This is a genomic window from Pseudarthrobacter xylosi (genome assembly GCF_055412765.1).
This window is the reverse complement of the sequence record NZ_JBVAYT010000001.1, coordinates 678,952-867,839: the sequence shown is the minus strand read 5'-3', so window position 1 is coordinate 867,839 and position 188,888 is coordinate 678,952. Positions and strand designations below refer to the sequence as shown.

General features: G+C 65.5%; 174 protein-coding genes, 1 tRNA gene, 3 rRNA genes, 2 pseudogenes and 3 riboswitches (1 of these 183 running past the window's edge). Of the genes and pseudogenes, 97 read left to right on the top strand and 83 right to left on the bottom strand.

The features are described 5' to 3' along the window. Positions 1-189 precede the first annotated feature (189 nt). From ACZY1F_RS04060 to ACZY1F_RS04035, 6 genes are all read left to right on the top strand, one after another. Positions 190-1,713, top strand: a 16S ribosomal RNA gene (locus ACZY1F_RS04060). Between the two features lie 512 nt (positions 1,714-2,225). After that, positions 2,226-5,371: ribosomal RNA gene (locus ACZY1F_RS04055) — 23S ribosomal RNA — on the top strand. Between the two features lie 241 nt (positions 5,372-5,612). Next, positions 5,613-5,729 (top strand): 5S ribosomal RNA (gene rrf / locus ACZY1F_RS04050). Together the 16S, 23S and 5S rRNA genes form the textbook arrangement of a ribosomal RNA operon. Positions 5,730-6,241: 512 nt before the next feature. After that, complete coding sequence (locus ACZY1F_RS04045) at positions 6,242-6,529, top strand: HU family DNA-binding protein (protein ID WP_056341443.1); 288 nt, start codon at positions 6,242-6,244, stop codon at positions 6,527-6,529. A 102-nt stretch (positions 6,530-6,631) separates the two neighbouring features. Next, complete coding sequence (locus ACZY1F_RS04040) at positions 6,632-8,782, top strand: bifunctional copper resistance protein CopD/cytochrome c oxidase assembly protein (RefSeq protein ID WP_463940371.1); 2,151 nt, start codon at positions 6,632-6,634, stop codon at positions 8,780-8,782. Further along, entirely contained in the window at positions 8,782-10,818 is a 2,037-nt protein-coding gene (locus tag ACZY1F_RS04035; RefSeq protein ID WP_463940370.1) for an NHL domain-containing thioredoxin family protein, read from the top strand. The genes ACZY1F_RS04040 and ACZY1F_RS04035 overlap by 1 nt, the downstream gene beginning before the upstream one ends. A 91-nt stretch (positions 10,819-10,909) precedes the next feature. On the opposite strand, the gene ACZY1F_RS04030 is transcribed toward ACZY1F_RS04035, so the two are convergent. The 4 genes from ACZY1F_RS04030 to ACZY1F_RS04015 all read right to left on the bottom strand — a co-directional run bounded on the left by ACZY1F_RS04030 (position 10,910) and on the right by ACZY1F_RS04015 (position 16,326). Further along, entirely contained in the window at positions 10,910-11,902 is a 993-nt protein-coding gene (locus ACZY1F_RS04030) for a hypothetical protein (RefSeq protein WP_463940368.1), read from the bottom strand. Between the two features lie 130 nt (positions 11,903-12,032). Next, entirely contained in the window at positions 12,033-13,787 is a 1,755-nt protein-coding gene (locus ACZY1F_RS04025) for a helicase HerA-like domain-containing protein (protein WP_463940367.1), read from the bottom strand. Between the two features lie 4 nt (positions 13,788-13,791). After that, on the bottom strand, positions 13,792-14,349 hold the full coding sequence (locus tag ACZY1F_RS04020) for a GNAT family N-acetyltransferase (RefSeq protein WP_463940366.1): 558 nt from the start codon (positions 14,347-14,349) through the stop codon (positions 13,792-13,794). A gap of 3 nt (positions 14,350-14,352) precedes the next feature. Continuing rightward, the gene (locus tag ACZY1F_RS04015) at positions 14,353-16,326 is read right to left on the bottom strand and encodes an FAD/NAD(P)-binding protein (RefSeq protein WP_463940365.1); all 1,974 of its coding nucleotides are present in this window, start codon (positions 16,324-16,326) and stop codon (positions 14,353-14,355) included. 316 nt (positions 16,327-16,642) lie between these two features. On the opposite strand from ACZY1F_RS04015, the gene ACZY1F_RS04010 reads away from it, so the two are divergent. Genes ACZY1F_RS04010 through ACZY1F_RS03975 form a run of 8 tightly spaced genes read left to right on the top strand, consistent with a single transcriptional unit; the run spans position 16,643 to position 24,273 of the window. After that, the gene (locus ACZY1F_RS04010; protein WP_463940364.1) at positions 16,643-17,743 is read left to right on the top strand and encodes an amino acid ABC transporter permease; all 1,101 of its coding nucleotides are present in this window, start codon (positions 16,643-16,645) and stop codon (positions 17,741-17,743) included. After that, on the top strand, positions 17,740-18,594 hold the full coding sequence (locus ACZY1F_RS04005; protein ID WP_463940363.1) for an amino acid ABC transporter ATP-binding protein: 855 nt from the start codon (positions 17,740-17,742) through the stop codon (positions 18,592-18,594). The genes ACZY1F_RS04010 and ACZY1F_RS04005 overlap by 4 nt, the downstream gene beginning before the upstream one ends. Before the next feature lie 10 nt (positions 18,595-18,604). Then, the gene (locus ACZY1F_RS04000) at positions 18,605-19,666 is read left to right on the top strand and encodes a transporter substrate-binding domain-containing protein (protein ID WP_463940362.1); all 1,062 of its coding nucleotides are present in this window, start codon (positions 18,605-18,607) and stop codon (positions 19,664-19,666) included. After that, the gene (locus ACZY1F_RS03995) at positions 19,663-20,802 is read left to right on the top strand and encodes an LLM class flavin-dependent oxidoreductase (protein WP_463940361.1); all 1,140 of its coding nucleotides are present in this window, start codon (positions 19,663-19,665) and stop codon (positions 20,800-20,802) included. Before ACZY1F_RS04000 ends, ACZY1F_RS03995 begins: the two co-directional genes overlap by 4 nt. Continuing rightward, positions 20,786-21,619 carry a DUF1684 domain-containing protein gene (locus ACZY1F_RS03990; protein ID WP_463940360.1) on the top strand — a complete coding sequence of 278 codons (834 nt, stop codon included), beginning with the start codon at positions 20,786-20,788 and terminating at the stop codon, positions 21,617-21,619. Before ACZY1F_RS03995 ends, ACZY1F_RS03990 begins: the two co-directional genes overlap by 17 nt. Continuing rightward, entirely contained in the window at positions 21,616-22,716 is a 1,101-nt protein-coding gene (locus tag ACZY1F_RS03985) for an LLM class flavin-dependent oxidoreductase (protein ID WP_463940359.1), read from the top strand. Before ACZY1F_RS03990 ends, ACZY1F_RS03985 begins: the two co-directional genes overlap by 4 nt. 10 nt (positions 22,717-22,726) lie before the next feature. Further along, positions 22,727-24,100, top strand: a complete 1,374-nt coding sequence (locus ACZY1F_RS03980) for an NtaA/DmoA family FMN-dependent monooxygenase (RefSeq protein WP_463940358.1) — start codon at positions 22,727-22,729, stop codon at positions 24,098-24,100. Then, a complete protein-coding gene (locus ACZY1F_RS03975) occupies positions 24,097-24,273 on the top strand; it encodes a hypothetical protein (RefSeq protein WP_463940357.1) in 177 nt (58 codons plus the stop codon). Before ACZY1F_RS03980 ends, ACZY1F_RS03975 begins: the two co-directional genes overlap by 4 nt. A gap of 423 nt (positions 24,274-24,696) precedes the next feature. Here ACZY1F_RS03975 and ACZY1F_RS03970 read toward each other — a convergent pair whose 3' ends face one another. Then, positions 24,697-24,975 carry a hypothetical protein gene (locus tag ACZY1F_RS03970; RefSeq protein WP_463940356.1) on the bottom strand — a complete coding sequence of 93 codons (279 nt, stop codon included), beginning with the start codon at positions 24,973-24,975 and terminating at the stop codon, positions 24,697-24,699. An 871-nt stretch (positions 24,976-25,846) separates the two neighbouring features. Between ACZY1F_RS03970 and ACZY1F_RS03965 the strand changes: the two genes are divergently transcribed. The 7 genes from ACZY1F_RS03965 (at position 25,847) to ACZY1F_RS03935 (ending at position 31,339) form a co-directional block, all read left to right on the top strand. Then, entirely contained in the window at positions 25,847-26,416 is a 570-nt protein-coding gene (locus ACZY1F_RS03965) for a TetR/AcrR family transcriptional regulator (protein WP_463940355.1), read from the top strand. A gap of 78 nt (positions 26,417-26,494) precedes the next feature. After that, complete coding sequence (locus ACZY1F_RS03960; RefSeq protein ID WP_463940354.1) at positions 26,495-27,337, top strand: alpha/beta fold hydrolase; 843 nt, start codon at positions 26,495-26,497, stop codon at positions 27,335-27,337. Between the two features lie 41 nt (positions 27,338-27,378). Continuing rightward, positions 27,379-27,684 carry an EthD domain-containing protein gene (locus tag ACZY1F_RS03955; protein WP_463940353.1) on the top strand — a complete coding sequence of 102 codons (306 nt, stop codon included), beginning with the start codon at positions 27,379-27,381 and terminating at the stop codon, positions 27,682-27,684. 74 nt (positions 27,685-27,758) lie between these two features. After that, on the top strand, positions 27,759-28,487 hold the full coding sequence (locus tag ACZY1F_RS03950) for a hypothetical protein (RefSeq protein WP_463940352.1): 729 nt from the start codon (positions 27,759-27,761) through the stop codon (positions 28,485-28,487). 47 nt (positions 28,488-28,534) lie between these two features. Then, on the top strand, positions 28,535-29,212 hold the full coding sequence (locus ACZY1F_RS03945) for a VOC family protein (protein WP_463940351.1): 678 nt from the start codon (positions 28,535-28,537) through the stop codon (positions 29,210-29,212). Further along, positions 29,209-30,654 carry a dihydrolipoyl dehydrogenase family protein gene (locus ACZY1F_RS03940; RefSeq protein ID WP_463940350.1) on the top strand — a complete coding sequence of 482 codons (1,446 nt, stop codon included), beginning with the start codon at positions 29,209-29,211 and terminating at the stop codon, positions 30,652-30,654. The genes ACZY1F_RS03945 and ACZY1F_RS03940 overlap by 4 nt, the downstream gene beginning before the upstream one ends. A gap of 283 nt (positions 30,655-30,937) precedes the next feature. After that, positions 30,938-31,339, top strand: a complete 402-nt coding sequence (locus tag ACZY1F_RS03935; RefSeq protein ID WP_463940349.1) for a DUF3040 domain-containing protein — start codon at positions 30,938-30,940, stop codon at positions 31,337-31,339. Between the two features lie 161 nt (positions 31,340-31,500). Here the strand turns inward: ACZY1F_RS03935 and ACZY1F_RS03930 are convergent, their stop codons facing one another. From ACZY1F_RS03930 to ACZY1F_RS03905, 6 genes are all read right to left on the bottom strand, one after another. After that, positions 31,501-33,096, bottom strand: a complete 1,596-nt coding sequence (locus tag ACZY1F_RS03930; protein ID WP_463940348.1) for an APC family permease — start codon at positions 33,094-33,096, stop codon at positions 31,501-31,503. Positions 33,097-33,142: 46 nt separating this feature from the next. Further along, positions 33,143-34,783 (bottom strand): GMC family oxidoreductase, encoded by a 1,641-nt coding sequence (locus tag ACZY1F_RS03925; RefSeq protein WP_463940347.1) that lies wholly within the window; start codon positions 34,781-34,783, stop codon positions 33,143-33,145. Further along, positions 34,784-36,301, bottom strand: coding sequence for an aldehyde dehydrogenase family protein (locus ACZY1F_RS03920; RefSeq protein ID WP_463940346.1), 1,518 nt, complete (start codon positions 36,299-36,301; stop codon positions 34,784-34,786). It lies immediately after the preceding gene. Positions 36,302-36,442: 141 nt separating this feature from the next. Continuing rightward, on the bottom strand, positions 36,443-37,039 hold the full coding sequence (locus tag ACZY1F_RS03915) for a TetR/AcrR family transcriptional regulator (RefSeq protein WP_463940345.1): 597 nt from the start codon (positions 37,037-37,039) through the stop codon (positions 36,443-36,445). Positions 37,040-37,145: 106 nt separating this feature from the next. Next, the gene (locus ACZY1F_RS03910) at positions 37,146-37,583 is read right to left on the bottom strand and encodes a GNAT family N-acetyltransferase (protein ID WP_463940344.1); all 438 of its coding nucleotides are present in this window, start codon (positions 37,581-37,583) and stop codon (positions 37,146-37,148) included. A gap of 26 nt (positions 37,584-37,609) precedes the next feature. Continuing rightward, positions 37,610-38,593, bottom strand: coding sequence for an ABC transporter substrate-binding protein (locus tag ACZY1F_RS03905; RefSeq protein WP_463940343.1), 984 nt, complete (start codon positions 38,591-38,593; stop codon positions 37,610-37,612). A gap of 272 nt (positions 38,594-38,865) precedes the next feature. Here ACZY1F_RS03905 and ACZY1F_RS03900 point away from each other — a divergent pair, with 272 nt between their 5' ends. From ACZY1F_RS03900 to ACZY1F_RS03870, 7 genes are all read left to right on the top strand, one after another. After that, on the top strand, positions 38,866-39,855 hold the full coding sequence (locus tag ACZY1F_RS03900; protein ID WP_463918892.1) for an LLM class flavin-dependent oxidoreductase: 990 nt from the start codon (positions 38,866-38,868) through the stop codon (positions 39,853-39,855). Positions 39,856-40,033: 178 nt separating this feature from the next. Next, on the top strand, positions 40,034-41,074 hold the full coding sequence (locus tag ACZY1F_RS03895) for a LacI family DNA-binding transcriptional regulator (protein WP_463940342.1): 1,041 nt from the start codon (positions 40,034-40,036) through the stop codon (positions 41,072-41,074). Positions 41,075-41,145: 71 nt separating this feature from the next. Further along, the gene (locus ACZY1F_RS03890; RefSeq protein ID WP_463940341.1) at positions 41,146-42,447 is read left to right on the top strand and encodes an extracellular solute-binding protein; all 1,302 of its coding nucleotides are present in this window, start codon (positions 41,146-41,148) and stop codon (positions 42,445-42,447) included. Between the two features lie 12 nt (positions 42,448-42,459). Then, positions 42,460-43,425, top strand: a complete 966-nt coding sequence (locus ACZY1F_RS03885; protein ID WP_463940340.1) for a carbohydrate ABC transporter permease — start codon at positions 42,460-42,462, stop codon at positions 43,423-43,425. Positions 43,426-43,427: 2 nt separating this feature from the next. Continuing rightward, positions 43,428-44,360, top strand: a complete 933-nt coding sequence (locus tag ACZY1F_RS03880) for a carbohydrate ABC transporter permease (protein WP_463940338.1) — start codon at positions 43,428-43,430, stop codon at positions 44,358-44,360. 3 nt (positions 44,361-44,363) lie between these two features. After that, entirely contained in the window at positions 44,364-45,449 is a 1,086-nt protein-coding gene (locus ACZY1F_RS03875; protein ID WP_463940337.1) for a glycoside hydrolase family 130 protein, read from the top strand. 190 nt (positions 45,450-45,639) lie between these two features. After that, a complete protein-coding gene (locus ACZY1F_RS03870; RefSeq protein WP_463940336.1) occupies positions 45,640-48,279 on the top strand; it encodes a trehalase-like domain-containing protein in 2,640 nt (879 codons plus the stop codon). A gap of 87 nt (positions 48,280-48,366) precedes the next feature. Here the strand turns inward: ACZY1F_RS03870 and ACZY1F_RS03865 are convergent, their stop codons facing one another. The 4 genes from ACZY1F_RS03865 to ACZY1F_RS03850 all read right to left on the bottom strand — a co-directional run bounded on the left by ACZY1F_RS03865 (position 48,367) and on the right by ACZY1F_RS03850 (position 51,978). Next, positions 48,367-49,515, bottom strand: a complete 1,149-nt coding sequence (locus ACZY1F_RS03865) for an FAD-dependent oxidoreductase (RefSeq protein ID WP_463940335.1) — start codon at positions 49,513-49,515, stop codon at positions 48,367-48,369. A gap of 13 nt (positions 49,516-49,528) precedes the next feature. Then, positions 49,529-50,455 (bottom strand): AEC family transporter, encoded by a 927-nt coding sequence (locus ACZY1F_RS03860; RefSeq protein ID WP_463940334.1) that lies wholly within the window; start codon positions 50,453-50,455, stop codon positions 49,529-49,531. A gap of 51 nt (positions 50,456-50,506) precedes the next feature. Continuing rightward, positions 50,507-50,932 carry an aspartate 1-decarboxylase gene (gene panD / locus ACZY1F_RS03855; RefSeq protein ID WP_463940333.1) on the bottom strand — a complete coding sequence of 142 codons (426 nt, stop codon included), beginning with the start codon at positions 50,930-50,932 and terminating at the stop codon, positions 50,507-50,509. Between the two features lie 119 nt (positions 50,933-51,051). After that, complete coding sequence (locus ACZY1F_RS03850; RefSeq protein WP_463940332.1) at positions 51,052-51,978, bottom strand: LysR substrate-binding domain-containing protein; 927 nt, start codon at positions 51,976-51,978, stop codon at positions 51,052-51,054. 154 nt (positions 51,979-52,132) lie between these two features. On the opposite strand from ACZY1F_RS03850, the gene ACZY1F_RS03845 reads away from it, so the two are divergent. The 6 genes from ACZY1F_RS03845 (at position 52,133) to ACZY1F_RS03820 (ending at position 60,166) form a co-directional block, all read left to right on the top strand. Then, positions 52,133-53,596, top strand: coding sequence for an amino acid permease (locus ACZY1F_RS03845; RefSeq protein ID WP_463940331.1), 1,464 nt, complete (start codon positions 52,133-52,135; stop codon positions 53,594-53,596). Between the two features lie 147 nt (positions 53,597-53,743). Next, on the top strand, positions 53,744-54,043 hold the full coding sequence (locus tag ACZY1F_RS03840) for a transposase (RefSeq protein ID WP_463940330.1): 300 nt from the start codon (positions 53,744-53,746) through the stop codon (positions 54,041-54,043). Beyond that, entirely contained in the window at positions 53,941-54,807 is an 867-nt protein-coding gene (locus ACZY1F_RS03835; RefSeq protein ID WP_463940329.1) for an IS3 family transposase, read from the top strand. Before ACZY1F_RS03840 ends, ACZY1F_RS03835 begins: the two co-directional genes overlap by 103 nt. Before the next feature lie 200 nt (positions 54,808-55,007). Then, positions 55,008-56,084 carry an IS110 family RNA-guided transposase gene (locus tag ACZY1F_RS03830; protein ID WP_463940328.1) on the top strand — a complete coding sequence of 359 codons (1,077 nt, stop codon included), beginning with the start codon at positions 55,008-55,010 and terminating at the stop codon, positions 56,082-56,084. Between the two features lie 13 nt (positions 56,085-56,097). Beyond that, positions 56,098-56,313 (top strand): IS3 family transposase, encoded by a 216-nt coding sequence (locus ACZY1F_RS03825; protein ID WP_463940399.1) that lies wholly within the window; start codon positions 56,098-56,100, stop codon positions 56,311-56,313. A 334-nt stretch (positions 56,314-56,647) separates the two neighbouring features. Further along, entirely contained in the window at positions 56,648-60,166 is a 3,519-nt protein-coding gene (locus tag ACZY1F_RS03820) for a bifunctional proline dehydrogenase/L-glutamate gamma-semialdehyde dehydrogenase (RefSeq protein ID WP_463940327.1), read from the top strand. 625 nt (positions 60,167-60,791) lie between these two features. Here the strand turns inward: ACZY1F_RS03820 and ACZY1F_RS03815 are convergent. Further along, positions 60,792-61,646, bottom strand: a complete 855-nt coding sequence (locus ACZY1F_RS03815) for a LysR family transcriptional regulator (protein ID WP_463940326.1) — start codon at positions 61,644-61,646, stop codon at positions 60,792-60,794. A gap of 160 nt (positions 61,647-61,806) precedes the next feature. Between ACZY1F_RS03815 and ACZY1F_RS03810 the strand changes: the two genes are divergently transcribed. After that, positions 61,807-63,192 carry an MFS transporter gene (locus ACZY1F_RS03810; RefSeq protein ID WP_463940325.1) on the top strand — a complete coding sequence of 462 codons (1,386 nt, stop codon included), beginning with the start codon at positions 61,807-61,809 and terminating at the stop codon, positions 63,190-63,192. 88 nt (positions 63,193-63,280) lie between these two features. Here the strand turns inward: ACZY1F_RS03810 and ACZY1F_RS03805 are convergent, their stop codons facing one another. After that, positions 63,281-64,435 (bottom strand): N(5)-(carboxyethyl)ornithine synthase, encoded by a 1,155-nt coding sequence (locus ACZY1F_RS03805; protein ID WP_463940324.1) that lies wholly within the window; start codon positions 64,433-64,435, stop codon positions 63,281-63,283. Further along, complete coding sequence (locus tag ACZY1F_RS03800) at positions 64,432-64,569, bottom strand: hypothetical protein (protein ID WP_185261864.1); 138 nt, start codon at positions 64,567-64,569, stop codon at positions 64,432-64,434. Before ACZY1F_RS03800 ends, ACZY1F_RS03805 begins: the two co-directional genes overlap by 4 nt. 199 nt (positions 64,570-64,768) lie before the next feature. Between ACZY1F_RS03800 and ACZY1F_RS03795 the strand changes: the two genes are divergently transcribed. Then, a complete protein-coding gene (locus tag ACZY1F_RS03795; protein WP_463940323.1) occupies positions 64,769-65,098 on the top strand; it encodes a hypothetical protein in 330 nt (109 codons plus the stop codon). A gap of 82 nt (positions 65,099-65,180) precedes the next feature. Here the strand turns inward: ACZY1F_RS03795 and ACZY1F_RS03790 are convergent. Next, positions 65,181-65,254: transfer RNA gene (locus ACZY1F_RS03790), tRNA-Gly, on the bottom strand. 250 nt (positions 65,255-65,504) lie between these two features. On the opposite strand from ACZY1F_RS03790, the gene ACZY1F_RS03785 reads away from it, so the two are divergent. Next, positions 65,505-65,948, top strand: a complete 444-nt coding sequence (locus tag ACZY1F_RS03785; RefSeq protein ID WP_463940322.1) for an SRPBCC family protein — start codon at positions 65,505-65,507, stop codon at positions 65,946-65,948. 3 nt (positions 65,949-65,951) lie between these two features. Here the strand turns inward: ACZY1F_RS03785 and ACZY1F_RS03780 are convergent, their stop codons facing one another. Beyond that, positions 65,952-67,667, bottom strand: a complete 1,716-nt coding sequence (locus tag ACZY1F_RS03780; RefSeq protein ID WP_463940320.1) for a CAP domain-containing protein — start codon at positions 67,665-67,667, stop codon at positions 65,952-65,954. 138 nt (positions 67,668-67,805) lie between these two features. On the opposite strand from ACZY1F_RS03780, the gene dcd reads away from it, so the two are divergent. After that, positions 67,806-68,381, top strand: a complete 576-nt coding sequence (gene dcd / locus ACZY1F_RS03775) for a dCTP deaminase (RefSeq protein ID WP_463918869.1) — start codon at positions 67,806-67,808, stop codon at positions 68,379-68,381. Positions 68,382-68,429: 48 nt separating this feature from the next. On the opposite strand, the gene ACZY1F_RS03770 is transcribed toward dcd, so the two are convergent. The 3 genes from ACZY1F_RS03770 to ACZY1F_RS03760 are packed head-to-tail and all read right to left on the bottom strand — an operon-like array spanning position 68,430 to position 71,541. After that, positions 68,430-69,611: a cation:proton antiporter gene (locus tag ACZY1F_RS03770; protein WP_463940319.1), complete on the bottom strand. Its 1,182-nt coding sequence runs from the start codon at positions 69,609-69,611 to the stop codon at positions 68,430-68,432. 5 nt (positions 69,612-69,616) lie between these two features. After that, positions 69,617-70,099: a cation:proton antiporter regulatory subunit gene (locus ACZY1F_RS03765; RefSeq protein ID WP_463940318.1), complete on the bottom strand. Its 483-nt coding sequence runs from the start codon at positions 70,097-70,099 to the stop codon at positions 69,617-69,619. Positions 70,100-70,137: 38 nt separating this feature from the next. After that, a complete protein-coding gene (locus ACZY1F_RS03760) occupies positions 70,138-71,541 on the bottom strand; it encodes an MFS transporter (RefSeq protein ID WP_463940317.1) in 1,404 nt (467 codons plus the stop codon). 193 nt (positions 71,542-71,734) lie between these two features. On the opposite strand from ACZY1F_RS03760, the gene ACZY1F_RS03755 reads away from it, so the two are divergent. The 6 genes from ACZY1F_RS03755 to mnhG are packed head-to-tail and all read left to right on the top strand — an operon-like array spanning position 71,735 to position 78,202. Further along, positions 71,735-74,779 (top strand): Na+/H+ antiporter subunit A, encoded by a 3,045-nt coding sequence (locus ACZY1F_RS03755; protein WP_463940316.1) that lies wholly within the window; start codon positions 71,735-71,737, stop codon positions 74,777-74,779. Beyond that, positions 74,776-75,369, top strand: coding sequence for a Na(+)/H(+) antiporter subunit C (locus tag ACZY1F_RS03750; RefSeq protein WP_463940315.1), 594 nt, complete (start codon positions 74,776-74,778; stop codon positions 75,367-75,369). The genes ACZY1F_RS03755 and ACZY1F_RS03750 overlap by 4 nt, the downstream gene beginning before the upstream one ends. Continuing rightward, complete coding sequence (locus tag ACZY1F_RS03745) at positions 75,366-76,973, top strand: Na+/H+ antiporter subunit D (protein WP_463940314.1); 1,608 nt, start codon at positions 75,366-75,368, stop codon at positions 76,971-76,973. Before ACZY1F_RS03750 ends, ACZY1F_RS03745 begins: the two co-directional genes overlap by 4 nt. Next, positions 76,970-77,515 carry a Na+/H+ antiporter subunit E gene (locus tag ACZY1F_RS03740; protein ID WP_463940313.1) on the top strand — a complete coding sequence of 182 codons (546 nt, stop codon included), beginning with the start codon at positions 76,970-76,972 and terminating at the stop codon, positions 77,513-77,515. The genes ACZY1F_RS03745 and ACZY1F_RS03740 overlap by 4 nt, the downstream gene beginning before the upstream one ends. After that, entirely contained in the window at positions 77,512-77,790 is a 279-nt protein-coding gene (locus ACZY1F_RS03735) for an MrpF/PhaF family protein (RefSeq protein WP_463940312.1), read from the top strand. Before ACZY1F_RS03740 ends, ACZY1F_RS03735 begins: the two co-directional genes overlap by 4 nt. Further along, positions 77,780-78,202 (top strand): monovalent cation/H(+) antiporter subunit G, encoded by a 423-nt coding sequence (gene mnhG / locus ACZY1F_RS03730; protein WP_463940311.1) that lies wholly within the window; start codon positions 77,780-77,782, stop codon positions 78,200-78,202. Before ACZY1F_RS03735 ends, mnhG begins: the two co-directional genes overlap by 11 nt. 44 nt (positions 78,203-78,246) lie before the next feature. Here the strand turns inward: mnhG and ACZY1F_RS03725 are convergent, their stop codons facing one another. Next, positions 78,247-78,510 (bottom strand): DUF4235 domain-containing protein, encoded by a 264-nt coding sequence (locus ACZY1F_RS03725; protein ID WP_058930858.1) that lies wholly within the window; start codon positions 78,508-78,510, stop codon positions 78,247-78,249. 41 nt (positions 78,511-78,551) lie between these two features. Further along, positions 78,552-79,094 (bottom strand): heme-degrading domain-containing protein, encoded by a 543-nt coding sequence (locus tag ACZY1F_RS03720; protein WP_463940309.1) that lies wholly within the window; start codon positions 79,092-79,094, stop codon positions 78,552-78,554. 56 nt (positions 79,095-79,150) lie between these two features. Further along, a riboswitch (TPP riboswitch) is annotated at positions 79,151-79,292 on the top strand. A 65-nt stretch (positions 79,293-79,357) separates the two neighbouring features. Between ACZY1F_RS03720 and ACZY1F_RS03715 the strand changes: the two genes are divergently transcribed. From ACZY1F_RS03715 to ACZY1F_RS03705, 3 genes are read left to right on the top strand one after another with little or no spacing between them, the layout of a single operon-like run. Continuing rightward, positions 79,358-80,008, top strand: coding sequence for an ECF transporter S component (locus ACZY1F_RS03715; RefSeq protein WP_463940308.1), 651 nt, complete (start codon positions 79,358-79,360; stop codon positions 80,006-80,008). Beyond that, a complete protein-coding gene (locus ACZY1F_RS03710; protein WP_463940307.1) occupies positions 80,008-81,693 on the top strand; it encodes an ABC transporter ATP-binding protein in 1,686 nt (561 codons plus the stop codon). The genes ACZY1F_RS03715 and ACZY1F_RS03710 overlap by 1 nt, the downstream gene beginning before the upstream one ends. Continuing rightward, entirely contained in the window at positions 81,690-82,484 is a 795-nt protein-coding gene (locus tag ACZY1F_RS03705; RefSeq protein WP_463940305.1) for an energy-coupling factor transporter transmembrane component T family protein, read from the top strand. The genes ACZY1F_RS03710 and ACZY1F_RS03705 overlap by 4 nt, the downstream gene beginning before the upstream one ends. Before the next feature lie 72 nt (positions 82,485-82,556). Here ACZY1F_RS03705 and ACZY1F_RS03700 read toward each other — a convergent pair whose 3' ends face one another. Further along, on the bottom strand, positions 82,557-83,156 hold the full coding sequence (locus ACZY1F_RS03700) for a GNAT family N-acetyltransferase (protein ID WP_463940397.1): 600 nt from the start codon (positions 83,154-83,156) through the stop codon (positions 82,557-82,559). Between the two features lie 72 nt (positions 83,157-83,228). Continuing rightward, positions 83,229-85,412: pseudogene (locus tag ACZY1F_RS03695) on the bottom strand (penicillin acylase family protein); the annotation flags it as partial. 101 nt (positions 85,413-85,513) lie between these two features. Between ACZY1F_RS03695 and ACZY1F_RS03690 the strand changes: the two are divergent. From ACZY1F_RS03690 to ACZY1F_RS03680, 3 genes are all read left to right on the top strand, one after another. After that, positions 85,514-86,260, top strand: coding sequence for a siderophore-interacting protein (locus ACZY1F_RS03690; protein ID WP_463940303.1), 747 nt, complete (start codon positions 85,514-85,516; stop codon positions 86,258-86,260). Positions 86,261-86,372: 112 nt separating this feature from the next. Further along, positions 86,373-87,896, top strand: coding sequence for a UDP-N-acetylglucosamine 1-carboxyvinyltransferase (locus ACZY1F_RS03685; protein WP_463940302.1), 1,524 nt, complete (start codon positions 86,373-86,375; stop codon positions 87,894-87,896). 65 nt (positions 87,897-87,961) lie between these two features. Next, positions 87,962-89,188, top strand: coding sequence for a glutamate--cysteine ligase 2 (locus ACZY1F_RS03680; protein WP_463940301.1), 1,227 nt, complete (start codon positions 87,962-87,964; stop codon positions 89,186-89,188). 51 nt (positions 89,189-89,239) lie between these two features. On the opposite strand, the gene ACZY1F_RS03675 is transcribed toward ACZY1F_RS03680, so the two are convergent. Both ACZY1F_RS03675 and ACZY1F_RS03670 read right to left on the bottom strand, forming a co-directional pair. Beyond that, positions 89,240-89,896, bottom strand: coding sequence for a hypothetical protein (locus tag ACZY1F_RS03675; protein ID WP_463940300.1), 657 nt, complete (start codon positions 89,894-89,896; stop codon positions 89,240-89,242). Positions 89,897-90,069: 173 nt separating this feature from the next. After that, positions 90,070-90,693, bottom strand: a complete 624-nt coding sequence (locus ACZY1F_RS03670; RefSeq protein WP_463940299.1) for a LysE/ArgO family amino acid transporter — start codon at positions 90,691-90,693, stop codon at positions 90,070-90,072. Positions 90,694-90,762: 69 nt separating this feature from the next. Between ACZY1F_RS03670 and ACZY1F_RS03665 the strand changes: the two genes are divergently transcribed. Further along, positions 90,763-91,665, top strand: coding sequence for a LysR family transcriptional regulator ArgP (locus tag ACZY1F_RS03665; protein WP_463940298.1), 903 nt, complete (start codon positions 90,763-90,765; stop codon positions 91,663-91,665). A 29-nt stretch (positions 91,666-91,694) separates the two neighbouring features. Here ACZY1F_RS03665 and ACZY1F_RS03660 read toward each other — a convergent pair whose 3' ends face one another. Genes ACZY1F_RS03660 through ACZY1F_RS03650 form a run of 3 tightly spaced genes read right to left on the bottom strand, consistent with a single transcriptional unit; the run spans position 91,695 to position 93,567 of the window. Then, positions 91,695-92,903 carry an O-succinylhomoserine sulfhydrylase gene (locus ACZY1F_RS03660; protein ID WP_463940297.1) on the bottom strand — a complete coding sequence of 403 codons (1,209 nt, stop codon included), beginning with the start codon at positions 92,901-92,903 and terminating at the stop codon, positions 91,695-91,697. Beyond that, positions 92,900-93,313: a rhodanese-like domain-containing protein gene (locus ACZY1F_RS03655; RefSeq protein ID WP_463940296.1), complete on the bottom strand. Its 414-nt coding sequence runs from the start codon at positions 93,311-93,313 to the stop codon at positions 92,900-92,902. The genes ACZY1F_RS03660 and ACZY1F_RS03655 overlap by 4 nt, the downstream gene beginning before the upstream one ends. Then, positions 93,310-93,567 (bottom strand): DUF1737 domain-containing protein, encoded by a 258-nt coding sequence (locus ACZY1F_RS03650; protein ID WP_463940295.1) that lies wholly within the window; start codon positions 93,565-93,567, stop codon positions 93,310-93,312. Before ACZY1F_RS03650 ends, ACZY1F_RS03655 begins: the two co-directional genes overlap by 4 nt. Positions 93,568-93,580: 13 nt before the next feature. Continuing rightward, positions 93,581-93,696, bottom strand: a riboswitch (SAM riboswitch). Between the two features lie 125 nt (positions 93,697-93,821). On the opposite strand from ACZY1F_RS03650, the gene ACZY1F_RS03645 reads away from it, so the two are divergent. Continuing rightward, positions 93,822-94,331 (top strand): hypothetical protein, encoded by a 510-nt coding sequence (locus tag ACZY1F_RS03645; protein WP_463940294.1) that lies wholly within the window; start codon positions 93,822-93,824, stop codon positions 94,329-94,331. An 86-nt stretch (positions 94,332-94,417) separates the two neighbouring features. Next, positions 94,418-96,901 carry an OpgC domain-containing protein gene (gene opgC / locus ACZY1F_RS03640; RefSeq protein ID WP_463940293.1) on the top strand — a complete coding sequence of 828 codons (2,484 nt, stop codon included), beginning with the start codon at positions 94,418-94,420 and terminating at the stop codon, positions 96,899-96,901. Positions 96,902-96,926: 25 nt separating this feature from the next. Here the strand turns inward: opgC and ACZY1F_RS03635 are convergent, their stop codons facing one another. From ACZY1F_RS03635 to ACZY1F_RS03610, 6 genes are all read right to left on the bottom strand, one after another. Then, on the bottom strand, positions 96,927-98,726 hold the full coding sequence (locus tag ACZY1F_RS03635; protein ID WP_463940292.1) for a glycoside hydrolase family 5 protein: 1,800 nt from the start codon (positions 98,724-98,726) through the stop codon (positions 96,927-96,929). A gap of 107 nt (positions 98,727-98,833) precedes the next feature. Then, entirely contained in the window at positions 98,834-100,036 is a 1,203-nt protein-coding gene (locus ACZY1F_RS03630; protein ID WP_463940291.1) for an acetyl-CoA C-acetyltransferase, read from the bottom strand. Between the two features lie 104 nt (positions 100,037-100,140). Next, on the bottom strand, positions 100,141-100,698 hold the full coding sequence (locus tag ACZY1F_RS03625; RefSeq protein WP_463940290.1) for a GNAT family N-acetyltransferase: 558 nt from the start codon (positions 100,696-100,698) through the stop codon (positions 100,141-100,143). Between the two features lie 13 nt (positions 100,699-100,711). Continuing rightward, complete coding sequence (locus ACZY1F_RS03620) at positions 100,712-101,176, bottom strand: pyridoxamine 5'-phosphate oxidase family protein (protein ID WP_463940289.1); 465 nt, start codon at positions 101,174-101,176, stop codon at positions 100,712-100,714. A gap of 84 nt (positions 101,177-101,260) precedes the next feature. Next, a complete protein-coding gene (locus ACZY1F_RS03615) occupies positions 101,261-101,728 on the bottom strand; it encodes an NUDIX hydrolase (protein WP_463940288.1) in 468 nt (155 codons plus the stop codon). 67 nt (positions 101,729-101,795) lie between these two features. Then, positions 101,796-102,737: an aminodeoxychorismate lyase gene (locus ACZY1F_RS03610; RefSeq protein ID WP_463940286.1), complete on the bottom strand. Its 942-nt coding sequence runs from the start codon at positions 102,735-102,737 to the stop codon at positions 101,796-101,798. A 95-nt stretch (positions 102,738-102,832) separates the two neighbouring features. Between ACZY1F_RS03610 and cls the strand changes: the two genes are divergently transcribed. Then, positions 102,833-104,305 (top strand): cardiolipin synthase, encoded by a 1,473-nt coding sequence (gene cls / locus ACZY1F_RS03605; protein ID WP_463940396.1) that lies wholly within the window; start codon positions 102,833-102,835, stop codon positions 104,303-104,305. Between the two features lie 542 nt (positions 104,306-104,847). Here the strand turns inward: cls and ACZY1F_RS03600 are convergent. The 7 genes from ACZY1F_RS03600 to ACZY1F_RS03570 form a co-directional block, all read right to left on the bottom strand. Continuing rightward, positions 104,848-106,932 (bottom strand): chorismate-binding protein, encoded by a 2,085-nt coding sequence (locus ACZY1F_RS03600; protein ID WP_463940284.1) that lies wholly within the window; start codon positions 106,930-106,932, stop codon positions 104,848-104,850. A gap of 99 nt (positions 106,933-107,031) precedes the next feature. Then, positions 107,032-108,042: a bile acid:sodium symporter family protein gene (locus ACZY1F_RS03595; protein ID WP_463940282.1), complete on the bottom strand. Its 1,011-nt coding sequence runs from the start codon at positions 108,040-108,042 to the stop codon at positions 107,032-107,034. A gap of 137 nt (positions 108,043-108,179) precedes the next feature. Then, a complete protein-coding gene (locus ACZY1F_RS03590) occupies positions 108,180-108,803 on the bottom strand; it encodes a LysE family transporter (RefSeq protein WP_463940280.1) in 624 nt (207 codons plus the stop codon). A 114-nt stretch (positions 108,804-108,917) separates the two neighbouring features. Next, positions 108,918-109,307 (bottom strand): type II toxin-antitoxin system VapC family toxin, encoded by a 390-nt coding sequence (locus ACZY1F_RS03585; RefSeq protein ID WP_463940278.1) that lies wholly within the window; start codon positions 109,305-109,307, stop codon positions 108,918-108,920. Then, complete coding sequence (locus ACZY1F_RS03580; protein WP_463940277.1) at positions 109,307-109,543, bottom strand: type II toxin-antitoxin system Phd/YefM family antitoxin; 237 nt, start codon at positions 109,541-109,543, stop codon at positions 109,307-109,309. The genes ACZY1F_RS03585 and ACZY1F_RS03580 overlap by 1 nt, the downstream gene beginning before the upstream one ends. Before the next feature lie 149 nt (positions 109,544-109,692). Beyond that, positions 109,693-110,514 (bottom strand): methyltransferase domain-containing protein, encoded by an 822-nt coding sequence (locus tag ACZY1F_RS03575; protein WP_252568627.1) that lies wholly within the window; start codon positions 110,512-110,514, stop codon positions 109,693-109,695. A gap of 44 nt (positions 110,515-110,558) precedes the next feature. Continuing rightward, a complete protein-coding gene (locus ACZY1F_RS03570) occupies positions 110,559-111,074 on the bottom strand; it encodes a MarR family winged helix-turn-helix transcriptional regulator (RefSeq protein ID WP_463940275.1) in 516 nt (171 codons plus the stop codon). 214 nt (positions 111,075-111,288) lie between these two features. Between ACZY1F_RS03570 and ACZY1F_RS03565 the strand changes: the two genes are divergently transcribed. Continuing rightward, on the top strand, positions 111,289-113,493 hold the full coding sequence (locus ACZY1F_RS03565; RefSeq protein ID WP_463940274.1) for an MMPL family transporter: 2,205 nt from the start codon (positions 111,289-111,291) through the stop codon (positions 113,491-113,493). A gap of 5 nt (positions 113,494-113,498) precedes the next feature. On the opposite strand, the gene ACZY1F_RS03560 is transcribed toward ACZY1F_RS03565, so the two are convergent. Next, complete coding sequence (locus ACZY1F_RS03560; protein WP_463940273.1) at positions 113,499-114,428, bottom strand: NAD-dependent epimerase/dehydratase family protein; 930 nt, start codon at positions 114,426-114,428, stop codon at positions 113,499-113,501. 127 nt (positions 114,429-114,555) lie between these two features. Between ACZY1F_RS03560 and ACZY1F_RS03555 the strand changes: the two genes are divergently transcribed. The 8 genes from ACZY1F_RS03555 to ACZY1F_RS03520 all read left to right on the top strand — a co-directional run bounded on the left by ACZY1F_RS03555 (position 114,556) and on the right by ACZY1F_RS03520 (position 122,778). After that, positions 114,556-115,290 (top strand): TetR/AcrR family transcriptional regulator, encoded by a 735-nt coding sequence (locus ACZY1F_RS03555; protein ID WP_463940272.1) that lies wholly within the window; start codon positions 114,556-114,558, stop codon positions 115,288-115,290. 115 nt (positions 115,291-115,405) lie between these two features. Beyond that, on the top strand, positions 115,406-115,765 hold the full coding sequence (locus ACZY1F_RS03550) for a hypothetical protein (protein ID WP_463940271.1): 360 nt from the start codon (positions 115,406-115,408) through the stop codon (positions 115,763-115,765). A gap of 225 nt (positions 115,766-115,990) precedes the next feature. Continuing rightward, positions 115,991-117,871: a molecular chaperone DnaK gene (gene dnaK, locus ACZY1F_RS03545; RefSeq protein WP_463940270.1), complete on the top strand. Its 1,881-nt coding sequence runs from the start codon at positions 115,991-115,993 to the stop codon at positions 117,869-117,871. Positions 117,872-117,873: 2 nt separating this feature from the next. Beyond that, positions 117,874-118,560: a nucleotide exchange factor GrpE gene (locus tag ACZY1F_RS03540; protein WP_463940269.1), complete on the top strand. Its 687-nt coding sequence runs from the start codon at positions 117,874-117,876 to the stop codon at positions 118,558-118,560. Between the two features lie 170 nt (positions 118,561-118,730). After that, a complete protein-coding gene (locus tag ACZY1F_RS03535; protein ID WP_463940268.1) occupies positions 118,731-119,705 on the top strand; it encodes a DnaJ C-terminal domain-containing protein in 975 nt (324 codons plus the stop codon). A 15-nt stretch (positions 119,706-119,720) separates the two neighbouring features. Next, entirely contained in the window at positions 119,721-120,146 is a 426-nt protein-coding gene (locus ACZY1F_RS03530; protein ID WP_463940267.1) for a heat shock protein transcriptional repressor HspR, read from the top strand. Positions 120,147-120,262: 116 nt separating this feature from the next. Continuing rightward, positions 120,263-120,634: a hypothetical protein gene (locus ACZY1F_RS03525; protein WP_463940395.1), complete on the top strand. Its 372-nt coding sequence runs from the start codon at positions 120,263-120,265 to the stop codon at positions 120,632-120,634. A gap of 173 nt (positions 120,635-120,807) precedes the next feature. After that, positions 120,808-122,778 (top strand): FAD-binding monooxygenase, encoded by a 1,971-nt coding sequence (locus tag ACZY1F_RS03520; RefSeq protein ID WP_463940266.1) that lies wholly within the window; start codon positions 120,808-120,810, stop codon positions 122,776-122,778. A 42-nt stretch (positions 122,779-122,820) separates the two neighbouring features. Here the strand turns inward: ACZY1F_RS03520 and ACZY1F_RS03515 are convergent, their stop codons facing one another. Continuing rightward, positions 122,821-123,678 carry a prephenate dehydratase gene (locus ACZY1F_RS03515; RefSeq protein ID WP_463940265.1) on the bottom strand — a complete coding sequence of 286 codons (858 nt, stop codon included), beginning with the start codon at positions 123,676-123,678 and terminating at the stop codon, positions 122,821-122,823. A gap of 162 nt (positions 123,679-123,840) precedes the next feature. Between ACZY1F_RS03515 and gdhA the strand changes: the two genes are divergently transcribed. Both gdhA and ACZY1F_RS03505 read left to right on the top strand, forming a co-directional pair. After that, complete coding sequence (gene gdhA / locus ACZY1F_RS03510) at positions 123,841-125,178, top strand: NADP-specific glutamate dehydrogenase (protein WP_463940264.1); 1,338 nt, start codon at positions 123,841-123,843, stop codon at positions 125,176-125,178. A gap of 305 nt (positions 125,179-125,483) precedes the next feature. Further along, positions 125,484-126,773 (top strand): ammonium transporter, encoded by a 1,290-nt coding sequence (locus ACZY1F_RS03505; RefSeq protein WP_463940263.1) that lies wholly within the window; start codon positions 125,484-125,486, stop codon positions 126,771-126,773. 191 nt (positions 126,774-126,964) lie between these two features. Here the strand turns inward: ACZY1F_RS03505 and ACZY1F_RS03500 are convergent, their stop codons facing one another. Further along, on the bottom strand, positions 126,965-127,987 hold the full coding sequence (locus tag ACZY1F_RS03500; protein WP_463940262.1) for a glycoside hydrolase family protein: 1,023 nt from the start codon (positions 127,985-127,987) through the stop codon (positions 126,965-126,967). Positions 127,988-128,129: 142 nt separating this feature from the next. Further along, the gene (locus ACZY1F_RS03495; protein ID WP_463940261.1) at positions 128,130-129,662 is read right to left on the bottom strand and encodes an HNH endonuclease signature motif containing protein; all 1,533 of its coding nucleotides are present in this window, start codon (positions 129,660-129,662) and stop codon (positions 128,130-128,132) included. A gap of 70 nt (positions 129,663-129,732) precedes the next feature. Here ACZY1F_RS03495 and ACZY1F_RS03490 point away from each other — a divergent pair, with 70 nt between their 5' ends. Continuing rightward, entirely contained in the window at positions 129,733-130,527 is a 795-nt protein-coding gene (locus ACZY1F_RS03490) for an HNH endonuclease family protein (protein ID WP_463940260.1), read from the top strand. A 12-nt stretch (positions 130,528-130,539) separates the two neighbouring features. Here ACZY1F_RS03490 and ACZY1F_RS03485 read toward each other — a convergent pair whose 3' ends face one another. Continuing rightward, the gene (locus ACZY1F_RS03485; RefSeq protein ID WP_463940259.1) at positions 130,540-134,046 is read right to left on the bottom strand and encodes a DEAD/DEAH box helicase; all 3,507 of its coding nucleotides are present in this window, start codon (positions 134,044-134,046) and stop codon (positions 130,540-130,542) included. Positions 134,047-134,238: 192 nt separating this feature from the next. Here ACZY1F_RS03485 and ACZY1F_RS03480 point away from each other — a divergent pair, with 192 nt between their 5' ends. From ACZY1F_RS03480 to ACZY1F_RS03465, 4 genes are all read left to right on the top strand, one after another. Further along, positions 134,239-135,090, top strand: a complete 852-nt coding sequence (locus ACZY1F_RS03480) for a DMP19 family protein (protein ID WP_463940258.1) — start codon at positions 134,239-134,241, stop codon at positions 135,088-135,090. 211 nt (positions 135,091-135,301) lie between these two features. Then, positions 135,302-135,955 carry a protein tyrosine phosphatase gene (locus ACZY1F_RS03475; RefSeq protein WP_463940257.1) on the top strand — a complete coding sequence of 218 codons (654 nt, stop codon included), beginning with the start codon at positions 135,302-135,304 and terminating at the stop codon, positions 135,953-135,955. Positions 135,956-136,110: 155 nt separating this feature from the next. Then, a complete protein-coding gene (locus ACZY1F_RS03470) occupies positions 136,111-136,689 on the top strand; it encodes an RNA polymerase sigma factor (protein WP_463940256.1) in 579 nt (192 codons plus the stop codon). After that, on the top strand, positions 136,682-137,455 hold the full coding sequence (locus tag ACZY1F_RS03465; protein WP_463940255.1) for a hypothetical protein: 774 nt from the start codon (positions 136,682-136,684) through the stop codon (positions 137,453-137,455). The genes ACZY1F_RS03470 and ACZY1F_RS03465 overlap by 8 nt, the downstream gene beginning before the upstream one ends. Positions 137,456-137,501: 46 nt before the next feature. On the opposite strand, the gene ACZY1F_RS03460 is transcribed toward ACZY1F_RS03465, so the two are convergent. Next, positions 137,502-138,041: a COG4315 family predicted lipoprotein gene (locus tag ACZY1F_RS03460; protein ID WP_463940254.1), complete on the bottom strand. Its 540-nt coding sequence runs from the start codon at positions 138,039-138,041 to the stop codon at positions 137,502-137,504. 212 nt (positions 138,042-138,253) lie between these two features. Here ACZY1F_RS03460 and ACZY1F_RS03455 point away from each other — a divergent pair, with 212 nt between their 5' ends. Both ACZY1F_RS03455 and ACZY1F_RS03450 read left to right on the top strand, forming a co-directional pair. Further along, complete coding sequence (locus ACZY1F_RS03455) at positions 138,254-138,754, top strand: sigma-70 family RNA polymerase sigma factor (RefSeq protein WP_463940253.1); 501 nt, start codon at positions 138,254-138,256, stop codon at positions 138,752-138,754. After that, positions 138,751-139,416, top strand: a complete 666-nt coding sequence (locus tag ACZY1F_RS03450; RefSeq protein WP_463940252.1) for an anti-sigma factor family protein — start codon at positions 138,751-138,753, stop codon at positions 139,414-139,416. Before ACZY1F_RS03455 ends, ACZY1F_RS03450 begins: the two co-directional genes overlap by 4 nt. An 87-nt stretch (positions 139,417-139,503) precedes the next feature. Here ACZY1F_RS03450 and ACZY1F_RS03445 read toward each other — a convergent pair whose 3' ends face one another. Further along, the gene (locus ACZY1F_RS03445) at positions 139,504-139,986 is read right to left on the bottom strand and encodes an SRPBCC family protein (protein ID WP_463940251.1); all 483 of its coding nucleotides are present in this window, start codon (positions 139,984-139,986) and stop codon (positions 139,504-139,506) included. A 31-nt stretch (positions 139,987-140,017) separates the two neighbouring features. After that, positions 140,018-140,884, bottom strand: coding sequence for a DUF1206 domain-containing protein (locus ACZY1F_RS03440; RefSeq protein ID WP_463940394.1), 867 nt, complete (start codon positions 140,882-140,884; stop codon positions 140,018-140,020). A gap of 204 nt (positions 140,885-141,088) precedes the next feature. On the opposite strand from ACZY1F_RS03440, the gene ACZY1F_RS03435 reads away from it, so the two are divergent. Both ACZY1F_RS03435 and ACZY1F_RS03430 read left to right on the top strand, forming a co-directional pair. Next, on the top strand, positions 141,089-142,678 hold the full coding sequence (locus ACZY1F_RS03435; protein ID WP_463940250.1) for a fimbrial protein: 1,590 nt from the start codon (positions 141,089-141,091) through the stop codon (positions 142,676-142,678). 63 nt (positions 142,679-142,741) lie between these two features. Then, positions 142,742-143,188 (top strand): hypothetical protein, encoded by a 447-nt coding sequence (locus ACZY1F_RS03430; RefSeq protein ID WP_463940249.1) that lies wholly within the window; start codon positions 142,742-142,744, stop codon positions 143,186-143,188. A gap of 14 nt (positions 143,189-143,202) precedes the next feature. On the opposite strand, the gene trmB is transcribed toward ACZY1F_RS03430, so the two are convergent. Together trmB and ACZY1F_RS03420 are read right to left on the bottom strand one after the other, a co-directional pair. Next, on the bottom strand, positions 143,203-144,126 hold the full coding sequence (gene trmB, locus ACZY1F_RS03425) for a tRNA (guanosine(46)-N7)-methyltransferase TrmB (protein ID WP_463940248.1): 924 nt from the start codon (positions 144,124-144,126) through the stop codon (positions 143,203-143,205). Positions 144,127-144,145: 19 nt separating this feature from the next. Next, positions 144,146-144,565: a DUF1003 domain-containing protein gene (locus tag ACZY1F_RS03420; RefSeq protein ID WP_463940247.1), complete on the bottom strand. Its 420-nt coding sequence runs from the start codon at positions 144,563-144,565 to the stop codon at positions 144,146-144,148. A 110-nt stretch (positions 144,566-144,675) separates the two neighbouring features. Here ACZY1F_RS03420 and ACZY1F_RS03415 point away from each other — a divergent pair, with 110 nt between their 5' ends. Together ACZY1F_RS03415 and ACZY1F_RS03410 are read left to right on the top strand one after the other, a co-directional pair. Further along, positions 144,676-146,007, top strand: coding sequence for an MFS transporter (locus ACZY1F_RS03415; protein WP_463940246.1), 1,332 nt, complete (start codon positions 144,676-144,678; stop codon positions 146,005-146,007). Between the two features lies 1 nt (position 146,008). Continuing rightward, positions 146,009-147,391, top strand: a complete 1,383-nt coding sequence (locus ACZY1F_RS03410; RefSeq protein WP_463940245.1) for an MFS transporter — start codon at positions 146,009-146,011, stop codon at positions 147,389-147,391. 10 nt (positions 147,392-147,401) lie between these two features. Here ACZY1F_RS03410 and ACZY1F_RS03405 read toward each other — a convergent pair whose 3' ends face one another. Beyond that, positions 147,402-148,127 (bottom strand): class I SAM-dependent methyltransferase, encoded by a 726-nt coding sequence (locus ACZY1F_RS03405; protein ID WP_463940244.1) that lies wholly within the window; start codon positions 148,125-148,127, stop codon positions 147,402-147,404. Between the two features lie 372 nt (positions 148,128-148,499). Between ACZY1F_RS03405 and ACZY1F_RS03400 the strand changes: the two genes are divergently transcribed. Next, positions 148,500-150,431: a DEAD/DEAH box helicase gene (locus ACZY1F_RS03400; RefSeq protein WP_463940243.1), complete on the top strand. Its 1,932-nt coding sequence runs from the start codon at positions 148,500-148,502 to the stop codon at positions 150,429-150,431. Between the two features lie 133 nt (positions 150,432-150,564). Here the strand turns inward: ACZY1F_RS03400 and ACZY1F_RS03395 are convergent, their stop codons facing one another. The 7 genes from ACZY1F_RS03395 to ACZY1F_RS03365 all read right to left on the bottom strand — a co-directional run bounded on the left by ACZY1F_RS03395 (position 150,565) and on the right by ACZY1F_RS03365 (position 155,091). Beyond that, positions 150,565-151,215 (bottom strand): MBL fold metallo-hydrolase, encoded by a 651-nt coding sequence (locus ACZY1F_RS03395; protein ID WP_463940242.1) that lies wholly within the window; start codon positions 151,213-151,215, stop codon positions 150,565-150,567. A gap of 10 nt (positions 151,216-151,225) precedes the next feature. Then, complete coding sequence (locus ACZY1F_RS03390) at positions 151,226-152,221, bottom strand: aldo/keto reductase (protein ID WP_463940241.1); 996 nt, start codon at positions 152,219-152,221, stop codon at positions 151,226-151,228. Positions 152,222-152,326: 105 nt separating this feature from the next. Next, entirely contained in the window at positions 152,327-152,965 is a 639-nt protein-coding gene (locus ACZY1F_RS03385) for a nucleoside/nucleotide kinase family protein (RefSeq protein WP_463940240.1), read from the bottom strand. A gap of 9 nt (positions 152,966-152,974) precedes the next feature. After that, positions 152,975-153,364, bottom strand: a complete 390-nt coding sequence (locus tag ACZY1F_RS03380) for a DMT family transporter (RefSeq protein WP_463940239.1) — start codon at positions 153,362-153,364, stop codon at positions 152,975-152,977. After that, positions 153,364-153,687, bottom strand: a complete 324-nt coding sequence (locus ACZY1F_RS03375; protein WP_248763758.1) for a DMT family transporter — start codon at positions 153,685-153,687, stop codon at positions 153,364-153,366. Before ACZY1F_RS03375 ends, ACZY1F_RS03380 begins: the two co-directional genes overlap by 1 nt. A 9-nt stretch (positions 153,688-153,696) precedes the next feature. Then, a riboswitch (guanidine-III (ykkC-III) riboswitch) is annotated at positions 153,697-153,762 on the bottom strand. A gap of 72 nt (positions 153,763-153,834) precedes the next feature. After that, on the bottom strand, positions 153,835-154,365 hold the full coding sequence (locus ACZY1F_RS03370; protein WP_463940238.1) for a ferritin: 531 nt from the start codon (positions 154,363-154,365) through the stop codon (positions 153,835-153,837). Positions 154,366-154,449: 84 nt separating this feature from the next. Then, complete coding sequence (locus ACZY1F_RS03365) at positions 154,450-155,091, bottom strand: HutD/Ves family protein (RefSeq protein WP_463940237.1); 642 nt, start codon at positions 155,089-155,091, stop codon at positions 154,450-154,452. Positions 155,092-155,163: 72 nt separating this feature from the next. Between ACZY1F_RS03365 and ACZY1F_RS03360 the strand changes: the two genes are divergently transcribed. From ACZY1F_RS03360 to ACZY1F_RS03350, 3 genes are all read left to right on the top strand, one after another. Further along, positions 155,164-155,838 carry an aminoglycoside phosphotransferase family protein gene (locus tag ACZY1F_RS03360; protein WP_463940236.1) on the top strand — a complete coding sequence of 225 codons (675 nt, stop codon included), beginning with the start codon at positions 155,164-155,166 and terminating at the stop codon, positions 155,836-155,838. Between the two features lie 89 nt (positions 155,839-155,927). Continuing rightward, the gene (locus ACZY1F_RS03355) at positions 155,928-156,527 is read left to right on the top strand and encodes a phosphoribosylanthranilate isomerase (protein WP_463940235.1); all 600 of its coding nucleotides are present in this window, start codon (positions 155,928-155,930) and stop codon (positions 156,525-156,527) included. A gap of 77 nt (positions 156,528-156,604) precedes the next feature. Further along, positions 156,605-157,006 carry a YccF domain-containing protein gene (locus tag ACZY1F_RS03350; protein WP_463940234.1) on the top strand — a complete coding sequence of 134 codons (402 nt, stop codon included), beginning with the start codon at positions 156,605-156,607 and terminating at the stop codon, positions 157,004-157,006. Here ACZY1F_RS03350 and ACZY1F_RS03345 read toward each other — a convergent pair. The 3 genes from ACZY1F_RS03345 to ACZY1F_RS03335 are packed head-to-tail and all read right to left on the bottom strand — an operon-like array spanning position 157,003 to position 159,735. Then, on the bottom strand, positions 157,003-157,437 hold the full coding sequence (locus tag ACZY1F_RS03345) for a VOC family protein (RefSeq protein ID WP_463940233.1): 435 nt from the start codon (positions 157,435-157,437) through the stop codon (positions 157,003-157,005). The genes ACZY1F_RS03350 and ACZY1F_RS03345 overlap by 4 nt on opposite strands. Before the next feature lie 59 nt (positions 157,438-157,496). After that, a complete protein-coding gene (locus ACZY1F_RS03340) occupies positions 157,497-158,366 on the bottom strand; it encodes a DUF4031 domain-containing protein (RefSeq protein WP_463940232.1) in 870 nt (289 codons plus the stop codon). Positions 158,367-158,400: 34 nt separating this feature from the next. Then, the gene (locus ACZY1F_RS03335) at positions 158,401-159,735 is read right to left on the bottom strand and encodes an FAD-binding oxidoreductase (RefSeq protein ID WP_463940231.1); all 1,335 of its coding nucleotides are present in this window, start codon (positions 159,733-159,735) and stop codon (positions 158,401-158,403) included. A 180-nt stretch (positions 159,736-159,915) separates the two neighbouring features. Here ACZY1F_RS03335 and ACZY1F_RS03330 point away from each other — a divergent pair, with 180 nt between their 5' ends. From ACZY1F_RS03330 to ACZY1F_RS03305, 6 genes are all read left to right on the top strand, one after another. Beyond that, a complete protein-coding gene (locus ACZY1F_RS03330; protein ID WP_463940230.1) occupies positions 159,916-160,326 on the top strand; it encodes a TOBE domain-containing protein in 411 nt (136 codons plus the stop codon). 44 nt (positions 160,327-160,370) lie between these two features. Beyond that, on the top strand, positions 160,371-161,138 hold the full coding sequence (gene modA / locus ACZY1F_RS03325) for a molybdate ABC transporter substrate-binding protein (RefSeq protein ID WP_463940393.1): 768 nt from the start codon (positions 160,371-160,373) through the stop codon (positions 161,136-161,138). A 69-nt stretch (positions 161,139-161,207) separates the two neighbouring features. Beyond that, positions 161,208-162,071, top strand: coding sequence for an ABC transporter permease (locus ACZY1F_RS03320; RefSeq protein WP_463940229.1), 864 nt, complete (start codon positions 161,208-161,210; stop codon positions 162,069-162,071). Continuing rightward, entirely contained in the window at positions 162,068-163,129 is a 1,062-nt protein-coding gene (locus ACZY1F_RS03315; RefSeq protein WP_463940228.1) for a sulfate/molybdate ABC transporter ATP-binding protein, read from the top strand. Before ACZY1F_RS03320 ends, ACZY1F_RS03315 begins: the two co-directional genes overlap by 4 nt. A gap of 71 nt (positions 163,130-163,200) precedes the next feature. Continuing rightward, positions 163,201-163,878: a hypothetical protein gene (locus ACZY1F_RS03310; protein WP_463940227.1), complete on the top strand. Its 678-nt coding sequence runs from the start codon at positions 163,201-163,203 to the stop codon at positions 163,876-163,878. Positions 163,879-164,064: 186 nt separating this feature from the next. After that, positions 164,065-164,817: a S1 family peptidase gene (locus tag ACZY1F_RS03305; RefSeq protein ID WP_463940226.1), complete on the top strand. Its 753-nt coding sequence runs from the start codon at positions 164,065-164,067 to the stop codon at positions 164,815-164,817. 91 nt (positions 164,818-164,908) lie between these two features. On the opposite strand, the gene ACZY1F_RS03300 is transcribed toward ACZY1F_RS03305, so the two are convergent. Then, positions 164,909-165,247: a YciI family protein gene (locus tag ACZY1F_RS03300; RefSeq protein WP_463940225.1), complete on the bottom strand. Its 339-nt coding sequence runs from the start codon at positions 165,245-165,247 to the stop codon at positions 164,909-164,911. 234 nt (positions 165,248-165,481) lie between these two features. Between ACZY1F_RS03300 and clpB the strand changes: the two genes are divergently transcribed. Further along, the gene (clpB, locus tag ACZY1F_RS03295) at positions 165,482-168,139 is read left to right on the top strand and encodes an ATP-dependent chaperone ClpB (RefSeq protein WP_463940224.1); all 2,658 of its coding nucleotides are present in this window, start codon (positions 165,482-165,484) and stop codon (positions 168,137-168,139) included. A 228-nt stretch (positions 168,140-168,367) separates the two neighbouring features. Here the strand turns inward: clpB and ACZY1F_RS03290 are convergent, their stop codons facing one another. After that, positions 168,368-169,009 carry a septum formation family protein gene (locus ACZY1F_RS03290; RefSeq protein WP_463940223.1) on the bottom strand — a complete coding sequence of 214 codons (642 nt, stop codon included), beginning with the start codon at positions 169,007-169,009 and terminating at the stop codon, positions 168,368-168,370. 275 nt (positions 169,010-169,284) lie between these two features. Here ACZY1F_RS03290 and ACZY1F_RS03285 point away from each other — a divergent pair, with 275 nt between their 5' ends. Together ACZY1F_RS03285 and ACZY1F_RS03280 are read left to right on the top strand one after the other, a co-directional pair. Further along, complete coding sequence (locus ACZY1F_RS03285; RefSeq protein ID WP_463861731.1) at positions 169,285-169,518, top strand: DUF3073 domain-containing protein; 234 nt, start codon at positions 169,285-169,287, stop codon at positions 169,516-169,518. 235 nt (positions 169,519-169,753) lie between these two features. Further along, on the top strand, positions 169,754-170,533 hold the full coding sequence (locus ACZY1F_RS03280; protein ID WP_463940222.1) for a VOC family protein: 780 nt from the start codon (positions 169,754-169,756) through the stop codon (positions 170,531-170,533). A gap of 53 nt (positions 170,534-170,586) precedes the next feature. Here ACZY1F_RS03280 and purM read toward each other — a convergent pair whose 3' ends face one another. The 7 genes from purM to ACZY1F_RS03245 all read right to left on the bottom strand — a co-directional run bounded on the left by purM (position 170,587) and on the right by ACZY1F_RS03245 (position 177,759). Beyond that, complete coding sequence (gene purM, locus ACZY1F_RS03275; protein ID WP_463940221.1) at positions 170,587-171,756, bottom strand: phosphoribosylformylglycinamidine cyclo-ligase; 1,170 nt, start codon at positions 171,754-171,756, stop codon at positions 170,587-170,589. Next, positions 171,753-173,441, bottom strand: a complete 1,689-nt coding sequence (purF, locus tag ACZY1F_RS03270; RefSeq protein ID WP_463940220.1) for an amidophosphoribosyltransferase — start codon at positions 173,439-173,441, stop codon at positions 171,753-171,755. Before purF ends, purM begins: the two co-directional genes overlap by 4 nt. Before the next feature lie 68 nt (positions 173,442-173,509). After that, a complete protein-coding gene (locus tag ACZY1F_RS03265; RefSeq protein ID WP_463940219.1) occupies positions 173,510-173,824 on the bottom strand; it encodes a hypothetical protein in 315 nt (104 codons plus the stop codon). A gap of 115 nt (positions 173,825-173,939) precedes the next feature. Beyond that, on the bottom strand, positions 173,940-174,365 hold the full coding sequence (locus tag ACZY1F_RS03260; RefSeq protein WP_463940218.1) for an ATP-binding protein: 426 nt from the start codon (positions 174,363-174,365) through the stop codon (positions 173,940-173,942). Beyond that, positions 174,358-174,690 carry an STAS domain-containing protein gene (locus ACZY1F_RS03255; RefSeq protein WP_463918757.1) on the bottom strand — a complete coding sequence of 111 codons (333 nt, stop codon included), beginning with the start codon at positions 174,688-174,690 and terminating at the stop codon, positions 174,358-174,360. The genes ACZY1F_RS03260 and ACZY1F_RS03255 overlap by 8 nt, the downstream gene beginning before the upstream one ends. Further along, on the bottom strand, positions 174,680-176,650 hold the full coding sequence (locus ACZY1F_RS03250) for a glycosyltransferase family 2 protein (protein WP_463940217.1): 1,971 nt from the start codon (positions 176,648-176,650) through the stop codon (positions 174,680-174,682). Before ACZY1F_RS03250 ends, ACZY1F_RS03255 begins: the two co-directional genes overlap by 11 nt. Then, positions 176,647-177,759 carry a PP2C family protein-serine/threonine phosphatase gene (locus ACZY1F_RS03245; protein WP_463940216.1) on the bottom strand — a complete coding sequence of 371 codons (1,113 nt, stop codon included), beginning with the start codon at positions 177,757-177,759 and terminating at the stop codon, positions 176,647-176,649. The genes ACZY1F_RS03250 and ACZY1F_RS03245 overlap by 4 nt, the downstream gene beginning before the upstream one ends. A 223-nt stretch (positions 177,760-177,982) precedes the next feature. Between ACZY1F_RS03245 and ACZY1F_RS03240 the strand changes: the two genes are divergently transcribed. Beyond that, positions 177,983-178,273 (top strand): hypothetical protein, encoded by a 291-nt coding sequence (locus ACZY1F_RS03240; protein WP_463940215.1) that lies wholly within the window; start codon positions 177,983-177,985, stop codon positions 178,271-178,273. Between the two features lie 243 nt (positions 178,274-178,516). On the opposite strand, the gene ACZY1F_RS03235 is transcribed toward ACZY1F_RS03240, so the two are convergent. Next, positions 178,517-179,089, bottom strand: a complete 573-nt coding sequence (locus ACZY1F_RS03235) for a GNAT family N-acetyltransferase (RefSeq protein WP_463940214.1) — start codon at positions 179,087-179,089, stop codon at positions 178,517-178,519. A gap of 40 nt (positions 179,090-179,129) precedes the next feature. Then, positions 179,130-179,609, bottom strand: coding sequence for a thioredoxin-dependent thiol peroxidase (gene bcp / locus ACZY1F_RS03230; RefSeq protein ID WP_463940213.1), 480 nt, complete (start codon positions 179,607-179,609; stop codon positions 179,130-179,132). 316 nt (positions 179,610-179,925) lie between these two features. On the opposite strand from bcp, the gene ACZY1F_RS03225 reads away from it, so the two are divergent. Continuing rightward, entirely contained in the window at positions 179,926-180,324 is a 399-nt protein-coding gene (locus ACZY1F_RS03225; protein ID WP_463940212.1) for a cupin domain-containing protein, read from the top strand. A 45-nt stretch (positions 180,325-180,369) separates the two neighbouring features. Here ACZY1F_RS03225 and ACZY1F_RS03220 read toward each other — a convergent pair whose 3' ends face one another. Continuing rightward, positions 180,370-180,966, bottom strand: a complete 597-nt coding sequence (locus ACZY1F_RS03220) for a dTMP kinase (protein WP_463940211.1) — start codon at positions 180,964-180,966, stop codon at positions 180,370-180,372. A gap of 138 nt (positions 180,967-181,104) precedes the next feature. Between ACZY1F_RS03220 and ACZY1F_RS03215 the strand changes: the two genes are divergently transcribed. After that, a complete protein-coding gene (locus ACZY1F_RS03215; RefSeq protein WP_463940210.1) occupies positions 181,105-181,491 on the top strand; it encodes a hypothetical protein in 387 nt (128 codons plus the stop codon). A 54-nt stretch (positions 181,492-181,545) separates the two neighbouring features. Here the strand turns inward: ACZY1F_RS03215 and ACZY1F_RS03210 are convergent, their stop codons facing one another. Then, positions 181,546-181,884 (bottom strand): hypothetical protein, encoded by a 339-nt coding sequence (locus ACZY1F_RS03210; protein WP_463940209.1) that lies wholly within the window; start codon positions 181,882-181,884, stop codon positions 181,546-181,548. A 210-nt stretch (positions 181,885-182,094) separates the two neighbouring features. Between ACZY1F_RS03210 and ACZY1F_RS03205 the strand changes: the two genes are divergently transcribed. Then, positions 182,095-183,039, top strand: a complete 945-nt coding sequence (locus ACZY1F_RS03205; protein ID WP_463940208.1) for an SMP-30/gluconolactonase/LRE family protein — start codon at positions 182,095-182,097, stop codon at positions 183,037-183,039. Positions 183,040-183,153: 114 nt separating this feature from the next. Here the strand turns inward: ACZY1F_RS03205 and ACZY1F_RS03200 are convergent, their stop codons facing one another. Beyond that, a complete protein-coding gene (locus ACZY1F_RS03200) occupies positions 183,154-183,288 on the bottom strand; it encodes a hypothetical protein (protein ID WP_463918746.1) in 135 nt (44 codons plus the stop codon). 74 nt (positions 183,289-183,362) lie between these two features. Between ACZY1F_RS03200 and ACZY1F_RS03195 the strand changes: the two are divergent. Continuing rightward, a pseudogene (locus tag ACZY1F_RS03195) lies at positions 183,363-183,476 on the top strand (NADPH-dependent FMN reductase); the annotation flags it as partial. On the opposite strand, the gene ACZY1F_RS03190 reads toward ACZY1F_RS03195, so the two are convergent. Further along, on the bottom strand, positions 183,463-183,936 hold the full coding sequence (locus ACZY1F_RS03190; RefSeq protein ID WP_463940207.1) for a sensor histidine kinase: 474 nt from the start codon (positions 183,934-183,936) through the stop codon (positions 183,463-183,465). The pseudogene ACZY1F_RS03195 and the gene ACZY1F_RS03190 overlap by 14 nt on opposite strands. Positions 183,937-184,325: 389 nt before the next feature. On the opposite strand from ACZY1F_RS03190, the gene ACZY1F_RS03185 reads away from it, so the two are divergent. Together ACZY1F_RS03185 and ACZY1F_RS03180 are read left to right on the top strand one after the other, a co-directional pair. Next, positions 184,326-185,375 carry a glycosyltransferase family 2 protein gene (locus ACZY1F_RS03185; RefSeq protein WP_463940206.1) on the top strand — a complete coding sequence of 350 codons (1,050 nt, stop codon included), beginning with the start codon at positions 184,326-184,328 and terminating at the stop codon, positions 185,373-185,375. A 5-nt stretch (positions 185,376-185,380) separates the two neighbouring features. Continuing rightward, entirely contained in the window at positions 185,381-185,545 is a 165-nt protein-coding gene (locus tag ACZY1F_RS03180; RefSeq protein ID WP_463940205.1) for a hypothetical protein, read from the top strand. Between the two features lie 90 nt (positions 185,546-185,635). Here ACZY1F_RS03180 and ACZY1F_RS03175 read toward each other — a convergent pair whose 3' ends face one another. Beyond that, on the bottom strand, positions 185,636-186,628 hold the full coding sequence (locus ACZY1F_RS03175; RefSeq protein ID WP_463940204.1) for a LamG domain-containing protein: 993 nt from the start codon (positions 186,626-186,628) through the stop codon (positions 185,636-185,638). Between the two features lie 433 nt (positions 186,629-187,061). Between ACZY1F_RS03175 and ACZY1F_RS03170 the strand changes: the two genes are divergently transcribed. Next, positions 187,062-187,877, top strand: coding sequence for a response regulator transcription factor (locus ACZY1F_RS03170; protein ID WP_463940392.1), 816 nt, complete (start codon positions 187,062-187,064; stop codon positions 187,875-187,877). 95 nt (positions 187,878-187,972) lie between these two features. On the opposite strand, the gene ACZY1F_RS03165 is transcribed toward ACZY1F_RS03170, so the two are convergent. Next, positions 187,973-188,888: the 3' portion of an aminotransferase class I/II-fold pyridoxal phosphate-dependent enzyme gene (locus ACZY1F_RS03165; RefSeq protein WP_463940203.1), read on the bottom strand. 281 nt of this gene lie beyond the right edge of the window; the window shows 916 of its 1,197 coding nt (coding positions 282-1,197); its start codon lies beyond the right edge, outside the window; the stop codon is at positions 187,973-187,975.

The window sequence follows — 188,888 nt, the reverse complement described above, 5'->3', positions numbered from 1 at the left end:
TGTGTCTGTTGTTTGAGAACTCAATAGTGTGCCAAGTTTGTTGATACCAATTGTTTTATTGATTGGTTGTTTTGGCCAGGCTTGTCCACCCCGTGGATTGGGTCTGGTTTTTACAGCTGGTTTCAAATTTTGCAGCCTTCTTCTTCCGTTATTTCCGGGGGTGTTGGTTGTGTTCGTTTTTGTTTTACTTCAACGGAGAGTTTGATCCTGGCTCAGGATGAACGCTGGCGGCGTGCTTAACACATGCAAGTCGAACGATGATGCCAGCTTGCTGGTGGATTAGTGGCGAACGGGTGAGTAACACGTGAGTAACCTGCCCTTAACTCTGGGATAAGCCTGGGAAACTGGGTCTAATACCGGATATGACTCCTCATCGCATGGTGGGGGGTGGAAAGCTTTATTGTGGTTTTGGATGGACTCGCGGCCTATCAGCTTGTTGGTGAGGTAATGGCTCACCAAGGCGACGACGGGTAGCCGGCCTGAGAGGGTGACCGGCCACACTGGGACTGAGACACGGCCCAGACTCCTACGGGAGGCAGCAGTGGGGAATATTGCACAATGGGCGAAAGCCTGATGCAGCGACGCCGCGTGAGGGATGACGGCCTTCGGGTTGTAAACCTCTTTCAGTAGGGAAGAAGCGAAAGTGACGGTACCTGCAGAAGAAGCGCCGGCTAACTACGTGCCAGCAGCCGCGGTAATACGTAGGGCGCAAGCGTTATCCGGAATTATTGGGCGTAAAGAGCTCGTAGGCGGTTTGTCGCGTCTGCCGTGAAAGTCCGGGGCTCAACTCCGGATCTGCGGTGGGTACGGGCAGACTAGAGTGATGTAGGGGAGACTGGAATTCCTGGTGTAGCGGTGAAATGCGCAGATATCAGGAGGAACACCGATGGCGAAGGCAGGTCTCTGGGCATTAACTGACGCTGAGGAGCGAAAGCATGGGGAGCGAACAGGATTAGATACCCTGGTAGTCCATGCCGTAAACGTTGGGCACTAGGTGTGGGGGACATTCCACGTTTTCCGCGCCGTAGCTAACGCATTAAGTGCCCCGCCTGGGGAGTACGGCCGCAAGGCTAAAACTCAAAGGAATTGACGGGGGCCCGCACAAGCGGCGGAGCATGCGGATTAATTCGATGCAACGCGAAGAACCTTACCAAGGCTTGACATGAACCGGAAATACCTGGAAACAGGTGCCCCGCTTGCGGTCGGTTTACAGGTGGTGCATGGTTGTCGTCAGCTCGTGTCGTGAGATGTTGGGTTAAGTCCCGCAACGAGCGCAACCCTCGTTCTATGTTGCCAGCGCGTTATGGCGGGGACTCATAGGAGACTGCCGGGGTCAACTCGGAGGAAGGTGGGGACGACGTCAAATCATCATGCCCCTTATGTCTTGGGCTTCACGCATGCTACAATGGCCGGTACAAAGGGTTGCGATACTGTGAGGTGGAGCTAATCCCAAAAAGCCGGTCTCAGTTCGGATTGGGGTCTGCAACTCGACCCCATGAAGTCGGAGTCGCTAGTAATCGCAGATCAGCAACGCTGCGGTGAATACGTTCCCGGGCCTTGTACACACCGCCCGTCAAGTCACGAAAGTTGGTAACACCCGAAGCCGGTGGCCTAACCCCTTGTGGGAGGGAGCTGTCGAAGGTGGGACTGGCGATTGGGACTAAGTCGTAACAAGGTAGCCGTACCGGAAGGTGCGGCTGGATCACCTCCTTTCTAAGGAGCACCTACAATCACCGTGCCAGGCGTTATGTCTGTGTGGTGGGGTTGTCAGGAGTATATGCCCGTTGCGCAGACGCTAGTTCTGCGGCGGGTGCTCAAGGGTGGAATATCAACAAGTAGCGGCCGCGTGTTCTTTTCCTTGCCTAGTACGGATTCTCTTGTGAGGGGGTCTTGGAATGGTGGGGTGTGGGGATGGGTGGTTTAGTGTTTGGCACACTGTTGGGTCCTGAGGCAACAGGGCCGGCGAGGATGTGCTGGAACCCTTTTGGGGTTGTGGTGTGTTTTGTCGGGTTTGTTTGTTTCTGGTTTCCTGGCTGCATCGAGCGCGCACGTTTTTTGTGTGTGGGGTGTGTGGTTTGGGGTTGTTGTTTGAGAACTACATAGTGGACGCGAGCATCTTTTATAAGAAGCAATTTCCAAGAATATGAACCTGGATCTGTCCGCGCCTTTCGGGGTGTGGGTGGTTTCTGTGGTTCTCTCGAAAATTAGCGTTTTTGATCTTTTGTGGTCAAGTTTTTAAGAGCACACGGTGGATGCCTTGGCATTAGGAGCCGAAGAAGGACGTAGGAATCTGCGATAAGCCTGGGGGAGTCGATAACCGGACTTTGATCCCAGGGTCTCCGAATGGGGAAACCCCGCCAGGGGAGCGATCTGCCTGGTGACCCGCATCTGAACACATAGGGTGCGTGGAGGGAACGCGGGGAAGTGAAACATCTCAGTACCCGCAGGAAGAGAAAACAATAGTGATTCCGTCAGTAGTGGCGAGCGAACGCGGATCAGGCTAAACCGTTCCATGTGTGATAGCCGGCGGGCGTTGCATGGTCGGGGTTGTGGGACTTTCCATACCAGTTCTGCCGGATTGGTGAGGTGTGATGTGCAGGCATAGGTGAACGGTCTTGAAAGGCCGGCCAGAGAGGGTGTGAGCCCCGTAACCGAAATGTTTTGTACCGCCTGGAGAGTATCCCAAGTAGCACGGGGCCCGAGAAATCCCGTGTGAATCTGTCAGGACCACCTGATAAGCCTAAATACTCCCTAATGACCGATAGCGGACCAGTACCGTGAGGGAAAGGTGAAAAGTACCCCGGGAGGGGAGTGAAACAGTACCTGAAACCGTGTGCTTACAATCCGTCGGAGCATCTGCAGCTTGCTGTATGGGTGTGACGGCGTGCCTTTTGAAGAATGAGCCTGCGAGTTAGTGTTACGTCGCGAGGTTAACCCGTGTGGGGAAGCCGTAGCGAAAGCGAGTCTGAATAGGGCGTTGCAGTGGCGTGATCTAGACCCGAAGCGAAGTGATCTACCCATGGCCAGGTTGAAGCGACGGTAAGACGTCGTGGAGGACCGAACCCACTTCAGTTGAAAATGGAGGGGATGAGCTGTGGGTAGGGGTGAAAGGCCAATCAAACTTCGTGATAGCTGGTTCTCCCCGAAATGCATTTAGGTGCAGCGTTGCGTGTTTCTTACTGGAGGTAGAGCTACTGGATGGCTAATGGGCCCTACAAGGTTACTGACGTCAGCCAAACTCCGAATGCCGGTAAGTGAGAGCGCAGCAGTGAGACTGTGGGGGATAAGCTTCATAGTCGAGAGGGAAACAGCCCAGACCACCAACTAAGGCCCCTAAGCGTGTGCTAAGTGGGAAAGGATGTGGAGTTGCGAAGACAACCAGGAGGTTGGCTTAGAAGCAGCCATCCTTAAAAGAGTGCGTAATAGCTCACTGGTCAAGTGATTCCGCGCCGACAATGTAGCGGGGCTCAAGTACACCGCCGAAGTTGTGGATTTCAGATATTAGCTAAGCCGCCCCTTGTGGGTTGGTTCAGGCGTCTGGAGTGGTAGGGGAGCGTCGTGTGGGCAGTGAAGTCGCGGTGTAAACCAGCGGTGGAGCCTACACGAGTGAGAATGCAGGCATGAGTAGCGAAAGACGGGTGAGAAACCCGTCCGCCGAATGATCAAGGGTTCCAGGGTCAAGCTAATCTGCCCTGGGTAAGTCGGGACCTAAGGCGAGGCCGACAGGCGTAGTCGATGGACAACGGGTTGATATTCCCGTACCGGCGAAAAACCGTCCATGTTGAACAGGGGATACTAACCGCCCGATACCTGACCTATCGCCCTTTTAGGGTGTGCGGTTTTTGGTGGAGCGCGGGACCTGATCCTGGGAGGCAAGCGTATTAACAGGTGTGACGCAGGAAGGTAGCCAAGCCGGGCGATGGTTGTCCCGGTCTAAGGATGTAGGGCGAACGGTAGGCAAATCCGCCGTTCATGATGCCTGAGATCTGATGGGACCCCCTCACGGGGGGATTTGGTGATCCTATGCTGCCGAGAAAAGCATCGACGCGAGGTTTTAGCCGCCCGTACCCCAAACCGACACAGGTGATCAGGTAGAGAATACTAAGGCGATCGAGAGAATTATGGTTAAGGAACTCGGCAAAATGCCCCCGTAACTTCGGGAGAAGGGGGGCCCCAACCTTGAACACCACTTGCTGGTGGGAGGGGATCGGGGCCGCAGAGACCAGGGGGAAGCGACTGTTTACTAAAAACACAGGTCCGTGCGAAGTCGCAAGACGATGTATACGGACTGACTCCTGCCCGGTGCTGGAAGGTTAAGAGGACCGGTTAGCCTTACGGCGAAGCTGAGAATTCAAGCCCCAGTAAACGGCGGTGGTAACTATAACCATCCTAAGGTAGCGAAATTCCTTGTCGGGTAAGTTCCGACCTGCACGAATGGAGTAACGACTTCCCCGCTGTCTCAACCATAAACTCGGCGAAATTGCAGTACGAGTAAAGATGCTCGTTACGCGCAGCAGGACGGAAAGACCCCGAGACCTTTACTATAGTTTGGTATTGGTGTTCGGAGTGGCTTGTGTAGGATAGGTGGGAGACGTTGAAGCCCGGACGCCAGTTCGGGTGGAGTCATCGTTGAAATACCACTCTGGTCACTTTGGACATCTAACTTCGGCCCGTAATCCGGGTCAGGGACAGTGCCTGATGGGTAGTTTAACTGGGGCGGTTGCCTCCTAAAAAGTAACGGAGGCGCCCAAAGGTTCCCTCAGCCTGGTTGGCAATCAGGTGTCGAGTGTAAGTGCACAAGGGAGCTTGACTGTGAGAGAGACATCTCGAGCAGGGACGAAAGTCGGGACTAGTGATCCGGCGGTACATTGTGGAATGGCCGTCGCTCAACGGATAAAAGGTACCTCGGGGATAACAGGCTGATCTTGCCCAAGAGTCCATATCGACGGCATGGTTTGGCACCTCGATGTCGGCTCGTCGCATCCTGGGGCTGGAGTAGGTCCCAAGGGTTGGGCTGTTCGCCCATTAAAGCGGTACGCGAGCTGGGTTTAGAACGTCGTGAGACAGTTCGGTCCCTATCCGCTGCGCGCGCAGGAAATTTGAGAAGGGCTGTCCTTAGTACGAGAGGACCGGGACGGACGAACCTCTGGTGTGTCAGTTGTACTGCCAAGTGCACCGCTGATTAGCTACGTTCGGATGGGATAACCGCTGAAAGCATCTAAGCGGGAAGCTCGCTTCGAGATGAGATTTCCATACACCTTGTGTGTGAGAGGCCCCCAGCCAGACCACTGGGTTGATAGGCCGGATGTGGAAGCGAGGACTAACGACTCGTGAAGCTGACCGGTACTAATAGGCCGATAACTTACACCACACACCACCCCCGTAAACCTATTCAAAAGAGGTTTGCACCAGCGGGTGGTAAAAAGAAAACAAGACTGCTTGCGTCCACTATGTGGTTCCCAAACAACAAACCCGCTACCCGCGGCACTGTTGCACAGGAACAAAACACAACAACATAACAACACCACACCTGCCATAAACCGGCAGGAACATGGTTGTAACCAATAGATTTCCCACCCCACGGCACAGCCAACGGGTACGGGAGCAAGGGTTACGGCGGTCATAGCGTGGGGGAAACGCCCGGTCCCATTCCGAACCCGGAAGCTAAGACCCACAGCGCCGATGGTACTGCACCCGGGAGGGTGTGGGAGAGTAGGTCACCGCCGGAACATCATTAACGGTCGAGAGCCCCCCAACACACACGTGTTGGGGGGCACTCCCTTTTAACCACCCAAACACAAAAACCGGCACCACACACCCACCGCCCAGGCCGAACCACACCCGGCACCAAAGCACCTCAAAGCCACGGACCCACCCAGCCCGCACACCAGTGAAGAAGCGCGCAACCGCCCCACCCAGCCGCCGTCGTACGCCACACAGGCGCCACCCGGCGAAGTGATTGAGCGTCCGGGAGGCGAGCCCAGGACCTGATGGAGCGTCCGGGAGACGAGCCCAGGACCTGGTAGAGCGTCGAATAGACCCCTGCGGCGCCTGCTGGAGCGTCCGCTGTGGGCGCAATTCCCCCGGAAATCCCTGGAAAACCGGTGATTTTAGTCAAAAAGTCGCGGAAACACGCGGAATTTGCGGCCCTCGCGGGCCCAAGCTGGTAAGTTTTCGAAGAGTGGCTTGCACGCATGCCGCGTTCAGGCTCCAGAAATCGTGACCGTCCAGGAGGACATCAATGGCTAAGAACCGTAGTGAACTTGTTTCAGAGGTAGCAGGCAAGGCCGGCACCAGCCAGGCAGCCGTCAACTCCGTCCTCGATGCGCTGTTCGAGGTTTTCGAGACTTCCGTCGCCGCCGGCGAGAAGATCACCATCCCGGGCTGGCTCGCAGTTGAGCGCACCGACCGTGCAGCCCGCACCGGCCGCAACCCGCAGACCGGTGAGACCATCCAGATCGCAGCAGGCCACAGCGTTAAGCTGACCGCCGGCTCCAAGCTGAAGGCTGCAGTCGCCAAGAAGAAGTAGTCTTCTTCAGCAACAGCAGCAAAGAAGCGGCAACCTCAGGGTTGCCGCTTCTTTGCTTTAAGCCGATTCGCCGCGTGGGCACCCGTGGCGGACAATGGATAAGTGCCTTCTGCAGCAAAATTCCGTCCCACAGCACCCCAGCCAGGCCCCGTCGGGGGCGCTTCGGCCCGGGGTGGCGGCGTCTTGGGGATTTCCCGGCCGTGGCAGCTCGCGGGCCTCGCAGCCCTCTTCCTGGGACTGGTGGCGGCGCTCCTCTTCTCCGGCGCCGCTGCGGCCCGGGAGGTCTCTGACCCGGGAGCCCTGGTCCGGTGGGGGCTTCCCGTCAGCAAGGCCATCCACAACGTTGCACTGGCGACGGTGATCGGCGGCCTGATCTTCGCCGTTGGCATCCTCCCCAGATCTGCGGGTCCCCGGTCCCGGAGCCACAACGGCGACGCTCCGGAACATCCGGCCTTCGCCAGGGCTTTGGCCATTGCGGCCGCTGCGGGTGCAGCGTGGACGCTCTCAGCGGTGGCCGTACTGGTCCTCACCTACTCAGACGTTGCGGGACAGGCAGTCGGCGGCGACGCCGAGTTCACCCGCGCCCTGGTGTACTTCATGACGGACATCGAGACCGGCCGGGCTTGGCTGACAGTGACCATCATCGCGGCCGTGGTGACCACAGCGCTGTTCGGCGTCAGATCCCTGGGCGGCCTTGCGCTCACGCTGGTCCTCGCGCTGGCCGGGCTGGTTCCCGCCGCGCTGATCGGCCACTCCTCAAGTTCATCGGACCACGAAGGCGCCATCAACTCCCTGGGCCTGCACCTCGTGGGCGTCAGCGCGTGGGTGGGCGGCATCATCCTGCTGGCGCTGCTCTCCGGAATCCTGACCGGTTCGAAGCCCGCGGCCGCCACTGACATCACCGAACCGACACTGCGGCGGTTCTCCTCTCTGGCCGGCTTTGCGTTTGTGCTCGTCTTCGCCTCCGGCGTCATCAACGCCAGCATCCGCATCACCAACTGGGGTGACCTCTTTGGTTCTCCCTACGGCCAACTGATCCTTGCGAAGTCGACCGCCACCCTGGTCCTTGGCGGGATCGGCTTCATGCACCGGCAATGGGTCATCCCCCAGCTTGGCCGTAAAGGCTCGGCAATGTCTTCACGCCGAGTGCTGTGGCAGTTGGTGCTCGCGGAACTCCTCGTTATGGGCGCCACCTCCGGCGTTGCCGTCGCCCTGAGCCGATCGGCCCCGCCGCAGCCCACCACGTTTGCACCGGACGCGTCGCCGGCCTTCATTCTCACCGGCTACGAGCTGCCGCCTGAACTGACTCCGGAGCGCTGGCTGACGGAGTGGCGCTTTGACTGGCTCTGGGTGGCGGTGGTGCTCTTCGGGCTGGTGGCCTACTTCCTGGGCGTAGCCAAGGTGGTCCGACGCGGCGACAAGTGGCAGTGGTTCCGCGCCGTTAACTGGGTGATCGGCCTCTTGGTGCTGACCTACATCACGTCAGGGCCGCCGTCGGTCTATGGCAGGATCCTCTTCTCCGCACACATGGTGGACCACATGGCGCTGACCATGGTGGCTCCCATCTTCCTGGTGCTCGGCGCCCCGGTGACGCTGGCCCTGCGGGCGTTGCCTGCCCGCGGCGATGGCACCCGGGGCGCGCGCGAGTGGCTGCTCGTTTTTATCCACTCCAAGTTCTCCCAACTGGTCACGCACCCCCTCTTCGCCGCGGCCAATTTCGCGGGCTCCATCGTGCTGTTCTACTACTCGGATGCGTTCGGCTATGCCATGCGGGACCACGTGGGCCACGAGCTGATGATCCTGCACTTCACGCTCACGGGTTACATCTTCATCCTGACCATGATCGGCACAGACCCGCTGCCCCGCCGCGCACCGTATCCCATGCGCCTGCTCCTGCTGCTGGCGACCATGGGCTTCCACGCGTTCTTCGGCGTCGCGATCATGGGCGGCACCAGCCTGCTGGCGGCCGACTACTTCGGCAACCTTGGCCGGGCCTGGGGGCCGTCCGCCCTCCTGGACCAGCAAATGGGCGGCGCGGTGGCCTGGGGCATCGGCGAAGTGCCCACCCTCCTGGTGGCCCTCGGCGTCGCGATCATGTGGTCCCGGTCCGATGCCAGGGATTCCAAGCGGACCGATCGGGCGGCGGACAGGAATAACGACGCCGATCTCACTGCTTACAACGATATGTTTGCCAAATTGGCTGAACGCGATGCCCGATTGGCTGAACGCAACTCAAAGCTGGAAGGACGCTGATGAGCGAAACCGTACGCACCCAACTCCGGGTCCGCGCCTCCGAACTGGTGGGCCGCAACTGGCTCAACACCGGTGGCAAGTCGCTGGACCTCGAAGCCCTGCGCGGCAAAATCGTGCTGCTCGACTTCTGGACTTTCTGCTGCATCAACTGCCTGCACGTCCTCGATGAGCTGCGCCCGCTCGAGGAACAGTACGCCGATGTCCTGGTCACCGTTGGGGTGCACTCGCCCAAGTTTGAGCATGAAGCAGATCCCGTGGCCCTGGCCGCCGCCGTGGAGCGCTACGAAATCCACCACCCCGTCCTGGACGATCCCGAGCTGGAGACCTGGAAGGCTTACACGGCGCGCGCCTGGCCCACCCTGGTGGTCATCGACCCCGAGGGCTACATCGTGGCGCACCTGTCCGGTGAAGGCCACGCCGACGGCCTCGCTGTGCTTATCCCCGAACTGATCGCCGAACACGAGGCCAAGGGCACGTTGCACCGCGGCTCCGGTCCGTATGTGGCGCCGGAAGCCACCTCGGGCACACTGCGCTTCCCCGGCAAGGCACTGTTCCTGCCGGCCGGACGTGGTTCAGCCGGAACCGGTTCAGGCGCGCAGGGAACGCCCGACGGCGGGACTCCCGCTGCCGCGGCTACCGCCACCGGGGGTTCCTGGCTGGTAACCGACACGGGCCACCACCGACTCGTGGAGCTGGGCAACGACTTCCAGACGGTCCTGCGCACTTACGGTTCCGAGACCAAGGGACACGCGGACGGCCCGGCCGCCGCCGTCGACTCCGTCCACCCGACCGCACAGTTCAACGAGCCGCAGGGCCTCGTGCTGCTTCCGGAAGAGGTGGCAGCGAAGGCGGGCTACGACGTCGTGATTGCAGACTCCGTCAACCACCGCCTGCGGGGACTCTCGCTCACGGACGGCAAGGCCACGACGATAGTTGGCAACGGCGTGCAGCGCCTGCTCGAAACCGGCCCCGCGCGGGTGGACGAAGACGCTGCAGGTTTCACGGGCCAGCTCAGCGAGCACCCGCTGGAGGTGTCCCTCAGCTCGCCGTGGGACGTCGTCTGGTCCACCAAGCTCAACGCCGTGGTGATTGCCATGGCGGGCACGCACCAGATCTTCAGCTTCGAGCCCCTCACCGGCGCCGTGGCAATTATTGCCGGCAACGGACTGGAGGGCCTGCTGGACGGCCCCGCCCACGAAGCCTGGTTCGCGCAGCCCTCCGGCCTGGCCGAGGATGCCGACGGCAACATCTGGGTGGCGGACTCCGAAACGTCCGCCCTCCGCAAGCTGATCATTGACGACGGCGGCACGGTCACCGTGGAGACTGCCGTGGGCAAGGGCCTCTTCGACTTCGGCTTCCGCGACGGCCCCGCGTCCGAGGCACGCCTGCAACACCCGCTCGGCGTCACTGTCCTGCCTGACGGTTCCATTGCCATCGCCGACACCTACAACGGTGCCGTGCGGCGCTACGACCCCGCGGCAGGGACCGTATCCACGCTGGCCCGCGGACTCTCGGAGCCCTCCGACGTGATTGTGGACCACACACACGCCGCAGGCTCCGAACCGCTGCTGGTAGTGGTGGAGGCCAACAAGCACCAGCTGGTCTACGTGCCCATCCCCAAGGAAGCCCAGCAGGTGGATGAGGGCGCCTCGCAGACCCACCGGCCCAAGAGCCCGGTAGCCCCCGGGCTGCTCGAGCTGACAGTGCGCTTCACCGCCCCCACCGGGCAGAAACTCGACGACCGCTGGGGCGATCCCACGCAGCTGAAGATCTCCTCCACCCCGCCGGAGCTGCTCGTGGCCGGCGGCGGAACCTCGGTGGGGCTGCTCCGCACGCTGGAACTGGCTTCCGATGTCCCCGAAGGCATCCTGCACATCACCGCCCGCGCCGCGGCCTGCGACGGCCCGGAGGATGCGGACGGCGAGATCCCGGACCACGCCGCCTGCCACCTGTACCAGCAGGACTGGGGCATCCCGGTGCTCTTGACGGACGACGGCGACACTGAGTTGGTCCTGGACCTGCGCGGCATGGACTGATCACCGCCGCCGTGGTTTAGATCGAGAGGCTGCTTCCCGGGGTTTCACGTCACGGGAGGCAGCCTTCTGCGCACCGGGGACGGCCCGGGCGCTAGTAGCTCAGCAGCGGGGTGACCCTGATGGTGTCGCCGGCGACGTCCAGGCGGGTGGTGAAGCTGAAGTCCACCTCTTCGTTGAGCGGGAACCAGGCGCCGGTGAAGGAACTCTGCTGGACCGCCTCCACCTTGGCCTTCCCGTCGAGGGGAGCAACTACCCAGCGGCCGTCAAAGGGCTCGATGGAGATCTCCGGGTACTCCGTGATGGCCCATTTGATGGTGCCGTCGTCCACGTTGTTGGTGCTGGCGAAGTAGAAGGGGCAGTCCGGCTGCAGCTTTTGCTGCTTCACGGCTTCGGCGGCGCAGGTGTCCAGGAACTCCTGCACCTTCGCCCCCACATCCTTCCGCAGCTGGTCGGTTGCCTCGGTGAGCAGGTTCAACGGAGCCACCGGGACATCGCGGGATGTCACTGTGGCGCGGGTGGCGGGCGCAGCGAAGTATTCACCGTTCAGGGCGGCTTCGTATTCACCCGGATAAAACACGGCGAACGAATTCCTGCCTTGGGGCATATTCACCGGGACGCCGTTGAGGTTGGCTTCGCTGGCGTTCACCACTGTCAGGCCCACCGTGGGCAGCCGCGACGGCACAAACGCCCACGTATTAAAGAACAGCCATTCGGTTCCGGTCTTCTCCAGCAGGAACTCGGTGCGAAGCCTGCTGCCGTCGATCGTGTACTGCACGGGCACCATAACCTGGTTGCCCGTGCGTTCTTCCGCTTCGCCGATGGTGACGTTTGCCAGCCGGGAAGATGCCGTCTGTAGGGCGGTGCCGTCGAGCATGGCGGCGTTGCTGGGCGGCACAGTGGCCCGCAACAGGCCCAGCGCCTTGCCGCCGTCGCCCTCGTGGAGGGCGTCCAGATATTCCCGGACAGGCTGCTGTGGACTGGCCACCGTATTGTTCACCACGTTGACCCCAACGATGGCCGCGGCCACGGCAAGCATGAGGCCAAGCAGCCACCCTGCTGCCATCCTCACCAACGCCTGACTCATCTGCACTTCCCTTACGTTACCTGCAAGGCCGCTGAACACAGGTGTTGCCGCCGCCCCGTGTAGCTGGGTGCGGCGGCTTTCCTGACGCCCGACGGCGGGAAGTCCAGGGCGCGACATCGTCCGGTTTTGCCTACCGGCGGCGCCGGGACGAGGTGCCGAAGACGCCGCGGAGCAGCTCCCGGCCAAGCTGGGTGCCCATGGAACGGACCATGCTCTTCAGCCCGCCGCCCAATGCGCCGCCGAGTGCTCCGGTGAGGTCGCCCAGGATCCCGCCGCCGGCAGGGGCCGCAGGTTCCGGTGCACGCCGCGAGGGCGCATCAGAGCCGGCACCACGGTTGGGCGCCGGCGCGGGACGGCTGCTGGGCCGGCCCAGGATTTCCTCCTCGATCCTGCGGGCCTCGGCGTCGACGTCGGCCTGTCCCGAACCTGGCTGTCCCGAACCTGGCTGTCCGGAACCTGGCTGTCCCGAACCGGCCGGGCGAGCCCCCGGAACCGGCGGCTCGCCCGGGGCGGCTCCGCCGGTGGGAGCCGCGGCCTTGCCGGTGAGTTTCTCGTACGCGGAGACGTTGTCTACGGCGGTCCCGTACTTGGGCAGCAAGGCGGACCCGCCCACGGTGGTCTGGATAAGCTCCTCGGTGCTGGGGCCCATAACGGATTCCGGGGCGCGCAGGCGTGTGTGGGCAACCGGCGTCGGGGCGCCTTTCTCATTCATGACCGTAACTACGGCCTCGCCGATCCCCGCGGACGTGAGGGTTTCCTCAAGGTCGTAGTCACTGACCGGGAACGTGGACACGGTGGCTTTCAGGGCCTTGGCGTCCTCGGGCGTGAAGGCGCGGAGGGCGTGCTGGATGCGGTTTGCCAGCTGGCCCAGGACATCGGCGGGGACGTCCTTGGGGGTCTGGGTGACAAAGAAAATCCCCACACCCTTGGAACGGATCAGCCGGACAGTGGTGGTGATGGCGTTCAGGAAGGCCTTGGATGCGCCGTTGAACAGCAGGTGGGCCTCGTCGAGGAAGAACACCAGCTTGGGCTTGTCCAGGTCGCCGGCTTCGGGGAGGTCCTCGAACAGGTCCGCCAGCAGCCACATCAGGAAGGTGGAGAACAGCATCGGCTTGGTCTGCAGCGTGGGCAGCTCCAGGCAGGTGACGACGCCGCGCCCGTCCGGGGCGGTCCGGAGCAGCTCGGCCGTGTCGAACTCAGGCTCGCCGAAGAATCTTTCCAGGCCCTGCGCTTCCAGGTTCACCAGTTCGCGCAGGATGACGCCGGCGGTGGCCTTGGACAGGCCGCCGAGTTCCTCCAGCTCGTCCTTGCCTTCGTCCGAGGTGAGGAACTGGATGACCGCGCGGAGGTCCTTGAGGTCGATCAGCTCAAGGTTGTTTTTGTCCGCGAAGTGGAAGACCAGCTGGAGGCTGGACTCCTGGGTGTCGTTGAGCTCCATCACGCGCGAGAGCAGGATGGGACCAAACGACGTAATGGTGGCCCGGACGGGAATGCCGTTGCCGTCGCCGCCCAGGGCCAGGAACTCCACGGGGAACGTCTTGCCGGCCCAGGCTTGGCCGATGCTGTCGGTGCGTGCCTTCAGCTTCTCGCTGCCGGCGGCCGCCGTGGCCAGGCCGGAAAGATCGCCCTTGATGTCCGCGAGGAACACGGGAACTCCGGCCGTGGAGAGCTGCTCGGCCATCATGTGCAGCGTGACGGTCTTGCCGGTGCCGGTGGCGCCGGCTACCAGGCCGTGCCTGTTCATCATGGCCAGCGGCAGCCGGACCTGGGCTTCCTTGTGGAGTTCGCCGTCCACAATGGCGGCGCCCAGCTCGATGGTGGCGCCTTCCAGGGTGTAGCCCTTCTGGATGGTGGCGAGTTTTTCGGCGGTGGATTTGTTGGCCATGCCGCTAGCTTAGCGGGACCGCCGGGAGATTCTTGGTGAACGCGAGCGACCTGATGACCTCCGGATCCTGGTCCAGGTCGAACTGCGGTTCATAACCCGAGGTGAGGTACAGGTGCTTGGCTTCGGGCTGGCGCGGACCGGTGGTGAGGAAGACGCGCCGGTAGCCCCGGCGGGCCGCCAGAGACTCCAGTTCCGCCAGGACAAAACGGGCCAGCCCGCGGCGGCGGTGCGCCGAGTGGGTCCAGATCCGTTTGAACTCCGCGGTGTCGTTGTTGTACCGGCGGAACGCGCCGCCGGCTATGGACTCACCGTTTTCCTGAACCACCAGGAGCGCCCCGCCCGGACCCTTGAATTCCGACGCCGGGTAGCGGTTGAGCTCATCGGCGGCGGCTCCGCGGCCAAAGAGGTCGCCGTAGCGGGAGTCGTATTCCACGGCCAGTTCATCAAGGAGCGGACGGACCCGCGGATCGTGCATGGGGAGGTTCAGGACGCTCAGCGCGGACCTGTCCAGTGCTGGCCTCTTCAGTGCTGCCGGGCTGGCAATGCTGGTTTGTACGTTCATTCTTCAGGTCCTTCCGACGGCGGCGGGTTCGGCAGGCGTTGCCCGGCCGGTTGTGCGGGACGAAACCAGTTCCGCCGCGACGCCCAGGACAGTCCTGGCCAGGGCATCGTTCTCGCGGAACGGGGCGGCGTTGGTGCCGGGCCTGGCAAAGGCGCCGGCGCCCCAGCCGGACGTTCCCGGGCCCACGCCGAAGAGCCGCCCGGCTGCCTTGCCATGCCTGTCATGTAGCTCGTGCCGGTCCGAGACGAGCAGCTTTCCGGTGGAGTGGATGCCGTCCGCCGTGAGCAGCTGCTGTTCGCTGCCCAGTCCGGACGAGTGCAGGGACGCCAATATCGGGTTGAGCGACTGGGCCACGGAGGTTGCCGGCAGCCGGGCTTCGATGAACGCTGTGGTCCGGACGGCGAAACCGGTCTGCGGAGACGTTGCCACGAACTCGCCGGTGGACTCGTCCGCCGCGACGCCTAGGCCCGGTCCCAGGAACCGCAGTAGCCCGGCCCGGTGCAGGGCCAGCATCTCCCGGAGCCTGCGCGGCGGCGGCCCGGAGTCCACAAAGCTGAAGAATCCGTGCCACCAGCCGTGGATGGTCTGCTGGGACCTGGCGTTGAGTCGCTCGGCGGGAACCAGCCGGCCCAGGTCCATGTACACCTTCAGCAGCGCCACAAAGAGGGCCAGCGTTTCCGGATGGTCCGGGCTGTCGCGGAGCGCGAGATCCTTGTCGATGTAGTCCGCCACCGCCTCCTGGATGGCCGCGGGTCCGCCAAACGACTCCCCGGTGAAGGGCCGGTCCAGGGCATCGAGGTCGAGGCGCAGGGCGGGATCCGGGACCGATGCTGCCACCAGCTCCTCCCGTCCCGTGCTGTACCAGTCCAGCTCGGCGAAGCGGCCCGAAAACTCCGGCCAGCCGGTGCTCACACGGTCCGGGCTGCCGGTGAACAGCTCCCGGTAGTACCCGTAGCCTGCTTCCTTGGCAATGAGCGGCCACAGGTGGGCCTGGAAATCGAGCTCGGCATGACGCGCCAGCAGTGCGTCCACGGCGCCGGCCGTGAAGAAGGTCAGGCCGCCGGGAACCTCGCCGCGCAGGGCCGCGGAAATCTTGGAGTGGTAGGGCACCCCGCGCCGGGACCCGGCCCACAGCCGCGGTTCCCTGCCGGACGCCCGGTACCGCAGGCCGCCGTCGGGTGTTTCCTCGAACCTGCCGCCGCGCCCTTCCATCAGCAGCACCATCAGGTCCACAAACGCCAGGCCCATCCCGGCAACAATGACGTCCTGGCCGGGGGCAAGGGCTGAATAGTCGACGTCGGTGGTGTAGCTGGGTGCCGCATGGAAGGCGCCGTGCCGGGCGGCGAAGCCGGACCAGCCGGCGGACGCGGCGTCCGGCTGGGAGTCCGTGTGGCCAAGTGCGGTGACCACGACGTCGGCCCGCAACGTCCCGCCGTTGGCCAGCCGCACGAGGTGCGTGCCGGCGTCGTCCGCGGTTGTGGCGGAGAAGTCGCTGACACGCTCGATGGCCACGGCGGTGGTGCGGTGGACGGTGACCGTTCCGCCGAGTTTCGCAACAGCCCGGCGGAAGAACCACTCGAGGTACTGGCTGTGGAGTTGGCGGGTGGGGAAGGTGGCGCCCGTGAGGGCACGAAGTTGCTCGCGGATGGCGACGGGGAAGTCCGGTATGTCCGTGATGGAACCGTCCAGGACGCCGGCGGTCCATTCGGCGAGCCCTGGCCCGTCGATGGCGGGGCCTTCGCACGCCACGGACGAATCAGTGAACATGGTGACGTCCGCGGCGGTTGAGTTGAGCATCAGGCCGGGGTGCTGGTCGTAGCGCCAGATCCGCCCCGAACCGGCCTCATACGGTTCCACCACGTGAAGGTCCAGTGGGCCGGGAAATAGTTCATCGCGGTTGGCGGCCAGCCGCTCCAGCACCCCTGCCGCCCGCGGACCGCCGCCGATGAAGACAACCGAGGGGGCATTCGCTGGCATGGTGGCTCCTGATCGGGTCGGCTGGAGTGGACGCTGTGGGCGGGACCGCCTGGACGGGTGGCTGAGTGCCCATGCTAGGCAGCGTTGACGGCGGCGGTCGACGGGCCGGTAATGCCGGTTAACTCCGCGTCACGCCGCGTCAAAAGCCGCAAGAAACCGACTCATGACGCCGTGCGAAGCCGGGTGAAGTTATGCAACCTGCCGCCTTGCTGCCCCTTTCGCGGGCGTCCTAGATTTGCAGCCTGCGGCCCGGAGCACCACGGTGCCGCAACGCAATCCCGATGCATAGGAATCCAGTGAAGAAGCGAGGTGGCGCATGAGGTCAGCAGTAACCAAAGTGGCCCAGCCGGCAGAGTCGGATGAAGCAGCACGGCAGGCCTCCGAACCGGCGTCCACCGGGGCGGTAACCTCAGGCCCGGGAACGCCTGCTCCGGGAACGCCTGCTCCGGGAACTTCCGGCCCGTCCGGACCCAATCCCGGATCCCGTGGGCCGGCCACCGACTACTCCGGGTTCCCGCTGGTGGCTGCGAAGCATCCGTGGCGCTGGGTGGGGACGGCAGCGGTAGCCCTCGGCATTGTTGCCATCGCGTGGTCGCTGGCCACCAATCCGCGCTGGGAGTGGGGTGTGGTGGCGCAGTGGTTCACCGCCCAGTCCGTAGTCAACGGGCTTCTGGAGACGCTCAAGCTGACGGCCATTTCCGGCCTGCTGGGGTTTGTCTTGGGCTTCATCCTCGCCCTGATGCGGCTGTCCGCCTCGCCGCTGCTGGTCTCCGTCTCCTGGACGTTCTCCTGGATCTTCCGCTCCACCCCGCTGCTGGTGCAGATGCTTCTCTGGTACAACCTGGGCTATCTGTACGAGAAGATCAGCCTGGGGATCCCGTTCACGGATGTCCGCTTCTTCGAGGTGCAGACCACCACACTGATCAGCCAGTTTGCGGCAGCAGTGCTGGGGCTGACCCTGAACCAGGCCGCCTACTCGGCGGAAATCATCCGCGGCGGCATCCTGTCCGTGGACCAGGGGCAGCTCGAAGCAGCCGCCGCACTGGGCATTCCCGCCTGGCGCCGGTCCACCCGGATCGTCCTGCCGCAGGCTATGCGGGCCATCCTGCCAACGGCCTTCAACGAGATCATCGGCCTGGTCAAGGGCACCTCCATTGTGTACGTCCTTGCCTATTCCGAGCTGTTCTACACCGTGCAGGTCATCTACAACCGCACGCAGCAGGTCCTGCCGCTGCTCCTGGTAGCCACCCTCTGGTACGTGGTGATCACCTCCGTCCTGAGCGTCTTCCAGTACTACATCGAACGGCACTACTCCAAGGGCGCCCTGCGGACCCTGCCGCTGACGCCGCTCCAGAAGGCCCGCAAATTCTTCGCCACCCACGCCGAGGCAACCAACCGCGCAAGGAGCCCCCGATGAGCATCGCTATTGAGGACCAGACCTCCGCCGCTGCACCCAACGCTGCGACCCACGCTGCACCCAACGCTGCCACCCGCGGCCTCGTGGAAATCACCAAGGTCCGGAAATCCTTCGGCGCCACGGAGGTCCTCAAAGGCATCACGCTGACCGTTGAGCCCGGCGGCGTGGCCGTGATCGTGGGCCCGTCCGGCTCCGGCAAGTCCACCCTGCTGCGCACCATCAACCACCTCGAAAAGGTGGACGGTGGCCACATCGCCATCGACGGAAAGCTGGTGGGCTATGAGGTCCGGGGCAAGCGCCTGCACGAGCTTCGCGAGAAGACGATCCTGAAGCAGCGCACCGAGATCGGCATGGTGTTCCAGAATTTCAACCTCTTTCCGCACCTCACCGCGCTGGAGAACGTGGCCGAAGCCCCCGTCGTCGCGCAGGGCCGGTCCAAAGGGGAAGCCCGCCGCCGCGGCCTGGAACTCCTGGACCGCGTAGGCCTCAAGGACCGTGCCGGCGCGTACCCCCGGCAGCTGTCGGGCGGCCAGCAGCAGCGCGTGGCCATTGCGCGTGCGTTGGCCCTGAACCCGAAAATCCTGCTGTTCGACGAGCCCACCTCCGCCCTGGATCCGGAGCTGGTGAACGAGGTCCTTGATGTCATCCGGGAACTGGCGAAGTCCGGTACCACGCTGATCATCGTGACCCACGAGATGGGGTTCGCCCGCGACGTGGCGGACACCGTGGTGTTTATGGACGAGGGCCAGATCGTGGAACAGGGCAGTCCGGAACAGATTTTCACCAACCCGCAGGAACCACGCACCCGGAGCTTTTTCTCCAAAGTGCTCGAGCCGGCTTTCAACATCTAAGGAACTTCCCATGGCTTTTTTCACAGACCTTAGCCGCCGCGGTGGCCGGGTGCGCTCCCTGGCGGCGCTGCCCGCCGTCGTACTTCTTGGCACCGCAGCACTGTCCGCCTGCTCAGATCCCGGCGCCTCCGCTTCCGGCGTGTCTACTGATGCGTCGACGACGGCGGCCCGCAACGGTGTTGTGTACAACACCTCCCCGGACCAGCAGCGGGTCCGGGCAGTGAAGGACGCGGCGCTCGCGGCCAAGGTCCCTGAGCTGATCGGCAAGGACGGCAAGCTGACGGTGGCCACTACGGCGGGGTCCATCCCGCTGTCCTTCCACGCCACGGATGACAAAACACCGATCGGTGTGGAGTTGGACCTCGCCCAACTGGTGGCCGACAAGCTGGGGCTGGAACTCGACGTCCAGGTGACGTCCTGGGAGAACTGGCCGCTGAAGACCCAGTCCGGCGACTTCGAAGCGGTGTTCTCCAATGTTGGCGTCAACAAGGACCGCGTGAAGCTGTTCGACTTCGCCACGTACCGGGCGGCGTTCATGGGCTTCGAGGCCAAGAAGTCCGCCACCTACGACATCAAGGGCGCGGATGACATCTCCGGCCTGAAGATCTCCGTGGGCTCGGGCACCAACCAGGAAAAGATCCTGCTGGCGTGGAATGCCGAGCTGGAAGGAAAAGGCAAGGCGCCGGCGGTCCTGCAGTACTACTCCTCGGACGCGGACACCATCCTGGCGCTCTCCTCCGGCCGGACGGACCTGAACATCGCCCCGTACCCGTCCACGGTGTACCGCGAAAACACGCGCGATGACCTGAAGATCGTGGGCAAGGTCAACGCCGGCTGGCCCTCCGAAACGCTGGTGGCGGCAACCACGCTCAAGGGCAACGGCCTCGCGCCCGTGCTCTCGGAGGCGTTGAACTCCGCCATCAAGGACGGTTCCTACGCCGAAGTCCTGGAACGCTGGGGGCTCTCCGAGGAGGCCCTGCCGGAATCCAAGACCGTCAATGAGGGCAACTTCGGGACTGCCCAGGCCGGAGCAACCGCAAGCGGAGCTGCACAGACTGGAAAAACGCAGTGAAGTTCCAGGTCCTGGACATCATCCCGCACCTCGAGAATCCCGTGACCGGTGAGATTGTCTCCACGGCGGACCGGCTCAACCAGGTGGTGGAAACGGCGCGGCGGGCGGAGGAGCTCGGCTTCGACAGCTGCTCGGTGGGGGAGCGGCACGCCGGTGAGTTCATTTCCTCTTCGCCCACCACGGTCCTGGCGGCCATCGCCGCTGTTACGGACCGGATCCGGCTGCAGAGCGGCGTCACAGTGCTGGCCGTACTGGATCCCGTCCGCGTTGCCGAGGACTACGCCACGATCGACCAGCTGAGCCGCGGCCGGCTGGAACTGGTGATCGGCAAGGGCAACGAAGTCCTGCAGTACCCGCTTTTTGGCCTGGATCTCGCGGACCAGTGGGAGCTGCTCGCCGAGAAGTACGGGCTGCTGCGGAGGCTCTGGCGCGAGGAAGGCGTCACATGGTCCGGCCGGTTCCGTGCTCCGCTGACAGACCCGACCACCACCACGCCGCGGCCTTTTGATGGGCCGCCCCGGATTTGGCACGGGTCTGCTACAACACTGACGTCGGCCGCACTGGCCGCGAAATGGGGCGACCCGCTGTTTACCGCCAACGCCATCCAGCCCCGGGAAAACTACCAGGTGCTGATCGACCACTACCGTGCAGAGTACGAGCGTCACGGCCACGACCCGAAGCAGCAGTACGTCGGTTCGGGCAGCGGCGCCGGCGGCCTCTTCATCGCCGACACCACCCAGGAAGCCATCCGCCAGTTCGGCCCCGTCTATGAGGCGCTGACGGCCAACCGCAACGTCCCCGGCAACAACTCGCCCTTCCGCGATATCCAGCACGCCGTCGCCGATGGCCCGGCACTGGTAGGCAGCCCCGAACAGGTGATCGACAAGATCCTCAGCTACCACTCGCTCTACGGCCACGACCTGCAGTCCATCTCCCTGCCCACCACGCTGCCGTTCGAACAGCAGCTCGACATCATGGAACGGTTCGCGCTGGAAGTCATCCCCGCCGTCCGGGCCGCCGCCGCCACCACCCTGTGGGAGGCCGAAGACCCCTACGGCAGCCGACCCGAATTTGCCTTTCCCCGCACCGGCGCCACCCACAACACGAGCAGGAGCACCTATGCCTACGCACACTGACACCGCCCTCGAATCCTTTGAAGCTGACTGGCAGGACTGGCACGCTGCCCATGAGCGCCACCGCGCCCATCCGCATGGCTTCCTGGCGGTGACCCACCTGCACTGGCTGGGCAACGAAGCCACCCGGCTGGAACGCGCCCCGGGCACCTGGAGTGCGGATGCCGACGTCGTCCGCGTTGTCCTGGAGCCGGGCGAAAGCCTGCAGCGGGACGGCAAGGAACTGAACGGCGGGTCCGGGACCACACTGGAGTTCGGGCCCATCGAGGAGCGCGGCGGCATCAACCTCTCCTCCGGAGACACCGTCATCGAGCTGGCCAAACGCGGCGGCGAGTACATCGTCCGGCCACGGAACCCGGAGAACGGACTCCTGCGCGAGTACCAGGGCACGCCCGCCTACTCACCGAATGCCGCGTACGCCGTCCGCGGAACCTATGTGCCGTTCGAGGTGCCGCGGCCCACCACGGTGGGCGCCGCCGTCGAAGGTATCCAGCATGTCTACGAGGCACCGGGCGAGATCCGCTTCAAGCTGGCCGGCCAGGAGCTGGCGCTGACCGCGTTCAACGGCCACGCCCCCGGCACGCTGTCCGTGCTCTTTACCGACGCGACCTCCGGCACAACCACCTATGCGGCCAACCGCTCGCTGTCGGTGGTCCCTGCTGCGGACGGGTCCGTGGAGCTGGACTTCAACCGCGCCGTGAACCTGCCCTGCGCCTACACCGACCTCGCCACCTGCCCGCTGCCGCCGGCAGAAAACCGGCTGCCCGTGGCCATCGAGGCCGGCGAGAAGATCCCCTACGAACGTCAGGACCAGCAGTGAGCACATCAGAGCACACCACCGAAGCGGGACGCGCCGGATTCCTGGCCATCGAGCTTGACGGGGCCGGGTGGGACGGCGGGGACTTCGCCAGCCTCGCCGAAGCCGTCCTCGCCGCCGAATCCGCGGGTTTCCACGCTGCCACCTTCACCGACGTGCCCGTTCCGGGCCGGACCAACGCCCTGCAGCGCGCGGCCTACGCCGGGCCGGTAACCCGGACCATCGCCCTGGTTCCAGAAGTGGACACCGTGCACACAGAACCGTTCCACGTCTCCACCCAGCTCGCGAGCCTGGATTACGTCTCCGGCGGCCGTGCCGGGTGGATCGCAACTGCAGCGGCGTCACCGGAGGCGGCAGCCGCCGTCGGGCGCAGCAACGTGACCGGCGCCGCGCTTGCACAGGAAGCCGCCGCATCGATTGAAGTTTCCCGCCGGCTGTGGGACTCCTGGGAGGACGACGCCGTGATCCGCGACGTCGCCACCGGCCGGTACATTGACGTGGACAAGCTGCACTATGCGGACTTTGAAACACCGGCGGATTTTGCCGGGCATGCCTATTCGGTCAAGGGCCCGTCCATCATTCCCAGGCCGTTGCAGGGGCAGCTTCCGGTGCTGGCTGCCGCGTCACTGGTGGGCGAGGGGCAGGTCCCTGCGGACGGTGTTGACGCCGTGCTCGTCACCGCGCCGGCGCCCGAACTGCTCGCCGCCGAAATCAGGGATGTCCGAAGCCGGCTGGGAGCGTCCGTGGCGGTCATCGCCGAGCTCGACGTGGTCCTGGACTCCCGCGGTCTGGCCGCCGCCGAGCGTTTGGTCGGTTCCGGTTCGGCTGCCGACGGCGGCCACGCGCGGTACACCGGTTCGGCCGCCGGCCTGGCGGACCTCCTTGAGTCCCTCCTTGTGGAGGCCGACGGCGTCCGCCTCCACCCGGCGTCGTTCGCCCTGGAACTTGACGAACTTTCACGGCTGGTCCTGCCGGAACTACGGCGCCGCGGCGCACTGCTGGCCCCGGTCCTTGACGGCACGTTCCGGGACCTGCTGGGACTTGAGCGCCCGGCCAGCCGCTACGCAGACTCATCCGCGGCCGCTGCCGCCGGAAACTAAGGGGAAGACCATGACACAGCGCAACCGTGCTAAATCCGACGTTTTTGTGCCGACGGGCAAGCTGCAGTTCGGCGTCTTTTTTCAGGGCGTCAACTCCGGAACCATCTGGAAGGCAGCCGAATCCGGTTCGCAGACCGACTTCGAATCGTTCCGCCGTCTAGCGCAGACGGCCGAACGGGGGCTGTTCGCCGCGTTCTTCCTGGGCGAAGGCCTCCGCCTGCGGGAACACCTCGGGAGGCCGCACGCTCTGGACGTGGTGGGCCGTCCGGACGCGCAGACCATGCTCGCGGCGTTGGCTTCCGTGACCAGGAACATCGGCCTGGTGGCCACCCAGAACACCACATACAACGACCCCGCCGACCTGGCACACAGGCTCGCGTCACTGGACCTGATCTCCGGTGGCCGCGCGGCGTGGAACATCGTGACCACGGACAATGCCTGGACCGGGGCCAACTTCCGCCGCGGCGGGTACCTGGACCATGCAGACCGTTACAGGCACGCCGAAGGGTTCGTGGAGACGGCCAAGCGCATCTGGGATTCCTGGGACACTGCGGTGGGACCCGCGCGCCGTGTGCTCCATGAAGGGCAGCACTACACGGTGGACGTAACTCCCCGGCTGCCTCGAAGTGCGCAGTACCGGCCCGTGCTGTTCCAGGCAGGCGACTCTCCGGAAGGGCGCGACTTTGCTGCCCGGCAGGCGGATGTCATCTTCTCGGCCCATCCGAAGTTTGATGCCGCCGTGGAGTTCCGCAAGGACCTCGTGGCACGCTCGCTTGCGGCCGGGCGTGGAGCAAACGCGGTACAGATCATGCCGGCCAGCGAATTCATCCTGGCACCCACGGTTGAGGAAGCCGCGGCGAAGAAGGAGTGGGTGCGCAGCCTGCAAATTGGCCCGCAGCAGGCCGTGGCGTACCTGGAGCAGTTCTGGGGCCGCGAGCTCTCCGAGTACGATCCGGACGGGCCGCTTCCGGAGATTGATCCTGTGGTGGAGGAAACCTCCGAGACCCGCGGCAGCGGCTTCCACGGCGCCAAAGCCCGGCAGCTGGCGGACCAGTGGCGGGCAGAGGCCAAGGATAAGGGCCTCTCCATCCGCCAGTTCGTCACCTCCCGCACAGCCCGCGTGGACGCCACCTTCACAGGCTCGTACTCCGCGGTGGCGGACCAGCTGGCGGAGTATGCGCGGGTAGGCGCGGTGGACGGCTTCAACATTTCGCCGTGGCTGGTCCCGTCCGGCCTGGATGACATTGTGAACCACCTGGTGCCGGAACTGCAGGAACGCGGCGTCTACCCGACGGAGTACCGGGGCAGCACCCTGCGCGAAAACCTGGGCCTGGCAACTCCCGTTCGTTCGGTTGAGGCGGCTGAAGCGGTCCGCGCTTTATGAGCGCGGACCGCCCCGGCGGCCTGTGGCACCGCCTGTGGGGGACGGTGCGCTGCCGCTACCTTGGGGCGTTCGACGGCGGCGGGGCCGGGGACGGTGCCTCCGTCCCCGCTGGCGCCGTGCCCGACGGTGGCGCGGTAAGACTGCAGCTGACGGTGTGGGAGCAGTGGCTGTAGGAGTTTATTGCGTGGCCTCCAGCGGGACCGCTTGGTGCGCCTGTGCCGGGGTCAGAGCCGCCAAAATGTGTCAGTTTGAAATCTCGGGCTGGCACAACGGCGTGTTCAAACACGCGGAAGGGACCCTATCCTGACATCTTTTCGACCCAAGCCTGACGTCAGGTTGGGGTGTAGTTCAGTCTGACGGGAGTCTGAAGGACGCCGTCACGCGAGGGCTGCGATGGAGACGCAACTCCCGTTTCGTAGCGCAGGAGGGAGAATGCCGGGAGGATGGAAACCTTGGCTTGGAGCGATGATTCCAAAGTGCCGATAAGGACCCTTACGTCTTGCTAAGTTTTGCGCATCATACGAATCAGACAGCAGCTCTGCCGTGGTCGTTTACCTTACCGCGGTCCCTTCTCGACGGTAAACGGTGTGCGGGCGTCAGAGCAGGCTGGGTTGGCTGGCGAGGATATAGTCCGCTGCGGCTGGCCCTGTCATGCGCAGTCCTGGGCGGATGACTCCTTTGGCGATCTTGCGCCGATCGGGGATTCCCCTTTCGCGCATGGCGGCCCAGAAGGCCGGCGAGGATGCGGGGCATTCCCGGCGGAGCAGGCACCAGCTGGTGTACACCCCGTACAGTTCGTCGTCGGTTAGACCGTGGTTTGGTTCGGCAGGGGCGATGGAGTCGGCAAGGAAAAGTGAATAGGTTGAAGCCGTCACGGTCAGCCTTCCGCCCCGCGGGGCATGTGGGGGATGGCGATCTCGACGTACGCGAGGTCCAAGCCTGGTGCATCCGGCACGGGTCCATAGCGGTTCGGAGCCGGGAGTCTCCGCATCTGGCTGCATGGCGAAAGTGCCGCCAGATTGTCCGCTCCAGTGTTGGGTATACATCACTTAGTCATCGGGTCTCTGCCTTGGCCGCTTGCTGGTGGCGATGAATTGACTGTCCGGTAGTTTAGGGACTCGGCAGCGTCGAGAACCTCCAATGCCGTCATGCGGGCTGCGGTGGCCACGTCCTTAATGGGCATGCCGTGCGTAACGGCCCACGCCACGGCGGCCTGTAACTCAGGGCCGGCATGTTCATGTTCAAAACCCAAGGGCGCATCTATTGAGGCGGCCACTTCTACTGCGGTATTGAGTGTTCGGGTGCCTTCGATGTGAGGAGTTCCTCCCTGGACAACTGCGCCGAAAATAAGGGGCGCTGCCAGGGTCCGGGGCAACAATCACAGCGTAGGGGAAGAGTCGCGGGTTGGAAAGGACCGTACGGCTAGGGAGCCCCGCGCGTCATCCGCTGTTCAGGGCGCGCTGCAATTGTTCGTTGGCCAGGGTCGATTCTGGAGAGTAGGTTTCTGCAGGAGGCTGATAGTCGCGACGTCTGGCAAGCCGGTGACCTATGTTGGAGCTGATTCTGAGCCTTCCCTATCGAGCAATCCTTTTAAGGGTCAAGGCGGCATCTATCGGTTGCGCGAAGTACTCCTGGACCTTGAAGGGATGCAGCCGTGCTGCCAGTTTGCAAACTTTTCAGCAGGGTATTGCGTTAACTAGACGACCGGTCTAATCTTTAATTATCACCCCGAACGAAGGACTAAAGATGAGCACCGGCACCAAGGAACGAATCGCCAGCACCGCACTGGACCTGTTCCACGCGAACGGCTATTCGGCAACCGGCGTACTGGACATCACCAGGGCTGCCGGAGTTCCCAAAGGTTCCTTTTACCACTTTTTCGAAAGCAAGGAAGCCCTCGCCGTTGAAACAGTGAAGCTCTATGAGGCAACCATCCAATATGAACTGCTGGACAGCGGGGAAGCTTCCCCCTTGGGAAGAATCCGGGCACACCTTTCCTTCATTACAAAGATGGCAGAGGCTGAGAACTTCCAGCGCGGATGCCTGCTGGGCAATTTTTCCAACGAAATGCCGTCTCAGAGCGCAGCCGTCACGTCTGTGGTCGAACAGTCCCTCGAACTGTGGACAGGGAAGCTTGCGGTGGCCATCGAGGGCGCCCAAAATGACGGGGAGATCTCCAACCACAGTGATCCGCGGCGGCTCGCCGGCTTCATCATCGCCAGCTTCGAAGGCGCCGTCGCACGCTCCAAGCTGACCCGTTCGCGGGCGCCGCTGGAGGGGTTCCTGGAAACCGTCTACTCCGACGTCCTGGCCTAAGCGCCGATCCCCACGACGCCAGGTTTTTCTTTTCTCAATCACTAGACGACCGGTCTACTCCATCTGAAAGGCTCCGCCATGTCCCAATACACCGCCCCGAATCTCACCATCAAGGGAAGCAACGCCACGACGTACGCCTACCGCCGGTTCGGCAAAGCAGGAACCACACCCATCGTCTTCTTCCAGCATTTCCGCGGCAACCTGGACAGCTGGGATCCTGCCCTTGTTGACAGCATCGCCGCCGAGCGGGAAGTCATCCTGTTCGATGCCAGCGGCGTAGCACTGTCCACCGGGAAGGTGCCGACGACGTTCAAGGAGTTCGGCCGCGATGCGCTGGCCTTCATCGACGCCCTCGGCTTGGACGAGGTCGACCTGTTCGGCTTCTCCATCGGCGGGTTCGTCGCACAGGAGGTCGCCCTGCAGCGCCCGCACCTGGTACGCCGCATCATCCTCGCCGGCACCGGGCCTGAAGGTGGACGGGAGATGCATGGCTGGACGGATGAGCCACGGGCGCACGCCATGAAGGATGTGCAGGACGCCGGGGACATCCACTACCTGTTCTTCAACTCCTCGGCGGAGAGCACAGCCAAGGCCGATGAATTCGTCAGCCGTATCTTCACCCGCACGGACGACCGGGACGCCAACGTTTCCCTGGCCGCCCGGGACACACAAGCCGCCGCCGTCATCGAATGGGGCATTCCTGATCCGGCCAAACTGGTCCGCCTGGCCTCGATCAAGGCGCCCACTCTGGTGGCCAACGGCGACAACGACATCATGGTGCCCACGCCCAACTCCTACCTGTTGGCCGGCCACATCCCCAAAGCCGAACTCATCATCTACCCGAATGCCAACCACGGATTTCTCTTCCAGTACCCGCACGAATTCGCCGCTGAAGTCCTGGCATTCCTCGCAAAAGACTAACGTCCGCTCTTTTCCAACCCCCAACCCCCAAGGACAAAACAATGCCGACAAAAATCACCATCATCATCGAGAACCCGCAGGTGCCCGAAACTTTCGAGCAACACGTGCCCGCACTCCTGGACCTGGCCAAGGACCTGCCGGAACTGGTCCGGGTCGAGTCGGCCAAAGTCTGGCCCAAGGAGGACGGCACGCCAACACCTGCCCACCGGACCTTGGACTTCTACTTCCCCGACTACGAATCAGCCTCACGGGCCGTCGCCACACCACAAGCCGGAGCATTCTTCGAGAAACTATCGAGCGCCGGCGGAGCATTCACCGGTTTGTTTTCTGAACTCGACAACCAGTAAGACCAAAACCCTCCCCTGGCGCCCGCCTCCCCATTGAGCACTGCTCCACACAAAAACCCCGAAAGAAGAAGATCATGAGCAACCTCGTTGAATTTGTCCTCGCCAAGCATGGCACCGCACAGTCCTGGCAAGGAGCCCGCAGTGTGACGGCAAAGCTCCGCGTCCACGGCGTCTTCTGGCCCTACAAAGGCCAGCCGGACCTGCTCGGCGACGTAACAGTGACAGCCGACCTCGCCGAACAGCGGATCAGCATCACACCCTTCGGACCAGGACGGACCCTGCACTTTGACGCCGCCAAGGATCTGGTCACCATCACCGATGGTGCGGGCACAGTAGTGGACAGCCTTTCCGCGCCCCGCCACAGCATGGCCGGCTACCAGGGTGACACCCCGTGGTCACCGACCCAGATGGGCTACTTCATCTCCTACGCCACCTGGACCTATCTCGCCGAACCGCTGCTCTTCACGCTCCCCGGAGTCCAGACCCGTGAACTCGATCCCTGGGACGAAGACGGCGAGACGTGGCGACGGCTCGAAGTGACCTTCCCGGACTCCATCCACAGCCACAGCAAAGTCCAGACCTACTACTTTGACTCCGAGACCGGGCTGCAGCGGCGCATGGACTACGACGTCGAAGTCAACGGTTGGGCCGAAGTGGCCCATTACACCTCCGAGCACAAAGACTTCCAAGGACTCACCGCGCCCACCCGCCGCCGCGTCCTGCTCCGCGACAAGGAGAACAACGCCATCCACAGCTTCGCCGCCATCCTCCTGGACCTCCAAGACCTCCGACCGAACAACTAACAATCACCAACCGGCAAGACAACAACGACCCAGCAAGGAGCACCAAAATGTCTATTCCCACCACTGAAATTCTGAAGAACGCCCTGGACCGGGCCGCAACCGACCATGGCATCTATGAAGCCGAAACCCTCGGCGGTGTACATGATGCCGAATGGCCCACTTGGTACGCGGACCACATGAGCAGAAGCCTGGCCGACGCCGGCTACAGCCTCAACGAGCCCGCCGGAACCGACCGCAACCAACCTGCAGCTGCACCAGAAGCAGCTCAGGCAAGCACCGCAGTGGAGTTGAAGCTCGAAGTCCTCGTCCTCCCCGTCTCAGACGTTGACCGGGCAAAGGATTTCTACGAGAAGGCCGGTTTCCGCCTCGACGCCGACTTCAACATCAGCGAAGAGCTCCGCATAATCCAGCTCACCCCTCCAGGCTCCGAAATGTCGATCATCTTCGGCACGGGAGTCACCGAATCAACGCCCGGGTCCGTCCAGAACCTTCACCTGATCGTGAAGGACATCATTGCCGCGCAGGCAGACCTGCACAACCGTGGGATCGACATCAGCGACGTCTGGCACGACGCAGACGGACTCTTCCACCGGCCGGGCGGACGAAACCGGGTGTCCGGACCCTCCCCCGACAGGGCTGACTACGGGTCCTTCGCGTCCTTCAGCGACCCGGACGGCAACGGCTGGTTCCTTCAGGAAGTCCTCACCAGGGCGCCCGGACGATGAGCGGGGCCAGTTCCGCAGAGTATGACCTGATCATCCTCGGCGGCGGCGCAGTCGGTGAGAACATCGCCGACCGCGCCGTCCAGGGCGGCCTCACCGCCGTCATCGTTGAGAGCGAACTCGTCGGCGGCGAGTGCTCCTACTGGGCATGCATGCCCTCCAAAGTCCTGCTCCGTTCCGCACAGGCACTACGCGCAGCCCGGCAGCTTCCAGGCGCAGCCGAGGCTGTTACAGGGCAACTCAACGTCGAAGCTGTGCTGGCGCGCCGGGATTACTACACCAGCAACTGGTCCGACGCCGGACAGGTCCAATGGCTCAACAGTGCCGGGATCGGGCTGGTCCGGGGGCACGGCCGGATAAACGGCACCAAGAGAGTCACCGTCACCGCGGCCGACGGTTCAAGCACTGAACTCACCGCCCGGCATGCGGTCGCCGTCGCCACCGGTTCAGGCTCGCTCCTGCCCGACATTGAAGGGCTGGCAGATGCCCGGGCCTGGACCAGCCGGGAAGCCACCAGCATCAAGACGGTCCCGACGAGCCTCGCCATCATCGGCGGCGGCGTAGTGGCGACGGAAATGGCAACAGCTTTCGCCGGCTTCGGGACCACAGTGACCGTGATCGCCCGCGGCGGCCTCCTCTCCGGGATGGAACCGTTTGCCGGAGAGCTCGTTGCCGAGGCCCTCCGTGAACAGGGCGTGACCCTGCTGCTTGACACCAAGACCACCAGTGTTCACCGCAGCGATACCGGCGTCACCATCGAAACCGGCGACGGCCAGACCGTCACGGCCCAGGAAGTGCTCATCGCAACGGGCCGGACCCCGAATACCTGGGACGTTGGGCTCGACACTGTTGGTCTCATTCCGGGTGACTGGATAGAAACCGATGACACCTTGCGGGTCCCCGGCTTTGACTGGCTGTACGCCGCCGGAGATGTAACAAACCGTGCGCTGCTAACCCACCAAGGCAAGTACCAGGCACGGGCGGCGGGAGACGTCATCGCCGCAAGGGCAACAGGCGCGGAAGTGATGGATGCCCCGTGGGGACGCCATGTGGCAACAGCGGACCATGCAGCGGTACCACAGGTCACGTTCACCGACCCTGAGATCGCCTCCGTGGGTCTTACCGCGGTCGCCGCGGAAAGGGCCGGTTACGACATCCGGGTGGTCGACTACGAGATCGGGCACGTGGCCGGCGCCGGCTTGCGGGCCAATGGCTACAAGGGCACTGCCCGGATGGTCGTCGACGAGGCACGGAAGGTCATCCTGGGCGTGACCTTCGTGGGTCCCGACGTCAGCGATCTGCTCCAGGCGGCAACCATCGCCGTCGTTTCCGAAGTCCCCCTGGACCGGCTCTGGCACGCTGTCCCCGCCTACCCCACGGTGAGCGAGATATGGCTCCGCCTCCTGGAGACCTACGGCCGGCCACCTCAACAGCGGTCACTCTAAACCCAGCAACCCCCGCAGGCCGGTCGAAGCCAGGTCGTTTTTCACAGTCCATCAGCGAGACGATCCAGCTTCGACCGGCCCGGGCCGGGGGACAACCCCTGCTACACCGGTCATCCCGATTTGGCTGCACACTCCACCAAAGAACACGAGAGAACACGAGAGAAGCCCCCATGGCTAACCGCTCTTCAAACAGAACCACCAGGCGCCGACTTCCCATCCCACAGTTCCACGCCCTCGGAAAGTCACCCACAGGCCCGACACAAGATCCAGACAGGACCGCCTGATGGCACTCACCGAACGCGAAGAGCAAATGCTGGAGCAACTGGAGAAGCAATTCAAGGAGGACGATCCCCAGTTTGCCCACACAATGGAAACTGACCCGGGCCCCATCTCATCCATTCGCCGCGTCGTCGGCGGCGTACTAATGACGATTGCCGGCTTCGCCCTCCTACTCTTCGGCCTCGCACTCCCGAACCCCGTTGCGAACCTCATCATCGGCCTGACCGGCTTTGCGGCCATGGTGACCGGACTCTACCTGGCAACCCAAAAGGTGTTCGGAAAGCAGGCACAGGGTTTGAAGAAGACAAAAACGACAGGCCGCAGCACGGCAACCGCACCGAAGGAAGAACCAAAGGACACCATCAGTAATGTCGCTTGGTGGGCGCTACTGTTCTGGTGGGTCTAACCGGGTTCACAGCCCGAACGAACGGGAAACCGGGTGCTGGTAGTGGACGTTTCGTCAAGTAATAAGTCAGCCGACGGTGAAGGGTCGACGGCGGCAAGGTGACTGCCGTCGTCGACCCTTTCTCGGAACTGCCTGCTTTCAGCTGATGGGGAGCAGCGGCCTTAGGTGGCTTTGGACTCCACCATCTGCTCTTCAGCGGGAGTGGCCTGCAGTTCGGAGCCTGACGATGGATGTGCTGCGACGGCCGCTGCGTGCTCGGCCAGCACGCCCGTTTGATGGCGGATCTTCAGGCGGTACAGCAGGGCCCCGCCCACGGTGACGGCGGCAACGAACAGCACCCCGCCCCATTGCAGGTACCACTCGAACGGCGGGACCGAGTTGTAGATCTCCGGGCGCGGCCAGATCAGGTTCACCGTCATGGCGCCGCCCCACAGGACCGCGAGGATGTTCACCGGAAGCCCCCATTTGCCCATGCTGAATCCGGCGTCGGAATCATCACCCGGCCATCTTCCCAGGAGCCGGTTGCGCAGCATGGGTGCGGTGACCAGGAGGTAGGACAGGTAAATCAGCACGATGCTGATGCTGGACAGAATTGTGAAAATCGCCGGCTGCATAACGTTGATGAGCAGTGGCATGATGGCCAGGACGCCGATGACGATGGCGGCAACAGTCGGCGTTCTGCGGACCGGATCCACTTTGCTGAGCTGCCGGCTGAACGGCAGGTTGTTGTCCCGGGCCATGGCGAACATCATCCGGATGGCGGCCGCGTGGACGGACAGGGTGCAGACCACCACGGCCACCACGATGCACACGAGGAAGGCCTTGCCGAAGGGTCCGCCCAGGACGGAAAGCACGATGTACTGCAGGCCGCCGTCGACAGAGCCCACTTTGGGATCGGTGAGGTCCGGCGCGGCCAGGATGCCAAAGAGCAGGATCAGGCCACCGAGCAGGAACGAGGCCGTGACGGCGCGCAGGATGGCCTTGGGCGCGGTGCGTTTGGGGTCCTTGGTTTCCTCCCCGAGGGAGCTGGCGGTGTCAAAGCCGTACATAACATAGCCCGAAGCCATGGCTCCGATCAGGAAGACGCCGAAGAAGCCCAGGTCGTGTCCTTCCCCGTAACCGGCGGTGTCGAAGAAGACCTCAGGACCGCGCACCACGTGCCAGCCCAGTGCGAGGATCAGCAGGACGGCCGCCACCAGCTCCACGAATACGCCGACGCTGTTGATCCTGGTCATCAGCTTCACGCCGAACGCGTTGATAAGGGTGGAGATGGTGATCACAATGGTGGCCAGCACAACGCCGTTCATGGCGAAGTCGTACGGGCCGGTGCCGTCACCGACGAACTGGAAGCCGGACCAGAGCTGCGGCAGGGTGAGCTGCAGGGCCAGTGCCACGGACCCCAGCGCCATGATGGAGGACAGCAGCAGCAGCCAGCCCGCCAGCCATGCCGAGGTTCCGGTCGCCAGCCGTTTGGCCCAGTTGTAGACCGACCCCGCAACGGGGTAGCGGCCGGCCAGCTCGGCAAAACACAGCGCCACCATCAGCTGGCCGACGAAGACAATGGGCCAGGACCAGGCATATGCCGGGCCTGCCATGGAAAAACCAAAATAGAACAGTTGAAAAACGCCGGTGAGGATGGAGATGTAGCTGACGCCTGCGGCGAAACTGGCAAACTTGCCGATGCTCCGGTCCAGGGTCTGGGTATAGCCGAACTCGTCCATGCCGCTTGAATCAAGACTCTTGCTGGGTTCTATCATTTGGACTCCTCAATCAGAAAAGCACGATAGTGATGTGGCCTGATCCTCAGGCGAAGGATGCGCTGAGCTCCACCTCTTCTGCGCCAACGCTGCCGGACCGTCCTGCGCGGATCAGATCGGCGCAGCGCTCGCCGATCATCATGACGGTGATGTTCGGGTTGACGGTGACGTGTTCAGGCATGACTGAGGCGTCCGCGACGCGCAGTCCGGTGACGCCTTTGACCCGCAGCTCGGGATCCAAAGGTGACATCCCGTCGTCGGCCGCGCCCATGCGGACGGTGCCCACGGGGTGGTACACGGTGTTGTGCGTCTTGCGGATATAGTCCCGCAGTTCTTCGTCCGTCTGAGCCTCGACACCGGGCGAAAGCTCCCGGCCGGTCCATTCGGCCATGGCCGGCTGGGCGGCGATCTCGCGCGCCTTGCGGATACCGGCCACCATGACCCGCATGTCGTGGCCGTCCGTGTCCGTGAAGTAGCGCGGGTCCACCATGGGCTTGTCTCGGAAGTCGCGGCTGCGCAGCCGGACGGTGCCGCGGGAGCGGGCATGCGTGACGTTCGGGGTGAGGCTGAAGCCGTTCTCCGTGGTGGGGTAGCCGTGCCGCAGGGTGTTCATGTCGAACGGTACGGAGCCGTAGTGCATCATCAGGTCCGGGCGGTCCAGGCCCTCCTCGGTGGGGGTGAAGATGCCGATTTCCCACCACTGCGTCGAGGTCTGGACCATCGGCTGCCTGGCCTCGAACTGCACCACGCCCTCGGGGTGGTCCTGCAGGTTTTCGCCCACACCGGGGGAGTCCACCAGGACCTCGATGCCGTGCTGGGCGAGGTGCGCTGCCGGGCCGATGCCGGAGAGCATCAGCAGCTTGGGCGAGTCGATGGCGCCGGTGGAAAGAATGACCTCGCGGTCCGCGGAGAGCCGGTGGGTCCGGCCGAACGCCGAGTCCACCACGTCCACGCCTGTGCAGCGCTTGTCCGCGTCGAACACCAGCTGGCGGGCGCGGAGGCCGGTCAGCAGCGTGAAGTTTTCGCGCTCCATGATGGGGTGGATGTAGGAGACCGAGCTGGAGGACCGGGTACCGTCCGCGCGGCGGTTGATCTGGAAGAAGTTGGCGCCGTTGACCACCGTGGTTCCGGTGTTGAACTTTGCCCGGGGGATGCCCGTCTGTTCGCAGGCGTCCAGGAGCGCGACGCCGGCCGGATCCACCGGGGGCACGTTCATCAGGTGCACGGGGCCTGAGTCACCGTGGTGCGGCGCGTCCGGTCCGGCGTCCTCGTTGGTCTCCAGTCGCTGGTAGAGCGGCCAGGCGTTGTCAGCGGTCCAGCCGGTGGCGCCGTACTTGGATTCCCACTCGTCCAGGTCTTCGCGCGGGGCCCAGAACGCGATGCAGGAGTTGTGGCTGGAGCAGCCACCCATCACCTTGGCGCGGGCGTGGCGCATAAATGAGTTGCCGTTCTCCTGGGGTTCCACCGGGTAGTCCCAGTCGTAGCCGGATTCCAGCAGCTCCATCCAGCGGTCCAGCTGCAGGATCTCGGGCAGGTTGCGGTCATCCGGGCCAGCCTCCACGAGGGCCACGGTCACGTCCGGATCCTCAGTCAGCCGCGCGGCCACTGCCGCCCCGGCGGATCCGCCGCCGATGACGATGTAGTCGAATCCGCGCTCGCTGAGGTCCTCGATGTTGTCGACGTGCATCTAGTTCTCCTTGCCGTGGTCGGCGAACCAGCCGGTGACCTGTGGGCTGGTGTTCTGGTAGATGTGCTTGGCTTCCTGGTATTCGCCCAGGCCTGTCGGGCCCAGCTCGCGGCCGACGCCGGACTGGCCGAAGCCGCCCCACTCGGCCTGGGGGAGGTAGGGGTGGTAGTCGTTGATCCAGACGGTGCCGTGCCGCAGCCGGGATGCCACGCGCTGGGCTTTTCCGGCGTCCTGGGTCCAGACTGCGCCCGCCAGCCCGTAGATGGTGTCGTTGGCGGTTGCAACGGCCTCGTCCTCGGTGCGGAAGGTCTCGACGGTCACCACCGGGCCGAAGGCTTCGTCCACCACCACGGACATCCCCTTTTGGACGCGGTCCAGGACGGTCGGCTGGTAGTAAAAACCGCCGTCGTACTTTTCTCCCTCAGGCGCCGCGCCGCCGCACCGCAGCCGCGCGCCCTCCGCGATGCCGCGCTGGACGTAGGCGTGGACCTTGTCGCGGTGGGCTGCGGAAATCAGCGGCCCGGTTTCGGCAGCCTCGTCAAACGGGCCGCCAAGCCGGATCCCCTGCGCACGGCGGACCAGCTCGTCGACGAAGCGCTCGGCGATTGATTCCTCCACCACCAGCCGCGCCCCGGCGGAGCAAACCTGCCCGGAGTGGACGAATGCGCCGTTCAGGGCGTTGTCGACGGCGGCATCGAAGTCCGCGTCGGCAAACACCACGTTGGGGTTCTTGCCGCCAAGTTCCAGCGCCACCTTTTTCACGGTGCCGGCTGCGGCCGCGGCGATGCGCTTGCCGGTTTCCAGTCCGCCGGTGAAGGAGACCAGGTCGACGGCGGGGTGTTCGGAGAGCGGTGCCCCCGCCTCCGCGCCGGGTCCGGTCACAAGGTTGGCGACGCCGTCCGGCAGGCCGAGGTCCTGCAGCAGCTGCATGGCCAGGATGGCGGTGGACGGGGTGAGCTCGGAGGGCTTAAGGACGAAGGTGCAGCCGGCGGCCAGCGCGGGCGCGATCTTCCACGCGGCCTGGAGCAGCGGGTAGTTCCACGGTGTAATCAGGCCGCAGACGCCCACGGGCTCGTAGACGATTTTGCTCACGACGGCGGTGTCCCCGGCGTCGACCAGGCGGCCCGCCTGCTGTCCGGCCAGCCGTCCGAAATATTCGAAGCAGGCGGCGATGTCGTCCATGTCGATGCGGCTTTCGGCTATCCGCTTCCCGGTGTCCAGTGATTCAGCGCGGGCGAACTTTTCCCGGCGTTGGCGCAGTTCCGCGGCCACTTTGAGCAGGAAAGTGCCGCGCTCGGGTGCCGGTACCGAAGCCCAGACGCCGGAGTCGAAGGCCGCCCGGGCGGCAGCGATGGCACGCCCGGCATCTTCCCGGCCGGCCTCGGACACTGTGGCTGTCAGCTCGCCGTCGGCGGGATTGCGGATCTGGCGCACCGCGCCGGAGGCGGCCGGCTCCCACGAGCCGTTGATGAAGAGGGTGGATGCTGTCGCGTCATGAGACGTTGTGGCGTAAGTCATACGGAGGACAGTAGTGCACATTGAACGATCGTTCAATGCTTTTTTGAACACTCGTTCAAAGTTGCGGGTGCTGCTGCTGCCGCGCTGGTGTGTTCTTTAGTGCGCCTGAAGACCGGCGCGCGGGCTATTGTTGGCGCGCTGTTACCGCTCCGTGGCTGGGGCGAAGGCGATTTCCTCCGTGCGGGCGATGCTGCGCTGGATGGAGGCGTTGTCCACGCCAAGAAGGGACGTCAGCCACATGCCGTTCTGGATAACCACAATGTCGGCTGCCCGTTCCCGGCATTCCTCCCAGGAGAGCTCAATTTTGGCGTTGGACACGAGTGCGGCGACTCCGTCCAGATACCGGTCGAAGGCAGCAGCATTGATCTCGGCATAGCCTTCGTCGGCCTGGGCGAGGGCCCACAGGTGCAGGCGCAGGGATAGGTACCGGGTGGTCAGCAGTTCGGCGCGGGCAACCCGCTGCAGGGCCTCGCGGAGCTGTTCGTCCGGCGTCAACGATGGGTCCTGGGCCACCAGTTGAAGGTCCTGCTCATCCACCCGGTGCAGGGCCGCCCGGATGAGGCTCGTCTTATCGTCGTAATAGTAGTTCACCAGGCCCAGTGCAACGCCGGCTTCGCGCGCCACGGCACGCATGCTCACGCCTGAGATGCCGTGGCGCGACAGCAGATCGAGCGCCGCTTCGAGAATGCGCGACTGCCTGTCGATCTGTTCGGCGGAGTTCGCGGTCTTTGTCCCCATCTGGCCAGACTATTGCCAAACCCGCCGTTAGTGCATTTCCGGAAGAGGCGGACGGCAGACATGCGTGACCGCGACGGCTCCGTGGCAGAGGGTCTTTGCCGTTTGCCTAACTTTTCGCCGCCATAAAAACGTCCACAGCGTCCTCCGATTCGACCTCAAAGCCGTGGCGCTCATACAGCCGCCGGGCCGCGCTGCCCTGGAGCACGTTCAGGCGGAACGGCCGGTGGTCCCGGGACCCGTCCATGGCCTGCCGGAGCACGGCGCCACCGAGGCCCATTCCCTGATGCTCCGGGGCCAGGTAAAAGTGTTCGATCCACTGCGCGTCGGGCTCCGCGCGGACAGCAATCACGCCCGCATTCTGCCCCGCGACTTCGACGATGAAGGTGTGCTCCGGCTGGAACCCGTTAAGGAAGCGCTCACGGACGCGGCCGGGGTCAAAGCGGCCCAGCCGCTCAAGGTCCGGACGCATCACCACCGCGCGCAGCTCCGCAATCCACGGGCCGTCGGAATCCAGGCTGGGGCGAAGGTAGAACTCGGTACTCACCGGACCATTAACCCACAGTGGCGGGGCTACTTCTTGGGCAGGCCAGCCGGGTTCAGTTCGGACTTCTGGATGGCCTCCGACGACAGGCCCCAGCGGTCCAGGATCTCGGCGTAGCTGCCGTCCTTGATAATCGTGTTCAGCGCAGCCTGCGCGGCGACTGCCAGGCCGTTGCCCTTCTGCGTGGTGAAGGCGATTTCGGCGGTCAGCGGCCAGCCGCCGTTGAGCGTGCCCACTTCCTTGGTTTTGCCGTCCTTGGCTGCCTTGTAGGCCGAGCCGGCGTTCGGCGCGAACGTCAGGTCCGCCCGGCCGGACTGGAGTGCGAGCGTGGCGGCGGAGTCGTCGTCGTAATACTGAAACTCAACCGGCGCGAGCCCCTTGGCCTTGTTATCTTCGTCCCAGCGCACCAGGATCGCTTCCTGGTTGGTGCCCGAGCCGACGATGATGCGCTTGCCGGCAACATCCTTTGCTTCCTTGATGTCGCCGATGGTGGAATCGGTCTTGGCGTAGAAGCCCAGGAGGTCGTTGCGGTAGCTCGCAAAGTCGAACTTCTCCTTGCGGGCCTCGGTGACGGTGACGTTGGAGAGCACGGCCTCGTACTTGCCGGATTCAACGCCCAGCGGCCAGTCGGCCCAGGCCACGGGCAGCACCTCAACCGTCAGCCCCAGCGTCTCGCCCACAGCGTAGGCAATGTCCACCTCGCTGCCGATCAGCGTTTTGTTGTCCGTGGCGAAAAGGCTCAGCGGGGCCGTGCCGCCGGTAGTGACCACGGTCAGTTTGCCGTCGGCCTTGATGGCGTCGGGGACCAGAGCGGCAGCTTTCGGATCCACTGTCACCTTGACGCGGTTCTGCTCCGGGGCCAGGTTGAACGTCTTGCCGGCAGCGCTCGCCGTGGAGCCCGACGACGGTGCTGTCGCCGCCGTCGCGCCCGGGTCCGAGCAGGCGGCCAGCGCCAGCAGCGTGACTGCCGCGAGTGCTGCGCCTGCAGCCTGTCGTGTCTTGATTGTCGCCATGGTTTCCCCTTGGAAGTTGCTGGTTTTCGGAACGGAAGGGTGTTCTTGGCAGCAACTATCCGGGAGCGCCGTCGCGGGATCAAAGCCGCCGAAACGGTGCGATACGAGGGGTAACGGCGGTTAACGCGGCGTCCCCGGCGGTCACAAACCGGGCTGTGGGACACCCCACCCCAGCCCGCAGAAATAACCCGGGCGCCGCCGTCGTTGTCCACAGTGTGCCCGCCGCGCCCCGGCCGGCACCTTACGCAACGCACTGAAAGGCCGGCACTGACGTGACGCTTCCCCTCTCCATTCTTGATCTGGCAACCATTGGCAAAGGCCAGACGGCGGCGGAGAGTTTCGCGGGCAGTGTGGCCATGGCACAGCGTGCCGAGGAGCTTGGCTACCGGCGGATCTGGTACGCCGAGCACCACAACATGTCCGCCATCGCGTCGTCGGCCACCAGCGTGCTGATCGCCCACGTGGCCGCCCACACCAACACCATCAGGCTCGGCGCCGGCGGCGTTATGCTGCCCAACCACTCTCCGCTGACCATCGCCGAGCAGTTCGGCACCCTGGAGACGCTGCACCCGGGCCGGATCGACCTTGGCCTGGGCCGCGCCCCCGGCAGCGACCAGAACACCATGCGCGCGCTGCGCCGGGACCCCATGTCCGCGGACACCTTCCCGCAGGACGTCCTGGAACTGCAGGGCTACCTCACCGGCCCCACCCGGATCCAGGGCGTGGAGGCCACCCCCGGCAAGGGCACCAACGTGCCGCTCTATATCCTGGGATCGTCGCTGTTCGGCGCCCGCCTTGCCGCCCAGCTGGGCTTGCCGTACGCCTTCGCCTCGCACTTCGCGCCCAACGCCCTGCAGGATGCCGTGGCCGTGTATCGCCGTGAGTTCAAGCCGTCGGCCCAGCTCGACGCACCCCACGTGATCGCCGGCGTCAACGTGATCGCCGCGGATACGGCTGCCGAGGCGCAGGCGGCCTTCCGGGCCACCCTGCGCGCCCGCGTTGGTCTGTTTTTCGGCGGCGGGCGCGAGTTCACCGACGACGAAGCGGACATGGTCCTGGACTCCCCGCAGGGCCAGCACGTTTCGCAGATGATGACGTACTCGGCCATCGGCACCCCGGACGTTGTGAACGACTATCTCGAGGAGTTCGCCAAGCACTCCGACGCCGACGAACTCATCGTCGCGCACCAGAGCACCGGCACCGAGGCCAGGATCCGCTCCGTGGAGCTGCTGGCGGAGGTTGCCGGGCTGGCCCGGGTCTAGGTCCCGAGCAGCAGCCGCAACCAAGCGGGGCGGGCACGCTTCACGCCAGGCGGCCGCCGGAAAAACATCCAGGTGGCGCCGGGCCCTTGACTTCCCCCAGCTGAACCGGTTAAGTTGAATCTACTGAACCGGTTCAGTGGCGTGAGTCACGGACCCGAAACCTAAAGGGCCCCACATCATGGCAGTAACCATCAGCGACGTCGCCCACGCGGCCGGCGTCAGCAAAGGTGCTGTTTCTTATGCGCTCAACGGCCAGCCCGGCGTCAGCGACGCCACCCGGGACCGGATTCTGCAGGTCGCCAAAGACCTTGGCTGGAAGCCAAGCCTGCGCGCCAAAGGCCTTTCCTCCGCGAAGGCCTACGCGTTGGGCCTGGTGGTGGCCCGCGATCCCAAGCTCCTCGGCACGGACCCGTTCTTCCCGGCGTTCATTGCGGGCATCGAAACCACGCTCGCGGAGCACGATTACACCCTGGTCCTGAGCGTTGCCACTGCCCCCGGCGCCGAGGAGCGGGCCTACCGCAAGCTGGCCGACGGCGGCCGCGTGGACGGCGTGATCCTGACCGATGTGCGGCACCACGATTCCCGGATCGGCCTGCTGCGCGAGCTCAGGCTTCCGGCCGTGACACTCAACAGGCCGGATGCGGACTCACCCTTCCCTGCGGTGTCCATGGACGACACGGACGGCATCACGGCCGCCGTCGAACATCTTCTGGCCCTGGGGCACGTCCGGATCGGCCATGTGGGCGGCGCCCAGGAATACATCCACGGCCGTAGCCGGCGCCAGGCCTGGGAAGCGGCCATGGCCGCTGCCGGCCTGTCAGCGGATCTGTTCGCGGAGGCTGACTTCACGGCGGCCGGGGGAGTGGCCGCCACCGCGGAACTGCTCCGCCGGCCGGACCGCCCCACCGCGATTGTCTATGCGAACGACCTCATGGCAACGTCCGGCCAGTCCTTCGCCCAGTCCCAGGGCCTGAGTGTTCCGGGAGATCTGTCCATCACCGGTTACGACAACGCCGAGTTCACCCAGTACCTCAACCCGCCCCTCACCACTATCGCCACTGACCCCATGCGCTGGGGCAGAGTTGCCGCGCAGGCCCTCCTGGACCAGCTCAACGGCACGCATTCCGGCCAGGATACGGAACTGCCGGCACCTTCCCTGCTGGTCCGCGCCTCCACCGGCCCAGCCCCATCCACAACCACCAAGCCTGCTCCCCAGTAATCCCCAAAGCAAGCAAAGAAGCACCCCAACCAGTAGCAGATCCCCACAGGGACCAGTACCAAGGAGTCGCAATGAAGCGCTTTACCAAAGCCACGCGAATATTGTCAGTAGCCGCCCTGACTGTCATGGGCGCGGGCCTGGCTGCCTGCGGCGGAAGCGGCGGGGGCGGCGACGGCGGTTCCGCCACGTCCGCCAAGGGCCCCATCAAGATCTGGTACTCCAACAACGAGTTCGAGGTTAAGTGGGGCAAAGCGATGGTGGAATCCTGGAACTCCGCCCACCCGGACGAGAAGATCGATGCGCAGGAGATCCCTGCCGGCAAGAGCTCCGAGGAGGTCATCGGCGCAGCCATCACGGCAGGCAACGCGCCCTGCCTGGTCTTCAACACCGCCCCGGTGGCAGTTCCCCAGTTCCAGAAGCAGGGCGGTCTGGTGGCCCTCGACGAATTCCCGGACGGGCTCCAGTACATCAAGGACCGTACTGGTGACCTCGCCGACCAGTACAAGTCCGCGGACGGCAAGATGTACCAGCTGCCATGGAAGTCCAACCCCGTAGTCCTGTTCTACAACAAGGACATATTCGCCAAGGCAGGACTGGACCCGGAGAACCCGAAGCTGGGGACCCACCAGGAACTGCTGGACACCGCCCGGACCCTCGTGTCCTCCGGCGCTGCCACCAACGCCATGTGGCCCTCACCGGCCAGTGACTTCTTCCAGTCCTGGTTCGACTTCTACTCTTTCTACGCAGCCAACTCCGACGGCACCCCGCTGGTGAAGGACGGCAAGGCCACGTTCGACAGCGAGGAGGGCAAGCAGGTTGCCACCATGTTCGAGACGCTCTACAAGGAGAACCTGGCCTCCAAGGAGGTCTACCAGGGCGATTCGTTCGCCGAAGGCAAGGCGGCCATGTCCATGGCCGGTCCGTGGGCCATTGCCGCCTACAAGGACAAGGTGAACTGGGGCGCAGTGCCGGTCCCGGCTGCCGCGGCCAAGGCTGATGCCTCAACCTTCTCCGACGCCAAGAACGTGGCCATGTACTCGGCCTGCGAGAACCAGGGCACGGCCTGGGAGGTCATGAAGTTCGCCACCAGCCAGGAGCAGGACGGCAAGCTGCTGACCGACACCGGCCAGATGCCCATGCGCAAGGACCTTCCCACGGTTTACGCGGACTACTTCGCCAAGAACCCGGCGTACACCCGGTTCGCCGAGCAGGCCGCGCGGACCGTGGAGGTCCCCAACGTCGCCAACTCCGTTGAAGTCTGGCAGACCTTCCGCACCGCCTACGCCAAGGCCGTGATCTTCGGGAACGAAAGTATCGACACCTCGTTCAAGGCAGCGGCGGACAAGATCAACCAACTGGTAGCCCAGAAGTAGCGGTGACCCCCAATGTCACTCCGCTCTTCCAGTGGGAACCCCGTCACGGGGAAACCGGTTGGTGGACCGGCGGACCGGCGGCTGGTGCCCAGGAAGCGTAAAAACCTCCTGGGGCCCCAGCCGCTGGGCCTGCTGTTCAGCGCCCCCTACGTCATCTACGTACTGGCTGTCCTCGCGTTTCCCCTCGGCTACGCCGTCTACATTTCCTTCCACGATTTCTTCTTCACAGCACCACGGGTCAAGGTGGACCGGCCGTTTGTAGGGTTCGATAACTACATCACCGTCCTGTCCGATCCCGCAGTCCAACGCTCGTTCCTGAACATCGGCGTTTTCCTGATCATTAACGTCCCGCTGACGGTGGGCCTGTCCCTGCTGCTGGCCAACGCACTGAACCGCGTGACCCGGCTCAAGACGTTCTTCCGCCTCAGCTACTACGTTCCCTACGTGACGGCGAGCGTCGCCGTCGTGGGTGTCTGGCTGTTCCTGTTCCAGGGAAACGGGCTGATCAACACGCTGCTCGGGCCCCTGGCGCCGGCCCCGTCCTGGCTGGTGAATTCGTGGCTGGCCATGCCCACTGTGGCCCTGTATGTGACGTGGAAACAGCTGGGATTCTTCATCCTCCTCTACCTCGCGGCGCTGCAGAACATCCCCGATGAGCTGTACGAATCAGCGTCCGTTGACGGCGGCAACAAGTGGGTCCAGTTCTGGAACATCACCGTTCCAGGTGTCCGGCCCGCCAGCGTCCTGGTCACGCTCCTGGCCACCATCACCGGCGCCAACCTCTTCACCGAACCGTACCTGCTGACCGGCGGCGGCGGTCCGGACGGGGCCTCGGCCTCCCCGGTGTTCATCATGTACCAACGGGGCATCCTGCAGGGCAACCCCGACGTCGCGGCCGCGCTGGGCGTGGTGCTGGTGATCGGCGTCCTGCTGATCGCCCTGATCCAGAAACGCCTCGTGGGCGGGAAGGAGGACTGAGAATGTCCGTCACCAACGCACAAAACGCCAAGAACGACGACGACGCGAGCCGGCTCCCCGAGCAGGCGGAACCTGGCCTTCGTCCCGACTCGGGCGTCGAAAAGCGCCGCAACCTGGGCGTCGGCAGTTTCATCCTGCTGGGCGTGGGCGCCTTCGTGTTCCTCTTCCCGTTCTACTACATGCTCATCGGTTCGCTGCAGACTGCTCCGGACACCTCGATTTTCGGCGCGTTTCCCAATCCGGCCAACATCACCGGCGCGAACTATGCGCAGATCAACGAGTCCATCAACCTGTTCCGCGGCCTGCTCAACTCCGGCATCTTCACCGGCGGCGTCATCCTCTTTACGGTGATTTTCGGGCTGCTGGTGGGCTATGCCCTGGCGCAGATGAAGTTCCGCGGCCGCGGCGTGGTGTTTGGCATGATGCTGCTGGTCCAGATGATCCCGTTCCAGCTGCTGCTCATCCCGCTCTACGTCATGATCGTGCGCGATTACGGCCTGGCGGACAGCTTCCTGGGCATGATCCTGCCGTTCGCCATCAACTCCACGGCGGTGTTTGTGTTCCGCCAGTACTTCGTCCAGCTGCCCTCAACCCTGTTTGAGGCGGCCCGGATCGACGGCGCCTCGGAGCTGCGGATCCTGTGGCAGATCGCCATCCCGCTGGTCCGTCCGGCCATCGTCACCGCCGTTCTGCTGACCTTCATTGGCCCGTGGAACGAGTTCCTGTGGCCGTTCCTGGTCACCAAGGAGCAGTCCCTGCAGCCGTTGGCCGTGTCCCTGGCCAACTTCATCTCCAACATCGCCGGCCAGGCCGGCAACCCGTTCGGTGCCATCCTTGCCGGTGCCTGCGTCCTGGCTGCCCCCGCCGTCGCGCTGTTCATTTTCTTCCAGCGCCAGTTCATTTCCACCAATATCGGTTCCAGCGTAAAGGGCTAATTCATGACTTCCCCCCACACTTCAGCACTTCCCACTGTCCCCTTCGCCCTCACCCGCGCTGGCGTCATCATGACCCCCGAGCCCGGCAACAACTTCGAGGCCGAGGGCGTCCTCAATCCCGCCAGTGGCCGCGGCCCGGACGGCGAGCTGTACCTGCTGCCGCGGCTGGTGGCCACGGGCAACGTGTCCCGCGTGGGCCTCGCCAAGGTGGTCATCAGCGACGACGGCGTGCCCACCGGAGTGGAACGCGAGGGGGTTGTCCTTGCCCCGGACGAGGGCTGGGAACGCGGTATGAACAACGCCGGCACCGAGGATCCGCGCACCACCTGGGTACCTGCCCTCGGCAGGCACCTCATGACCTACGTGGCCTACGGCCCGCTGGGCCCCCGCCTCGCCTTCGCCCACTCCGAGGACCTCAGGAAATGGGAACGCCTTGGCCCCTGTTTCTTCGAGTACCAGGCCGATCTCTCCATGGACCTGAACCTCTTTCCAAACAAGGACGCGGTGTTCTTCCCGGAGCCGGTGAACGACCCCGACGGCGTGCCCTCCTACGCCATGCTGCACCGCCCCATGTGGGACCTGGGCTGGATCCGTCCCGGCGAAGGCGAGCACCTGCCCGCCGGCATCACGGACAACCGGCCCGGCATCTGGATCTCCTACGTGGCCGTGGCCGACGTGGAGCGGGACCTGCGCAACCTGGTGCACATGGGCAAGCACCGGCTCGTGGCCCTCAGCGAGTTCCCCTTTGAGGAACTGAAGATCGGCGGCGGCCCGCCCCCCATCCGCGTGGACGAAGGCTGGCTCCTGATCCACCACGGCGTGGCCGGCAAGATGGCCGCCTCTGCCTTCGAGCAGCAGCAGAACGTCAACTACACCGCAGCGGCCATGATCCTGTCCGCGGACGATCCGTCCCAGGTCATCGCCCGCAGCGACAAGCCTTTGTTGGCGCCCGAAACCGAGGACGAGATTTCCGGGATCGTGCCAAACGTGGTGTTTCCCACGGCGATCGAAAAAATCGGCGACCAGTTGTTTGTGTTCTACGGGATGGCCGACTCCAAAATCGGTGTGGCCAAACTGGACCGGGTCTGACCCCAGGCGTCACGCACGGCAGCCTTTGGAAACCACGACGGCGCCCTGCCGCGGTATCGCGCGGTGGGTCCCGCCGTCGGACTTTACACGGTGGCAATAAGTGGGACTTTTGGGGGAAACCGTCCGGGCGGAGAATTAAGTTGCCCCCTCCGGCCTTCCCTCGGCCAGGCTCTGCTTTAGGAGTGCACGCATGGCTACGCCGTTGAACCAGAGCGTGGCGGATTCCGCCCTGCTGACCAGATCGCTGCCACTGGGCATGCTGCGGACGTTTATCCAGTCCGACCTGGCGGACGAAGGGTTCACGCCCACCCTCCTGGCCGAATTGAAGGTCCTGGCCCGCGTCCCCGGGCTGCTGGTGGCCTGCAACTACGGCGGAACGCTGTGCGCCGCGGAGGGAATCTCCACGGAGACCCTGCCCCTGGGGAGCGCTGCGATCGCGCTCCGCGCCCTGGCCGCCCTGCCCAACACCCATGCCGCCGTCATCTCTGGGCGCTCGCTGCGTGACCTCGCCGCAGTGTCCCGGCTGCCCGCGGAGGTGCATCTCATCGGCTCGCACGGCGCGGAGTCGGACATGGCCTTCGCCCACGTCCAGGACCTGGCCACCGAAGCCACCCTCCACAAGGCCAGCACCGCACTGACTGAAGCTGTGGGTTTCCAGGCGGGCATCTGGATCGAACGGAAGCCGGTGGCCGTGTCCGTGCACACCAGGCCGGCCTCGCCGGAGGTGGTGCAAGTGGTGACGGAAACGGCACGGGAGATCGCCAGGGCACATGGGCTGTTTTTCATCGTGGACGGTTCGGTCCTGGACCTCTCGGTCATGGAACCGGCCAAGGCGGACGCCCTGGAAAACCTCCGGTCCCGGCTGGGCGCCAGCGCTGCGCTGTACGCCGGGGATGCCTACAGCGACGAACTGGCCATCGCCACGCTCCGCGGCCCGGACCTGGGCCTGCGCGTGGGGCCGGGGGATACCCGGGCCATGCACCGGCTGCGGGACCCGGAATCCTTCGCCCGCGTCCTAGCCCTCCTGTTCGAACTGCGGCGGGCCTGGCTATTCGGCGAGGACGCCGTAGGGCTCGAGCGGCACACGATGATCGGCAACGGATCCTCCACCGCTTTGGTCACTCCGGATGCCAAGGTCTGCTGGATGAGCCACCCGCTCCCGGATTCGGGGTCGCTGTTCGCCCACATCCTGGGCGGGGACGCCGCCGGGCACTTCTCCGTGGAGCCGCTCAAGTCCTCGCAGGTTCTGGGCCAGCGGTACGTGGACAGCACCATGATTGTGGAGACGCGCTGGGCCGACGTGACAGTCACGGACTACCTGGAGCCCGCACCGGAAGGGATCACCAGCCTGGTCCGGGTGCTCTCCGGTACCGGGGGCGCCAAGATCGTCTTCGCACCCCGGCCGGACTACGCCAACGCGCAGTTCAGCATGGAAGCCCGCGGCGATGAACTCCATGTGGTGGGAACGTCAGATCCCATTTTCCTTTTTGCCCCGGGCGTCAGCTTCACCATCGCCTCGGACGGACTCCACGCCACCGCCACGGCTTCGGTTAACCTCCAGGACGGACCGGTGGTCCTCAACCTGCGCTGCGGCGACACCGAGCCTGCGTTGGCGCACCCCGGCGGGGAGACCGACCGGCGGGCGGGGGTGGCCCACCACTCCCGCCGCTGGGTGCAGGAACTGGAGCTGCCCGCCGTGAAGCCATCACTGGTCCGCCGCTCAGCACTGGTCCTCCGCGCCCTCGTGCACGAGCCCACGGGTGCCGTGCTGGCCGCGCCCACCACGTCCCTGCCCGAAGGAATCGGCGGCACCCGGAACTGGGATTACCGCTACTGCTGGCTGCGGGACGGGTCCATGACTGTGAACGCGCTGGTGGACCTGGGATCCACGGCGGAGGCGGCCGGGTTCCTCAGCTGGCTGGGCCGGATCCTTGAGCACGCACCGGGCCCGGAATGGCTGCATCCGCTGTACTCGGTGACGGGGGCGCCGCTGTCCACGGAGGCCGTCATCGACAGCCTGCCCGGGTATGCGGGATCCCGGCCGGTCCGGATCGGCAACGCCGCGGACCACCAGGTCCAGCTGGATGTCTTCGGGCCGGTGGCTGAACTGATCCACAGCGTCAGCTCGCGCAATGGTGGCCTCGAGGATAAGCACTGGGACCTGTTGGTGCAGATGGCGGCCGCCGTCCTGGCCCGGTGGCACGAGCCGGACCACGGCATCTGGGAAGCCCGGCGCCCGCCGCGGCACCACGTCTATACCAAGGTGATGTGCTGGGTGACGCTGGACCGCGCACTCCGGACCGCCGCCCGGCATGGCAGGACGCCGGACCCCTCGTGGGAACCCACAGCCCGGACCATCCGGGAGGAAGTCCTCCGCGAAGGCTGGGATGACTCGGCCGCGTCCTACACCGTGGCCTACGACAGCCCCGACCTGGATGCGGCCGTCCTGCACATCGGACTCTCCGGCCTGCTGGACGTCACTGACCAGCGGTTCCTGGACACCGTCACTGCCGTGGAGCGGGAACTACGTGTGGGCCCCACCGTGTTCCGGTACAGGTACGACGACGGCTTGCCGGGTTTGGAGGGCGGCTTCCACATCTGCACCACCTGGCTGATTGAGGCCTACGTTGCGGTGGGCAGGATCGAGGAGGCCTGGGACCTGTTCGACCAGCTGGTGAACCTCTTCGGCCCCACCGGCCTGCTGCCCGAAGAATACGATCCCAGTACAGAGACGCACCTGGGGAACCACCCGCAGGCCTACTCGCACCTGGGGTTCATCCGTTGCGCCCGGATCCTGGACCGGCACAAGCCAGAGGCCAAAAGGCCGTAGCCAGCGCGAACGTACAGTTGAGGCCCCGCCGGGGAGGGCCTCAACTGTACGTTCGCGCCAAGGGGCATCGTGCCAAGGGGCGTCGCGTCAGCGGGCCGCCGAGAAGATCTGCGGGGCGGGCCGGGTCCCGGTGGCCAGGTCCGCGAGAATCCTCCCCACCACGGGAGTGAACTTGAAGCCGTGCCCGGAGAAGCCGGCGCCAATGACCACCGGACCGATCCGGTCGAGGATGAAGTCCTCATCCGGCGTGGTGGTGTACGTGCAGCTGATGGCCTCGAACGAGTCGGCGTCCACGCCGGGCAACCACGTCCGGGCGTAGTCCTGCAGGGCCGCGAGCTGGACCGGTTCGGGGAGGAAGGACCGCCGGTCCGGATCCACCACGGGGCCGACGCCGTGCCAGCCGGCCTTGATGCCTTCGCCCGGCGTCTGCATCCCATAGACGGGCGAATACCAATTTTTGTAGGCAGGTCCGGGTCCCGGACTGTGGTTGAAGCCGGGCCACACCGACCCCTGATCGGCGACGCGGAAGTGTGCCGGCTGCTCCTGAGTGACCGTGAGCCGGGGAATCCTGAGCTTCCCGCTGCCGGCCGCGCCGGACAGCAGCTTCTCCGTCCAGCCGCCGGCTGTCACCACGGCCTGCGCGGCGGTGACCACCTCTGTCCTTCCCGAGGAGCCAGGGCCTCGGTCCGCCAAAGTGAGCCGGACGCCGTCGTCCATGATTTTCAGCTCTACCACCTTGGTGTGGTGCCGGATCTCGGCGCCGCGGGCTGCGGCGAGCCGCTGGAAGACGGGGAGCGCCGCCTCGGGATTCAGCTGCCCGCCGTCGGGCATGTAAAGGACCTGCTGGTCGAAGCGGATGCCGCGCCACCGTTCGGCGGCCTCTTCCGGCTTCAGGGACTCCGCCCGGAGGCCTGCCTCGGTGAGCGCCGCCTGCACCAGGGCGAGCCGTGGATCAGGGCCGTGGTTGACGATCCCCGTGCGCGCAAGCAGCAGTTCGCCGCTGTCCTGCTCAAGCTCCTCCCATAGCGCCAGCCCCTCGGCCAGCATGGCCACGTACTCCGGCCGGTGGTAGCCCGGGTTCAGGTTGCGGGTGCTGCCGTGTGACGCCCCGTTGTGGTGGCCGGGGCCGAACTGTTCCAGCAGCGTGACCTGGCGGCCTCGGCGGCTCAACGCCCAGGCGGCCGCAGAGCCCATTGCTCCGCCGCCGATCACAACAGTGTCCAGGATTGTTTCCATAGGGCTCCTCAGGTCAGTTCAGCAGCAGGGCGACGCCGATCATGGCGGGTACCGCCACCACCGTGGTGATCAGGACGGTGTCCTTGGCCACGGTGATGCCGGTCTGGTAGCGGCTGGCCGCCACAAAGACATTTTGCGCCGTGGGGAGGGACGCAACCACCACGGCCGCGAACAGGGCCTGGCCTTCGATGCCCAAGGCGAAGCGGGCAAAAACGTAGGCAATGGCCGGGTGGACCACAAGTTTGAAGGCGCTGGCCAGGAGGGTGTCCACGCGCCTGCCGGCGGCCGCCTGCAAGGGCCGGCTGCCGCTCAGGCTCATGCCGAAGGCGATCAGCATGGCTGGAATCGCCGCCCCGCCGATGAGGTGGATGGGCTCAAGGACCAACGGCGGAACCTCCCAGCCCGTCCCGGCCACGAGCAGGCCGAGGCCGGAGCCAACAATCATCGGGTTCCGCAGGATCATCAGGATGAATCCCCAGGGCGTGGTGCGGTGCGAGCTGGTGCTGGCGTCCAGGATCATCAGGAAAACGGGAGTGAAAAAGGCCAGCTGGAAGATCAGCAGCGGCGCCACGTAGCTGGCGTCGCCCAGGACGTAGACGGCGATGGGGATGCCAAGGTTCGCGGAGTTGGCCAGGGAAGCGGCCATTGAGGACATCAGTGCTTCCGGCAATGCGCGCTTCAGGACGAACTTCACGATGCTGAAGAAGACAAGGGCGGTGCAGACCGCGGACACCGCCGTGACCAGCAACGGTTCAGCGAAAACTTCCCCCAGCTGCGCCTTGCTGAGGGTCTCGAAGAGCAGGGCAGGGCTGGCCACAAAGAAGGTCAGGGCACTGAGGACCTGGCGGGCGTTGTCGCCAAGAATCCGTTGGCGGCCGACAAACCAGCCCACCATGATGATGAACCAAACAACAAAGAAGCCCTGCAGCACGCCTACCAAAACAAGCCTCCGAGGCTGCGGCGGCGGTGTTTGCCCGGACTCACGCTCCGGCTACAGGGCGGCGTTGTTAAGGGCGAACGGCGGGCGCATCAGGCCCGGCGTGAGGCCCTCGGCTGGATCGTTTCCGATCCGGACAATCTTGTTGTCCTTATCCACATGGATAACCTTCGGGTTGTAGGCCTGAGCCTCTTCCGTGGTCATTTGGGCGTAGGTGATCAGGATGACAATGTCGTTCTCATGCATCAGGTGCGCGGCTGCCCCGTTGATGCCAATGACGCCGGAGCCGCGCTCGCCGGCGATGGTGTAGGTCTCCAGGCGCGCGCCGTTGGTCACGTCCACGATGGCTACGAGCTCGCCGGGAAGAATATCGGCAGCATCCAGCAGGTCCAGGTCAACGGTGACCGATCCTACGTAGTGCAGGTCGGCATGCGTGACTGTGGCCCGGTGGATTTTGGACTTGAACATTGTGCGATTCATAACCCGCCCAGTCTAGCGTTGGCGCCCGGATCGCGCTGTGACGCACTAAACATGGCGACGGCGGCTGTTTCCCCTTCCTGTTCCCCGCCCGCCCGGCAAATGACCGGGCGATCCGGCACCTACCCGGACGCGCCGCCGTCGTCCGTCCTTGCTACTGAGATGGCGGTGGCTGCGAGCGTCTCGCGGGCGGCGAGGATGGCCGGCCGCTGCGCGCTGGCGCGGCGCACCGACGTGAACACGGTCCTGCGCGGATGCCCCGGCAGATCCAGCAGCCGGGCGGTGGTGCCCCGCCCCGTCCAGACGAGGTCCGGCATCAGCCCCACGGCATTTCCGGACTCAATCAGCCTGATTTGCGCCTGCAGGTCCGCTGTTTCGAAGCGCACATCGGGCTCGAACCCGGCACTCCGGCAGGCCTGCTCTGCCCAGTGCCGGGAGGCTGCGCCGCGGGGCTCCATCACCCAGGCCAGCGTGGCAGTGTCCTCCAGCGTGGTGATGGGCGGCCGGCTGGAATCCAGCGGCGGAACGGCCAGCCGGATCGCGTCAGTGGTCAGCTTGATGCGGTCCAGCTCCGGGTACCGCGGGGCGGCGTGACCCGGATACTGTTCGGCGATGACCAGGTCAAAATCGCGTGCCCACGTCTCATGAAGGGCCGTTTCGGGTTCGCGCTGGATCATTTCGATCCGGACCTCCGGGTACTCCGCCGTCATCCGCGAGAGCGTGTCAGGCATCAGGGCCAGGGCCGCAGACTGGAAAACGGCAATCCGGACCGTGCCAGTGACGGTGGTCAGCGACGCCGCCAGGTCCGCCTCCGCCTGCTCCATGGTCTCGAGCAGCTGGGCCGTGTGTGCCACCAGGACTTCGGCCTGTGGCGTCAGTTGCACGCGGCGCCCCGTTTTACGGAGCAGCTCCACGCCCACTTCCTTTTCCAGCAGGGCCAGCTGCTGGGAGACCGACGACGGGCTGTACTGTAGTGCCTCCGCCACCTCCGCCAGCGTGCCGCGGATCTTCAGTTCGCGGAGAAGCCGCAGGCGACGGACATCGAGCATGGCCACATTCCTTGATGAATCTAATGGATATTGGTTAGAAGTAGTCACTTTATCTAACGCAATTGCGCTTGCATACTGGTGTACCTGAGTCACCCCCGTCACAGCCCCTCCCCGGGGCGCCGTGACGGGGCCGCATCCCACGCAGGAGTTCCTGATGAGCCCTAAAGATATGACCCAGTCGATCATGCGGCGCAAACCGCTCGACGACATCGAAGAAGAGAACAAACACAGCGGCCTGTTCAAGTCCCTCGGGCTCTGGCAGCTCACAGCCATCGGCGTCGGCGGCATCATCGGCGTCGGCATCTTCTCCCTCGCGGGCCTGGTGGCCGCGGGCAGCGAAGGAAACCCCGGGGTGGGGCCCGCCGTGCTGATCTCGTTCCTTATTGCCGGGTTGGCGTCCGCTGCGGCAGCGTTGTCGTACGCGGAATTCGCCGGCATGATCCCCCGGGCCGGCTCGGCCTACACCTACGGCTATGTTGCGCTGGGCGAGGTGATTGGATGGTTCATCGGCTGGGACCTGCTGCTCGAGTACATCGCGATCGTCGCCGTAGTGGCCATTGGCATCTCCGGTTACCTGGAGGCGTTCCTGTCCGGAATCGGTATCCACCTGCCTGTGTGGATGACCTCGACGGCGGATGAGGGAACGGGTGGCATTGTCAACATTCCCGCCATCCTGGTCTGCCTGCTGGTGACGTGGATCCTGTCCCGTGGAACCAAGGCCTTCGGCCGCTTCGAACTGTATGCAGTAGCCATCAAGGTTGTCTTGATCCTTTTCATCATCGGGCTCGGCATCTTCTACATCGACACCAACAACTACAACCCGTTTATGCCCAGCGGATTTGGGCCGGTCCTGGCGGGATCGGCAACAGTGTTCTTTGCGGTGTTCGGCTACGACGCCATGAGCACCGCGGCCGAAGAGGCCACGGACGGCAAGAAGCACATGCCCAAGGCCATCGTCCTGTCCCTGATCATCGCGATGCTCCTCTATGTTGCGGCCACCCTGGTTCTCACCGGAATGCAGAACTACAAGGACATCGACCCCAAGGCCGGCTTCGCTTCCGCGTTCACCGGGGTGGGCCTGCCCGTTATTGCCACCATCATTTCCGTCTTCGCCGTGCTGTCCATCCTCACGGTGATGCTGACCTTCCTCCTTGGTGTCACCCGCGTCTGGTTCTCTATGAGTCGCGATGGCCTGCTGCCCGGCTGGTTCGCCAAAACGGACCGGCACGGTACGCCGCAGCGCGTCACCTGGATTGCCGGCGTCGCCTCCGCGCTGCTGGCCGGAGTGTTCCCCATCAAGGCCGTCGCGGACCTCACGAACATCGGCATCCTGGCCGCATTCGTCGTCGTTTGCTTCTCGGTGATCGTGTTCCGCTACAAGAAGCCGGACGCCCCGCGCACCTTCCGCCTGCCGCTGATGCCGGTCATTCCCGCGTTCGGTGTGCTCGCCTCCGCGTTCCTCATGTTCCAGCTGCACTGGGAGACCTGGGCGCGGTTCGGCATCTGGCTCGTCATCGGCCTGGCCATCTACTTCTTCTATGGCCGCAAGCACTCGTTGATGAACCCGGACAGCCCGCGCCACGAGGAAGCCGTGGGGATGCACCGCCCGCTCAGCTGACCCCGGCGTCCCCGCCGGCCGCCCATCCCGGACGCTCTCTCACTTAAAGTACGTTTTTCCCTAACGCTCTTCCACTTTCGGGGCGCGAACGACGAACCCTGCGGTCGTATGGTTTTCTGAGACAGCTTGATGGGAGCTCCACTTCAGATGACCACGCCCAGAAAAAAGTACGATGCCGCTTTCCGTGAGGAAGCAGTGCGGCTGGTTTTGTCCACGAACCGTTCGGTGAAGCAGGTCGCCGAAGAGATCGGGGTGAAGGAAAGCACGCTGGGGAACTGGCTCCACCGGCATCGGGAACGTCAACCGAACGCCCCTGTCCCGCCCGAGGACAGGGGCCCGGTCGCTTGGGACGAGCACCAAAAGGCGTTGGCCGAAAACGCCAGGCTGAAGGCCGAGGTCGAGTTCCTGGGAAAAGTCAGCGCCTTCTTTGCCGCGAAGCAAAAGTAGAGAATTTCTACGAGTTCATCGAAGCGGAGAAGGCCAAGCATTCAGTGGTGTGGCTGTGCCGGGCGTTGAAGGTCTCCCGGGCCTCGTTCTACCGGTGGCGCAAGCCCTCGGGCCCCTCGCCGCGCACGGTCCGGCACCAGGAGCTGGCCGCGAAGGTCACCGGCCTCTACACGAAGGAGGCCGGCCGCGCCGGCAGGGACCAGTTAACCCTGCTGCTCAACGCGGCCGGGGTGAAGGTCTCGGCCCCGACCGTCGGGGCCATCATGCGCGAGAACAGCCTGCGTGCCATCCGCACCCAGGCCTGGAAACGGACCACTCTCCAGGACCCGCAGGCCAAAACCGCCCACATCGAAAACCACATGCTCGATCCCCAGGGCAAACGGGACTTCAGCGCCGCGGTGCCCGGGACCCGGCTGGTCGGAGACATCACCTACCTGCGCACCGGCGAGGGCTGGCTCTACCTGGCCACCGTCATCGACCTGTTCTCCGGCATGGTGATCGGCTGGGCCATGGCCGAACACATGCGCGCCAGCCTCTGCACGACGGCCCTGAGAATGGCCCGGAACCACGGCCACTTCGCCGCGAAAGACGTTACCTTCCACTCCGACCGGGGCACCCAATACACCTCCGAAGAGTTCCAGAGATGGTGCAGCCACAACGGGGTCACCCAGTCGATGGGCAAGGTCGGAGTGTGCTGGGACTGTCAGACTGTTTTTGTCGAATCATCAGCCGTAGATTCGGAAGTCCTGGTCGTCACGGCTTGACCCTTGTTGGGATAGACCCTCGGGTGTCTTTGCGTTGATCTGTCAGCCCGGCGACCGGGCAGCAACAAACACTGCCGCCGGGCAGGGCGTGACCTGATAGGAGCCTGGAGCCAGCATTCGACAGCGTCCCCATGACAGTCCTGTCCACCCGCCGGCGACAGCGTGATATCCACGTTATCCGGCAGGAGGCAACACGCACCATGGCACCAGATACCCTCGTACCCGCCCGCTCAGGACACATAGTCATTGGCGTCGACACGCACAAACACGTGCACGTCGCCGCCGTCATGGATCCGATCGGCGGCATCCTCGACACCCTGACAGTGACCACCGATTCAGCCGGCTTCGGCCAGCTGCTCGGCTGGGCTGTTTCGTTCGGCAAAATCATCGCGTTCGGAATCGAAGGAACCGGCTCCTACGGCGCCGGACTGACCTCGTTCATCCGCAGGCAAGGACACAAGGTGGTCGAAGTGAACCGCCCCGACCGGCGCATGCGCAGGCTCGCCGGGAAATCCGACACCCTCGACGCGGAGAACGCCGCCCGCGCAGTGCTCGCCGGATTCGCGACCGCTGTCCCGAAAACCGCTGACGGGACCGTGGAAATGATCCGCGAACTCAAGATCGCCCACGACACCGCCGTGAAGGACCGCTCCGCGGCCATGGTCACACTCAAAGCCATGCTCATCCATGCCCCGGAACAGATGCGAAAGGACACGGCAGAGAAAACACAGATCATGCTCGCCCGCTATCTGGGCGCCCTGCGTCCCCGGGCCCTGGACACCCCCGAGGACTCCATCCGTCACGCCCTGCGCTCGATCGCCCGGCGTTGGCAGAACCTGGATGCCGAGGCCAAGGAACTGGCCGGCATGATCGAGAACCTAGTCACCCGAACCGCGCCCCAACTGCTGGACGCCTACGGAATCGGCCCCGACACTGCTGCCGAGATCCTGATCGTCGCAGGAGACAACCCCGAGCGCATCCACTCCGAGGCCGCCTTCGCCAAACTCGCCGGCATCAGCCCCATCCCCACCGGCTCCGGCATGACCTCTGGCCGCCACCGTCTTAACCGCGGCGGACACCGGCAACTCAACGCAGCCATCTACCGCACAGCGATCGTGAGGATGAAATTCCACGAACCCACCATTGCCTACGTCGCCCGTAGAACCGCCGAAGGAAAAACCAAACGCGACATCATCCGCTGCCTCAAGCGCTACATCATCCGCGAGGTCTACCACCTACTCAAGCCCACCCCGGCGACCGGCGTAATCGCGGGTTGACAACTATAGGAGCATCAACGCGGTCGCCGAGAACTTCTTCTCCCACCTCAAAACCGAGTTCTACCACCACCAACGCTTCGGTTCCAGGCTCGCGGCCCGGACCGCCGTGATGGACTACATCGAAGGCTGGTACAACCGCCGCCGACCCAACCGCCGAGCCGGCGGCGCACCACCAGTAACCGCCCACACCGCTTACCAAACCACCGTTCAGGAACTCCTGGCCGCCTAACCAACAACAACGACGACCTGTCTCAAAAACTTGACGACCGCACCCTCTCTCACGTCCTGTGGGGGAGGGTGCGGTCGTTTATGTCGGCTTTCCGTGAAGTGAGAGAGGGTTGCCCGAAAACCCGCGTTAAGTGAGAGAGGGTTGCCCGAAAACCCGCGTTAAGTGAGAGAGCGTTTGGCCAAAATGAGGGGATTTCCTGACCGTTCGGACGGCAATTCAAAGCATTGAGTTTTCTAACCTGTATTGCTCAGAAAACATCGCTTTATCTTATGTGACCGGAAGTTCATACTGGTGGAAAGAACGACCTCACCAACGGAAAGAACGAGTGTTAGATATGACCAACATTTCAACGGAGCCCGGCGTCTTCACCGGGAAGACGGCCGCCGAACCGGCCGTTGCAGCCACGTCCCACGTGCCCGAAGCCCAGGCCCTAGCCGGGGAAGCGATCGGGCTGGTGCGCCACTGGTTGACGGAAGCCGCCAAGGTCCCCGTGGATGCCTCCGCTGAACAGCTAGCCGGCGTTCTGAAGGACCCCAACGGGCTCGACTTCACCGTAGGCTTCGTGGACGGCGTGGTCCGCCCCGAAGACCTCCGGGTCGCCGCCCGCAACCTCGCCGCCCTGGCGCCCAAGGTCCCGGCCTTCCTGCCCTGGTACATGCGCAGCGCCGTCCGCCTCGGCGGCACCATGGCACCGGTCCTGCCGCAGGTGGTCATTCCGATCGCCCGCCGCGTGCTCCGCGAGATGGTGGGCCACCTGATCGTTGACGCCACCGACGCCAAGCTGGGCCCGGCCATCGCCAAGATCCGCAAGGACGGCATCAAGCTCAACGTGAACCTCCTCGGCGAGGCTGTCCTGGGCGAGCACGAGGCGTCCCGCCGGCTCGCGGGAACCCACACGCTGCTGGCCCGCCCGGACGTGGACTACGTCTCCATCAAGGTGTCCTCCACCGTGGCCCCGCACTCCGCGTGGGCGTTCGACGAGGCCGTGGAGCACGTCGTGGAGAAGCTCACGCCGCTGTTCACCAAGGCCGCGTCCTTCGCCGGCGCCGGGAAGACCGCCAAGTTCATCAACCTGGACATGGAGGAATACAAGGACCTGGACATGACCATCGCGGTCTTCACCCGGATCCTGGACAAGCCCGAGTTCAAGAACCTCGAAGCCGGCATCGTCCTCCAGGCCTACCTCCCGGACGCCCTCGCCGCCATGATCCGCCTTCAGGGCTGGGCCGCCGAACGCCGTGCCCAGGGCGGTGCCGCCATCAAGGTCCGTGTGGTCAAGGGCGCCAACCTGCCCATGGAGCAGGTCGAATCCTCGCTGCACGACTGGCCGCTCGCCACCTGGAACACCAAGCAGGACTCTGACACCAACTACAAACGCGTCATCAACTACTCGCTGCACCCGGACCGGATTAGCAACGTCCGGATCGGCGTGGCCGGCCACAACCTCTTCGACATCGCCTTCGCCTGGCTGCTCGCCAAACAGCGCCGTGTGGAGTCCGGCATCGAGTTCGAGATGCTGCTGGGCATGGCGCAGGGCCAGGCCGAAGCGGTCAAGAAGGACGTGGGCTCGCTCCTGCTCTACACCCCGGTGGTGCACCCGGCGGAGTTCGACGTCGCCATCGCCTACCTGATCCGCCGCCTCGAAGAAGGCGCCAGCCAGGACAACTTCATGTCCGCGGTGTTCGAACTCAGCGAAAACGAAGTGCTGTTCGAGCGCGAGAAGCAGCGCTTCCTCGCCTCCCTGGACACGCTCGACGACGAGGTCCCCCCGGCCAACCGGCAGCAGAACCGCAGCCTCCCGCCGCTGCCACTGCCGCACGATTCGTTCAAGGACACCCCGGATACGGACCCGGCGCTTCCCGCCAACCGTGACTGGGGCCGTGCCATCCTGGACCGCGTCCAGGCCTCCACCTTGGGCAACGCCGCCGTCGAGGCCGCCACCATCAAGGACGCGGACACGCTCAACGCCGTCATCGCCACCGCTGTAGAAAAGGGCAAAGCCTGGGGCGCGCTGACCGGCGACGAGCGCGCAGAGATCCTGCACCGTGCAGGCGACGTCCTCGAGGCCCGCCGCGCCGACCTCCTGGAGGTTATGGCCAGCGAGACCGGCAAAACCATCGACCAGGGTGATCCCGAGGTTAGCGAAGCCGTGGACTTCGCCCACTACTACGCCGAGTCCGCCCGCAAGCTGGAAAGGGTCGACGGCGCCACTTTCGTCCCAGCGAAGCTCACCGTGGTGACGCCGCCGTGGAACTTCCCGGTCGCCATCCCGGCAGGGTCCACCCTCGCGGCACTCGCCGCCGGCTCCGCCGTCGTGATTAAACCCGCCAAGCAGGCCCGCCGCAGCGGTGCCGTGATGATCGAAGCACTCTGGGAAGCCGGCGTCCCGCGCGACGTGCTGACCATGGTCCAGCTGGGCGAGCGTGAACTCGGCCAGCAACTGATCTCGCACCCCGCCGTGGACCGCGTGATCCTGACTGGCGGCTACGAAACCGCCGAGCTGTTCCGCTCCTTCCGCAAGGACCTGCCGCTGCTTGCCGAGACCAGCGGCAAGAATGCCATCATCGTCACGCCGAGTGCGGACCTGGACCTGGCCGCCAAGGACGTGGCGTACTCGGCATTCGGGCACGCCGGCCAGAAGTGCTCCGCCGCGTCCCTGGTGATCCTGGTGGGCAGTGTGGCTAAATCGAAGCGGTTCCACAACCAGCTGGTTGACGCCGTTACCTCGCTGAAGGTGGGCTACCCGCAGGACGCCACCAGCCAGATGGGCCCCATTATCGAGCCCGCAAACGGCAAACTGCTCAACGCCCTCACCACCCTCGGCGAAGGCGAAACCTGGGCCGTGGAACCGCGAAAGCTCGACGAAACCGGCCGCCTCTGGAGCCCGGGCGTGCGCTACGGCGTCCGCCGCGGGTCCTACTTCCACCTCACCGAATTCTTCGGGCCCGTCCTGGGCGTTATGACCGCTGACACGTTGGAGGAGGCCATCGAGATCCAGAACCAGGTGGAGTACGGCCTCACCGCCGGCCTGCACGCCCTGGACCCGGACGAGCTCGGCATCTGGCTGGACTCCATCCAGGCTGGAAACCTCTACGTGAACCGCGGCATCACCGGCGCCATCGTGCAGCGCCAGCCGTTCGGCGGCTGGAAGAAATCCGCCGTCGGGGCCGGCACTAAAGCCGGCGGACCCAACTACCTCGCCGGCCTCGGCGACTGGGCCAACGCGGAAGCCTCAGCCTCGGCAGCCGTCACCAACGCGGACGTGGGCCGCATTCTGAACGCCGCCGCAGAGGCCCTGGATCCGGCGGAGCGTGAGTCGCTCCAGCGCTCCCTGGGCTCTGATGCCCTGGCCTGGGCCGACGAGTTCGGCACCGCCAAGGACGTTTCCGGGCTGAGCGCGGAGCGGAACATCTTCCGCTACTGTGCGCTGCCCGTCACGGTGCGGCTCTCCGAAGGTGCCCCACTGGCCCACCTGGCGCGGACTGTCGCCGCCGGGGTCCTGGCCGGGTCGGCACTAACCGTGTCCACCGCCGTCGAACTTCCCGCCCAGCTGCGCGCCGTGCTGACCGGGCTGGACGTCAACGTGACTGTGGAGTCCGACGCCGGCTGGCTGGCTTCGGCGGCCCGCCTCGCCAAGGCGGGCAAACTGTCCGGGGCGCGGATACGCCTGATCGGAGGAGACGCCACCGCACTGGCCGAGGCCACTGACGGGCGTCCGGACCTGGCGATCTACGCCCACGCCGTCACTGAGGCCGGCCGGGTGGAGCTGCTGCCGTTCCTGCACGAGCAGGCCATCAGCATAACGGCCCACCGGTTCGGCACCCCGAATCACCTCTCGGATGCGCTGATCTAGGGGCTGATTCAGGCCGGATACAGGGCGGCCAAAGACCCGAGAAAACACGAAAAGGCCCGGTGGCCGCCTTCGGGCGGTTGCCGGGCCTTCGCTATTGAATAGTTAAGTAGTGATCAGGGGCTGCGCCGGGGCGAGCCTGGAGACCGTTGAAAGTTAGCCCAGATACCAGCCTGGGGGAGTCCACGATGCAGGAACATTGTGGGCGGAGAAATTTTCGCAACGGGTGCAGGTGTAGGCGACTTCGCCCAGTGTCCTGACCGCCCCGTCACGCCGGTACGCCGGTGGAATGTAGGACTCGAGATAAACGAACTCATCCGTGCCGCACTTGTCGCATGTGGGCTTGCCGATGTACTCGGCGGCCCGCGAAATGCCGGTGCTGTGGCTGGAATGATGGGTGACCAGCGGCCGTGCAGTGCTATGTCGCTGGGTATATACAGTGTCTAAATGGGTGTTCTCGGCTGTCGTCATTGGCTGCCTATCCCGAGTGCGGCCGCATCATGGGCTGCAGGGCGCACTCGTAGTGTTGAACCGGCCACTGCTTGACCCCATGGATAATCCAGCATAGAGGAGGCGGGCTTTTACTTCAATGGTTCGTTTCCAGCCCTGAATCCTGCGGCAAATTCGGTCAGACCGACTTTTTGAGCGTCCGCCCGACGATGGTCTGGGTCAGCGCGTCGATTACTTCGGCGTTGGCCAGCGGGTTGCGGATCAGGGTGAAATCGACGTCGCCCACCGGCGGCAGGTCGAACCGGCGGGTGATGATTTTCAGGTCTTCGGGAACCAGCGACGTCGGCATCACGGCAACGCCGATGCCCGCCCGGAGTGCCGCCAGGACGCCACTGATCTGCCGGGTGGTGCAGGTGATCCGCCAGGTCCGGCCGCTTGATTCCAACGCATCGATGGCCAGTTTCCGGCTCAGGCTGGGGGAGGGGTAGGCGATCAGCGGTATGGGATCACCGGGCTCCAGGGACGTCTGCTCCAGCCCTACCCAAGAGAAGGTGTCGTGCTGGACCACCGTGCCGTCCTTGACGCCGGCCACCCACTTCACAAACACCAGGTCCAGCTGGCCCGCGTTGAGTTTCTTGTATAGCTGGTCGCTCTGGCCCACGGTGAGCTCCAGGTTGATCTGTGGATAGACCTGCCGGAACTCACGAAGGATCCGGGGGAGGCCGGTGATGGCCAAATCATCGGCGGTGCCGAAACGCAGCCGGCCCCGCATGGCCGAGCCGGAGAAGTAGCGGGTGGCGGCATCGTGGGCCGCAAGGATGGTGCGGGCGAAGCCGGCCATCGCGTCCCCGTTGTCCGTGAGCCGGACATCGCGGGTGTCCCTGCTGACGAGGATGCGCTTGGCGGCCGTCTCCAGTTTGCGGACATGCTGGCTGACGGTTGGCTGCGCCAGGCCCAGGCGTTCCGCTGCCTTGGTGAAGCTGAGCGTCTCGGCCACAGCAAGGAAGGAGCGGAGCTGGGCGGGTTCGAACACGATGGACTCCTTGGCTGCCGGCCGGCTGTTCACCCACGTCAGAGGGGGAAATATTACGCTTTGTAATGGTAGTTATAGACGCGATAGGGCTACATAATCACCTGGAACCAGCCTAGCGTGGGAAGCATCCCAGTCCGCCCGCTTCCCTGAGGACATCCCTGTGGCACCCCCTTCGCCAACGTCGGCAACCGTCAGCCAGCCCGTCATCGACTCCGCCTCCGCGTCCGCTTCCGCCGCTTCCACCCAGACCCAGCCCATCGCCGCCGTCAGTGAACACCTTCCCTGGCGGCACACGTTTATCTCCCTGCGAGTCCCCAATTTCCGCATCTTCGCAATCGGGCACTTTGTGGCGGTCATCGCCCTTTGGATGCAGCGGATCGCCCAGGACTGGCTGGTGCTGGAACTGTCCGGTTCCGTCACCGCCGTAGGCATCACGGTGGCGCTGCAGTTCATGCCGTCGCTGCTTCTGGGGCCGTGGGGCGGCATGATGGCGGACCGGTTCGCCAAGCGCCGGATCCTGATCCTGTGCCAGAGCCTCGCCGCGGTCCTCGCGGCGGCACTCGCAGTGCTTGCCCTGACCGGAGCCATCGAAGTGTGGCACGTGTACGTCATCGCACTGCTGCTGGGCCTGGTCACGGTACTGGATCAGCCCGCGCGCCAGGTGTTCGTCAACGAGCTGGTAGGTCCCAGATACCTCCGGAACGCCATCAGCGTCAACTCCACCACGTTCCAGCTGGGCGGCCTGATCGGCCCGGCACTGGCAGGACTGCTGCTCACCGCCGTGGGCGCCGGCTGGGCCTTCGCCGCGAATGCACTGGCGTGCTGCTCCACCGTGACCATGCTGCTGCTTCTGCGCAAGGACGAGCTGTTCCTCAGCGCTCCAGCCCCCAAGAAAAAGGGCATGCTGCGTGAGGGGCTGCAATACGCGCTCAGCAAGCCCACCATCTACTGGCCATGGTTGATGGCCGGCTTCATCTCCGTCTTCGCCATGAGCCTGCCCGTCCTGCTCGCCGCCTTCGCGGACCGCGTGTACGACGTCGGTGCAGGCGGCTATGGCCTGTTGAACGCCCTGGTGGCACTGGGTGCGTTGGCCGGTGCTGTCGCATCGACCAGGCGCCGCCAGTTGCGGCTCCGGTCCGTGGTTTTCTGCGCCGGAATGTACGGCCTGATGCTGTGCCTGGCCGCGCTGGCGCCGTCCATGGTGTGGTTCAGCGTGGTGATGGTCCTGTCCGGGTTCTGGTGCCTGATGTTCCTGACCGGTTCCAACCAGCTGGTCCAGATCAGCTCCAACATGGGCATCCGGGGCCGGGTCATGAGCCTTTACATCATGGTGCTGATCGGCGGCCAGGCTATCGGCGGGCCCATGCTCGGCTGGATAGCCGAGCATGTGGACCCGCACGTGGCACTTATGGTCTCCGGCGGGGTGCCGGCGCTCGCCGCGGTGACTGTCGGCGTCGTCCTGGCCCGAAAGGGCGCGTTGGCGCTCAGCGTGGACCTCAAGGACCGCCGCCATCCGGTGCGGATCGTCAGCCGGGTGGCTGCGTAAAAGCCCGGCGAAGAAGGCACGAACTAAGCGCCGCGGCCCTTGGGTGCAGGCTAGGCCGGCGGGTTCACCCTAGGCCGGCAGGGGCCAGCTAGGCCGGCAGGTGCGGGTAATCGGCCCCGCGCCGCTGGAACTCCAGCACGTCCTTGTTGAGGACCACACCCTCGCGGATCTCGATGGAGCGGGCAATGGTTTCGTTTCCGTCCCACGCCTCCGGGCCGCCGATGACCGTCTCAAGGAACGGCAGTAGGGCCTGGCTGATCTCCCAGCTGGAAGAATTCCAGAGGTAGGACGGGCTGTGGTCCACCGCGTAGTAGTTGATGTGGTCGCCGATGGTGAACATCGGTTCGGCGAACGTGGTGGAACGCGCCCAGCTGAAGCCCATGCCCTCGTCGCAGGACACATCGACCACAAGGCTGCCCGGGCTGAACGCCGCGAGGTCCTCAGTCCGCAAGTACGTCAGCGGATTGTTCGGGTCCTGCAGCGTGCAGTTGACCACGATGTCGCTTTCGGCCAGGAACGGCGCCAGCGGAACCCGGCCCCGCTCAGTGATGACCTGGCTTAGGAAGGGGGCCTTGTCGTCGTGATCAAACTGGACAATGTTGACCGAGTGGATCGGGGCGCCGACGGCGGCGACTCCCCGGTTGGTGAGCACCTGGACATCGTGGATGCCGTGGGCGTTCAGGGCGGTCACGGCGCCGCGGGCGGTAGCGCCGAAGCCGATCACTACGGCACTGAGCCGGCGGCCGTAGTCGCCGGTGGATCCGGTGAGCGAGAGCGCATGGAGGACCGAGCAGTACCCGGCCAGCTCGTTGTTTTTGTGGAACACGTGAAGTCCGAAGCCGCCGTCGCTTGCCCAGTGGTTCATCGCTTCGAAGGCAATCAGCGTGAGCTTCTTGTCGATGGCCAGCTGCGTGATGGCACGGTCCTGGACACAGTGCGGCCAGCCCCAGAGGATCTGGCCGTCCCGCAGTTCCGCGAGGTCCTCGGGCTGCGGCTTGGGCAGGAGGACGACGTCGGCCTCCGCCAGCAGTGCTTCCTTGGTGGCCAATTTGCCCACCAGTGTTCCGAGGTGGGCATCCGAGACGCCGAAGCGCTCGCCGTAGCCCTGCTCCAGGATGATGCGCTGGCGCAGTTCCGGAGCGATCCGCTCGAAATGCAGAGGGTGGATGGGGAGGCGGCGTTCGTCCGGTTTCCGAGTGGAGGCCAGGACGCCCAGGGTCAGGTGGCTCTGTTTGCCACTCACTTCTTTTTTGCGGCCTTGGACGTGACGTCCAGGGAGGTGGCTGGGGCTCCGGCGGCCCGCTTGTCGGCGCGCTTTTCCTTGATGGACTTGCCGGCTTTTTTGGATGCTGCTTGACGCGGGGACTTGTCAGCCATGATTGCTCCTGTAGCGGAACCGAAGAGGTTCCTGACTTCTGACGATACACGGCAGGGCCTAACGGCCACCGGAGGATGACGGTACAAGAGTTGGAACCGACCCGCCGGCGCGCCGGCCATTGTGCCCGCGGGTTTCCGGTGTGAAAATGGCGCTCTGGGCACTGTGCGGGGCAGGCCTGCGGAAGTACGGAACAGCATCATGGGAACCATCACGATTGAAAGTACGGTCCTTGTCCCCTGTGGCCGTCCGGAGGTCTACGCGTTCTGCGTGGATGTCCAGGCTCGCTCGGCACTTCCCGGCCAGGAGGGGGCGGTGTTCCATGTCGACCACCAGGTGGCTGAGAGGTCCTGGACCGAAACACACGAAACCCGTACCGAGACCATCACCTGTTCCTGCGTGGTGTATCCCGTCGCGGACAGCACCCGGCTGACCGTGACTGCGCAGTACGCTCCCAAGGGGATCGGGCGCATGTTTTCCGGGGCCAAGGAGGGCCCCGGAAACAGGAGGCGGCGAGGCTGGCGACGCTGAAAAAGGCTGTGGAACGGGACATCAGGAAGGCCCGGAGCAGCTAGGAATCGCTGCGGTGCTGCGAAGACTGGTTCGCAGACTTTGGAGCGGCTGACGGGAATCGGACCCGCGTATCAAGCTTGGGAAGCTAGCGCTCTACCATTGAGCTACAGCCGCATCGCCCCGTTTTGAGCGGGGCAGAACTTAGCTTAGCGCAGATGCGATCCAGCGTCCGCAACCTTGGCCACGCACCGGCCGCGTGTCCGCCGGGATGGAAGGTACCCGCCGCGTCATCCAGTAACTCTTCAATAACGGCGCCGCCGGTGGCTAGGTCCGGGGCGGACCGAGTGGCTACTCTGAACCCGTTAGCTGCGGTTTCATGGGGGAGGGGCGGGCTACCACTGACCGCCGCTAACTAAGGACTCCCATGGCATTTGCAGAGCACGAGGTACTTATCCGGTGCGACGCAATGAGTGTGTATACGTTCCTGGTGGACGGAATGAACCTTCCGCAATGGCGCAGAGGCATCCGCAGCATTGACCTGGTGTCCGGTGCCGCGGGAACCAAGGGTGCCGTCTACCGGCAGACCACCACGGGCCGGTCAGGCCGGACCATCCCCTCCGATTTCGAAATAACGCAGGCCAGGCCGGGCGCCGAGATCCAGTTCCGGGTGATCTCCGGACCGTCGCAGCACTCCGGCGGCTATTACCTGAGCACCGAACTGGCCGGCACCAGGGTCAGGTTCGCCCTCGAATACCAGCCCAAAGGACTCCTGGGCCTGATGAATACCGGCATCCAGCGCACCATCAAGGCCGAAGTGTCCCAGCTCGCGCGGCTCAAGGATGTCCTGGAATTACGGTCGGCGGCCTGAGGGCTACTGCGCCAGCCGCTGGCCCGCCCAGCTTCCGGCGATGTTCGACGGCGACGCCAGAGTGCCCGTGCTCAGGTTCCAGTACTGCACCACGTCATTGCCCCGACGCAGTGCCACTCCCGTGGAGTTCATGGCTGTCACGTCACGCAACGGACGGATTCCGGTGACATCAGCCCAGCCGGTGGTCACGGTGGGGCGGGCTTCGGCGCGTGGCGCCGGAGTGCCGGCTCCGCGGTAAAGCAGCACACCGCCGTCGGACTTTACGGCCAGGAGATCCTGGAAACCGTCGGCGTCATAGTCCACCATGGCGAGCTTCCTGGCCGATACGCCGCTGGCTATCTGGGTGCGCGCGGACATATCTCCCGCGCCCGCGTTCGGGTAGAGGAACAGGGTGCCGGCGGTATCCAGGGCGACCAGCTGGGGAAGCCGGTTGTTGGCACACCAGCCGCCCACGGCCAGCGTCATGGTTTCCCAGCCGGACTGGCCGAGGGTCACAGAAGCGCCGAAGCCGCCGCCCGCGAACCCCGGATGGAGCGTCAGCCTGCCATCGTTCCACTGGGCGAGGATGTCGTAGGTGCCATTACGGTCCCAGTCGGTGACGAAGACTTCCTTGACGTTGCTGAAAAAGGAGTTGATGACCTTCGCCGGGCCGAAGGTCCTGTTCCCGGTGGAGGGACGGTTGATGAGCTCGCCGCCGCTGTTGACCGAGACGAGGTCGGCGGCACTGTTGATGGATGCGCTGCTTAGATCCAGGGTGGGTGGCATGTGTTTGACGGCGGGATCGCACACGGTGGGTGCCGGGGCGGGGAACGCGCCCCCGCCGGCGGAACTGCCTCCAGGGGAGGTGACGGTGCCGGCGGGCAGGGTGGCGTAGCCGAAAAAGTTAACCACGCCCCAGATCGTGTAGAGGTTGTTGGTGTAGGAGATCCCGGCGCCCATGACGTTGAACCGCGGATCGAGGAGCATCGCGTTGTGGCCGGGCGAGGTTTTCCACCATTCCACCAGCATTGCAGCGTTGCGGTCAGTGCGGATGGCGATGACCTCGCCGGCGCTGGTCGGGTTCAGGGCCCGGGGGTCGGTCCAGAAGCTGGCGCGGTGCTCAATGACATCCCGGGACGCGATGCTGTTGGACCACTCCTGAGACATGCCGGCAACCGTGGGGTTGTACTTGACCGGGGCCAGGCTATTGGCCGCCCGGTACTTGTTGATCTCGTTGAAAACCGTGAGGATGGCGGCCGTGTTGTTGTCCGGCACCAAGGCCTCGGTGCCAAGGGATTCGGTAGTGAGGGATTGCGTCGCTGGGGCCGGCGGGGTAGGGGCCGCAGTTTTGTTGTGCGCCAGTTCAGCGTCGGGGGCCCAGAGGGGTGGGAGTGAGGGCGGGTCGGGCGCGACTGGTTCGGAGGCGGCGGTCACGGGTGCAGCCGCCGTCGCCGCCGGTGGCACCGTTGCGGCGCGTTCCCCGGCGGGCGAGGCCGGTGTGACCACCGGTTCCACGGCTGGGGCGAGCAGGGACCCGAGGCCGGTATCCCCGTCCGCTGCGCCGTCGTCGTCGTCCGCTGTTCCCGCCGGGCCCAACGTGACCGTTCGCGGCCCTGAAACGCTCGCGGCCTGCAGGCTGGGCTGATCCGCCAGTGGGCCGGAATACATGCCGGCGGCCGGGGATACGAGCGCGAGAGCACACAGCATCGCCACAACGGCGGGCGCCGCAAATTTATTCAAAACCAACCCCAGATCAGTTCAGTTGTACCAACCGGGAGACCATCCGGTGGCTGTCATTCTGAGGCAACATTAGCCCCAGCAGGTGACAGCTACAACGAAAATGTGTGCGGTGTGGACAACGCATAGTAATTTGGGACGGTGCTGATCTCTGACCGCGACATTCGTGCCGAACTAGACTCCCAACGGATCGTCCTCGAACCGTACGATCCCGCGATGGTCCAGCCGTCGTCGGTGGACGTGCGGATCGACCGGTTTTTCCGACTCTTCGACAACCACAAGTACGCGCATATTGATCCTGCGGAAGAGCAGCCCGAGCTGACCCGGCTGGTGGAAGTGGAGAGCGGCGAGCCGTTCATCCTGCACCCCGGCGAGTTTGTGCTGGGCTCCACCTACGAGACCGTCACGCTGCCTGACGATATTGCTGCGCGGCTGGAAGGCAAGTCCTCGTTGGGCCGCCTGGGCCTGCTCACTCACTCCACCGCCGGGTTCATTGATCCGGGATTTTCCGGCCACGTCACGCTGGAGCTGTCCAACATGGCCACGTTGCCCATCAAGCTCTGGCCCGGCATGAAGATCGGCCAGCTGTGCTTCTTCCGGCTGACCTCTGCTGCTGAGTTTCCCTACGGTTCCGGCGAATACGGCAACCGTTACCAAGGCCAGCGCGGGCCGACAGCCAGCCGCAGCCACCTGAACTTCCACCGCACCGAGGTCTGAGCGCCCTCAGCGAGGGGTTGGTCGAAGCGTAAGTGGTTGGGCCGGGGCCTACGCCTTCGCGGGCAACCGGACCGGCCCACCGAGGGCCTTCAGTGCCGGCTCCACATAGCGCGCAGCCAGCGGCCCGAGGATGGCCATGATCAGCACGTAGGCGGTTGCCAGGGCGGCGAGGTCGTCCGGGACCACGCCTGACGCTACGGCCAGCCCCGCGATCACGATGGAGAATTCGCCGCGGGCAATCAGGGCGGCGCCGGCGCGGAATCGCCCCCGACGGGCAATGCCGGCCCGCTTCGCGGCCCAGATGCCAGTGAGCATCTTGGTGGTGGCCGTGATGACCGCCAGGATCAGGGCCCAGCCGAGCACGGGCGGGATGGTGGTCGGGTCTGTGTTGAGCCCGAAGGCTACAAAGAAGATGGCCGCAAAGAGATCCCGCAGCGGTTCCAGGATCCGGGTGGCGCTGTGGGCGGTAGCCCCCGAGATGGCGATGCCCAACATAAAGGCGCCCACTGCGGCCGAAACCTGCAGGGCGGACGCGACGCCCGCCACTAATAGCGCAGCCCCCAGCAGGTTGAGCAGGAAGACCTCGGAATTTTCGCTGTGCACGGCCTGGGACACCCGGTGGCCGTGGCGGAGCGCCACCATCAACACCACGGTGACCACTGCCAGGGAGATCCCCACGGTGGTGAGCCCGCCCAGGAAGCCGACGCCGGCCAGGGTGGCGGTGAGGATGGGCAAGTAGACGGCCATGGCCAGGTCCTCGAACACAAGAATGGACAGCACCACGGGGGTTTCGCGGTTACCGATCCGGCCCAGATCCGTGATGACCTTGGCGGCGATCCCGGAGGACGAGATGTAGGTGACACCGCCCATAACCATGGCGCCGACCAGGCCCCAGCCAAGCAGGAGCGCCAGTCCTGCGCCGGGGATGAAGTTCAGCACCAGGTCAAGAACACCGGCCTGCCAGGACCTGCGCAGACCGGTGAAAAGCTCGGCAGCCGTATATTCCAAACCGAGCATAAGCAGCAGCAGGATCACGCCGATTTCACCGGATAGATGTGCGAACTCGTGCATGCCTTCGAGCTTGACCACACCGCCTGCGCCGAAGGCGAGTCCGCCTACGAGGTAGAGCGGGATGGGTGACATTCCGATCCGTCCGGCCAGCCTGGCCAGGAGGCCAAGGCAGAACACAACGGCCCCCAGTTCAATGAGGGTCAGGGCCAGCGGGTCCATAACGCTCAGCCGTTGCGCAGGATGTCGGCCGCCGAGTCGAGGCCTTCTTGCGTTCCCACTGCGACCAGGAGGTCACCGGAGTGAAGGACGACGTCGGGTCCCGGCGACGGGAGAACCTCGCCTTCCCGCATGATCGCCACGATCGAGACTCCGCAGCGGGTGCGGATGCAGGCCTTTCCCATGGGCTGGTTCTGGAACGGGGATTCCGGCGCGATGGAGAACTGCCGGGTGACGATGCCCGGGATTTCCTTATGTTCCTCGCTCAGTTTCATGGCCAGGTGCTGCCCGCCCAGGAGGTTACCCAGCGCGGCTGCCTCATCTCCGGTCAGGGGAATCGACGCCTGGCAGGTGTCGGGATCGTCCCAGGTGGAAACGATGAGTTCCATCGTGCCCTCCCGCAGCTCCACCACGCCGATGCGGCGGCCGGAAGCCGTCATGAAGTCCTTCCGCCGGCCCATGCCGGGGAGGTCAGTCTCGTCCACGTTCATGCCACCAGCCTAGTCTCCACAGGCGGGTTTCGGGTGGGCTAGGAGACCGGAACGACGGCGATGGCGGTCTTGTCCGGGGACTTGACCGGGAGCAGGACCAGCAGGCCGGCGAGCAGCACCACCATGATGCCCAGGATGCCCCAGCGCTGGGCCTCGCCGGGCGCAACCAACGGAGTGGCCAGCGTGATGCACAGGGTGAACAGCGCCGGAGCCAGGAAACTGACGGCGCGGCCGGTGGTGGCGTAGAGGCCGAACAGCTCGCCGGACTCCCCGTGGGGTGCCAGCCGGGCCAGGTAAGCCCGCGACGAGGACTGGGCGGGCCCCACAAACAGGCACAGGAACAGTCCGAAGACCCAGAACGTGGTGGTGCCTGCCCATGCCGTGCCAAGGAAGATGTAGTCCCCGTTGCCGAGGACCAGGATCATGGTACCGGCGATCAGCAGCCCCACCAGGGACCCCACAATCACGGCCTTGGGCCCCACCCGGTCGTCCAGGAACCCGCCGATGACCGCGCCCACGGCCGCCACCACGTTCCCGAAGATGGCGAAGAAGATGACCTGTGGCAATTCGAAGCCGAACGTGCCGGCCGCGATGATCCCGCCGAACGTGAACACGGCCGCGAGGCCGTCGCGGAAAACGGCGCTGGCCAGGAGGAAGTAGATGGTGTGCGGGCTGGTGGCATAGATTGCCTTGATCCGGCGGAACAGCAGGCGGTAGGAGGCCAGGAAACCCAGCGGTTGGGCCCGTGCCGGCCGCGGGAGTTCCGGGACGGCGAACAGCACCGGCAGGGCAAAGATGAAGAACCACAGGGCCGAAAACACGGCCACCAGCCGGATGTTCAAGCTGTCCTCTGTGGACGCGCCGAACCAGTCGAAGCTCGGCTGCACAAAGAGCTGAAGCACAATCAGCAGGGCTACAATGCCGCCCAGGTAGCCCATGCCCCAGCCGAATCCGCTGACCTTGCCGATGTTCTTCGGCGTGGAGATCTGGGCCAGCATGGCGTTGTAGTTGACGCCGGCGAATTCAAAGAACACATTCCCCAGCGCGATGAGGGAAACGCCCAGCAGCAGGAACTCCGGCCGCGGAAACACAAAGAAGCACAGGCCCGTCAGGATGGCCACGGCGGCCGTGTTCACACCCAGCCACAGCTTGCGGCGCCCGCCCTGATCCGAGCGCTGCCCGGTCACCGGAGCGAGCAGTGCAATGGCGATCCCCGCAATGGCCAGTGCACTGCCAAGAACGGCAGAAGCCTGGTCTTCGCCCCCGAAGGCGTTGGAGGTGAGGTAGACGGTGAAGACGAAGGTGGTCATGACCGCGTTGAAGGCGGCCGAACCCCAGTCCCAGGCGGCCCAGGCGAGCACCCGGCCCTTGCTGGTGGCCTGGGTTCCGGACGCGAGTTCCGATGACGGCTGCATGGCCTCAGGAGCGCTGGCGGTGTTCATAGGCTGAATCGTATCCGCCCCTGGCGAACAAGGCGGTGATGATACGCCGGACAACCGGGAAATTCCAGGGACGCACGGTCCGGTGCGGGAAAAGTGTCAGTGGTGCCTTGATAAACTGTGGCCACCGACCCTTACGAATGAACCGCCTGCCCTAACTTTTGACAATCGAATCCCTGACGTTGCGGAGATACCAGTGATCACAGTCCTTGCCGTGCACTTTGCGGTGGCTGCCGTGGCGCCGTTTCTCTTCAGGGCGTGGGGCCGCAACGCCTTCTACGCGCTGGCGGCTGTGCCCGCTGCATCCTTTGTCTGGCTGCTGTTGCAGTACTCCGCCGTGTACTCGGACGCCGGCGCGGTCTCGGAGGTCTTCCCGTGGATTCCCGGGCTGGATCTTGAATTCGCCTTCCGGCTCGATCCCCTTGCCTGGGTGATGTCGCTCCTGATCCTGGGCGTCGGTGCCCTGGTGCTCGTCTACTGCGCCCGGTACTTCAGCCCCAAGGACCAGGATCTCGGCGGCTTCGGCGCCCAGTTCCTCGCCTTCGCCGGAGTGATGTTCGGCCTGGTGATCGCTGACGATCTTCTTCTGATGTTCATCTTCTGGGAACTCACCACCATCCTGTCCTACCTGCTGATCGGGTTCGCCCGCACCAGGCTGGCGGCACGGCGTTCGGCCCTGCAAGCGTTGATGGTCACCACCGCGGGCGGCCTGGCCATGCTGGTGGGCCTGATCATGCTCGGCCAAAGCGCCGGCACGTACCGGATCTCGGCGATCCTGGCGCAGGCTCCCACCCTGATCAGCGGACCTTCCGGCGCAATCATTGCCGCCGCCGTCGTACTCATCCTTGCGGGCGCCATCAGCAAGTCCGCGCTGGTTCCCTTCCACTTCTGGCTTCCCGGAGCCATGGCGGCCCCCACCCCGGTGAGCGCATATCTGCATGCCGCGGCGATGGTGAAGGCCGGGATCTACCTGGTGGCACGGCTTGCCCCGGGGTTTTCCGACACCGCCTACTGGCAGTCCATCGTGCTGGGGCTTGGCCTGGCCACCATGCTGGTGGGCGGCTACCGGGCGCTCCGGCAGACCGACATTAAACTCATCCTGGCCTACGGCACCGTCAGCCAGCTCGGGTTCCTGACCATGGTGGTTGGCCTGGGCACGCCGGACGCCGCCCTCGCCGGCCTCGCGATGCTCCTCGCCCACGGATTGTTCAAGGCCACTCTGTTCCTGGTGGTGGGCGTCATCGACCACCAATCCGGGACCCGCGACGTTCGCCAACTGTCAGGTGTGTTCCAGCAGTCCCGGGCGCTGGGAATCGTGGCCGGCATCGGTGCCGCCTCGATGGCAGGCGTCCCGCTGCTCGCCGGGTTCGTGGCCAAGGAATCCGTCCTGGAGGCCTTTGTCCACCACGCGTCCGACGGTGAGGCGTGGAGCGTGGTGGTGCTCGGGGGCATCGTCCTGGGGTCCATTCTGACGTTCGCCTACAGTGCCCGCTTCATGTGGGGGGCGTTCGCCGTGAAACCCGGGATTGAGCGGACCAAGTTCAAGGCCGTCAAGCCGTCCTTTCTGGCAGCCCCGGCTTTCCTCAGCCTCCTCAGCATCGTCTACGGCCTCTGGCCGGCGCCCGTGGACGCCTGGGTCCAGCCCTACGCCGCGCTGTTCGCCTCCACCGCGTCCGACGCCGGCACACCGGCCGAGCAGGCAGGCCACCTTGCGCTGTGGCACGGTTTGACACCCGCCTTGGGACTGACCGCCCTCACGTTCGCGCTGGGCCTGGCGATGTACTTCGGACGAACCCTGGTGGCCCGCGCGCAGTCCCGCGTGCCGGGCTGGATCGACGGCGACCGCATCTACCAGCTCACCATCGGCGCCCTGGACGACACCGCCGTCTGGATCACGGGCCGCACGCAGCGTGGTTCCCTCTACTTCTACCTCGCCGTTATCCTCACCATGGCATTCGTCCTGCCGCTGACGGCCATGCTCTTGGCGGGCAAGCCACTCCCGGACAACCTGTACTTCATCGATCCCTACTCGCCGCTGCAGCCCGTGGTCGGGGCAGGAATTGTGATCGGCGCACTGGCCGCGGTCAAGGCCAACAAACGTTTCCTCGCCGTGCTGATGGTGTCCGTGACCGGTTACGGGATCGCCCTGATGTTCGCGCTCCAGGGCGCACCGGACCTGGCCCTCACGCAGATTCTCGTGGAAACGATCATCCTGGTGGCCTTTGTCCTGGCCATGCGCAGCCTGCCGGCCGAACTCCGCGACCGCACCGGCGGCAAGTACCGGGTGGTCCGGGTGATCATCGGGGCGGCGTTCGGAGTCACCATGGTCTTCGCCGCCATCTACGCCATGGGCGCCCGGGTGGCCGTGCCGGTGTCCCTGGAATTCCCCCGCCTCGCCTACGAAGGCGGCGGCGGGCTGAACATCGTCAACGTGACCCTGGTGGACATTCGTGCCTGGGACACCTTCGGAGAAATATCCGTCCTCGCCCTGGCCGCCACAGGTGTTGCCAGCCTCATCTTCGTCCGTGGCCGCGGCGACCGGAGCCGGGTCTCCGAACCGGTTGCCGAGGGAAGTGTAGGCCGCCAGACGGCGGTGGATCCTGGGTCGCGGGAGGCTGCCGCGCTGGCCATCAGCCGGAAATTCGCCGCCTCGGCCCGGGACGCCTGGATCGTTGCGGGGCGCACCCTGGCACCGGAACGGCGCTCTATCATCTTTGAAGTGGTCACGCGGCTGATTTTCCACTCCCTGATCATCTTCTCGCTTTACCTCCTCCTGGCCGGCCACAACTTGCCCGGCGGCGGCTTCGCCGGCGGCCTGACAGCCGGACTTGCCCTGGCCATCCGCTACTTGGCCGGCGGCCGGTTCGAACTCCGCGAGGCCACACCCGTGGGCGCCGGAACGCTGCTGGGGATCGGGCTCGCCACCGCGGCGGCGTCCGGGGTAGTGCCGCTGCTGCTGGGCGGCCAGGTATTCCAGACCGCCATCATTGAACTCTGGCTTCCGGTGTTCGGAGACATCAAGTTCGTCACATCCACCATCTTCGACATCGGCGTGTACATCGTGGTGATCGGCCTGGTGCTGGACGTGCTGCGCAGCCTGGGCTCCGAGATCGACGAACACTTCGAAGAGCAGCGAACTGCGCCTGCCGAGGAGTCACCAGACGACGACGCCGATGCGACCGCCCTGGTGCAGGAACCCGTGGGCATCCCCGCCGAAACCACCGCGAAGGGCCAAGGATGAGCGTCAACCTGACCCTGCTGACCGTGATGGGTGCCCTGTATGCGTGCGGCATCTACCTGATCCTGGAACGCAGCCTCACCCGGGTGCTGCTCGGACTGATGCTGCTGGCCAATGCCACCAACCTGCTGCTCTTGGCCACCGGCGGCTATGCCGGCCTGGCACCCCTGTACAACAAGGACACCGGTGCCCAGGAGTATGCGGACCCCCTTCCACAGGCCCTGATCCTCACATCGATCGTGATCTCCTTCGCCGTGACGGCCTTTATGCTCGGCATCATCTACCGCACGTGGGTCCTGGCCCGCCAGGATGAGATCCAGGACGACGTCGAGGACCTCCGCGTCGCCGAGACGCCCCGCTTCGACGCCGAGGACGACGCCCCGATTCCGGCCGAGACTTCCGAGTTTCCCCTGACCATGCTGGGCAGCGACGGGAGCGCCGTCTCGGACCACGCCACTGCCGGTGACCGTCCGGAAGCGGCCGGGGGTTCCATCACCGTCGGCGCTAAGACGATTCCTGCCGCGGACGCCGCCGCTGAAGAACAACCCGGCTCGCAGAACGTAACCCCTGGTCCCGAAGGAGGTGTGAAGTGAACATCGCAAGCTTTGCCCCGCTCGCCGTCGTACTTCCCATCCTCGGTGCCGCCCTCACCTTCCTGCTGATCCGGCACTCCCGCGCCCAGCGCACAGTGAGCATCGGCGTGCTGTCGGTGACGCTTCTGCTGGAGTGCCTGCTGCTGGCATCTGTGTGGGACGGCGGAACCGCCGCGGTACACATCGGCGGCTGGCTGCCGCCGTGGGGCATCACGATGGTGGTGGACCAGTTCTCGTCCCTCATGCTTGTGGTGTCCTCCGCTGTCAGCCTCGCCGTGCTGGTCTACGCCACCGGGCAGGGCATGGCCGACGGCGACCAGGACGCGCCGGTGTCGATCTTCCACCCCACCTACCTGATCCTGGTGGCCGGGGTGTCCAACGCCTTCCTGTCCGGGGACCTGTTCAACCTGTACGTCGGCTTCGAGATCCTGCTGACGGCAAGCTATGTGCTGATGACGCTGGGCGGAACCGGCCCCCGCATCCGCGCCGGCGTCACCTACGTGGTGGTGTCCGTGGTGTCCTCGGTGCTGTTCCTGATCTCCATCGCCATGGTCTACGGCGCCACCGGAACCGTGAACATGGCCGACCTCGCCATCAAACTCGCGGACCTGGACGAGGGCACCCAGACCCTGCTGCACGTTATGCTCCTGGTGGCCTTCGGCATCAAGGCGGCCGTGTTCCCGCTCTCGTTCTGGCTGCCTGACTCCTACCCCACGGCGCCCGCGCCGGTCACGGCCGTGTTCGCCGGCCTGCTGACGAAAGTGGGCGTCTACGCGATGGTGCGCACGGAAACCCTGCTCTTCCCCGGCGACAGCCTGAACACTCCGCTGATGGTGGCGGCGCTGCTGACCATGGTGGTGGGAATCCTTGGCGCCTTGGCCCAGAGCGACATTAAACGTTTGTTGTCCTTCACCCTGGTCAGCCACATCGGCTACATGGTGTTCGGCCTGGCGATGTCCTCGGTGGCAGGGCTGGGCGCCGCCGTGTTCTACGTTGCCCACCACATCACCATCCAGACCAGCCTCTTCCTGGTCACAGGCCTGATCGAACGCCGCGGCGGCAGCTCCTCCGTGGACCGGCTGGCAGGCCTTGCCAAGCTGTCGCCCATCTTGGCGCTGCTCTTCTTTATCCCCGCCATGAACCTGGCCGGGATCCCGCCGTTCTCCGGGTTCCTGGGGAAGGTGGGGCTCATCCAGGCAGGCATCGCACTGGGCACGCCACTTGCCTACGCCCTGGTGATCGGCGGTGTGGTCACCAGCCTCCTGACCCTGCTGGCTGTCGCGCGGGTCTGGAACCGCGCGTTCTGGCGCAAGCCCTCGGATGCCGAACACCCGGACCCCGTCCTGCTGGCTGAGCCCGAGGATTCGGACACCGGCAGCCGGGCTGGCCGCAAAAACGTCATCTTGCTGCCCCGCACCATGGTGGGCTCAACCCTGGGCCTGGTGGTCCTGGGCGTCTCACTCACGGTTTTCGCAGGCCCGCTGTTCACAGTCTCGGACCAGGCCGCCCACGAGATGCTGGACCGGTCCGCCTACATCCAGGCCGTGCTGGGTGAGGACACACAAGTTCCCGCGCTGGCACTGAAAAACGGAGGGGGCAAATGAGCCGCCACCGGATCTCCCTGCGCCAGGAACTGCCCCTGCTGGTATGGCTGGTGATTGTCTGGGCAGCCCTGTGGCAGGACTTCAGTCCCGGCAACCTGCTCTTCGGCGCGTTGCTGGCCGTGCTCGTGGCCCGGATGTTCTACCTGCCGCAGGTAGAGCTCAGCGGCCGCTTCAATATTCTTCACGCCGGGCCTTTTGTCCTGCGTTTCCTAGGCAGGGTGGCGGCGGCAAGCGTTGAGGTCATGTATCTGGCGGCTGTCCGTGGCCCGCGGGTGGTCAACGCCGTCGTCGCGGTGCCGTTACGGAGCCACCAGGACCTGATGGTCACCGCCACCGGGCACGTGATTTCGCTGATCCCGGGCTCCCTGGTGGTGGAGGTGGACCGGTCAACCTCCACCCTGTACCTCCACGCGCTCAACGTCAGCAGCCCGGAAGAGGTGGAGAGCCTTCGCAAGGAGGTCCGCTCCATCGAAGCGGGCCTGATCAGGATCATGGGCACCCGCGAAGAACTCGAAGCAATCCGGCAGGAGACCGCAGCATGATGCAGACCGTCCTGGCTGTCACGGCAGTCATTCTTTCGCTGGCGGCGGCAGGAGCCATCATCAGGATCTCCCGCGGCCCGTCGCTGCTGGACAGGGTGCTGGCATCCGACGTCCTGCTCGCAATCCTCGGCGCGGGCCTGTGCATCGACATGGCCGTCAACCGGCACCTGAACAACCTGATGCTGCTCGTGGCGCTGTCCATCGTCGGCTTCATCGGGTCAGTGACGGTTGCGCGCTTCGTGGCCGACCGGCGGGAGCAAGCCAATGAATCCTGAGGTCAGCGTGGTTGATAACGTCATCGATACCGTGTCCGCGGTGTTCCTGGTGCTGGGCGCCTTCATGTCGCTCGCCGCCGCCGTGGGGCTGCTCCGTTTCCCGGACCTGCTGAGCCGCATGCACGCGGCCACCAAGCCCCAGGTGCTGGGGCTGTTCCTGCTCCTGGCGGCCATCGGCCTGCAGCTGCGCACCTGGTGGGTGTGGCCAGTGCTGCTGGTGGCCTGGATTTTCCAGCTGCTGACGGTGCCGGTTTCGGCCCATATGGTGGGCCGCGCCGGTTACCGCACCAAACACCTGCACCGCGAGCTCCTCAGCTCCGATGAACTCGAAGCCGTGGTCCAGAAGGCGGCCCAATCGGCACGGGATGAGTCATCCAAGGATGAAGCGTCCGACGGCGGCCGGCGGGACTGAGCGTCAGCCGCCGGCCTGCGCGCCAGAGTTAGGCGTTGCCAGGGTTAGACGATGTCCTGGGACTTGGCAAAGCGGGTGATGGCCCGCTGCGTGCCGCGGTTGGCAAGCACCTGGATGATGGTGCTGACCGAGGCGGAAATGAGCGCGAACGTCAGCGCCGAGCGCAGGGTGGTGGGAGTGTCTTCGTCCTTGCCGGTGGGGGGCTTCCGGCCGGTGGACTTTTCCCACACGGTATTGACCACCTTGGTGCCGACGAATCCGGCGCCGAGGCTGATAGCCGTGCCGAGCAGCTTGATGAACAGGTTCATTCGTAGAACTCCTTGTGAGCGGATCCGGGACTGTCTTTAGCCTAACCCGGCTGCATGGACTCCAGAATCTCCCGCAGGGCTTCCACCACAAGATCGTGGTCCTGCATCTGGGGCAGGCCCGAGACCGTCACCGTGGCCACGGCGCCCACGCCGGCGACGTAGACCGGGAAGCAGCCGCCGTGGGCCGCGTAGACGGTTTCGTCGTACCAGCCGTGGTCCTCGATCCGGCCGCCGTGCAGCCTGCCGCGGAGGCCCACCAGCAGCGACGGGATCTCGTACCTGGCGGCGGTGCGCTGCTTGGCCCGGATCCAGTGCTCGTTGTCGGTGGTGGCGCCGTCCAGGGCCACATGGAAAAGGACCTGCTCGCCCTTGGTGATGTCGATCGCGATGGGCAGCCGGCGCGATTTGCCGAGCTCCACCAGCAGCAGCCCCAGGTTGAGGGAATCATCCCGGGTGAAATGGGGAAACTGCAGCTCGCGGATCTCGCCCTCGATGCGGGAAATCAGGGCCTCCAGGAGCCCCGCCGGCTGAGGCACCGTCGCATCGGGATTGAACGCAGTCACAGTCGGGTTATTGGCAGTCATGGCCCACAATCTACCCCTCCCGCGGTGTAAACTTGACCACGCCCATCAGGGCAGATTTATTACGACAGGGGAGCGCCGCCGTCGGACGTCACTGGCTTTGCCAGGGAACCGCAGGTGGGCGCTGAGAGTGCGGACAGCCGCAGACCCTCGAACCTGATCCGGTTAGTACCGGCGCAAGGGAGTCGAGTTCTCGAAGTGTCCGGCAAACGGCGGCAGCGCCGCACGCCGGGGCACTTTCCCCTCCTGTTCCTCAGGAGGACCGAATGACAACTGCAGCAATCAAAAAGACCGGCAATACCTGGCGTGTTGTGGACATCGTGGTGGCGGCGCTCATTGCCATCACCGGCGGCGTGATCTTCTGGGCCTGGTCCCAGGGCGCCGGCATAGTTTCCGCCCCCATGAACGCCGTTTACCCCCCACTGACAGGCCTGCTCGCCGGCGGCTGGATGATCCCGGCGGTGCTGGGCATGCTCATCATCCGCAAACCCGGTGCGGCGCTCTTCTGCGAAGCGGTGGCCGCCACAGGCGAACTCATCATGGGTTCGCAGTACGGCGCCACGGTGCTGATCTCCGGAATCCTGCAGGGCCTGGGCGCCGAACTGGTGTTCTTCCTGCTGGTGTACGGCAACTTCCGGTTCAAATCCTTCCTCCACCAGAAGTACAACCTCATCGCCGCGCTGCTGGCCGGTGCCGGGGCGGGCCTGTTCTGCGGCCTCAATGATTCGTTCCTGCCGTGGGGCTGGAACATCGCCTACGAGCCCGCCGACAAGCTCGCGTACATCGTGTTCTGCACCCTCTCCGGCGCAGTGATCGCTGGCGGCTTGTCCTGGATCGCCACCCGCGGCCTGGCCAAGACCGGTGTGCTGAGCTCGTTCGCGTCCCGGAAGGCAGCGTCGGAGCCAGTCTTCAACTGATGACCGCTTCCGACGCCGGCACTTCCGGAGTGCGCCCCGCCGCGGTGTCCGCCCGTGGCTGGGGCTGGCGGCATGCCGGACGGTCCACCCCCGCCGTCCACAGGCTCGACCTCGACATCGCTCCCGGCGAGCGGGTGCTGTTGCTGGGCCCGTCAGGCGCGGGCAAGTCAACGCTGCTGCACGCGCTCGCCGGGGTGCTGGGGGATGAAGGGGACGACGCCGACGAAACCGGTTCGCTGCTGATCGACGGGGTGGTGCCCCGAGGGCAGCGCGGCCGCTCGGGGCTCATGCAGCAGGATCCGGAAACGCAGGTGGTTCTGTCGCGCCTGGGTGACGACGTCGCCTTCGGCGCCGAGAATCTAGCCGTGCCTCGGGATGAGATCTGGCGGCGCGTCCATGAAGCGCTCGACGACGTCGGGCTGCGAAGTGCCGGGGCAGGTTTGAACGCCGGTGGCGGAGCTGGTTTTAATGCCGGTGGCGGAGCCGATTTCAAAGCCGACGGTGGAGCCGGTTTGGGCGCCGACGGCGGGACCGGTGCCGCCGGGCTCTCGCTGGACCACCCGACGTCGGCCCTGTCCGGCGGACAGAAGCAGCGCCTGGCGCTGGCCGGGATCCTCGCGATGCGGCCCGGGCTGATCCTGCTGGACGAGCCCACGGCGAACCTGGATCCCGCCGGCGTGCTGGAAGTCCGCGATGCCGTGGGCCGCTGCCTGGACAAAACCGGCGCCACACTGGTGGTGGTGGAGCACCGCGTGTCGGTCTGGAAGGACCTGGTGGACCGGATCGTGGTGCTCCAGCCCGGCTCCGCAGCGGGCTCCGCTGGAACTTCCACCGCTTCGTCGGCTGTCCTGCTGGACGGGCCGCCGGACCAGGTGCTGGCGGAGGCACGGGACATGCTGATCGGCGCGGGCGTCTGGGTGCCGGGGTATGTTCCGGCAACCCGCCGCCGCGCGTCCGCAGGTTCCGGTGACTTGCTGCTGGCCGCCGAGGACCTTTCCGTCTCCCGGGAGCGTCCGCGGCGCCGCGGCTTCCGGACCATCCCCCCTGTCCCGGTGCAGCAGGGCATCACGGCGCAGGTCCGTGCCGGCCACGCACTCACCGTCACGGGGCCCAACGGCGCCGGCAAGTCAACGTTTGCGCTGACCCTCGCCGGACTGCTGGCGCCGGTGGCGGGAAAGGTGTCTGCCGCCGTCGAGCTTTCCGAGGGGGCAGGGATCGACCCCTTCAAATGGAAAGCCAACCAGCTGGTTTCCCGCATCGGAACCGTCTTCCAGGAACCCGAGCACCAGTTTGTTACCGGCCGAGTGCTGGACGAACTGATGTTCGGCCCGCGGCACCTGGGCCATGGCGAGGAGCGGGTTGATGAGCTGCTGGAACGGCTGCGCCTGACCCATCTGGTGGACGCCAATCCCTACACACTGTCCGGCGGCGAAAAGCGGCGCCTGTCGGTGGCCACCGTCCTGGCAGCGCACCCGCGTGTGCTGGTGCTCGACGAGCCGACCTTCGGCCAGGACGCCAACACCTGGGCCGAGCTCGCATCGTTCCTCTCCGAACTGCTCGACGCCGGGACCTCCGTGGTTTCCGTCACCCACGACCAGGAATTCAGTGCCGTCCTGGGCGGGGCCGAACTGCGGCTCGGCCCGGCCGCACGCGGCGGCGCCCGCCAGGAAGCAGGTGCGGCATGAGGGATGCCCTGACCCTCCGCGGCAATCAGGCGCTGCTGACGCGCGCCAACCCGTTGGCCAAGTTCGCCGTCGTTTTCCTCATCACCCTGGTGCTGGCGCTCTCCATCGACTGGGTGTCAGCCTCGGTGGCGCTTGTGGCTGAGCTGGCGCTCTTTCCGCTGGCCGGCCTCACCGTGCGCCTGCTGTGGCAGCGCGGCTGGCCGCTTATGATCGCGGCCGCCTTGGGCGGCTGGAGCACGGCGATCGTCGCGGCGGACAGCGGCGCTGTACTGCTCGACGTCGGGATCTGGTCCATCAGCGAAGGTTCCCTGCAGCTGGGCATCGGTTTTATGCTCCGCGGCCTTGCGATAGCACTGCCGGCGATCCTGCTTATGACCTGCACAGACCCCACAGACCTCGCCGACGCGCTAGCCCAGAAGGCCCGGCTGCCGCACCGGTTTGTCCTCGGCACGCTGGCCGCGATGCGGCTGGTGGGACTGATGGCCGAGGAATGGCAGACCATCGGCATGGCGCGGCGCGCCCGCGGGGTGGGCTCGCAGGGCAGCCCGGTGCAACGGCTGCGCGCCACCCTCGGGCAGAGCTTTGGGCTCCTGGTCCAGGCCATCCGCCGGGCGTCCCGGCTGGCCATCACCATGGAAGCGCGCGGGTTTGGCACCGCGCAGCGGACGTGGGCCCGGGAATCCACATATTCGACGCTGGACGCCTGGGTGCTGGTGGGCGGCGGGCTGATCGCGGCGGCCGCAGTGGTTGCCGCGGCCGGGATGGGGACCTGGAACTTCGTCTGGCGGTAGCTGCAGTGCTCTGCGGGGCCGGCGCTGTGTGCGGCGGCGCTGCCGGCGTGCTCGGCGGCGCTGCGGGCGTGGTCAGCGGGCCCGCAGCGGTGCGGACCGGTCGAAGCCCGCACGCGTCAGGAACGCCAGCTGGGCCTCCTTTTCCGCCAGCTGAATGACGGGTCCCAGCTCGAAGCACGTCGCGTCGAGCCGGCGCAGGGCTTTGGTGTTGCGGGCATCCGGCTCCACCACGATCCTGTCCTTTCCCGGCACCGAGAACATGTACCGGATCAGGGATGTGGCGAGCCGAGGCGTGAAGTGCGGCACGGGCCGGGTGGCCGGAGCCAGCAACAGGTGCATCCCGATGTCCTCCGCGCGGGCAGGGTAGGCCTCGCCGACGGGATCGTGGAGCGGCTCGTAGGTCTGGAATAGCGCCATGGGCTCGCCGTCGAGCGCCACCAGGAAGGCGTGGTGGGTCTCCAGCGAGTCCAGGAACTCATAGATTCCGAGCACGTCTTCGCGCGTGTGCTCAGTCATGCCCCAGAACCTGGCGCGCGGCTGGGTGACCCACTGGTAGATCAGGCCAAGGTCTTCCGCAGGCACGAGCGGGACGATCCGCAAACTGCCCCAGCCCGGGAGCTCTTCGGTGTAGATCGTGGTCCGCAGGGAGTAATCCCGGATGGTGGTGGTCATGGTTTCCTTTGTGGGCTGGTGATGTACTGGCGTGTCTGATGTGGGCTGGAAGCCGGGGTGCCCGGGGTCGAGGGTCAGCCCCGCCCAGTCCGTGACCACCGGGATCAGTTCCCCGGCGGCCCAGAGCGGCAGCTGGTCCGAAAAGTGCGGGCCGGCTGGGTTCCCCGCGGCGCCGAACGGGACAATCCACCGGCTCTGCTCCCGGTCCGAGAGATCCCAGACGTATCGAGCGACAGGTCCACGGAAACTTCGGTCCTCGATGCCGGGAAGGCTTTCGGTGCTGAGGACGCAGCCGGTGTCACCTGAGAGCGGAGCTGTGGGCGCGGCCTTGGCCAGGCTCCCCGGGAGTTCGTGAACGGCCAAGAGCCGGTGGCGCTCACCCCACAGTTGGCCGGGAAGACCGGCCGCTTCCTGTTGAGCTGCCTCTTCCATCGCTGCGGCTGCTTCGACGGCGGGGACGATGCCTAGTTCGGTGCCTCGAAGCAGCAGTGTTTCCAGGGCGAAGCCCACCCGCGAAGCCACCGACAACCAGGGCCCAAACAACGGCGAGTATCCGGTCGGCGCCGCCAGCGGTGCCAGCGACGGGTGCGCGGCTATCCGCCGGACCAAGAGGCCACGCCAGGTGGCGAAGGCCGCCGCGTCCTTGCTGCGGGCATCCATGTGGCCGTCCCAATCCAGCAGCCGGGAACGGAGGATGGCGGCCGCGTCGGTCAGTGCGCCGGCGTCGAGATCTTCAATCAGCCGGCGGTACTGCGGCCAGGGACCCAGCAATGTGTCCGAGTGGATCGCCTGCATGTCATCAACGGTGAAGGCCGCGGCGCCCTTGGCCTCCAGCAGCTCGCGGATCCGCCGGGCGCGGTGGGCCGGGGCGAATTCCATGCCCACGGCATCGCCGCCACTGGCCTCGCGGTCGTTCGCGCTGACCGCAAAACGTGGAACGGCCGTGCCCGGGAGCGGCACATATATGCCGCTCCAGGCATGTTTCGTCAAGGTGGCCGCCACGGGAACCCGGCGATTGTTGTGGTTCCGCTGCGGGACCAGTCCGGCGAGGAAATGCCTCACCCTGCCCTCGGAGTCCGCTGCCATCACGCTGTTGACCGGCTCCACCCACCGTTGCAGCGCCGCCTCCACCTCCGCAACGGAGCGGCTCCGCAGTAGCGGCAGGAGGGCCTCGAAACCCAGCCGTCCCTCAACCCGCGCCGGGAACCGCAAACTCAGGGCGCCGCCGTCGTGCCCTTCCGCGATCACCGGTCCGCGGGCGGTCTCGATGAGTTCCACCTCCTCGGACGCGCCGCCGCGGATGAGGATCGTTTCGCGTTCGACGACGGCGGGTTCCCAGCCGAGCGGACCGCGCGCCTGAATGCCGCGCGCCTGAATGCCGCGCGGGTTGGCCTCTGCCGGGTCGGTGCCTGGTTTGGCCACTGCCGGGTCGGGGCTCGAAGCGGAGTCCGTCTGGTCGCGGCGCAGTTCCTCCTCGAAAAGGTCCTGGTAGTCGGCCATGGCGTTGGTGATGGACCATGCGGTATGCCCCGTGTGGCCGAAGTGCGGCAGTCCGGGAACTCCCGGGAAGGCGAATCCGACGGCGTCGAACTCCGGGCACGCGAGCCGGACCTGCTGGTACACGCCGGGCAGCTCGAGGAGGCGGTGAGGGTCGCCGGCGATGAGTGGCTGGCCGCTCGCCGTCGCAGAGCCATTCACGGCCCAGGCGTTGCTGCCGGACCAGGCCGGAGCCTCGATGCTGAACAGGCCCACAGCATCGGGCCCCAGCGTCCGGGCGACGTGGGCGCGGAAAAGTTTGTTGGGGAAAGTCGAAAACAGGATGTGCTGGACCAGGAACACGCCCAGGGGCGTCCATGGGTTCCACGGCGCGGGCGAGCTACCGGATTCCTCGAATTCCGGTCCGCCACGCAACCCGTCCGCGAGGGCCTCATTGATCCCGGCCACGTAACTTTGGCACCAGCGCCGGGTGCCGGCGTCGAGCCTTCCGAAGCAGCGGCGTGCCGTGTCATCCAGCCTGGCCTGGCGGGCAAAACGGTCCCAGTGCAGGCCGTCGGAACCCAGCATCTCGGCGGTCCGGCCCTCGGATCGCCAGCGTTCGAGCTCGATCTGCCACGAGCGGTCTGTCGCTGCGTTCTTGCCCTGCAGGTGCGCGAGCTGGTCAGCGGAGTCCGCCCACAAATGCGGGATTCCCCACGGGTCGCGGTAGGTTCCGGTGCCGCCTGCAGGGGCGGAATTCTGTGTCGGGGCAGGCGTCATAGTCAGGGGAGGCTCTCGAGCTTAGGTTAGGCTAACTTTAGTCAAGATAGGTGGCCGTAGCCCCGATCGCAAAATCGGGCCGGTACGTGAAGGAGTGTTGCTTGAAGCGCAGTTGGGAAGGCATTGTCCTCAAAGTCATGGGCGCCAAGGACTTCAGGCTGGAAGTCACCGGGCGTGAGGAGATCACGCCGGACTTCCTTCGGGTGCATGTGCGCGATGGCGGCCTGCTGGAGCGTTCTGGCCTGCACCCCACCATGTGGATCCGGCTATGGTTCAACGACGCCGGCAAGGGGCACCAGCGCGCCTACACGCTGGTTGATCCGGACCCCGCGGCCGGCACGTTCAGCATGGACTTCGCCATGCACGACGGCGTCGCCGCCAACTGGGCCCGCGGCGCGCAGCCCGGCGACACCATCGAAGCCACGGTCCAGGGCAGTGCCTTCGACTTCCCGAAACCCCTTCCGCGCCGTGTGTGGATTGTGGGCGATCCGGCATCCGTGCCGGCCATCAACTCGCTGCTGGACGAGCTGCAGGTGGTGGACGCCGCTGCGGGGCGCGCCACGCCGGTGACCGCCTGGCTTGAATACCAGCACGACGCCGATCCGTCGCTGGAGCTGCGCACCGGAGAGTCCGACGTCGTCAGCTGGATTCCGCGCAAGCGCGACGGCGCTGCGCTGGTGGATGAGGTGTGTGACGCGCTGACACGGGACGCCGTTGCGGTAGGCGAGGACTACTTCTGGGTGGCCTGCGAGGCATCCAGCACGCGGGCTATCGTCAGGCACCTGCGCAAGGTTCTTGGCGTGGACAAGCAGCAAATCAACGCATTGGGGTACTGGCGGGTGACGTAGGGCCTCAATGCGCGCTGTGTTGGATATCGCATGAGGCGGGTATTTTGGCCGCCACGCCGCGCATAGAACTTAAAAACACCACCCGATAGCTCACTTGTGATATTTTTTAGCTATGATTCAGGAAACCGCCGAGCATATCGCCGCCACACTCAGGGACGCCAGGACCGAGAAGGGCTGGACCCAAGGCCAACTCGCCGGCGCGCTGGGAACCAGCCAAAGCGCCGTCGCACGGATGGAGCAGGGCAAACAGAACCTGAGCCTGAAGATGATCCAGCGGCTTGAAATGATTCTCGACCGCAGCATCGTCAAAGTGGGCAAACCACAGATGACGCACCTGCGGATTGAAGGCGGCCGCACGCTGTCCGGGGCAGTGGATGTGAACAGCAGCAAAAACGCCGGTGTGGGGCTGCTGTGCGCCAGCCTGATCAACCGCGGCACCACCGTCCTGCGCCGCCTCGCCCGGATCGAAGAGGTCAACCGGATTGTGGAGGTCCTGACCAGCATCGGCGTCGAATGCACGTGGCTCAACGACACAGACCTCCAGCTCCGTCGCCCCGCCGTCCTGGACCTTGAGGCCATGGATGTGGACGCCGCGCGCCGCACGCGCAGCGTGATCATGCTCCTGGGCCCGCTCCTGGACGAATCCGCGGAATACCGCCTGCCATATGCCGGCGGGTGCGACCTGGGCACGCGCACCGTTGAGCCGCACATGCAGGCCTTGCGTCAGTTCGGTCTCTCCGTTGAAGCCACTGCCGGTTTCTATGCCGTGCAGGCTCCGCCGCCGGACACTCACGACCGCTCCTTTGTGCTGACGGAGCGCGGGGACACCGTCACCGAGAATGCGATCATGGCAGCGGCGCACCGCCGCGGCACCACAGTCATCCGCAACGCCAGCCCCAACTACATGGTCCAGGACCTCTGCTTTTACCTTGAGATGCTGGGCGTGAAGATCGACGGCGTGGGCACCACGACGCTGAAGATCACCGGGCTGCCGCTCATCGACGTCGACATTGAATATTTCCCGTCCGAGGACCCCATTGAGGCCATGAGCCTCATCACCGCCGGCATCGTCACCAACTCAGAGGTGACTATCCGCCGCGTCCCCATCGAGTTCATGGAGATCGAGCTGGCCACGCTGGAGCAGATGGGCCAGCAACTGGAGATTTCCGGCGAGTACGTGGCGCGCAACGGCCGCACACGGCTGGTGGATGTGACCACCAAGCCGTCCGAACTGCGGGCCCCGGAGGACAAGATCCACCCCATGCCGTTCCCCGGCCTGAACATCGACAACCTGCCGTTCTTCGCGGTCATTGCGGCCAACGCCCATGGCCAGACCATGATCCACGACTGGGTCTACGAGAACCGGGCCATCTACCTCACAGAACTCAACCGGCTCGGCGCCCAGGTGCAGCTGTTGGACCCGCACCGGATCTACGTCAACGGCCCCACAAAGTGGCGGGCCGCCGAGGTGGGCTGCCCGCCGGCGCTCCGCCCCGCCGCCTGCCTGCTGCTGGCCATGCTTGCGGCGCGGGGAGTCTCGGAGCTGCGGAACATCTACGTGATCGAGCGCGGCTACGAGGACCTGGCGGAACGGCTCAACACCATCGGCGCCAAGGTGGAGTACTTCCAGGACTAGCGCACGGCAGAATCCGCCGGCCCTGCGGACTGCCAGGTCCTTGCCCGTTGCAGCACAATATAAGCATGCGTACATTCGGCGTCGAGGAAGAGCTCCTGATCGTTGATCCGGACACGGGGGAGCCGCTTGCCCTCGCGGATGCGATGCTGTCCGGCCGCCGGATGGCCGCCGACGACGCCCCGGAACGTCCCTTTGCGCTGGCAGCCAAGGAAAAAACCGTCCACGACGACGGGACCGGCCTGACTGCCGAGCTGAAGCTTGAGCAGATCGAGACCCAGACCCGGCCCTGCCTCGAGTATGCAGAACTGCTGCAGCAGATCCGGGCCGGCCGGCTGCTGGCGGACCAGGCGGCCATCAAGAACGGTGCCAGGGTCGCCGCGTTGGCCACGTCCCCGTTTGGCCTTGCGAGCCACACCACCCCCGACGCCCGCTATGCCCGGATGCTCGAACGCTTCGGCCTGACCGCGCAGGAGCAGCTGACCTGCGGCTTCCACGTGCACACGTTCATCGAATCCAAGGACGAGGGCGTGGCTGTGCTGGACAGGATCCGGGACAAGCTGGCAGTACTCACGGCACTGAGCGCGAATTCTCCGTTCTGGAACGGGATGCCCACGGGATTCGAGAGCTACCGCACCCAAGCCTGGAATCGGTGGCCCATGTCCGGGCCCTCGGCCATTTTCAGCACCTACTCCGCCTATCGGAGGGTGGTAACGCGCCTGCTGGACAGTGGCGTGCTTCTGGATGAAGGCATGATCTACTTTGATGCCCGCCTGTCCCGGAACCACCCCACCGTTGAGGTCCGCGTTGCCGATGTCTGCCTCCGCGCCGAGGACGCAGCCCTCATTGCCGTCCTGGTCCGGGCCCTGGTGGAGTCGGCCAGCCGCGAATGGCGCGACGGCGTGGAACCGGCCCCGGTGCCCACGGTGCTGCTGCGGATGGCGGCGTGGCAGGCGAGCAGCAGTGGCCTGGTCGGCGAGCTGCTGGATTTTGGCACGTTCAGGCCGGCGCCCGCCGTCGACGTCGTCCGGTCTTTGGTGGATTATCTGGCGCCGGTCCTCGCCGAGCAGGACGAACTTTCCCTGGCACGGCAAGGCGTTGAGGACATCATTGCCCGCGGCACCGGCTCCACCGAACAGCGCAGGGTCCGGGACGCGGTGATGGAAGAATCAGCGCCCGACGACGGCGGGCTGGGGGCCGTGGTTGCCCACGCCGTGGGTGTCACCATGCGTGGCACCTCCGGGCTGCTGGAGGCGGAGGAAGTCCCGGAGTTGCTGCGCGTGCGCCAGTCCTGACTCCCTCGACCTTCGCACGCAGAACCTTGGCGCGAACGTGCAGACAATGCCCTATTTTTCGAGTTTTGGGGCCGTTATCTGCCAGTTCGCGCGAGTCTCTGGTTCCTTGTAGCGCATCAGTTGGACACCCACCGCGGTTTCCACCAGGTAGAAAACGAACGGCGGAATGTCCTTGGTGCCGGCCAGGATCGCAGCGAAGACCGGTGCGCTGGCGGCCGCTGTGATGCCGGTCCAGGGTTTCAGCGGCTGGAGCAGGAGCCCCGCCCCCAGGGCCGCGAGGCCGCCGATATGCAGCCCTGAGTATGTCAGGAACGGCCAGTTTGATCCCCGCCGGTAGGCGAACCTCTCCAGGTCCGAGGCGCGGTTCGCAAGGGCCGCCACAAACAAGGGCGCGCCGGCGAGCAGGGCGGCTGCTGCGGCGGCGGCCAGGGTCTTGGCGGGGCCGTTAGCCGGGCCGGAGTGGACGGATTGGGCGAACCGGGCAAATCCGACGGGAACGGCCATGGTCCCGGCGGCTGCCAGGAATTGGCCGGCAACCCAGAGTCCCCGGTGGCGCTCCAGCATGGCCAGCCTGGCGGCCGGGTCCCGGGTGACGTGCACGTTCCCTACGAACGAGATTCCCAGTCCCCAGCAAGTGCCCGCCGCGACGATGACGGCTCCCGCTTTTTGATATGGCTTGGTGCCCTGCAGCGGCTGGTTTGCGTTCATGGCTGGCTCTCGGTCCGGCGGATGCTTTGGCCCAGCAACATCGCGGTGGTGACCATGAAGTTACGCCGCACCGCCGCCGAGGTCAACGGCAGTGATCGGAACGGCCAGATCCGCCCCTGAAGTCACAGGTGTGTGAGGGCACCAAGTGTCCGTTCGCGCCAAGAACAACGACGTCACGCACCGATCGCCAGGCGTATCCCCAGCGTGAGCATGACAGCGGCGACGAGCCCGTCCAGGATGCGCCACGACGAGGGCCGCGCAAAGAAGGGCCGCAGGGCCCGCGCCCCGAAACCCAGCGCGCTGAACCAGGCAATGCTGGCGGCGATAGCTCCGCCCCCGAACCACCACCGCAAATCCTGCGCCTGCTGGTTGGCCACGGATCCGAGCAGCAGCACGGTGTCCAGGTAGACGTGCGGATTGAGCCAGGTCAAAGCCAGCACCGTGCTAAGGGCGGCGCCGATGCCGACGGCGGGCTGTCGCCCCGATGCCGTCAACGCCCCCGGACGAATCGCCCGGCGCGCCGCCATGACGCCGTAGCCCAACAGGAAGGCGGCTCCGGCAAACCGGACCACGTCCACGATCACGGGGCTCGACTGGAGCAGCGCCCCCACTCCGGCGATGCCCGCAGCGATGAGCAGCGCATCGGAGACACTGCAGACCAGGACGACGGCGGCCACATGCTCGCCGCGGATGCCCTGCCGGAGCACAAAAGCGTTCTGGCTGCCGATGGCCACGATCAAGGCGAGGCCCGTGCCGAAACCCAGCGCGGCGGGGCCTAGAAATGCAGTCAGATTCATATCCTCCAACGTACGGACCGGACTAGGATAACTCCAGCTAAATATTCTTAGCTATATTAAGGAAAGCTAATGAAGATGTTCCAGTTTGAGCAGCTCCGGACCTTCGCGGCAGTCGTGGACGAGGGGACCCTTGAGGCGGCGGCGCGGAGCCTGTACGTCACGCCGTCGGCCATTTCCCAGCGGCTGAAGGCGATGGAGGACGCGGCCGGCCAGATCCTGCTGCAGCGCACCAACCCCGTCCGGCCCACAACAGCCGGGGAAGCCATCCTGCGGTTCGCCAGGCAGGTCCGGCAGCTCGAATGGGACGCACAGCAGGAGCTCGGGGCGAGCCAGGACCGGCCGACGGCGCCCATCCCCTTGGTGGTGAACGCGGACTCACTCTCCACCTGGTTCATGCCGGCGCTGGCAAGTCTTCCGCCGGACCTCGGCGCGTGCTTCGAACTCCGCAGGGAAGATGAGCAGCATTCCACCCAGCTCCTCCGGACAGGATCGGTGATGGCCGCGGTAACCGCAACGCCGGAACCGGTCCAGGGCTGCAGTGTGGAACCGCTGGGTTCCTTGCGGTACCGCGCGGTGGCAAGCCCCGGGTACCTCCTGCGCTGGTGGCCCGACGGGCCGGAACTTGTTGCAGGGAGCCTGGCTCCGGTGGTGGATTTTGACCGCAAGGATGACCTGCAGGACGGGTTTTTCCGCAGGCTGACCGGCGCGGAACTGACCGCACCGCGGCACTATGTGCCGTCGTCGGCCGAGTTCGCCCAAGCCATCCGGCTGGGACTGGGGTGGGGACTTCTGCCGGAGCAGCAGTGCCTGGCCGACATCCGGAACGGCGGCCTCGTGGAGCTGGCACCGGCCAATCCCGTTGACGTGTTGTTGAACTGGCAGCGGTGGAAGATCGACTCGCCGGTGCTCAACCAGCTGACCGCCGCGGTCCGGGAGACGGCGGCCCGGCAGCTCCGCCAGCCAGGCGCCTGACCGGGCGCAAAGCTAAGCGCGAGCCGGAACTAGATGTGCTTCAGGGCCTGCTCCAGGTCGCCGATGAGGTCGTCCACGTCCTCCAGGCCCACGGACAGCCGCACCACGCCGTCGCTGAGCCCGATGGCGGCACGGCCTTCGGGACCCATGGCGCGGTGCGTGGTGGTGGCCGGGTGGGTGATGAGGGACTTGGCGTCGCCCAGGTTGTTGGAGATGTCGATGATCCGCAAGGCGTCCAGCAGCGCAAAGGCGGCTTCCTTGCCCGAGCGGCCAGCCGTCGTCGCAAGTTCCAGCGTGAGGACGGTGCCGCCGGCCTTCATCTGCTTGGCGGCGAGTTCGTACTGCGGGTGTGACTTGAGCAGCGGGTACTTGACCCAGCTGACGGCCGGCTGCTGTTCGAGCCATTCGGCCAGCCGCAGCGCGGACGCGGACGAGTGGTTCACGCGCAGCGCCATGGTCTCCAGGCCCTTGGTCAGCACCCAGGCGTTGAAGGCGGAGAGCGCCGGGCCCGTGTGCCGCATGAGCTGCTTGACCGGGCCGTCGATGAATTCCTTGGTGCCCAGGATGGCGCCGCCCAGGACGCGTCCCTGGCCGTCGATGTGCTTGGTGCCGGAGTACACAATGACGTCCGCCCCCAGTTGGCCGCAGCGCTGCAGCAGCGGAGTGGCAAAGACATTGTCCACGACGACGGTGGCCCCGGCGGCGTGCGCCAGCTCGCTGACCGCGGCGATGTCCACGATTTCCTGCATCGGGTTGGACGGCGATTCGAAGAACACCGCGGTGGTGGGCTCCGACAGCGCAGCAGCCCATTGCTCCAGGTCCGGGCCGTCAACAAACACGGTTTCCACGCCCCAGCGCGGCAGGATTTCGTTCAGGATCACAAAGCAGGAGCCGAACAGAGAGCGCGCGGCAACCACCCGGTCCCCGGCCGCCAGCAACGCACCCAGGGCGGTGAATACCGCGGACATGCCCGACGCCGTCGCGAAGCACGCCTCGGTGCCTTCGAGCAGGCGGAGGCGTTCCTGGAACGTGGCCACGGACGGGTTGCCGTACCGGGAGTAGACGAAGCGTTCGTCCTCGCCGGTGAAGGCACGCTCGGCGGCGGCCGCGGACTCGTAGACGAAGCCCGAGTTCAGGAAGATTGGCTCGGTGGTTTCCTGGAAGTTGGTGCGGTCCAGCCCGCCACGGACCGCCTGCGTCTCGGCGCTCCAGCCGGCGGCGTCTTCGTTGAAGGTCACTTGGCTATTCCCAGGTTGGTGGGCAGGCCGCGGTTCTTCCAGCCGTTGACGGTGCGCTCGCCGTACCGGTCCGGCTCGCCTTCGAAACCCTCCAGGACGTTGTAGGAAGTGAAACCGGCCTGCGTCGCGGCGACGGCGGCGGCGATGGAACGCTGGCCCGAGCGGCAGAGGAACAGCAGTTCTGTGCTGTTATCCTCCGGTGCCTGTTGTGTCAGGTCGGTGAGGAAAGCCGGGTTGGGGATGCCGCCGGGGAACGTCCACGGGATGAACAGGGGATCGTTGTCGGTGGCCTTGGTGTCGGGGATGCCGATGTGGGCCCATTCGCCCTCGGTCCGGACATCCACCAGGATGGCGCCTTGTTCGAGTTTCGCCCAGGCTTCCTGCGGGGTGAGGTCTCCGGCGTAGCTCACGCGTGGCCCTCGCCGTCGAAATCGAGGTCTTCCACGGCGGAGGCGACCGCTGCGTCAGCGGTGGCGATGGCCGACGGGAGGATGAGTGCCTGGGCAACAATCACAACGCCGCCGTTGGACGTCGCGGCCGGGCTGCCGTGCAGGACATACCCTTCGGCCAGGGCAGTGGAAATCCGTTCACAGAAAGACCTGTCATCCGGCCCGGTGACAAGCCGGTACAACAGTTTCTCTTCAGGGGCGGGGGCGTCAGACACGACGGAACTCCTTCTTTCACGCTTGCAGCTCGAATGGGTCGATATGCCGAGTATTCACCTGAGGCACCCCGCCGCGAAAGGGAGGGTTGCCGACCGGCCAGTCAGGGCTTGGCGCCGGTTCTCATTACTCCCCAAAAACGTAACATCCGGCCCGCCCGGCCGCACTGCCGCCGTCGTCATGTTCCGTAACCAACGCGCAGTTCCGTAACCCCGCCGTGCTTCCGTAACCCCGGCGCTGACGGGACAATCGGGTCATGGGGAAAATGCGGGGCCACTCACTGACGGGCGCCTGGGCACGTGTATTGGCCGTGGGGCTGTGTGCCGTGCCGGTACTCGTGGGGGCGACAGGCTGCCGCGACATTTTCGCGCCGCCGCCCTGCATGCCGCCGGAGTTTTCCATCTCGCCTGCCGCCGCGAAACCGGGTGACCAGGTCACCGTCAGCGCCCCGGACACCACCTGCGATGCCCGCTACGGCGCCGACGCGCGGGTCCAGGTGGAATTGCTGGATCCGTACGGCACCACCGTGCTGGAAGAGCTCGCTCCCATGACCGACGACGGCGGCTTCACTTTTGTGTTCACCGTCCCGGCCGGCGTGGCACCCGGGACAGCCGGGGTCACCGCCCACCCCTATGGCGTGGACTGGTGCGATGACACCGGGGTGAACAACAGGGTGGGGGCGGGACCGCAGACCCTCGTCGGAGTCGCCTGTGCGCAGAGGCTCGTGCCGCTGTTGGTCCTTGGACCCGAGACTAAGCAGGGCTGAACCGGACCAAAGGCGGAGGCAGCTAGAGTTTGCAGAGGCGCCGGCCACCGTCTTTGAAGCAGCCGTTCTTGGGGGATTACACCAATATGCCAACAGCCACCGCGCCGACCCGCAACGCCAGCCTTGCCGGCTCTCCCCAGCAGACACGGCTGCGGGCCGCCGTCGTGCTACTGCTCACCGTCCTGTTGGCTGTCCTGGCGATGTTGCCAACCGCCGGGACTGCCCGCGCCGCCAATACGGCTCCGGAGCCGGGAAAGCCGCTGCTGGGCGCGGTCCTTGAGTGGGGCGAGGATTCGGCGGCCAGCTTTGCCGAGCGGCTGGGAGCGACGCCGGCCCTGGTGGGCCATGACATTTCCATCCCCTTCCGGTCCTCGGAAACCAATGCCATCCGGCAGTTCCTGGACCAGGCTGCGGCCTTGGGCTCCCATGCCATGCTCACCGTCAAACCCACAGTTCCGCTGCAGCAGATCGACCACGCCACCGCCCAGTCATTTGCCGCCGAGATCACCCGGATTTCGGCAGGCTTCCGGGGCCAGGTGCTGGTCCGCTTCGCCCCAGACATGAACGGGAGCTGGCTTGACTGGGGGCAACAGCCGGCAGCCTACCGGGCCGCCTTTAGGGCAGTGGCTGCAGAGTTCAAGGAAACGGACGACGCCGGCACCGTGATGGTGTGGGCACCCTTCCTGGGGCGGGACTACCCCTTTGGCCGGAACCGCAATGCCCCCGCTGCCGGCAGCGAGGGCTTTGCCCTGTTGGACACGAACGGCGATGGCACCTGGGACGGTGCCGACGGCGCCTACGCGCCTTACTATCCCGGGGACGAGGCCGTGGAATGGGTAGGGCTGGCCGCCTACCATGACGACACCGCCGGCACGGCCGCCGTCAACACCGTGGCCGCCCCCGGAGAACTGGCAGGGATGCTGACCGGAGTCGGCAACGAGGACTTCTACGCCACCTACGTGGAGCAACGGGACAAGCCGTTCCTCCTGCAGACCGCGGCCTTCTACAGCCCCGCTGCCGGCGGCGCCGCGGAGGCCGACATCAAACGGGGCTGGTGGGACCAGACACTCGAAGCTGCGACGTCCGGGCAGTTCGGCAAGACCGCTGCCGTGGTCTGGGACGAACGGACCAGCACCAGGGACACCGGCGTGGCCAGCATCGACTGGACCATCACGGGAAACGCCGACGTGGCTGCAGCGGCACGCGCCCGGCTGGACGCGTCCGGCCTCGTCACGGGTCCGGTCAATGGAATCGTCTCCGGCCAGGAGTATGCCCAGGCCAACACCCTGACGGGCGTGGCCGCCTGGAGCGTGGGCGCGGCCCTGCTCATCCTCCTTGTTGTCCTGTGGCAGGTCCCGCGGCGGGTGACCGCCGTGGCTGCCTGGGGTTACAACGACCCGTCAAACCGGGATTCCCGCGTGGACCTGCTGCGCGGGGCAGCCATCGTCTTTGTGGTGGTGAACCACCTGGGCCTGACGTCCCTGTTCCAGCTCCTGACCCAGGAAGCGGTGGGTTTCGTCTCGGGCGCGGAGCTGTTTGTGCTGTTCTCCGGACTGGTGGTGGGCATGGTCTATGGGCCACGGGTCAAGGACGACTTCGGCACGGTGGTGGACCTGACATCACGGCGGGCGGGCAAGCTTTATGTCACCGCCCTGGTGGTGCTGGTGGGCATTTTCCTGGTTTCCCTGTTGCCCATCTTCCAGACGGATCCCCTCACCACCTACACCGACCAGGGAACAGGAGGGGCCGGCCATGCCGCGGCCGGCCGGACCTACAACCTGTATGCCGGCATGGAATCGCTTTTTCAGTTCCCCGTTCCGCCCCAGGTCCTGCCGGCCATCCTGCTCCTCCAGTTCGGGCCGTGGCAGTTCAATGTGATGGGCCTGTACGTTGTCCTGCTGCTGGTCAGCCCGCTGATCCTCGCCGCCCTGAACCGTGGCCGGACGCTGTGGGTGCTGGCGGCCACGCTAAGCGTCTACTCAGTCGGCGCCGCCACCCGGACCAGGCTGCTGCCTTCCCAGTTCGAGGATTCGTTTCCGCTGCTGGTGTGGCAGGTGCTTTTTGTGCTCGGCCTGGTGGCGGGTTTCCACCGGCGGAAGATCGTTGCATGGCTCTCGGCCCACACCTGGGCGGTGGCAGCCTGCAGCGGCGCCGCCATGGTTTTCGCGTTCCTGTCCTGGGGCAACCCTTATCTTGCCAACGGGTTTGACCTCCGGCTGGGCGTCATCCCGGATTCCCTGTACCGGACCATGTATGACTCCTTCTTTGCCCGCACCTACCTGGCGCCGGGACGGCTGCTGAACGTCGTGGTAGTGGTGGTAGCGGCCTACGCTTTCCTCACGGCCTACTGGAAGCCCACCGAGCGTGCCTTCGGATGGTTTCTTATCCCGCTTGGCCGGGCCACGCTCTACGTCTTTGTTATCCACGTGGTCCTCATCGCCGTGGTTGCCAATATCCCGGCACTGCAGCAGGGCGACATTCTCCTCAACACGGCTGCCTACGCCGTAATCCTGGGGCTCCTGTGGGTCATGGTCCGGACGCGCTTCCTGTTCAGGATCATCCCCACCTGACCTGACCCGCCTGGTCACCTGAGTTTCACTGGTCGTGCAGTTCGCGGGTCAGGAGTTCCTGGAGGGCCGTATTGGGTTCGCTGGGTTTGCCGGCACCGCTCAGATAGAGCCCCATCTGGGCGCCGTGGTATTCCCAATAGGCGAAGCTGAGGTTGTTTTCTTCCAGGAGCGCTAGCATGTCGATGACCCACTGGCCGCCGCCCTTGCCTTCCATCTGGAAGGCCTGCCGGACCAGGCCGAATTCCAGGACCGACATCGGCACGTTATTGTCCTTGCCGAACTTCACGTGCTTGGCCATCTCATGGGCCAGATAGGCCTTGTCGCGTGCCATGAATCCCTCGCCGGCGGCGCCAGGCGGCTCGGCGTAAACATCGAGCTGGAGGCCGATCACGGGGAGAGCGCCGGTTGAGGCTGCAATATTCTCACCCCGCATTTGGCCCTGAATGCGGTACCTGTTACCGGGCACTACCTTGAACAGGTGTGCATTGTTGCTCCACCCCGCGACCGCCCCGGTGCCCTCGGCGTCGCTGATGGAGAGGCCGCCGTTGTCCTGGTAACCGGCCGCCTCCCGTTCGAACCCGGCCGGTGACGCCGGATCCCCGCCGACCTCCCATTCATGCCAGTCCAGCGTCCCCGCGCTGTCCAGCCGGTCATTGACGATCTGCCGGATTTCGGTGCCGTCAGGGGTGTACTCCGTCACCGTGATCGCGTCGAAGTAGGCCTTTCCCCGCATGCCGCCTTGGGTGATGACCAACGGGGTGGCCGCTACGGCTTTGCTGTCGGTGATCGCGACGATGCCGCTGTCGTAGGTCCTCCAGTCCGACGTTCCAAGGGGCAGCGATGGACTGGTGACACGGCTTTCCGTCAGCAGCACCCTTTCCCCGGTCGGCAGGATCACGTTCGGATCAGGGTAGCGGCCGCCGTCCTTGATCGGTCCCTCAACCCAGGACGCGTACTGGTGGGTGTACTTGATGGGCTCGTAGAAATGGAAGTCGTACACAACGTTTTTGTCGTCGACCAGAAAATGCTGATTGATTCCGGCAGTGCCGTAGCGGCCATTTACCCCGTATACCCCGCCTACCACCAGCAGGTGGTTCGAGTCCACTGACCGCACCACGGCCACCAGTTCCCGTGCGAAATCTTGCCACTGCTGACCGGTCGCATCCGTTGTCACCGGCTCGTTGAGCAGATCGTAAGCGGCAACGGCAGGCTCATCCTTGTACCGGGTGGCTATTTCGCGCCACAGGTCGGCGTTTTTTTGCCGTAGCGCCGGATCGGACCAGATATCGAAATTGACGTCGTCCCCGGTGGGATCCAGCCAGAAGCCGCCGATCGGCGTATGCAGATCCAGGATCAGGCGCATTTTCTGTTGCCGGGCCCAGGCCACGTTCTGGTCCAGCCACTTGAAGAAGACTGTCGGGGAGTCCGCGTACCAGTCACCGTCAAAGGCGAAGCGGATGGAATTGAAACCCATTTGCCTGGCGCGCCCGAAGTCGGCCTCCGAATGGTCCTGGGTGCTGAGGAGATCGGACCCATCGATGTTCCGGTGGTACAGGTTGGAGAAGTTTACGGCCTTCAGCCTCGTGGGCTCACCGTCGAGAACCAGACCCGGGCCGGCGGCGGTCACGAACCGCGGGGGAGGAGGTGCTTTGGTCGACGGCCCGCCCTCCTTGTCCCCGCTCAGCGCGCAGCCGGCAACAACCAACAGCGGAACCAGCACCAGTAGGAGCGTCCACAGCCACCATGGCCACCGGCGCCCGTACGGCGGCCACCAACGACGGCGCAGCGTCGATTCCGGTCCGTGCGGCTCAGTGTCCCCGGGCATCGAGAGCTCCCTCGTTCGGCGAGTAGAGGGCCAGCATATTAGCTCGCGCAGCGCCTGTCGTGGCCTTTTCCATAAAGATTCACAATTAGGTAGCCCCCCGTAAGCCCCTAGCCGCGGGCTTTGAGGATCAAGGCGTCGCCCTGGCCGCCGCCGCCACACAGGGCAACCACGCCTGTCCCGCCGCCGCGCCGGTTCAGCGCCAGTGCCTGATGCAGGACCAAGCGGGCCCCCGACGCGCCCACCGGGTGGCCCAAGGCGATGGCGCCGCCGTCGGCGTTGATTCTGTCCGCGTCGATCCCCAGGTCTTTGGCGGACTGCAGTACCACCGACGCGAAGGCTTCGTTGATCTCAATCAGGTCCACGTCGTCAATGCTCAGCCCTTCAAGTTTCAGGGCCCGCTCAATGGCGCGCGACGGCTGGGAATGCAGGGACCCGTCCGGTCCGGCGGTCTGGCCGTGGCTCCCGATCTCCGCGATCCAGCTGAGGCCGGCCGCTTCCGCTGCTGACTTGCTGGCCACCACCACCGCGGCCGCGCCATCGGACAGCGGGGAGGCAGAACCGGCGGTGATGGTGGCGGCCGGGTCCTTGGAGAAGGCTGGCTTCAGTGCCGCGAGCGTCTCGAGCGTGGTTTCGGCGCGGATGCCCTCGTCGGCATCAATCACAACGGCCGGTCCCCGGCGCTGCGGGACCTCCACCGGAGCGATCTCTTCAGCCAGGATGCCGGCCTTACGGGCGGCCTCCGCCCGCTGGTGGGAGAGTGCGGCGACGGCGTCCTGGTCCGCGCGGCTGATGCCCAGGCGGGCGTTCCCGGCGTCGGTGGCGGACCCCATCAGTTCGCCTGAAACGGGGTCCTGCAGACCGTCAAAGTTCAGGGCATCCAGCAGCGGCGCATCGCCGATCGCCACGCCGCTGCGAAGCCGGGGCAGCAGGTGCGGGGCGTTGGTCATGGACTCCTGGCCCGCCGCCACGATGAACTCGGCCTCTCCGGCGCGGATCATCCGGGCGGCATCGATCACGGCGGTCAGCCCGGACAGGCACAGTTTGTTGATGGTCACGGTGGGCACATCCCAGCCGATGCCGGCGGCAAGGCTGGCCTGCCGGGCGGGTCCCTGGCCCGCGCCCGCCTGGATGACCTGGCCCACGATGACGGCCTGGATCTGTTCCGGCGCCACCCCGGACCGTTCCAGTGCGTTCCGGATCGCGTGGGCGCCCAGTTCGCTGGAGGTGAGCCCGGAGAGGCCGCCGCGGAACTTGCCGAAGGGGGTGCGTGCGCCGCCCAGGATGACGGGGATGTGAGCGTCGTTGCTCATGGGTGCCTTTCGCTTTGCGGATTTAGGAGTGCTTGGGGCCAGCTTAGGCGAACCTTGGGCGCCGCTGAGATGCCCCAGTCGCTGTGGATTCGGCTGCGGTGGGCTCAGCCGGGGAGGAGCAGCTGGTGGAGCAGGTGGTCCTGCCAGCGGCCGGCAATCTTCAGGTACTGCGGCGCTACGCCTATTTCCCGAAAGCCGGCGCGGCCGAGGATCTTGCGTGAGGGCTCATTGTGGAGCAGCGTTGCCGCCTGGATGCGGTGGAGGCCCAGTTCCGTCCGGGCCTGGTCCGTGGCAAAGCGGACCGCCGCAGACCCGATGCCCCGCCGGTTGAGGCTGGAATCGACCCAGTACCCGAGGTTGGCGTTAAGGAACGGCCCACGGACGATGCCGGTGAGCGTGACGGCGCCGAGGATGTAAGCGGGATCATGGTGGTCCACCAGCACCCATGGAACTTCCTGGCCCAGGGCATGCTGGGCGAGCTTGGCCCGGATGATGTCCAGTTGATGCCTGGGCGTGAAGAAGGCTTCGTCCCTCTCCGGTTCCCAATGCGCGAGGTGCTGGCGGTTCCGGAGGTAGGCCTCGCCCAGACCGGCGGCGTCGTTACGCCGGAGCAGCCGGATTCGGACCCCGGGGACAAGCGGAGCGGCTGCTTCGCTGTCCAAAAGGTCCCCCCTGCTACTCGAAGGACGCACGACGGCGGTCCGACAACCGGGTGTTCCAGACATCCGGTTTGGTGACCTTGAAGCGGCGGCCCGTCAGCGCGTGTGGGGTCAGCCGGATGTAGTAGGCTTTGGGTCCGGGCTGCCAGGGCTCCAGATGCAGATCGTCCACGGCGTCCTTGTCGGCCTGGGCCTCGATCACTTCGGTATCTCCGCGCACCACCACGCTCCAGGCGATCTCAGTGCCGGGATCGTATCCGTCGATCTCCAGTGCCGCGGGACGGTCCGCCTGGGCGCCCCACAGTTTGGAGCCACCGGCGCTGCGGAAGACGATGCTCCTGCGGTCCAGCACGTAGTTGACCGGAAAGATCTCCGGATGGCCGTCTACTACAAGGGCCAGGCGCCCCAGGATGTCATCGGCCAGTAACTCCCAGCATTCGTCGAACGTCAAAGTGTTGGTCGGCTCCGTGTGAGAGTTCATGCACCAAACCATACGGACCTGCGCGACGGACCAACAGGGCAGTTCCGCGCGTCGGTCCCCGGCGCGCGTCTGGGGAGGTTCACTTCAGTGCAGTTCAAGACGCTGCAGCAGCGCGTCCAGGATGGGAAGTTGGCCCTTGACCAGCTTGCTGCGGGCATCGGTTTCCGTCACCCACCGGGCATCGTCCACCTCGGGAAAGTCCTGGATAATGCCGGATCCTCTGGGCCACTCCAGCGGAAACGTGTTGCTCACAATCCGTTCGGGCTGGAAACCGGACTCCGCGGCGAACACCGTAATGATCTTTCCCGAAGGTTGCCGGAAAGCCCCCAGCTCAAAATAGTCAACAGCTGGCGGCGGCGTGCCGATCTCTTCGGCGAATTCCCGAAGGGCGGCCAGCAGGGGTTCCTCCTCCGGAAGGTATTCGCCCTTGGGAACGGACCACGACTGCGTCTGTTTGCGAGCCCAGAACGGTCCGCCCATGTGGGCTATCCATACTTCCAGCCCGTCTGCTCCCCGCCGGTACAGCAGGATCCCTGCGCTACGAACCGGCATGGCGTCAGGCCTCCCTGTTGAACGTCGGAAAACTGCTGGATCCCGGAAACTGTTGAATCCCAGCAGACTACTGAATCCCGGCAAACAATGTGTTGAGTTCCGCGGTCAGCTGCTTCTGTACGGCCGGGGTCCCCACCTCATTGCCGTCAATGTGGTTCACCGGCGCGAGCAGCCTGATGCTGGAAATCAGCCATACGGCATCGGCGTCCAGCAGGTCCTGCGGTTCCAGCGGACCATACCCGAGCTCCCAGCCGGCGGCCTTGGCAGCCGCGAACAGGGCACCCTGGGAGGTCCCGGGGAGGATCCCGCTGTCCAGCTGCGGGGTGATGAGCCGGCGCACCGTGCGGGCGGCGCCGGCGCCGTCGTCGGACGTTTCCAGATGTGCCAGCAGCACAGTGGACGTGGGGCCTTCCAGGACCCGGCCGTCGGAGGAGGTGAAGATGACGTCGTCGGCGCCCTGTTTGTGGGCGTACCGCAGGGCGGCCATGTTCGTGGCGTAGGACAGGGTCTTGGCGCCGAGCAGCAGCCACGGGGCACGCTCAGCCACGCCGCTGTCGTAGCCGCGGTCCAGGAGGATGACGTCGATCCCGGTTTCGCGCTGGCGGCGGCCGAGGGCGCCCACCGGGGAGACTTGAACCCAGCATGTAGGTGACTCCGCACCTTCCGGGCCACGGGTGACCACGAGTTTCACCACCACCTCGTCCTCGGCCGGCGAGGGAGCAGGGTGCTGGTTACGGTGCTCCGCGACGCCCGTTCCGATGGCCGCCCGCCACGCATCCTGCTCGGGGATCAGCAGGTCAAGGGCCTGGGCCGATCCCGCCAGCCGGTCCAGATGCGCCTGCTGCTTCCGGACTGCGCCGCCCACCGCGAGCATGGATTCGAACACGCCATCGCCGCGGGTGGCGCCCTGGTCCGTGGCCATCAGTTGGGGCTGGGAAGAGTCGGCCAGCCGGCCGTCCGGGAACGCGGGGTCAAGGAAAACGAGCACCACGGGCGCAGGAGAAGTCATGGCTCCAGCTTAGTAGGGCCCACCGCGGCTAAGCTGTGGTCATTGCCCCGTCGGAACCGGTCCGCGGGTGCGCGCATTCCGGGGGTATTCCAGTGCTGTGGCCAATTTCGCTTGCCGGGACGGCGCCGACGTGGGTAGTGGTGGTGCTCAGCATCGCAGACCTGGTGATCCGGGTCCTGGCTATCGGCATCATCCCGGGCAACCGGCGCCCCACCACGGCCATGGCCTGGCTGCTGGGCATCTTCTTTGTGCCATTCCTGGGCCTGGTCCTTTTCCTGCTGTTCGGAAATTTCAAGCTCTCCAGCCGCCGCCGACAGCAGCAGGAGATCATCAACACCCGGGTGCGGTCGGGTATCTCGGCGCTCGCCGACGTCGACAGCGAATATGAAGGACCCGAATGGGTGAAGTCCGCGGGCGAACTGAACCAGCGGCTGGGCTCCCTCCCCATGGTGGACGGCAATACAGTGGACCTCATTCCCGGGTATCCGGACTCGATCCTGGCCATGACTGAGGCCGTGCGCAAAGCCAAGAAGTTCGTTAACGCCGAGTTCTACATCATGAGCACGGACCACATCACCGATGACCTGTTGACCGCCATGGAGGAAGCTGCCGAGCGCGGTGTGGAAGTCAGGGTGCTGTTCGACCACATCGGCACGCTCCGGGTCAAGGGTTATGGGAATTTCCTCGACCGATTACGGGCCGGGAAGATCCAATGGAAGCGCATGCTCCCCCTGCTGCCCACCCACGGCCAGTGGCGGCGCCCGGACCTCCGCAACCACCGCAAGATCATGGTGATCGACGGCGAACTCGCCTTCACAGGCTCGCAGAACCTGATCGAGCCCTCCTACAACAACCCCAAACACCGCAAAGCCGGCCGCGAATGGGTGGAGCTGATGGCCTGCCTCCGCGGACCGATCGTCACAACACTCAACGTTGTGTTCGCCACGGACTGGCTGAGCGAAACCGACGAGTCCCTGGAACACCAGCTGCAACTCCCGGCCAACCCCGAACCGGGCAACGTCACGGCCCAGGTGGTGCCCAGCGGTCCCGGGTTCATCACCGAAAACAACCTGCGCCTCTTCAACACACTGATCTACTCCGCCCAGCACCGGATCTCCATCTGCAGCCCGTATTTCGTGCCCGATGACTCCCTGCTCTACGCCATCACCACCGCCGCCCAGCGGGGCGTGGACGTGGAGCTGTTCGTCTCCGAAAAGGGCGATCAGTTCCTGGTCCACCACGCCCAGCGCTCCTATTACGAGGCACTGCTGGAGGCCGGCGTCCGGATCTACCTCTACAAGGCGCCGTTCGTGCTCCATGCCAAGCACTTCACCATCGACGACGAAGTGGCCGTGCTGGGCTCCAGCAACATGGACATGCGATCCTTCTCGCTGAACATGGAGGTCTCGGTGATGTTGCTCGGCGCGGAAATCGTCAACAACATGCGCGCGGTGGAAGACACCTACCGCGACATTTCGCAGGAGCTCAAGCTCGAGGACTGGGTCCAGCGACCCCTCGCGGCCCGGTACATCGACAACGTGGCCCGGCTGACGGCTACCGTCCAGTAAGCCTGCAAATCCCGTCGCGTTCAGCTGATTGCGCACATGGCTCCAACCACCGCCAACCGATCTTGACCAAAGATTGAGCCGTTCCGGACTGGAGCGCGGCAGGAAGGGCGGCTACTCTGGGAACACTGGTTCATGAATCTGGACCAAACCATCAGCGAACGCATCCTGCCTGTCTGTCGACAGCGCCGCGGGGGAGCTGACAGATATGCCACAGACCAAAACAGCGCGGTTCTGGTTTCGGATGACCATAACGTCATTCACCCTGATCGCCGCCTTCACCCTCGTCCAGGTCTCCGCTTTTGCCGCGGACCTCGACAGAACATGTGAGGCCGCTGGCCAGCCGCTGGACTTCAACTACCGCCTTAGACATGCGACCGACGGAACCCTGGCCTTCCCGCTGCACAACAGATGTAACCACCTGTATGACACGGTTCCGGAATGGGTCAATCCTGTCCTGACCATCCTCGCAGCAGCGCTGGCCATCGCCCTGACCGGGGCGCTGGTCACCTACGGAGCGAAGCCGGAGCCGTCACCAGGCCTGCCTAGCCGCCGGGAAAATCCGCACCCAGCGCGGAAAGCACACCGTGCGCCTTCACGCGGATTTCGTCATACTCCTCGTCAGGTACCGAGTCGGCAGTGATGGCGCCGCCGATGCCGAGGGTGAGTTCCGCCGTGGCCCCTTGTTCGCCGCTGTCACCGGCCTCCGCGGTCGTGACCAAAGTACGGATGGCCACCGCCAGGTCCGTGGCCCCGTTGAGCGAAAAATAGCCGATCGCGCCGGAATACAGGCCCCGCGGGCCTTCCTCCAGCCGGTCCAGGATTGCCATGGTGCTGATTTTCGGGGCGCCGGTCATGGAGCCGGCAGGGAAACATGCGGCCACCGCCTCGGCCCGCGGCGAGCCGGGCAGGAGCCGCGCGTCGATGGTGCTGACCATCTGGTGCACGGTGGCGTAGCTTTCGATCTCGCACAGCCTGCTGACTGTCACCGATCCGGGCTCAGCGAAGTGGCTGAGGTCGTTCCTCAGCAGGTCCACAATCATGATGTTTTCCGCGCGGTCCTTCAGCGAGGCCGCCAGGTCCTCCCGCAACTGCCTGTCTCGCTCCGGATCAGTACCCCGGCGGCGGGTGCCCTTGATCGGTTCGGCCCGCATGCCGCCGTCGGACGTTATCCTCAGGAACCGCTCCGGCGACGTGCTGGCCACCGTCAGCCCGCCGAACCGAAGGTAGCTGGCGAACGGCGCGGGGTTCTTCCGCCGCAGCGCGAGGTACGTTGGCCAGGGGGCCACCGCGGCCGCGGGCAGCCGGGCCGTGAGCGTGGTGGTCAGGCACACCTCGTAGGAGTTACCCTCATGGATTTCGTGCTGGGCGGCCGCGATTTTAGCCAGGTAGGAGGGCTCCGTGTCGCGGCTGCTGAACGCGGGCACAACGGGATGTACGACGCCGTTGCTGCCGCCGGCGTGCGTTGTTTGGGCGCCTGATTCCGGTGTGCTCCCGGCGACGGTGACGGCAGCGCGGGCGTCGGCCAGCCAGTTGTCGGCGTCGGGCGCTTCCAGTGCCAGAAGCCAGGCCGTTCCTTCAACGTGGTCCAGAACGACGGCGTGGCCCGCGAAGATCAAGGCCGCGTCCGGAGTCGGCGCCGCTACGTCCGTCCCGCCGGTTTCGCGCTTGAGCTCATAGCCCAGGCATCCCAGCCAGCCCAGGGTGAAGTCGCCCGGGTAGCCGTCCGGTGTGCGGACCGCCCGGCGTCCCCACACGGTGTCCAGCCAGCGGAAGAACGGTCCCGGGACACGTACCATGGCGGAGCCTGCCGTGATGACACTTTCGCCGGACCGGTGCGTGACCGCCTGGCCGAAGGTCCCGCCGTCGTCCGCGAGGATGCTGAAGCGGCTGCGCTCGCTGGCGGAGTCTGCGTTGGCGATGCCTGCGTTGGAGGAGTCCAGCCAGACGGCGTTCGCTGAGCCGCCGTAGAGGTTCTCGAAGAGGGCGGCGGCGTCAGGCCTGGCGTCCAGCCGTTCTGCACGCAGCCTGAGGCCGCGGCGGGCGGCAAGCTCGGGAACTAGCGCCGGTCCGAGGGCGGGCAGGTACGCCAGGGCCTGCATGACGTCGGCGGTGGCGGAACCATCGGCATTGTTGAGTACGCGGATATCGGCTTGGTGGGGGACGTCGTCGGCGGCGAGCCACGCGTTTTCCTGCTCAGCCCATTGGTCCCAAAACGGCTCATACGTCCCGCCGTCGCGCTCCAAGGCCCGCTTCCGGCGGATGTCGTCCGGCGAGTCGGCCCAGATGACAGCGCTGAGCAGCGGCCGGGCGTCGGCGGCGGCCGCCCCCACTCCCTCAATGATCACGATCTCGGCGGGCAGCGTGACCCGGGTATCGCCGTCGTAATGCCTGTCCCAGTCCCAGCTGGTCCACGTGGCGGGCTCGGCGCGGCTCAAGGGCGTGAGCACGGTGGAAACGTAGCGCTCGATGCCCGCGTTCAGGCCGTTCCAGCCCGGGTAGATGTCCTCAAGGTGGAACAGCGCAACTTTGTGATGGTTCCGCAGCTGCGCGGCGAGCTCGATGGCCAGCGTGGTTTTCCCTGCGCCGGATCGCCCGTCAATGGCGATGATCACAGGTGCGGGGGTCATGAAATAGAGCGTACCTGCTGCTGCATCAGTTGCTGACGTGGCGCCGCCTGGCCGAGGACCGTGCGGACATACGTCCTTACTGCCGCAAGGCAGCACTCGCTAGTCGTCCCGCAGCGGGCGCCGGGCCAGCCAGGCTGCCACGATCGCGCCGGAGATGTTGTGCCAGAGCGAGAACACGGCGGATGGCAATGCGGCCAGCGGCGTGAAATGCGCGGTGGCCAGTGTGGCGGCCAAGCCCGAGTTCTGCATGCCGACTTCGAAGGCGAGTGCCCGGCGTGCCTTATCGTCCAGCCGGCCCAGTTTGCCCGCCAGGTAGCCCAACCCCAGGCCAAAGCCGTTGTGAAGGACCACTGCGAGGAACACAATGCCGCCCGCGGCCACGATCTTGGAGGCGCTACCCGCCACCACAATCGCAACAATGAAGGAGATTACGACGGCGGATGCCCAGGGCAGCGCCGGCAGCAGCCTGGCGATGAGGTTCTTGAAGAACAGCCGCGCCAGCAACCCGGCGATGACGGGCAGGAGCACTGTCTTGACGATGTCCAGAACCATGCTCCCGGCGTCGATGTCCAGGAAGGAACCGGCCAGGAACAGGACCAGCAGAGGCGTAACCACCGGGGCGATCAGGGTGGATACCGAGGCCACGGCTACGGACAGGGCCACGTCCCCCTTGGCCAGGAAGGCCATCACGTTGGAGGCTGTGCCGGACGGGGCGCAGCCCACCAGGATCAGGCCTACGGCAAGCTCGGGCGAAAGGTGGAGCCCCACGGCAATCAGCCAGCCCGCGCCGGGCATGATCACGTAGTGCGCCACAATGCCCAGAACCACTGCCCAGGGGCGCTTGACCACCGAGGCGAAATCCGGCGGGGTCAGGGTCAGGCCCATGCAGAACATGATGACGCCCAGAAGGTAGGGGACGCTGGGCCCCATGGGCTGGAACGCGGCCGGCGCCAGGAAGCCTGCGACGCCCGCCACGATCACGAGCACCGGGAAGATCGTGACGGCAAGCCGCGCGATTTTCTCTTCGGCGGCCAGCGCCGGGTTTGCGGGTACCGGGGCGTGATCAGTGCCGGGTTCTGTCGATTTGGGGGATTTGGTTGCCTCAAGCATTTATCGATCGTGGCATTGATCTCCGGCAGGTGGCCAGTTCATGACCATGGGCCGGGCAAAAATGTCAGACATGTGCGGCCGGTATGGTTTGCTGCGTGATCCAGCCTGGTTGGTCGGGCCTGCTCGATCAGCCTTAGCTAGTGGATCAGCGCGAGGAGAATGCCTACCGCCACAAACAGCACCCCGAAAATCCGGCTGAGGATCTTCTGGCCGCGGGCGTTCTGCGTGAAGCGCTGGAAGGATTTGGCGGCAAAGGCGAAGAAGAACCACATCACCAGGATATCGATCACCACCACGGTGGCCGTGAGCACCAGATACTGCGGCAGGAGCGGCTGTTCCGGGCGGATGAACTGTGGCATAAACGCGAGGAAGAAAACGATCGCCTTCGGGTTGAGCAGGTTGACCCAGAGTCCGCGCCGGAACATTGACCAGGCGGGCTCGTTCCGGAGGGCGGCGGCCTGTTCCTGGTCCAGTTCCGGTTTGCTCAGGAACTGGCGGATGCCCAGATACACCAGGTAGGCGGCCCCTGCGTAACGGATCACGTTGAAGGCCACCGGTGAGCTTGCAACGAGCACGCCCACGCCCAACGCCACGATCACCACGTGGACAACCAAGGCTGCCTGCTGGCCAAGGATGCCCCAGATGGAGCGGCGGAACCCGGACGTCAGCGAGTTGCTCATGGTATTGATGGCACCGGCGCCCGGCGTGAAGCTGATCAGGGCGCCGGCGCCCGCGAGGGCGAGCCAAAGAGAGAATTGCACCTGCCAAGTTTAGTGCCGCCAGCACCAAGGGGGAGCCGCCCTCACCACAAGAGCGCAACCCTCACCACAAGAGCGCAACCCTCTCCATAGAGTGCTCACCGGAAGAGTGCCGCCTCACCACAAGGTGGTCACGGGCTCGAATGCGTGAAGCTCCTCATCGGCCGTTACCAGCGTCAGCCCTTCCACCATGGCCTGCGCGGCCAGGATCCGGTCAAAGGGGTCTTGATGTTCCCAGTCCAGCTGACCTGCGGCCAAAGCGTGCGGTGCGGAGATAGCCAGCTCCGAGGCATAGAGGTGGGCCACCTGCCGTCCAAAGCTTGCCACTATGGCTGCCCCCGCCGGCAGCTTGCCTTGATGGTGTTTATAGGACAGCTCGTACGCGGTCATGGGCGACACATAGACCGAGTTCTCTAGCTTGGTGATGGCGTTCCTGGCTTTGGTGGACAGTTTCTTGGGTTCGGCGAGAGCCCACAGGAAGACATGGGTGTCCAGGAGCAGGCGCATCAATGACCGCCGCCCGTCACGTCACCCATTTCCTCATCGGTCCACGGTTCGTAGAACCCGTCAGGAATCTGGAGGGGCGCCAGGAAGCCCAGTTCGCGTTTGTGGGGGCGCTCGATTTTCACCAGCCGGGCCACCGGGCGGCCTGCTTTGGCAATGACCACATCTTCGCCGTTTGCAACAAGGTTCAACAGCTCGGACAGGCGGGTCTTTGCCTCTTGGACGTTGTATTGCCCCATGTTGACCAAGTCTAGTTGGTCAACCCCCGGCTGTGTAAGGCTCAGCCCTGTATTCGTTCTCTCCGTAATAGCTCATATTTCGACGCTATTGCCGCCAGGTGGTTCGGATAGGCGCTGTTGGGCCTATGTGGAAATCACGCGGGCGGAAATCATGCCCGGGCGATGACCTCACCGTTCGGGATCAGGAACCAGCCGTCGTCGGTGGATCCCCAGCGGTGCCAGCCGGCCGAAATCCGGGCCAGGTCTGCTGGATTTGCGAAGCCATATTCTAGGGCCTGCTCCGCAAAGGCCGAATGCAGCACCCGTTCGCCCCAGACCCGGGCCTGCCATCTCCGCTGTTGCCCGGTGGCATAGAGCCAGTTGCTGCTGGTGGGCGCCACATCGCCGAAACCTGCGGACTGGACCCAGGACACGAGCCGGCGGCCGGCGTCGGGCTCGGCCCCGTTTCGGCGGGCGATCCGCTGGTACAGGTCCATCCATTCGTCCAGCTCAGGGATGGCCGGGTACCAGCTCATGCCGTGGAAATCGGCGTCGCGCACTGCCACAATGCCGCCCGGCTTCGCTACCCGGCGCATCTCGCGCAGCGCCTCCACCGGGTCTGTCAGGTGCTGCAGCACCTGGTGGGCATGGACGACGTCGAACGTTTCGTCCTCGAAGTCGAGGTCATAGATGTTGCCGGCCAGGAACTCCGCATTTGCCACGCCGCGCTCGGCGGCCAGTGCCGTGGCCTGGGCGATGATGTCCGGTGACCGGTCCAGGCCGGTGACCTTTCCGGGCGAGACCAGCCCGGCGAAATCGCAGGTGATGCTCCCCGGGCCGCAGCCGACGTCGAGCACTGAAACCCCGGGCGTGAGGTGGGGTATAACAAAGGCGGCGGAGTTCTCCGCGGTCCTGGAGGCGTGGGCGCGGACCACCGACTCGTGGTGGCCGTGCGTGTACACGTCGTCGTCGTCAGGCTGCTGCGTACTCATAATGAAACGCTACCCCTCCGCAGTGGAAAACGGACGGAACCTTCCTACTTGGACGGGGCGGGCGCGGCCGGGCCGCCGTCTGACGCTTCCGCACGGGCCGCGACCGTGGCGTCCACCATGGCTGTCATAAACCGGCTGACGAGCTCCAGTTCGGTGGGGGAGAAGTCCGCCATGGCGGTACCCATGTGGCGTGAAAGCGGCAGGAACATGGCGCTGCCGTCCTGGAACGCCTTGGGTGTCATGCGGAGCTGGACCTGCCGCCGGTCCGGGCCCAGGCGTTCCCTGACCACATGCCCTGAATTATCCAGCCGGTCTATGAGGGCGGTGGTGGCGGGCGAGCTGAGGTTGAGTTCCTTGCGCAGGATGCCCGGCGTGACCACCTGGCCCTTGGCGGTGTGCCGCATGATCACGGCGAGGGCGTTGAGGTCCGTGCGGTGCATGTCGTTGCGGCCGCCGGCGGTGTCCACGTAGCGGTTGGCCTCCAGCGTGAAGTCCTGCAGCAGGCGGACCAGGGCAAAGGGTGCGGAGTCCGGTGGGCGCTGAAACGCTTCGTCCGTCATGTTCGTCCCGCCTCCGCTCGCTTGCCTGGTGCTCGGGCTAGCTGGTGCCCGTGATCGTCTCTGGTGCCCTGACGGATATTACTGCAGCGATGCCAGCTGCCTGGTTTCAAACGAGAAATCCATGGTATTTATCTCCTTGGTATTTATCTCCATGGTGGAGATACTCTAGGATGGAATAAAGTCTACCGCGTCCATCCCAAGCGAAGCAGGAATCATGAAATCCAGTCCCCAACACAGCGCGAGGGTTCCGTTTTGGCTTCGCTGGCTCCTTCCCGTTTTGTTGGTGCTCACATGGCTGGCCATCGCCGGGGTGGGCGGACCCACATTCGGCCGGCTCGACGAGGTCTCCTCGAATGACCAGGCTTCCTTCCTGCCGGCCAGCGCCGAAGCCACCGCGGCGCAGGACTGGCAGGCGAAGTTCCGTGATTCAGACGAAGTCCCGGCCGTCATCGTTATCGAAAACGACGCCGTCATCAGCCCCGCAGGGCTCGGCGACCTGGCCGCCCTGAAGACCGGGCTGGAGGGCCTGGAACTGGGCAGCGCCGTGATCGGACCCATCCCGTCGGAGGACGGCAAAGCGGTCCAGTTCATCGCCCCGATCGGGTCCTCCGGCGAGCTGAAGGAATCTGTCCAGGAATTGCGGAACTTCCTGGCGGAAGCAACTCCCGAGGGCATGCAGACCTTCGTCACCGGCCCTGCCGGACTGACGGCAGACCTGGTCAGCGCCTTTGCCGGCATCGACGGGATCCTGCTCCTGGTGGCACTCGGTGCGGTCTTCCTGATCCTGCTGACCGTCTACCGTTCACTCCTCCTGCCCATCGCTGTGCTGCTCACCTCCGTCTTTGCGTTGTGCGCCGCCATCCTGCTGGTGTTCGGCATGGCCAAGCTCGGCTGGATCCAGCTGAGCGGCCAGAGCCAGGGCATCCTGTCCATCCTGGTGATCGGCGCGGCCACGGACTATGCGCTGCTGTATGTGGCGAGGTTCCGCGAAGCCCTGACCCACACACGCAACCGGACCGACGCCGTGCTGACCGCGTGGAAGGCGTCGTTCGAGCCCATCCTGGCTTCCGGCGCCACCGTCATCATCGCCTTGCTGTGCCTGCTGTTCTCTGACCTGAACTCCAACAAGGCCTTGGGCCCCGTTGCGGCGGCGGGCATTTTTTGCTCGCTGTTCGCCGCGCTGACCCTCCTGCCCGCCCTGATGGCGCTCCTGGGCCGTGCGGCGTTCTGGCCTTTCCGTCCCAAGCTGGTTCCGGCAGGTGAGCGCGCGCCGGAGCTGGTCACCGGCCTGGAGGGGCAGAAGGGTATCTGGCGGGCCACGGGTTCCCTGGTTTCCCGCCGCCCGCGCACGGTCTGGGTCGCGTCGGTCCTGCTCCTGCTCGTGGCCTCCACCGGGGTGTTGCAGCTGAAGGCCAACGGTGTGCCGCAGACCGACGTCATCCTCACCGCGTCCAATGCGGTGAACGGCCAGGACGCGCTGGCGCGGCATTTTGACGCCGGCAGCGGCAGCCCCGCCGTCGTCATTGCGGATGAAAGCAAAGCCGATCAAGTGCTGGCAAAGGTCAAAGCGGCCGACGGCGTAGGGGACGCCTACCTCCTGGCTGAAGGCAGTGTGCCGATCACCGGCGCCCCCGGGACTCCGAGCGCGCCGGACGTCCACGAAGGCAAGGTGCTGATCAACGCCACGCTCAACTACGCCGCGGATTCCATCGAGGCGGAGGACGCGGTCAAGGCGCTGCGCGAGGAAACTAAAACGATCGACGCCGGCGCGTTGGTAGGCGGCGTGACCGCCACTGCGCTGGACACCAACACCACCGCCCAGCGCGACCTGGTGATCATCATCCCCATCGTGCTGGCGGTCATCCTGTTCATTCTGATGCTGCTGCTTCGCTCCGTCGTGGCGCCGGTCCTGTTGGTGCTGTCGGTGGTGCTGTCTTACGGCGCGGCCATGGGAGTGTCGGCGCTCGTGTTCAATAACGTCCTCGGTTTCCCCGGCGCCGACGCCACCGTGCCGCTCTTCGGGTTTGTGTTCCTGGTTGCCTTGGGCGTGGACTACAACATCTTCCTGATGAGCCGGGTGCGGGAGGAGTCGCTGAAGCACGGGACCCGGCCGGGCATCCTGCGCGGGCTCGGCGTGACCGGCGGCGTGATCACCTCGGCCGGCGTGGTGCTGGCCGCCACGTTCGCCGCGCTGGGTGTCATTCCCATCATGTTCCTGGTGCAGCTCGCCTTCATTGTGGCGTTCGGCGTGCTCCTGGACACCGTGCTGGTGCGCTCGCTGCTGGTCCCCGCGCTGGCGTACGACATCGGCCCGCGCATCTGGTGGCCCGGCAAGCTGGGCCGCCCGGAGCTGGATGCTTCGGAGCTCCGGGACGACGAATCCCGTCAACCCGAGTCAGCGAGTGCCGGCCGCCGCTAGGTGTCCTATGCCTGCGCGCGCCACCATGCCACCGTGGCCGCGGCCGCCTCGGGCAGGGGTGTCGGGCGGAGCCCAAAGGCAGCCTCGGTGGCCGCGGAGTCCATAACAAACGGCTGCTCGAACTGGTAGAGCATTTCGGCAACTTCGCGGAAGTCTTTCGAGAACACGCCCATGGCACGGAGCGCCCAGCCGGGTATGGCCGCTATCTTCGGCGCCTGTACTCCGCCGGCCTCGGTGAATGCTGTGGCCAGCTGCCGCTGCGTGACTGCCCGACCCGTGGGCGCGTGCCACACCTTGTTCCACAGCGAGGGCGTCTCCGCGGCATGGATCATCGCCGCGGCCAGGTCCGGGACGTAGGTGAACGAATGGGGCTGGTCGGTGCTCCCGATAACCCACAATTTCTTGCCGGCCAGCACGGTGGGGACCACACGCTCGCCGCCATGCGAGATTCGCACCCGGGGTCCAAAGAAATCGCCGGCAACCACGCTGACAGTGCTGGTGGGCGAGACGTCCCGTGCGTGCAGCAGTTTCGTCCGGACACCCCGCTTGCCGCCGTCGGCGGTCCGTGGTCCCGCTTCTTTCATGGGTCGCTGCGGTTCGCTGTACGAGTAGAGGCTTTCGGGGAAGACGACGACGGCGCCTGCCTCGCCTGCCGCCGCCAGCACCGTTTGCTCCGCAGCCGGCAGTTCCGCCTGCCAGGCATTCGCGGTGTAGGAGGAGCCGTGGATGCAGTGAAAGACGGCCATTGCGCCCGCGAAGGCGTCCCGCAGTTGGACGGCATCCTGGACGTCCGCTTTCACACGCTCCACCAGCGCATGCTCCGGGCCGCTGCCGGAACGGGTGAGGATCCTGACCTTCTTCCCCTGCTCCGCGAGTTGCTCTGCGACCGTCCAGCCCACGGGGCCGGCTCCGGTAACAACATAGACGTCGTTCATGACTTCTCCTCAAGGAATTTCCACTAGAGAGCACTGCTCTCCAATAAGCGTGCGCTTCGGCCGGGAAACTGTCAAGAGCAGTGATCTCAATTGTTGACACTGCTCTGACTTGTGCCATGCTGGACCAATGAATGACCCTGCCGCGGTTGCGGAAACCACCCTTCGGACGCCGCGGGAGCGCGCACGGGCCCAGACTATTGCTGACATCGTCCGGCTGGGCAGGAAGCATCTGGCAACGCAGGGCGCGGCAGCCCTGTCCCTCCGCGCCGTGGCGAGGGACCTAGGTGTTGTCTCGTCCGCCGTCTACCGTTACGTGGCCAACCGGGACGAGCTCCTCACGCTGCTTTTGGTGGACGCCTACGGCGAACTCGGCGACGCCGTGGATGCCGCCGTGAACGCATTGCCGGAGCGCGACTTTGCCGGCAGGTTCAAGGCGCTGGGCCGGGCCGTCAGGATCTGGGCGCTGCGGGAGCCGGCGCGCTACGCGCTCCTGTTTGGCAGTCCGGTGCCGGGGTACCAGGCCCCCGCGGGCCAGACCACAGCCCCGGGGACGCGGGTGATCTACCGCCTCATTGGCATTCTGGACGGCGCCTACCGAGCAGGCGAGCTGACGACGGCCGTGGCGCGCACCGCCGTCGTACCTTCCGCCCTGTCCGCTGATCTGGAATTGATCCGCAGCGAACTCGGGCTCGCCATGCCGGACGTACTCCAGGCGAACGGCGCCCTTGTGTGGACGTCACTTTTCGGGGCGGTGAGTTTCGAGGTCTTTGGCCAATATGGGGCGGACACTTTCCGTGCCCGCGATGAACTCTTTGAGCACCACCTCACCGTCCTCGCGGGGGTGGCGGGGCTCGGCCTCTGACGGAAACCCGCGCGACGCCGCCGGAGTCTGCACTGCCCCTGTTTAGCTCGCTTCCGGCTGGGTAGACTCCAAATGCGCCCGGATGGACGCGGGAACTCGAAGGAGAGATCACGTCATGAGTGAGAACGCCGCACCTGAAGAAGACCGCCGCAAGGCCAGCACCGAACCCGGTATGGAGGGCGAAGGTGACCAGTATGAGGAGGCCGACTTCGGCGAGGCCGGCGTCGGCGGCGCGGAAAACCAGCCCGCGGAGGGCGATTATTCGGAAGGCGATTACGGCGAGGCCGGCGTCGGCGGCACGGGGAGCCAGCCCGAGGAGGGCGACTATCCGGAAGGCGACTACGGCGAGGCCGGGGTTGTGGGCGGCGCGGAGAACCAGCCCGAGGAGGGTGACTATCCCGAAGGTGACTACGGCGAGGCGGGCTCAGTTGACAGTGCCCGCGAGGTGGAAGTGGACAAGGACAAGAACCCGTAGCGGCCGTTCACGCACAGCGAACTACTGCCCGGGAAGCGGAATTTTCGGCCTGAAAACCCCGTGAATACAAGGGATTGCCTGGCGGTACCGCTACCTAGAAATCCAAAGTTGAGCGGACTACGCTCAACTTTGGATTGACATCTCTGGCGCCATGAGTAAAGTTGAGTGCAGAACGCTCAACACTCGGGCGCCAGCAAGTTTCCAAGGAAAAGAAGGAAGCAACACATGTCACGTGCAGTAGGTATCGACCTCGGAACCACTAACTCCGTCGTCTCCGTTCTCGAAGGTGGCGAGCCCACCGTAATTGCCAACGCCGAGGGTGGCCGCACCACGCCGTCCGTCGTTGCATTCTCCAAGTCCGGCGAGGTCCTGGTCGGCGAAATCGCCAAGCGCCAGGCCGTCAACAACATCGATCGCACCATCGCTTCCGTCAAGCGCCACATGGGCACTGACTGGTCCGTTGGCATCGATGACAAGAAGTACACCGCGCAGGAAATCTCTGCCCGTGTGCTCATGAAGCTGAAGAACGACGCCGAGTCCTACCTCGGTGAGAAGGTCACCGACGCCGTGATCACCGTTCCGGCCTACTTCAACGATGCCGAGCGCCAGGCCACCAAGGAAGCCGGCGAAATCGCGGGCCTGAACGTCCTGCGCATTGTCAACGAGCCCACCGCGGCAGCACTGGCCTACGGCCTGGACAAGGGCAAGGAAGACGAGCTCATCCTGGTCTTCGACCTCGGCGGCGGCACGTTCGACGTCTCCCTGCTCGAAGTGGGCAAGGACGAAGACAACTTCTCCACCATCCAGGTCCGCTCCACCGCAGGCGACAACCGCCTCGGCGGCGACGACTGGGACCAGCGCGTTGTGGATTACCTGCTGAACCAGCTCAAGGTCAAGGGCATCGACCTGTCCAAGGACAAGATCGCCCTGCAGCGCCTCCGCGAAGCCGCAGAGCAGGCCAAGAAGGAACTCTCTTCTTCAAGCAGCACCAACGTTTCGCTCCAGTACCTCTCCGTCACCCCCGACGGCCCGGTCCACCTGGACGAGCAGCTGACCCGCGCCAAGTTCCAGGACCTCACCAAGGACCTGCTGGAGCGCACCAAGAAGCCGTTCCACGACGTCATCAAGGAAGCCGGCATCAAGCTTTCCGAGATCGACCACATCGTCCTCGTTGGCGGATCCACCCGTATGCCCGCCGTCTACGACCTGGTCAAGGAACTGGCCGGCGGCAAGGAGCCGAACAAGGGCGTCAACCCGGATGAAGTTGTAGCCGTTGGCGCAGCACTCCAGGCCGGCGTTCTCAAGGGCGAGCGCAAGGACGTCCTGCTGATCGACGTCACCCCGCTGTCCCTCGGCATCGAAACCAAGGGTGGCGTGATGACGCACCTGATCGAGCGCAACACCGCCATTCCCACCAAGCGGTCCGAGACCTTCACCACGGCTGATGACAACCAGCCGTCCGTGGCCATCCAGGTCTTCCAGGGCGAGCGCGAGTTCACCCGGGACAACAAGCCGCTGGGCACGTTCGAGCTGACCGGCATCGCGCCGGCTCCGCGCGGCGTCCCGCAGGTCGAGGTCACCTTCGACATTGACGCCAACGGCATCGTCCACGTCTCCGCGAAGGACAAGGGCACCGGCAAGGAACAGTCCATGACCATCACCGGCGGCACCGCGCTCTCCAAGGAAGACATTGACCGCATGGTCAAGGACGCCGAGGAGCACGCGGCCGAGGACAAGGCCCGCCGCGAGGCGACCGACACCCGCAACACCGCCGAGCAGCTCGCCTACTCCGTGGACAAGCTGATCGCCGACAACTCCGACAAGCTGCCTGACGAGGTCAAGACCGAGGTCCAGGCCGACGTCGACGAGCTCAAGAAGGCCCTCGAAGGCACCGACGACGCCGCCGTGAAGACCGCGTTCGAGAAGCTCCAGGCTTCCCAGACCAAGCTCGGCGAAGCCATCTACGCTCAGGCCGGTTCGCCGGACGGTGCCACCGGTGCCGCAGGTGCCGAAGGCTCCACCGCCGGTGACAAGACGGGTTCTGCCTCGGGCGAAGAAGACATCGTCGACGCCGAGATCATCGACGAAGACGAAGCGAAGAAGTAGCCATGCCGCACCACGGTAACGAGGAAGAGCACAACTCTTCACCAGACCAGGGCGGTGGCCACCAGGAGCCGGTCATCCGGGACAACCGCAAGGTTGATCCGGTGACCGGTCAGGCCCGGCACCCGGAGGGCGAGCAGCCCGCTGACGCGCCGAAGGGCGAGTCGCCGGTGGGCGAGTCTGTGGACAGCGACGGCGATGCACTCGCCCAGGCCGAGGAAATCCTCAACGGCATCGAGGTGCCGGCCGAGGAATCGGTGGCGCAGGGTGCAGGACAGGCTGAAGCCGCCGAGCTGAAGAACGATCTCCTCCGCCTCCAGGCTGAATACGTCAACTACCGCAAGCGCGTTGAGCGCGACCGGGCCGTGGCAGGGGAGATGGCCGTCATCGGCGTCCTGAACTCCCTGCTTCCGGTACTTGACGACGTCGACGCTGCCCGCCAGCACGGTGACCTGACCGACGGCCCGTTCGCCGCGATCGCCACCAAACTGGAGAACGCGCTGAAGACGTACGGCCTGGTCCGCATAGATGAGACCGGAGTGGAGTTCGATCCCACGATCCACGAGGCCCTCATCCAGCAGCCCGGCGAAGACATCGAGGTTGACACCGTCAGCCAGGTACTCCGCTCCGGCTACAAGTCAGGCGAGCGTGTGCTGCGCGCAGCGCAGGTCATCGTCGCTGTTCCGGCCTGATCCTCACCAATGCGCTACGCCGGATATGGGGCGGTGCCCGCTTCGCGGTGCCCTCCACACCGCCGCCCCATATCCGGCCTCCGCGCTGGCGGTTGTCTCGCCTAAGGTGAGATGACGACACAGCTCGTCGCGGAGAGCTCCGTAAGCACAGAACTAGAAAGGAAACGCCATTGGCTAGCCAGGATTGGGTGGACAAGGACTTTTACGCGATCCTTGGTATCGCCAAGGACGCTTCCGACGCCGACATCAAGAAGGCGTACCGGAAACTTGCCCGCCAGCACCACCCGGATACAAACTCGGGGGACGCTGCGTCGGAGAAGAAGTTCAAGGACATCTCCGAGGCCTACTCGGTGCTGTCTGATCCGGATGAGCGCCAGCAGTATGACGCCATCCGTGCCATGGGTGGAGGCGCCAGGTTCGCTCCCGGCGGGGCTGGCGGCGGCAACGGTGGCTTCGAGGACATGTTCGGCGGCCTGTTCACCGGCGGTGCGGGGCGTCAGCCCGGCGGCTTCAACTCGTCCGGCGGGATCCCGCCCGAGTTCGCTGACCTGTTTGGCGGCGGCGGCTTCGGCGGCCAGACCGGCTTCCAGCGTCCGCCTTCGAAGGGAGCCGACCGTACGGCGACCACCAGCATTTCCTTCTCGGGGTCCATCCGCGGCACCACCATCGGCCTGCGCGAACCCAGCGGTGACGTCATTGACGTCCGCGTTCCCGCCGGCATCAAAGACGGCCAGAAAGTGCGCGTCCGCGGCAAGGGCCAGCCAGGGCCTGCGGGCAACGGCGACCTGATGGTGGCCGTGTCCGTCAAGCCCCACGAGTTTTACACGCGCGACGGCGACAACCTGCGCATCCATGTCCCGGTCACCTTCCCTGAAGCTGCTTTGGGCGCCGACATCCAAGTCCCCACGATCGACGGCGAGACCGTGAAGGTCCGTGTTCCGGCCGGCACACCCTCGGGGCGCACGCTCCGGGTCAAAGGCCACGGCGTGAAGACCTCCAAAGTCACCGGCGATCTTCTGGTGACCATCGACGTCGCGATTCCGAAGAACCTGAACAAGGAAGCCGAAGCAGCCGTGAAGGCCTTTGCCGAAGCCACCGCCGATGCCGATGTCCGTGAAGGCCTGGCCGCCAAGGCCCGGCTGTAAGTAACGGAGCAGACCGTGGACATCAGCGCTGACCAGCCGATCTTCGTGATCTCCGTCGCGGCTGAACTGGCGGATATGCACCCGCAGACGCTCCGGCAGTATGACCGGCTGGGCATTGTCTCGCCCAGCCGGGCGCCGGGGAAGTCGCGCCGCTATTCGCAGCGGGATATCAACATGCTGCGCGAAGTCCAGAGGCTGTCCCACGAAGGCGTCTCGCTCGAAGGCATCAAACGCATTCTTGAGCTCGGAAACCAGGTGGCCGCGCTCCAGCGCAGGGTGAGCGAACTGACCGAGGAGCTGGGCCGCCGTCGTGATCCCCTTGATTCGCGGATCTTCGCGGCCGGTGCCGCCGGCGACGTGGTGAGCCTTGCCCGCGGCCAGCGCCCCCGCGCGCGATCCCAGGCCGTGGTGGTCTGGCGGCCCAGGGCGCTGGGAAACTAGAGTACCCACTACTCGTGACCGGACCGCCGCCACTGGCTTGAATGGAACTTCAGCTGGGTCTCACAGCGCAAGTTCGAGCCTCTGGGGGTTTTCGCGTGTTTGGTTCTTCAGTCGTTATGTTCGCAGGGTCAAGTGTTGGGCTGATCCTACTTGCCATCGGTCAGACCGTCGTGGTGGTGTGCGTGTGCTTTGACATGGTGCGGGCGCTGTCCGTGCCGAGGTCGCACCGGCGCTATGTGGCCAGCACGGTCTTCCGGACGCTGGCCGTTCCGGCCATCATCTCTGCCGGAATGAGCGTGCTGATCGACGCGCTGGCCTGGTCCTGGATGGACGTTGGTATGTCGATGTTCGTGATGGTGGCGATCATCTTCCGCCTGCACCACGACAAGGACGAGGACAACTGGTGGAAGGGCAAGGGCACAAAACTCGCCCGCTGGGCCCGCCGCCAATTCAGCTCCGGTACGTCGGCAGCGCCGGCGATGGGCTAGCGGCTCCGGCGGTCCCCAACTCACGGTCCCCGGCTCACGGTCGCACGGGCGGGTTGTGGCTTGCATCACGGACGAGTAGAATTCCACTTCAGCATGTTTATTCGTATATGGAACATCAAGTTCTATTATTGAACTCAATGCCAGCCAGCCAAACAACGAAGTGAGGAAAGCCCGTGCAGTTCCACCACCACGGTTACGTATCCGGTGACCCGCGGGTTCAGCCGGCCGCCGGCGTCGGTTTGGACCGGCCCGCCGAGCTTCCCGACGAAGTGGACGTGCTCATCGTGGGCACCGGTCCCGCGGGCATGCTCGCCGCGGCCCAGCTTTCCCGGTTCCCCGGCGTCACCACGCGCATCGTGGAGCGCCGCGCCGGGCGGCTCGTCATCGGCCAGGCGGACGGCATCCAGGCCCGCAGCGTCGAGACTTTCCAGGCCTTCGGTTTCGCCGAGCGCATCATCGCCGAGGCGTACCGCATCACCGAAATGGCGTTCTGGAAACCGGACCCCGCTGACCATTCCCGGATCGCCCGCGCGGCCCGCACGCCGGATGACCCCACAGGCATCAGCGAGTTTCCGCACCTCATCGTCAACCAGGCCCGCGTGCTGGACTACTTCGCCGAGTACATGGCCAACGCACCAGCGCGGATGTCGCCCGACTACGGCTTTGAGTTCGGCAGCCTCGAGGTCGGCGACGGCGACTACCCCGTCACCGTAACGCTCGTCCACGCGTCAGGACCTGACGCGGGCCAGGAGCGCGTTGTCCGGGCCAAGTACGTCGTCGGCGCGGACGGCGCACGCAGCAAGGTGCGCGAATCGATCGGCTGCACCATGGCCGGCGACCAGGCCCATCACGCGTGGGGCGTCATGGACGTCCTCGCCGTCACGGACTTCCCCGACATCCGCACAAAATGCGCCATCCAGTCCGGGGCGGGAGGCAGCATCCTGCTGATCCCGCGCGAAGGGGGCCATCTCTTCCGCATGTACGTTGACCTCGGCGAGGTCGCGCCGGAGGACCGCGGGGCCGTGCGCAGCACCACCATCGAGCAGATCATCGGCCACGCGAACACCATCCTGCACCCCTACACCCTGGACGTCCGCAACGTCGGCTGGCACAGCGTGTATGAGGTGGCCCACCGCCTCACGGACAGGTTCGACGACGTCCTGCCGGACCAGCGCGGGACGCGCACCCCCCGCGTGTTCATCACCGGCGATGCCTGCCACACGCACAGCGCCAAGGCAGGCCAGGGCATGAATGTCTCCATGCAGGACGGTTTCAATCTCGGCTGGAAGCTCGGACATGTGCTCGAGGGCCGTAGCCCGGAAAGCCTGCTGTCCACCTACTCGGAGGAGCGCCAGGTGGTGGCGAAGAACCTGATCGACTTCGACAAAGAGTGGTCCACCATGATGGCGAAGAAACCCGAGGAGTTTGCGAACCCCTCCGAGCTGGAGGACTTCTACGTCAGCACCGCCGAGTTCCCCGCGGGCTTTATGACCCAGTACACGCCGTCCATGGTCACCGCAGAACCGGTGCACCAGCACCTGGCCGCCGGCTTCCCCATCGGGAAGCGGTTCAAGTCCGCGCCCGTGGTGCGGGTGTGCGACGCCAACCCGATGCATCTCGGCCACCACGCCACGGCGGACGGCCGGTGGCGCATCTACATCTTCGCCGACCCGGCAGCACCCGATACGGCGCCGCCGCCCACAGGACCACCGACGACGAGACACTCGACGGCGGGACCGCAGGCGCCGCCGTCGTCCGTCGACGACTTCGCCGAGTGGATCGCGAACTCGCCCGAATCGCCGCTGGCCGCGACGCCGTCGGGCGCTGATCGTGACGCATGGTTCGACGTGAAGGTCATCTACCAGCAGGACCACACCAGTATTGATATCGGTGCCGTTCCCGCGGCCTTCAAACCGTCAGTCGGACCGTTCCAGCTGACGGACTACGAGAAGGTCTACGCTACCGATCCCGCCGCTGACATCTTCGAGCTCCGCGGCCTGGACCGCGGCGGCGTGGTGGTGGTGGTGCGACCGGACCAGTACGTGGCCAACGTCCTGCCGTTGGGCGCGACGGCGGAACTCGCCGCGTTTTTCGCCCCGCTCTTCCCTCGCCGTGAGAAGGGGTATCTGCCTAACGAGGCATGACCGGGGAAGCTTTGGTCCGCGGCCTGATTCGCTGACCGGGTTTCAGGCCGTGACTGTCTGCGCGGTCCGGAACTCGGCAGCCGGATAGACACCCAGGATGCGGACTTCGGTGGTGAAGAAGTCCAGCTCCTCAAGGGCCAGGCGCAACGGCACGTCCTCGGGGTGGCCTTCGACGTCCACCATGAACATCGTGGCGGCGAATTCGTCGCCCACCATGTAGCTCTCCAGCCGCGTCATGTTCACGCCATTGGTGGCGAACCCGCCCAGCGCCTTGAACAGCGCCGATGGGACGTTCCTGACGCGGAACACAAAACTGGTCACCGCCGGTCCGGGCAGTTCTTCCCGGGTTGGCAGTTCCTTTTCCCGCGCCAGGACCACAAAGCGGGTGGTGTTGGACGGGTTATCCTCGACCCGTGACGCCAGCACCTCGAGGCCGTAGATCTCGGCCGCGAGCGGAGGAGCGAGGGACAGCTTGGTGGGGTCGTTCCACTCCCGGACCTCCCGGGCGGATCCTGCAGTGTCCCCGGCGATGACAGGACGCAGCCCGGCCTCCCGGATCAGGCGGCGGCACTGGCCCAGGGCGTGGATGTGGCTGTGGACCTCGGTGGCCGCCTCGATGGTGCTGCCCGGAATGCCCAGCAGGTCAAAATGGATGGGCAGGAAGAACTCGCCCACGATCTGCAGGTGCGATTGGGGGAGCAGGATATGGATGTCCGCCACCCGGCCGGCGATCGAGTTCTCAATCGGGATCATCGCCAGCTCTGCCTCACCGCCGGAGACCAGCTCGAAGGCGTCCTCGAAGCTGGCGCAGGGAACGCTTTCCAGCTGGGGGAACATCTGCATGCACGCGATATTGGAGTTGGCGCCGGGCTCACCCTGGTACGCAATCTTCTGGGCCATGGTCCGTATGCTTTCACGGCTGGTGCCCACCGCCCAACCCGCCCGCAGTAATATCGCCATTCGGGCGGAGAAACCGATTGCGACTGCCGCAAAAAGTTCAGTAACGGCAATCGTTGGTACCATGCTGAGTTGAACATTCAATGATTTTGAGGAGGCGGCGGCGTGGACGCTCGGCTTGAGGCCATCCGGAATACGGTACTGACGAGGAACCCCGGTGAAGCTGAATTCCACCAGGCGGTGACCGAGGTTTTTGAGAGCCTTGGCCCTGTCCACGACCGGCACCCCGAGTTGCTTGAAGCCGCCATCCTGGAGCGCCTTTGCGAGCCCGAGCGCCAGATCATCTTCCGCGTTCCGTGGACCGACGACTCCGGCCGCGTGCAGATCAACCGCGGCTTCCGCGTTGAATTCAACTCCGCCCTCGGCCCCTACAAGGGCGGCCTGCGGTTCCACCCCTCCGTCTACCTGGGCATTGTGAAGTTCCTGGGCTTCGAGCAGATCTTCAAGAACGCCCTCACCGGCATGCCCATCGGCGGCGGCAAGGGCGGCGCGGACTTCGATCCCCGCGGCCGCAGCGATGCCGAAGTGATGCGCTTCTGCCAGTCCTTCATGACCGAGCTCTACCGGCACATCGGCGAGTACACGGACGTGCCGGCCGGTGATATCGGCGTCGGCGGCCGTGAAATCGGGTACCTCTTTGGGCAATACAAGCGCATCACCAACCGCTACGAATCCGGCGTCCTCACCGGCAAGGGCATGTCCTGGGGCGGCTCGCTGGTGCGGCCGGAAGCCACCGGCTATGGCACCGTCATCTTCACCCAGGAGATGCTGAAGACCCGTGGTTCGTCCTTCGACGGGCAGCGCGTGGTGGTGTCAGGTTCCGGCAACGTGGCCATCAACGCCATTGCCAAAGCGCAGACGCTCGGTGCCAGCGTGGTGGCTTGCTCCGACTCTTCCGGCTACATCGTGGATGAGGCGGGCATCGACGTCGCGCTTCTTCGCGAGGTCAAGGAAGTAGAACGCGGGCGCCTCAAGGATTACGCAGTGCGCCGTCCCGGCGTTTCCTATGTGGAAGCCGGATCGGTGTGGGATGTCGACGCGACGGTGGCGCTGCCGTGCGCCACGCAGAACGAGCTCGACGGCGATGCTGCCGCGCGGTTGGTGCGCAACGGCGTGGTCGCCGTCGGCGAAGGCGCCAACATGCCCTCCACCCGTGGCGCCGTCTCCGTGTTCCAGGATGCCGGTGTGCTGTTCGGGCCGGGCAAGGCCGCGAACGCAGGCGGCGTGGCGACGTCGGCGCTTGAGATGCAGCAGAACGCCAGCCGCGACTCCTGGTCCTTCGAGCACACCGAACAGCGGCTCACCGAGATCATGGTGGGCATCCACCACCGCTGCGCTTCAACCGCGGACGAATACGGCGACCCCGGCAACTATGTGCTGGGCGCCAACATTGGCGGCTTCGTCAAGGTGGCTGACGCGATGCTTGCGCAGGGGCTTATCTAGCGCTCACCCCACACTGGCGCTAATAGCGGCCACCGACCCAGCAAGGGTGGGTGGCCGCTTGCGTTGTTCCAGTATCCGTCTCCCTGAATCCAAAGTTCGTTTGAGTTACCCGTGAAACTCGCGTGCCCGTGAGTGAAACGTCGATTTAACCAGCTAGAAACCCATCGCGGAACTGCAGCCATACAGTTGGAACCAGACGGCAATAGCTGCCCTCCAATGAACGTGGAACTGACTCCGCGTCCCTCCTCTGGAGCGGCTCTGACGGCAATTCCCGTTCTCTCTTCGCATCACGAAAGGGGTTTCCCATGGATTCGGGAAATGTCGCTTGGATTCTGGCCAGCTCAGCGCTGGTCTGTATGATGATCCCTGCCCTGGCCCTGTTTTACGGGGGCATGGTGGGGTCTCGTCGCATTCTCAACATGATGATGATGTGCTTTGGCGGCGCGAGCCTGGTGGCGGTACTCTGGGCGCTCTTCGGCTATTCCATGGCCTTCGGAAACTCCGTGGGCGGCCTCGGACTCATCGGGGACATCACGGAATTCCCGGGCATGGGACAGTTGCTCGCCGCAGACGAGGCAGCCTCCATTCCGGTGGTCCTGTTCGCCGCCTTCCAACTGTTCTTCGCCTGTGTCACCACGGCCCTGGTTGCGGGAGCGGCAGCCGGACGGATGAAGTTCGGCGCCTGGATGCTGTTTGCCGGAATCTGGGCAACCATCGTCTACTTCCCCATCGCACACTGGGTGTTCGCTTTCTCCTCTGCTGACGGCAGCGTCACGGGCGGCTGGATTGCCAGCGGCATCAAAGCAATCGACTTCGCCGGTGGAACCGCCGTGCACATGAACGCCGGCGCCGCGGCGCTTGCACTGGCACTCGTGCTCGGCAAGAGCTCCGGCTGGCCCAAGATGGAGCACACCAAGCCGCACAGCCGGCCGCTTGTGCTCGTGGGCGCGGGGCTGCTCTGGGTGGGCTGGTTCGGCTTCAACGCAGGCTCCGCACTCTCGGCCGGGCAGTCCGCCTCCGTCGTATTCCTGAACACCGCGGTGGCAGCTTCTGCCGGGCTCCTCGCCTGGGCGCTGGTTGAGCGACTCCGCCACGGCGCAGCCACCAGCATGGGCGCGGCATCCGGCCTGATCTCGGCCCTGGTTGCCATTACGCCTGCTTGCGGCGCGGTCAGCCCGCTGGGTGCACTGGCCATCGGCGCCATCGCCGGTGCCGTCTGCTCCCTCGCCATCGAACTGAAGTTCCGCCTGGGCTACGACGATTCGCTCGACGTCGTTGGCGTTCACCTCGTGGGCGGCATCATCGGCACCTTGCTGATTGGCCTGTTCGCCACGGATGCGGCTCCGAACGGAGTGAGCGGCCTCTTCTATGGCGGCGGCCTTGAGCAACTGGGTATCCAGGCAGTGGCCACAGTTGCCGTTCTGGTCTACTCGTTTGGCGTCACCTGGATCCTGGCCAAGATTCTCGATCGCATCGTCGGCCTGCGAATCAAGCCCGAAGACGAAATGCGCGGTATCGACATCGCAGCGCACTCGGAACTTGCTTACCTCACTGATGAAGATCCGGTGGAGCTCGGTTCGCCGCAGCGGGCCTGACAACCAGTGGGGCCTGAACTCAAATAGATCTGCCCGGGCGGCGCCCATTGGCGCCGCCCGGCGGGAGGCCGGCTAAGGGCCGAACATCGGACCGGTGTCAGCAGCCGCTGGCTTATAGTTCCGTAGTTCGGCCTTTTGTCGTGCCGGCCTCGATACCCTGTTCTCAAGCCCTGGCTTCGGAGGCTTCGGCGTCAGGTGTTTGTGCAGACGAGGTTGCCGTTGTGAACTTCCAGAACGGCCGCCCGGACGTGGCTGAGGTGGGTCTTAGGGTCTGCTGCCATGGCGTCAATATCCTCGCCATTCCAGTGCGGATGTGTGAAGTAAATGATCAGGGCTCGTTCCTTGCCGTCCGCCGCGGCGTCCAGCGGCACAACGTCCGCGTGCCGTCCTGCTACTGGACCGCCGTCGGCCGTTTCAGGAGCCGTCAGGATGAGGCCGTCAAGGTACTTCTGCCGGGTCCAGCCACCTGAGGCATCTTCAGAACGGTAGACCGCCTGGCCGCGCCATTCGTCCACGATCATCCAGAACTGGCCTCCGAGCTTGAAGACTTTGGGTCCTTCGTGCGGGCGCCCGCCGATGGTCAGGCCTTCAAGAACCCACGACGTCGGATCGGCAGGCGTGCTGGTTACCGCGCTGTACGTGTTGGATCCGCGGGCCTCGTCCTTGTACCAGAGCCGATGCAGACCGTCTCCGCATAGGGCCACAGCCGCGTCAATGACGCGAGGGGAGTCCAGATCAATAGGCCCCAGGTGTTCCCAGGTAACCAGGTCCCGGCTGGCGAGCTGGACGATAGAGGCGGTGCCGGTCCAGTCCGTACGGACGCCGCCGAGCACCGTCAGGTACATGATCCACTGGTCGCCGATCCGGACGACGTCGGGCGCCCATAGCGTGGCAGGAAGCTCAATTCCCGGCGGAACCAGTCCGTCCAGCGTTCCTTGATACGCCCAAGTGAGGCCGCCGTCGGATGAGCGGGCCACTCCAATGGCCGTGCCGTGGACCCACTCGACGCCGGTCAGCCCGGGTTCCGTGGCCCGTCGCTGCGTGTAGAAGAGCACCCAATCGCCGGTCAAGTGGTCGGGCACCAGGATGGGGTCCGTGGGGCCGTCCCAGATGGGATCCCGGTACGGAGTCCTGAAGGCATCAGCGCTGAGTGACGCGACGTTGGATGGTGCAGGTTCACGGATTGAATCTGAAGCGGCGGCTTCGGTGCGCACGGGAATCTCCAGGTGGATGCGAAGTCAGAATTCCCTACATCCTATGCGGGAAAGTGCTTTCCCGCAGCTGCTTGCCGGCTGCTTCCCGGCTGCGTGACAGGGCTCGGCCAGTGCGTGACAGTTAGCCAGTGCGTGACAGGGCTTAGCCAGTGTTAGCGCAGGGGGCTGGAGGTGCCGCACCGGCCGCGGTCTGATGTGTCAGCCAGAGGAAATCGGGTACGCATGGGAAAGGTGCCGGCTCTGCTTCGTGGAGGCGGCGCAGCCATTTCGGCTCCGGCTCTGGGTCTGCCGGCAGATGGCTTTTGGGCAGGGCGGGGCCAGGTTCCTTATGGGGGAGCTGGTTCACTATCTGGTTTGGCCAGATGGGTGGTTCCCAGTCGGGGTGTTCGCTGGCGTAGTGGCGGCCTGTGGGTGAAATCCAGCCGGGTGGTTCGGAGGAACTCGCCGTGCTGGGTTTCCAGGGTGTGGTGTGTTTAAGCCGGTGGTGCTTGGGGCAAGGCTGACCGAGATTGCTGATCCCGGTGGTGCCGCCCTGGTGCCAGGCGAGGAGGTGGTCGGCTTCGTTGTCCAGGGACTGGTTACTGCAGCCGGGGAACGGGCACTTCCCATCCCGCAATCTAAGCCATTGGCGCATCGCTTTGGGTATCCGGTAGCTGTCACGGCCGATTTCCAGCGGTGCTCCGTCGCGGGGGTCGGTCAGGACGCGGTGGAATGAATCGGCGCCGTCGGCAATCAGCTGGCGGGCCATGGATGGCGGAATCGGGCCGTAGCCATCGAGCATCGCGGGTTCATCGGTCAAACCCATCAGCGCGAAGACAGGCACGGTCACGAGGACCTGGGCCTTGGGTGACGGGATCAGATCGGTGTGCCCGCCCAGAAGCCAAGCCGCGGCATTGTCGGCGCGGAGTTGGGTGAGGGTCCGGGACTCGCTTGGTCCCTGCAGGGCGCGGGCGGCGGTGGTGGCGCGGTCCCAGATCCCGGAGGCCTGATCGGCAGGCAGGTAGGCGGAGAGCCAGGCCATGCCGTCCCGGTCCGGAGAGTACTCCAGCCGCCGGTCCGCCGCGCTGCGGGTGTGGCGTTTTTCGATGCTGTCCGGGTGGTGGCGTTCGCGCCAGGTCCGGGCTTTGGCGCGGAACCGGGACGGGATCATCTCCCCGGCCGGGTTCCGCGCCGGGTTGGGCGCGCCCGGGTCCAGGAAATGCGCTTCCAACGCCCGAGCACCCACGGCGTCCAGGTTGAGGGTTTCGTCGGCAATGATCCGGGCGTGCTGCCACGAAATGGTCCCTGCTTCCAGGGCGGCCAGCGTCAAAGGCAGAGCGGTGGTCAGGCGGTGTGCGTCGCCCAGCAGCGCGTCACCCGCGCGTTCACTGACGGTCATTGCGCAGGCGACCTCGGCCACGATGCCCATGTCCTGGGCGGTCTGCTCCTGAGGGGAAGTGATGGGGGCCGCGATGGTCTGGGCAGCCTCGTCGTAACCGCTGGCGGCATGGACCTTCACGGCAGCGAACTTGGCTTCCATCCCCACGGTCCCTGACAGGACGGTCAGGCAAAGCTCAGCCTGCCAGCGAGCCAAGTCAGCGGCCGGATCCGCAGCCGTCCCTCGAAGCACCCCGGCCAGCTGCAAAGCAGAGGCCGCGATGGTCTCCAGGATCTCTGCCGCTGCCGTGTTGTCCATATCTCCATCATGACGAGGGGGTACGACATTTAAGGGTGACAGACCCCACACCCCGGCATGACAGGTGAGAATGTCCCGCGCCAGTAGCGTGTTCATCTCCGCCGTACTCCTGAAGGACATAACCATCAACCGCTCCGCCGCCACCAAAACACTGATGCTGTTCACCACTCTGCTTCTCGCCAGCGCCCTCACCGGCTGTGACGCCGCAGCCCAGGCCGCAACGCAGGCCGCAAACGAGGTGGCCGAAGCTCTCAGGGAAGCACCGCCGTCGGGCAACTCCGGCGAATCATCTGTGAGCCCAGCCGACGTGGCAACGGCCCTCGCCCAGCTGGAAACCATCCCGGTGAAGGGGCGTGCCCCCAAGACCGGCTACACCCGCGAGGAATTCGGCCCCGCGTGGGCCGACGTCGACCGAAATGGTTGCGACACCCGAAACGACATCCTCGCCAGGGACCTCGAAGGTGAGACGTTCAGGCCCGGTACACAGAACTGCGTCGTTGCCACCGGTACGCTGGCCGACAGGTACACCGGCACAACCATCAACTTTGTCCGCGGCAACACCACCAGCTCCGCCGTCCAGATCGACCACCTCATCGCCCTCAGCGACGCCTGGCAGAAGGGCGCCCAGCAGCTCAGTGCCGAACAGCGCAGGCAGCTGGCCAACGATCCCCTGAACCTGATGGCTGCAGACGGGCCTGCCAATAGCGCCAAGGGCGACAAGGATGCGGCCACCTGGCTCCCGCCAAACAAGGCGTTCCGGTGCGAGTACGTAGCCCGCCAGACGGCCGTGAAGGCCAACTACAGCCTGTGGGTCACCCAGGCGGAGCACGACGCGATCGCCGGTATCCTGACAGCCTGCAGTTAGGCTTGACCGCGTTCAGTCCTTGAACAGGCCAGCGAGGTCCTCAGCCGTGATCGAACCGCTGGACAGGGCGTCGCCCTCCATCACATCCGCGAACAGCTGCGACTTCCGGGCTTTCAGAGCCATGACCTTTTCCTCGATCGTGTCCTTGGCCACCAGCCGGTAGACCATCACGTTCCGAGCCTGCCCGATCCGGTGCGTCCGGTCCACTGCCTGCGCCTCCGAGGCTGGATTCCACCAGGGATCCAGCAGGAACACGTAGTCGGCCTCCGTCAGGTTCAGGCCAAAGCCGCCGGCCTTCAGCGAAATCAGGAACACCGGCGCGGTGCCGTTCTTGAATTCGTTCACGACGTCGGTACGGTTCCGGGTGCCGCCGTCGAGATAGCAGAACTCGATCTTCTCCTCCACAAGCCGCTCCCGGACCTTACCCAGGAAGCCGGTGAACTGGCTGAAGATCAGCGCCCGGTGGCCCTCGGCCACCAAGTCCTCAAGCTGCTCAAACAGCACGTCCAGCTTCGAAGAGCGGACGCCTGACAGCGACGGATCCACCAAGGACGCGTCCAGGCTGAGCTGACGCAGCAGGGTCAGGGACTGGAAAATGGTGAACCGGTTCTTGTTCGCGTCCTCGATCAGGCCCAGGATCTTCTGCCGCTCGCGCTGCAGGTGCGTCTGGTAGATCTTCTGGTGGCGCGGGTTCAGGACCACCTCAAGGATCTGCTCCTGCTTCGGCGGCAAGTCCTGGATGACCTGGTCCTTGGTGCGGCGCATCATGAGCGGACGGACCCGACGGCGGAGCTTGTCCAGCTGCCCCTTGTCGCCGTTCTTTTCCACCGGCTTCTGGTAGTACTCGGCGAACCGCTTGGGGCTGGAGAACAGGCCAGGCGCCACGATGGACGTCAGCGCCCAGAATTCCATGAGGTTGTTCTCAAGCGGCGTGCCGGTGATGGCCAGCTTGAAGGCTGCGGGCAGCTTCCGGGCGCACTGGTAGGCCTTGGACTGGTGGTTCTTCACGAACTGGGCTTCATCCAGCACCAGCCCCGCCCAGGTTTTGGAGGCATAGGAGTCGTAGTCGATCCGGAACAGTGCGTAGGACGTAATCACGATGTCCGCGCCGGCGAGTTCAACGGCCGCATCCTGGCTGTTCTTGGCAAAGGTTTCGCTCACGATGCGAACCGTGAGGCCGGGAGCGAAGCGTGCGGCTTCCGCCGCCCAGTTGCCCACGACGCTGGTGGGGGCCACCACCAAAAAGGGAGTCCCGCCGTCGGGCGCTGGAACGTCGGGCGCAGGAATTGGCGCCCCGACAGAGTCAGCAGCCCCAGAGACAGAGGCAGCAGCCTCAGAGACAGAGTCAGCACCCGCAGAGACAGAAGCAGCCTGTTCCTTCGCGGCGCACATCAGGGCGAGGGCCTGCACGGTCTTGCCCAGGCCCATGTCGTCCGCGAGGATCCCGCCCAGGCTGTGCCGGTACAGGAAACTGAGCCAGTTGAAGCCCTCGAGCTGGTACGGCCGGAGCTCCGCATTGAGGGTGGGAGGCAGCGGCAGCCCGTTGATCCCGCCTTCGAGCAGGCCGCCCACGGCCTCACGCCAGGCTGCTGCCTGCTCGTCCACGATGCCGAGCTGCGCGAGCTCGTCCCAGAGCCCGGCCTGGAAGCGGCTGATCTGCAGCGGGGCGTCCTTGTTGTCCTGCAGCGAGCGCGCTTCCTCGATCAGGGCGCGCAGCTGGTGCAGTTCGGGGAGGTCCAGCGAGAAGTAGGCGCCGCTGGGGAGGAGCATCTTGGTCTGGCCCGCGGCCAGGGCGGAGAACACGGCGGCGAAGGAGACTGGCTGGCCCTCGAGCGAGATCTGGATGCCAAGGTCGAACCAGTCGCGCTGTTCCGTGGCCTTGGTGGAGATGGAAACCACCGGCGCTTCCTCGGCCTCGCGGTAGTCGGCGATGTCCCCGGCAGTGTCCACCGAAACGTCCGGCGCGTTCCGGAGCTCTGGCAGGACGTCCTCCGTAAACGCGAGTGTGTCCAGGCCGCTGAGTTCGGCGGACGCGGACAGGCGCGGCGTGCCCCAGCCACCGGTGGCCGATTCAGCCAGGGCCGGAACAACGTTCCACGGCTGGCCGATGCCCTCCAGGATGCGGGCCTCGGCGGTGTCGTCACGGTAGCCGTGGTCCCCGGGGTGACGCCACAGCGGTTGGGCCGTGACCAGGTTCCCGGACTTGTAGTGCCATTCCCAGTGCAGCCGGACCCGGTGGTCCGCGCCGTAGTTGGCCAGCAGGGAGAGGGTGGGGAGGGCCAGGGCGGGCAGCGCCACCGACTCATCTGTCGCGGTGACCCGGGCGGCCTGCTTGAGCTTTGGGTAGAAGCCGGTGAGGAAGCGTGTCTCGTCCTTCGCCGGGATATGCAGGGGGCTGCCGGCCGTCACGAAAGTCAGCAGTTCCTCGCTCAGCCCGTTTTCCAGCGGGGCCAGCGTGATCACGTTGTCCGCGGAAACACCGGGCAATGCCTCCCCGCCGGTGGTCAGGAAGATGCCGTGCGCCGGGCGGCCAATGGTCCCCACCGACCCCGGATCAACGTCTTCGCCCTCAACGGTGATGGTGGGCGAGAGCTCCAGCCCGCCGTCGTCGGCTGTTTCATTTGGGGACTGCCCCGCCGCAGGTTCGTGGCCGTAACGGCTCAAATTAAGCCCGACGGCGGCGGGGGACTCCGCGAGCCGCACCGGCTCAGTGCCGCGGCTGTGAACCAGGGCGAGGCCGATCTTTTTGGCGTCGGTGAGCAGGCTCCACATGTTCTTCCCGGCGAACGTGTTCAGCCCCAGCCACAGCGCGGAGGAGTTGTGGACCCGGTTGGCGGCGGCGGTGTGTGCGGCCAGGAATGCCTGCATCCACTCGATGTGCGCCTCGTTGCATTCGCGGCGGAAGTTCAGGTAGCTCAGGGTGTTCCAGGAGACGTCGCCGCGGATCCATTTGCCCTTGGCGCCCATGATCACGGGCCGGGCCTTGAGCTGGCGCACGCTGCGGAGCGGATCGCGGCGGCCTGTGTAGGAGAAGTGCGGCGCCGGTTCCTCGATCTCGAACTGGAGGGCCAGCGGGATGCCGCTGATGGACTGCGTGATGCCCGGCTGTGAAATGAGCGGGCTCAGTGCCTGCTCCCAGTCGGCCAGGTCCAGGCTGACGGGCTGGCGGGAAAGCCGGGAAACTTCAGCGGGGGCCAGGAGTTGGACGCGGATGGCCGGGTTGTCCTCGGCGGCGAACAGCAGCGCGGCCACGTGCTTGCAGTCCTTGCGGACAGGGCAGCTGCACACGCCCACGGTGCAGCTCCAGCCGCCCGATTTACGCACCAGCTTGGCCGTGGTGGAGTAAGGGACATCGGCACCTCCCCGGACCTTGCCCAGCATCAGCCCGGTGGCGGCGTCGAACGACATTCCGGAAACCCGGCTGCCCATGGCATACGCCAATCCGGCCGCGAGGGAACGGTCGTTAATGGCGGGGGTCTGTATTGCCAGTGCCGCACTCTCGTCCGGTTGGGATGGCATGGTGCGCGCTACTTTCAGCTGGCCACGGGGGTGCCGTGTCCGATCGGAGGTTATCTGCTTCATCTTAGTTCGCCCGGCGGGAGCCTGAAACTTCGCCTGACGTTCACTTCCGCCTCAACACACCGCCGCCCCCGCCGACGTAGCGTGAAAGTGTCCTGAGCAGCACCGAAGCATTCAGCAGTGAGGAATCCCATGACCATGAGCCAGAACCCTGTCGTCCTGACCAAGGCCAGCATCGATGCAGGCAGCGAGGAGGTCGTAGATGCCAACGTTCACGTGGTGAACGCCATGTACGGGAAACTGCTCGACGCCGGCGAGATCGCGCCCGCGGCGCTTGGCAGCTACTACGTGGACTTCTACGTCACGCAGTCCCTGGAGGGCGGCTTCGCCCAGTACGTGTTCACCGCGGACCGCGACGAAGTGGACCCGCTCATCCGCGAGGGCCTCGCCGGCATGGGCGCCACCGCCCACCTGGAGCTCTTCAACCGGACTGTTGCGGCGTTTGATGCCTTGTCCGACGAAGACGAAGAGCGCTACCTCGACGGCGACCTGGACACTGAGGAAGAGTCCAACGACGCCGTCCGCACCATCGAAGAGCTCGACGGCGAGTTTGAGGAACTGTTCGAAACCGAAAACATCACCGCCCTCAACGCCGCCTGGCTCCTGCGCCAGGAGGGCCTGCTGGTGCTCGACGAAGAAGAGCTTGACGCCTACATCGAGCGTCAGGTTGCGCTGATCCCCAACCTCGAGGAGCGCCAGGCCGCGGCGGACGAGGAAGCGCTGGAGGACGCCCCGGATTTCGAGGTCATCATCCGGGAACTGTGTGACATCGCCGGTTACACGCTGCAGAAGATCACCATGGGTGACCCCAACTACATGCACGACGGCGCGAAGACGCTGGCCTGGCATTTCACCACGGACCACGGCGACTTCATCATGGTGGAGGACGACGACGAGGCGTTCATGATCAACCCGGAGACCCAGGAAATCGTGGCGGCCGTTGAGTTCGAGGAAGCGGACGACGACGAGATGATCGACGCGTAGGACCCTCACCACGGTTGCGGGCCGGGTTCGTCGGAAGTTTCCGGCGACCCGGCCCGCCGTCGTTTCAACAGGTACCTGGGGCTGAAAGCCGGCCCTGGAAAAAAGAATTTTGGGCGGCGCCGTAACGTTCCCGGCCCGGCCAGCGATGTAGGGGGTGATGGGTTCCTCACGGAGCCGGATCTGAATTGTTCTCTAGGTTTTGGAGTGTCATATGTCGTTGTTCACTGTTCTCGCCACCAGCAAAATCGCCGCCGGAGTTCTCGCCGCAGGCACCCTGGCCGTCGGTGGAACCGGCGTCGCAGCTGTTTCCGGCGCCCTCCCGGCCGACGCACAGCAGACCGCCCACGAACTGCTCGGCGCCCCGGCCCCGAAGCTGGCCGCTGACGCCAACGAGTCCGCCTCCGCAAACGCCTCCGGCGATGCAGCTGTGACCGGCGAAGCAGCCGTCTCCGGCGATAAGGTCGCAGCCGAGGCCAACGCCTCCGCAGCCGCCGGCACCACAGCGGACGCAGCTGGTGCCGCAGCCTTGGGTCTCTGCACCGCCTTCACCAATGGTGGACTGAACGAAGCCTCCGAGGGCTTCTCGTCGCTGGTCATCGCCGCCGAGGGCGCTACCAACGTTGACGCCTTCTGCGCCGACGCTGTTGCCAAGGGTGCCGGTTCCGCTGACGCCGACGCTTCCGGCGAGGGCTCCGCCGCCGCCAAGGTTGAGCGCCCCGAGCTGCCCGCCGTGCCGGGCGTCCCCGCCGTGCCGGCAGTGCCCGCAGTTCCGGGTGTCGACGGCGTTCCTGCTGTTCCCGCCGTTCCTGCTGTTCCGGCCGCGCCCGGCGACGTTGTAGACGTTCCCGCCGTTTCGAACCGCTAGGACCTGCTCAGCTAGTGTGGATTGCGGGAACCGGCTCCGGACGGACCGGATTCCCGCAGCCCACATAGCCGCCAGCTAGCTGGCCGACAGCAGCCGACCGACAGCAGCGGAGCACACCGCGCCGAATACCGGGATAAGCGAGTCCGCTGCCCGGGATGGAGGAGCCACTGGTGCTAGACACTTTGGCCGAAGAAGACTTAGATACATTTGCAGACGCTGCCGGTGCTGATCCGGCTGTGCTCTTCGGCGCTGTCTATCGAACCTTTGCCGGAGCGGTCCAGGGCTACCTCAAGGCCCGCGGCGTGGACGATCCCGAGGCCGTCACCCAGGACGTGTTCCTGGCATTTTTCCCGAAGATTGGTGAGCTGACCGGCGGGCTGCAGGGTGCCAAGTCGTTGGTTTTTTCCATCGCCCACGCCCGGATGGTGGATTACTACCGGCGGGTTGAACGCCGGCCGGAGTTCACTCCGTACGACCCCCTGCAGGACGGGCGCAGCACGGCATCCGCGGAGGACCACGCCTTAGGCCACAGCGGGGGCGCAGCTGCCCTGCTTCACGGCCTCGCCGATAACCACCGCGAGGTCCTGGCACTGCGGGTGGTGGCTGACCTATCCATCGAACAGGTGGCCGGCATCATGGGCAAGTCCCAGGGTGCCATCAAGCAGCTCCAACGCAGGGCGCTGCAAAACCTCAAGGACCAGACTCTTAGAAGAAACCAGGCAGATCATGAGTGACACCGCAGGCACACGCAACGGTTTCCGCGACGACGCCTCTGTTGACCGGCTGCTGCTGGAGGCGGGGCTGGACGACGACGGCGCCCTCCGCCCCGCCCTGCTGGAACTCCGCGCGCTCGCAGACCAGCAGCCAGAGCCCTCCGCTGCAGTCGCCGCGCTCATGATGCCTGCCGTGACACGGACTGCCGTCCCGACGCCGGCTTCTGGCCACTCCGTAGCCACCCGGCACCTGGCGGTTGTTCCTCCGAGTGCGGTGGTCCCTGCAACTGACGAGCCCGTCCCGGCACTCGACGAGCTAGCCGCCCGCCGTCGTGCCCGTCGCAGGATCACCCTCACCACGCTGTCCGTGGCCGTCTCGTTGGCGGCCGGGGGCGCCGTTGCCGTTGCATCTGACCAGGGGATCAGGGATTCCATTGGCCAGGTCAACCATGCAGTCACATCTTTTGTGTCCTCCGCTGGTGGCGGACCTGCCCCTGCGCCGGCGGAGACCCCGGGGCCGGCCCAGCCCGGCGCCCCTGCCGTAGGGCCCACCGGACCGGCTGTCACTGTGCCGGTTCCGGCCGCCCCGGGATCCGGTTCCAGCCGGGCCACGCAACCCGCTCCCGCCCCCTCGGGTTTAGCGCCGGCGGTGCCCCTGCCAGATCTTTCGCTGCCTGAAACCGTCGTGCGCGGTGTGCCGGGTGTGCCGCTGAACAGCGAGGGGCAGCCCCCGGCCCTGCCCCTGCCGTCCGCGCCTCCAGTCCCGCTACCCGGCATCCATCCGTAAGCGTCCCCGTCCCCGTCCCCGTCGCCGTGACTGAGCGTGCCTGCCGTCAGTAGCCTGACGCCGCCGTCTTGATCATTTCCCCGGCCGGCGTGGCCAGATACCAGACGCCGCTGACGCCCTGCCCCAGGATGTCGCCGGGATTCTTGTCCTGCGCGAAGTAGTACAGCGGCAGCCCATTCAGGGTCACCTGCTTGGCCCCGGCCGGCGTCGTGATGGTCCCGAGTGTGCCGGTGATCCCTTCAGCGGCGGGCGTCGCTGCGGTAGTGAGGAGCGGCGGCCACGCGGTGAGGCAGCCTCCCGTGCAGGCGCTGGTGCCGGAGTCCTTCACGTCTTTGGTGAAGAAGTACAGGCTCATGCCCTTGGCGTCCACCACGATGTTGCCTGCGGTGGAGGATGCTGTCTTGAGGTCTACGGCGGCCGCTGCGGTGGTGGTGCCAGCCGTTGGGGCGGCGGATGCGGCCGCGGGACTCGTGGCCGACGGCGTGGGCGCCGCCGTTGTTGTACCGGTTCCCGGGCTGCCGCCGCAGCCGGAAAGTGCGGCCGCGAGGGCCAGTGCGGCAAGGCCTATGCCTAGATGCTGCTTCATGGGAATGCTCCTCGGCTGGGGCCCGGCGCGGATCACCGGACGCTAACCGGTACGACGCACAAGGGTGAAGAATGGTTCAAGAACCAGCACCCTGTTTCCGGCGCTAGTTCCGAGGGACCACAGCCAGTGAACCTTTTGCCTGTGGGGGACGTCGTATCAGCCGGAATGTACAGTGACGGCCGGGACGGGAACCAGGGACAGGAGGGGGCGGCATGCCGCTGGATGAGGACGTGGTGGCCGCGATCTACCGCGAACACGGCGCAGCCCTGCGCCGCTTTGTCCTCAGCGCATCCCGCGACCCACAGCTGGCCGAGGACGTGGTCCAGGAGACCGTGCTGCGCGTCTGGCAGCAGGCTCCGGACATCACCGGAAGCCTCCGCAGCTACCTGTTCCGGACCGCCCGGAACATCATGATCGACAACTACCGCAAAGCCCAACGGCGCCCCGCCGAAGTGGTGGAACGCGAACTCGCCGATCCCGCCCAAGCCGTGGAACGCGTGGATGAACTCCTCAACCGCGTGCTCATGGAGGAGGCGCTGCTCCGGCTCAGCACCGAACACCGCGATGTCCTCGTGGCACTCCACTACCGCCGTTTCACCGTCAACGAGGCGGCCGTGCAGCTGAACATCCCTAGCGGAACCGTGAAGTCCCGGGCCTACTACGCCGTCAGGGCGCTGCGGATCATCCTGGACGAAATGGGGGTGGAACGGTGAACGATTCTCAGCTGCATCACTTGATGGGCGCCTATGTGCTCGGTGGGCTTGACCCCGCGGATTCGCAACGTTTCGAAGCCCACCTCGAGTCCTGTGCGGATTGCCGGGCCGAACTCGCCGAGCTCGAAAGCCTGCCGGCCCTGCTGGACGCGCTGCCTGTCCCGGACGCGGTGGCGCTGACCGGGGGTACCCACCCCGGGGTGGCCCCTGAGTCAGCCAGCTCAATGCCCCTCACGGTCCTCGATGAACTGGCCACGCGCCGTCGTAAATTACGACGGCGGTGGGCGGCGCTGGTGGGCGCCGTCGCCGCCGCGTGCCTCGCCTTGGGCCTGGCCGCGGCGCCGCTGCTCAGCCGGCCGCCGGCGCCGGACGCCAGCTACTCGGTCCAGTCCGGCAACGGCCTGCAGTTCAGCATCGACCTCTCCCGGAAAACGTGGGGCACCGAGCTGGCCGTGAACGGCAGCAAGCTGCCGCTGGACGGAACCCTCTCGCTCTGGATCCGTGACCGCGGCGGCGGCGAGGACCGGGCGTGTGCCTGGACCGCCACGCCCAGCGGGAGGGTGAAGGTCACGGGTGCTACGCCCGTTCAGCTGGCCAGCATCGCCAGCCTGGAACTGCGGGATGAAAGCCAGCAGGCCGTCGCTACCATCACGGTGCCGTGATCCCCGGCCGGGGGATCACGGAGCTTGTGATCATGGAGCCTGTGATCGCCGGACTTTGATCGCCAGCGTTTGATCGCCGGGGTTTGATTACTGTGCTTGGAGGTCGCGGAACTCGGCCACCAGCCTGGGGTCCTCACAGGCGCGGGCAAACGCTTCGATCCTCCTGTTGATCTCACGGCCCAGGAGCCAGGCGCCCATCCGCTCAGCCACCGGCCGCAACCAGGCCGGGCGGCACGAAAAGGTGTACTTCCAGACGGCGCGGGTGCCGCCGTCGTCCGCGGTGAAACGCCAGCCGCCACCGAAATTCCCGAAGAACCACGGTCCGGACACCATGGTCATGCCCACGTTTTTGGGTGGCGCATAGGAAACATATTCGCTCACCATCACCAGGCCCAGGCGGGACACAGTCCGTGTGCGGACGCCCTTTCCGGCGGACGTTGCGCCGTTCAGGAAACCTTGGGCAGAGATGAACGGGTCCCATTTGAGCCGGAACGCACCGGTGGTCTGGGAGAAGGCGAAGGCCGTCTCCGGATCGAGGCGGATGAGTCGTTCGGCGCGTACCTGGGGCATGCTCCCACCCTAGCCGTGGCGGGTAACGGCGCTAATGGTTCATCTTCGCCAGGCGCGCCCGAACCACCATGTAGACGCCGTAGCAGATCAGTCCGGCGCCCACCGCTGCAAGCAGGTAAAGGCCGAAGGGCTGCTCCCGTAGCGCCTTGAGCCCGCCGTCAAGGCCCGTTGATTCCTCCGGGTGCGAGCGCAGGGTGGCGATCGTGATGAGCAGTCCGGTGAGGAACAGGACAATCCCCTTGGCAACGTACCCCGTCACGCCCAGCACGCTGACGGCGGTGCGGGCCCTGGGATCCGCAGGCATCTTGAGCTGGTCTTCGAAGGACTTCTTGATGCCACGGATGCCATAGATCACCCCGGTGACGGCCATTCCCACCCCCACCAGGACCAGTAGTGCCATACCGCCGGGCGCCTTCATCACGGCGGCGGTGAAGTCGCTCGCGGACTTCTGGTTGTCACCGCCGGAACCGGTTCCCATGGCAAAGGAGGCAAGCGTCAGGGCCAAGCCGGCGAATACCACAGCCTGTGCTGCTGCCTTGGCCTTCTTGCCCGCCTTTTCCTTCGTAGGCAGTCTGTTGTAGTCGAAGATGGCATCGCTGGTCTGCCACAGCGCAAGGGCAGCGCAGGCGGCAAAGCTTGCCCAGAGGAGGAACGGCCCGGCTGGCTGGCTGGCGAGCTCTGACACGGCGCCGCTGAAGTCGGCGCTTCCGCCGCCGCCCATGGCGAGCCGGATGGCGATCAGGCCTACCAGGAAATGCAGGACACCGCTGGCTGCGAACCCTGCCCGCGCGAACAGTTCCAAGGTACGTGAATTTGTGGCACCCTCCGCCGCATCGGCGGCCTGCCTGAGTTCTCTTTTGATGGCGGTTCCTTCTGCCGGCGCCGCAGAGGCGCATATTTGTGTGCCCCCTGCACAAGCCCCATCGTGCCACGCTTAGCGACCCGCGAACAGTCCCGATCCGTGTGCCCAGTTCCGTCCCGGGCCTGGTGACGGGTGGGTGCTGCGGCGATGGGTAGTCATCCCCATCGCGGGAGACTTGCTGCCGTGCGACGATATGTCCAGCGATAGATCTAATTCTTATTACTCTCCGGGGGAGACACCATGACTTTTTACGGCGCGGACGTCAGCCAGCTTCGGGAGCTGGCGAAGGCTGTTGACAAGGCGGCGGCGCTGCTCAGCAGCCGGGCCAGCTCCCTGCAGGGCCAGATCCAGTCCGCGCCATGGAAGGGCACCGACGGCGAGCTGTTCCGGCAAGACTGGTCCGGCAACCACCGCCCCAGCCTGGAGCGGGTGGCATCCAGCCTCCGCCACAACTCCAAGCTGCTCCTGCAGCACGCAAACGAGCAGGAACAGTCCTCTGCCGAGACCGGTGGCGGCAGCGGCGGCGGGGGCTCCAGCGCGCTGGACAGGCTCAAGGACCTGGGCAGCCGTGCGAAGGACTGGCTGGAGGAACAGGTAGCGAAGGCGGCAGCGGCTGAGGCCCACCGCCAGGAGCTGAAGCAGGGCATGGATGACATGCTCAAGGCCAGCCCGGAAGAACAGGCCAAGTGGTGGGCCAGCCTTTCCGAGGAGGACCGGAAATATTTGATCGAAGGCGAAGACGAGAACGGCCCGTTCGCTGAAGACCTCATGCGGATGGATGGCGGCATTCCCGAGTCCGCCCAGGACCAGGCGAGTGCCCACCTCCGGGAACTCGCCAAGTCGGAAACTCCCGTATACACGGAGAGCGGCAAGGCCTCCCTTGACGCCCGCGTTGCCTGGTTCCACGCCGGCGCGGAGGTAGGCACCGTGGTGGTGGAGAATGCTGACGGTTCGGCCACCTTGAAGGTTTATGGAAACGTGGGCGTCGGAGTGAACGACACCACGGGCACGGCCGGGGTCACGCTCAACGGGGAGGCATCGCGCGAGTTCAAATTCGGTAGCGTGGAAGAGGCCACTGCCGCCCGCAACCAGATTTATACGGACCTCCCGCCGGACAGTGTCGGTGAGATCAAGGATGTAGCGGGCAACCCGCCTGGCTACATCCTGGACACCATCAACGATGCTGCGGACGACAACGGCTCCACCGGCCACGACGACAAAGCCAAGGGAACTCTCTCCCTGGAAGCCGAGGGCGAAGCCGGCCCCGCTTCGGGCTCGGCGAAGCTGGATCTCGCCTACGAGCGGAACCTGACAGACGGCACGGCAACCGCCAGCGCCGAGGTGTCTGCCCAGGGCAAGCTGAACCTCGACGGAAGGGTCTTTGAGGCCTCGGGTAAGGGCGGCCTGGAAGTAAACCTGGATAAGAACGGCAACATGGAATCGATCGCCGTATCCATGGAGGGCACGGTTGCGGCGGGCGCCACCGCGGGTCCCGACCTCCAGGGCGCCAAGGCTGAGTCCAGCGTGACAGTAGGCACGCAGGGCACCGTGAAGATCGACGTTGAGTACTCGCCGGAGAACGCGGCCGTGATCGACAGCTACATGCGCAATGTGGCGTTGGGAGACACGGTTGCGGCCGGCCAGGACGCCGCCAAGCTCTACGAGGCAGGTTCTGCCACTGTCCAGGAGAATAGCGTGGTGACGGCGTCCAACGAGTTCGGCATTGACCTCAAGGCCGGCGAGGTGGAGGTCAAAACCGAGAACAAGGCAACCACCAACGTGTCCACGTACTATAAGGTCCCGAACGACACCAAGCTCGAGAAGCTCTGACGTCCCGTGCCAAATCCGCACGTGCAAACCAGCCCAGCCAAGACTTACCGCTAAGGAGCAACCATGTCAGTTCATATCGAGTCCCCGCTGGGATTCACGGCAGACTTCCCCGAGCACACCCAGGTCCTGGAGGACTCGGCCGCCGGGCCAAACACCGAGCAGTATGGCTTGCTGGGCGGCGTCCTGGTGACGGTCATCAAGGACGACACCTCCGTGACCGGGGCCGCGCAGGCCAACGGCTGGGCACACCTGATGTCAGGCTTCTACCTTGAAGACCGCGCCGGGACCATCCTCACCGAAGGCGAACTGAACATACCCGCGAAGGCCTCGTACGCCGTTGTGGTTGGCTACACGGACCCGGCGGGCGAGGCGAGGGTCGCGGCCACGGTGGGTGTCTGGGAGAACAACCGTTTCATTGGTGTTGTGGTGATCTGGCCGTATGTGAACCCGGAGATCGAGCCGCGGCTGGGGATGCTCAAGGAGATCGTCGCCGGCATCAGCGTGAGCTGACCCCGGTTCCGGGCTTAGCGCCGCCGGTAGCAGAGGTCGAAGATCAGCCGGCCCGCCTCGTGGGCCTTCGCCTCAAAACTGGTACGGATCCGGCCTTCGAAGCGGGGGGCCCAGCCGCCTGTTTCATCCACGCCCTCGTTGGGGCCGGTGTGTGCGGTGCTCACCGGCGCCCGGCCTTCGCGGACGGGCGCGCCGCCTACCAAAGTTTCGACGCCGGATTGCCACACCTGGGTGAGCGGGCTTTCGGGTCCGTGGCGCTCGCCGGTGTGGAGGTTGTCGAAGTCCGGCGAGTCCGCCAGGACGTCGCGGACGTGGACGGCGTAGTTGGACCAGTCGGTGGCGACCCGCCACAGGCCGCCCTTGGTGAGTGCCCGTGCTGCCAGTTCGGCAAACTCCGGCTGGATGAGGCGGCGTTTGTGGTGCCGTGACTTGTGCCAGGGGTCGGGGAAGAACACCCAGAGTTCGCTGACGGAACCTGCCGGCAGCATGGTGGCGAGGACCTCGGGCGCGTTGGCTTCCACCACGCGGACGTTGTTCAGCCCGCGGCTGTTGATCTTGATGATGGTGTTGGCCAGGCCCGGGGTGTAGACCTCCACGGCCAGGAAGTCCGTGTCCGGGTTCTCTTCGGCCGCGTGGCAGATGGCATCGCCCAGCCCCGAACCGATTTCAACGATCAGCGGCGCCTTGCGGCCGAACTCGGCCTCGGCGTCGAATGTATAGTCCGGGTGGACCGACGTGTTGGCAACGTGCCGGGGCACGTCCAGCGCCCACCGCTCCGAGTGCTCTTCCCACGCCGTCTGGCGGCGACCCTGCAGGCGGGTCCCGCGGCGCACAAAGCTCACGGGCCTGCCGCCGTAAGTGCCGAAGGACGCCTGGGTTCCGGGCGTCACCGGGCGCGGGACGTGCGGAGGCTGGGGGGATTCTGGGGATTCGCTCATCCCTTCCAGAATAGAGGAGTCAGTCCCGGACTAGCTTGCCGACAGCCAGGGAGCGCAGTTCCCGCAGAATCTCCAGCTGTTCGTCGTTGATAGTGGTAAGCCGCTCAATCTCCTCCTTGGCCTTCACGTTTGTGTCGTAGTCGTGCTGCGCCATGGCCGCAGCAATAGCATCCTGGCGCTTGGCTGCGATGAGGAGAATTGCACCTTGGAGTCCGGCAAGCATGGACAGGAACAGGTTCAACAGGATGTACGGATACGCATCCCACGCCTGGGACGCCAGAATCCAAGAGTTCAGGGCAGCCCACACCATCATAAAAGCGATGAATCCTGCAACGAACCGCCAACTGCCCATGCTGTTGCGCATAACATCGGCGGCGCGTTCGCCCCTGCTTAGGGTTGCTTTGTGTGCGGCATGCCAGGTCTCTCGCGGTTCGCTCATGCGCCAAGCGTAGGCTCTTCCGCGCTTCCTGCGGCCCCGGCTGGCGCGCCGCCCGCACACCCGTCGGGACAAAACAGGCCACAAGTGCGCGCAATGACAGAATGGTCCCCGTGACCCGTGCTGACAACGTTGAAGTGCCTGGACTGCTGATCGACGCCGAGATCGACGACATCCCGCCAGCAGCCCCGACGCGTCTTCCGGGTCAGTCGGGCGGCGGTCCGGAAAGCCCGCAGAGCAGCCGGCGTGCCCTCGCATACCTGGGCCTATGCCTGGTGCTTATCGGGCTGAACCTGCGCACGGTTTTCTCCAGTTTCGCCGCGGTTCTTCCGGAGATCACGTCCGACGCCGGCCTCCCGGGCTGGGCAGTCGTGGTGCTCACCACCGTGCCTGTAACGCTCCTGGGTGTCTTCGCGCCGCTGGCGCCCGTCCTGGCGCGCCGGTTTGGTGCCGAACGAGTCCTGCTGGGCGCCATGGCCGTGCTCACGGCGGGGCTCCTGCTGCGGCCCTCGGGTATCGGCGGTTTGGTGCCCGGCGCCGGGCACCTCCCAACCCTGCTGGCGGGAACGGCCGCCTGCGGTGCTGCCATTGCCCTGTGCAACGTGCTGCTGCCAGGGTTGGTGAAGCGAGATTTCCCGGACCGGCTGGGCCTCATGGGAGGGCTGTACACCACGGCCATCTGCGCCTCGGCCGCCCTCGGAGCCGGCTTTACCTACCCCGTCTTCTCGGCGACGGGGGAGTGGACCTCGGCGCTGTGGTTCTGGGCGGTCCCTGCCGCCGTCGTACTTTTGCTGTTCCTTCCTGTGGCACTGCGCCAGCATCCCGTCCGGCACCAGGCCGGCCACCTCGGCGTCAACGTGTGGCGTTCGGCGGTGGCGTGGCAGGTGACCATCTTTATGGTGCTGCAGGCCATGATGTCCTTCAGCGTCTTTGCCTGGCTGGCGCCGATCCTGCGCGAACGCGGCGTGGACGGCGGAACGGCCGGCCTAATGGTCTCTCTTTCGATCGTGCTCCAGATGCTGGGCTCGCTGTTTGCCCCGGCACTGGCGGCGAGATTCCGTGACCAGCGCGCCATCGCAGTGGTGGTGGCGCTGATGACCGGCGGCGGGTTTGCGCTGAGCATCTTCGGACCCCTGGAACTCATCTGGGTGTGGACCGGGCTGCTGGGCCTGGGGCAGGGCAGCCTCACCGCGGTGGCCCTGACCATGATCATGCTGCGGACCCGCGACGGGCACACCGCCGCGCACCTGTCCGGGATGATGCAGGGCGTGGGCTACGGGCTGGGTTCCACCGGCACGCTGATGGTGGGCCAGCTGCACCAGGCCACGGGATCGTTCACGGCCGCCGGGGTGCTGTTCCTGGTGGTCGGTTCATTGGCCGCGGTGTTCGGCTACCGAGCGGGCCGGAACCGCTACATCGGCGACTCCAACCGATTGGGCCAGTAACGTGCAGGACCCCGCCCTGCCGGCCACGCATTCCGCTGCCACCGCCGGGATCCTGCAGCGACCATTCCTGTGGGTGACCATCGGCGCGTGTGCCCTGGTGTTCCTCGCGGCGTTCGAATCCCTTGCGGTGACAACCATCATGCCCGTCGTCAGCCGCGAGCTCGACGGCGCCAGTTTGTATGCGCTGGCCTTTGCCGGTCCGCTGGCCACCGGCGTGATCGGCATGGTGGCGGCCGGAAACTGGTCGGACCGGCGCGGGCCAACAGTCCCGCTGTATGCCTCAGTTGCCCTGTTCGTGCTGGGCCTGATCATCGCCGGTACCGCTGTGTCCATGCCCATGTTGGTTGCCGGCCGCCTGGTGCAGGGGCTCGGCGGCGGCGCGTTGACTGTTTCGCTCTACGTTGTGGTGGCCCGCGTCTACCCGGCTGTCCTGCACCCCGGGATCTTCGCCGCCTTCTCCGCCGCCTGGGTGATCCCGTCCCTGGTGGGTCCGTTCGCAGCCGGCATCGTGGCGGAAGTCCTGAGCTGGCACTGGGTGTTCCTGGGCGTAGTGGGGCTGGTGGTTCCCGCCGTGGTGATGATCGTTCCGGTGCTCCGTGGCATCGACCGGCCCTCTGAGCAGGCCTCAGTTCCGCCCTGGGCGCTGGGCCGCCTGGCCTGGGCGGCGCTCGCCGCGCTCGCTGTGCTGGGGCTGAACCTTTCCGCCGGAGTCAGCATCGCGGGCTTCACCGCAGCCCCGGCACTCCTGGCCGCGGCCGCCGTCGTGATTGCCCTCGTCGCCGTGCGCCCGCTGGTACCCCGCGGAACACTGCTCGCCCGCCGCGGCCTGCCCAGTGTGATCCTGACCCGCGGCCTGGCATCTGCCGCGTTCTTCGGCGCAGAGGTCTACCTGCCGTACCTGCTGATCGAGGAGTACCAGTTCCCACCGACGTTCGCCGGCCTGGCGCTCACGGGAGGCGCGTTGTCCTGGGCAGCTGCTGCCGCCATCCAGGGCCGCCTCGGCGCCCGGCTGCAGCACCGGGTGGCCGTGCGCATCGGCTCAGCGCTGGTGCTGGGGGCCATCGTCCTCACGTTGGCGACGTCGGCACTCCACTGGCCTGCCGCCGTCGCGATTGCCGGCTGGCTTTTCGCCGGCGGCGGCATGGGGCTGCTGTATCCGCGGCTCAGCGTGATGACGCTCGCCATGTCCAGCAAGGAAAACGAAGGCTTCAACAGCTCGGCGATGTCCATTTCGGACTCGCTGGGCGGGGCGCTAGCGCTCGCCGCCACGGGCATCGTGTTCGCGGCATTTACGACGACGGCGGAATCGTTCGCCGGGGTTTTCGCACTGACGGCGGTGGTGGCCATCGCCGCGGTTGCGGTGGCGCCGCGGGTCTCGCGCTAGCCACAAAAACTCACGCCAGCCGGGTGGCGCGGAGTACGGTGTCCCCGATCACGGCTTCCTCGCCGTCCGGACCTGACGCCGCCCGCTCGCGTGTGGTGTTGACCTCCAGCTGCCAGCCCGGGGAGTCCAGGCCGAGCTCCGCGACGAGCTGAGCCGGGGTGTAGAACATTTCCGGTCTGGTGTGGTTTCCCCACGGCGGCAGGCGGTGCGGATGATGGCCTACGATCAGCAGCGTGCCGCCGGGCTTGACCGCCGCAGCCGCCGTCCGCAGCGGACCCTGCCACGCCAGGTGCGGGGAATGCAGGAACTGGGAGGTCACCAGATCGAAGGTTGCCGTGGGCTGCCACTCCTCCAGGTCACACTGTTCCCAGTGGATGCGGCTGGGAATTTCACCGGCTCCCTCGGCGTGCACACTCTCACGGTCCAGAGCCGATTTTTCGTGGGTTGCAGCCCGTTCCAGGGCGACGGCGGAAACGTCCACGGCGGTGACGGTCCAGCCCTGCTGGGCCAGCCAGATGGCGTCGGCACCTTCGCCGCAGCCCAGGTCCAGTGCCTTGCCCGGCCTCAGTCCGGCGCCTTCGCGGACCAGTTGCGGGTTTGGTTTGCCGCTCCAGAATTTCGGCTTGCTCCGGTACCTTTCGTCCCACGCCTCCGCGGCACTGCGCTGCGGTGCATCCCCAAGCCGGGTGTCGCCGTCGTCCGTTGTGTGGTGGTGGTCCGCACCCTGTTCAGTCATGGCTCAAGCCTGCGCCCGCCGGGCACACAAAGGCAACGCCCGCACCCGCTGCACCGTCGCCACACAGCCAACTGGGGAGGCCAACCGGGTCCAGGACAAGGCCCAGGGCGCAGGGATGGTACGCTTAGGGGACTTGATGTGCAGTGATGCCCGCTTGCTCCTTAAATCGGAGTCCCAACTATTTGGGAAGCGGGTTTTTTCATGTGAGAGGCACATCCTGCGTCGATGAACGCGTTCCATTTGGTCCCAGCCGCCGCCCTGAAGTGGGCAGCAGCACGGTTGATCACCTGACTTTTCTTCGGCGAAACCCTTGAGCCAACCGGCATCGGGGGCCGATATCCGCACGGATACCGCCTGAAAGACCTTGAATATATGACTACTTTTGCTGCCCTCGGCACGCCCAAAGAACTCGCCGACACCCTCACAGCCCAGGGAATTGTTGAGCCGTTCCCCATCCAGGTCAAGACCCTCCCGGACACCTTGGCCGGACGCGACGTCCTGGGCCGCGGCCGGACCGGCTCCGGTAAGACCATCGCTTTCGCCATCCCGCTTGTAGCACGACTCGCTGAGCGGGAAGCCAAGCACTTCCGCAAGCCCGGCCGCCCCATGGGCCTGGTCCTCGCACCGACCCGCGAGCTGGCCACCCAGATCAACGCCACCATCGAGCCGATGGCCAAGGCCATGGGCCTGACCACCACCGTGATCTACGGCGGCATCTCCCAGGCGCGCCAGGAAAAGGCACTGCGCGCCGGCGTCGACATCGTCATCGCCTGCCCGGGCCGCCTGGAGGACCTGATCCGCCAGCGCATCCTGACCCTCGAAGGCGTCGAGATCACCGTGCTGGACGAGGCCGACCACATGGCCGACCTCGGCTTCCTCCCGGTGGTCAAGAAGCTCATGGACATGACCCCCAGCCAGGGCCAGCGCCTGCTGTTCTCCGCCACCCTGGATAACGGCGTGGACAAGATCGTCCAGCGCTACTTGTCCAACCCGCTGACCCACGCTGTGGACGAATCACAGGCCGCCGTGACCACCATGGAGCACCACGTCCTGGTGGTCAACGACCAGACCGTCAAGAAGCAGCTGATCGTTGAGCTCGCGTCAGGTGCCGGCCGCCGCGTGCTTTTCATGCGGACCAAGCACCACGCCCGCAAGCTGGCCAAGACCCTGACCGACGCCGGGATCCCCGCCGTCGATCTGCACGGCAACCTCTCGCAGAACGCCCGTGACCGCAACCTGGCCGAGTTCTCTTCCGGTGACGTCCGCGTCCTCGTGGCCACGGACGTCGCAGCCCGCGGCGTCCACGTGGACGACGTCGAACTGGTAATCCACGTGGACCCGCCCACAGAGCACAAGGCATACCTCCACCGCTCAGGCCGTACTGCCCGCGCAGGCTCGGATGGCACTGTTGTCACGCTGACCCTCCCGGAGCAGCAGTCCGACGTCAAAAAGCTGATGAAGGCTGCCGGCGTCGAGGTCAACTTCGAGCGCGTTACTGCCAACTCCCCGCTCGTTGCTCAGCTCGTGGGCGAAATGGCTGACAAGATCGATCCGCGCACCCGCGCCGCTCTTCTCGCCAAGAAGTCCGCGCAGGGTGGCGGCACCTCCACGGGTGCCAACGCCGAGCGCAAGCGCGCCCGCCGCAGCCAGGAAGGCCCCACTGCCGGTGGCCGTGGCGGCCGTGGTGGACGCGGACGCGTCTCCGCTGAGCCGACCCGCACCGATCTTCCCCGCGCTGAGCGCCGCGCTGTTGCCTACGAAGGCCGCACCGAGGCACGGGCAGCCTTTGACCGTGTAGCTGAGCAGAACGAGGACCGCGCCATTGCAGCAGCAGCTGCTCGCCGCAACTCCCGCGGCCACGGCGCCACAGGCTCCACGCACCGCAACGACGTCCCCGCAGCAGGTGGCCGTGCATCGGCCGGCCGCGGTTCAGACGGCCGTGCGGATTCACGCGTTACCCGCAGCGATGCTCCCCGTGGCGGCACGGGCCGCCCGGCTACCACCGGCGGACAGCGCGGCGGACGTCCGGCAACGGGCCAGCGCGCAGCCGGAGCCCGCACTGCAGGCGCCGGTGCAGGTGCAGGCGCTCGTACAGGCGGCGGACAGCGCTCTGCAGGTGCTGGTGCAGCCGGCGGCGGCAACGCCGGCAACAAGGCTGTTTGGTCCTCGAACACCGGCGGCACATCCGGTGGCTCGTACGCCGGTAACGGCGGCGGCGGCGCCGGTGGCGGCAGTGGCCGTCCGGCACGCAGCGGCCCCCGCCGCGCGTCGGCTCCGGCTTCGAACGAACGCCGCAGCCGCTAGGAATCGTGCTTTCGCTACGTAAAGTAGCTGGCGATACGCAGAATGCCGGCCGCGACGGATATATCCGCAGCGACCGGCATTTCGCGTAGCGCAAATCACGAAGCGCAGCGCCAGCCTGAAAGAGTTGTGGAAGTTACCAGCCGCGGGCGCGCCACTCCTCAAGGTGCGGGCGTTCCGCGCCCAGGGTGGTGGGGCTGCCGTGACCCGGGTGCACCAGAGTGTCATCCGGGTAGGCCTCGAACAACCGCGCGGTGACGTCGTCCAACAGCGACGTGAACCGCGAGGGATCCTTCTGGGTGTTGCCCACGCCGCCCGGGAACAACGAGTCGCCGCTGAAAATGTGGGCAGGGCCTTCGGGGTCCTGGTACACAAAGGCGATGGATCCCGGGGTGTGGCCGCGCAGGTGCACGGCGGTCACGTCGAAGCCGTCCACGGCGAACGTATCCCCATGCTCAAGGTTCCGGTCCACGGGTACCGGCAGCGCCTCGGCGTCGTCCGTTCCAGCCGCCGTGGGTGCGCCCGTCGCTCCCACCAGCGCCGGCAGCGCGCGGACATGGTCCCAGTGCTGGTGCGTGGTGGCGATGAGTGCCAGCTTGGGCGTGGCCGCAGTATCCGCGGCGGCGTCCTGCAGCATCGCGTGAATGGCCGGAAGATCGTCCGCGGCGTCGATCAGCAGCTGGGCGCCGCTGGCCTTCGCGGTCAGCAGATACACGTTGTTGTTCATCTCGCTGACGGAGATGCTGCGGATGGTGATGTCGCGTAGGTCGTGAATGAGCGTATCCATGGGCTTCAGTCTATTCACGGCCCTGGGACACCCAGTTGGGGTCCGCCGAGCGGGAGCCGACGACGGCGTCCGCGGCCTGGTCCAGCGCCTCGAGTTGCGCCGGGGTCAGGTCCAGGGTGAGTGCGCCCAGGTTTTCGTCGATCCGGTGCGTCTTGCGCGTGCCGGGGATGGGGACCACGGTCAGTCCCCGCCGTTTGCCCTGCTCCAGAAGCCACGCGAGTGCCACCTGGGCGGGCGTTGCGGACAGCTGGGCGGCGACCGACCGCACGGTGGCCACCACTCCCTGGTTGGCATCGGCGGCGTCCGCGGCGAACCTCGGGATCCGGCGTCGGAAGTCGTTGGCTCCCAAACTCGAAGCGTCCACCGTGCCGGTGAGGAATCCCCGGCCTAGTGGCGAATACGGCACAAAGCCCACGCCCAGGCTGGCCGCGGCCGGAACAACGTTGCGTTCCACGTCGCGGCTCCAGATGGACCATTCGCTTTGGACCGCGGCGATGGGGTGCACGGAGTGGGCTTCGGCCAGCTCCTGCGCGGTCACCTCGGACAGGCCAAGGTGTTTGACCTTGCCCTGCTGCACCAGCCCCGCCATGGCCTCCACGGTTTCCACAATCGGAACGCGGAGGTCACGGCGGTGCATGTAGTAGAGGTCGATCACGTCCGTGCCAAGCCGTTTCAGGCTGGCGTCGACGGCCTGCCGGACGTAGGCGGCATCTCCCCGGACGTCCGTATAACCGTCAGCCGGCGAGCCCACCAGGGAAAACTTGGTGGCGAGCTGCACTTCGCCCCGGCGCTCTTTCAGTAGCTGCGCGATGAGTTCCTCGTTGCTGCCTCCGCCGTAGATGTCCGCGGTGTCAATAAAGCTGACGCCGGCGTCCACTGCATGATGCAGGGTTTTGAGGGCATCGTGTGGGTCAACCTCGCCGTAGACCGGGGTGAGGGCCATCCCGCCGAACCCGAGGGGGCTGACGTTGAGGCCGTCGCCGAGGTGTACCGATGGTGCCGTCATGGGGGCGCTCCGTTCGTTGTGGACTCTCGTCCCAGCCAAGAACCCCGGCCCCTGCCCCAGTATTCCTAGACAGTGCCCAGTATTCCTGGACAGTGCCCAGTACTCCTAGCCGGCGTCCCGGCCCCACGGGATGATCCGGTCGGCGCCCTGGCGCGTGGCCGCGATCATCACAGCGTTCGCCTCATCGGGTCCCGCCGCCCACTCCTCCGCCGTGGTCCGCTCCATGCCGAATTCCACATGCCGGTCCACCAGCCGTGCCAGCCGCAGGGCGGGAGGGGTGTCCATAAACCAGACCTCATCCAGCTGCGCCCGGACCTCCTTCCACTCAGGCGTCTCGGCCAGCAGGTAGTTTCCTTCGGTGATCACCAGCGGCACGAAGGAGGGGACCGCGATCGACGCGGCCACCGGCTCGTCCAACGTCCGCCGGAACTCCGGGGCGTACACCACTGCCTCATCCCGGCGCACCAGCCGCTGCAACAGCGAGAGGTAGCCGCCGACGTCGAACGTGTCGATGGCCCCCTTGCGCTGCCGCAGCGGTGTGCCGCCGATGATCGCGTTGCCCAAGTGGAAGCCATCCATCGGCACCACGACGGCGAGGCCGGCGCCGAACTCCCGCTGCAGCCGGGCCGCGAACGTGGACTTGCCGGAGCCGGGCGCGCCGGTGATGCCCAAAACAGTCCGCCGGCCTCCGTCGAGTCTGTGCCGCAGGGCGGCGAGTGCCTGTGCTATCGCGGGGGAGTCCATGGCAAAAGCCTAAACCGGCCGCTGGTCCTGCCCGGTTTTCGCGCGCACTGACGGGACGCCGGCACGTGAGGCCGGCAGGGACTTCAACCCCGCCGCGCAGCCCACAATCCCGGCGATGAAGAGCACCTTCAGGACGCTGAAAGGTTCGACGCCGGTGGCCATCGCCCAGCCGACCGTCAGTGCAGCGCCGATCCCCACCCAGACGGCGTAGGCGGTGCCGAGTGGAATGCTGCGGATGGCCAGGCCCAGACCGAGCATGCTCAGGGTGGCTGTGACGGCGAAAATAAGGGTGGGCAGGGGCCGGGTGAAGCCGTCGGACTGGCCCAGGGCGGTGGCCCAGACGGCTTCCAGTACGGCCGAGGCCAGCAGCATCAGCCAGGCGGCGGAACGCTTGTTCATTACGCCACCACCTTTAGGCCAACCACGCACGCGGCGATGCCGGTCAGCAGCAGCAGGCGCGCCGTCGTCGGACGTTCCGCCTTGGTGATGATCGCGTAGGCGGAGGTCAGCACCACGCCCACGCCCACCCACACGGCGTACGCGGTGCCGGTGGGGATGGACTGCATGGCGATGGCGAGGCCAGCCATGCTGGCGAGGACGGAGACCAGGAAGAGGAGGGCGGGGGCGAGCCGGCGCCGGCCGGAAGCCTGGAAGGTCCGGTGCAGGGCTGCGGCCCAGACGGCTTCCAACGCTCCGGAAAGAATGAGAATTAACCACGACATAACAGATCCTTTGGCCAGTCTTGTCGCGTGCCGGGTACTGAACCGTCGTCCGGAGGGTCCTGAGCGGAGCCTTGAACCCAGCATAGCAACGCCCGACGGCAGGTGGCCGGGTTGGTGGCCAACCTCACCGCCGGGCGGGGCAGGACCTTAGAGAGCGCCGCCGGCAGCCTCCGGCGCGGAGGAGTCGCGGCCGCCGTTGCCCACGGTTTCGCGGGCGATGAAGTTCTCGATGTCAAAGAAGTTGTCCGCGCGCTCGGCGATGTTCAGGAGGGTGGTCATGGAGGCGACCTCCTCCACCTGCTCCTTGAGGAACCAGAGCATGAACTGCTCGCCCAGGGCGTCGTCCTCGGTGCGGGCCGCACGGAACAGTGCCTCGATCGCGGCCGTCACTTCCCTCTCCTGCTCCAGCGCCAGGGCCAGCGGCTCGGTCACGGAGGAGAAGTCGTTGCGCACGGTGGGGACGCCCGGGATGGTGAACTCAATGTCGCGGTCCAGCATGTACTGCACCATCATCATGGCGTGGTTCCGCTCTTCCACCGACTGCCGGTAGAAGTAGCGGGCCAGCTGCGGGAGGTCCTGGTTGGCGAACCAGGTGGCCACGGCAATGTACTGCTGCGAGGCCGCGAACTCGTTGCCGATCTGGGTGGACAGGAGTGAGTTAAAGGGTGTGGAGGTCATAGCCAGAGTCTAGGAGCGCCCCGCGCCGCTGACCAGTGTGGAAAGGCTCAGATAATGAAGGCGAGGCTAGCCTGCAGGGCTGGATCAGGCACTCACTCGGTCGATCGAAACCACGGCCAGGAAGCCCCGGCCCAGGATCTCGGGGGTCCCGTTATCGGAACCGACGACGGCGTCATAGCGGTTGAGTGCCTCGGGCTCGGTGGGTGCCGGGGCAGCTTCGTCGCCGTCGGTTTCCGCGGCTTCGGCGGCTTCCGGGCTGACGCTGAGGTTGCCGGCGCTGACGGTGGCCTGGCCCTGCAACAGCACAGCGAGCTGGCCCTCGAATACCGGGTGCGCGCGCTTCTTGGAGAGCTCGATGATGGACGTGAAGCCCTTGAACGAACCCGTCCGGGTGATGACATTCAGGTCGCGGATTTCCCCGGTGGGCAGGGCTCCGTGCGCGGCAGCTTCGCCGGAGAACCTGAAGGGCCGGTACTTTTCCAGGGGGTGCTCGGCGCCGTCCACGGTGAGAACAAAGAGTTCGCCGTCGATCACGGTCAGCACACGATCCATGCCCGGGAATGCGGAGAAATCCCCGGCTTTGCTGACGTCGGCGATGCTGACCCGCCAGTCCCACGCGCCGTCCTGCGCCGAGGCGGCCTTCGGGTGGCTGGCAAGCTCCCTGGTCACCCCGCCGCCATTGCGCCACGGTTCGGACCTGAGTTCTGCGAAGCGGATGATCTCCATCGGACCAGCCTAGTTTGTTTGGGCGTCCCGCCTATGTTTGGGCGTCCTCGCCACGCGTGGCATGCTGGGCGAATGCGCCAGGGGATCACCGAGGAACAGAGCCGGCTGCTGACTGACTGGCTTGGGGACTTCAGCGTGGTGCAGGACTACTCCTGGCCGCTGCAGGACACCAACGTCCTCCACGTTGCCACGCCGCAGGGCCAAGAATTCATCGTCAAGGCGAGCACCACCAGCCACCATATCCACCGCGAGATCGCAGCCCATGCCGGCGGTTTCGAAGGGCTCCACGGCCGCGTGCCGGCGTTGCGGCACGCTTCGGCGAAGGCAGGGATCCTGATGACGGAATTCCTGCCTGGGATCCTGGTTGAGGGGACACCAGCCGAGGATGAACCTGAAACCTACCGCCAGGCGGGGGAGCTGCTGGCGAGGATCCACCGGCCCGCTGGGGAATCGTCCACCTACGCAAAGGCCCTCACGGCCAAGACCCGGGCGTGGATGGAGCGCGCCCACGGGCTGCTGCCGGAATCCCAGCCCGACAGGTTTGAACAGGCGCTGGATGCACTGCGGCCGGGCGTGGTGCAGCTCGTGGCAACGCACGGCGATTACCAGCCGAGGAACTGGCTGCGGGACAACGGGCAGATCAAGGTCATCGACTTTGGCCGAGCCGAACTGCGTCCGTGGGTGCACGATCTGGTGCGGCTCTGCCATCAGCGGTTCATGGTGGAACGTGTGCTGTCCGGCGCTTGAAATAGAACCGGCGAACGTCGGCGCAGGGGGCACTTGCCTGTTACTCTCCTCCGGGGGGACAACGCGAAGACAGCCTGAAGGAGCCCGGAATGTTCGTCAAAGTGTGTGGACTCAGTACGCCCGAATCCGTCCGTGAAGCAGTAGGCGCCGGGGCGGACGCGGTCGGCTTTGTCCTCACCGCGAGCCCGCGGGTGGTGTCGCCGTCGCAGGTTTCCACTCTTCTGGCCGATGTGCCGGACGGGGTACTTGCCATCGGCGTTTTCCGGCATGAACCTGTCGCCGATGCCATTGCCATCGCCCGTGCCGCCGGACTCGAGTGGGTCCAACTCCACGCGGACCTCACCCCGGAAGACGTCACAACAGTGCACGACGCCGGCATGAAACTGATCAGGGCGGTCACCATGGCAGCCAGTGCGGACGCGTTCGCCAACTGGGGCGAGGAACTCCTCCTGATTGACGCCGCCGTGCCCGGCTCCGGAGAGTCCTGGGACTACGCTTCCATGGTGGATGTGACGGCGCTCCAGGACCGCAAGTGGCTGCTGGCCGGCGGACTGGACCCGGACACCGTGGCGCACGCCGCCGCAGCCTCCGGCGCCTGGGGCGTGGATGTCAGCTCCGGCGTCGAGGTTTCCCGTGGCGTGAAGGACCTGGCGAAGATCCGGGCCTTCGTGAAAGAGGCCAAGGGCTAAGTCCCGGTCCAGGTTTCAGGGTCCAATCAGGGCATACCCCTACGTCTTTGTCAGACCCCGCGGGGCACAATGGACAGATGAAGACTCTGCTCAACATCATCTGGCTGGTATTCGGCGGACTCTGGCTTGCCCTGGGCTATTTCCTGGCGGGCATCATCTGCTGCCTGCTGATCGTCACCATCCCATGGGGCATCGCGTCGTTCCGCATTGCGGCGTACACGCTCTGGCCGTTCGGGCGCATGGTGGTGGACAAGCCGGGCGGAACGGGCGTGTTCTCGCTCCTGGGGAATGTCATCTGGTTGGTCGTGGCCGGCATCTGGATCGCGATTGGCCACGTGGTCACGGCCATTGCCATGGCGGTCACCATCGTCGGCATCCCGCTGGCCATCGCCAACCTCAAGCTCATCCCGGTCAGCCTGATGCCGCTGGGCAAGCAGATTGTGCCCACCAACAGCCCGTTCGTTACCGCTTACCGTTAGCCGGCGGCGTTCCCAGGGGTTTCGCTGAACCCAGCGACCAGTCCTTGGGCTTCGAGCTCCTCTGAACGCAGCGCACGCAGCACACAGAACTCGTTGCCGTCCGGGTCAGCCATGACCACCCAGGTGACGTCAGGTCCCTGCCCGACGGAAATGCGCGACGCGCCGAGGGCTTCCAGCCGCTGCACTTCCGCGGCCTGGTCGTCCGGGCGTAGGTCCAGGTGAAGCCTGTTCTTGAGCTCCTTGCGCTCGGGCACCTTCAGGAACAGCAGGTCCGGGCTGACACCGTCGGCCGGGCTGCCTGCGGGCGGCTCCAGCACGATTTCGTCGTCCACCTCGTACGTGCGGCGCCACCCGAGTGCCTTCTCCCAGAAATCGGCTGGCACTTTGGGGTCGGTGGAATCGATGCTGACGGCCTGGATGCGTAGGTTCATCCGAGCAGTCTTGCACCGGGCGGGTCGACCGTAAAGGCTTCTGGCCGTTGCGCGAGGGCTCAGGCCAGCTCGCCTTGCAGGTTCCGGCGGGCGGCGTCGAGCCATAGTTCCCGTGCGCGGTCGCTGTGGAACAAGGGGTCCAGTTCCAGCAGATGACGGACGACGGCGGCGCGGCCGGCGGCGAAGTCCGCGTCACCGATGTGCGCGTAGTCTTCCCGGACGGCCGCCACATACCGGGCGTACGGCTCAGGTTCGCCGCCGAGAACTGACAGGTCCGCGTCGCAGAGGAGGGCGCCGTCGTCGTCCCCTGGTTCCGGGCGGTGGTCCGACGTCAGCCTGACCAGCCGCGCCACCTCCTCGACATCCGAAGCAGGGAGCCCCGCGTCCGCCAGGCGCTCCTCGGCGAGACGGGCCGATTCCTCCTCGTCCTGGCCGGCGATCCCGCGGTAGACGGCATCGTGGAACCAGGCTGCGAGCAGCACGGTCCGCGGCGGATCGGAGGGGTTCGCGAGCAGGTCCAAGGCCTCCAAAACTGCCAGCAGGTGCGTGCGGCCGTGATACCGGCGGTGGTCCTCGCTCCAGCGGTCCAGCAGGTCCAGGAAGAGGGCGTCATGGCCGGGCATGAGGGCTTCCCAGCGGCTCAGCAGCGGCACCTTGAGGGACTTGTTGCGCTGCCGTGCCGGGATGCGCAGCCCGCTGGCGATGAGCTTTCGGACCAGGATCCGGGCTTCCACCGGGATGGCGCCCGCGGCTACGAGGTCATCGAACCGGCGCTCGGCGACGTCGTAGTGGTCACCGTCAAAAGCCCGATCCGGGATGCCGGCCGCGGCGGGGAAGGCGTGCAGCTCCGCCAGCGACGTGTCCGAGATGAGGTGCGAAAAATGCGTGCCGTGGGCTGGCCACAGCGGCGGATCCAGGTAAATCGCCATGGGGGAAGTCTAGTGCGGCTCTCCGCAGGGCCGTTCAGGAGCCGGCCGGCAGGATGTTCTGGTTTCCCTGGAAGACGTTCCGCGGATCGAAGTCCCGTTTGACCCTGGCCAGCCTGGCGTAGTTCCCGTTGCCGAACGCGGCACGGATGCGCTCCTGGCCTTCGTTGCCGATGAAATTGAGCCACACCCCGCCAGTGGCATAGGGCGAAATCTTGCCGCGGAAGTCCTTCACCCAGGCCTTGGCCAGCTGGCCTTCCTCGGGTGTTGGCGAGATGCCGTACGGGTGGCTGACCCAGGCCGCGTTCCGGTTGATCAGGGGCGTGGCCGCGGCAGCGTTCCCGCCCACGGCGCCGCCCCAGCGGGCGATGAGCTGCATGGATGTGGCATCGGGGAGGTTCCGGGCCGATTCCAACAACACGTCCAGGGCTTCGTCGGGCAGTTCGTTGTGGTAATCCGCGCTCCAGTAGTTGTAGTGGTCCGGCGGATCATCCAGGGAGGACTGGAAATCGGCGTACGGAGTGTCTCCTACCAGGTCCACTGCCGGACCGAGCTCGCGAAACGGCCTGGCGTGTTCGGAGCCCTCCTCGGGCTCCCCCGCGTAGAGGTAGGCGATGATGGTCGCCATTTTTCCCACCAGATGCTCAGGCACAAAAGGCTCCGGCGGCGCCGTCAGGTACAGCATCGCAAGGCCAACCCCGTCGGGGGCTGCCAGGGCCAGGTCCCGGAACGCCCGGGAAACATCCAAGGCGGCCTCCCCGGGCCAGAGCCACATCCCGGCATGGACCACCGGGCCGAGCCGGTGCGCCTGGAACGTGAAGGACGTGGCCACGCCGAAATTGCCGCCGCCGCCGTGGAGTGCCCAGAAAAGTTCCGGGTTTTCCCGGGCGCTCGCGGTGACGCGCTCGCCGTCAGCCGTCACCAGGTTCACCGAGACGAGACTGTCGCACGCGAATCCGAAGGAGCGCTCCAGCCACCCTGACCCGCCGCCCAGGGTGAAGCCGGCGACGCCGGTGGTGGAGGCCCGCCCGCCGGTGACGGCTAGGGCGTGCTCCTGGGTGGCGCGGTCGAACTCGCACCAGGTGACGCCCGCCCCGGCGGTGACGATGCCGGATTCGGGGTCCACATCGATCGACTTCATGGGCCGGACATCGATCACCAGGCCGTCGTTGTTCATGGACATTCCGGCCACTGAGTGGCCTCCGGCGCGGACAGCAATGGCGAGGGAATGCTCCCGCCCATAGCGCAGGGCTTCGGCCACGTCCGCATCATTTGAACACTGGGCAATCACCGCCGGACGCCGGTCAATCATGGCGTTGAAGACCTTCCGGGCCGGGTCATAGTCGGGGGTGTCAGGCCAGATCCACTTCATCACAAACGCTCCTCAGCGACTGCGGCCCCTCCCCTCCCCATAGCGTAGGACTTCGGTCCGCGACGTTCCATAGGCAACCCAAGCGAACCTCGAGCGGGAGCTAAACCAGCTGTGGCTTCATTTTCGGATACGCGGTGAAAACTATTAAAAAAGCCCGCAGATGCGGACTAAGATCATGGAATGCCAACTATTCGCGTATCCGAAGCCGCCCGGTTCCTCGGCGTCAGTGACGACACCGTCCGGCGCTGGACAGAGAACGGCAGCCTCACCCCGGTCAAGGATGACGCCGGCCGGCTGGCCGTCGACGGCCTGGAACTGGCAAGGCACGCCCAGAAGCTCGCGCAGCTTCCCGAGGACCCGCACCGTGCAGGAAGTTCGGCACGCAATAGGTTCGTTGGCTTGGTCACTGGGATCACGGCGGACAAGGTCATGGCCCAGGTGGAACTCCAGTGCGGGCCGTTCCGGGTGGTGTCGCTGATGAGCAGTGAAGCCGTGCGTGAGCTGGGCCTGGAACTAGGCTCCGTGGCCACCGCGGTGGTCAAAGCAACAACAGTCATCATCGAAACCCCGCACGGAAAGAGCATCATTTGAGCCCCCGCACACACGCCAGAGCCGTTGTTATCGCAGCCGGCCTCATGTTGGGCCTGGCCGCGTGCGCGCCGGCTTCCACGACGCCCACGGCCTCGCAGTCCACCGGCTCGCAGTCCTCGGGCGCCACCGGTCAGGTGTCCGGGACCATCACGGTGTTCGCAGCCGCGTCGCTCAAAAGCACTTTCACCAAGCTGGCCAGTGACTTCGAGGCGAAGAACCCGGGCACCAAGATCGTGCTGAGCTTCGCCGGGTCCTCGGACCTGGTCACCCAGATCACCCAGGGCGCGCCGGCCGATGTCTTTGCCTCCGCCGACACCAAAAACATGACCAAGCTGGCCGATGCCAAGCTCCTCGACGGGACCGCGAAGAACTTCGCCACCAACGTCCTGGAGATCGCGGTCCCGCCGTCCAATCCGGCGTCGATCGCGTCCTTCGCCGACCTGGCCAAACCCGGCGTCAAGGTGGTTGTCTGTGCCAGCCAGGTTCCGTGCGGGGCCGCAGCGGACACCGTGGAAAAGGCCGCGGGCGTGACTCTCTCGCCGGTCAGCGAGGAATCATCCGTGACGGACGTCCTGGGCAAGGTCACCTCGGGCGAGGCCGACGCCGGGCTGGTCTACGTCACCGACGTCAGAGGCGCCGGTGACAAGGTCAAGGGAATCCCGTTCGACGAATCCGGCAAGGCTGTCAATACCTATCCCATCGCCACAGTAGGCTCGAGCCGGAACAAGGAACTGGCGGCAGCCTTCATCGCCAGCGTCACCGGAGCCGACGGGAAGAAAACCCTCAGCGCGGCCGGCTTCGGGGCCCCGTAGCACCCCGCCCCGTAGCACCCCGCACCGCAGGCAACCCCACAGCCTAAGTAAGCCGCCCACAAGGAGACCATGAAACAGGCCAGGAACGGCGGGTACGGCGGCGTCCCGCGCTGGATCTACGTCCTGGCGGTGGCCGGCGGCCTGTTCGTGGTGCTGCCGCTGGCGGCCATGGTGGCTAAGGTCAACTGGGCCCAGTTCATCCCGCTGATCACGTCGGAAGCGTCGCTGCAGGCCCTTGGGCTGAGCCTGCGCACGTCCGCGGCCAGCACCGTCCTGTGCATCGTCCTGGGCGTGCCGCTGGCCCTGGTCCTTGCCCGCGGCAGCTTCCCCGGCCAGCGCTTCCTCCGCTCCCTGGTCCTGCTCCCGCTGGTCCTCCCGCCGGTGGTGGGCGGCATCGCCCTGCTGTACACCTTCGGGCGGCAGGGGATCCTGGGCCGGACGCTGGAAGTGGCAGGCCTGCAGATCGCTTTTTCGACGACGGCGGTAGTCCTGGCCCAGACGTTTGTGGCCCTTCCGTTCCTGGTGGTCAGCCTCGAGGGCGCCTTGCGGACGGCCGGGAACCGGTACGAAGCGGTGGCCGCGACGCTCGGCGCCGGTCCCACCACGGTGCTCCGCAGGGTCACCCTTCCGCTCGTGCTGCCGGGGCTCGCGTCCGGCGCGGTGCTGTCCTTCGCGCGCAGCCTGGGCGAATTCGGTGCCACCCTCACCTTCGCCGGCAGCCTCCAGGGAGTGACCCGGACCTTGCCGCTGGAAATCTACCTGCAGCGGGAAACGGACGCGGATGCCGCCGTCGCGCTATCCCTGGTCCTCGTGGCAGTGGCAGTGGTTGTGGTGGCGCTCGCGTACCGCAGTCCCCGCGCCGCTGAGCGGGCCCCCGAACCCAGCGGCGAACGTACGACGACGCCGCGTGCCGCGGGCGGTGAAGTCAGGTGACGTTCTCGGTTCAGGCCGCCTTGGCTGGCCGCGGGTTCGACGTCTCCCTCGCGCTGGGGCCGGCCGAAACGGTGGCCGTGATGGGAGCCAATGGCGCGGGCAAATCCACCCTGCTGAACGTCATCGCGGGCCTGCTGCACCCGGACTCGGGCACGGCCGAACTGGACGGCAGGACGCTGTTTGACCTCACCGCAAACCGCGGCCAGTGGACGGCTCCACACCGGCGCGGAACGGCCCTCCTGGCCCAGGAACCGCTGCTGTTCCCGCACCTGACTGTGCTGGAGAACGTGGCCTTCGGGCCCCGGAGTGCAGGCGCGTCAAAGCAGGCAGCGCGCGAGTCCGCCCTGAAGTGGCTCGCGGAAGTCGAGGCAACCGAGCTGCAGTCCCGCCGCCCGGCCGAGCTCTCCGGGGGCCAGGCGCAGCGCGTTGCGGTGGCCCGGGCGCTTGCCGCGGACCCCGGCTTGCTGCTCCTGGACGAACCGATGGCTGCGCTGGATATCCATGCCGCGCCGCTGCTCCGGCGCCTGCTCAAGCGCGTGCTGGCCGGCCGGCGCGCCATCATCATCACGCACGACGTCCTGGATGCCCTGATGCTGGCCGACCGTGTGGTCATCCTCGAAAACGGGCGGATCAGCGAGGACGGCCCAACCCGCGAAGTCCTCCAACGCCCGCGCAGCCGGTTCGCGGCCGGGCTCGCCGGGCTCAACTTTGTGGCCGGCCAGATCACCGAACACGGTCTTCAGTCTGGCGACCTCAACCTCTACGGACACCACGACGCAGCCGCCCCGCTCCCCACCGGGCAGCCGGGCGTGGCTGTCTTCCCGCCGTCGGCCGTTTCGGTTTTCCCCAGCGAGGCGCATGGCAGTCCGCGGAACTCCTTCGCCGTGACCATTACCGACCTGGAGCCGCACGGGGACGGGATCCGGGTCCGCGCCGGGGAGGGCGGGCAGCTGAGCGCGGACATCACCCCGGCGGCCTCTGTTGATCTTGGGTTAGCGCCGGGCATGCAGGTGTATTTCGTGATCAAGGCCGGCGCCGTGGCCATCTACCCGGGCTGACCGGGTCGGGCAGGCACGCGGGTAGGCTGATCAGCGTCGTCCGGACGCGGCGGCGGTATTGGGGGAGAACCATGAAGAAGATTACGACGGCGGCTGCCGTACTTGCGCTGCTGGCGGGACTGTCCGGGTGCAGCCTGTTTCCGTCCCCTCCGCCACCGCCGGACATCGCCCCGGCCTCGCCCATGTCCATGCTGCCGCCGGAGTGCCCTTTTGTGGGCCGGGATGAGGTGTCGCCGGTCCGGATCCCCAAGGGCACGCCGCGTGAAACCATCGGCAGCGTCCTGAACGCCTACAGCGGCTGGCTCAACGCCGGCTCGGAGCTGGTCACGGCATGGAGCCCGGGCAAGGCCGTCCCGGCAAACTGCGTGGCCGACCTCGCGGCCAGAAACGCAGAGGCCTACTCCAGCACCTTGTTCACCACCCACAGCGACGTCGCCTGGCAGGAGTATTTTGCGGCGGTGAAAGTGATGAACCAGCAGAACCTGGCGGCGGTCCGCGCTGTCGAGGCAGGTGTCGAGGCAGGTACAGGCGGGCGCGGCACGTTTGAGCTGCTGCAGGAGATCGATCCGAGCGCCACGGACAGCGGCACGTTCCTGAAGTTCGACGCCGTCTACCGTCCCACCGTTGCCGGGCAGGGCAGCTGGGAGGACCTGGACAAGCCGACGCGCTGGTATGTGGAGCTCGTACCGGCGGGGGAGTTCCTGGTCATCAACTACATCGAAACCAAGCTGGCCGCCGGCTATCCTTGAGTTCGATTTATCCGAACCGGAAAATGTAGTTGACTATTTCTGTCATTTAACGTGACAGACTTCACATCTGGCAGTAATGTCGCCTGTGGATCGCCCGCACCGATGGCCGGTCCATCCACTGGAACTGACCCGGCTGACTGCTGACCGCTGATGGCCGCGGGTCCACTTGCGAAGGAGCTACCCGCTTTGAAGATCGCCCGAATGCTGGCCACAGCCGCAGCAACCGCTGCCCTGCTGACCCCCTTGACCGCCCACGCCGCACCCGCCACCGGTGGTGATTCGGCCAGCCCGGACATTGCCGGCGGCACCACCACCACGATCTCCGCGGCCCCGTATGCCGCGCAGATTTCCTTCGATTCCACCGGGACCAACGTGGGCTGCACCGGCAGCCAGATCTCCGCGAGCTGGGTCATCACGGCCAAGCACTGCAACTCAACATCGCTGAAGTCCGTCCGGCTGGGCACCACATACCTGGGAACCGGCGGAACGGTGAAAACGGTGGCCGCGCGTTATGCCTCCGGTACCGGCGATGTCCTGCTCCTGAAGCTTTCAACCCCGCACTACGGCTCGTATGTGGGGCTCTCCAGTTCGTTCCCGGCCACGGGCGCCTCGGCCAAGGTCTACGGCTGGGGTGACCAGACAGAAGGTGCGGGCACCATGTCCTACTACCTCAAGACGGCCAACGTCGCCGTTGCCGGACAGGGTGCGGACACCTACGGCGGGCCTTCTGTCCGAACACAGTCACAGACCGGGCACACTCTGGGCGGCGACTCCGGCGGGCCGCTGATAGTGAACGGCAAGCTGGTGGGAGTGCTCTCCACCTCCAGCATCCTGCCGCCGCAGAACCCGTCCGACTACACGCGCTATTACAACGACCACGCCTCGATCGCCAGCAATCTGTCCTGGATCACCAGCGTCTCAGGGGTGGCGGGCTCCTGACCTGACCGGCATATCTGATCGGCATGAACAGACCACAGGGCGGGTGGCTCCTTGGGGGAGCCGCCCGCCCTGTGGTCTCTAACCCGTCGCGCTACATCCCCGGGACGTCGAGCGTCTCGTGGACCTGGATGGTGGCGCCTTCGCCGGACATGAAGTGCGGGTGTCCGTCCATTAGGGCAACGGCGGCGTCCAGATCCTCGGCCTGGATGAGGCTGTAGCCGCCAAGCGTTGCGTCAGCGTCGGAGACCGACGAGCCGTCCATGACCTTGGTGGCGCCCAGTGGTGTGCCGAGGTCAACAATGCCGTCGCCGGCCTTGGCCGCCCAATCCATCCACATTTTCATGCCCGCCTCGGCCGCTTCGGGGCTCGCTTCGGCCAGGGCTTCTTCGGCTGACTTGGGCGAGGTGTACAGGACCATAAATTTCTTCACGGTACGTCCTTGGTCTTGTTGCGCCGAGGGGATGGTCCCCGCGGTCACAGCATGATCCTAGGACTTTGCGGGCTGCCGTGGCAGGGGTGCCGGGAACGGATTTCCGCTCGGCAGTGGACGGCTCTGGACAGGCAGTTCGCCGTCGGCAAACATGGGGCGTAGAGGGCACATCCTCAAAGTTGAGCGTAGTACACTCAACTTAGCGCAAATGCGCATCCCCGGAAGGAGCTCTCTTTGGACGTCAAATTCACCACCAAGAGCCAGGAGGCTCTTTCGGCAGCAGCCATGAACGCCTCCACGGCAGGGAATCCGCAGGTGGAACCTGCCCACCTGCTCAAGGCCCTGATGGATCAGCGGGAGGGCGTCGCCGTCGCGCTTCTCCGCGCCACGGGCGCGGACCCGGATGCCGTCAGTGTGCAGGCGAGCGGCGCCATTAAGGCGCTGCCGGCAACCTCGGGCGGCTCCACACAGCAGGCACAGCTGTCCCGGCCTGCGCTGCAGGCTATCCAGAACGCCAAGAATGAAGCGGACCGGCTGGGTGATACGTATGTCTCCACTGAGGTGCTGCTGCTGGGGCTCTCCGCCGGGAGTGACGCCGTCGGGCGGTTAATGCGCGACGCCGGCGCCTCCCATGAAGCGCTGCTCGCCGCCCTGCCGGGTGTCCGCGGCGACCGGAAGGTCACCACGCCGGATCCGGAGAACACCTTCCAGGCGCTGGAAAAGTTCGGCACGGACCTCACCGCGATGGCGCGGGCCGGCAAGCTGGACCCGGTGATCGGGCGCGATACCGAGATCCGGCGTATCATCCAGGTGCTGAGCCGCCGCACCAAAAACAACCCCGTGATTATTGGCGAACCCGGCGTGGGCAAGACCGCCGTCGTCGAAGGGCTCGCCCAGCGCATTGTGGCCGGCGATGTCCCGGAAAGCCTGCGCGGCAAGACGCTGATCGCCCTGGACCTCGCTTCCATGGTGGCGGGCGCCAAGTACCGGGGCGAGTTCGAGGAGCGGCTGAAGGCTGTCCTGGAGGAGATCAAGAATTCGGACGGGCAGATCGTCACGTTTATCGACGAGATCCACACCGTGGTGGGCGCCGGTGCCACGGGGGAGTCCTCGATGGATGCGGGCAACATGCTCAAGCCCATGCTGGCGCGCGGTGAGCTGCGGCTGATCGGCGCCACCACGCTGGATGAGTACCGCGAGAACATCGAGAAGGACCCGGCACTGGAGCGCCGGTTCCAGCAGGTGTACGTGGGAGAACCCAGCGTGGAGGACACCATCGGGATCCTCCGCGGCCTCAAGGAACGCTACGAGGCGCACCACAAAGTCACCATCGCCGACTCCGCGCTGGTGGCCGCTGCAACCCTGTCCATCCGCTACATTTCCGGCCGCCAACTGCCGGACAAAGCCATCGACCTGATGGATGAGGCCGCCTCCCGGCTGCGGATGGAGATCGACTCCGCGCCGGAGGAGATCGACCAGCTGCGCCGTTCCGTGGACAGGCTCACCATGGAGGAGCTGGCCCTCGCAAACGAGAAAGACGCCGCGTCGGTGGAGCGACTGGCTGCCCTCCGTGCGGACAAAGCGGACAAGAGCGAGGAGCTGGACGCGCTGAATGCCCGCTGGGCGGCCGAGCGTGCCGGACTCAACCGCGTGGGCGACCTGAAGGCCAAGCTGGATGAGCTCCGCTCCACGGCGGACAAGGCCCAGCGCGAAGGCGATCTGGAGACGGCGTCGCGGGTGCTCTACGGCGAGATTCCGGCCGTGGAACGGGAGCTGCACGCGGCCGCGGCAGCCGAAGAGGCGGTCACGGACAAGCCCGCCCAAATGGTGGCTGACGAGGTCACTGCCGACGATATTGCCGAGGTTATTTCCGCGTGGACCGGCATTCCGGCCGGTCGCATGCTGCAGGGTGAAAGCCAGAAACTGCTCCATATGGAGCAGGAGCTCGGCAAGCGGCTGATCGGTCAGTCCAAGGCGGTGGCTGCGGTGTCCGACGCCGTGCGCCGTGCCCGGGCCGGCATCAGCGACCCCAACCGGCCCACGGGGTCGTTCCTGTTCCTGGGGCCCACAGGCGTGGGTAAGACGGAGCTGGCCAAGGCGCTCGCGGATTTTCTGTTCGACGACGAACGCGCCATGGTGCGGATCGACATGTCCGAGTACGGCGAAAAACACTCCGTGGCCCGGTTGGTGGGTGCCCCTCCGGGATACGTCGGTTATGAGGAGGGCGGCCAGCTGACGGAGGCCGTCCGCCGTCGGCCCTACTCCGTGATTCTGCTGGACGAGGTGGAGAAAGCCCACCCGGAAGTCTTCGACATCCTCCTGCAGGTGCTCGACGACGGCCGCCTCACCGATGGCCAGGGCCGGACCGTGGATTTCCGCAACGCCATCCTGGTGCTGACGTCCAACCTGGGCAGCCAGTTCCTGGTGGACCAGTCGCTGGATGGGCAGGCCAAGCGCGCCGCGGTCATGGCCACCGTCAACGCGTCCTTCAAGCCGGAGTTCCTGAACCGGCTGGACGAGACTGTGCTGTTTGAAGCCCTGACCGTTGACGAGCTGGCGCGGATTGTGGAACTGCAGGTGGCCGAGCTCGGCAGGAGGCTGCGCGAACGCCGGCTCTCCCTGGTTGTGTCCGACGGCGCCCGCGCCTGGCTGGCCATGTCCGGCTTCGATTCCGCGTACGGTGCCCGGCCGCTGCGCCGGCTAGTGCAGAAGGAGATCGGCGACCGCCTGGCCAAGGCCATCCTCTCCGGCGACATCGCGGACGGTGACACGGTGCTCGTGGACACCGCTGCCGACGTCGAGGAACTCACCATCGAGGGGCTGGAAGCTCTGGCAGGACCCGACGGTGGTGCTCCCGCCGGCACGGGCCTGGTGGTGCGGCGGAAGGAGTAGAGCGGCTCTTCCGGGCTCGGCCGGAGCCTATTTCCGTGGGGCGCTCCCTGTGCCGCGTTATTGATCAGCAAACCGACCGGGCGGCCGTTCAGGACTTCCAGAAGCTCGGAGGGATCGTTGGACCGGACATCCAGCCGCCCTCCGAGAACTCCTTCACGAGGGACAGGCCCAGTCCTCGGTTAGCGCCAGTAACGACAGCCAGCTTCTTCATCCGATCAGGCTAGGTCTTTAGGGCAGCGCGCTGGCGTTGATGACGTTTCCGCCGTCGGCCGTGACGTAGCAGTCCACGCGCCGGTCCCCCGATTCCCAGCTGGTGCTGCTGGGGTAGGCCCGCTGGAAGTTCAGCGTGTACTCGTTGGCTGCCGGCGCCAGCCTGGCCGCCTGGCAGGCCTCCAGGGCCTTGGCAGCGAGGGCCTCCCGGCCCGGATAGGAGCCGACGGCGGGGTAGCGGAAGACGGCGACGAGCTGGGCCGAGTGGCCGGTATCGCAGGCCACCACCGTTGACCGCAAAGCCTCGGGGTCAAAATCCTGGAAGCAGTCGCCGAGCCGGTAGTCCGGCGGTTCCACACCCTCGCGGGGGAGGGGGAGCGGGGTGGCCAGAGGAGTGGGTGAGATCTCCACGATTCCCGAGCCGCCGTCGTCGGACGTCTCTGATGCCCCGGAATCCAGCCAGATGGCGAGCCACACCAGGCCTCCCACCACGCCGAGCAGAACCACCACAAAGAGTGTCTTCAGGAATGTAGACGCGACCCGCCGGCGCTTCCGGGGGGAGGGCTCCGCCGCAGGCGCCACGACCGCCACCTGCGGCAACCCCGCGGTGGGCGGAGCGCCGGGTTTGGGCGGGATGGGACGCAATTCCTGGTTGTCCATCCGGATACCCCTCCTGGGTTTCGCCTCAGTATGCCGCACGCTCCGTGCAACTGGATCGGCAGCTGATGAAGAGACTCTATCCAACAAAAAAGCCGGGAACGCTGCGCATCGCGGCGGTAAGGGTACCCGACATGTCGTCCACGCGCACGGGCCGGGCAGCACCGGGCGCGGAAAGCATGTAATCTAGGTGTTACGACAAATTGACCAAACATTCCGGGGCCTCACCGATAGCCAAGGTGACCACCTCCGGTCCGAGTACAAAAGGGGGTCACGCCATGGGGCGCGGCCGTCAAAAGGCAAAAGCTACCAAGCAGGCTCGGGATATTAAGTACTATTCCCCGAACACTGACTATTCGGCCCTTCAGCGCGAGCTCAAAGGTCCTGAAGGTCGTGCCACGAGCCATTTCGCGAATGACCCGGTTGAACCGGATTATTCGGCTTATGTGGATAAGTACGCGGACGATTTGGAAGAAGACGACGACGAGGTAGACACCCGTCGGATCGGCTAGCTGCCGCACCCCGGTCCCGCCGCAGGGCGCCCGGCCAGCGACACTGCAGTACATTCGGACGCCGCATTTGTTCGTGAGTACAGCACTTCTTTTCAGCACCCGGTTCCCAGCGGAACCGCGGTGCTGACCTCAGTTACCAGGCCCGTTGCCTGCGCCGGAACCCGGTGCCGGCGGCGGGCTTTTTGGTGTTGACTGGAGGCGTTGATGCGCTGTGCCGCCCGCGAAAGGACCTCCCATGCCAGGAACTTCCTCATCCCCCAGCTACCGCCACGGTGAACCGTGCTGGGCCGATGTCCAGACCCGCGACGTGGAAGCGGCCGAGGCCTTCTATGCAGCGGTGTTCGGGTGGACCTTCAAGGACCTGCCCACGCCCGATGGCCGCAGCTATGCCCAGGCGTTCGTGGGCGAGGACCTCGTGGCGGTGGTGGCGCCGCAGAACCCGCACCAGGAATCACTAGGCACGCACGCCCAATGGAACATCTACTTCGCGGCGGAGGATGCCGGGGCGCTGGCCGAGGAAGTACCCCACGCCGGCGGCGCCGTGCAGTTCGGGCCCGAGGAAGTGGCGGACACCGGCGTGATGGTGTTTGTGGATCCTCCCGGCGGCGGGACTACCGGCGTGTGGCAGCCGGGGACGCACACGGGCTCCGGCCGGTACAACGAGGCCGGCGCGCTGTCCTGGGCGGAGCTGCTGACGCCCGAGCCGCGGGCCGCCGTCGGGTTCTTCCAGCAGCTGTTCGGCCACGAGGTGACCGAGTATCCGCAGGACGACGGCGGGACGTACAGCACGCTGATGGTGAACGACGCGGAGGTGGCCGGGATCGTCGCGGCTGAGGCGCCTGCCAGGTGGCAGATCTACTTCGGCGTGACCGATGTGGCCGATGCCGTGCGCAAAGCTGTGGCAGCCGGTGCCGAGGTGCTGATCGCACCCGAGGCCGATGACGACGAGACTCCGGGCGCCACGGCCACCCTCAAGGATCCGCAGGGCGGCGAGTTCAGCCTGCTGGAGGTTTAAACACCAATGCCCCACCGCCGCCGGTGAGCGGATGTGGGGCATTGAATGAGTGGCTACGCGTAGGCGTTGACCAAACGGACGGCGCCGCCATCCACACCCTTGGCGCCCTGGACGTAGTCCGGACCGCTCTTGAGGATGGAATCCGAGTCCGCGGTGACGGTGCCCATGATCCAGGACGGGACGCCGCGGTCGTTGAGGCGGGCCACGGCGGCGTCGGCAGCCTCGGCGGACACTATGGCCACCATGCCCACGCCGAGGTTCAGGGTGCGCTCCAGGTCGGCCAGCGGTACGTTGCCCAGCTCGGAGACCAGCTTGAAGATGGCCGGCAGTTCCCAGGTGGCGCGGTCCACGGTGGCCACGAGGCCCTGCGGCAGGACGCGGGCCAGGTTGGCGGCCAGGCCGCCGCCGGTGACGTGGCTGAAGCCGTGCACGGTTGCACCTCCGGCGGAGCCGCTGACCGGGAAGGCGCGGGCCAGGTCCAGGCAGTCTGCGGCGTAGACGCGGGTGGGTTCCAGCAGTTCCTCGCCCAGCGTGCGGCCGAGTTCGGAGACCTGGCGGTCCAGTGCCCAGCCGGCGTGGTTGATGACGCGGCGGACCAGGGAGTAGCCGTTGGAGTGCAGGCCGGAGGAGGCCATGCCGATCACAACGTCGCCAGCGCGGACGCGGTCCGGGCCCAGCAGGTCGGAAGCCTCGACAACACCGGTTGCGGCACCGGCAACATCGTATTCGTGCTCGCCCAGCAGGCCGGGGTGCTCGGCGGTTTCGCCACCCACCAGGGCCGTACCGGCGACGGAGCAGGCCGCGGCGATGCCACGGACGATGTCCGCGATGCGCTCCGGGACAACCTTGCCGCAGGCGATGTAGTCGGTCATAAAGAGCGGCTCGGCGCCCACCACCACGATGTCGTCAACCACCATGCCCACCAGGTCAAAGCCGATGGTGTCGTGGATGTCCATGGCCTGGGCGATGGCAACCTTGGTGCCCACGCCGTCGGTGGACGTGGCCAGCAAAGGACGCTTGTAGGTCAGCAGGCGTGAGACGTCGTATAGGCCGGCGAAGCCACCCACACCGCCGATGACGGAGGAATTGTGGGTGGCCTTCACGGCACCCTTCATCAGTTCCACGGCGCGGTCGCCGGCTTCAACGTCAACACCGGCGGAGGCGTAGGTGATGCCTGCGGGGCTCAGTGGGCTGTTGCCGGCGGCGGGGGTTGCGGAAGTCATACGGACTCTTTCTTGTCAGCGCCGGGGGTGGTGGCTACGTGGTGGATCGCGGGCACGTGGTCTTCTTCGGTGAGCAGGTTCTCGAACTCGGCGTCCGGTCCCGGATCGCAGCCGGTGGCGCCGGACTTCTCCGCCGGGTCCTCGCTGTCGCCGATTGAGGACACAGTCAGCGCGGCCGTTGCACCGGGGAGGGCAGAGGGCGACGGCGTGAGGCCGCCGAGGTCGGTGCGCTCCAGCAGGTTCTTGCCCAGTTTGTCCGCGCCCGGGAGCGCGATGGGGTACTGGCCGGTGAAGCAGGCGGTGCAGAGGCGCTCCCGCGGCTGCATGGTCGCGTTGATCATGCCGTCTTCGGAGATGTACGCGAGGGAATCGGCGCCGATGGCCTGCGAGATTTCCTCGATGGTGGCACCGTTGGCGATCAGTTCCGCGCGGGAAGCGAAGTCGATGCCGTAGAAGCACGGCCACTTGACCGGCGGGGAGGAGATCTTGATGTGGACGGACGCGGCTCCGGCCTCGCGGAGCATCCGGACGATGGCGCGCTGGGTGTTGCCGCGGACGATCGAGTCATCCACCACCACCACACGCTTGCCGCGGATTACGGACTCAAGGGCGTTCAGCTTCAGCCGGATACCCAGCTGGCGCAGGGTCTGCGAGGGCTGGATGAACGTGCGGCCCACGTAGGAGTTCTTGACGAAGCCGTGAGCGAAGGGAATGCCGGATTCCTCGGCGTAGCCCACGGCGGCCGGGGTGCCGGACTCCGGGACCGGGATGACGATGTCCGCGTCCTGGGTGTTTTCGCGGGCCAGCTGGCGGCCCATCTCAACACGGGACTCGTACACGGAACGGCCCGCGATGGCGGCGTCCGGACGGGCGAGGTAAACGTATTCGAAAACGCAGCCGGCCGGCGTCGCCTCCGCGAAGCGCTTGGACCGCACACCGTCCTCATCGATGGCGATGAATTCGCCCGGCTCGATTTCACGGATGAAGCTGGCGCCCACGGTGGCCAGGGCGGACTGCTCGGAGGCAACTACCCAGCCGCGCTCTAGCCGGCCCAGGACCAGCGGGCGGATGCCGTACGTATCGCGTGCCGCGTAGAGGGTGCCTTCGTCCATAAACACGAAGCAGAAGCCGCCCTTGATCTTCGGCAGCAGCTCCATGGCGGTCTGCTCCAGGGTCTTGCCCTCCTCGCCTTCGAGGAGTGCCGTGACCAGGGCGGTGTCCGAGGTGTTGCCCTGCTTCATTTCGCCGCTGAGCTGGCCGCCGTTGCGTTCCAGGATCATGGCGTTGAGCTCGGCCGTGTTGGTCAGGTTGCCGTTGTGCGCAAGGGCAACCGTGCCGGTGCTGGTGGCGCCGAGGGTGGGCTGGGCATTGGCCCAGTGGCTGGCTCCGGTGGTGGAGTAGCGGCAGTGTCCCACCGCCAGGTGCCCGGTCAGGGTGTTCAGCGTGGTCTCGTCGAAGACCTGGGAAACGAGGCCCATGTCCTTGTAGACGTTGATCCGCTTGCCGTCACTGGTAGCTATACCAGCCGACTCCTGACCGCGGTGCTGCAGTGCATACAGCCCGTAATAGGTGAGTTTTGCTACTTCTTCACCTGGCGCCCAGACCCCGAAAACGCCACAAGCGTCCTGAGGTCCCTTTTCGCCAGGGAGAAGATCATGAGAAAGTTTTCCATCGCCGCGTGCCACTGGTCGATTATCTCATGAGATGCGGTAAGACTTTTCCGCGCCCGGCATTGTGACCGCCGGCCGGCAGCCTACTGGCCGGTACCGTCGTCGGGTTCCGAATCCGGGACCGCTTCCACGATGGCGCGTTTCTGACGCTTGACGCTCTGACGGTCCAGCAGCAGGGCCGCCACGGCGCCCAACACGGTGCCGCCGGCGCCGAACATGATCAGGAAGAAGCCGAACACCGAGCCGCGTTCGAACGATTCGTCGCCGGGGAGACCGTACGCGACGGCGGCAGCCACCGCTGCGCCCACCAGGGCGCCGAGGATGAGGAAAGGCACATACTTCGGTGCCCGGCGGACGGTGACCTCGCGGCGCTCCGCGGGGGTTTCTTCAAAAGCCATGCCCTCTAGCCTACTCATCATTGCCGTTGCCCTATCACCTACGGCTGCCAAAACAGCCGGATGGGAACATCGCCGGATGGGGACCGTAGGTGATAGAGCAACCGGGGTGGGAGGGTCAGGGCTGTGACGTCCGGGACAGGATCCAGGTGTTGGTGCCGTCCTGCCGTTCGAAGATTACGGTGGTGACCAATGCCTCGATGAGCGACAGGCCGCGGCCGGACTCGGAATCGTCGTCCGGGGTTCCAGGTTCCAGGGGGCCGAACGGGGGCTTGGCGAAAAACGCGCTGACCCGGGCCTGCAGGAGGCTGGGCTGGACGCTGATGTCCACTCCCAGCTCTACCGGTTTCTGCGCCTGGGCTGGCTGCGCGTGCTGGACAATGTTGGACGCGGACTCGATCACCGCCGTAGTGAACGTCATCTGGTCCATGGCCTGGACGAACGGGGCGTCCTCCCAGAGCTTGTCCAGCTCGTTGTGCACGGAGTCGATGGCCTCGGCCGTGGACAGTCCCCGGAACGTCCGCCGGGCCAGGACCTCAGTCATTGAGGAACGCCTCGTCGGCAGAGGCGTAGGCGGTCAACACCCGGTCCATGCTGGTCAGCTCGAGAACCATTTTCACCTGCGGCTGGACCGCTGCGATGCGAAGGTCCCCGCCGGCCTGGCGGGCGGCCTTGAGGCAGCCGATCAGCGCGCCGAGTCCGGAAGAATCCATAAACGCGGTGTTCTCCAGGTTCACCACGATCCGCGAGGAACCGCCGGCGATCACATCGGTGACGAATTCGCGCAGCTTGGGCGCCGACACCATGTTCAGCCGCCCGTCCGCCTTGACCTCCGCGTACGAATCCTTGACCTCGTAACTAAACTCCATCGGCTTTCCTCTCTCCTGCATAAACGTCCACAGCGGGTTCGTAGCCCTTGTACAAAACAGCCCGGACCAGGATGCTCATGACCACCAGGTCAAAAATAACCCAGCCCACGTTCACCAGCGTGCCAAGCGGCTCGGCCAGTCCCGTGGCCAACCGGATAATCCCGACGACGGCGGCCACCGCCAGCAGCACGCTCACCACGATCTGGGGCCGGATGAGGCTCCAGCTGGGGCCGCCTGCCTGGCGGGCCTTCGGGGTGACGGCGAACCCGAGGGGGCGCCCGAACCAAACGTTCCGGGCCGCCGTCGAACACGCCTTGATCCACGTGGGGAACAGCGCCAGGCTGTACTGCTGCCCGCGCCAGGTGGGGATTCCCCGGCCGGCCACCGCGAACAGCAGCTGGTTGGCGACCATAAACGGGATGAACCGCAGGAAGAAGTCCCAGCTGAGGCTGGACACCGGCAGGACGCCCAGCAGCAGGTAGATGATGGGGGCGGCGAAGTAAATGACCGCCGCGTAACCGCTCAGGTAGGTCCACATGGTGGCGAAGTACATGAGCCGCTGGCCGATCTTCAGGCCTTTCTGCACCAGCGGGTTCTCACGGAGCAGCACCTGCATGGTCCCCTGCGCCCAGCGGAGGCGCTGCGTCAGCATGGTCTTGAGGTCCTCCGGCGCCAGGCCGTAGGCCAGGATCTCGTGGTGGTAGACACTTTCCCAGCCCATGGCATGCATGCGCATGGCCGTGGCCATGTCCTCGGTGACGGAGATGGTGGCCAGCGGCATGACCGGCTGGGCTTCGTCGCTCCGCTCCACATTCAGGGCATCGAGGACTGCCTGCACGGATTCCAGTGCGCCCAGCGGCGACCAGTCCCTAGCCGACATACGCTGGACGGCGTCGTCTGCCACCACCGGGACGCCCGCGTCACCCACATGCGCGAGTTCCATGGCGGCGATCTCTTCGAGGTCGGCCTGCAGGGCGGACATGTCAGCCTGGACCAGCGTCTGCACGGCCGCGTCCACGCGGCGGCGAACACGGTACGTGATCTCGCTCATGGCCTCGCCGGCCGTCATCTGTTCCTGGGCTTCCAGCGTGGCTGCCTCCACCGCGTCCAGCACTTCGGCCACAAGCGGGGTGTTGATGTCCGCGGATTTGCGCGCCTGGCGGATGGCGGAGCGGGAGGCCGTGAGGGCGCGGCGGATGCTCTTTTCGGTCTCCTTGACGTAGCCCACCAGGCCAAGCTGCATCAGGGCCTCACGCCGGAGGATGGCGTTGGAGCCGCAGAAGAACGCCGCGTTCCAGCCGTCCTTGCCCTGCTGGATGGGGCCGTAGAACAGCGGTGCCTGGCTGCCGAGTGGATCGTGGGCGGGCACGTTGCTGAAGTACTGCGGCGTCTGGACCAGGGCCACCCGGCCGTTGTTGAAATAGCCCAGGGTCTTTTCCAGGATGTCCGGCTCGGGGATCTGGTCCGCGTCCAGGATCAGCAGGAATTCGCCGTGCGTGACCATCAGGGCGTTGTTCAGGTTGCCGGCTTTGGCATGGCGCGGCACGCTGGCGGTCCAGTCCTCACTGCGCGTCACATAGCCCAGCCCGTGTTCTTCGGCGAGGGCCTTCAGCTCGGGCCGGGCACCGTCGTCGAGAATCCAGGTGCTGTGCGGGTGCCGGATTTTCTGGGCGGCCAGGGCCGTGGCCATGACCATGTCCAGGTCTTCGTTGTAGGTGGTGATGAGGACATCGACGGTGGCATCGGGGGGCGGCGGGGGTGCTCCCTTGCGGATCTTGAGCTGCCACACGGTCATGCCGAACAGCATCACGTCGATCAGGCTGTAGGTCTCGGCCACCACCAGCGGCACGGCGATCCACCAGGCATCCCAGTTCAGCGACGACGCCCAGCGCCAGCCCACGTAGTTCAGGCCCAGGATGACGGTCAGAACCACCACCAGGCGGGTCCAGAAGCGCGTCATGCCGCGGCGGGCTCGGGGAGGCGGCGCACCACCACCACGGTGACGTCATCCTCCGCGGTGTCGGCGGGGGCAAGAGCCATGATGGCGTCGCTGGCGGACTGTGCGGAAAGCTGGCCGTGGGCGGCGCCGAGCACGGCCGCGGTGAACTTCTCCACCGAGTCGAACACGTCCAGCACGCCGTCGCTGACCACCACCAGGGAGTCACCCGGGGCCAGGCCGACGGCGGACTGGGGCCAGGCTGACCCGGTCCAGGCGCCCACCGGCGGGCCGCCGCTGGGAAGACGGTGCACCGAGCCTTCGGCGGTGATGTGCAGCGCCAGTCCGTGGCCGGCGTCGACATAGCTGACCACACCGGAGGCGGCATCCAGGCGGGCGTGGAAGAGGGTGACAAACGAGTTGGAGGAATCCAGGTCCGCCGCGATGGTGGCGCTGGCGGAAGCAAAGGCGGCGTCCAGATCCTGGCGCTGCCCCGTGGACCGCATCACGGCCCGGACGGTGGCCGCGATGAGGGCGGCGCCCATGCCCTTGCCCATGGCATCGGCGAACGTCAGGTGCAGGCCCTCGGGCGTGCGGTACCAGTCGTAGAAGTCGCCGCCCACGCTGCGGGAGGGGCGGAAGACGCCGGCGACGTCGTACCCGTCCACCCGGACGTCCTCCTGGGGCAGCAGGCTCTTCTGGACCTCGGTGGCGCGTTCCAACTCGCTCGCCACGGCTGTGTCCGCCACGGACGGCTGCCGGCGGCGGAACAAGGCGTTGATCCTGGATTGGAGTTCGCGCGGGCTGAACGGTTTGCTGATGTAGTCATCGGCGCCGTTGTCCAGGCCCGTGAGCTTGTCCAGTTCGTCGGCGCGGGCGGTGAGCATCACGATGAAAGCATCGGAGAATTCACGCAGGAGTTTGCAGACTTCCAGCCCGTCGATGTCCGGCAGGTTCACGTCCAGCGTGATCAGATCAGGCTTGACGCGGCGGACCTCCTCCACGCCGGGCAGGCCAGCCTCGGCCTGGGTGACCTCGAAACCCTGCTTGACCAGGATCCGCACAAGGAGGCCACGGATGTCCGGATCATCCTCAATCACAACGGCACGGCGCGGTTCGGGCATGGAAGGCATGACTCTACTTCTACCGTATTAGGGCCGGTGAAGCATGTCATTGGCATGACAAAGACGGTTGAAGTCGGTGAAGCTCCGGGCCTTCCTGGGCGGGCGGCCATCGCCTGGCCCGGTCTTGCCGCAAAACTTGCCGGGCCTTGATGGGTCCTTGAGGCTCCGTGGCCACACTCGAAGGACCAGCTACGAAGGAATACGCGGACTGCCGGAGGATGGTGCAGGGGTTATGGAAGCAACGGAATCCGTCAGGCTGCCGGGCAGGCTGGCACGCTCATGGCGGCTCTTGAAGCAGGGCCGCCGCCCGCGCAGCACAGTTCATTACCTGAGCCATTCCTGGAAGCTCCGCTCACTGTCCCGCTCGCTGGCCAAGGCCCTGGGTGAGTCCTGGGAGGCCTCGAGCTGGCCCGGGGACCGGCTGGCGGTTGGCATTGAGCTTTCGGAAAAGGTGGAACAGCTGACCCGCCTCCTCAACCGCGAAACCGAACTTCACGGCCGTCTGGCAGCCCTCACAAAGTAGCCGTTCCCTGCTGACCCGTTCCATGCCACACTGGAGGACAATCAAGTGGCTGGGGGATACCAGGTCAGGAGATTGCCGTGCATTGGTACACAGGGTGGGCCTACCTCTTAGCCGGGCTTATGACCATGGACGCGATGCTGCTGGCCTTGTGGTTCATAGACAACGACTGGCCAAGTGACTGGCGGAAGAAACCCTGATGCACCGCAGGATGCGTCAGCTGGTCCCGCTTAAGTACGCGCGGAGTCAGCGGAGGTCCAGGCGCATCAGGACGCGCGGGAATCCATTGAGCACCGAATCCGTATCTGCGGCCTTGACGAACCCGCCCTTCTCGAAGAGCTTGCGCGTGCCCACGTAGGCCATGGTGAGGTCCACTTTGCTGACGCCGTTGTCCACCGGGTACCCCTCAATGGCGGGCGCGCCGTAATTGCGGGCCAGCTCCACGGCGCCTTTGAGCAGGTGGTGGGAGATCCCTTTGCCGCGGTAACCGGGCCGGACCCGGATGCACCACACGGACCAGACGTCCAGGCCGTCCACGTGCGGAATCCTGCGGTTGCGGGCAAAGCTGGTGTCGGTGCGCGGGTGGACAGCTGCCCACCCAACTACTTCGTCGCCGTCGTACGCCAGAACCCCTGGCGGCGGATCCTGCGCCACGAGCTCCTTCACCAGGTCGCCGCGGGCCGTTCCTCGGAGCTCCAGGTTCTGCTTGGACGGGATGCGGTAGCTCAGGCACCAGCAGACGTTGGCATCGGGCCGCTTAGGGCCAACCAGCGTTTTGACGTCCTCGAACAGCGTTCCCGGACGGACTTCGATCGGCATGCCTGACTCCCGATTGGTGGGCTACCTGTGCCCAGCCAGACTAGACCCCCAGGGACTCACGCAGGGCAGCGACGTGGCCCTTCGCCTTGACCTGGTACTGCGCCAGCGCCACGTTGCCCGCGGGGTCCACCACCACGGTGGAGCGGACCAGGCCTTCGACGATCTCGCCGTTGACCAGCTTTTCGCCCCACGCACCGTAGGCGAGGGCTACTGCGTGGTCCTCGTCGGAGAGCAGCGGGAAAGTCAGGTTAAAGTCGCCGGTGAAATCCGCCAGCTTCTCCGGGGCGTCGGGGGAGATGCCCAGGACTTCATAGCCGGAGCCCTGCAGGGAGGAGAGGCTGTCGCGGAAATCGCAGGCCTCGGTGGTGCAGCCGGGGGTTGCCGCCTCCGGGTAGAAGTACACGATGACGTTCTTGCCGCGGTAGTTGGCCAGGGCGGTTGCCGTGCCCTCGGCGTCCTGCAGGGTGAAATCGGGTGCCTGGGTACCTGGCTGAAGCTTGATGGTCAGTTGGGGGCTCATGGCGTTCCTTCGGGAGACTCTGATGGCAAAAGACAGGAAACCAGTGAATCGGCTTCCAGTTTAAACAACAACTCCGGCGTCATTTGAAGTATTCCGGCTGCTCCACGGCCGGGACGTGTGCACGGGGCCCTCTTTTGGCCCGTGACCGTCCCGGCGGCCCATTGACTTGAAGCGCCGTATGGATACGGTTAGAGATACACCTTGTTGGTCTCCGCACTTCGTCGCCGCACTCCGTAGCCGCCTGCCGGCATCCGTTCACCAATGCTTGGTCCCAGCCCCAAGCGCCCGCCGTAACTCATCCCTAGGCTGTGTCCCCATGACCGCAAATTTCATCAGAGCTCTGGCCGTTAAATCCTTTGATATTCCGGACAAAAAGCGGTGTCCGGATAAGGCCGAGTTCGATCTCGTCACGGTTGATGACTACTCCGTGGCCCGCCTTATCCTCGCTCCCGGCTGGCGTTGGTCCGAGTCCGCCAAACCCACGGAACTGACGGACTTCTGCGAGCACAACCACCTCGGCTACTGTGTCTCCGGCAGTCTGGAGATTCAAACGTCCGACGGCGTGAGGTCCACCATCCAAGCCCACGACACCTATGCGCTGCCTCCCGGGCACGATGAGTGGGTGGTTGGGTCCGAGCCGTTCGTCGCCATTGAGTTCCTGGGTACGGCGTCCTTCGGCCGGCCGCGGAGCAGGGGACTGCACGCGCTGATCTGAGCCGGAGCCGGTCTGAGTTGTACTAGGCCCGCGCTGGACTGTGGCCTAAACGGCCGCGGGAGTCTCCGCGCGCACTGTCCGCTTGTGCACGATCCGCTTGAGCCTGGCCACAACCTCTTCCGGCGTGCAGTCGGCGTCGAGCAGGGCGAAGCCCGGGTATTCCGGCATGGAACGGTAGGCGTCGCGCAGGGCTACCAGGTCAGCCAGCGTCTCCGAATCGGTGCCGCGGGCCATGATGCGCTGGTGTGCCAGCGCGGGCTCAACGTCCAGATGCACCACGGCTTCAGGGTCCGGCAGGCACGAAACCAGCCAGGGGAGCAGGCGGCCGCGAGGCAGTCCTTTGGCATTGCGCAGGGCAAGCTGGCAGTGGAGGTGCCGGTCCATCACCACCAGTCCGTCGAAACGGCTGGCCCGGGCATGGGAAATGAGCACGTTGGCCACGCGAAGGGTGGTCTCCACGGCGTCGGCAAGGCGCCGCGGCCAGTGGATGCCCAACCGTTCGGCCAGCACGGACATGCTCCGCCGGCCGGCGTGGTTGCTCAGCAGCAGAGCATTTCCGCCATCGGCCTGGGCCGCCTCTACCAAGGCGCGGGCTGCCGTGGATTTTCCTGAGCCGTCGATTCCGGTTAAGACAATAAGCACGTGGCCTCCTTTCGCCAAAGGTTTAACGGAAGGGACCGCGTGATCGTCCCGTCATGAGTCGGAGGTCACCTAAACTGGCGTCCGGACAGACTGCCTGCAACGGGCCGGTGGCCACACCAGGGGAAATGGGGATCTTCGATGCAGCTGGCCCAGCTTGCCGCGATTATGGCGTGCGTACTTTTGGCCGCGCTCGCCGTATTTCAGGCCGCGCTGATCGCGGGAGCGCCGCTGGGAAGGTTCGCGTGGGGCGGCCAGCACAACGTGCTCCCTGCCAAGCTGCGGATCGGCAGCGGCACCTCGGTCATCCTTTACGTTCTCTTCGCCTACGTTGCGCTGGCCAAGGCGGGCATGGCGGGCCCACTGGTGAACCACGGCTTCACGGACGTCTTCTCTTGGGTGCTCACGGCCTATTTCGCGCTGGGCATTGTGATGAACGGAATCTCGCGCAGCAAGCCGGAACGCCTGGTCATGACACCCACAGTGGCCGTTCTGACGGCGCTCTATCTGGTCCTGTCCCTGCACTAGGCAGCCGACGACGGCGGCCAACCGGCCGCCGTCGAACGTTAACGCGGGAGGCGCTTAGCTGCAGTGCTTCGTGAAGGCGGCGCCGGCTTCCTGGTAACCGGCTTCCAGTTCGGCGAGCTTAGCCTCGTCCGGGGCTTCCTTGGCGGACTCGTCGGTGAACTCGATGATGGATCCGAGCGCAGGCTTGAGGTCATCCGATGCCACCAATTCGATGGGCCGGATCTGGTTGGCGAGACGCACCAGACCGGTCTTGCCCACGTTGTTCGCGGGGTTCGCCAGGACAGCCTTGACGCGGTCGCAGGTTTCGGGGGTGGAAAGTTTGGTGGGCGTGGTGCATGCAGAAGCGGAAAGCACGAGGCCGGCAGCGATCAGGGCGGTTGCGAGTTTCTTCATGGGTCCCTCAGTAGTTGATTGAGGTTTCGATTGTAAGCAGAGACCGCGGCGGCTTGCCGATCCGGGGCTCCGGAGGGCGGAGTGTGACCGCGCAAGGAGGGGGCTACGGACTCTGGCGGGCCGGTTCCCAGGGTGCATAGACTGGCAGGACAATCGTGCGGGCCTGCCGCAGGTTGGCCTGTGCGGATCACCCAAATTCAAGGAAGAATCATGGCCCGCACAACCCAGAATTCAGGAAAAGTACAGCGCCGTACCGCCATTGGGTTCATTGCACTGATGGGGCTGTTGGTGCCTGTCCTGCCGGCTTCAGCGTCGCAGCAGGAAGACTCAGTCATTGTGCTCAAGGGCGCCACCTCCGCCGAGGGGATCGCCGCCGGCAGCGGAACCACCTTCTACGCCGGCGACCTCGCACTCGGTGACATTTACCGCGGCGACATCCGTAAAGACAAAGCGCGGTTGTTCATCGACGTCTCGGACTTTGATTCGCAGCCCAGGGCCGCCGTCGGCATGAAGGCCGATACCCGCAACGACCTGCTGTTTGTAGCGGGCGGCGCCACAGGCAAGGCTTTTGTGTACAACACGGAATCGGGCGAGCCCGTTGCGGACTTCACGCTCGCTCCCGGCTTCATCAACGACGTCACGCTCACCCGCGATGGCGCCTGGTTCACGAACTCCGCCGCGGGTGAGCTCTACTTGCTCCCGGTGGGGTGGCACGGAAAGCTGGGCGACGTGCGGACCCTGAAGCTGCGGGGACCGGCGGCAGGACAGACGGGACCCTTCAACCTCAACGGCATTGCTGCTGCCGATGGCGGCCGCGTACTGATCGTGGCTCACTCAAACGACAAGGCCCTCTACACTGTGGACCCGGAGACCGGTGAGAGCGCGAAGATCAAGGGCGTGGACGTGGAGAACGTTGACGGCATCCTGGTCCGGGGCCGGACAATCTGGGCTGTTCAGAACTTCTCGAACCAGATCAGCCGCATCAGGCTCTCCGAGGACCTGTCATCCGGCGAGGTCAAGGAGGTCATCACCAGCCCCGCCTTCGATGTTCCCACCACGATTGCGCGGTTCGATGACACGCTGGCGGCCGTGAATGCACAGTTCAACCAGCCGGCCAGTCCTAATGAAGTGGTACTGGTGCCGGCCCGCAGTTAGGCCGCTTCGGTATGGACGGTGCTGCCCTTGCAATTTGCTTCTCCACTTTGCTGCTCACAACATCTCCGTTGGCTGGAACGGTCCGTTGACTGGAACGTTCTGACGACGAACCGGCTAGTCTTCGTCGGTGTCGGCACCCTCTGCGGGTTCCTGGGAGTGCACGCGGATGTCGGTTGGATCCGCGGTCTCGTCCCCTTCGGCCGGAGCCTCGCTGTGGATGCGCTGTGCCACTACTGGCTTTTCCTTCATGTCAACCGCTCCCGTGGTGTGTGGAATGTGCCTCAATCATCATTCAGCGCCTCCCGGAGCGGGGTGTCAATAACCCGCGAAGACCTCTGGCCGAAGCGATCGAAGCCTCGGACGGCATCCTGTTTGTGTCCCCCGAGTACAACCGGTCCATTCCGGGAGCCCTTAAGAAGCGGGTCAATCCAGGGGCAGGGTTACCGTCACGGTGGTGCCCTGCCCTGGCTCCGAAGACACGCTGACGGTGCCGCCGGCCTCATGGACTGCCACGGACATCAGCCGCAGCCCGTAGCCGTGGTTCTTGCCGCTTAACGCGAGTTCACAGTCAAAGCCCGTGCCGTCGTCGGACACTACCAAGCGGATGCCGTGGCCAACTGCTGCCAATTGGACGGTGAGTTTTCCGGCGTCGGAGTACTTGAAGGCGTTGCTCAGCGCTTCGCGCGCCGATTGGTACAGAAGGGACGCGCAGTCCGCCGGGATCTCGATGCCCCAGTGCGGAGTATCCCAGCGGACTGCCATTCCTTGCTGACGGAGAGGGCTGGTCAGCCGGTCAATGCAACCGGCCAGCCCCAACGTGAGGAAGTCGAGCGGGTGGTGATCAGTGATCACTCCATCCACTGCGACGACCTCGTCCAGAGCTGATTCGTTCCCCATGAATCTTCCTGCTTCCCCGCCGTTTTTCGTGGTGATAGATCCAGCGTGGACCGCCAACTGCATGAGTTGCGAAGGGTTGGGTCAAGTTTGGATCAATTTTCCGGGGAGCCACCGGGGATCGAAATTGCGACGTGCGCCTTCTCAGCACCACCCGCGCTAAGCTCGGCGGCGTTGAGTCCGTCTTTACCAAAGCTTGCGCCTTCGTTGTTGGTTTTCTGCTGATGGATTGAGCTGGTACTGGAAAAGTCATAGGAAATAAGAAATTCTAGACTTTTCCTGTGGGGACAAATTCACTTAATGCGCGCTGCGTCACAACTCTATATAACTGTCCGTGCTTTCGAACGGAATTTTCCGACTTCCGTTGGCGCCCTTTCCGGGCGCGGATCCTTGTGATTACGGTACTTATTCCGGCGCACAATGAGGCTGTTGGAATCCGCGAAACCCTGACGTCGCTGAAATTTCAGAGCCGGCTTCCGGACAGGGTGATTGTGGTGGCAGACAACTGCACGGACGCTACCGAGGAAATTGCACTCTCGGAGGGCGCAGAGGTTGTCCGCAGCGAGGGTAACTTGGATAAGAAGGCTGGTGCCTTGAACTTCGTTCTTGGCCGTCTCCTGCCGGATGCCGAACCCGAGGACATGATCCTCATCCAGGACGCGGATTCTCAGCTGTCCCACGACTTTATCGAACGGGCCGTAGCCCATCTGCAGCGCGATTCCCGGCTCGGCGCCGTCGGCGGTGTTTTCCGTGGCGGTCGTGGAGGTGGCTTTGTGGGGCACCTGCAGCGGAATGAATACGCCCGGTATGCCCGCGATGTAAAGCGGCTCAAGGGCAAATGCCTGGTGGTCACCGGTACCGCAGCCTTGTTCCGGGCCCGGACCCTGCGGGATGTGATCGCTGCCCGGCTGGACGGGTCACTGCCGCCGGGGAACGGCCGCGGCGGGGTCTATGACACGTCCGTCCTGACCGAGGACAACGAGCTGTCGTTTGCCCTGCTCACGCTGTGTTATCGCATCAAATCGCCTGCGGACTGCACGTTGGTAACCGAGGTGATGCCGTCCTGGCGTGATCTGGGGGCTCAGCGGCTCCGCTGGAAGCGCGGAGCAGTGGAGAACTGCGTGCAGTACGGCTGGACCAGGGTCACCCGGCCTTACTGGGGACGGCAGATCCTGGCGATGCTGGGCGTATTGGTAACGCTGGGCTACTTCAGCACGGTGGCGGTTGCACTGGGCACGGGGGCCGGGCTGAACATTCAGCCGTTCTGGCTGGCCGTGACCGGTGTCTTCGTGATCGAACGCGTGGTCACGGTGCGGCTGCGGGGATGGAAATACATGCTCGCCGCCGCCACCATGTACGAGTTGGTGATCGACCTGTTTCTGCAGGTGGTCCATGCCAAGGCGTACCTGGACGCAGCCCTCAACAAGAAGAAAGCCTGGTAATAACCATGTATGACAACCCAGCAGCTCCTGCCGCGGCAGGAATCGGCTCCGGAACCCTCGCTATGACCGGTGCAGGCGACCTGTTCTGGCTGGCACTTGCGGCCTTCGCGCTCCTCGCGCTAGGCATGGCCATCAAGCGGATTGTCCCTGTCCGCGGCGACAAATCCTAGGCTGTTCCGCCGCAAGAGCCGAACAGAACACAAGAAGGCAGGGCGCCCGGAGATCCGGACGCCCTGCCTCTGTGTTTGGGACGGCAGTCCTCAGGTCACCACACGGAGGGCGCTGGAGCAGCCGCCTGTGTCGCACACCTTGTACGTGGTGATGTTGTTGCCCTTGAAATTGTTGATGTAGCTCCCGCTGTTGGGCACGGTCTTCTGGACATCGTTGATCCATAGCGTCACGTTGGAGCCGGTGGCCTCAGTCCATTTCAGCGTGGTGGTGTTCACGCCCTGGGCCTTGGTGGTGGCGGCGGATAATTTGATGGTCGTCGCCGGTGGGAGCGGTGGTGCAGTGGCGGTGGGGACGAAGGAGAAGTCCCGGACCACTACCGATTCCGGCTTCACGTGGGCGGGATCCCCGCCTCCGCCGCCAGTGACCCACAGGTTGAAGTGGACCTGCTCTTTCGCCGGCGCCGGAACTGTGGTTCCCTGCAGGACCGTGCGCTTCAGGAGGGTGCCGGTGAAGCCCTGGCCGGCGAATGTCTCGAATGTCAGCTTGCCCGGTTCCCACACCATCCGGTGCGTGGTGATGGGGCTGGCTGTTGCATCGAAAACTACTGTGTTATTGCCTTGGCCGGGAGGCTTGGTGGCGTCGAACCAGTACCCGTGGCCTTGGCTGACCGGCCACGATTCGCCGTAGGCTGCTCCGCCGCCCCAGGCCGACGCTTCGCAAAGGTCGATTTCGTTGTAGCCCGGCTCGGCCTGGGGGTCGTAGGTGAACAGGCAGCCCCAGACGACTTCTTTCTGCAGCACGCTGATGTTCTTCTCCACGGTGGTGCTGTAGGTTCCGTAGCCGAACCCGTGCCGGGTGGACTGGAATTCTGCGCCCACCGGTGCCCCACCCGTGGGGTTGGTGAGCTTCAGGGTGACGTAGCCGTTTACGTCGGGGTTGCTGACGTTGGCAGCGTCAAACAGTTTGTTGTATTGCGGCGCCCCACCCCAGAAGCGCTTTTCCCAGTTGAAGCCCTTCCACGCGAAGTTCCCGGCAGGGCCCGGGTCCGGCGGAGCGGTCTCGGCGGCTTGTGCGGATGGCATGCACGCCAGCATAGCCAGGCCCGCCGCCGCCAGCATGGCCAAGGGTCTCAGCGGGCGGGTGGAATGTGAGACAAGTAACCGAAAAGAAGCCATGCAACGCCCCTTACTTCGTGCTCCCCAGCGAGCAGCTTTGCGCCCTCATTGAGCACACGTTGATCATCAGCCACTACAGTCACAAAACGCAATAGCCTATATGCAGCTAATTTGAGCCAATTGAACCCTCAAGAAAAACGCAATATTTTTCAACCCTCAAGAATTCCACAAATTCTTGCGAAGTGGAATCTTGCTCCCAGAACGGTGTGTAGGCTCACTAATTAGGCCACCCCCGTATCGCTGAGGACCCATCATTTTGGTGTTCACCGACGAATAGACCACGAAATAGCTGGGATGGTGTGCTGCGTGGGCAGGGAATTATCAAACTTTGGGGGCAAAGATGGTGGAGCGGGGAGTTGCTGTTGTCGTGGAAGACGACGACGACATTAGGACATCGCTGAAGGAGGTGCTCCAGCAGTCCGGGTTTGCCGTTTTTGAAACGTCCTCCGGATCTGAAGGGGTGAAAGCGGTGCGGGAACACCACCCCGTCGTTGTCACCATGGACGTTGGCCTACCGGACTTCGACGGCATTGAAGCCTCGCGCCGGATCCGGACATTCAGCGACGCCTACCTCATCATCGTCACCGGCCGGGCGGAAGAAGGCGATGCGCTGATGGGGTTCGAGGCTGGCGCCGATGACTACCTCACCAAGCCTTTCCGTCCCCGGGAACTCCGGGCCAGGATCGCAGCGATGCTCCGGCGTCCGCGGTCGATCAGTTCCGTTCCCGGGAACGGGAACGCGGCGCCCCGTGCCCTCGCCGAACCGCAACCGGCGGCTGCCGCCGTGCCCGCCGTCGTCGTCGACCCTGCACCCGCCCATGCCGGCGCCGTCCTGTGCGACTTCGAGCACCGGGGCCTGACGCTGCACGAAGGATCCCGCTCCGCAGCCATCCACGGCGTACCACTGGACCTGACCCGCACGCAGTTTGACCTGCTCCTGGTCCTGATGGAGAACGGCCGGGTGGTGCAGACAAAGGCCGACCTGGTCCGCCGCCTCCGGAACGAGCCGTACAACACCGGCTCGTTCGTCACCACCGGCGAGGAGCGAGCTGTGGAGGTCCACCTCGGAAACCTGCGCAAGCGACTCGGCGACAGTTCGCGGTCACCGCGCTGGGTTGAAACGGTGCGTGGCGTGGGGTACCGCCTGGCGCCGTAGCAGCAGCGCCCGGCGCCTCTTAGGCGTCGCAGACCCGGGGCAGCCGGACGAGTTTGCTGACGGAGGCCCTGAAGAACTTCTCTTCAGCAGGGCCCCTATCTTTTCTTAATGGCCTCTTCGAATGCGGGCAGGCTGCGTTCGATCATGTCCTCGTTGGCCGTCAGGGAGATCCGGAAGAAGCCCGGCGTTTCGAACAGCACGCCCGGCAGAACGAAGACATCCCGGCGGGCGAGTGAGTTGGTGAACGCCTCGTCGTCCGGAATCGGGGACCTGACATACAGGTAGAACGTGCCCTCTGGACGCCAAAGGCGGTAGCCCATGCCGTCGAGCGCATCGACGAGGCGGTCCCGGCGCCGCTGCAACTGTCCAACGTCGATGGAAAACTTCTCCAGTTCGGGAAGGGCGTGCTGCAACAGGGCGTTCGGGTATACCCATCCCATGGCCACCTGCAGGCTGGTGATGGGCGGGCCCATTTCGTCCCGATCCGGCATGGTGGGTGGCAGTGCCAGGTAGCCCACCCGCTGGCCCGGCGAGAGATGGGTCTTGCCGTAGGAGTAGGCCAGCAGCGTGTGCGCATAGAACTCCACCGGGCTGTGGAAGCGCAGTCCGTCGAACACAATCCGGTTGTAGGGCTCGTCCGAAATAAGGTAGATCCGCCGTCCGATCCTCGCCGACGCCGCCTCCAGCAGTTCCGCCAGCCGGACCAGCAATTCGGGTGGATAGATCCGTCCTGTGGGGTTATTGGGCGTATTGACGATCAGGACACGGGTGCGCTCCGTGATGGCAGCCTCAATGGCGTCAAGGTCCAGGTCAAACGTGGTGGTGTTGATCTTCACCTTCACCGGTACCAGTCCGGCTTCAAGTACCAGCGGCTCGTACAGGAACCACGGCGGCAGGCTGTAGATGACTTCATCGCCCGGATCGGCCACGGTCTTCAGCGCCAGGGCGATTGCGGCGAAGCCACCGGTGGTGAGGTAGATATCCTCCGTCCGGAACGGCACCCCCAGCAGT

Coding starts and splice junctions, on each gene's coding strand:
- ACZY1F_RS03890 (WP_463940341.1), top strand. CDS start 41,146: ATGAAGCGCTTTACCAAAGCCACGCGAATATTGTCAGTAGCCGCCCTG.
- ACZY1F_RS03190 (WP_463940207.1), bottom strand. CDS start 183,936: ATGGGGAACGAATCAGCTCTGGACGAGGTCGTCGCAGTGGATGGAGTG.
- ACZY1F_RS03675 (WP_463940300.1), bottom strand. CDS start 89,896: ATGAACGCAAACCAGCCGCTGCAGGGCACCAAGCCATATCAAAAAGCG.
- opgC (WP_463940293.1), top strand. CDS start 94,418: ATGCCAACAGCCACCGCGCCGACCCGCAACGCCAGCCTTGCCGGCTCT.
- ACZY1F_RS03235 (WP_463940214.1), bottom strand. CDS start 179,089: ATGCCGATCGAAGTCCGTCCGGGAACGCTGTTCGAGGACGTCAAAACG.
- ACZY1F_RS03800 (WP_185261864.1), bottom strand. CDS start 64,569: ATGGCTGACAAGTCCCCGCGTCAAGCAGCATCCAAAAAAGCCGGCAAG.
- ACZY1F_RS03340 (WP_463940232.1), bottom strand. CDS start 158,366: ATGGCGATTTACCTGGATCCGCCGCTGTGGCCAGCCCACGGCACGCAT.
- ACZY1F_RS03505 (WP_463940263.1), top strand. CDS start 125,484: ATGGATTCGGGAAATGTCGCTTGGATTCTGGCCAGCTCAGCGCTGGTC.
- ACZY1F_RS03245 (WP_463940216.1), bottom strand. CDS start 177,759: ATGCCTTCCATGCCCGAACCGCGCCGTGCCGTTGTGATTGAGGATGAT.
- ACZY1F_RS03345 (WP_463940233.1), bottom strand. CDS start 157,437: ATGAACCTACGCATCCAGGCCGTCAGCATCGATTCCACCGACCCCAAA.
- ACZY1F_RS03455 (WP_463940253.1), top strand. CDS start 138,254: ATGCCGCTGGATGAGGACGTGGTGGCCGCGATCTACCGCGAACACGGC.
- ACZY1F_RS03420 (WP_463940247.1), bottom strand. CDS start 144,565: ATGAGCGAACCGCGAGAGACCTGGCATGCCGCACACAAAGCAACCCTA.
- ACZY1F_RS03290 (WP_463940223.1), bottom strand. CDS start 169,009: ATGGACAACCAGGAATTGCGTCCCATCCCGCCCAAACCCGGCGCTCCG.
- ACZY1F_RS03470 (WP_463940256.1), top strand. CDS start 136,111: ATGGAGGAGCCACTGGTGCTAGACACTTTGGCCGAAGAAGACTTAGAT.
- ACZY1F_RS03960 (WP_463940354.1), top strand. CDS start 26,495: ATGTCCCAATACACCGCCCCGAATCTCACCATCAAGGGAAGCAACGCC.
- ACZY1F_RS03490 (WP_463940260.1), top strand. CDS start 129,733: ATGTCCCGCGCCAGTAGCGTGTTCATCTCCGCCGTACTCCTGAAGGAC.
- ACZY1F_RS03475 (WP_463940257.1), top strand. CDS start 135,302: ATGTCGTTGTTCACTGTTCTCGCCACCAGCAAAATCGCCGCCGGAGTT.
- ACZY1F_RS03225 (WP_463940212.1), top strand. CDS start 179,926: ATGACCGCAAATTTCATCAGAGCTCTGGCCGTTAAATCCTTTGATATT.
- ACZY1F_RS03515 (WP_463940265.1), bottom strand. CDS start 123,678: ATGGCCCAGAAGATTGCGTACCAGGGTGAGCCCGGCGCCAACTCCAAT.
- ACZY1F_RS03460 (WP_463940254.1), bottom strand. CDS start 138,041: ATGAAGCAGCATCTAGGCATAGGCCTTGCCGCACTGGCCCTCGCGGCC.
- ACZY1F_RS03785 (WP_463940322.1), top strand. CDS start 65,505: ATGGCATTTGCAGAGCACGAGGTACTTATCCGGTGCGACGCAATGAGT.
- ACZY1F_RS03355 (WP_463940235.1), top strand. CDS start 155,928: ATGTTCGTCAAAGTGTGTGGACTCAGTACGCCCGAATCCGTCCGTGAA.
- ACZY1F_RS03845 (WP_463940331.1), top strand. CDS start 52,133: ATGAGCCCTAAAGATATGACCCAGTCGATCATGCGGCGCAAACCGCTC.
- ACZY1F_RS03445 (WP_463940251.1), bottom strand. CDS start 139,986: ATGCCCCAGGTACGCGCCGAACGACTCATCCGCCTCGATCCGGAGACG.
- ACZY1F_RS03395 (WP_463940242.1), bottom strand. CDS start 151,215: ATGGATACGCTCATTCACGACCTACGCGACATCACCATCCGCAGCATC.
- ACZY1F_RS03645 (WP_463940294.1), top strand. CDS start 93,822: ATGGGGAAAATGCGGGGCCACTCACTGACGGGCGCCTGGGCACGTGTA.
- ACZY1F_RS04000 (WP_463940362.1), top strand. CDS start 18,605: ATGGCTTTTTTCACAGACCTTAGCCGCCGCGGTGGCCGGGTGCGCTCC.
- ACZY1F_RS03950 (WP_463940352.1), top strand. CDS start 27,759: ATGAGCAACCTCGTTGAATTTGTCCTCGCCAAGCATGGCACCGCACAG.
- ACZY1F_RS03760 (WP_463940317.1), bottom strand. CDS start 71,541: ATGAACACCGCCAGCGCTCCTGAGGCCATGCAGCCGTCATCGGAACTC.
- ACZY1F_RS03935 (WP_463940349.1), top strand. CDS start 30,938: ATGGCACTCACCGAACGCGAAGAGCAAATGCTGGAGCAACTGGAGAAG.
- ACZY1F_RS03915 (WP_463940345.1), bottom strand. CDS start 37,039: ATGGGGACAAAGACCGCGAACTCCGCCGAACAGATCGACAGGCAGTCG.
- ACZY1F_RS04035 (WP_463940370.1), top strand. CDS start 8,782: ATGAGCGAAACCGTACGCACCCAACTCCGGGTCCGCGCCTCCGAACTG.
- ACZY1F_RS03975 (WP_463940357.1), top strand. CDS start 24,097: ATGAGCGCGGACCGCCCCGGCGGCCTGTGGCACCGCCTGTGGGGGACG.
- ACZY1F_RS03285 (WP_463861731.1), top strand. CDS start 169,285: ATGGGGCGCGGCCGTCAAAAGGCAAAAGCTACCAAGCAGGCTCGGGAT.
- ACZY1F_RS03375 (WP_248763758.1), bottom strand. CDS start 153,687: ATGTCGTGGTTAATTCTCATTCTTTCCGGAGCGTTGGAAGCCGTCTGG.
- ACZY1F_RS03875 (WP_463940337.1), top strand. CDS start 44,364: ATGACTTCCCCCCACACTTCAGCACTTCCCACTGTCCCCTTCGCCCTC.
- ACZY1F_RS03525 (WP_463940395.1), top strand. CDS start 120,263: ATGTTCGCAGGGTCAAGTGTTGGGCTGATCCTACTTGCCATCGGTCAG.
- mnhG (WP_463940311.1), top strand. CDS start 77,780: ATGAATCCTGAGGTCAGCGTGGTTGATAACGTCATCGATACCGTGTCC.
- ACZY1F_RS03895 (WP_463940342.1), top strand. CDS start 40,034: ATGGCAGTAACCATCAGCGACGTCGCCCACGCGGCCGGCGTCAGCAAA.
- ACZY1F_RS03175 (WP_463940204.1), bottom strand. CDS start 186,628: ATGCCATCCGCACAAGCCGCCGAGACCGCTCCGCCGGACCCGGGCCCT.
- ACZY1F_RS03665 (WP_463940298.1), top strand. CDS start 90,763: ATGAAGATGTTCCAGTTTGAGCAGCTCCGGACCTTCGCGGCAGTCGTG.
- ACZY1F_RS03705 (WP_463940305.1), top strand. CDS start 81,690: ATGAGGGATGCCCTGACCCTCCGCGGCAATCAGGCGCTGCTGACGCGC.
- ACZY1F_RS03370 (WP_463940238.1), bottom strand. CDS start 154,365: ATGACCTCCACACCCTTTAACTCACTCCTGTCCACCCAGATCGGCAAC.
- dnaK (WP_463940270.1), top strand. CDS start 115,991: ATGTCACGTGCAGTAGGTATCGACCTCGGAACCACTAACTCCGTCGTC.
- ACZY1F_RS03980 (WP_463940358.1), top strand. CDS start 22,727: ATGACACAGCGCAACCGTGCTAAATCCGACGTTTTTGTGCCGACGGGC.
- ACZY1F_RS03920 (WP_463940346.1), bottom strand. CDS start 36,301: ATGACTTACGCCACAACGTCTCATGACGCGACAGCATCCACCCTCTTC.
- ACZY1F_RS03210 (WP_463940209.1), bottom strand. CDS start 181,884: ATGAAGAAACTCGCAACCGCCCTGATCGCTGCCGGCCTCGTGCTTTCC.
- ACZY1F_RS03495 (WP_463940261.1), bottom strand. CDS start 129,662: ATGGACAACACGGCAGCGGCAGAGATCCTGGAGACCATCGCGGCCTCT.
- ACZY1F_RS03335 (WP_463940231.1), bottom strand. CDS start 159,735: ATGAAGTGGATCTGGCCTGACACCCCCGACTATGACCCGGCCCGGAAG.
- ACZY1F_RS03630 (WP_463940291.1), bottom strand. CDS start 100,036: ATGAGCAACGACGCTCACATCCCCGTCATCCTGGGCGGCGCACGCACC.
- ACZY1F_RS03310 (WP_463940227.1), top strand. CDS start 163,201: ATGAAGAAGATTACGACGGCGGCTGCCGTACTTGCGCTGCTGGCGGGA.
- ACZY1F_RS03540 (WP_463940269.1), top strand. CDS start 117,874: ATGCCGCACCACGGTAACGAGGAAGAGCACAACTCTTCACCAGACCAG.
- ACZY1F_RS03380 (WP_463940239.1), bottom strand. CDS start 153,364: ATGAACAAGCGTTCCGCCGCCTGGCTGATGCTGCTGGCCTCGGCCGTA.
- ACZY1F_RS03320 (WP_463940229.1), top strand. CDS start 161,208: ATGAAACAGGCCAGGAACGGCGGGTACGGCGGCGTCCCGCGCTGGATC.
- ACZY1F_RS03925 (WP_463940347.1), bottom strand. CDS start 34,783: ATGCACGTCGACAACATCGAGGACCTCAGCGAGCGCGGATTCGACTAC.
- ACZY1F_RS03240 (WP_463940215.1), top strand. CDS start 177,983: ATGGAAGCAACGGAATCCGTCAGGCTGCCGGGCAGGCTGGCACGCTCA.
- ACZY1F_RS04015 (WP_463940365.1), bottom strand. CDS start 16,326: ATGCCAGCGAATGCCCCCTCGGTTGTCTTCATCGGCGGCGGTCCGCGG.
- ACZY1F_RS03595 (WP_463940282.1), bottom strand. CDS start 108,042: ATGCTTGAGGCAACCAAATCCCCCAAATCGACAGAACCCGGCACTGAT.
- ACZY1F_RS03700 (WP_463940397.1), bottom strand. CDS start 83,156: ATGACCACCACCATCCGGGATTACTCCCTGCGGACCACGATCTACACC.
- ACZY1F_RS03200 (WP_463918746.1), bottom strand. CDS start 183,288: ATGAAGGAAAAGCCAGTAGTGGCACAGCGCATCCACAGCGAGGCTCCG.
- ACZY1F_RS03965 (WP_463940355.1), top strand. CDS start 25,847: ATGAGCACCGGCACCAAGGAACGAATCGCCAGCACCGCACTGGACCTG.
- ACZY1F_RS03850 (WP_463940332.1), bottom strand. CDS start 51,978: ATGCTCGATGTCCGTCGCCTGCGGCTTCTCCGCGAACTGAAGATCCGC.
- ACZY1F_RS03260 (WP_463940218.1), bottom strand. CDS start 174,365: ATGACTGAGGTCCTGGCCCGGCGGACGTTCCGGGGACTGTCCACGGCC.
- ACZY1F_RS03385 (WP_463940240.1), bottom strand. CDS start 152,965: ATGGACTCCCCCGCGATAGCACAGGCACTCGCCGCCCTGCGGCACAGA.
- ACZY1F_RS03635 (WP_463940292.1), bottom strand. CDS start 98,726: ATGCCCGGGGACACTGAGCCGCACGGACCGGAATCGACGCTGCGCCGT.
- ACZY1F_RS03870 (WP_463940336.1), top strand. CDS start 45,640: ATGGCTACGCCGTTGAACCAGAGCGTGGCGGATTCCGCCCTGCTGACC.
- ACZY1F_RS03330 (WP_463940230.1), top strand. CDS start 159,916: ATGCCAACTATTCGCGTATCCGAAGCCGCCCGGTTCCTCGGCGTCAGT.
- ACZY1F_RS04025 (WP_463940367.1), bottom strand. CDS start 13,787: ATGGCCAACAAATCCACCGCCGAAAAACTCGCCACCATCCAGAAGGGC.
- ACZY1F_RS03610 (WP_463940286.1), bottom strand. CDS start 102,737: ATGACTTCTCCTGCGCCCGTGGTGCTCGTTTTCCTTGACCCCGCGTTC.
- ACZY1F_RS03585 (WP_463940278.1), bottom strand. CDS start 109,307: ATGCGCCTGCTCCTGGACACCCATGTCTTCCTGTGGGCTCTCGCCGAA.
- ACZY1F_RS03990 (WP_463940360.1), top strand. CDS start 20,786: ATGCCTACGCACACTGACACCGCCCTCGAATCCTTTGAAGCTGACTGG.
- ACZY1F_RS03620 (WP_463940289.1), bottom strand. CDS start 101,176: ATGAACTCTCACACGGAGCCGACCAACACTTTGACGTTCGACGAATGC.
- ACZY1F_RS03735 (WP_463940312.1), top strand. CDS start 77,512: ATGATGCAGACCGTCCTGGCTGTCACGGCAGTCATTCTTTCGCTGGCG.
- ACZY1F_RS03840 (WP_463940330.1), top strand. CDS start 53,744: ATGACCACGCCCAGAAAAAAGTACGATGCCGCTTTCCGTGAGGAAGCA.
- ACZY1F_RS03615 (WP_463940288.1), bottom strand. CDS start 101,728: ATGCCGGTTCGTAGCGCAGGGATCCTGCTGTACCGGCGGGGAGCAGAC.
- ACZY1F_RS04020 (WP_463940366.1), bottom strand. CDS start 14,349: ATGAACGTACAAACCAGCATTGCCAGCCCGGCAGCACTGAAGAGGCCA.
- ACZY1F_RS03715 (WP_463940308.1), top strand. CDS start 79,358: ATGACAACTGCAGCAATCAAAAAGACCGGCAATACCTGGCGTGTTGTG.
- ACZY1F_RS04045 (WP_056341443.1), top strand. CDS start 6,242: ATGGCTAAGAACCGTAGTGAACTTGTTTCAGAGGTAGCAGGCAAGGCC.
- ACZY1F_RS03365 (WP_463940237.1), bottom strand. CDS start 155,091: ATGGAGATCATCCGCTTCGCAGAACTCAGGTCCGAACCGTGGCGCAAT.
- ACZY1F_RS03820 (WP_463940327.1), top strand. CDS start 56,648: ATGACCAACATTTCAACGGAGCCCGGCGTCTTCACCGGGAAGACGGCC.
- ACZY1F_RS04005 (WP_463940363.1), top strand. CDS start 17,740: ATGAGCATCGCTATTGAGGACCAGACCTCCGCCGCTGCACCCAACGCT.
- ACZY1F_RS03580 (WP_463940277.1), bottom strand. CDS start 109,543: ATGGGGCAATACAACGTCCAAGAGGCAAAGACCCGCCTGTCCGAGCTG.
- ACZY1F_RS03955 (WP_463940353.1), top strand. CDS start 27,379: ATGCCGACAAAAATCACCATCATCATCGAGAACCCGCAGGTGCCCGAA.
- ACZY1F_RS03865 (WP_463940335.1), bottom strand. CDS start 49,515: ATGGAAACAATCCTGGACACTGTTGTGATCGGCGGCGGAGCAATGGGC.
- ACZY1F_RS03770 (WP_463940319.1), bottom strand. CDS start 69,611: ATGGACCCGCTGGCCCTGACCCTCATTGAACTGGGGGCCGTTGTGTTC.
- ACZY1F_RS04010 (WP_463940364.1), top strand. CDS start 16,643: ATGAGGTCAGCAGTAACCAAAGTGGCCCAGCCGGCAGAGTCGGATGAA.
- ACZY1F_RS03255 (WP_463918757.1), bottom strand. CDS start 174,690: ATGGAGTTTAGTTACGAGGTCAAGGATTCGTACGCGGAGGTCAAGGCG.
- ACZY1F_RS03550 (WP_463940271.1), top strand. CDS start 115,406: ATGAGTGAGAACGCCGCACCTGAAGAAGACCGCCGCAAGGCCAGCACC.
- ACZY1F_RS03570 (WP_463940275.1), bottom strand. CDS start 111,074: ATGACGGACGAAGCGTTTCAGCGCCCACCGGACTCCGCACCCTTTGCC.
- ACZY1F_RS03400 (WP_463940243.1), top strand. CDS start 148,500: ATGACTACTTTTGCTGCCCTCGGCACGCCCAAAGAACTCGCCGACACC.
- ACZY1F_RS03830 (WP_463940328.1), top strand. CDS start 55,008: ATGGCACCAGATACCCTCGTACCCGCCCGCTCAGGACACATAGTCATT.
- ACZY1F_RS03750 (WP_463940315.1), top strand. CDS start 74,776: ATGAGCGTCAACCTGACCCTGCTGACCGTGATGGGTGCCCTGTATGCG.
- ACZY1F_RS03725 (WP_058930858.1), bottom strand. CDS start 78,510: ATGAACCTGTTCATCAAGCTGCTCGGCACGGCTATCAGCCTCGGCGCC.
- ACZY1F_RS04030 (WP_463940368.1), bottom strand. CDS start 11,902: ATGAGTCAGGCGTTGGTGAGGATGGCAGCAGGGTGGCTGCTTGGCCTC.
- ACZY1F_RS03390 (WP_463940241.1), bottom strand. CDS start 152,221: ATGACGGCACCATCGGTACACCTCGGCGACGGCCTCAACGTCAGCCCC.
- ACZY1F_RS03795 (WP_463940323.1), top strand. CDS start 64,769: ATGGGAACCATCACGATTGAAAGTACGGTCCTTGTCCCCTGTGGCCGT.
- ACZY1F_RS03430 (WP_463940249.1), top strand. CDS start 142,742: ATGTCAGTTCATATCGAGTCCCCGCTGGGATTCACGGCAGACTTCCCC.
- ACZY1F_RS03600 (WP_463940284.1), bottom strand. CDS start 106,932: ATGACCCCCGCACCTGTGATCATCGCCATTGACGGGCGATCCGGCGCA.
- ACZY1F_RS03765 (WP_463940318.1), bottom strand. CDS start 70,099: ATGAACGTGGACGAGACTGACCTCCCCGGCATGGGCCGGCGGAAGGAC.
- modA (WP_463940393.1), top strand. CDS start 160,371: ATGTTGGGCCTGGCCGCGTGCGCGCCGGCTTCCACGACGCCCACGGCC.
- ACZY1F_RS03180 (WP_463940205.1), top strand. CDS start 185,381: ATGTATGACAACCCAGCAGCTCCTGCCGCGGCAGGAATCGGCTCCGGA.
- ACZY1F_RS03280 (WP_463940222.1), top strand. CDS start 169,754: ATGCCAGGAACTTCCTCATCCCCCAGCTACCGCCACGGTGAACCGTGC.
- ACZY1F_RS03360 (WP_463940236.1), top strand. CDS start 155,164: ATGCGCCAGGGGATCACCGAGGAACAGAGCCGGCTGCTGACTGACTGG.
- ACZY1F_RS03485 (WP_463940259.1), bottom strand. CDS start 134,046: ATGCCATCCCAACCGGACGAGAGTGCGGCACTGGCAATACAGACCCCC.
- ACZY1F_RS03930 (WP_463940348.1), bottom strand. CDS start 33,096: ATGATAGAACCCAGCAAGAGTCTTGATTCAAGCGGCATGGACGAGTTC.
- ACZY1F_RS03685 (WP_463940302.1), top strand. CDS start 86,373: ATGATTCAGGAAACCGCCGAGCATATCGCCGCCACACTCAGGGACGCC.
- ACZY1F_RS03405 (WP_463940244.1), bottom strand. CDS start 148,127: ATGACTGAACAGGGTGCGGACCACCACCACACAACGGACGACGGCGAC.
- bcp (WP_463940213.1), bottom strand. CDS start 179,609: ATGAGCCCCCAACTGACCATCAAGCTTCAGCCAGGTACCCAGGCACCC.
- ACZY1F_RS03205 (WP_463940208.1), top strand. CDS start 182,095: ATGGCCCGCACAACCCAGAATTCAGGAAAAGTACAGCGCCGTACCGCC.
- ACZY1F_RS03465 (WP_463940255.1), top strand. CDS start 136,682: ATGAGTGACACCGCAGGCACACGCAACGGTTTCCGCGACGACGCCTCT.
- ACZY1F_RS03555 (WP_463940272.1), top strand. CDS start 114,556: ATGAATGACCCTGCCGCGGTTGCGGAAACCACCCTTCGGACGCCGCGG.
- ACZY1F_RS03720 (WP_463940309.1), bottom strand. CDS start 79,094: ATGACTGCCAATAACCCGACTGTGACTGCGTTCAATCCCGATGCGACG.
- ACZY1F_RS03680 (WP_463940301.1), top strand. CDS start 87,962: ATGCGTACATTCGGCGTCGAGGAAGAGCTCCTGATCGTTGATCCGGAC.
- ACZY1F_RS03740 (WP_463940313.1), top strand. CDS start 76,970: ATGAGCCGCCACCGGATCTCCCTGCGCCAGGAACTGCCCCTGCTGGTA.
- ACZY1F_RS03710 (WP_463940307.1), top strand. CDS start 80,008: ATGACCGCTTCCGACGCCGGCACTTCCGGAGTGCGCCCCGCCGCGGTG.
- ACZY1F_RS03905 (WP_463940343.1), bottom strand. CDS start 38,593: ATGGCGACAATCAAGACACGACAGGCTGCAGGCGCAGCACTCGCGGCA.
- ACZY1F_RS03940 (WP_463940350.1), top strand. CDS start 29,209: ATGAGCGGGGCCAGTTCCGCAGAGTATGACCTGATCATCCTCGGCGGC.
- ACZY1F_RS03215 (WP_463940210.1), top strand. CDS start 181,105: ATGCAGCTGGCCCAGCTTGCCGCGATTATGGCGTGCGTACTTTTGGCC.
- ACZY1F_RS03480 (WP_463940258.1), top strand. CDS start 134,239: ATGACCATGAGCCAGAACCCTGTCGTCCTGACCAAGGCCAGCATCGAT.
- ACZY1F_RS03265 (WP_463940219.1), bottom strand. CDS start 173,824: ATGGCTTTTGAAGAAACCCCCGCGGAGCGCCGCGAGGTCACCGTCCGC.
- panD (WP_463940333.1), bottom strand. CDS start 50,932: ATGAATCGCACAATGTTCAAGTCCAAAATCCACCGGGCCACAGTCACG.
- purM (WP_463940221.1), bottom strand. CDS start 171,756: ATGACTTCCGCAACCCCCGCCGCCGGCAACAGCCCACTGAGCCCCGCA.
- trmB (WP_463940248.1), bottom strand. CDS start 144,126: ATGAGCGAATCCCCAGAATCCCCCCAGCCTCCGCACGTCCCGCGCCCG.
- ACZY1F_RS03560 (WP_463940273.1), bottom strand. CDS start 114,428: ATGAACGACGTCTATGTTGTTACCGGAGCCGGCCCCGTGGGCTGGACG.
- ACZY1F_RS03565 (WP_463940274.1), top strand. CDS start 111,289: ATGAAATCCAGTCCCCAACACAGCGCGAGGGTTCCGTTTTGGCTTCGC.
- ACZY1F_RS03350 (WP_463940234.1), top strand. CDS start 156,605: ATGAAGACTCTGCTCAACATCATCTGGCTGGTATTCGGCGGACTCTGG.
- ACZY1F_RS03945 (WP_463940351.1), top strand. CDS start 28,535: ATGTCTATTCCCACCACTGAAATTCTGAAGAACGCCCTGGACCGGGCC.
- ACZY1F_RS03575 (WP_252568627.1), bottom strand. CDS start 110,514: ATGAGTACGCAGCAGCCTGACGACGACGACGTGTACACGCACGGCCAC.
- ACZY1F_RS03435 (WP_463940250.1), top strand. CDS start 141,089: ATGACTTTTTACGGCGCGGACGTCAGCCAGCTTCGGGAGCTGGCGAAG.
- ACZY1F_RS03880 (WP_463940338.1), top strand. CDS start 43,428: ATGTCCGTCACCAACGCACAAAACGCCAAGAACGACGACGACGCGAGC.
- ACZY1F_RS03885 (WP_463940340.1), top strand. CDS start 42,460: ATGTCACTCCGCTCTTCCAGTGGGAACCCCGTCACGGGGAAACCGGTT.
- ACZY1F_RS03250 (WP_463940217.1), bottom strand. CDS start 176,650: ATGACGCGCTTCTGGACCCGCCTGGTGGTGGTTCTGACCGTCATCCTG.
- ACZY1F_RS03670 (WP_463940299.1), bottom strand. CDS start 90,693: ATGAATCTGACTGCATTTCTAGGCCCCGCCGCGCTGGGTTTCGGCACG.
- ACZY1F_RS03170 (WP_463940392.1), top strand. CDS start 187,062: ATGGTGGAGCGGGGAGTTGCTGTTGTCGTGGAAGACGACGACGACATT.